Source organism: Citrobacter sp. RHB21-C05, assembly GCF_013889015.1.
Taxonomy (GTDB): Bacteria; Pseudomonadota; Gammaproteobacteria; order Enterobacterales; family Enterobacteriaceae; genus Citrobacter_A; species Citrobacter_A sedlakii.
Map to the genome: position 1 here is coordinate 3787392 of NZ_CP057611.1, position 230686 is coordinate 4018077.

224 protein-coding genes, 3 tRNA genes, 4 pseudogenes and 1 riboswitch (2 of these 232 only partly in view) are annotated in these 230686 nt (G+C 54.2%); of the genes and pseudogenes, 111 read left to right on the top strand and 120 right to left on the bottom strand.

What is annotated here, in order from left to right; translation table 11 throughout:
* The 4 genes from speB to HVX72_RS22330 all read right to left on the bottom strand — a co-directional run.
* On the bottom strand, positions 1–290 hold the beginning of the coding sequence (gene speB / locus HVX72_RS17965) for an agmatinase (protein WP_042290372.1). Its footprint begins 631 nt before the window's first position; the window shows 290 of its 921 coding nt (coding positions 1–290); the start codon lies at positions 288–290; the stop codon falls past the left edge of the window.
* 230 nt (positions 291–520) lie between these two features.
* On the bottom strand, positions 521–2497 hold the full coding sequence (gene speA, locus HVX72_RS17970) for a biosynthetic arginine decarboxylase (RefSeq protein WP_042290374.1): 1977 nt from the start codon (positions 2495–2497) through the stop codon (positions 521–523).
* Between the two features lie 8 nt (positions 2498–2505).
* Complete coding sequence (gene yqgB / locus HVX72_RS17975) at positions 2506–2637, bottom strand: acid stress response protein YqgB (protein WP_181823288.1); 132 nt, start codon at positions 2635–2637, stop codon at positions 2506–2508.
* A 105-nt stretch (positions 2638–2742) separates the two neighbouring features.
* Positions 2743–2877: a hypothetical protein gene (locus HVX72_RS22330; RefSeq protein WP_269468262.1), complete on the bottom strand. Its 135-nt coding sequence runs from the start codon at positions 2875–2877 to the stop codon at positions 2743–2745.
* A 415-nt stretch (positions 2878–3292) separates the two neighbouring features.
* Between HVX72_RS22330 and metK the strand changes: the two genes are divergently transcribed.
* Both metK and galP read left to right on the top strand, forming a co-directional pair.
* Complete coding sequence (metK, locus tag HVX72_RS17990; RefSeq protein ID WP_181822034.1) at positions 3293–4447, top strand: methionine adenosyltransferase; 1155 nt, start codon at positions 3293–3295, stop codon at positions 4445–4447.
* Positions 4448–4841: 394 nt separating this feature from the next.
* Positions 4842–6236, top strand: a complete 1395-nt coding sequence (gene galP, locus HVX72_RS17995; RefSeq protein WP_042290379.1) for a galactose/proton symporter — start codon at positions 4842–4844, stop codon at positions 6234–6236.
* Positions 6237–6286: 50 nt separating this feature from the next.
* On the opposite strand, the gene hiuH is transcribed toward galP, so the two are convergent.
* The gene (gene hiuH / locus HVX72_RS18000) at positions 6287–6697 is read right to left on the bottom strand and encodes a hydroxyisourate hydrolase (protein ID WP_060570790.1); all 411 of its coding nucleotides are present in this window, start codon (positions 6695–6697) and stop codon (positions 6287–6289) included.
* A 134-nt stretch (positions 6698–6831) separates the two neighbouring features.
* On the opposite strand from hiuH, the gene hprR reads away from it, so the two are divergent.
* The 8 genes from hprR (at position 6832) to ruvX (ending at position 13126) form a co-directional block, all read left to right on the top strand.
* On the top strand, positions 6832–7512 hold the full coding sequence (gene hprR, locus HVX72_RS18005) for a response regulator transcription factor HprR (protein WP_042290384.1): 681 nt from the start codon (positions 6832–6834) through the stop codon (positions 7510–7512).
* On the top strand, positions 7502–8857 hold the full coding sequence (locus tag HVX72_RS18010; protein WP_181822035.1) for a heavy metal sensor histidine kinase: 1356 nt from the start codon (positions 7502–7504) through the stop codon (positions 8855–8857). Before hprR ends, HVX72_RS18010 begins: the two co-directional genes overlap by 11 nt.
* Before the next feature lie 51 nt (positions 8858–8908).
* A complete protein-coding gene (locus HVX72_RS18015) occupies positions 8909–9409 on the top strand; it encodes a SprT family zinc-dependent metalloprotease (RefSeq protein WP_181822036.1) in 501 nt (166 codons plus the stop codon).
* Between the two features lie 91 nt (positions 9410–9500).
* Positions 9501–10208, top strand: a complete 708-nt coding sequence (endA, locus tag HVX72_RS18020) for a deoxyribonuclease I (protein WP_181822037.1) — start codon at positions 9501–9503, stop codon at positions 10206–10208.
* Between the two features lie 71 nt (positions 10209–10279).
* Positions 10280–11011, top strand: coding sequence for a 16S rRNA (uracil(1498)-N(3))-methyltransferase (gene rsmE, locus HVX72_RS18025; RefSeq protein WP_181822038.1), 732 nt, complete (start codon positions 10280–10282; stop codon positions 11009–11011).
* A 12-nt stretch (positions 11012–11023) separates the two neighbouring features.
* The gene (gene gshB / locus HVX72_RS18030; protein WP_181822039.1) at positions 11024–11971 is read left to right on the top strand and encodes a glutathione synthase; all 948 of its coding nucleotides are present in this window, start codon (positions 11024–11026) and stop codon (positions 11969–11971) included.
* A gap of 175 nt (positions 11972–12146) precedes the next feature.
* Entirely contained in the window at positions 12147–12710 is a 564-nt protein-coding gene (locus tag HVX72_RS18035; protein WP_042290400.1) for a YqgE/AlgH family protein, read from the top strand.
* Positions 12710–13126: a Holliday junction resolvase RuvX gene (ruvX, locus tag HVX72_RS18040; RefSeq protein WP_042290401.1), complete on the top strand. Its 417-nt coding sequence runs from the start codon at positions 12710–12712 to the stop codon at positions 13124–13126. Before HVX72_RS18035 ends, ruvX begins: the two co-directional genes overlap by 1 nt.
* A gap of 33 nt (positions 13127–13159) precedes the next feature.
* On the opposite strand, the gene HVX72_RS18045 is transcribed toward ruvX, so the two are convergent.
* Positions 13160–14140 (bottom strand): type IV pilus twitching motility protein PilT, encoded by a 981-nt coding sequence (locus HVX72_RS18045; RefSeq protein ID WP_181822040.1) that lies wholly within the window; start codon positions 14138–14140, stop codon positions 13160–13162.
* Between the two features lie 17 nt (positions 14141–14157).
* On the opposite strand from HVX72_RS18045, the gene HVX72_RS18050 reads away from it, so the two are divergent.
* From HVX72_RS18050 to HVX72_RS18085, 8 genes are all read left to right on the top strand, one after another.
* Positions 14158–14862: a YggS family pyridoxal phosphate-dependent enzyme gene (locus tag HVX72_RS18050; protein ID WP_060570948.1), complete on the top strand. Its 705-nt coding sequence runs from the start codon at positions 14158–14160 to the stop codon at positions 14860–14862.
* A gap of 18 nt (positions 14863–14880) precedes the next feature.
* Positions 14881–15447 (top strand): YggT family protein, encoded by a 567-nt coding sequence (locus HVX72_RS18055; protein ID WP_181822041.1) that lies wholly within the window; start codon positions 14881–14883, stop codon positions 15445–15447.
* Entirely contained in the window at positions 15444–15734 is a 291-nt protein-coding gene (gene yggU, locus HVX72_RS18060) for a DUF167 family protein YggU (protein ID WP_042290406.1), read from the top strand. The genes HVX72_RS18055 and yggU overlap by 4 nt, the downstream gene beginning before the upstream one ends.
* Positions 15735–15741: 7 nt before the next feature.
* Complete coding sequence (locus tag HVX72_RS18065) at positions 15742–16335, top strand: XTP/dITP diphosphatase (RefSeq protein ID WP_181822042.1); 594 nt, start codon at positions 15742–15744, stop codon at positions 16333–16335.
* Positions 16328–17464, top strand: a complete 1137-nt coding sequence (gene hemW, locus HVX72_RS18070) for a radical SAM family heme chaperone HemW (protein ID WP_181822043.1) — start codon at positions 16328–16330, stop codon at positions 17462–17464. Before HVX72_RS18065 ends, hemW begins: the two co-directional genes overlap by 8 nt.
* A 306-nt stretch (positions 17465–17770) precedes the next feature.
* Positions 17771–18757: a TRAP transporter substrate-binding protein gene (locus HVX72_RS18075; RefSeq protein WP_181822044.1), complete on the top strand. Its 987-nt coding sequence runs from the start codon at positions 17771–17773 to the stop codon at positions 18755–18757.
* 47 nt (positions 18758–18804) lie between these two features.
* Entirely contained in the window at positions 18805–19308 is a 504-nt protein-coding gene (locus HVX72_RS18080) for a TRAP transporter small permease (RefSeq protein ID WP_181823289.1), read from the top strand.
* Positions 19308–20609 carry a TRAP transporter large permease subunit gene (locus HVX72_RS18085; RefSeq protein ID WP_181822045.1) on the top strand — a complete coding sequence of 434 codons (1302 nt, stop codon included), beginning with the start codon at positions 19308–19310 and terminating at the stop codon, positions 20607–20609. The genes HVX72_RS18080 and HVX72_RS18085 overlap by 1 nt, the downstream gene beginning before the upstream one ends.
* A 96-nt stretch (positions 20610–20705) precedes the next feature.
* On the opposite strand, the gene ansB is transcribed toward HVX72_RS18085, so the two are convergent.
* The 4 genes from ansB to trmB all read right to left on the bottom strand — a co-directional run bounded on the left by ansB (position 20706) and on the right by trmB (position 23757).
* Positions 20706–21752, bottom strand: a complete 1047-nt coding sequence (ansB, locus tag HVX72_RS18090; RefSeq protein ID WP_042290419.1) for an L-asparaginase 2 — start codon at positions 21750–21752, stop codon at positions 20706–20708.
* Between the two features lie 189 nt (positions 21753–21941).
* Positions 21942–22661: a DUF2884 domain-containing protein gene (locus HVX72_RS18095; protein ID WP_042290421.1), complete on the bottom strand. Its 720-nt coding sequence runs from the start codon at positions 22659–22661 to the stop codon at positions 21942–21944.
* 50 nt (positions 22662–22711) lie between these two features.
* Complete coding sequence (locus HVX72_RS18100; protein WP_042290424.1) at positions 22712–23038, bottom strand: YggL family protein; 327 nt, start codon at positions 23036–23038, stop codon at positions 22712–22714.
* On the bottom strand, positions 23038–23757 hold the full coding sequence (trmB, locus tag HVX72_RS18105) for a tRNA (guanosine(46)-N7)-methyltransferase TrmB (RefSeq protein WP_181822046.1): 720 nt from the start codon (positions 23755–23757) through the stop codon (positions 23038–23040). Before trmB ends, HVX72_RS18100 begins: the two co-directional genes overlap by 1 nt.
* A gap of 162 nt (positions 23758–23919) precedes the next feature.
* On the opposite strand from trmB, the gene mutY reads away from it, so the two are divergent.
* From mutY to HVX72_RS18125, 4 genes are all read left to right on the top strand, one after another.
* Positions 23920–24972: an A/G-specific adenine glycosylase gene (mutY, locus tag HVX72_RS18110; RefSeq protein ID WP_060570950.1), complete on the top strand. Its 1053-nt coding sequence runs from the start codon at positions 23920–23922 to the stop codon at positions 24970–24972.
* Positions 24973–24999: 27 nt separating this feature from the next.
* A complete protein-coding gene (locus HVX72_RS18115) occupies positions 25000–25275 on the top strand; it encodes an oxidative damage protection protein (RefSeq protein WP_060570797.1) in 276 nt (91 codons plus the stop codon).
* A gap of 109 nt (positions 25276–25384) precedes the next feature.
* Positions 25385–26470, top strand: a complete 1086-nt coding sequence (gene mltC, locus HVX72_RS18120; protein ID WP_181822047.1) for a membrane-bound lytic murein transglycosylase MltC — start codon at positions 25385–25387, stop codon at positions 26468–26470.
* Between the two features lie 209 nt (positions 26471–26679).
* A complete protein-coding gene (locus HVX72_RS18125) occupies positions 26680–27936 on the top strand; it encodes a nucleoside permease (RefSeq protein ID WP_042290435.1) in 1257 nt (418 codons plus the stop codon).
* A gap of 43 nt (positions 27937–27979) precedes the next feature.
* On the opposite strand, the gene HVX72_RS18130 is transcribed toward HVX72_RS18125, so the two are convergent.
* Positions 27980–30115 carry an ornithine decarboxylase gene (locus HVX72_RS18130; RefSeq protein ID WP_181822048.1) on the bottom strand — a complete coding sequence of 712 codons (2136 nt, stop codon included), beginning with the start codon at positions 30113–30115 and terminating at the stop codon, positions 27980–27982.
* A 427-nt stretch (positions 30116–30542) separates the two neighbouring features.
* Between HVX72_RS18130 and HVX72_RS18135 the strand changes: the two genes are divergently transcribed.
* From HVX72_RS18135 to HVX72_RS18145, 3 genes and pseudogenes are all read left to right on the top strand, one after another.
* A complete protein-coding gene (locus HVX72_RS18135; RefSeq protein ID WP_042290438.1) occupies positions 30543–31250 on the top strand; it encodes a DUF554 domain-containing protein in 708 nt (235 codons plus the stop codon).
* 105 nt (positions 31251–31355) lie between these two features.
* Positions 31356–31431, top strand: a tRNA-Phe gene (locus HVX72_RS18140).
* A 149-nt stretch (positions 31432–31580) separates the two neighbouring features.
* Positions 31581–31757: pseudogene (locus tag HVX72_RS18145) on the top strand (GNAT family N-acetyltransferase); the annotation flags it as partial.
* A gap of 90 nt (positions 31758–31847) precedes the next feature.
* On the opposite strand, the gene HVX72_RS18150 reads toward HVX72_RS18145, so the two are convergent.
* From HVX72_RS18150 to HVX72_RS18210, 13 genes are all read right to left on the bottom strand, one after another.
* Positions 31848–32489 carry a hypothetical protein gene (locus tag HVX72_RS18150; protein WP_181822049.1) on the bottom strand — a complete coding sequence of 214 codons (642 nt, stop codon included), beginning with the start codon at positions 32487–32489 and terminating at the stop codon, positions 31848–31850.
* On the bottom strand, positions 32482–33531 hold the full coding sequence (gene parM, locus HVX72_RS18155) for a plasmid segregation protein ParM domain-containing protein (RefSeq protein WP_181822050.1): 1050 nt from the start codon (positions 33529–33531) through the stop codon (positions 32482–32484). The genes HVX72_RS18150 and parM overlap by 8 nt, the downstream gene beginning before the upstream one ends.
* A gap of 29 nt (positions 33532–33560) precedes the next feature.
* Entirely contained in the window at positions 33561–34331 is a 771-nt protein-coding gene (locus HVX72_RS22335) for a C40 family peptidase (RefSeq protein ID WP_275943314.1), read from the bottom strand.
* 14 nt (positions 34332–34345) lie between these two features.
* Positions 34346–35263: a putative lateral flagellar export/assembly protein LafU gene (gene lafU, locus HVX72_RS18165; RefSeq protein WP_181822051.1), complete on the bottom strand. Its 918-nt coding sequence runs from the start codon at positions 35261–35263 to the stop codon at positions 34346–34348.
* A complete protein-coding gene (gene motA / locus HVX72_RS18170; RefSeq protein WP_181822052.1) occupies positions 35256–36125 on the bottom strand; it encodes a flagellar motor stator protein MotA in 870 nt (289 codons plus the stop codon). The genes lafU and motA overlap by 8 nt, the downstream gene beginning before the upstream one ends.
* 13 nt (positions 36126–36138) lie before the next feature.
* A complete protein-coding gene (locus HVX72_RS18175; RefSeq protein ID WP_042290448.1) occupies positions 36139–36840 on the bottom strand; it encodes a FliA/WhiG family RNA polymerase sigma factor in 702 nt (233 codons plus the stop codon).
* Positions 36841–36853: 13 nt separating this feature from the next.
* The gene (locus HVX72_RS18180) at positions 36854–37318 is read right to left on the bottom strand and encodes a flagellar basal body-associated FliL family protein (RefSeq protein WP_042290450.1); all 465 of its coding nucleotides are present in this window, start codon (positions 37316–37318) and stop codon (positions 36854–36856) included.
* A 13-nt stretch (positions 37319–37331) separates the two neighbouring features.
* Positions 37332–38396, bottom strand: a complete 1065-nt coding sequence (locus tag HVX72_RS18185; protein WP_181822053.1) for a flagellar hook-length control protein FliK — start codon at positions 38394–38396, stop codon at positions 37332–37334.
* Positions 38393–38698 (bottom strand): hypothetical protein, encoded by a 306-nt coding sequence (locus tag HVX72_RS18190; protein ID WP_042290454.1) that lies wholly within the window; start codon positions 38696–38698, stop codon positions 38393–38395. Before HVX72_RS18190 ends, HVX72_RS18185 begins: the two co-directional genes overlap by 4 nt.
* A complete protein-coding gene (gene fliS / locus HVX72_RS18195) occupies positions 38695–39087 on the bottom strand; it encodes a flagellar export chaperone FliS (protein ID WP_042290456.1) in 393 nt (130 codons plus the stop codon). Before fliS ends, HVX72_RS18190 begins: the two co-directional genes overlap by 4 nt.
* Before the next feature lie 21 nt (positions 39088–39108).
* Entirely contained in the window at positions 39109–40434 is a 1326-nt protein-coding gene (gene fliD, locus HVX72_RS18200; RefSeq protein WP_181822054.1) for a flagellar filament capping protein FliD, read from the bottom strand.
* A gap of 206 nt (positions 40435–40640) precedes the next feature.
* Positions 40641–41516: a flagellin gene (locus tag HVX72_RS18205; protein WP_181822055.1), complete on the bottom strand. Its 876-nt coding sequence runs from the start codon at positions 41514–41516 to the stop codon at positions 40641–40643.
* Between the two features lie 170 nt (positions 41517–41686).
* Positions 41687–42562: a flagellin gene (locus HVX72_RS18210; protein ID WP_060570805.1), complete on the bottom strand. Its 876-nt coding sequence runs from the start codon at positions 42560–42562 to the stop codon at positions 41687–41689.
* Positions 42563–43260: 698 nt separating this feature from the next.
* Between HVX72_RS18210 and HVX72_RS18215 the strand changes: the two genes are divergently transcribed.
* Both HVX72_RS18215 and HVX72_RS18220 read left to right on the top strand, forming a co-directional pair.
* Positions 43261–44211, top strand: coding sequence for a transcriptional regulator (locus HVX72_RS18215; protein ID WP_042289089.1), 951 nt, complete (start codon positions 43261–43263; stop codon positions 44209–44211).
* Positions 44183–44656 (top strand): hypothetical protein, encoded by a 474-nt coding sequence (locus HVX72_RS18220; protein ID WP_042289092.1) that lies wholly within the window; start codon positions 44183–44185, stop codon positions 44654–44656. The genes HVX72_RS18215 and HVX72_RS18220 overlap by 29 nt, the downstream gene beginning before the upstream one ends.
* 53 nt (positions 44657–44709) lie before the next feature.
* Here HVX72_RS18220 and HVX72_RS18225 read toward each other — a convergent pair whose 3' ends face one another.
* The 12 genes from HVX72_RS18225 to flgB are packed head-to-tail and all read right to left on the bottom strand — an operon-like array spanning position 44710 to position 54458.
* Positions 44710–45717, bottom strand: a complete 1008-nt coding sequence (locus HVX72_RS18225; protein ID WP_181822056.1) for a hypothetical protein — start codon at positions 45715–45717, stop codon at positions 44710–44712.
* Positions 45718–45722: 5 nt separating this feature from the next.
* Positions 45723–46637, bottom strand: coding sequence for a flagellar hook-associated protein FlgL (gene flgL, locus HVX72_RS18230; RefSeq protein ID WP_042289093.1), 915 nt, complete (start codon positions 46635–46637; stop codon positions 45723–45725).
* A 21-nt stretch (positions 46638–46658) separates the two neighbouring features.
* Positions 46659–48029 (bottom strand): flagellar hook-associated protein FlgK, encoded by a 1371-nt coding sequence (gene flgK, locus HVX72_RS18235; protein WP_042289096.1) that lies wholly within the window; start codon positions 48027–48029, stop codon positions 46659–46661.
* Positions 48030–48032: 3 nt separating this feature from the next.
* On the bottom strand, positions 48033–48422 hold the full coding sequence (locus HVX72_RS18240; protein ID WP_042289098.1) for a rod-binding protein: 390 nt from the start codon (positions 48420–48422) through the stop codon (positions 48033–48035).
* The gene (locus HVX72_RS18245) at positions 48422–49513 is read right to left on the bottom strand and encodes a flagellar basal body P-ring protein FlgI (RefSeq protein ID WP_167333861.1); all 1092 of its coding nucleotides are present in this window, start codon (positions 49511–49513) and stop codon (positions 48422–48424) included. Before HVX72_RS18245 ends, HVX72_RS18240 begins: the two co-directional genes overlap by 1 nt.
* An 11-nt stretch (positions 49514–49524) precedes the next feature.
* Positions 49525–50190, bottom strand: a complete 666-nt coding sequence (gene flgH / locus HVX72_RS18250) for a flagellar basal body L-ring protein FlgH (RefSeq protein WP_042289104.1) — start codon at positions 50188–50190, stop codon at positions 49525–49527.
* 26 nt (positions 50191–50216) lie between these two features.
* Positions 50217–51002 (bottom strand): flagellar basal-body rod protein FlgG, encoded by a 786-nt coding sequence (gene flgG / locus HVX72_RS18255; RefSeq protein WP_042289108.1) that lies wholly within the window; start codon positions 51000–51002, stop codon positions 50217–50219.
* Between the two features lie 20 nt (positions 51003–51022).
* Positions 51023–51754, bottom strand: coding sequence for a flagellar basal body rod protein FlgF (locus HVX72_RS18260; protein ID WP_042289109.1), 732 nt, complete (start codon positions 51752–51754; stop codon positions 51023–51025).
* The gene (flgE, locus tag HVX72_RS18265) at positions 51754–52944 is read right to left on the bottom strand and encodes a flagellar hook protein FlgE (RefSeq protein WP_042289111.1); all 1191 of its coding nucleotides are present in this window, start codon (positions 52942–52944) and stop codon (positions 51754–51756) included. Before flgE ends, HVX72_RS18260 begins: the two co-directional genes overlap by 1 nt.
* 34 nt (positions 52945–52978) lie before the next feature.
* Entirely contained in the window at positions 52979–53656 is a 678-nt protein-coding gene (gene flgD, locus HVX72_RS18270; protein ID WP_181822057.1) for a flagellar hook assembly protein FlgD, read from the bottom strand.
* A gap of 2 nt (positions 53657–53658) precedes the next feature.
* Positions 53659–54084 carry a flagellar basal body rod protein FlgC gene (flgC, locus tag HVX72_RS18275; RefSeq protein WP_042289114.1) on the bottom strand — a complete coding sequence of 142 codons (426 nt, stop codon included), beginning with the start codon at positions 54082–54084 and terminating at the stop codon, positions 53659–53661.
* A 23-nt stretch (positions 54085–54107) separates the two neighbouring features.
* A complete protein-coding gene (flgB, locus tag HVX72_RS18280) occupies positions 54108–54458 on the bottom strand; it encodes a flagellar basal body rod protein FlgB (protein WP_042289116.1) in 351 nt (116 codons plus the stop codon).
* Positions 54459–54536: 78 nt separating this feature from the next.
* Here flgB and flgA point away from each other — a divergent pair, with 78 nt between their 5' ends.
* The 5 genes from flgA to HVX72_RS18305 all read left to right on the top strand — a co-directional run bounded on the left by flgA (position 54537) and on the right by HVX72_RS18305 (position 58060).
* On the top strand, positions 54537–55325 hold the full coding sequence (gene flgA / locus HVX72_RS18285; RefSeq protein ID WP_181822058.1) for a flagellar basal body P-ring formation chaperone FlgA: 789 nt from the start codon (positions 54537–54539) through the stop codon (positions 55323–55325).
* 131 nt (positions 55326–55456) lie between these two features.
* On the top strand, positions 55457–55729 hold the full coding sequence (gene flgM, locus HVX72_RS18290) for a flagellar biosynthesis anti-sigma factor FlgM (RefSeq protein ID WP_042289118.1): 273 nt from the start codon (positions 55457–55459) through the stop codon (positions 55727–55729).
* A 2-nt stretch (positions 55730–55731) separates the two neighbouring features.
* Positions 55732–56169 (top strand): flagellar protein FlgN, encoded by a 438-nt coding sequence (locus HVX72_RS18295; protein WP_042289119.1) that lies wholly within the window; start codon positions 55732–55734, stop codon positions 56167–56169.
* 33 nt (positions 56170–56202) lie between these two features.
* The gene (locus HVX72_RS18300; protein WP_042289121.1) at positions 56203–56964 is read left to right on the top strand and encodes a hypothetical protein; all 762 of its coding nucleotides are present in this window, start codon (positions 56203–56205) and stop codon (positions 56962–56964) included.
* Positions 56965–57007: 43 nt separating this feature from the next.
* Positions 57008–58060, top strand: a complete 1053-nt coding sequence (locus tag HVX72_RS18305; protein WP_233459141.1) for a CDP-glycerol glycerophosphotransferase family protein — start codon at positions 57008–57010, stop codon at positions 58058–58060.
* Between the two features lie 39 nt (positions 58061–58099).
* Here the strand turns inward: HVX72_RS18305 and HVX72_RS18310 are convergent, their stop codons facing one another.
* Genes HVX72_RS18310 through HVX72_RS18355 form a run of 10 tightly spaced genes read right to left on the bottom strand, consistent with a single transcriptional unit; the run spans position 58100 to position 67560 of the window.
* Positions 58100–58522 (bottom strand): adenylyltransferase/cytidyltransferase family protein, encoded by a 423-nt coding sequence (locus tag HVX72_RS18310; protein ID WP_042289123.1) that lies wholly within the window; start codon positions 58520–58522, stop codon positions 58100–58102.
* Between the two features lie 3 nt (positions 58523–58525).
* Positions 58526–59473, bottom strand: a complete 948-nt coding sequence (locus HVX72_RS18315; RefSeq protein ID WP_042289125.1) for a hypothetical protein — start codon at positions 59471–59473, stop codon at positions 58526–58528.
* A gap of 26 nt (positions 59474–59499) precedes the next feature.
* The gene (locus tag HVX72_RS18320) at positions 59500–60903 is read right to left on the bottom strand and encodes a glycosyltransferase family 2 protein (protein WP_181822059.1); all 1404 of its coding nucleotides are present in this window, start codon (positions 60901–60903) and stop codon (positions 59500–59502) included.
* Positions 60904–60908: 5 nt separating this feature from the next.
* Positions 60909–61352 carry a flagellar export protein FliJ gene (fliJ, locus tag HVX72_RS18325; RefSeq protein ID WP_042289127.1) on the bottom strand — a complete coding sequence of 148 codons (444 nt, stop codon included), beginning with the start codon at positions 61350–61352 and terminating at the stop codon, positions 60909–60911.
* A gap of 9 nt (positions 61353–61361) precedes the next feature.
* Positions 61362–62681, bottom strand: a complete 1320-nt coding sequence (fliI, locus tag HVX72_RS18330) for a flagellar protein export ATPase FliI (RefSeq protein WP_181822060.1) — start codon at positions 62679–62681, stop codon at positions 61362–61364.
* Positions 62668–63426 (bottom strand): flagellar assembly protein FliH, encoded by a 759-nt coding sequence (fliH, locus tag HVX72_RS18335; protein WP_042289133.1) that lies wholly within the window; start codon positions 63424–63426, stop codon positions 62668–62670. The genes fliI and fliH overlap by 14 nt, the downstream gene beginning before the upstream one ends.
* A 3-nt stretch (positions 63427–63429) precedes the next feature.
* Positions 63430–64467: a flagellar motor switch protein FliG gene (locus HVX72_RS18340; RefSeq protein WP_042289135.1), complete on the bottom strand. Its 1038-nt coding sequence runs from the start codon at positions 64465–64467 to the stop codon at positions 63430–63432.
* Entirely contained in the window at positions 64439–66124 is a 1686-nt protein-coding gene (gene fliF, locus HVX72_RS18345) for a flagellar basal-body MS-ring/collar protein FliF (RefSeq protein ID WP_042289137.1), read from the bottom strand. Before fliF ends, HVX72_RS18340 begins: the two co-directional genes overlap by 29 nt.
* A 10-nt stretch (positions 66125–66134) precedes the next feature.
* The gene (gene fliE, locus HVX72_RS18350) at positions 66135–66503 is read right to left on the bottom strand and encodes a flagellar hook-basal body complex protein FliE (RefSeq protein WP_060570817.1); all 369 of its coding nucleotides are present in this window, start codon (positions 66501–66503) and stop codon (positions 66135–66137) included.
* Positions 66504–66522: 19 nt separating this feature from the next.
* Positions 66523–67560, bottom strand: coding sequence for a sigma-54 dependent transcriptional regulator (locus HVX72_RS18355; protein WP_181823292.1), 1038 nt, complete (start codon positions 67558–67560; stop codon positions 66523–66525).
* A gap of 510 nt (positions 67561–68070) precedes the next feature.
* Between HVX72_RS18355 and HVX72_RS18360 the strand changes: the two genes are divergently transcribed.
* Genes HVX72_RS18360 through HVX72_RS18390 form a run of 7 tightly spaced genes read left to right on the top strand, consistent with a single transcriptional unit; the run spans position 68071 to position 74369 of the window.
* Entirely contained in the window at positions 68071–68952 is an 882-nt protein-coding gene (locus HVX72_RS18360; RefSeq protein WP_181822061.1) for a flagellar motor switch protein FliM, read from the top strand.
* Positions 68945–69343 carry a flagellar motor switch protein FliN gene (gene fliN, locus HVX72_RS18365; protein WP_042289145.1) on the top strand — a complete coding sequence of 133 codons (399 nt, stop codon included), beginning with the start codon at positions 68945–68947 and terminating at the stop codon, positions 69341–69343. The genes HVX72_RS18360 and fliN overlap by 8 nt, the downstream gene beginning before the upstream one ends.
* Entirely contained in the window at positions 69340–70095 is a 756-nt protein-coding gene (fliP, locus tag HVX72_RS18370) for a flagellar type III secretion system pore protein FliP (RefSeq protein WP_181822062.1), read from the top strand. Before fliN ends, fliP begins: the two co-directional genes overlap by 4 nt.
* 2 nt (positions 70096–70097) lie before the next feature.
* Positions 70098–70370: a flagellar biosynthesis protein FliQ gene (gene fliQ / locus HVX72_RS18375; RefSeq protein WP_042289150.1), complete on the top strand. Its 273-nt coding sequence runs from the start codon at positions 70098–70100 to the stop codon at positions 70368–70370.
* 6 nt (positions 70371–70376) lie between these two features.
* Entirely contained in the window at positions 70377–71150 is a 774-nt protein-coding gene (fliR, locus tag HVX72_RS18380; protein WP_042289153.1) for a flagellar biosynthetic protein FliR, read from the top strand.
* Positions 71150–72286, top strand: a complete 1137-nt coding sequence (gene flhB, locus HVX72_RS18385) for a flagellar biosynthesis protein FlhB (protein ID WP_060570819.1) — start codon at positions 71150–71152, stop codon at positions 72284–72286. The genes fliR and flhB overlap by 1 nt, the downstream gene beginning before the upstream one ends.
* On the top strand, positions 72273–74369 hold the full coding sequence (locus HVX72_RS18390) for a flagellar biosynthesis protein FlhA (protein WP_042289157.1): 2097 nt from the start codon (positions 72273–72275) through the stop codon (positions 74367–74369). Before flhB ends, HVX72_RS18390 begins: the two co-directional genes overlap by 14 nt.
* Before the next feature lie 100 nt (positions 74370–74469).
* On the opposite strand, the gene HVX72_RS18395 is transcribed toward HVX72_RS18390, so the two are convergent.
* Positions 74470–75459: a hypothetical protein gene (locus HVX72_RS18395; RefSeq protein WP_042289159.1), complete on the bottom strand. Its 990-nt coding sequence runs from the start codon at positions 75457–75459 to the stop codon at positions 74470–74472.
* Positions 75460–75627: 168 nt separating this feature from the next.
* Here HVX72_RS18395 and HVX72_RS18400 point away from each other — a divergent pair, with 168 nt between their 5' ends.
* Entirely contained in the window at positions 75628–75885 is a 258-nt protein-coding gene (locus HVX72_RS18400; RefSeq protein WP_131729050.1) for a hypothetical protein, read from the top strand.
* Positions 75886–76203: 318 nt separating this feature from the next.
* Positions 76204–76362 (top strand): annotated as a pseudogene (hemP, locus tag HVX72_RS18405) (hemin uptake protein HemP).
* Positions 76363–76635: 273 nt separating this feature from the next.
* Here hemP and HVX72_RS18410 read toward each other — a convergent pair.
* The gene (locus HVX72_RS18410) at positions 76636–79224 is read right to left on the bottom strand and encodes an autotransporter outer membrane beta-barrel domain-containing protein (RefSeq protein ID WP_181822063.1); all 2589 of its coding nucleotides are present in this window, start codon (positions 79222–79224) and stop codon (positions 76636–76638) included.
* Between the two features lie 399 nt (positions 79225–79623).
* Here HVX72_RS18410 and HVX72_RS18415 point away from each other — a divergent pair.
* A pseudogene (locus tag HVX72_RS18415) lies at positions 79624–79925 on the top strand (SymE family type I addiction module toxin).
* Positions 79926–80309: 384 nt separating this feature from the next.
* Here HVX72_RS18415 and HVX72_RS18420 read toward each other — a convergent pair.
* Both HVX72_RS18420 and gss read right to left on the bottom strand, forming a co-directional pair.
* Positions 80310–81074 carry a hypothetical protein gene (locus HVX72_RS18420; protein WP_181822064.1) on the bottom strand — a complete coding sequence of 255 codons (765 nt, stop codon included), beginning with the start codon at positions 81072–81074 and terminating at the stop codon, positions 80310–80312.
* A gap of 416 nt (positions 81075–81490) precedes the next feature.
* Positions 81491–83350, bottom strand: coding sequence for a bifunctional glutathionylspermidine amidase/synthase (gene gss / locus HVX72_RS18425; RefSeq protein WP_042289165.1), 1860 nt, complete (start codon positions 83348–83350; stop codon positions 81491–81493).
* A gap of 195 nt (positions 83351–83545) precedes the next feature.
* Here gss and yghU point away from each other — a divergent pair, with 195 nt between their 5' ends.
* Positions 83546–84412 (top strand): glutathione-dependent disulfide-bond oxidoreductase, encoded by an 867-nt coding sequence (gene yghU / locus HVX72_RS18430; protein WP_042289168.1) that lies wholly within the window; start codon positions 83546–83548, stop codon positions 84410–84412.
* Positions 84413–84480: 68 nt separating this feature from the next.
* On the opposite strand, the gene hybG is transcribed toward yghU, so the two are convergent.
* The 9 genes from hybG to HVX72_RS18475 form a co-directional block, all read right to left on the bottom strand.
* Entirely contained in the window at positions 84481–84729 is a 249-nt protein-coding gene (gene hybG, locus HVX72_RS18435; RefSeq protein WP_042289171.1) for a hydrogenase maturation factor HybG, read from the bottom strand.
* 18 nt (positions 84730–84747) lie between these two features.
* The gene (hypA, locus tag HVX72_RS18440; RefSeq protein ID WP_042289173.1) at positions 84748–85089 is read right to left on the bottom strand and encodes a hydrogenase maturation nickel metallochaperone HypA; all 342 of its coding nucleotides are present in this window, start codon (positions 85087–85089) and stop codon (positions 84748–84750) included.
* Positions 85082–85570, bottom strand: coding sequence for a hydrogenase-2 assembly chaperone (gene hybE, locus HVX72_RS18445; protein ID WP_181822065.1), 489 nt, complete (start codon positions 85568–85570; stop codon positions 85082–85084). Before hybE ends, hypA begins: the two co-directional genes overlap by 8 nt.
* Positions 85563–86057, bottom strand: coding sequence for a HyaD/HybD family hydrogenase maturation endopeptidase (locus tag HVX72_RS18450; protein WP_181822066.1), 495 nt, complete (start codon positions 86055–86057; stop codon positions 85563–85565). Before HVX72_RS18450 ends, hybE begins: the two co-directional genes overlap by 8 nt.
* A complete protein-coding gene (gene hybC, locus HVX72_RS18455; protein WP_060570825.1) occupies positions 86057–87760 on the bottom strand; it encodes a hydrogenase 2 large subunit in 1704 nt (567 codons plus the stop codon). Before hybC ends, HVX72_RS18450 begins: the two co-directional genes overlap by 1 nt.
* A complete protein-coding gene (hybB, locus tag HVX72_RS18460) occupies positions 87757–88935 on the bottom strand; it encodes a Ni/Fe-hydrogenase cytochrome b subunit (protein ID WP_042289182.1) in 1179 nt (392 codons plus the stop codon). Before hybB ends, hybC begins: the two co-directional genes overlap by 4 nt.
* Positions 88925–89911 (bottom strand): hydrogenase 2 operon protein HybA, encoded by a 987-nt coding sequence (gene hybA, locus HVX72_RS18465; RefSeq protein WP_042289184.1) that lies wholly within the window; start codon positions 89909–89911, stop codon positions 88925–88927. The genes hybB and hybA overlap by 11 nt, the downstream gene beginning before the upstream one ends.
* A 2-nt stretch (positions 89912–89913) precedes the next feature.
* Complete coding sequence (gene hybO, locus HVX72_RS18470; protein ID WP_042289187.1) at positions 89914–91032, bottom strand: hydrogenase 2 small subunit; 1119 nt, start codon at positions 91030–91032, stop codon at positions 89914–89916.
* A 189-nt stretch (positions 91033–91221) separates the two neighbouring features.
* Positions 91222–92805 (bottom strand): methyl-accepting chemotaxis protein, encoded by a 1584-nt coding sequence (locus tag HVX72_RS18475; RefSeq protein WP_181822067.1) that lies wholly within the window; start codon positions 92803–92805, stop codon positions 91222–91224.
* Between the two features lie 503 nt (positions 92806–93308).
* On the opposite strand from HVX72_RS18475, the gene HVX72_RS18480 reads away from it, so the two are divergent.
* Entirely contained in the window at positions 93309–95909 is a 2601-nt protein-coding gene (locus HVX72_RS18480; protein ID WP_181822068.1) for an autotransporter outer membrane beta-barrel domain-containing protein, read from the top strand.
* Between the two features lie 79 nt (positions 95910–95988).
* Here the strand turns inward: HVX72_RS18480 and yghX are convergent, their stop codons facing one another.
* Positions 95989–96876 carry a YghX family hydrolase gene (yghX, locus tag HVX72_RS18485; protein ID WP_042289192.1) on the bottom strand — a complete coding sequence of 296 codons (888 nt, stop codon included), beginning with the start codon at positions 96874–96876 and terminating at the stop codon, positions 95989–95991.
* An 81-nt stretch (positions 96877–96957) separates the two neighbouring features.
* Here yghX and HVX72_RS18490 point away from each other — a divergent pair, with 81 nt between their 5' ends.
* A complete protein-coding gene (locus tag HVX72_RS18490) occupies positions 96958–97998 on the top strand; it encodes an aldo/keto reductase (protein WP_181822069.1) in 1041 nt (346 codons plus the stop codon).
* Between the two features lie 73 nt (positions 97999–98071).
* Here the strand turns inward: HVX72_RS18490 and HVX72_RS18495 are convergent, their stop codons facing one another.
* Positions 98072–98569, bottom strand: coding sequence for a TIGR00645 family protein (locus HVX72_RS18495; RefSeq protein WP_042289198.1), 498 nt, complete (start codon positions 98567–98569; stop codon positions 98072–98074).
* A gap of 68 nt (positions 98570–98637) precedes the next feature.
* Positions 98638–99141: a hypothetical protein gene (locus tag HVX72_RS18500; RefSeq protein ID WP_042289202.1), complete on the bottom strand. Its 504-nt coding sequence runs from the start codon at positions 99139–99141 to the stop codon at positions 98638–98640.
* A gap of 103 nt (positions 99142–99244) precedes the next feature.
* On the opposite strand from HVX72_RS18500, the gene HVX72_RS18505 reads away from it, so the two are divergent.
* The 3 genes from HVX72_RS18505 (at position 99245) to HVX72_RS18515 (ending at position 101051) form a co-directional block, all read left to right on the top strand.
* Complete coding sequence (locus HVX72_RS18505; protein WP_181822070.1) at positions 99245–99652, top strand: hypothetical protein; 408 nt, start codon at positions 99245–99247, stop codon at positions 99650–99652.
* Entirely contained in the window at positions 99652–100074 is a 423-nt protein-coding gene (locus tag HVX72_RS18510; RefSeq protein WP_042289740.1) for a hypothetical protein, read from the top strand. The genes HVX72_RS18505 and HVX72_RS18510 overlap by 1 nt, the downstream gene beginning before the upstream one ends.
* A 92-nt stretch (positions 100075–100166) precedes the next feature.
* Entirely contained in the window at positions 100167–101051 is an 885-nt protein-coding gene (locus HVX72_RS18515) for an SDR family oxidoreductase (protein WP_181822071.1), read from the top strand.
* Between the two features lie 62 nt (positions 101052–101113).
* Here the strand turns inward: HVX72_RS18515 and exbD are convergent, their stop codons facing one another.
* Both exbD and exbB read right to left on the bottom strand, forming a co-directional pair.
* Positions 101114–101539: a TonB system transport protein ExbD gene (exbD, locus tag HVX72_RS18520; protein WP_042289208.1), complete on the bottom strand. Its 426-nt coding sequence runs from the start codon at positions 101537–101539 to the stop codon at positions 101114–101116.
* 6 nt (positions 101540–101545) lie between these two features.
* Complete coding sequence (gene exbB, locus HVX72_RS18525) at positions 101546–102280, bottom strand: tol-pal system-associated acyl-CoA thioesterase (protein ID WP_042289210.1); 735 nt, start codon at positions 102278–102280, stop codon at positions 101546–101548.
* A gap of 250 nt (positions 102281–102530) precedes the next feature.
* Between exbB and metC the strand changes: the two genes are divergently transcribed.
* Positions 102531–103718: a cystathionine beta-lyase gene (gene metC / locus HVX72_RS18530; RefSeq protein WP_042289214.1), complete on the top strand. Its 1188-nt coding sequence runs from the start codon at positions 102531–102533 to the stop codon at positions 103716–103718.
* Between the two features lie 162 nt (positions 103719–103880).
* Positions 103881–104540, top strand: a complete 660-nt coding sequence (yghB, locus tag HVX72_RS18535) for a DedA family general envelope maintenance protein YghB (protein WP_060570833.1) — start codon at positions 103881–103883, stop codon at positions 104538–104540.
* 49 nt (positions 104541–104589) lie between these two features.
* Here yghB and HVX72_RS18540 read toward each other — a convergent pair whose 3' ends face one another.
* Positions 104590–105489, bottom strand: a complete 900-nt coding sequence (locus tag HVX72_RS18540) for an AraC family transcriptional regulator (protein ID WP_181822072.1) — start codon at positions 105487–105489, stop codon at positions 104590–104592.
* A gap of 191 nt (positions 105490–105680) precedes the next feature.
* Between HVX72_RS18540 and yqhD the strand changes: the two genes are divergently transcribed.
* Together yqhD and dkgA are read left to right on the top strand one after the other, a co-directional pair.
* Positions 105681–106844: an alcohol dehydrogenase gene (gene yqhD, locus HVX72_RS18545; RefSeq protein WP_060570835.1), complete on the top strand. Its 1164-nt coding sequence runs from the start codon at positions 105681–105683 to the stop codon at positions 106842–106844.
* Between the two features lie 104 nt (positions 106845–106948).
* Positions 106949–107776, top strand: coding sequence for a 2,5-didehydrogluconate reductase DkgA (dkgA, locus tag HVX72_RS18550; RefSeq protein WP_060570836.1), 828 nt, complete (start codon positions 106949–106951; stop codon positions 107774–107776).
* Between the two features lie 42 nt (positions 107777–107818).
* On the opposite strand, the gene HVX72_RS18555 is transcribed toward dkgA, so the two are convergent.
* The 6 genes from HVX72_RS18555 to HVX72_RS18580 form a co-directional block, all read right to left on the bottom strand.
* Entirely contained in the window at positions 107819–108178 is a 360-nt protein-coding gene (locus HVX72_RS18555; RefSeq protein ID WP_233459139.1) for a carboxypeptidase-like regulatory domain-containing protein, read from the bottom strand.
* A 125-nt stretch (positions 108179–108303) separates the two neighbouring features.
* Positions 108304–110475 (bottom strand): YgiQ family radical SAM protein, encoded by a 2172-nt coding sequence (locus HVX72_RS18560; protein WP_042289236.1) that lies wholly within the window; start codon positions 110473–110475, stop codon positions 108304–108306.
* A gap of 110 nt (positions 110476–110585) precedes the next feature.
* The gene (gene ftsP / locus HVX72_RS18565) at positions 110586–111998 is read right to left on the bottom strand and encodes a cell division protein FtsP (protein WP_181822073.1); all 1413 of its coding nucleotides are present in this window, start codon (positions 111996–111998) and stop codon (positions 110586–110588) included.
* 76 nt (positions 111999–112074) lie between these two features.
* Positions 112075–112812: a 1-acylglycerol-3-phosphate O-acyltransferase gene (gene plsC / locus HVX72_RS18570; protein ID WP_042289239.1), complete on the bottom strand. Its 738-nt coding sequence runs from the start codon at positions 112810–112812 to the stop codon at positions 112075–112077.
* Positions 112813–113089: 277 nt separating this feature from the next.
* Positions 113090–115348 (bottom strand): DNA topoisomerase IV subunit A, encoded by a 2259-nt coding sequence (gene parC, locus HVX72_RS18575; RefSeq protein WP_042289242.1) that lies wholly within the window; start codon positions 115346–115348, stop codon positions 113090–113092.
* Positions 115349–115478: 130 nt separating this feature from the next.
* Positions 115479–115877 (bottom strand): YgiW/YdeI family stress tolerance OB fold protein, encoded by a 399-nt coding sequence (locus HVX72_RS18580; RefSeq protein WP_042289243.1) that lies wholly within the window; start codon positions 115875–115877, stop codon positions 115479–115481.
* Between the two features lie 152 nt (positions 115878–116029).
* On the opposite strand from HVX72_RS18580, the gene qseB reads away from it, so the two are divergent.
* From qseB to HVX72_RS18600, 4 genes are all read left to right on the top strand, one after another.
* A complete protein-coding gene (gene qseB / locus HVX72_RS18585) occupies positions 116030–116689 on the top strand; it encodes a quorum sensing response regulator transcription factor QseB (RefSeq protein ID WP_042289246.1) in 660 nt (219 codons plus the stop codon).
* Positions 116686–118038 (top strand): quorum sensing histidine kinase QseC, encoded by a 1353-nt coding sequence (gene qseC / locus HVX72_RS18590; RefSeq protein ID WP_181823293.1) that lies wholly within the window; start codon positions 116686–116688, stop codon positions 118036–118038. Before qseB ends, qseC begins: the two co-directional genes overlap by 4 nt.
* A gap of 105 nt (positions 118039–118143) precedes the next feature.
* Complete coding sequence (locus tag HVX72_RS18595) at positions 118144–118725, top strand: NAD(P)H-dependent oxidoreductase (protein WP_042289251.1); 582 nt, start codon at positions 118144–118146, stop codon at positions 118723–118725.
* A gap of 30 nt (positions 118726–118755) precedes the next feature.
* A complete protein-coding gene (locus HVX72_RS18600; RefSeq protein WP_042289259.1) occupies positions 118756–119070 on the top strand; it encodes a putative quinol monooxygenase in 315 nt (104 codons plus the stop codon).
* Positions 119071–119122: 52 nt separating this feature from the next.
* On the opposite strand, the gene HVX72_RS18605 is transcribed toward HVX72_RS18600, so the two are convergent.
* From HVX72_RS18605 to HVX72_RS18620, 4 genes are all read right to left on the bottom strand, one after another.
* Complete coding sequence (locus tag HVX72_RS18605) at positions 119123–120307, bottom strand: PLP-dependent aminotransferase family protein (protein ID WP_042289264.1); 1185 nt, start codon at positions 120305–120307, stop codon at positions 119123–119125.
* A gap of 179 nt (positions 120308–120486) precedes the next feature.
* Positions 120487–121677 carry a glycoside hydrolase family 88 protein gene (locus tag HVX72_RS18610; protein WP_181822074.1) on the bottom strand — a complete coding sequence of 397 codons (1191 nt, stop codon included), beginning with the start codon at positions 121675–121677 and terminating at the stop codon, positions 120487–120489.
* A gap of 23 nt (positions 121678–121700) precedes the next feature.
* Positions 121701–122969 (bottom strand): oligosaccharide MFS transporter, encoded by a 1269-nt coding sequence (locus HVX72_RS18615; RefSeq protein WP_060570843.1) that lies wholly within the window; start codon positions 122967–122969, stop codon positions 121701–121703.
* Between the two features lie 32 nt (positions 122970–123001).
* Positions 123002–124816: a DUF2264 domain-containing protein gene (locus HVX72_RS18620; protein WP_181822075.1), complete on the bottom strand. Its 1815-nt coding sequence runs from the start codon at positions 124814–124816 to the stop codon at positions 123002–123004.
* Positions 124817–124980: 164 nt separating this feature from the next.
* Between HVX72_RS18620 and HVX72_RS18625 the strand changes: the two genes are divergently transcribed.
* On the top strand, positions 124981–125832 hold the full coding sequence (locus HVX72_RS18625; protein ID WP_181822076.1) for an AraC family transcriptional regulator: 852 nt from the start codon (positions 124981–124983) through the stop codon (positions 125830–125832).
* A 76-nt stretch (positions 125833–125908) separates the two neighbouring features.
* Here HVX72_RS18625 and parE read toward each other — a convergent pair whose 3' ends face one another.
* The 5 genes from parE to nudF are packed head-to-tail and all read right to left on the bottom strand — an operon-like array spanning position 125909 to position 130313.
* Positions 125909–127801 carry a DNA topoisomerase IV subunit B gene (parE, locus tag HVX72_RS18630; protein WP_181822077.1) on the bottom strand — a complete coding sequence of 631 codons (1893 nt, stop codon included), beginning with the start codon at positions 127799–127801 and terminating at the stop codon, positions 125909–125911.
* Positions 127802–127828: 27 nt separating this feature from the next.
* A complete protein-coding gene (gene yqiA, locus HVX72_RS18635) occupies positions 127829–128410 on the bottom strand; it encodes an esterase YqiA (protein WP_042289277.1) in 582 nt (193 codons plus the stop codon).
* Positions 128410–129237 carry a 3',5'-cyclic-AMP phosphodiesterase gene (cpdA, locus tag HVX72_RS18640; protein ID WP_042289280.1) on the bottom strand — a complete coding sequence of 276 codons (828 nt, stop codon included), beginning with the start codon at positions 129235–129237 and terminating at the stop codon, positions 128410–128412. The genes yqiA and cpdA overlap by 1 nt, the downstream gene beginning before the upstream one ends.
* 24 nt (positions 129238–129261) lie before the next feature.
* Positions 129262–129684, bottom strand: coding sequence for a DUF1249 family protein (locus HVX72_RS18645; protein ID WP_012907621.1), 423 nt, complete (start codon positions 129682–129684; stop codon positions 129262–129264).
* The gene (nudF, locus tag HVX72_RS18650) at positions 129681–130313 is read right to left on the bottom strand and encodes an ADP-ribose diphosphatase (RefSeq protein WP_042289285.1); all 633 of its coding nucleotides are present in this window, start codon (positions 130311–130313) and stop codon (positions 129681–129683) included. The genes HVX72_RS18645 and nudF overlap by 4 nt, the downstream gene beginning before the upstream one ends.
* A 200-nt stretch (positions 130314–130513) precedes the next feature.
* On the opposite strand from nudF, the gene tolC reads away from it, so the two are divergent.
* From tolC to HVX72_RS18665, 3 genes are all read left to right on the top strand, one after another.
* Entirely contained in the window at positions 130514–131989 is a 1476-nt protein-coding gene (tolC, locus tag HVX72_RS18655) for an outer membrane channel protein TolC (RefSeq protein WP_275943315.1), read from the top strand.
* A gap of 198 nt (positions 131990–132187) precedes the next feature.
* Entirely contained in the window at positions 132188–132859 is a 672-nt protein-coding gene (locus tag HVX72_RS18660) for a DUF1190 family protein (RefSeq protein WP_042289288.1), read from the top strand.
* Between the two features lie 5 nt (positions 132860–132864).
* Positions 132865–134025 carry a glutathionylspermidine synthase family protein gene (locus HVX72_RS18665; RefSeq protein ID WP_042289291.1) on the top strand — a complete coding sequence of 387 codons (1161 nt, stop codon included), beginning with the start codon at positions 132865–132867 and terminating at the stop codon, positions 134023–134025.
* Between the two features lie 31 nt (positions 134026–134056).
* Here the strand turns inward: HVX72_RS18665 and ygiD are convergent, their stop codons facing one another.
* Positions 134057–134854: a 4,5-DOPA dioxygenase extradiol gene (gene ygiD / locus HVX72_RS18670; RefSeq protein WP_060570847.1), complete on the bottom strand. Its 798-nt coding sequence runs from the start codon at positions 134852–134854 to the stop codon at positions 134057–134059.
* Between the two features lie 132 nt (positions 134855–134986).
* Between ygiD and zupT the strand changes: the two genes are divergently transcribed.
* Entirely contained in the window at positions 134987–135760 is a 774-nt protein-coding gene (gene zupT / locus HVX72_RS18675) for a zinc transporter ZupT (protein WP_060570848.1), read from the top strand.
* 21 nt (positions 135761–135781) lie between these two features.
* Here the strand turns inward: zupT and HVX72_RS18680 are convergent, their stop codons facing one another.
* Complete coding sequence (locus HVX72_RS18680) at positions 135782–135958, bottom strand: hypothetical protein (protein WP_042289298.1); 177 nt, start codon at positions 135956–135958, stop codon at positions 135782–135784.
* Between the two features lie 210 nt (positions 135959–136168).
* Positions 136169–136822, bottom strand: coding sequence for a 3,4-dihydroxy-2-butanone-4-phosphate synthase (gene ribB / locus HVX72_RS18685; protein WP_060570850.1), 654 nt, complete (start codon positions 136820–136822; stop codon positions 136169–136171).
* A 106-nt stretch (positions 136823–136928) separates the two neighbouring features.
* A riboswitch (FMN riboswitch) is annotated at positions 136929–137134 on the bottom strand.
* Between the two features lie 132 nt (positions 137135–137266).
* Between ribB and ubiK the strand changes: the two genes are divergently transcribed.
* Positions 137267–137569 (top strand): ubiquinone biosynthesis accessory factor UbiK, encoded by a 303-nt coding sequence (gene ubiK / locus HVX72_RS18690; RefSeq protein WP_042289303.1) that lies wholly within the window; start codon positions 137267–137269, stop codon positions 137567–137569.
* A gap of 34 nt (positions 137570–137603) precedes the next feature.
* On the opposite strand, the gene glgS is transcribed toward ubiK, so the two are convergent.
* The 4 genes from glgS to HVX72_RS18710 all read right to left on the bottom strand — a co-directional run bounded on the left by glgS (position 137604) and on the right by HVX72_RS18710 (position 143694).
* The gene (gene glgS, locus HVX72_RS18695; RefSeq protein ID WP_082636864.1) at positions 137604–137810 is read right to left on the bottom strand and encodes a cell surface composition regulator GlgS; all 207 of its coding nucleotides are present in this window, start codon (positions 137808–137810) and stop codon (positions 137604–137606) included.
* A 167-nt stretch (positions 137811–137977) separates the two neighbouring features.
* Positions 137978–139411, bottom strand: coding sequence for a bifunctional D-glycero-beta-D-manno-heptose-7-phosphate kinase/D-glycero-beta-D-manno-heptose 1-phosphate adenylyltransferase HldE (hldE, locus tag HVX72_RS18700; RefSeq protein ID WP_042289305.1), 1434 nt, complete (start codon positions 139409–139411; stop codon positions 137978–137980).
* A gap of 47 nt (positions 139412–139458) precedes the next feature.
* Positions 139459–142287, bottom strand: coding sequence for a bifunctional [glutamate--ammonia ligase]-adenylyl-L-tyrosine phosphorylase/[glutamate--ammonia-ligase] adenylyltransferase (gene glnE / locus HVX72_RS18705; protein WP_181822079.1), 2829 nt, complete (start codon positions 142285–142287; stop codon positions 139459–139461).
* 105 nt (positions 142288–142392) lie between these two features.
* Positions 142393–143694 (bottom strand): inorganic triphosphatase, encoded by a 1302-nt coding sequence (locus tag HVX72_RS18710; protein WP_181822080.1) that lies wholly within the window; start codon positions 143692–143694, stop codon positions 142393–142395.
* Between the two features lie 240 nt (positions 143695–143934).
* Between HVX72_RS18710 and HVX72_RS18715 the strand changes: the two genes are divergently transcribed.
* Together HVX72_RS18715 and HVX72_RS18720 are read left to right on the top strand one after the other, a co-directional pair.
* Positions 143935–144549, top strand: coding sequence for a TIGR04211 family SH3 domain-containing protein (locus HVX72_RS18715; protein WP_042289312.1), 615 nt, complete (start codon positions 143935–143937; stop codon positions 144547–144549).
* 65 nt (positions 144550–144614) lie between these two features.
* A complete protein-coding gene (locus HVX72_RS18720) occupies positions 144615–145856 on the top strand; it encodes a multifunctional CCA addition/repair protein (protein WP_181822081.1) in 1242 nt (413 codons plus the stop codon).
* A 96-nt stretch (positions 145857–145952) separates the two neighbouring features.
* Here HVX72_RS18720 and bacA read toward each other — a convergent pair whose 3' ends face one another.
* Both bacA and folB read right to left on the bottom strand, forming a co-directional pair.
* Entirely contained in the window at positions 145953–146774 is an 822-nt protein-coding gene (bacA, locus tag HVX72_RS18725) for an undecaprenyl-diphosphate phosphatase (protein ID WP_042289318.1), read from the bottom strand.
* A gap of 92 nt (positions 146775–146866) precedes the next feature.
* Positions 146867–147232, bottom strand: a complete 366-nt coding sequence (gene folB / locus HVX72_RS18730; RefSeq protein WP_042289321.1) for a bifunctional dihydroneopterin aldolase/7,8-dihydroneopterin epimerase — start codon at positions 147230–147232, stop codon at positions 146867–146869.
* A gap of 106 nt (positions 147233–147338) precedes the next feature.
* On the opposite strand from folB, the gene plsY reads away from it, so the two are divergent.
* A complete protein-coding gene (gene plsY, locus HVX72_RS18735) occupies positions 147339–147956 on the top strand; it encodes a glycerol-3-phosphate 1-O-acyltransferase PlsY (protein ID WP_042289743.1) in 618 nt (205 codons plus the stop codon).
* 30 nt (positions 147957–147986) lie between these two features.
* Here plsY and HVX72_RS18740 read toward each other — a convergent pair whose 3' ends face one another.
* Entirely contained in the window at positions 147987–148922 is a 936-nt protein-coding gene (locus HVX72_RS18740; protein ID WP_181822082.1) for a LysR family transcriptional regulator, read from the bottom strand.
* A 209-nt stretch (positions 148923–149131) separates the two neighbouring features.
* Between HVX72_RS18740 and ttdA the strand changes: the two genes are divergently transcribed.
* From ttdA to ureG, 10 genes are all read left to right on the top strand, one after another.
* Positions 149132–150043, top strand: coding sequence for a L(+)-tartrate dehydratase subunit alpha (gene ttdA, locus HVX72_RS18745; protein ID WP_120714909.1), 912 nt, complete (start codon positions 149132–149134; stop codon positions 150041–150043).
* Positions 150040–150645, top strand: coding sequence for a L(+)-tartrate dehydratase subunit beta (gene ttdB, locus HVX72_RS18750; RefSeq protein ID WP_000722944.1), 606 nt, complete (start codon positions 150040–150042; stop codon positions 150643–150645). Before ttdA ends, ttdB begins: the two co-directional genes overlap by 4 nt.
* A 48-nt stretch (positions 150646–150693) precedes the next feature.
* Complete coding sequence (locus tag HVX72_RS18755) at positions 150694–152157, top strand: anion permease (protein WP_181822083.1); 1464 nt, start codon at positions 150694–150696, stop codon at positions 152155–152157.
* A 141-nt stretch (positions 152158–152298) separates the two neighbouring features.
* Positions 152299–153123 (top strand): urease accessory protein UreD, encoded by an 825-nt coding sequence (locus HVX72_RS18760; RefSeq protein ID WP_206255414.1) that lies wholly within the window; start codon positions 152299–152301, stop codon positions 153121–153123.
* Between the two features lie 9 nt (positions 153124–153132).
* Positions 153133–153435 (top strand): urease subunit gamma, encoded by a 303-nt coding sequence (locus HVX72_RS18765; RefSeq protein WP_042289336.1) that lies wholly within the window; start codon positions 153133–153135, stop codon positions 153433–153435.
* Between the two features lie 9 nt (positions 153436–153444).
* Positions 153445–153765: an urease subunit beta gene (locus HVX72_RS18770; protein WP_042289337.1), complete on the top strand. Its 321-nt coding sequence runs from the start codon at positions 153445–153447 to the stop codon at positions 153763–153765.
* The gene (gene ureC / locus HVX72_RS18775; protein WP_060570857.1) at positions 153758–155461 is read left to right on the top strand and encodes an urease subunit alpha; all 1704 of its coding nucleotides are present in this window, start codon (positions 153758–153760) and stop codon (positions 155459–155461) included. Before HVX72_RS18770 ends, ureC begins: the two co-directional genes overlap by 8 nt.
* Before the next feature lie 9 nt (positions 155462–155470).
* Positions 155471–155935 carry an urease accessory protein UreE gene (ureE, locus tag HVX72_RS18780; RefSeq protein WP_060570858.1) on the top strand — a complete coding sequence of 155 codons (465 nt, stop codon included), beginning with the start codon at positions 155471–155473 and terminating at the stop codon, positions 155933–155935.
* Positions 155935–156609: an urease accessory protein UreF gene (locus HVX72_RS18785; protein WP_181822085.1), complete on the top strand. Its 675-nt coding sequence runs from the start codon at positions 155935–155937 to the stop codon at positions 156607–156609. Before ureE ends, HVX72_RS18785 begins: the two co-directional genes overlap by 1 nt.
* A 9-nt stretch (positions 156610–156618) precedes the next feature.
* The gene (gene ureG / locus HVX72_RS18790; protein WP_181822086.1) at positions 156619–157236 is read left to right on the top strand and encodes an urease accessory protein UreG; all 618 of its coding nucleotides are present in this window, start codon (positions 156619–156621) and stop codon (positions 157234–157236) included.
* Between the two features lie 35 nt (positions 157237–157271).
* Here ureG and HVX72_RS18795 read toward each other — a convergent pair whose 3' ends face one another.
* On the bottom strand, positions 157272–159323 hold the full coding sequence (locus HVX72_RS18795; RefSeq protein ID WP_181822087.1) for a S8 family serine peptidase: 2052 nt from the start codon (positions 159321–159323) through the stop codon (positions 157272–157274).
* A 303-nt stretch (positions 159324–159626) separates the two neighbouring features.
* On the opposite strand from HVX72_RS18795, the gene HVX72_RS18800 reads away from it, so the two are divergent.
* Complete coding sequence (locus HVX72_RS18800; RefSeq protein ID WP_042289351.1) at positions 159627–160295, top strand: response regulator transcription factor; 669 nt, start codon at positions 159627–159629, stop codon at positions 160293–160295.
* Positions 160296–160316: 21 nt separating this feature from the next.
* On the opposite strand, the gene tsaD is transcribed toward HVX72_RS18800, so the two are convergent.
* The gene (tsaD, locus tag HVX72_RS18805) at positions 160317–161330 is read right to left on the bottom strand and encodes a tRNA (adenosine(37)-N6)-threonylcarbamoyltransferase complex transferase subunit TsaD (protein ID WP_042289353.1); all 1014 of its coding nucleotides are present in this window, start codon (positions 161328–161330) and stop codon (positions 160317–160319) included.
* A gap of 227 nt (positions 161331–161557) precedes the next feature.
* Between tsaD and rpsU the strand changes: the two genes are divergently transcribed.
* From rpsU to rpoD, 3 genes are all read left to right on the top strand, one after another.
* Complete coding sequence (gene rpsU / locus HVX72_RS18810; protein WP_001144069.1) at positions 161558–161773, top strand: 30S ribosomal protein S21; 216 nt, start codon at positions 161558–161560, stop codon at positions 161771–161773.
* A 235-nt stretch (positions 161774–162008) separates the two neighbouring features.
* Positions 162009–163754, top strand: coding sequence for a DNA primase (gene dnaG, locus HVX72_RS18815; protein WP_181822088.1), 1746 nt, complete (start codon positions 162009–162011; stop codon positions 163752–163754).
* Between the two features lie 258 nt (positions 163755–164012).
* Complete coding sequence (gene rpoD, locus HVX72_RS18820; protein WP_042289358.1) at positions 164013–165860, top strand: RNA polymerase sigma factor RpoD; 1848 nt, start codon at positions 164013–164015, stop codon at positions 165858–165860.
* Positions 165861–165949: 89 nt separating this feature from the next.
* Here rpoD and mug read toward each other — a convergent pair whose 3' ends face one another.
* On the bottom strand, positions 165950–166456 hold the full coding sequence (gene mug, locus HVX72_RS18825) for a G/U mismatch-specific DNA glycosylase (protein ID WP_060570862.1): 507 nt from the start codon (positions 166454–166456) through the stop codon (positions 165950–165952).
* A 125-nt stretch (positions 166457–166581) separates the two neighbouring features.
* Here mug and HVX72_RS18830 point away from each other — a divergent pair.
* Both HVX72_RS18830 and HVX72_RS18835 read left to right on the top strand, forming a co-directional pair.
* Positions 166582–166657: transfer RNA gene (locus HVX72_RS18830), tRNA-Ile, on the top strand.
* Between the two features lie 205 nt (positions 166658–166862).
* Positions 166863–167489 (top strand): serine acetyltransferase, encoded by a 627-nt coding sequence (locus tag HVX72_RS18835; RefSeq protein WP_181822089.1) that lies wholly within the window; start codon positions 166863–166865, stop codon positions 167487–167489.
* A gap of 401 nt (positions 167490–167890) precedes the next feature.
* On the opposite strand, the gene HVX72_RS18840 is transcribed toward HVX72_RS18835, so the two are convergent.
* From HVX72_RS18840 to HVX72_RS18895, 12 genes are all read right to left on the bottom strand, one after another.
* The gene (locus tag HVX72_RS18840; RefSeq protein WP_053266278.1) at positions 167891–168211 is read right to left on the bottom strand and encodes a TA system toxin CbtA family protein; all 321 of its coding nucleotides are present in this window, start codon (positions 168209–168211) and stop codon (positions 167891–167893) included.
* A 67-nt stretch (positions 168212–168278) separates the two neighbouring features.
* Entirely contained in the window at positions 168279–168614 is a 336-nt protein-coding gene (locus HVX72_RS18845; RefSeq protein ID WP_105607669.1) for a type IV toxin-antitoxin system YeeU family antitoxin, read from the bottom strand.
* Between the two features lie 13 nt (positions 168615–168627).
* A complete protein-coding gene (gene radC / locus HVX72_RS18850) occupies positions 168628–169107 on the bottom strand; it encodes a DNA repair protein RadC (RefSeq protein WP_053266275.1) in 480 nt (159 codons plus the stop codon).
* A gap of 11 nt (positions 169108–169118) precedes the next feature.
* A complete protein-coding gene (locus HVX72_RS18855; protein ID WP_181822090.1) occupies positions 169119–169568 on the bottom strand; it encodes an antirestriction protein in 450 nt (149 codons plus the stop codon).
* Positions 169569–169667: 99 nt separating this feature from the next.
* On the bottom strand, positions 169668–169907 hold the full coding sequence (locus HVX72_RS18860) for a DUF905 domain-containing protein (protein ID WP_053266273.1): 240 nt from the start codon (positions 169905–169907) through the stop codon (positions 169668–169670).
* Positions 169908–169983: 76 nt separating this feature from the next.
* Complete coding sequence (gene ykfB, locus HVX72_RS18865) at positions 169984–170451, bottom strand: protein YkfB (RefSeq protein WP_053266281.1); 468 nt, start codon at positions 170449–170451, stop codon at positions 169984–169986.
* A gap of 23 nt (positions 170452–170474) precedes the next feature.
* A complete protein-coding gene (locus tag HVX72_RS18870) occupies positions 170475–170918 on the bottom strand; it encodes a YfjS/YafY family lipoprotein (RefSeq protein WP_047620715.1) in 444 nt (147 codons plus the stop codon).
* On the bottom strand, positions 170918–171154 hold the full coding sequence (ypjK, locus tag HVX72_RS18875) for a protein YpjK (RefSeq protein WP_001144031.1): 237 nt from the start codon (positions 171152–171154) through the stop codon (positions 170918–170920). Before ypjK ends, HVX72_RS18870 begins: the two co-directional genes overlap by 1 nt.
* 40 nt (positions 171155–171194) lie before the next feature.
* Entirely contained in the window at positions 171195–171896 is a 702-nt protein-coding gene (locus HVX72_RS18880) for a WYL domain-containing protein (RefSeq protein ID WP_047620708.1), read from the bottom strand.
* Between the two features lie 216 nt (positions 171897–172112).
* A complete protein-coding gene (locus tag HVX72_RS18885) occupies positions 172113–172934 on the bottom strand; it encodes a DUF932 domain-containing protein (protein WP_181822091.1) in 822 nt (273 codons plus the stop codon).
* Between the two features lie 90 nt (positions 172935–173024).
* Positions 173025–173888: a GTPase family protein gene (locus HVX72_RS18890; RefSeq protein WP_053266272.1), complete on the bottom strand. Its 864-nt coding sequence runs from the start codon at positions 173886–173888 to the stop codon at positions 173025–173027.
* A gap of 120 nt (positions 173889–174008) precedes the next feature.
* A complete protein-coding gene (locus HVX72_RS18895; RefSeq protein WP_047620703.1) occupies positions 174009–174581 on the bottom strand; it encodes a hypothetical protein in 573 nt (190 codons plus the stop codon).
* A gap of 476 nt (positions 174582–175057) precedes the next feature.
* On the opposite strand from HVX72_RS18895, the gene HVX72_RS18900 reads away from it, so the two are divergent.
* Positions 175058–175636, top strand: a complete 579-nt coding sequence (locus tag HVX72_RS18900) for an inovirus-type Gp2 protein (RefSeq protein ID WP_052318339.1) — start codon at positions 175058–175060, stop codon at positions 175634–175636.
* A 121-nt stretch (positions 175637–175757) separates the two neighbouring features.
* Positions 175758–175964 carry an AlpA family transcriptional regulator gene (locus tag HVX72_RS18905; RefSeq protein ID WP_053266270.1) on the top strand — a complete coding sequence of 69 codons (207 nt, stop codon included), beginning with the start codon at positions 175758–175760 and terminating at the stop codon, positions 175962–175964.
* Positions 175965–176153: 189 nt separating this feature from the next.
* Here HVX72_RS18905 and HVX72_RS18910 read toward each other — a convergent pair.
* Positions 176154–177301 (bottom strand): IS3 family transposase gene (locus HVX72_RS18910; RefSeq protein ID WP_096755719.1). Its coding sequence is split into 2 segments (ribosomal slippage): positions 176154–177064 and positions 177064–177301, totalling 1149 coding nucleotides; the frame shifts between segments, so codons are not numbered across the junction.
* A 37-nt stretch (positions 177302–177338) separates the two neighbouring features.
* Between HVX72_RS18910 and HVX72_RS22305 the strand changes: the two genes are divergently transcribed.
* From HVX72_RS22305 to dpdD, 10 genes are all read left to right on the top strand, one after another.
* The gene (locus HVX72_RS22305; protein WP_256436153.1) at positions 177339–177464 is read left to right on the top strand and encodes a hypothetical protein; all 126 of its coding nucleotides are present in this window, start codon (positions 177339–177341) and stop codon (positions 177462–177464) included.
* 322 nt (positions 177465–177786) lie between these two features.
* Complete coding sequence (queD, locus tag HVX72_RS18920) at positions 177787–178149, top strand: 6-carboxytetrahydropterin synthase QueD (RefSeq protein WP_047053975.1); 363 nt, start codon at positions 177787–177789, stop codon at positions 178147–178149.
* A 384-nt stretch (positions 178150–178533) separates the two neighbouring features.
* Positions 178534–181641 (top strand): protein DpdE, encoded by a 3108-nt coding sequence (dpdE, locus tag HVX72_RS18925; protein ID WP_047063876.1) that lies wholly within the window; start codon positions 178534–178536, stop codon positions 181639–181641.
* Positions 181641–184121, top strand: coding sequence for a protein DpdF (gene dpdF / locus HVX72_RS18930; protein ID WP_049128078.1), 2481 nt, complete (start codon positions 181641–181643; stop codon positions 184119–184121). The genes dpdE and dpdF overlap by 1 nt, the downstream gene beginning before the upstream one ends.
* Positions 184108–184983, top strand: a complete 876-nt coding sequence (gene dpdG, locus HVX72_RS18935; protein ID WP_047053969.1) for a protein DpdG — start codon at positions 184108–184110, stop codon at positions 184981–184983. Before dpdF ends, dpdG begins: the two co-directional genes overlap by 14 nt.
* Positions 184980–188186: a protein DpdH gene (dpdH, locus tag HVX72_RS18940; RefSeq protein WP_181822092.1), complete on the top strand. Its 3207-nt coding sequence runs from the start codon at positions 184980–184982 to the stop codon at positions 188184–188186. Before dpdG ends, dpdH begins: the two co-directional genes overlap by 4 nt.
* Entirely contained in the window at positions 188183–189031 is an 849-nt protein-coding gene (locus HVX72_RS18945; RefSeq protein WP_047053965.1) for a hypothetical protein, read from the top strand. Before dpdH ends, HVX72_RS18945 begins: the two co-directional genes overlap by 4 nt.
* 3 nt (positions 189032–189034) lie before the next feature.
* Positions 189035–193471 (top strand): protein DpdJ, encoded by a 4437-nt coding sequence (dpdJ, locus tag HVX72_RS18950; protein ID WP_181822093.1) that lies wholly within the window; start codon positions 189035–189037, stop codon positions 193469–193471.
* 11 nt (positions 193472–193482) lie between these two features.
* Positions 193483–194013: a phospholipase D-like domain-containing protein DpdK gene (gene dpdK / locus HVX72_RS18955; RefSeq protein WP_047053963.1), complete on the top strand. Its 531-nt coding sequence runs from the start codon at positions 193483–193485 to the stop codon at positions 194011–194013.
* Positions 194006–196189: a protein DpdD gene (gene dpdD / locus HVX72_RS18960; protein WP_181822094.1), complete on the top strand. Its 2184-nt coding sequence runs from the start codon at positions 194006–194008 to the stop codon at positions 196187–196189. The genes dpdK and dpdD overlap by 8 nt, the downstream gene beginning before the upstream one ends.
* A 23-nt stretch (positions 196190–196212) precedes the next feature.
* Here dpdD and dbpB read toward each other — a convergent pair whose 3' ends face one another.
* The 5 genes from dbpB to HVX72_RS18985 form a co-directional block, all read right to left on the bottom strand.
* Positions 196213–197340 (bottom strand): DGQHR domain-containing protein DpdB, encoded by a 1128-nt coding sequence (gene dbpB / locus HVX72_RS18965; RefSeq protein ID WP_047063873.1) that lies wholly within the window; start codon positions 197338–197340, stop codon positions 196213–196215.
* Positions 197337–198587 carry a tRNA-guanine transglycosylase DpdA gene (gene dpdA, locus HVX72_RS18970; protein WP_047650378.1) on the bottom strand — a complete coding sequence of 417 codons (1251 nt, stop codon included), beginning with the start codon at positions 198585–198587 and terminating at the stop codon, positions 197337–197339. Before dpdA ends, dbpB begins: the two co-directional genes overlap by 4 nt.
* Before the next feature lie 73 nt (positions 198588–198660).
* Positions 198661–199512 carry a hypothetical protein gene (locus HVX72_RS18975; protein WP_176555971.1) on the bottom strand — a complete coding sequence of 284 codons (852 nt, stop codon included), beginning with the start codon at positions 199510–199512 and terminating at the stop codon, positions 198661–198663.
* A 539-nt stretch (positions 199513–200051) separates the two neighbouring features.
* Entirely contained in the window at positions 200052–201296 is a 1245-nt protein-coding gene (locus tag HVX72_RS18980) for an integrase arm-type DNA-binding domain-containing protein (protein WP_181822095.1), read from the bottom strand.
* 186 nt (positions 201297–201482) lie between these two features.
* A tRNA-Leu gene (locus tag HVX72_RS18985) sits at positions 201483–201567 on the bottom strand.
* A gap of 198 nt (positions 201568–201765) precedes the next feature.
* Here HVX72_RS18985 and HVX72_RS18990 point away from each other — a divergent pair.
* Complete coding sequence (locus HVX72_RS18990; RefSeq protein ID WP_181822096.1) at positions 201766–202785, top strand: NAD(P)-dependent alcohol dehydrogenase; 1020 nt, start codon at positions 201766–201768, stop codon at positions 202783–202785.
* Positions 202786–202920: 135 nt separating this feature from the next.
* A complete protein-coding gene (locus HVX72_RS18995) occupies positions 202921–204423 on the top strand; it encodes a helicase HerA-like C-terminal domain-containing protein (RefSeq protein WP_181822097.1) in 1503 nt (500 codons plus the stop codon).
* Positions 204424–204502: 79 nt separating this feature from the next.
* Here HVX72_RS18995 and lptG read toward each other — a convergent pair whose 3' ends face one another.
* The 3 genes from lptG to ytgA all read right to left on the bottom strand — a co-directional run bounded on the left by lptG (position 204503) and on the right by ytgA (position 206798).
* Positions 204503–205585, bottom strand: coding sequence for an LPS export ABC transporter permease LptG (gene lptG, locus HVX72_RS19000; RefSeq protein WP_181822098.1), 1083 nt, complete (start codon positions 205583–205585; stop codon positions 204503–204505).
* Entirely contained in the window at positions 205585–206685 is a 1101-nt protein-coding gene (lptF, locus tag HVX72_RS19005; RefSeq protein ID WP_060570895.1) for an LPS export ABC transporter permease LptF, read from the bottom strand. Before lptF ends, lptG begins: the two co-directional genes overlap by 1 nt.
* A 62-nt stretch (positions 206686–206747) precedes the next feature.
* Complete coding sequence (gene ytgA / locus HVX72_RS22115; RefSeq protein ID WP_211180521.1) at positions 206748–206798, bottom strand: protein YtgA; 51 nt, start codon at positions 206796–206798, stop codon at positions 206748–206750.
* Positions 206799–206951: 153 nt separating this feature from the next.
* Here ytgA and pepA point away from each other — a divergent pair, with 153 nt between their 5' ends.
* From pepA to HVX72_RS19020, 3 genes are all read left to right on the top strand, one after another.
* On the top strand, positions 206952–208463 hold the full coding sequence (gene pepA, locus HVX72_RS19010; protein WP_060570896.1) for a leucyl aminopeptidase: 1512 nt from the start codon (positions 206952–206954) through the stop codon (positions 208461–208463).
* A gap of 120 nt (positions 208464–208583) precedes the next feature.
* The gene (gene holC, locus HVX72_RS19015) at positions 208584–209027 is read left to right on the top strand and encodes a DNA polymerase III subunit chi (protein WP_042289386.1); all 444 of its coding nucleotides are present in this window, start codon (positions 208584–208586) and stop codon (positions 209025–209027) included.
* Positions 209027–211882: a valine--tRNA ligase gene (locus HVX72_RS19020; protein WP_181822099.1), complete on the top strand. Its 2856-nt coding sequence runs from the start codon at positions 209027–209029 to the stop codon at positions 211880–211882. Before holC ends, HVX72_RS19020 begins: the two co-directional genes overlap by 1 nt.
* Positions 211883–211969: 87 nt before the next feature.
* On the opposite strand, the gene HVX72_RS19025 is transcribed toward HVX72_RS19020, so the two are convergent.
* The gene (locus HVX72_RS19025) at positions 211970–213169 is read right to left on the bottom strand and encodes a DUF898 family protein (RefSeq protein ID WP_181822100.1); all 1200 of its coding nucleotides are present in this window, start codon (positions 213167–213169) and stop codon (positions 211970–211972) included.
* Between the two features lie 186 nt (positions 213170–213355).
* On the opposite strand from HVX72_RS19025, the gene HVX72_RS19030 reads away from it, so the two are divergent.
* Entirely contained in the window at positions 213356–213856 is a 501-nt protein-coding gene (locus HVX72_RS19030) for a GNAT family N-acetyltransferase (RefSeq protein ID WP_042289390.1), read from the top strand.
* A 6-nt stretch (positions 213857–213862) separates the two neighbouring features.
* Here HVX72_RS19030 and HVX72_RS19035 read toward each other — a convergent pair whose 3' ends face one another.
* The 3 genes from HVX72_RS19035 to rraB form a co-directional block, all read right to left on the bottom strand.
* Complete coding sequence (locus HVX72_RS19035) at positions 213863–214693, bottom strand: topoisomerase II (protein WP_042289393.1); 831 nt, start codon at positions 214691–214693, stop codon at positions 213863–213865.
* A 101-nt stretch (positions 214694–214794) separates the two neighbouring features.
* The gene (miaE, locus tag HVX72_RS19040) at positions 214795–215607 is read right to left on the bottom strand and encodes a tRNA isopentenyl-2-thiomethyl-A-37 hydroxylase MiaE (RefSeq protein WP_181823294.1); all 813 of its coding nucleotides are present in this window, start codon (positions 215605–215607) and stop codon (positions 214795–214797) included.
* A 12-nt stretch (positions 215608–215619) separates the two neighbouring features.
* On the bottom strand, positions 215620–216039 hold the full coding sequence (gene rraB / locus HVX72_RS19045) for a ribonuclease E inhibitor RraB (RefSeq protein WP_060570901.1): 420 nt from the start codon (positions 216037–216039) through the stop codon (positions 215620–215622).
* 163 nt (positions 216040–216202) lie between these two features.
* Between rraB and argF (HVX72_RS19050) the strand changes: the two genes are divergently transcribed.
* The gene (gene argF, locus HVX72_RS19050) at positions 216203–217207 is read left to right on the top strand and encodes an ornithine carbamoyltransferase (protein WP_042289398.1); all 1005 of its coding nucleotides are present in this window, start codon (positions 216203–216205) and stop codon (positions 217205–217207) included.
* A gap of 47 nt (positions 217208–217254) precedes the next feature.
* On the opposite strand, the gene HVX72_RS19055 is transcribed toward argF (HVX72_RS19050), so the two are convergent.
* The gene (locus HVX72_RS19055; RefSeq protein WP_042289403.1) at positions 217255–217707 is read right to left on the bottom strand and encodes a YhcH/YjgK/YiaL family protein; all 453 of its coding nucleotides are present in this window, start codon (positions 217705–217707) and stop codon (positions 217255–217257) included.
* A gap of 677 nt (positions 217708–218384) precedes the next feature.
* On the opposite strand from HVX72_RS19055, the gene arcA reads away from it, so the two are divergent.
* From arcA to gbpA, 10 genes and pseudogenes are all read left to right on the top strand, one after another.
* Entirely contained in the window at positions 218385–219605 is a 1221-nt protein-coding gene (arcA, locus tag HVX72_RS19060; protein WP_181822101.1) for an arginine deiminase, read from the top strand.
* Positions 219606–219615: 10 nt separating this feature from the next.
* Positions 219616–220542, top strand: coding sequence for a carbamate kinase (arcC, locus tag HVX72_RS19065; RefSeq protein WP_042289408.1), 927 nt, complete (start codon positions 219616–219618; stop codon positions 220540–220542).
* A 123-nt stretch (positions 220543–220665) separates the two neighbouring features.
* Positions 220666–221670, top strand: coding sequence for an ornithine carbamoyltransferase (gene argF, locus HVX72_RS19070; protein WP_181822102.1), 1005 nt, complete (start codon positions 220666–220668; stop codon positions 221668–221670).
* A 58-nt stretch (positions 221671–221728) separates the two neighbouring features.
* Positions 221729–223132 carry a YfcC family protein gene (locus HVX72_RS19075; RefSeq protein ID WP_181822103.1) on the top strand — a complete coding sequence of 468 codons (1404 nt, stop codon included), beginning with the start codon at positions 221729–221731 and terminating at the stop codon, positions 223130–223132.
* A gap of 29 nt (positions 223133–223161) precedes the next feature.
* A complete protein-coding gene (locus HVX72_RS19080) occupies positions 223162–223641 on the top strand; it encodes an arginine repressor (protein WP_042289416.1) in 480 nt (159 codons plus the stop codon).
* A gap of 99 nt (positions 223642–223740) precedes the next feature.
* Entirely contained in the window at positions 223741–223842 is a 102-nt protein-coding gene (gene pyrL / locus HVX72_RS19085; protein WP_042289418.1) for a pyr operon leader peptide, read from the top strand.
* A 35-nt stretch (positions 223843–223877) separates the two neighbouring features.
* Complete coding sequence (gene pyrB / locus HVX72_RS19090) at positions 223878–224813, top strand: aspartate carbamoyltransferase (RefSeq protein ID WP_042289420.1); 936 nt, start codon at positions 223878–223880, stop codon at positions 224811–224813.
* Between the two features lie 13 nt (positions 224814–224826).
* Positions 224827–225288, top strand: a complete 462-nt coding sequence (gene pyrI / locus HVX72_RS19095; RefSeq protein WP_012907399.1) for an aspartate carbamoyltransferase regulatory subunit — start codon at positions 224827–224829, stop codon at positions 225286–225288.
* A 75-nt stretch (positions 225289–225363) separates the two neighbouring features.
* Positions 225364–225750 carry a 2-iminobutanoate/2-iminopropanoate deaminase gene (ridA, locus tag HVX72_RS19100; protein ID WP_000047541.1) on the top strand — a complete coding sequence of 129 codons (387 nt, stop codon included), beginning with the start codon at positions 225364–225366 and terminating at the stop codon, positions 225748–225750.
* 168 nt (positions 225751–225918) lie between these two features.
* A pseudogene (gbpA, locus tag HVX72_RS19105) lies at positions 225919–227367 on the top strand (N-acetylglucosamine-binding protein GbpA); the annotation flags it as partial.
* Between the two features lie 103 nt (positions 227368–227470).
* Here the strand turns inward: gbpA and mgtA are convergent.
* Positions 227471–230179 (bottom strand): magnesium-translocating P-type ATPase, encoded by a 2709-nt coding sequence (mgtA, locus tag HVX72_RS19110; RefSeq protein WP_181822104.1) that lies wholly within the window; start codon positions 230177–230179, stop codon positions 227471–227473.
* A 389-nt stretch (positions 230180–230568) separates the two neighbouring features.
* Between mgtA and treR the strand changes: the two genes are divergently transcribed.
* A protein-coding gene (gene treR, locus HVX72_RS19120; protein WP_042289426.1) for a trehalose operon repressor TreR crosses the window boundary here: on the top strand, positions 230569–230686 show its start. 830 nt of this gene lie beyond the right edge of the window; 118 of the gene's 948 nt are visible here — the first part of the coding sequence; its start codon is at positions 230569–230571; its stop codon lies beyond the right edge, outside the window.

The window sequence follows — 230686 nt, forward strand, 5'->3', positions numbered from 1 at the left end:
TCGCCGAACGCATACACCAGATCGCCGCAGTCAACAACGTTCAGGCGCTCGCGCATATCGAAGTTCCACGGGAAGCGGTTGTGCTCCCAGGCGAGGTTAGTCGAAACCTGACGGATCGCCGCCGGGCCATGACGCCCGCCTGCGCGCCCCGACGTCGCCATATCAAACGGAACGCCGGTGATCACCCAATCAGCGTCGCTGTCGTACGGCTGGAAGTTCATTGGAAGGCGTAAAAAACCAAACGCGTTAGATACCAGAGAGTTATCGTACTGATGACCTAAAGTGCTCATGACCAGACCTCTTTTAAAGTCGATACATTAAAAACAGATGAAAAAAAATCCCTTCCGCGTCGTTAAACCCGACGAGGAAGGGATTGATTCGTAAATCGCTTATTGGGACGAATTATCGCCGTTAATTCATACGGGTTCAAGTGAGTATAGCATCCTGCCGGTTGACGGATTCACCCTATCCGGCGCGGAATTGTCGGCCCGGACAGCGCAGCGCCGCCGGGCATCAACCGCTACTCGTCTTCCAGATACGTGTACCCGTAAAGACCGGCTTCAAACTCTTCAAGGAACTGCTGCTGTAGCGCATCGTCCAGTCCGGTCTGTTTCACCTGATCGCGGAAGTGGGTCAGCAGCGTTTTCGGATCTAATTGCACATATTGCAACATGTCCGCCACGGTATCCCCTTCGTCTGACAGCTCAACCTCGACGCTGCCGTCAGGGAAGACAAACACGTCAACCGCTTCGGTGTCGCCAAACAGGTTATGCATGTTGCCAAGGATCTCCTGATACGCGCCGACCATAAAGAAACCAAGCATTGGCGGGTTATCCGGATCGTATTCCGGCATCGGCATCGTGGTAGCGATACCGTCACCGTCGATATAGTGATCGATAGCGCCGTCAGAATCGCAGGTGATGTCCAGCAGTACCGCGCGGCGCTCCGGCACCTGATCCAGTCCTTCCAGCGGCAATACCGGGAACAACTGATCGATCCCCCACGCATCCGGCATCGACTGGAACAGGGAAAAGTTGACGTACATTTTGTCCGCCATCCGCTCCTGCAGTTCGTCGATGATCGGGCGATGCGCGCGGTTGCTCGGGTCGAGCTGTTTCTGCACTTCATGACACATGTTCAGATACAGCTGCTCGGCCCAGGCGCGTTCCTGAAGGCTAAAGGTTCCGGACGAATAACCCACATGAATATCGTGCAGGTCCATCTGGCTATCATGCAGCCATTCACGCAGCGAACGGCGGGTGCCTGGTTCATGCATTTCCTGCCAGGTTTCCCACATGCTTTGCAGCGCGCGCGGCGCGTCGTCCGCAGGCGGCGTTGCTTCCGTGTATTCGTTACGCTCTACGCCGATGATATTGGAAACCAGCACCGTATGGTGCGCGGTAACGGCGCGACCTGACTCGGTGATCACCGTCGGGTGCGGCAGGCCGTGCTCGTCGCAGGCATCGCCAATCGCCCAAATAATATTGTTAGCGTATTCATTAAGGCCGTAGTTTACCGAGCAGTCAGACTGCGAACGGGTGCCTTCATAGTCCACACCAAGACCGCCACCAACGTCGAAACACTGGATGTTCACGCCCAGTTTGTGCAGCTCTACGTAGAAACGCGCCGACTCACGCACACCAGTGGCGATATCGCGAATGTTGGCCATTTGCGAACCGAGATGGAAGTGCAGCAGTTGAATACTGTCGAGACGCCCGCGTTCGCGCAGAATCTCCACCAGTTGCAGCACCTGCGCCGCCGCCAGGCCGAATTTCGACTTTTCGCCGCCGGAAGACTGCCATTTACCCGAGCCTTGCGAGGCCAGACGGGCGCGCACGCCGAGGCGCGGCACGACGTTCAGACGCTCGGCCTCTTCCAGCACGATAGCGATTTCCGTCATCTTCTCGATAACCAGATAGACCTTATGGCCCATCTTTTCGCCAATCAGCGCCAGACGGATGTATTCACGGTCTTTATAACCGTTACACACGATCACGCTACGGGTCATGCCCGCGTGCGCCAGTACCGCCATCAGCTCAGCTTTTGACCCCGCCTCCAGCCCCAGCGGTTCGCCAGAGTGGATCAAGGATTCAATGACGCGACGGTGCTGGTTTACTTTGATCGGGTAAACGAGGAAATAGTCGCCGTTATAGCCATACGATTCCCGCGCGCGTTTAAACGCGGCGTTAATGGAACGCAGACGGTGTTGCAGGATCTGCGGAAAGCAGAAGAGTGCAGGCAGACGCTGCCCCTGCGCTTCGCGAGCCTTCACCAGTTTGGCAAGGTCGACGCGCGCTTGCGGAACGTCAGGATCCGGGCACACGCTGATGTGGCCCAGCTCGTTGACGTCATAGTAATTATTGCCCCACCAGGCAATATTGTAAGTACGCAGCATCTTGCTGGCTTCCTGGGAGCTCATTGCAACCTCCTGCATGGAGCGTAGTACACCCTGTTCGCCCGCTGACGAAGGCGAACCCATAGACATATCGTCAGACATAGCGAACCTCAACTCTTTGTATTAAGTGTAAAACAGTTGACTACTATCGCAGCGTAACACTGCGATAACAACCCATAAACGGCGCTAAGTTTCAGCACATTGTGCTGAAAGCGAGGCCGTGCGACCGGTTTCTTATTCATATCATTGTAAAACACGTAACCGAACTTAAGTATGACAAGGTTCGGCGAAACCACGAGAAACCTCCTGAGATTCAGGAGTGCCCTTGTTCAGAAATCACAAAGCGATCAACCGGCCCTGGAGTCCTGAGAAGCGCCGAGATGGGTATAACATCGGCAGGTATGCAAAACAGAGATGCAGAATGCGGGGGACATGCGCACACCAGAACGGTGCGTCAGATTCAGCAGTAAACAACGGTTCATTATTTCGTATCACCTCCACGGCCGCCCCGCAGGACAAGCCAAAAGCCAAAGCATTCGTTTTAACCCGGCTGGAAGTGGCGACACGATGAATCCATCGAGCGCTTTTTTGTGTGAGCCGCGCGCCGCGATTTATACCGATAAGCGATTTAAAAAGCAAAACATAAATGCGCAGATTGCCATCAGTGTTTGTAAAAATTTCCACACACGTTTACAACGCAGTGAGAGATGATTCAAAAAAAACTGGAAATCGGGTGAAGAAGTAACCTAAAATAGCCGTCCAGATGTTAATCCATCCATACTGATTAACACTCAGACTGCCAGTGTCACTAACCTGCAAGCCCTGGTGGAATCTTCTACCCTGGCTTTTCCGCACAGCAGTTTGAGCTAACCAAATTCTCCTTAGGTGAAACAAAAAATGGCTAAACACCTTTTTACGTCCGAGTCCGTATCAGAAGGGCATCCTGACAAAATCGCTGACCAAATCTCTGATGCCGTGCTGGATGCGATCCTGGAACAGGATCCGAAAGCGCGCGTCGCCTGTGAAACCTACGTCAAAACCGGTATGGTTTTAGTGGGTGGTGAAATCACCACCAGCGCATGGGTCGATATCGAAGAGATCACCCGTAACACCGTGCGCGAAATTGGCTATGTGCATTCCGACATGGGCTTTGACGCCAACTCTTGTGCGGTTCTGAGCGCCATTGGCAAACAGTCGCCAGACATCAACCAGGGTGTAGACCGTGCCGATCCGCTGGAGCAAGGCGCGGGCGACCAGGGTCTGATGTTCGGCTATGCCACCAACGAAACCGACGTGCTGATGCCTGCGCCGGTCACCTACGCGCACCGTCTGGTACAACGTCAGGCTGAAGTCCGTAAAAACGGCACCCTGCCGTGGCTGCGTCCGGATGCGAAAAGCCAGGTTACCTTCCAGTACGATGACGGTAAAATTGTCGGCATCGACGCGGTCGTGCTGTCCACACAGCATGCTGAAGATATCGAGCAGAAAACGCTGCAGGAAGCGGTGATGGAAGAGATCATCAAGCCGATTCTGCCAACCGAATGGCTGTCTTCTGACACCAAATTCTTCATCAACCCGACCGGTCGTTTCGTTATCGGCGGCCCGATGGGCGACTGTGGTCTGACTGGCCGTAAAATCATCGTCGATACTTACGGCGGTATGGCGCGTCACGGCGGCGGCGCATTCTCCGGTAAAGATCCATCAAAAGTTGACCGTTCCGCAGCCTACGCGGCGCGTTACGTGGCGAAAAACATCGTTGCAGCGGGTCTGGCTGACCGTTGTGAAATCCAGGTGTCTTATGCCATCGGGGTGGCTGAACCGACTTCCATCATGGTGGAAACCTTCGGTACGGAAAAAGTGCCGACTGAACAGTTAACCCTGCTGGTGCGTGAATTCTTTGATCTTCGCCCTTACGGCCTGATTCAGATGCTGGATCTGCTGCACCCGATCTACAAAGAAACCGCTGCGTATGGTCACTTTGGCCGCGAGCATTTCCCGTGGGAAAAAACCGACAAAGCGCAGGTACTGCGCGACGCTGCTGGTCTGAAATAATCCCTTCTCTGCGTATCCGGCCCGCATCCTACAACGCAGGCCGGATACGCGTTGCCCTTCCGGCAAAACCTCCCTGCGTCATCTACACTTTACACGACCTCATAACGTATTCATGAAAGCGATTACATTCGCTTTTCTCCCCCTCTGACCGCCATTTCCCTTCGCCATGATCCCGATCGCAGAGTTGTTACATTGTTTTTCAGCTTTGTCTTAAATTCAGACAAACGCTCCCGTACTAAGGTTAGCAAAAGGTTTTAATTTCAGAAAGTTAAAACATTAATGGGATAAATGATAGTGTAACCGATTACACCAACGTGATAACAATCACATATTTTTACGGTGCACTGACCTACCCTTACCATCATCAAAACTGATAACCCAATCGGAGGGCATAATGCCTGACAATAAAAAACAGGGGCGTTCAAATAAGGCGATGACATTTTTTGTCTGCTTCCTTGCAGCCCTGGCAGGATTACTTTTTGGCCTGGATATCGGCGTTATTGCCGGCGCGTTACCGTTTATTACTGACGAGTTCCAGATTTCCGCCCACACCCAGGAGTGGGTTGTCAGCTCCATGATGTTCGGTGCGGCAGTGGGCGCCGTCGGCAGCGGCTGGCTCTCCTTCAAGCTCGGGCGTAAGAAAAGCCTGATGATTGGCGCGATCCTGTTTGTTGCTGGTTCGCTGTTTTCCGCCGCTGCGCCTAACGTCGAGGTGCTGATTCTTTCCCGCGTGCTGCTGGGCCTGGCCGTCGGCGTCGCCTCTTACACCGCCCCGCTGTATCTGTCTGAGATTGCGCCGGAGAAAATTCGCGGCAGTATGATTTCCATGTATCAGTTGATGATCACCATTGGTATTCTCGGCGCCTATCTTTCAGATACCGCCTTTAGCTACAGCGGCGCATGGCGCTGGATGCTGGGCATTATCATCATTCCGGCTATCCTGCTGCTGATCGGCGTTTTCTTCCTCCCCGACAGCCCGCGCTGGTTTGCCGCGAAACGCCGATTCCACGACGCGGAACGGGTGCTGCTGCGCCTGCGTGACACCAGCGCTGAAGCGAAGCGCGAGCTGGACGAAATCCGTGAAAGTTTGCAGGTAAAACAAAGCGGTTGGGCGCTGTTTAAAGAGAACAGCAACTTCCGCCGCGCGGTATTCCTCGGCGTGCTGTTACAGGTGATGCAGCAGTTCACCGGGATGAACGTCATCATGTATTACGCGCCGAAAATCTTCGAACTGGCGGGTTACACGAACACCACCGAACAGATGTGGGGTACCGTTATTGTCGGTCTGACTAACGTACTGGCCACCTTTATCGCTATCGGCCTGGTTGACCGCTGGGGCCGTAAGCCGACGTTGACGCTGGGCTTCCTGGTCATGGCGGCAGGGATGGGAATTATGGGGACGATGATGCACGTTGGCATCCACTCTCCGGCAGCCCAGTACTTCGCCATCGCCATGCTGTTGATGTTTATCATCGGGTTTGCCATGAGCGCCGGTCCGCTGATCTGGGTCCTGTGTTCTGAAATTCAGCCGCTGAAAGGTCGCGATTTCGGTATCACCTGCTCTACCGCCACCAACTGGATCGCCAACATGATCGTCGGGGCAACATTCCTGACTATGCTCAACAACCTGGGCAGCGCTAACACCTTCTGGGTGTACGCCGCGCTGAACGTGCTGTTCATTCTGCTCACGCTGTGGCTGGTGCCGGAAACCAAACATGTGTCGCTGGAACACATCGAGCGTAACCTGATGAAAGGCCGCAAGCTGCGCGAAATTGGCGCGCACGACTAATCTTCCCTGCGCGTCCTCTCGTCTGAGAGGACGCCCGTTTCTCTTAACCCTTAGCTTCCCCGATAGGTTGAGTAACCGTATTGGCTCAGCAGTAAGGGAACGTGGTAGTGTTCGCTGGTATTGCTGATATGAAATTCAACGGGAACTTCAGGGAAAAAACTCGCCTGCTGTTTGCTGTCGAAGTACGGTTTGGTTTTAAACGTTACGCGATAATCCCCTGGTTTTGCCGCCTGTTCAGGCCATAGCGCCTTAATTCTGCCGTCCCGATCGGTGCGGCCGCTGTTTAACTGCTGCCAGCCGTCCTGACGTTTTTGCTCAAGGATAACCTCAACATTCGCCGCAGGCTTGCCGGTTTGCTGATCGAGAATATGTACGCTCAGCAGGTTAGTGGCTGCCGCCATCGCCATGGCGGGTACAGCCATTGCGCTGAGTAACGCTACGGTCAAAATAGTTTTTTTCATGTGTCGCTCCGTATGGGGTGAGTGAGACAAATGTAGATGAACCGCCCGCTGCTAACCTGACATTCGCATTACATTTTCGTCATCTTTGGTGTTATTTTTAGCCGTGACCCGCCGCGTGTGACATAGTGAATTCCATGAAGATTTTGCTGATTGAAGATAACCAGAAAACCCGCGACTGGGTAAGCCAGGGGCTGACGGAAGCAGGCTATGTCGTCGACCAGGCCAGCGATGGCAAAATGGGACTCCGTCTCGCGCTGCATGAACCTTATAGCCTGATCGTTCTGGATATCATGCTGCCAGAACTGGACGGCTGGCAGGTGTTGAAAGCGATCAGAACCGCACAGCAAACGCCGGTCATTTGTCTTACCGCTCGCGACGCCATTGAGGACCGGGTAAAAGGGCTGGAGTCCGGCGCCAATGATTATCTGGTGAAGCCTTTTTCTTTCGCCGAACTGCTGGCGCGGGTGCGCGCGCTGTTGAGAAATCACAGTCGCGGCCAGACCCGAATAAAAATCAGCGGGCTGGAAATGGACTCCGTCAGGCAAAGCGTTTCCCGCGAAGGAAAGGCCATTGTCTTAACCCGGAAAGAATTTCTGCTGCTCTGGCTGCTGGCGTCCAGAGCCGGAGAAATCATCCCCAGAGCGGTCATCGCCAGCGAGGTATGGGGAATCAATTTCGACAGTGAGACCAACACGGTAGACGTCGCCATCCGCCGCCTGCGGGCAAAAATCGACGATCCGTTTGAGGTGAAGCTGATCGGCACTGTCAGAGGGATGGGTTACCGCCTGTGCGCCGGAGAAAACAATGAAGCGTGAACTCTCCATGACGTTGCGCCTGACGTTGTTATTTGTGCTGGTGCTGACTCTCGCCTGCGCAGGCGTCAGCTGGACACTGTATCGCGCGCTGAGTAAAGAGCTGACCTGGCGTGATGACATCACTCTGATTAACCGCGCGGAGCAAATCCGACAACTGCTTGTTGACGGCGCGAAAGCGGAAAATCTTCCCCTTTATTTCAACCGGATGATGGACACCCGCCAGGATATTCTGCTTATCCACTCCCCCACGTCGGAAAATATTGCCGTTAATCATACCGGGGTCAATCCAGCGGTTCTGGATGCCCTTCCGGCGCAGCAAAAACCGACGCTGGCGTCCCTCGCCAAAAGGGATATTGCCGGTACGCAACTTTCAGCGGTGCGCATCATCGCGAGTAGCAACGCCCGCCCTGTCACCATTACCGTCGCCAGACTGGCATCGGAACGCCAGGACATGCTTGAGCAGTACCGGAATAACAGCCTGGCGATCGGCATTCTCGCCATCCTGGTGTGCTCAGCGCTCACCCCCTTTCTGGTCAGGCGAGGACTAAAAGCGATAACATCACTCAGTCAGCAGACGGCTAATATCGACAGTCGCGGGCTGAGCCAGCCGCTGGACGAAAATGCGCTCCCCGTCGAGTTGAAGCCGTTGGGCAGCGCGCTGAACGTAATGCGCCAGAAGCTCTCTGATGACTTTACGCGCCTGAATCAGTTTGCTGACGATCTGGCGCACGAGCTGCGTACCCCGGTCAATATTCTGTTGGGCCATAACCAGGTGGCGTTAAGCAAAGCGCGCACGGCAGAACAATATCAACACACGCTGGCGAGCAATATTGAGGAGCTTGAGGGACTGTCGCGTCTAACGGAAAACATCCTTTTCCTCGCCAGGGCGGAGCATCATACTATTTTGCTCGCCAAAGAAGCGGTGGCTTACTCCGCGATCATCAACAACCTTGTCGAGTTTCTTGAGTACGAAGCCGAAGAAAAGAACATCCGCTTTTTCGTATCAGGCGATGCAACGATTCAGGCGGACCGGACGTTGCTGCAAAGGGTATTAATGAACCTGCTCAGTAATGCGATCCGCTATTCGCCAGCGCAGGCGACCGTGGAGATTGAGGCCAGTGGCAACCCTGACCAAACGGTTATCGAGATCCGTAATCCAGGCACCGTCGCCCTGAACGCCGATAAGCTGTTTCATCGCTTCTGGCGAGGAGATAATGCCCGTCAGTCTGCGGGTTATGGGCTGGGATTATCGCTGGTTAAAGCCATTATGACTCTGCATTCCGCCACAGTGAGCTACCACTTTCGCGACGGAAAGCATATTTTCGCCCTGCACTTTCCTGCCTGACAGGTAAGCGCTGGTTGCAGTCGCCTTTTTTAGCCATTATTCTCTGCCGTTATGAAAACAGCCCGTCTCCCCATCGCCGTCCAGCAGGCCGTTATGCGCAGCCTGCGGGAAAATCTCGCCAGGGCAAACCTGAAACTGGCGCGCAGTTATCCTGAACCTAAGCTGGTTTATCAGCAGCGTGGCACCTCCGCCGGCACCGCCTGGCTGGAAAGCTACGAAATTCGCCTGAACCCGGTCTTGCTGATGGAGAACACTGACGCATTTATCAGCGAGGTGGTTCCCCACGAGCTGGCGCATTTGCTGGTCTGGAAGCACTTTGGCCGCGTGGCGCCGCACGGTAAAGAGTGGCAATGGATGATGGAAAGCGTACTTGGCGTGCCTGCACGGCGCACCCATGAGTTTGCGCTCCAGTCAGTGCGCCGCAATACCTATCCTTATCGCTGTCAGTGTCAGGAACATCAATTGACCGTCCGCCGCCATAATCGCGTGGTACGCGGTGAGGCAACCTACCGCTGCGTTCACTGCGGCGAACCTTTAATGCCACTGAAATAATCAGAACTATCAGGAACTTTCCTGATCTGACTGATTGCATCCCAAATCATCTTTCGCTACGTTGCGGGCTCGTTTTGACACGGAGTGTGTGATGTACCGTCATTTGAGTGTTACCGCTGCGCTGCTGGCAACGGTATTTTCAGGCCCGGCCCTTGCTGCCGGAATCAACAGCTTTTCACAAGCCAAAGCCGCTGGCGTCAAGATCTACGCCGACGTACCTGGCGACTTCTACTGCGGATGTAAAATCAACTGGCTGGGGAAAAAAGGGGTCGTTGATCTCGCATCCTGCGGCTATAAAGTGCGTAAAAATGAAAACCGCGCCAGCCGAATTGAATGGGAACACGTGGTTCCTGCATGGCAGTTTGGCCACCAGCGTCAGTGCTGGCAGGACGGTGGGCGTAAAAACTGCGCCAAAGACCCGGTCTATCGCAAAATGGAAAGCGACATGCATAACCTGCAGCCCGCCGTTGGCGAGGTTAACGGCGATCGCGGCAACTTTATGTACAGCCAATGGAACGGCGGCGACGGTCAATACGGGCAGTGTGCAATGAAGGTCGACTTTAAAGCGAAGGCCGCCGAGCCGCCCGCCCGCGCTCGCGGCGCCATCGCCCGGACGTACTTTTACATGCGCGACCAGTACGATCTGACCCTTTCCCGCCAGCAAACCCAACTTTTCAACGCGTGGAATAAGATGTACCCGGTCAGCGACTGGGAGTGCGAACGCGACGAACGTATCGCGAAGGTGCAAGGCAACCACAACCCGTATGTGCAACGCGCTTGCCAGGCGCAAAAGAGCTAACCTACACTAGCGGGATTCATATTAAACCTCCCCGCGCCAACGGGCGTGGGGCAAGACGCGGACTGTTAACCATGCGTATTCCCCGCATTTATCACCCTGAACCCATTATCGCTAACACGCAATTTTCATTGTGCGAAGATGCCGCGAATCATATCGGGCGCGTTCTGCGGATGGGGCCGGGTCAGGCGCTGCAGCTGTTTGACGGCAGCAATCAGGTTTTTGACGCCGAAATTACCCATGCCAGTAAAAAGAGCGTGGAGGTAAAGGTTCTGCGCGGTGAAACAGACGATCGCGAATCGCCGTTACATATTCACCTTGGACAGGTGATGTCGCGCGGTGAAAAAATGGAATTCACCATCCAGAAATCGATCGAGCTTGGTGTAAGCCTCATTACGCCACTTTTTTCTGAGCGCTGCGGCGTTAAACTGGATAATGAACGTCTGAACAAGAAGCTGCAGCAGTGGCAGAAAATCGCCATCGCCGCCTGCGAACAGTGTGGCCGCAACCGGGTGCCGGAAATCCGCCCGGCGATGGACCTGGAAGCCTGGTGCGCGGAACAGGAAGAAGGGTTAAAACTGAACCTTCATCCCCGCGCCAGCAACAGTATTAATACGCTGCCGCTGCCGGTTGAACGCGTTCGTCTGCTGATTGGCCCGGAAGGCGGGCTGTCGGCAGATGAAATCGCCATGACCGCACGCTACCAGTTTACTGATATTCTGTTAGGACCTCGCGTTCTGCGTACTGAGACAACTGCGCTCACCGCCATCACCGCGCTGCAGGTGCGTTTTGGCGATCTGGGCTAACGGAGAAGAATAATGATCAAGCTCGGCATCGTGATGGACCCCATCGCAAGCATCAACATCAAGAAAGACTCCAGCTTCGCTATGCTGCTGGAAGCGCAACGTCGTGGTTACGAACTTCATTATATGGAGATGGCCGATCTTTATTTGATCAATGGTGAAGCCCGCGCACATACGCACACGCTGAGCGTCGAGCAGAACTACGACAAATGGTATGACTTTACCGGCGAGCAGGATCTGGCGCTGGCGGATCTCGACGTGATTCTGATGCGTAAAGATCCGCCGTTTGATACCGAATTTATTTACGCCACCTACATTCTGGAGCGCGCCGAAGAGAAAGGTACGCTGATCGTGAACAAACCGCAGAGTCTGCGCGACTGTAATGAAAAACTGTTCACCGCCTGGTTCTCTGACCTGACGCCGGAAACGCTGGTCACTCGCAACAAAGCACAGTTGAAAGCCTTCTGGCAAAAACACAGCGACATTATTCTTAAGCCGCTGGACGGCATGGGCGGCGCGTCCATTTTCCGGGTGAAAGAGGGAGATCCGAACCTCGGAGTGATTGCCGAGACCCTGACCGAGCATGGCACCCGTTACTGCATGGCGCAGAACTATCTGCCGGCGATTGTCGATGGCGATAAGCGCGTGCTGGTGGTGGATGGCGAGCCGGTGCCGTACTGCCTGGCGCGTATCCCGCAGGGCGGCGAAACCCGTGGCAACCTCGCCGCGGGCGGCCGTGGCGAACCGCGTCCATTAACCGACAGCGACTGGGAAATCGCGCGCCGCATTGGGCCAACGCTGAAAGCTAAAGGGCTGATTTTTGTCGGTCTGGACATCATTGGCGATCGCCTGACCGAGATTAACGTCACCAGCCCGACCTGTATTCGCGAGATTGAAGCGGAGTTCCCCGTCTCCATTACCGGCATGCTGATGGACGCCATCGAAGCGCGCCTTGCCAGGTAAAATCTGTCGCCGGACGCGACGCCTGGGCGTCGTGTCCGGCTGACATTTTGCGTCCCTGTTCGCCAGATAAAGCGAAGCCCCATCCGGCAACGCGTTTCTAAGAGTGACAATTTAACGCTTTCCACACATACTGACCCCTGTTGATTTTTTAAACCAGGACACAGAACCTCTGACAATGAATTTACAGCATCACTTTCTTATTGCCATGCCTGCTCTCCAGGATCCGATTTTCCGCCGCTCTGTGGTCTATATTTGCGAACATAATGAAGATGGCGCAATGGGGATTATTGTTAACAAACCGCTGGAAAACTTGCAGATTGAAGGAATTCTGGAAAAGCTGAAAATCACCCCGGAACCGCGCGATCCGGCTATTCGCCTGGATAAAGCGGTGATGCTCGGCGGCCCGCTGGCGGAAGATCGCGGGTTTATCCTGCACACCCCTCCGTCGCGTTTTTCATCAAGCATTCGCATTTCCGATAACACGGTCATTACCACCTCCCGCGACGTACTGGAAACCTTAGGCACCCGCGAACAACCCTCTGAAGTGCTGGTCGCGCTGGGCTACGCGTCGTGGGATAAAGGCCAACTGGAGCAAGAGTTGCTGGATAACGCCTGGCTGACCGCACCCGCCGATCTCAATATTCTGTTCAAAACGCCGATAGCCGACCGCTGGCGCGACGCTGCCAGACTGATTGGCATCGACATTCAGACCATGCCCGGCGTGGCGGGGCATGCCTGATGAGCGGAACGTTACTGGCCTTTGATTTTGGCACCAAAAGTATCGGCGTGGCGATTGGTCAACGCGTCACCGGCACCGCCCGCCCGCTTCCGGCGATTAAAGCGCAGGACGGCACACCGGACTGGCTACTCGTCGAACGCCTGCTCAAAGAGTGGCAGCCGGATGAAATCATCGTTGGCTTGCCGCTAAACATGGACGGCACCGAGCAACCGCTCACTGCCCGCGCGCGCAAATTTGCTAACCGCATCCATGGTCGATTTGGCGTGACGGTAACGCTGCATGACGAACGCCTGAGCACCGTTGAAGCACGGTCTGGCCTGTTTGAGCAAGGCGGCTATCGCGCGCTCAACAAAGGTAAGATTGACTCCGCTTCTGCAGTCATCATTCTCGAAAGCTATTTCGAGCAGGGTTATTGAGGCGCCCTCCGCGTTGACACGCCGCTTAGCTGGCTACACTCGCCCCTGCGCCTGACGCTGCTGCCAACTCTGGGCAAAAGTCATCATTCCTGCCTGCTGTCCGGTCTGAATGACATGGGGTAGTTGGTGCGTTTTGCCCTCACGAATTAAATTTCCCGTCGCTGGGGTGTTGATCAGCAGTTCAAACAGCGCAACGCGCCCTTCCTGCTTGTCGGGCTCCAGCTTTTGCGACAGAACGGCGCGCAGACTGCCCGCCAGTTGGCTGCGCACCGGCTCTTTTTCCTGCGCCGGAAAGGTATCCACCAGCCGCTCGACGGCCTGCGCCGCGCCGCGGGTATGTAGCGTCGCCAATACCAGATGCCCGGTTTCCGCCGCCGTCAGCGCCAGGCGGATGGTCTCGCTGTCCCGCAGTTCCCCGAGCAGAATAACGTCTGGATCTTCCCGCAGCGCCGCGCGTAATCCCGCGGCAAACGATGAGCAATGCATACCGATCTCACGCTGTTGAATCAGGCAGCGTTGGCTGGCGTAAATGTACTCAATGGGATCTTCCAGCGTCAGAATATGTCCGTCGGTATGGCGGTTGAGCCAGTCCACCATTGCCGCCAAGGTGGTGGATTTACCGCTGCCCGTCGCTCCGGTCACCAGTATCAGTCCGTTCTCGCTGGCAAGCAGTTCAGGCAGTGCCGCAGGCGTCGTCAGCGCTTCCAGGGTGGCGCAACGGGAGGGCAACAAGCGCAGCGCCAGCGATATCCCCCGCTGTTGACGAAAGGCGCTGGCCCGCAAGCGTTGGTTACCCGTAAGCGTGACGGCGAAATCAAGCTGCCCTTCCTGCTGAAACACCGCCAGCTGTCGCGCATCAAGCCATTGCGCCAACAGGCTGTCCATATCCGGTATAGGGAATGGCGCCGCCTCAAGCCGTCCTCGCTTGCGCCATCGTGCCGGCCACGCATTGCTTAGGTGTAGATCCGAGACATTATGCTTTACACTAAGGGCCACAATTTCTTCCATATTCATAGATGCATCCTCGGAAAATGAACGATATCGCGCATAACCTGGCACAGGTCCGGGACAAAATCTCAGCCGCCGCATCGCGTTGCGGTCGCGCTTCAGAAGAAGTTACGTTGCTTGCAGTCAGTAAAACCAAACCTGCGAGCGCCATCGAAGAAGCCATCGCTGCCGGACAGCGTGCATTTGGCGAAAATTACGTACAGGAAGGGGTGGAGAAAATCCGCCATTTTCAGGCGCAAGGCGTTGAAGGCCTGCAATGGCACTTTATCGGCCCGCTACAGTCCAATAAAAGCCGTCTGGTGGCAGAGCATTTTGACTGGTGCCATACCATTGACCGTCTGCGCATCGCCGCGCGTCTGAGCGAGCAACGTCCGGCTGAACTTCCTCCACTTAACGTGCTGATTCAAATCAATATTAGTGATGAGAACAGCAAGTCCGGGATTTCACTGGAGGCCCTGGATGCGCTTGCTGCGGAGGTCGCTGAATTACCCCATCTTCGCCTGCGTGGTCTGATGGCGATTCCGGCGCCAGAGTCAGATTATGTAAGGCAGTTTGAAGTCGCACGCCAAATGGCTGTAGCATTTGCCGGGCTGCAAGCGCGCTATCCTGACGTCGACACGCTGTCACTGGGCATGTCGGACGATATGGATGCCGCTATCGCCGCCGGTAGTACGATGGTCCGTATCGGCACCGCCATCTTTGGCGCCCGGGATTACACAAAAAATTAAGGAAAACTGAGGAACGCGATGAATACGTTGACCTTCCTGCTCTCAACGGTAATTGAGCTGTACACCATGGTGCTGTTGTTGCGCGTGTGGATGCAGTGGTCTCGCTGCGATTTTTACAACCCTTTCTCCCAGTTCGTGGTGAAAGTCACGCAGCCGATTATTGGCCCCTTGCGCCGCATCATTCCGCCGATGGGCCCTATCGACAGCGCCTCTTTGCTGGTGGCGTTTATCCTCAGCTTTATCAAAGCGATCGTGCTGTTTAAGGTGGTGACCTTCCTGCCGATTATCTGGATTGCCGCGCTGCTGATCGTGCTGAAGACTATCGGTCTGCTGATTTTCTGGGTGTTGCTGGTGATGGCGATTATGAGTTGGGTCAGCCAGGGCCGCAGCCCGATCGAATTCGTGCTGATGCAGTTGGCCGACCCGCTGCTGCGCCCGATACGCCGCATTTTGCCCGGTATGGGCGGTATTGATTTCTCCCCGATGATCCTTGTTCTGCTGCTGTATGTGATCAACATGGGGATTGGCGAGCTGTTACAGGCCACCGGAAACATGCTGCTGCCGGGGCTGTGGATGGCGCTATGAGTGCCGTAACGCGCTGCGAAGACGGTCTGGTTTTACGGTTGTATATTCAGCCGAAAGCCAGCCGTGACAGCATTGTCGGTTTACACGGCGACGAACTGAAAGTCGCCATTACCGCTCCGCCGGTAGACGGCCAGGCGAACAGCCATCTGGTGAAGTTTCTCGGCAAACAGTTCCGCGTGGCGAAAAGCCAGGTCATTATTGAAAAGGGCGAACTTGGCCGCCATAAACAGGTTAAAATTCTTCATCCGCAACAGATCCCGCCCGAAGTCTCGGCGTTAACAGATTAGGTATCCTATGCAAAAAGTTGTCCTCGCTACCGGCAATGCCGGTAAAGTGCGTGAGCTTGCATCGCTGCTGAGCGATTTCGGGCTTGAAGTCGTGGCGCAAACGGCACTCGGCGTCGATTCCGCCGAAGAGACCGGCCTGACTTTCATTGAAAATGCGATCCTGAAAGCGCGCCATGCGGCTCAGGTTACCGGTTTACCGGCGATTGCCGACGACTCCGGTCTGGCGGTTGACGCGCTGGGCGGCGCGCCGGGGATCTACTCCGCGCGCTACGCCGGTGAGGACGCCACTGACCAGCAGAATCTGGAAAAGCTGTTGCACACCATGCAGGACATTCCGGACGATAAACGCCAGGCGCGTTTCCACTGTGTGCTGGTTTATCTGCGCCACGCGGACGATCCGACCCCACTGGTCTGCCACGGCAGTTGGCCGGGCGTTATCACACGCGAAGCGGCAGGCAACGGCGGTTTTGGCTACGACCCCATCTTCTTTGTCCCTTCGGAAGGCAAAACCGCGGCTGAACTGACCCGCGAAGAAAAAATCGCGATTTCCCACCGTGGACAGGCGTTGAAGCTGTTACTGGAAGCCTTGCGTAATGGTTAAGCTACCGCCGCTGAGTCTTTATATTCACATTCCGTGGTGCGTGCAGAAATGCCCGTACTGCGACTTTAATTCGCATGCGTTAAAGGGCGAAGTGCCGCACGACGATTACGTTCAGCACCTGCTGAGCGATCTGGATGCGGACGTCGCATACGCACAGGGGCGTGAAGTAAAGACCCTTTTCATTGGCGGCGGTACGCCGAGTTTGCTTTCCGGCCCGGCGATGCAAACGCTGCTCGATGGCGTGCGAGCGCGCCTGAATCTGGCCGCCGATGTGGAAATCACCATGGAAGCGAACCCCGGAACGGTAGAGGCCGATCGCTTCGTCGACTATCAACGCGCTGGCGTTAACCGTATCTCCATCGGCGTACAGAGCTTTAGTGAGCCGAAGCTGAAACGGCTTGGGCGTATTCACGGCCCGGAAGAAGCGCTACGTGCGGCGAATCTGGCCTGCGGGCTGGGTCTGCGCAGTTTTAACCTTGATCTGATGCACGGCCTGCCGGACCAGACGCTGGAAGAGGCGCTTGGCGATCTGAAACAGGCGATTGCGCTTAATCCACCGCATCTTTCCTGGTATCAGCTGACCATTGAACCGAACACGCTGTTTGGCTCACGCCCACCGGTACTGCCGGATGACGATGCGCTGTGGGATATTTTCGAACAAGGACACCAGTTGCTGACCGCCGCCGGTTATCAGCAATATGAAACCTCTGCCTATGCCAGACCGGGCTATCAGTGCCAGCACAACCTGAACTACTGGCGCTTTGGCGATTATCTGGGGATTGGCTGCGGCGCACACGGCAAAGTCACCTTCCCGGACGGCAGGATCTTGCGCACCACGAAAACCCGTCATCCGCGCGGCTATATGCAAGGACGGTATCTGGAAAGCCAGCGTGATGTGGCGCAAGCGGACAAACCGTTCGAATTCTTTATGAACCGCTTCCGTTTGCTGGAAGCCGCGCCCCGTCGCGAATTCAGCGAATACACCGGCCTGAGCGAAACGACGATTCGCCGGCAAATCGACGACGCGAAAGCGCAGGGTTATCTGACCGAAAGCGAAGAATACTGGCAGATCACCCAGCACGGTAAACTGTTTCTCAACTCTCTCCTCGAACTATTTCTTGCTGAATAAATAGCGCGCGCCTTTTTAAAGGCGCCCATTCCCCCGACCAATAAATTCGATAAAACCGAACGGTAAGCGCGGTATTTCCACATAATATTCTTCTTCATTATTTTTATTGAAATAAAAAAACCCTGCACTGCGAAAAATATATCCAACATGGCGCACAAAACAGATACAAACTCCTTTCGGCTGACGCATTAGTGATTAAGATGGCGCACAGATGTACGACAACTATGTCAATCTATCATACAGAAATTAAATTACTGACAGCAGATATAAACCACTATCTTCCCTCTGGAGCATGGAGCCTACCTTATGAAGATCAGATCGTTTTCTCGTTCATTATTATGCGCTTCCCTTCTTGCACTATTGAGCGCCGGCGCCAGCGCGGCGGAAAAAGTGACGCTAAAACTGGCGCACAATCTCGAGCGTAGCCATGTCGTCCATCAGGCGTTTGAAGAGCTGGCAAAAGAGGTGAAACAACTTTCTGACGGTAAAATGACGGTGCGTATTTACCCCAGCAGCCAAATGGGCAATGCCCGCGAAACAATGGAACTGCTACAAAATGGCGCGCTGGATATGACAAAAGGTTCCGCCAGCGATCTGGAATCTTTTGATAACGTCTACGCAATTTATAATTTGCCTTTCTTATTTAAAGATCAGAATCATTTCAATAAAGTGGTATTTGGCGAAGTCGGTAAAGAAATTATGGATTCCACTAAAGACAAAGGATTCTTTGCCCTTTCCGCCTATGTTGCCGGTACGCGTAGCTTTTACGCCAAAAAACCCATTACCCGGCCTGAAGACCTGAAAGGTTTAAAAATCCGCGTTCAGGCCAGCCCGACGACCATTAAAATGATCGAGCTGATGGGCGGTTCGCCCACGCCCATCTCCTTTGGGGAAGTTTATACCGCCATGCAACAAGGGGTGATAGATGGCGCGGAGAACAACGTGCCTTCCTGGGTACAGACGCGTCACATTGAAATCGCCAAAGTGTTTTCTGAGGACGAGCATGCCTCTATTCCTGATTTTCTGGTGATCTCAACGAAAACCTGGGAAAAGCTCACGCCTGAACAGCAGCAGATCCTGAGTACCGCAGCGAAAAACTCTGAAGTTCACCAGCAAAAACTGTGGGACAAGATCGACGCCGATACCCGCGCGCAAGCGAAAGCCATGGGCGGCGAAATCATAAAAGTCGAGAAAGCCCCGTTCCGTGCAGCGGTACAGCCCCTGTTTGATGACTTCAAGAAAGATTCCAGGCAAGCCGCGCTGCTGGAAAAATTTGAAAACGCCGCGCAATAACCACTCTTCCGGGCCAGCCGCTGGCCCGGCACACCGGGATTTTAATGATGATATTTAACCGCCTAAAACTTGCGGTAGACCGCGTCATTGCCGCATTTTCCGTCATCGTCATGATTGCGCTGGTGATCTGCGTGGTCTGGCAGGTTTTTAGCCGCTATGTGCTCAACCAGCCCAGCACGTTAACCGATGAACTGGCGCGCTTTTTAATGATTTGGGTTGGCCTGTTGGGCGCGGCCTATACGGTCGGCGCACAGCGCCACCTGTCAATTGACCTGCTGGCGATGTCGCTCGACAAACGCAAGCAGGCCCTGCTTAGCCTGCTGATCAACGTGATGATTTTCGGCTTCGCCGGATCCGTCATCGTTACCGGTGGCCTGAAGCTGATCGAGAAAACGCTGGCGACAGCGCAGGTGTCTGCGGCGATGCAGATCCCGATGGGCTACGTGTACTTTATCCTGCCGCTGTGCGGCGTGGTGATGATGTTCTATGCCCTGTGCTTTATTTATCAAAGCTTTCAACAACTGAAAAACGGTACGCAGGGAGTCGTCTGATGGACAGTTATATCGCTCTCACCCTCTTTGGCTGCTTCTTTATTCTGGTCTTTATTGGCGTTCCGATTTCCTTTTCCATCGGCATTGCCACCGTCGCCTCGATGCTGTTGATGTTCCCGTGGGATATCGCCGTTATCACTGTTTCACAGCGACTGGCAAACGGCCTGGATAACTTTGCGCTGCTGGCCATTCCCTTCTTTATTTTCGCCGGTACGCTGATGAACAGCGGTGGCATCGCCATCCGCCTGATTAATCTGGCGCAGGTGATGGTGGGCCGGGTACCGGGATCGCTTGGCCATGTCAACGTACTGGCCAACATGATGTTTGGCTCCATTTCGGGTTCGGCGGTAGCCGCTGCCGCCGCAGTGGGCGGTACGCTTAACCCGATCCAGACAAAACAAGGTTACGATCCCACGTTTTCCACCGCGGTGAACGTCTCCTCCTGTATCACCGGACTGTTGCTCCCTCCTTCCAATGTGCTGATCGTCTTTTCACTTACCGCAGGCGGCGTTTCGGTGGCCTCGCTGTTTATGGCGGGTTATTTGCCGGGCATTCTGATGGGACTGGCGATCATGGTGGTCTGCGCGATCATCGCCAAACGCCGCCATTATCCGCTTTCAGAACGCCCAACCTGCGCTCAGGCCTTCAGGGCATTGATTGACGCTCTGCCCAGCCTGCTGCTGGTGATTATCGTTATGGGCGGCATTCTCGGCGGGATTTTTACCGCGACGGAAGCCTCTGCCATTGCGGTGGTGTATACCTTTATCCTGTCGGTGCTGATTTATCGTGAAGTGAAATGGCGTGACCTGCCGAAGCTGATTCTGGAGTCAGTGGTGACGACCTCGATCGTCCTGCTCCTGATTGGCTTCTCGGTCGGGATGTCATGGGCGATGACCAACGCGGACATTCCGTACATGATCAGCGACACGCTGATGGGCATTTCGGACAATCCGATCATCATTCTGCTGTTAATCAATATCGTGTTGCTGATCGTCGGTATCTTTATGGATATGACGCCCGCCGTACTGATCTTCACGCCCATCTTCCTGCCTATCGCGCAGGAGCTGGGAATGGATCCGGTTCATTTCGGTATTATGATGGTTTCCAACCTCTGTATCGGGTTGCTTACGCCACCGGTGGGAAGCGCGCTGTTTGTCGGCTGTTCCATTTCCGGCGTGAAGATTCAGCAGCTGATTCGGCCACTGCTGCCGTTTTACGCCGCGCTGCTGATCGCGCTGATGATGATCGTCTACATCCCGCAAATTTCGCTGTTCGTGCCGCAACTGCTGGGTTTAATGTAAACACGAAAAGCCGGGTGAGGCAGGACCTTCACCCGGCAAGCGCCTGATGGCGCTACGCTTCTCTGGGCTACAACGACACGTAGCCGCCCTGCGCTATTAGTACTGATTAAACATCGTCTGGATTTGCTTCGGATCTTTAGTCTGGGTTAACGCCAGTTGCAGCAGCACGCGCGCTTTCTGCGGGTTCAGCGTACCGGAAGCCACAAAACCGTACTTCGCGTCGTCGATTTCTGCATCCTGAGTGGTAGAACCGGTCGGAACGCGAGAAGAACGCACCACTACCGTACCTTTATGCGCCGCCGTCGCCAGGGTATCGAAAACCGTTTTATACAGGTTGCCGTTACCCACGCCTGCGCTCACAATCCCTTCATAACCGGCATCCACCAGCGCTTTAGCCGGCAGATCAGAAGCGTTGGCGTAGTTATACACAATGCCTACTTTCGGCAGTTCGCTCAGCTTAGAGACGTCGAATGGGGTAGATGTCGTGTGCTTACGCGCCGGGGTGCGCTGATAGTCAATTTTACCGTTGTGAATGTAGCCCAGCGGCCCGTAGTTAACGGACTTAAAGGTGGCGACATCGGTGGTGTTAGTCTTGGTCACGTCACGCCCGTCAAGCACAGTATCGTTCATCACCACCAGCACGCCGCGGTTAGCGGAGGCTTTGTCTGCCGCCGTTACGACCGCATTATAAAGGTTGAACGGACCGTCGGCGCTCATCGACGTGGATGGACGCATCGCCCCCACCAGCACCACCGGCTTGTTGCATTTCACGGTAAGATCGAGGAAATAGGCCGTTTCTTCCATGGTGTCGGTACCGTGGGTGATCACGAAACCATCGGTGCTGTCGCATTCGTTATTGATTTTCTTCGCCAGGGTTAACCAGACCTCGTCGTTCATATCCTGCGAGCCGATATTCACCACCTGTTCGCCTTTGACGTTCGCGATCTCCTTCAACTGAGGTACCGCGTTCACCAGGTTTTCCACACCGACTTTGCCCGCTGTGTAGTTAGATTTGGTGGCGGAATCACCGCCGCCAGCAATGGTGCCACCGGTCGCTAAAATAGTGACGTTCGGTAAGGCCAGCGCCGCGCCGCTAAAGCCCATCACCAGTGCGGCAAGTGCCGTTTTCCTGAAAAACTCCATGTTATTTCTCCAGTTACGTGAATTTGCCGCATTATCCCAATGCCACAGATGAATAATGTGATTTCATCCAATTAACCAGATAAATATATTTTTCAGATTGTTAAATTTAGAGGTGGCTATCAAAACGAAGCGGAAAGGGAAGATAAAACGGCACAGAGACGATCTGTGCCATTGTTTTTTAAGAAAGAATTATTTCAGGCTGCTGACCAGCGCCTTGCGGTTGTCTTCCAGGGTGACCACACGGCTACAAACATCTTTGCCGAACTGCTGGAAGTCTTTTTCCTGATTCTTCCATTCATTTTGGATGGCGGTTTGCAAACCACCGAGGCTGCCGAGTACGCCCTGGAGCGGATTACCGCCGCCTTTGAGCACGGCTTTCGCCCCCATCTCGTTAATGCTGTCCTGCAAAATGCCGCCCATCGCCTGGTTCACCAGTTGCTGACCGTCGGCGCGCACTTGATCGATCGCTTTATAGTGGAACGTCAGACCGTCGGTACGGTGCTCAATGATCCGGTTCATTTGCTCTTTAAGCTGAGCATCAAGTTTGGTCAGGCGACCGCGCATGTTGCTGCTCTCGCCGACTTCTTTAGCGATAATGTTGTCCAGTGCGACGCGGCCTTTTTCCACGCGTGAGCGGGCGCCTTCATCAATCCACGGCAGGGTGCTGCGCAGCGCCGCCTGATAATCTTTCGCCTGTTCGCGTTGCGCCGCGCTCAGGGAGTATTGCTTGCCGTTGTACATCACATTGCCGTCCGGCGTGATGACCAGATTGCCGTTTTCGCCCTTCACTTGCACAGTTTGCGGGCTAAGAATCACATCGTCACGCGGCGTGACGCTGCACTGGTAATCTGCATGGGCGGACATCGCAGTAACAGAAAGCGCTGCCGCCAGCAGCATTTTGCGCATCATAACTTTCCCTCAAGACAAATCGGGCCGGCATTTGCCGACCCTTTGCTTTATTAGTCCCACCAAACGTCAAAAAGTTCGCTGGTGCGCACTTCTTCAAGTTTGTGATCTTCTAACCATTTACGCACGATGGTCTGGTGCTCTTCCGTGCATTTGCCGATTTCCTGCATGCAGATCAGACCTTCCCAGGCCAGATAACCGCTGCCGTCAAAGGCCAGTTTGTTCGGTTCGATCACGTCGTTGATAAAGTCATCAACGGTTTTATCAATCTGATCTTCAGAAGTGCCTTCCGGGAAACGCCATGCAACCGAAAACCCTAATTCCTGGAATTCGTCGATGTGCATTTTTTTACGCAGACGACGGCTACGGTTCTTTGCCATTATTTCACCCTCTCGAACATTAAGTCCCATACGCCGTGACCAAGACGATGGCCACGTTGTTCAAATTTGGTTACCGGGCGCGAGGCCGGGCGCGGTACGTAATCGTGACTCTCCGACAGGTTTTTATAGCCGTCAATTGAAGACATCACTTCCAGCATATGTTCCGCATAGGCTTCCCAGTCGGTCGCCATGTGGAACACGCCGCCCAGCTTCAGCTTGCTTTTCACCAGTTCAGCAAACGGCACCTGAACGATACGGCGTTTATTATGACGTGCTTTATGCCACGGGTCAGGGAAAAAGAGTTGAACCATCGATAAAGAATTGTCAGGAATCATTTTGTGCAGTACTTCAACGGCGTCGTGACACATCACGCGCAGGTTTTCGACGCCTTCTTCATGGGCGGAAGCCAGACACGCCCCCACGCCCGGCGAATGCACTTCAATACCGAGGAAGTTTTGCTCCGGGCGCGCTTTCGCCATCGCCACCAGCGAAGCCCCCATGCCGAAACCAATCTCAAGCGTCACCGGCGCTTCGCGGCCAAACAGCGTCGCGAATTCCACGGGAGCTTCGCTAAACTCAACGCCCATCACCGGCCAGTAGTTTTCCAGCGCGTGTTCCTGCCCTTTGGTCAGTCGCCCCTGGCGACGCACAAAACTGCGAATCCGGCGCAGCGGGCGGCCGTTTTCATCAAATTCCGGTGAAATGACGTCGTTTTTCATAAAAGTTAAGTCTGCTTGTGATTGAGTTCTGAAAACGGGCATTATCCAAAGTTAGTTGCCGGATGCAAGTAAAGGAAGATGACACGCTGCGGAAAGTTCCGGTTTACACCCTGTTGCCGCTGTGCTGCAATCTGGCCCCCGACAATAATGATTTTGGTGACCATGCAAGCGTCTCAATTTTCAGCCCAGGTTCTGGACTGGTACGACAAATACGGGCGAAAAACCCTGCCCTGGCAAATTGACAAGACGCCTTACAAAGTATGGCTCTCGGAAGTGATGTTGCAACAGACGCAGGTTGCGACGGTTATTCCCTATTTTGAACGGTTTATGCGTCATTTCCCGACGGTGACCGATCTCGCTAACGCGCCGCTGGACGAAGTGTTGCATCTGTGGACCGGACTGGGCTACTACGCCCGCGCGCGCAACCTGCACAAAGCCGCTCAGCAGGTCGCCACGCTGCACCACGGCGTCTTTCCGGAAACGTTTGATGAGGTTGCGGCGCTGCCCGGCGTTGGCCGTTCCACCGCCGGAGCGGTACTTTCTCTGTCACTGGATAAACCTTTTCCGATTCTCGACGGCAACGTCAAACGCGTGCTGGCACGCTGCTATGCTGTTAGCGGCTGGCCGGGGAAAAAAGAGGTCGAGAAAAAACTGTGGGATCTGAGCGAAGACGTGACGCCGGTCAACGGCGTGGCCCGTTTTAACCAGGCGATGATGGATTTAGGCGCGATGGTCTGCACACGCTCAAAACCGAAATGTATGATTTGTCCGCTACAGCACGGTTGCGTGGCGGCGGCCACCGACAGTTGGTCACGTTATCCCGGGAAAAAACCGAAACAAACGCTGCCCGAGCGTACCGGCTATTTTTTACTGATGCAGCATCAAGATGAAGTCTTACTCACCCAGCGTCCACCCAGCGGACTGTGGGGTGGGCTGTACTGCTTCCCGCAGTTTGCCAACGAAACAGAATTACGCGAGTGGCTGGCGCAACGGCAGGTTAACGCGGATACTTTGACCCAGCTTAACGCGTTTCGCCATACCTTCAGCCATTTCCACTTAGATATTGTGCCTATGTGGCTGAGCGTGTCCTCAACGGGTTCCTGCATGGATGAAGGCAGCGCGCTCTGGTATAACTTAGCGCAACCGCCGTCCGTTGGTCTGGCGGCTCCCGTGGAGCGTTTATTACAGCAGTTACGCACCGGCGCGCCGGTTTGACGCATCGGTCGATAAAGAGGATTTGTTATGAGCAGAACGATTTTTTGCACTTTCCTGCAGCGTGAAGCAGAAGGCCAGGACTTCCAGCTGTACCCGGGCGAACTGGGAAAACGCATTTATAACGAGATTTCAAAAGAGGCATGGGCGCAGTGGCAACACAAGCAGACCATGCTGATCAACGAAAAGAAACTCAACATGATGAACGTCGAGCACCGCAAACTGCTGGAGCAGGAAATGGTCAACTTCCTGTTTGAAGGCAAAGACGTGCATATCGAAGGGTATACGCCGGAAGACGGTAAATAATGCGTTGCCGGATAGCGCCGCGCTTATCCGGCCCGGACATCATGCCGTCTCCAGGACGAGAATCCTGCGGCGAAATGGCATAACGACAAACACAACACGCACTCCCGGAATGATGAAAAAATTACTCGCGCTTGCCGTTATTGCGCCGTTGCTCATCTCCTGTTCCAGCTCGACCAAAAAAGGCGATTCTTATAACGAAGCCTGGGTCAAGGATACCAACGGTTTTGACATTTTGATGGGGCAGTTTGCCCATAACATTGAAAACTTGTGGGGCTATCAGGAAGTGCTGATTGCCGGTCCGAAGGACTATGTAAAGTATACCGATCAGTATCAGACCCGCAGCCATATTAACTTCGACGCCGGTACGATTACCGTTGAAACCATTGCCGGAACAGATCCCGCCGCGCATTTGCGTCGCGCAATCATAAAAACGCTGCTGATGGGCGACGATCCGAGTTCGGTCGACCTGTACTCGGATGTGGATGACATCCAGATCTCCCGTGAGCCGTTCCTGTATGGCCAGGTACTGGATAACACGGGTCAACCGATCCGCTGGGAAGGCCGCGCCACCCAATTCGCCGATTACCTGTTACAAACGCGCCTGCAAAGCCGCAGCAATGGGATCCGCAAAATCTTCAGCGTAACGATCAATCTGGTGCCGAATCACCTGGATAAACGTGCGCACAAATACCTCGGTATGGTGCGCAAAGCGTCGCACAAATATGGCGTTGACGAGTCGCTGATTCTGGCGATTATGCAGACTGAGTCGTCATTTAACCCTTATGCAGTGAGCCGCTCCGACGCCCTGGGCCTGATGCAGGTTGTGCAGCACACCGCAGGCAAAGATGTCTTCCGCTCCCAGGGGCGTTCCGGAACGCCAAGCCGCAGCTATCTGTTTGATCCGGCAAGTAACATTGATACCGGGACGGCCTATCTGGCAATGCTCAGCAATGTTTACCTGAGCGGCATCGACAACCCGACTTCCCGACGCTATGCGGTGATCACCGCCTATAACGGCGGCGCGGGTAGCGTCCTGCGCGTCTTCTCAAACGATAAAGTTCAGGCGGCGAATATTATTAACAGTATGACGCCAGGAGATGTCTACCAGACCCTGACCACCCGCCACCCGTCGTCGGAATCGCGTCGCTACCTTTATAAAGTGAACTCCGCGCAGAAATCCTACCGTCGTCAGTAATCCCCTCTGCCCGCCCGGCAAATTTGCCGGGTGGGCAGCTTCAGAATGTTAACTTCGTCACTCTTTTGCATTGCAAAAAGATATTGTTTGCAATTATTTGTCACAGGTAACAAAAAACCAGCCGTAGTCGTTGATAGAATTACATCATATTGAAACGGCAAATGTGCCAATTGGAACATTCAATCGCCTTTTGGTGTGAGGAAATTAACATGAATCTTAAGCTGCAGCTGAAAATACTCTCGTTTCTGCAGTTCTGCCTGTGGGGTAGCTGGCTGACGACGCTCGGTTCCTATATGTTTGTCACCCTCAAATTTGACGGTGCTTCCATTGGCGCGGTGTATAGCTCGCTGGGGATCGCGGCAGTCTTTATGCCGACGCTACTGGGGATCGTTGCCGACAAATGGTTGAGCGCGAAATGGGTTTACGCCCTCTGTCATATCGTCGGGGCGGCAACGCTATTTATGGCCGCGGAAGTTACCACGCCGGGCGCGATGTTCTTTGTGATCCTGCTGAACTCGCTGGCCTACATGCCGACGCTCGGTCTAATCAACACCATTTCCTATTATCGTCTCCAGTCTGCGGGGATGGACATCGTCACCGACTTCCCGCCAATCCGCATCTGGGGCACCATCGGGTTTATCATGGCGATGTGGGGCGTGAGCTTCTCCGGCTTTGAACTGAGCCATATGCAGCTGTACATTGGCGCAGCGCTGTCGGTACTGCTGGTGCTGTTCACCCTGACGCTGCCGCATATTCCGGTTGCAAATCAGCAGAAGAACCAGAGCTGGTCCTCCATGCTGGGTCTGGACGCGTTTGCGCTGTTCAAAAACAAGCGTATGGCGATCTTCTTTATCTTCTCCATGATGCTGGGCGCGGAGCTGCAAATTACCAATATGTTCGGGAATACCTTCCTGCACAGCTTCGATAACAACCCGCTGTTCTCCGGAAGCTTTATCGTGGAACACGCGTCGGTGATGATGTCGATTTCGCAGATCTCCGAAACGCTGTTCATCCTGACCATTCCGTTCTTCCTCAGCCGCTACGGCATCAAAAACGTTATGCTGATCAGTATTGTAGCGTGGATGCTGCGCTTCGGTCTGTTCGCCTACGGTGACCCGACGCCGTTCGGTACCGTGCTGCTGGTTCTGTCGATGATTGTGTACGGCTGCGCCTTCGACTTTTTCAACATCTCCGGTTCGGTGTTTGTGGAAAAAGAGGTTCGCCCGGAAATCCGCGCCAGCGCGCAGGGCATGTTCCTGATGATGACCAACGGCTTCGGTTGTATTCTCGGCGGCGTGGTAAGCGGAAAAGTGGTGGAGCATTACACCCTGAACGGCATTACCGACTGGCAAACCGTGTGGCTGATCTTCGCGGGCTACTCGCTGGTGCTGGCCTTCGCCTTCGTGGCGCTGTTTAAGTACAAGCACGTTCGCGTACCGACGGGTACGCAGTCTGTGGCGCATTAATCCGATTGCCGGATGGCGTTCGCCATCCGGCCTGGACGCGGCGTTACTTCAACACGTAGCCATACAGCCGCTTAATGCCATCGGCGTCTTTTTCACTGTAAACTCCCTGTAATTCCGGCGAGAAGCCCGGCAGAATATTCACCCCTTCTTCCAGCGCCAGGAAATAGCGCTGTACCGCGCCGCCCCATACTTCACCGGGCACCACGCACAGCACGCCCGGTGGATACGGCAGTGCGCCTTCTGCGGCAATACGCCCTTCGGCATCGCTAATGCGTACCAACTCAACGTCGCCGCGAATAAAGGCGCTGTTGGCATCCTGTGGGTTCATTGCCACTTTCGGCAGGCTTTCCTGACGGAACATTGCCTTTTGCAACTCTTTGACGTTAAAGCTGACATACACATCGTGCATTTCCTGACACAGCTCGCGCAGCGTGTAATCGCGGTAGCGCACGGGATATTTGTTGAAGATGGTCGGCAGTACGTCCGCAAGCGGCGTGTCGTCTTCGATATGCTGTTCAAACTGGGCCAGCATCGCCACCAGGTGGGCCATTTTCTCTGCGCTTTCGGCAGGCGTCAGCAGAAACAGGATGGAGTTGAGATCGCATTTTTCCGGCACAATGCCGTTTTCCCGCAGGTAGTGGGCGAGTATCGTCGCCGGAATGCCAAAGTCGGTATAGCGTCCGGTTTCGGCATCAATGCCCGGCGTTGTGAGCAGCAGCTTACACGGATCGACAAAATACTGGTCATCGGCATAGCCTGCAAATCCGTGCCATTTGGCGCCCGGCTCAAAGCTGAAGAAACGTCGCTCGCGGGCAATCCGTTCCGTCGGATAATCCTGCCAGGCTTTGCCGTCCACCACGGGCGGGATAAACGGCTGGAGCAGTTTACAGCTGGCGAGGATGGCTTTACGCGCTTCAATTCCCAGTTCTACGCACTCCGCCCACAGTCGTCGGCCGCTCTCCCCTTCATGGATTTTGGCGTTCACATCCAGGGCGGCAAACAGTGGATAAAACGGGCTGGTGGACGCATGCAGCATAAACGCGTTGTTCAGTCGCTTATGTGGACAAAAACGCGCCTGACCACGAAGGTGGTTATCTTTTTTATGGATTTGTGAAGTCTGCGAGAACCCGGCCTGCTGCTTGTGTACCGACTGGGTGACGAAAATACCCGGATCGTTTTCATTCAGTTCCAGCAGCAGCGGTGAACCGTCCGCCATCATCGGGATAAACTGCTCGTAGCCCACCCAGGCGGAATCAAACAAAATGTAGTCGCACAGATGGCCGATGTTGTCGATCACCTGTCGGGCGTTATAGATGGTGCCGTCATAGGTGCCAAGCTGGATGATCGCAAGGCGAAACGGACGCGGCGCCCCGGCTTTGTGCGGCGCTACGCGACGAATCTGCGCACGCAGGTAGTCTTCATTAAAACAGTGATTATCGATCCCGCCGATAAAACCAAACGGATTACGCGCCGCTTCCAGATACACCGGCGTCGCCCCGGCCTGGATCAGCGCCCCATGATGGTTTGACTTGTGGTTATTACGGTCGAACAGCACCAGATCGCCACGGGTCAACAGCGCATTCGTTACCACTTTATTGGCCGCCGACGTGCCGTTCAGCACAAAGTAGGTTTTATCGGCGTGAAACACTTTTGCCGCAAACTTTTGCGCATGTTTTGCCGATCCTTCGTGGATCAGCAGATCGCCGAGCTTAACGTCGGCGTTACACATGTCCGCGCGGAAAACGTTCTCGCCAAAGAAGTCATAAAAATGCCGCCCGGCCGGATGCTTTTTAAAAAACGCGCCATGCTGATGACCCGGACAGGCAAAGGTGCTGTTGCCCATTTCCACATACTGCGTCAGGGTGTCGTAAAAGGGCGGCAGGAGATTTTCTTCATACTGGCAGGCAGCGGCTTCCAGCTCAAGCCACTCCTGCGCATTGCCGCTGATGATTGCCTGCACGCCTGCTGGCGTATCGGTTTTCTCATCACTCAGGATAAATACCGGCAGATAGAATCCCGTACGCTTAAGCAGCGCCAGAATGCCGCTACGGCTGTCGGCGACGGTCAGCACGACGGCGGCCACATCGGTAAAGTCGGTGCTGTCCAGCGCGACTACGCCACGGTGAGTAGATAAACGCGAAACCAGTTCACTACTGGCGGCAATGTTCATAGATTTCATAAGCGCAAAAGCCCGTTTCGGGAGAAAAAAGTCCCGGACAAGGCGTATCGCCCTGTCCCACGAGATGTTGGGTCAAACTGGTCACCAGCTCCGACCGCCAGACATCAGTAAAAGCAGACCGTTTCTGATCTTACTGTTGTCCCGCGTGAGCATGCGCTACCCTCACCGCATGGTGAGTAAAGGAAGGGGAGTAACGAGAAGGGGCACGCATCGCACCAGACGGCGATGATGATAAAGGCGATGTGAAGACGCGACATTCATCCCATGCGGCCCCAACAGACTGGAGAAAATTCGCGCAATGATGGCACCTTTACCCGGCAGGCGCAAGATCAAATCTCTATGCACACAGGCCACGGATAAACAAGCATTAAAGGTGAGAACCAGGTCATAATAATGCACTCTGACAAAATATTTAGCAGGAGCTAACGTGGTAATCGGACCTTTCATTAACGCCAGCGCAGTGTTGCTCGGCGGCGTTATCGGTGCCCTTCTCAGCCAACGTTTACCGGAACGGATTCGTGTCTCAATGACGTCGATTTTCGGCCTGGCGTCGCTTGGCATTGGTATTTTACTGGTGGTCAAATGCGCCAATCTGCCGGTCATGGTTCTGGCAACGCTGATCGGCGCACTGATAGGCGAGTTTTGCTATCTGGAAAAAGGCATCAACAATGCGGTGGCGAAAGCGCAGGCGCTCTTTTCAAGGCCGGGGAAAAAACAACCACATGAGTCGTTTATTCAGAACTTTGTCGCCATTATCGTTCTGTTTTGCGCCAGCGGCACCGGCATTTTCGGTGCGATGCGCGAAGGGATGACTGGCGATCCCAGTATCCTGATTGCCAAATCTTTTCTCGATTTTTTTACGGCGATGATTTTCGCCTGCTCGCTCGGTATTGCCGTGTCGGCCATTTCGGCGCCAATGCTGTTAATCCAGCTGTCGCTGGCAGCCTGCGCGGCGCTGATCCTGCCGCTCACCACGCCAGCGATGATGGCAGACTTCAGTGCCGTTGGCGGATTACTGCTGGTCGCCACCGGTTTGCGCATTTGCGGTATCAAGATGTTCGCAGTGGTCAATATGCTCCCTGCCCTACTGCTGGCAATGCCTCTTTCCGCCGCCTGGACGGCATTTTTCGCCTGAGAATGCGTGCAATAACAGCAAAGTGGTGATAGATTGTGCAGTCTGCGTTGATTTGAAGAAATTTCGTTGACGAAACGAGGCGGATCGGTTTTAATGCGCCCCGTTGCCCGGATAGCTCAGTCGGTAGAGCAGGGGATTGAAAATCCCCGTGTCCTTGGTTCGATTCCGAGTCCGGGCACCAAATTCATATCAACGGACCTCCATGGAGGTCCGTTTTTGCATTTTAGCTGGCCTCAGCCGACAAAACTTATCGGTATCCGGTTGTTTTCCAAATATAATCGCCTGTCAGATTGATTTACGCCCTGCCTAACGGCGAAAAATATGACGTCTGGAGCAGACCTTCTTCAGGATGCCGTTCTTCGATGTTATAGAGTGGCTGAAAATAGTGGTGTTCGCGCGATCATGGCTCACTCTCTGTCTGAAGAAGCCAAATACTTTTATATTCACCAAGGCTTTAAGGTATCGCAAACCCAGGCGCTAACGTTGATTCTCAAACTGCCACTATAGCCTTAAGATGGAAAGGGTACAGAGCTTACCATTCAACCCATTGAAATATATTGGCAATTAGTGACCCCTCTCCTCACGGAGAGGAGCACCTCAAAAAATCCCTTTTTGTTTAATCTGTTTCATCTTCTGCGTCTGGGCCTCAAGCGTGCTTAAATCTATCTCTTCCGCCCCGGACGTTTTTGCGCTTTCCGCCGCAGGCGTCGTCCGGGCGATCATCTTCAGTTGTTGCAACAATACATGTTGCTTTTCCAGCAGCGCTTTCAGCTGTGCGATTTCATCGTGCATCGCCGCCAGTTCACCCTCATCTTTCTCTTTCACAACTGGCTGCCGTTGCATCGCGTCGGACATCAGCGCACGCAGCTGGCGCAGCTGCTGCTTACTGAACTCCAGGCAGTTTTGCGGGGCGGAAGCGGGCTCCGCCGCGGCGACCGGCAGCAGTTGTCCTTCACTCAGTTCGGCACAAAGCGCCTCCAGCGTCAGCGTTTCACGACCAATCGATTCGGCGATATGGCTGCAAAGCTGCGGATTCAGCATCTGCAGCTGTAGCCCAGCCAGATAGACGTTACGGTGAAAACGACGCACCTCCATACTGGCGTCACTCGCATTTCCGCCCGCCTGGTTGATGTCATCGTGCCATTTTTTCAGATGCAGCATCGCGCGCAGATCCGCACGCGAATGCTCCGGCGACAAATGCAGGGAGAGATTAACCCGGCGAATTTGCCTGTTATTCATCGTCGCCGACCTCGACCATCTGCGGCGCAGCCACCTGCTCAACGCCGTTTTCCGCATGGTACAGGCAGATTTCGCGCGACAGCGCGCTTTGCGGATTGTCGATGGTCACCACGCGATCGCCCAGGGTCGCGTAAGTCTGACGTACAGCGGATTCAATCAGATGCGCCCCGCCGCCGACCAGATAAACGCGGTTCGGGTTTTTGGCGAATTTTTTCGCTTCATACGCCACCTGGTCGCCCAGCTCCTGAATTTTAATCGCCACGCGCTCAAGAATGTCGTCGATGCGCGACTCATCGTTAATCACGCTTTTCACAAACGCCATATCGTGGCGGCGTTTGATCAGTTCATTCGCCACCAGATAGCTGGAGTCGCTGTCTGCAGCGGCCAGCAGCTTGCGGGTGGCGTCAGTCACCATCGCCACACCAATCTCATTGTTACCGTAAATCGCGGAGACATCGTCAAATTCGCCGACGATCACTCCCATATCCAGCGTGGTGCCGCCGCAGTCAATCACCAGCGACTTCGTAAACTCGTTGACGTTCGAATTCAATAGATGCGACAGCGCCGCCGGCAGACTCTCCGGCATCACCTGCACATCGACGATACGGAACAGTTCGCCCTTATTGAGGGAAATGTCGCGCGTCAGATTGCGGCGCTTCGCTTCGATGCGGCTTTCGTTACGCTGGCAATCGTCCGGGTTGTAGAACTGGGTAATCGGCAGCGTGACCACGATATCCACGTCGCACGGCGTCATGCCAGTTTGCAGCAGCGCGTGGTGTACCGCCAGCAGATTCAGATCGTCATACTGGTAGTCGATGTGCGTAGTCGACAGCGCCTTATCGGAGGTGGCGTCGTAGGTGTATTTCGTGGTGCCGATGGTGTAGTTGTAAACCGACTGTCCGCGCAGCAGCGCGGCGCTTTTCCAGTCTTTGCGAAAAGAGTTCGGCGACACAACGGTTTTCAGTGTGCCGTTTTCAATCCAGCTGATTTTGACGTTGGTAGAGCCATCATCAATGGCGAATTTCATACGGGTTGCGGTCATGGGTGGTATCTCAATCTAAAGGGTATTTTTCAAAACGCGGCGTCTTCACTCAGAATGCGGCGCGCGCCAAGATAATGTGATTGCCAGAAATTGTCTGAAAGCTGGCTAATGCGGATTTTCAGCCCGGTACGTGGCGCTTCAATAAACTTATCGTCGCCCAGATAGACGCCAACGTGATCGGCGCCGGGGCGCTGGTTGATGTTGAAGAACACCAGATCGCCGTTGCGCAGTTTGTCTCTGCGCACCGGCTTCAGATGATTCGCCTGATACATTTCATTCGCCGTGCGCGGCAGCTTGCGCTCCAGCACCGCATTGTAGGCGTAGAAGACCAGTCCGCTGCAATCAAAGCCCTCGGTGGGGGTTTTACCGCCCCAGACGTAAGGTTTGCCGAGCTGCCCTTCCAGGCGGCGGATCACCGTGCGCAGTTTGGCCGCGCGCTGAAGCGCCTCCCGGGTCACGGGCGCCTTTTCATCCAGCGAGCGCGTCCAGAGCGCATCGACGGTGCCGGGTCGCCAGCGGGAATGCATCGCCAGCATTTCGCGATTTTTCAGCCGCGTCGCGCGTTTTTGCTCGATGTCCCGGCGCTTCTGCTCCGGCGTTAAGGGTACGGTCACCGTCCGCTTTTTGACCTTAGCCATCAGCCGCAGACGGTTCTGTTGCCTCGCCAGTTCCGCGCTTTCCGGCGACGGCTGAGACCGGGCGGTGCTATATCCGGAGTTTGCCAACAGCACCAGCGCCAGCAGAAAAAGAGGTGCCCGAAGAACGGGCAAGCCAGAAGTAAAAGAGAGAAAACGTTTCACGCGACAACTATTTATTATGGATTTTTCGAGATTTTCTCGACCAGCGGCTTGATGATTTTCTCACCATGCTGGCCAAAAAACTGATACAGTGACTCACTGGCAGAGTGCGTTAACACCATGATTTCAATACGGCGATTCGCAGAACTCAGCGGCTGGTTCGGGTCGAGGAGCATCTGATCAGCCATGCCGCTGACCTGCAACACTTTGTTTGGGTCGAGCCCGCCTTTCGTCAGCACTGCACGCGCCTGCATGGCGCGCTCGCCGGAGAGATTCCAGTTGTTATACAGCACCTGATCGCGAAAACGCGTGGCGTCCGTATGGCCGGTAATAATGATCTTGTTATCTATCTTATTCAGTTCCGGCGCAAAGCGGGTCAGCAGCCGGTTAAAGAACGGCGTCAGAACGGCGCTGCTGCGCTGGAACATCTCCCGTTTCCTATCGTCAGAAACCAGGATGCGTAACCCCTGCGGCACAATCTCCATTTTAAGGTTGGACTGCGCGTCATACGCGGAGGTGATCTGCATAATGATGCGCGCCAGCTCCTCAATCTCGGCGTTCGAACGGGTGTTAACGTCTTTGAGATTTTCCGACTGCTTAACCTGCTGCGCCAGCTGTTTTTTCTGTTCTGCCGTGTTTTTCTGCGGATCGCGTTTGCCGACGATGGTCAGATCGCCGCCCACATCTTTCTGGGTGATCGGCGAAATCGCATGGCCTTCAAATATCGTCTCGCCGCCGTTGAGCAGAGAGACAATCTCTTTACGCTCCTCTTCGGTGACCGCGCCCATGATCCACAGCACCATAAACAGCGCCATCATCGCCAGCGTAAAATCGGCGAAAGCCACTTTCCACGCGCCGCCATGGATCTCCTCATGCCCTTTACGCGACGAGCGCTTGATGATTGTGGTGTGGTGATCTTTACCGCGATTACGCATCGGCCATACCCGTCATCTGGTTCACCCAGCCATCGAGAGTGGCAAAGGTTGGTTTAGAATCCATCGGCAACATTTTGCGTCCGGCGTCGACCGCCAGCAGGGTCGGTTTGCCTGCGACATGATTGACCAGCACAGTACGCACGCACTCCAGCACCGCAATCTGCTTTTTGGTGCGCTGCTCCATGGCGTTCGCGACAGGGTCCATCAGACAGTAACAGAAGAAAACGCCGAGGAAGGTGCCCACCAGCGCTGCCGCGACCTTCACGCCGATCACGGCAATCGAGCCATCAATGGACTGCATGGTGATAATTATCCCGAGCACCGCGGCGCAGATCCCGAAGCCCGGCATCGCTTCAGCGGTACGCTGCAGCGAGCGCGACGGCTGGAGCAGGTTCTCTTCCATCGCGCCGAGTTCCTGCTCCAGAATCCCCTCCAGCTCATGTTCGTTGATCTTGCCCATCGCCATCAGGCGGAAGTTATCGGAGATAAACATGATCAGCGCTTTATCACGCAGCATTTGCGGATATTTCTGGAACAACGGGCTATTGGCCGGCGATTCGATGTGCTCGTCCAGCACCTTCAGGCCGCCGTCCTGCACCAGCTCCAGTAGTTCATACAGCAGCATCAGCAGCTCGCGCTGGTATTCGCTGGTGTACTCGTTTTTGCGCATAATGCCGCGGAACTGGCGATACATCTCGCCCAAAACGGCTTTCGGGTTCGCCAGAACCATTGCGCCCATGCCCGCACCGAGGATGATGATGATTTCACCCGGCTGCCAGAATGATGCTAAATGCCCGCCAGACATAATAAAACCGCCGACAACACACCCCATGATGATGAGAATACCTAAGAATTTCTGCATAAACCTTTCACTTTCACTTCTGGAAAAAAGACTGAATTTTTTGCGCGATTTTTTTATTGAGCTGACAGACTCTCGCCTCGGTGAGATCAAGCACCAGGGCAATCTCTTTCAGGCTCATTTCCTGCTGGTAATAGAGCGTGAGGATCAACTGTTCACGTTCATCGAGGCTTGCCAGCGCGTTGCGCAGCGTGCGGCTGACAATCATCTCCTCTTCAAGGGGGCGGCTATCCAGCGCCCCGGCATGCACATCATTGCTCAGGAGATCGTCAAGGCTCTCCAGCGCTTTGGCGCAATCCAGCAGCAGATACTCCTGATACTCATCAGCCGTAATGGAAAGATGGCGGCTAAGATCATCAAACGTCGGCGGGCGGCCCAACAGCCGCGCCACTTCGCGAATGGCATCGTTGATCTTGTGCGTTTTCTGTCGCAGTCGACGCGGCCGCCAGTCAAGCTGACGCAGTTCGTCCAGCACCGCGCCGCGAATACGCGGCGCAGCATAGGCGGCAAACTGCTCGTCAGGATGACCATAGCGACGCAGCGAGCTTAACAGCCCCATCAGCGCGCTCTGCTCCATATCTTCGCGGTCAAGCACGCTGCTGGCCTGGTATGCCAGCTGTTTTACAATTTTGTTAACCAACGGCAGATACTGGCTGAGGTAGCGCGCTTCGTCTGCGGGCGTCAGCGTTTCGCTGGCAATAAAATCCATCATGTCCATTACGGCTTATTAATCACTGGAAAACCATTTTGCTGATGATCACGTCATCAAATGGTACATTCATGTTCAGGCTGCTGAAGCGCGCCTCGTATGCCGTCTTCAGTTTGTTATGCAGCTCACCCACGCTTAAGGCGCGCACCGCACTGTATTCCATATCGGAAAGCAGGCTGACGGTCGCCCCGCGAATTGCCGGGATCATCTCTTCCGATTTACGGGTGTTATCCGGGCCGTTGGTCGCCAGGTTAAGTTCCAGCAGCAGGTAACGCTCCGTACGGCCGCTCCCTTTCAGGGTGATCACCAGATTTTTGATCTCCACAAACTCCACCGAATGCGACCCGGAAGAGGAAAAGAGTTTATCGATCGCCGTCGCGCTCTCATCGGAACGCAGCAGGTGGGTGCCGACCACGGTTAAACCGGCCGCCATCACGGCGGTCACAAGGGCGATAATCACCCCAAATAAAAGTGTTTTTGTATTCATAGTGTTCTTTCTGTTAAACGGTCAGTAATACCGAGTCATCTTTACGGCGTGTTTCATCCGCCACCGTGGCGCCTGTGGCGATCTCCGGCGCGGACTGAATCGCCGCCTGCTGTTCGGCAAAAGGCGAACCCTTCTCCTGCTGCTGTCCACCGGACTGCGATGAGACCTGCACGTTGACCTGCACGAAATTTTGTTCCGTCAGGCTCTGACGCAAATCGTTGCTGGTCTGCTGTAACGCACGGTATACCTCGGCGTGGCTGGCGTTGATTTGTACTTGCATCCGACCGTTATCGATCTGCAACGAGATGTCTATTTTGCCCATCTCCGGCGGGTCAAGACGGATGGTGGCGTGCTGGATCTGATTCTTCACCTGCACCTGCAGACGTTCGCCCAGTACTCGCTGGAGCTGCTGCGTCCAGCGGGAATCTTCCGTATCCAACTTCAATGGCGCGCCCTGCGAGGTGCGGGCGTCGTTACTCACCGTGACGACACTGCTGCTCTGTGTGCCAGCAGGCTGCCCAGCAAGCTCAGGCGTTACCGCGGTCATCGCCGTCATCAGCTGCGGCGCGACCTGAAGCTGCCTCCCCGTTGCGGGCGTGACCGGCAGCGCCGTTTCCGCCCCCGATACCGCTTGCGGCAGTCCTGTCGCCCCGTTCAGCGCAGGCGCGTATCCACTGAGCGCGTCGGGTGTTTGCTGAAGCAGGGAATGCGTCGTCGCCGCCTCGCCGGTACGCATGTTTTCGACGTTAACCGGCTGCGGGCGCGGCATCAGCAACGCATCCAGCAGTTGTTGTTGCGCATCGACTCTCAGCAGGGAGGAATCCTCCACCGTCGCGTCCTTCGCCTCTTCGCTCGCTTTCTGTCGAATCCCCTCGGCGCTGACGCTGACGGCGGGCGCGTTTTCCCCCTGCCCGGCCATCAGCGTATTCACCACATTCAGCAGCGCGTCGCTAAAGGCCACTGGCGTCTGGGCGCTGGCGGCTGTCACCGCCGGGCTGCTTCCGGTAATCGGCTCCGCCTGCACCGGCGATCCCGAGGCATTACCCGCGCCAGCCGCGAGCGTGAGAAGATCCATCATCGTAAATCCTCCGCATCCATAAAGGCTGCGTAGGCCGTTGCGCCTTCGCGATTACGCACGGAGAGCGCCATTTTGGCTTCCACAATCTCAAGCTGCCCCATGCAGTATTCGCGCGCCTGGCGGTGAATATTCGCCAGGGTTTTCAGCGCCTGCTGCTCGGCGCCGTTCAGGGTTTTTCCCTGAATGTCCGCCAGCAGCGCGGCGATTTCACCATCGGCGCGCTGTACCGCCGGCCAGTTATGATCGGCGGTCACCTGGCGCAGCGTGGCCGCCAGGGTTTGCAGAGAGGAGAGATAACTCATGCAGCCTGACCCATTTTTTCCCAGCCGTCCTGGATGTTGCCGAGAATGTTTTCCACTTCTTCGATCTGTTCAACAGAGAGCTTATGGCTGGCGTCATAGAGTCGGTAGACGCAGTAGTCGTAGAGATTCGCCAGGCTCAGGGCCAGTTCGCCGCCCTTTTCGAAGTCGAGCGCGCTGGTCAGCGCGTTGAGAATATCGATGCATTTATTGATGCTCTGCGCCTTGCGCTCAAAGCGACGCGCGGCAATATGACTTTTCGCGCGAATTAATTCATCCATTAGCCCGTTAAACAGCATCAGCACCAACTGGTGCGGATTCGCCGCCGCCGACTGAATCGCGAGATCTTCCTGGTGGTAAAGGCCGTAGCCTTCCCGATCGTTACCGTACATTACGCTCAGATTCCCTTAGAATTAGCTAAACATGCTCATGGTGTTATTCATCTGCGTCATGATGCTCTGCAACTGCGTGAACTGCTTGAGGTAGCGGTTATAGGAGCTTTCATAACGGGTATTCATTTTTTCTGTTTTCGTGTCGATATCGCGCTGCTGGCGGTCGAGCGTGTCCTGGCGGCCTTTCAGCAAACCGGTGCTGGTATTGAGGTATTTATCCAGCGATTTATCCATCGCCTTGATCATGCCGTCGTTGCCGTTAAAGAAGTTATTTACCGACTGTGGATCGGCTTTCAACTGCTCTTCCAGCGTGTCGGCGTCCAACGAGAGCTTGCCGTCTTTATCGGAGGTGATGCCAAATTTGGTCATGTTTTCATCACCGAAGGTCTGGCGCAGAATGTTACTTAGCTCATTAGAGAGCGAAGAGATGCTCGCATCACCGGCGAACGCACCGCGTTCGTCCGTATTACTTCCGGAAGAGGTCAGCCCGGAGATCGTATCTTTCAGCGTGTTGTAGGCGTCGATAAAGGCCTGAATCTGCTCTTGCGTCCCGGTGGGATCGGTATCCACGGAAATCACCAGTGGTTTGCCAACTTCCGTCGTGCCCGTCAGTTTGATCGACACGCCGTCCACCAGGTTGTCCAGGTTGTTGGAGCTGCTGCTGTACTCCTGGGGCGAATCGCCGAGCGTAAATTTCGCATCTTTCCCGCTGGTGATGATGGTCGCATTGTCGAAAATAGTCTGATCGCCGGTCATCGCGCTGGTATCGAGTTGAATATCGTACTGTTCCCCACTCTGGTCGCTGCTCAGCATCAGTTGCACTTTGCCGTCAACGCGCATCAGCGAGGCGGTGACGCCGTTCTGCTCTGTGGCAGAGGTATTGCTGCTGGCGCTCGGAAAATCCGCCTTGTTCACCGCACCGGCGAAATCGGACAGACTGTTCAGATTGTCCATCTCAATATCAATGCTTTCACCGTTCAGGTTGATGGTCAGCGTGCCGGTGGCGTTTTTAATATCCTCATCCGTCAGGTCGCTAAACCCTTTTTGCTGGGCGGAAGCCAACTGCGTCACATTCAGGCTGTAGGTCCCTTTACGGGCCGAGGCGCTGGCGGAGATAGTGGCGATCCCCTCCTGATTCATGGTGACGCTGTTCTTCAGCACGTTGCTGGAACTGGAGTTCAGCCCTTTGATCGCCGTACGAAAATCCGTGAGCGCGGTACGTAACGAGGTTAGCGCTTTTTTCTGCGCGGCCAGCGTGGAGGTCTGCGTCTGGATAGAGTTCTGCAGCGCCAGAATGTCATAGCTTGCCAACTGTGTAGCCAGTGTTGTGGGGTCAAAATCAGACATAAAAGGTTTCTCCAGGCACGCTCGTCGCGTTCGACATGACGTCATTCAAGCAACTATCGTGCCAACTTTTTAATTAAACATTTTCAGTAGGTTACAAAACGGGAGGAATCTCCCTTTCCGCTATTTCCGGCAGAGGAAACGACGTCGCCGGATACAAAAACACCGCTATGCAGCGGTGTTTTTTATTGATGCGGCGCCGGGAGGAATTAGCCCAGCAGGGACATCACCATGCTGGACATACTGTTGGACTGCTTCAGCATGGACATGCTGGTCTGCGCCAGCATCTGGTTACGCGTCATGGAGGAGGCCTCGCTGGCGAAATCTGCGTCCTGAATATTGCTCAGCGCCAGTTCGGTGTTGTCTTTCATGTTCGCCAGGTTAGAGGCGGTGTGGCCCAGACGGTTGATGCTGGCGCCCATTTTGGAGCGTACGGAACCGACATCATTCAGCTTAGATTCCAGATCGGACATCAGTGCTTTTGCCGTATCTGCATCGCTGATGTTGATGCCATCGGCCTTTTCCCAGTCACCAAAGCCGAAGCCGGAAGAGGTAAACAGCGCGCCGCTCCCTGTTCCGTTCAGTTCGCCAGAAAGATCAATCTTCATCGCTTCACCGGAAGAGGAACCAATCTGGAAGTTCAGCGCTTTCGCGAATTTGCCGCTGTCACCGAACAGCTTCTCACCCGCATAAGAGGTATTGTCCATGATGTTCTTCAGCTCGGCGTTCAGATCGTTCAGTTCCGCATTGATCGCATTGCGATCTTTTTCTGTGTTGGTGTCGTTCGCCGCCTGGGTTGCGAGGTCTTTCATGCGGTACATGATATTGCTGACTTCATCAAACGCGCCTTCCGCCGTCTGCATCAGCGCAGTCGCATCGGAGATATTACGCTGGGCAACCGCCATACCGTTGGTCTGGCCCTGAAGACGGCTGGCGATCTGCAGACCTGCCGCGTCATCCGCCGCTGAGTTAATACGTTTGCCGGTGCCCAGGCGCTCCATCGCGGTGGACAGCATGCTGTTGGATTTATTTAACGCGTTGGTGGATGCCATGGAAGATGCGCTGGTGAAAATTGACAGTGACATTGTGTATTCCTTTTTAAAATCGGTTTTCAGTGGCTCTGGTAAATAAGAACGGCACGCCGGTTTAGAAAATTAAATCGCCGGTGTGCTGAATGGCGATTTTTTATCCTGACAGGCATTCCCCCATAAAAAAGCCGCCCCTATGGAGCGGCCTGTGAGGCATCTGCGAGCGATTAGCCCAGCAGGGACATCACCATGCTGGACATGCTGTTGGACTGCTTCAGCATGGACATGCTGGTCTGCGCCAGCATCTGGTTACGCGTCATGGAGGAGGCCTCGCTGGCGAAGTCAGCGTCCTGAATATTGCTCAGCGCCAGTTCGGTGTTGTCTTTCATGTTCGCCAGGTTAGAGGCGGTGTGGCCCAGACGGTTGATGCTGGCGCCCATTTTGGAACGTACGGAACCAACATCATTCAACGCGGTTTCCAGTTTATCCATCATCGCTTTTGCCGTATCTGCATCGCTGATGTTGATGCCATCGGCCTGTTCCCAGTCCCCAAAGCCGAAGCCGGAAGAGGTAAACAGCGCGCCACTGCCTGTCCCGTTCAGCTCGCCAGAGAGATCAACTACCATCGTTTCACCAGAAGAGGAACCAATCTGGAAGTTCAGCGCTTTCGCGAATTTGCCGCTGTCACCGAACAGCTTCTCACCCGCATAAGAGGTATTGTCCATGATGTTCTTCAGCTCGGCGTTCAGATCGTTCAGTTCCGCATTGATCGCATTGCGATCTTTTTCTGTGTTGGTGTCGTTCGCCGCCTGGGTTGCGAGGTCTTTCATGCGGTACATGATATTGCTGACTTCATCAAACGCGCCTTCCGCCGTCTGCATCAGCGCAGTCGCATCGGAGATATTACGCTGGGCAACCGCCATACCGTTGGTCTGGCCCTGAAGACGGCTGGCGATCTGCAGACCTGCCGCGTCATCCGCCGCTGAGTTAATACGTTTGCCGGTGCCCAGGCGCTCCATCGCGGTGGACAGCATGCTGTTGGATTTATTTAACGCGTTGGTAGACGCCATAGATGAAGCACTGGTGAAAATAGAAAGGGACATTGTTTTCTCCTTGGGTGACCTGTCCGTCAGGCACTTTCATTGTTACTGGAAGAGTAAAACGGCCTTTTGACGGAAAAATTAAATTTTATTTTTAACCCACCTTTACATCCCGCAAGAAAAATATTTCGCCTATCTGATAAGCCTCGCTAATAATAGTAAGGGAGTTCTTCATCATTTTTCTAAGACGACTAAAAAGCGCAGAATCAAAATATAAGGCGACACAAAAAACAGCAAACTTAACCACTATTTTCGATAACCGTTACCACCCCTATAAAACCCTTTTATTCCGTAAGGTATAGATTTATTCCATGAACATAGGATTCACATAAACACGACCTTTTTTAACATCAAGATCTTTTAACTATTGGAGTTAACTTTTGTCTAATTTTCTTAATCAGCGGCAAGATTTTTTACTACCAGAGGTGTTGCGCATCACACTTTTATCGCGTAAAAAGAGGCCATGGAAAAGATTATTCCTAGAGCTGACGACACGGGGAAAGGGGTAATCTTCCGCTTTTGTTCAAAGTTTATGCGTAACTTTTCGCAAAGAATAACTTATTCCTTTCTTGCTTTTTTGCATAAGCGGCAATTCATTATAACCCCCGGCTTGCCATAACAATTAAATAACACAGCATTGAACTTAAATTATGACAATACAAACTGACTGAACGGGAATGGTCACTACCATCAACTAATCGATGAATAAACGCTACTGCTCTGTAAATAACTGGCTGATTGATATTCCTTCAGGATCGATCCTCCATTTAACAACCGGAGAAAAGAAGCGCCTTGGTGAATATCAGCTCAAGCTGCTGGATATTCTGATGCAGGATGCAGGGAAAATCTTCACACGTGAAGAATTGACTAACCTGGTTTGGGAACGGCGTGTTATCGGTAATAACAGTCTTCCCAATGCTATCCATGCATTACGTACCGCGCTGGAGGATGACGGCAAACAGCAAAAAATTATCAAAACGATACCCAAAAAAGGGTATTTGCTGGAGCCGGAATATTGCCGCGTAATCGAGAAGGAAGAGAGTGAAGTTAATGAATCTACGCAAGATCCAGCTGAGCGAGAGACGGAAGAGGAAAACAAACCGGCGGTACCTGAAGACAGGGTGAATGAATCCGCCGCTATGCCGCCAGCGCCAGAAACACCGGCTCAGGAAGCCACCGTTCCTGTCGCTGCGGCGGCGCTGCCGCGCGCAAACCGGACAACCTTTGTACTGTTCGTGGTGCTGGTCATCGTCTGTACCACGTTGCTGACATGGTGGGTGGTGAAGCGTCAGGAGAGCGGAAACCTGACGGCGAAAGAGGTACAGCCTAACGTTTACAGCAATATTCATATTTACGCGATTGAACCGTCCGGCGATCTCTCCTACGGCGCGGAGAACCTGTACAGCAAACTGAAAGCCTCGCTCTATACCCTGAACCAGCAGATTAAAACGCAGTCTGTGACGATGACCGTCTATTTCAGCACCCGAAATTTCATGCTGAATTATACATTTGCGCTGAGCAGCCCCTGCGATAAGCAACAGTTGGTGATGGCGGTTTATCAATGGCGGCTCGATGCAAACCAACTCAACAATCTGATCCTGCGCGAAACCCGGAGAAAGCTGAATGAAATGGCTATTTGTACAGAGAATTAATCTGCTGCTGAGCATCGCCATTCTCATCGTGGCGGTCTCGCCTTTTGTCTGGAACGCGCTAACATCACCAAGAATGATGCGCGGCGCCAACGTTGAAGGCACGTTTCAGATGGGATTTTATGATTTGAAATCGCAGAGTAAAGAGACTTACGACGCGCACCTGAAAACAACGCGGGGCACGATTCTGATCACGCTCATCAGCCCGAACGATAACCAGTTTGTGCTGAAAGGCACCTTTACCCCGACGCAAAGGCGAAACAACAGGCTCTATTTTTATCTGACGCCGATTTACTACAGCAAGGCGCAGAACCTGCTGATGGTCGACAACCTGGTGGATCAACTGATGCACACCATCTTCTGGATGGAGCCGCTTTCGCTGGGCGATCAGCCGCTGGTGGTCGGGGAAAGCGGGTCAATCTTTCTTTATCCACTGAGACGCTCATAAAGAAAGGTTTTTTTCCCCTGAACGACGCCTCCCCCGACCCGGAGAGGCGAGTTTTAGCCCAGCAAATTCTTCACCGTCGCCAGACGCACATTCGCCTGCGCGCCCAGTGCCTGTGAAAGCACGCTAAAGTTTTTCGTACCGCCGGCCAGCGCATCCCCCAGCCCACGCGCCGTCTCCAGCGCCTGCTGCGGCGTGAAAACCGCCGCCATATCGTTGATACGCGACGCCACATGATCCTGCTGCTGGCGCAGTCGGCTGCGCTGGCTGGTGATGTGCTCCAGAGTATTTTGCAGCTTTGCCGGCCCTTCCCGCTCGCGGCCTGCGGTCAACGCCAGCACCTCATCGCTGCTGGCGGCTTCCGCCTGCGGCGACAGCAAGGTAAAAGCATCGGCCGGATAGCGCCCCCCTTCACCGCGTACTGTAAGCTGCTGGCTGACGCGCGCCCAGCGGCTTTCATCCACGCTAAACAGCAATTGCCCGCTCCCGCTCTGCCGGGCGTGAATACCCAGCCGTCCCAGGCCAATATTCAGCTTCGTCAGGATCTGGCGCGGCGATGCTTCTGCGGGCAGCGACACGGCGCTCATTTCACGCTGGCGGCCGCCAAGACAGAACACCAGCGTCTCACCTTCGGGGTTACTGAGGAGTTTCTCACTGCCTGGCAGCGTAAAATTCACGCTGCTTTTATGTTCCAGCGAAGGCATGAGATGGCGATCGACCGTCCCCCCGGAAAGCTGCGTACGGCGGGTTAAGTGCTTTTGCAGCGCCGCCGCCTGGGCGGAAGCATCGCCGCGCAGGGAGGATTGGCGCAGCTGAAGCAGTTGTGTTTCCGTTTGCGCCAGATAACTGTCCGCCTGCTGTACCGCCGTCAGTTGCTGGTTAAGCTGCACGTTATAGCGCATCGGGCGACGGGAAAGCAGCGCCGACTCCGGGAACGCGCTGCGCGAAGAGACCGCTTCCGGCATGCGAACACGGGTAACGGTCTGTGGGGCATCAATAGTGCCGCGTCCGGCAGTGGTGGACGCGGGGGTCGTCAGCGACGAAGTTTTTAAACCAACCTGCATCGTGATTACATCATACTGAACAGATTAAGCTGACTGACCATGCTGTACGTCTTGTAGCTTATCTGCATCGATTGCGCGTAGAGCTGAAGATTGGTCGTCGCCGTCACTTCATCCGTATCGCCTAATTCACTGGCCAACTGGCGGTTCGCCACACTGACGTCCGTATGCGCGTCGCCGAGCAGCGTCAGACGGTTCTGGCGTCCGCCGAGGTCGGTGAAAATACTGGAGACGCGATCGCGCGCGCCCTGCACTGAGCCGAGCATGGCGTCTATCTCATCTTTATAGTCCGCGTAGCTGGCGTCCGGGTCCTGCATTTTTGCGCTAAGGGCTTTCAGATCGTTCAGCACCTTCAGATCGTTACCTGAGCCGGAAAACGCCTGCGCGACGTTGGTATTTTCGGTGATGCTCACGCCGTTGGCGACCTGCGTTTCACGCGTGCCGTCGTTGCCGCCGTAAACGTATTGTCCATTCTCGTCCAGAGTGACGGTTTTGCTGTCGGTTTTGGTGCCGGAAAAGAGATAGCTGCCATTTTCATTTTTGGCATTCATTGATGCCACCAGCGAGTCGATCATCGAGTCGATTTCCGCGCCGTAGCCCGCCATATCTTTCTGGCTGTGAGTGCTGTTGTTGGCCGACAGCAGCTTATCGTTAAGCGACAGAAGCTGATTATTGAGCGCGTTGACGTTCGACTCCTGAATCGCCAGCGCGCCGCTCAGGCGTTTGATATTGCTCTGGTACTGGGTGATCGCTGATTCTTCGCGGTTGAGCTGCACCAGACGGCTGGCGGCCACCGGGTCGTCGGAAGGCACGTTAATGCGCTTCAGCGTGGAGACCTGCTCCAGAAGTTTGCTCAGGCGCGTGCCGTTAGTGCCCATCTGTGTCAGCATGGCGTTGGAGTTATAGAGGCTGCTAATACGCATTGTTAATCATTCCTGTCGCGCTTAAAACATGCTCATCAGATCGGAAAAGATCTGATTACCGGTAGAGATAACCTTCATATTCGCCTGGTAAGCCTGCATGTAGATCTGAAGATTAATCGCTTCTTCATCCTGGTTTACCGCGCTGAGGTTATCGCGCTGATTCTGCGCCTGCTCGCGCACGGCGGCGGCGGCATCCATCTCGGTGGTGCTCTGGCGGCTGGCGATACCGATGGTGGAGATAATCGCCGCGGCCCCTTCGCTCAGGCTCATGTTGCCCATACCCGGAATAGTGGTTTTTTTGTTTTTCAGCTCAATCAGCTCGGCCAGATTGTCGCTGTTGCCGGGCTCATCTTTCGCGCCGGAGAGCGCCAGCTCTTCCGGGTTTAAGTCATTGACCTGCAACATTCCCGCCGGGTTAGACGGGTCAAAAGTGAAGAGCGCTTTCCCTGGATTGCCGTTCAGATCAAACCCCTTTTGCAGTTGATCGTTAAACAGGTCCGCCACCGTTTCCGCCATGCCCTGCACCGAGTCTTTCATCTGCTGCAGCGTGCCAGTTTCATAGTCGTGCAGCGCGCCGAGCTGGCCGCCAACGGCAGGGTCGAGCGAAAATTCGCTGGTGGAGAACTTCAGCGCCAGCGTCGAATTACCGTTCGCATCCTGACCGACGCGCAGTTGGCCGGCAGTTTTGCCGCTAACCAGCGGCTGGCCGCTGGCGAGCGAAACGGTATAGCTGCCGGATTTATCCTCCGTCACCTTCACGTCCGCCAGCGTACTGAGGGTTTTCACCAGCTCATCGCGCTGATCGCGCAGCACGCTGCTGTTACCGCCGGTCGAATCCATATCGGCGATCTTTTTGTTGTAGTCGGCGATGCTGCCGCTGATGGTGTTGATCTGATCGACCATCGCGCCGCGCTGGGTGGTAATCGACTCTTTCTGGCTGGTGATAAAGTTATTCACGCTGTTAAAGCGTGTGGCGAGGGCCCCCGCCTGATTGAGCAGTTGCTGGCGCAGTGCCGGAGATTCCGGCGTCTGGGTCAGTTCGCTCAGGGCATTGATAAACTCATCGAGCCCGTTACCGAGGCTGGTGGTGTCGGAACCCACCACTTTTTCCAGCGATGTGATGTACTGATTTCCCGTCTCGTAATAGCTGGCCTTGTTACCGGTCTGCCACACCTGATTCACCAGATACTGGCTGGAGATACGCCGAATGCTGTCCACCTGGACGCCATTCCCCGCACTCATTCCCGCCTCACCCATCGGTCCGATAGCGCTTTGCACCGCTCCCTGGCGGCTGTAACCGCTCACCATCCAGTTGGCTACGTTCATCGAGGTTACGTTCATGCCGATCTGCGCGGCCTGAATGCCGCTGAAGGCAATATTAATCATACTCATGGGTTACTCCTGTTCACGCATGACCGGGACAACGGGCGTGCTGAGTTCTTTTGGCTGTCCTTTTAAAGCGACCAGACTTCCCGCATCCTTAAGCGGCGCTGTCGTTTGCGGTGAAAGTTGGCTGATAATCATCTGTGCGATGCCGGTGCTGCGCTGCGACGCGAGCTCAGAGGCGAGCTTATCGTCATAAAAATCACGCATCATGCGCTGCTGTTTGCTGTTGAATGGATTATCTTCCCCCAGCACATCGGCGGCTTTACGCATCTGCGACAGCATAGAGCGCAGCATCAGCGCTTCGAACTGCTCCGCCGCCTGCTCCAGGTTTTGCGGTTTCACCTGCCCGGTGATGTCGCCGGGCAGAATGGCACTTTGACGGGTAATAGCATTCAGCATCAGATGACCACCAGTTCAGCGTCCAGCGCGCCTGCTTCGTGCAGCGCCTGCAAAATCGCCATCGTGTCATCCGGCGCGGCGCCAAGGCTATTGATGGTGTTGACAATACTGCGCAGGCTAGTGCCCGCAGGGATCATCACCATCTGGCCGCTACCGCGGTTGACGTTCACATCGCTCTGCGGCGTCACCGCCGTTTGCCCCTGGCTGAACGCGCCCGGCTGACTCACGTTTGACGACTCACGAATGGTAACCGTCAGGTTGCCGTGGGAGACGGCGGCGGCACGCACCACTACGCCATCGCCGATCACCACCGTGCCGGTACGGGCGTTAAACACCACGCGCGGCGGCTGCTTCCCGGCGTTGATCTGCACATCTTCCAGCGTTGACATAAACGCCACGCGATCGCCTGCGCCCAGCGGCGCGCGAACGGCGACGTTGGTGGCGCTCTGGGCGGTCGCGGTGCCGGAGCCAAAAGCGCTGTTCAGCGCGACGGCAACGCTGTTGGCCGTTTTAAAGCTCGGGCGCTTGAGGTTCAGCATCACCACCGGCTCCTGCTGGAAATCGGTCATCACTTCACGCTCGACGGAGCCGCCATTCGGCACGCGTCCCACGGTCGGTGTATTGATGGTCACACTGGAGCCGCTATTGCCTTCGGCTTTCACCCCGCCGACCACCACATTGCCCTGCGCCAGCGCATAGACTTCACCGTCCGCGCCGCGCAGTTGGGTCAGCAGCAGCGTACCGCCGCGAAGGCTTTTCGCATCGCCAATCGAGGAGACGGTGACGTCAATGCTCTGCCCACGCGCATAGCCCGGCGGCAGCGTCGCGCTGATGGCGACGGCCGCGACGTTTTTCACTTTCGGGTCGATTTTCGCCGGTAGCTGAACGCCAAACTGTCGCAGCATGTTGGTCACCGACTGGCTGGTGAATTTGACCTGGTTTTTATCCCCGGTGCCGTCGAGCCCCACCACCAGGCTGTAGCCCACCAGCTGATTGCCGCGCACGCCCTGAATATCGACCACGTCGCCCAGGCGCTGGGCCATCGCCCCCATGCTCCAGATGAGCAGGCAAAAAAGTGCCACTTTACGCATTACGGACTCCATTAGATCGGAAACAGCGGGTGGTTGAAGACGCGCGTCAGCCAACCAGCGGAATTGGCGTCGCTCAGCGCGCCGCGTCCGGAATAGGAGATGCGGGCATTGGCGATGCGCTGTGAGGAAACGGAGTTGTCACGCTCGACGTCATCCGCCCGCACCAGCCCGGTCACGCGCATGTATTCATCACCCTGATTGAGTGTCAGCCACTTCTCGCCGCGGATCGCCAGCACACCGTTCGGCAGCACTTTGTAGACGGCCACGGTGATCGCCCCGCGCAGGCTGTTTTGCTGCTGCGAGGCGGCGTTGCCGTTAAAGTTACGGTTGCCGTCTATGGAGGCGGAGAGATTATCCACCGAGTGGCCGAACGCGTCCGGGATCCCCAGGGAAACATCGTTCTTTTTGCCGAAATTGGTGCGCGCCTGCTTGCTGGCTTGGGTGGACTCATCCAGTTTGACGGTCAGGATATCGCCCACGCGATAAGCGCGGCGGTCCTGTATCAGCGACCAGTTATAGCCGCTGTTGTACAACCCGCCACCGCGCACCTGCGTATCCGGCATCACGATATCTTCCGGCGGCGCGAAGGCCGCATCATCTTTTTGCACCAGCAACGCCGGGCTTTCACAGCCCGACAAAAACAGTGCCAGCAAAACCATTACTACCTGCTTTTTCATTACACTTTCACTTTACTGCCCGGTCATTACATCGACTGGGTGACAAACTTCAGCATGTCGTCGGCGGCGGAGACCATTTTGGCGTTCATTTCATATGCCCGCTGCACGGTGATCATATCGACCATCTCCTCGACGACCTGCACGTTAGAGCCTTCCAGCGACCCCTGCTCCAGTTGGCCAAACGCCTCTTCGCCCGGAACGCCTTCTACCGCTTCGCCGCTGGCGGCAGTTTCGCGATAAAGGTTACCGCCCACCGCTTCCAGCCCGGCCGGATTGACGAAGTTCACCAGCGTTAGCTGGCCGAGCTCAACCGGATCCGTTTCGCCTGCGACGGTCGCGGTGATGGTACCGTCTTTACCGATCTGCAGGTCCTTCACGTTTTCCGGCAGTTCAATTTGCGGCACCAGCGGTAAGCCCTGAGCGTTGGTCAGCAGGCCGTCCGGCGTTTTCTGAAAGTTACCGGCGCGGGTATAACCGATATCGCCGTTGGGCATTTCCACCTGGAAAAAACCCTGCCCGGTGATCGCCACATCCAACGCCTGCTCGGTGTTCTGAATGCTGCCAACGGTGAACTCTTTCTGCGTACCAACAATTTTCACGCCGGTGCCGTACTGGATACCGGTCGGCGCGACGTTGTTTTGATCCAGTTGGCCCCCCGGCGTACGCTGATTCTGATAGAACAGATCGGCGAACATGGCGCGATCGCGCTTAAACCCGGTGGTGTTGACGTTCGCCAGGTTGTTAGAAATGGCAGTCATTTTGGCGTCCTGCGCCGCCAGACCGGTTTTACTAATCCACAATGCGGGATTCATCTCTCATCCTTCTTTTAATATCAGGAGCCGCGAATCAGGCGGTTGCCCGCCGTCGCGAGATCTTCTGCGGCTTTCATCATTTTGATCTGCGCTTCAAACTGGCGGTTTAGCGCAATGCTGGAGACCATCTCGTCGATCGCCGACACGTTGGCGCTCTCCAGATGCCCGGAAGCCACCATCACCTCTTCATCGCGCGGGTTAACGGCCGCATTGCTCACCAGAAAGCCATCAGCATTTTTGCTCAGCTCACTGGCCGGCACGTTAACCAGCTTGACGCGATCGATATCCACCGGCGCGGCGATGTCACCGTCGTCGGGCACGATGGTTATCACCCCGTCCTCGCCGATGCTGACGGAGGAGAACGGCGGCAGAACAATCGGGCCGTTGTCACCTTCCACCGGCAGCCCGTTGATAGACAGCTCGCCATCGGCGTTGACGTCAATCTGGCCGTTGCGGGTGTAGACCTCACGATTGCCGCTGCTCAGGGCGATTAGCCCCTCGCCCTTAATCGCCAGATCCAGGCTGCGCCCGGTTTCACGGACCGCGCCGGGGGTCATGTCCACGCCACCCTGAGTGGGCAGGGTCATATAGCGGGAGGCGTAACCCTCGCCGCTCACCTGCTGCGTGATCGCGCGATCGAGATCGCCGCGAAAGCCCTGGGTGTTGACGTTCGCCAGGTTATTCGCGTGGATCTCCTGCTGCGACAGTGTGCGTGATGCGCCGCTTACGGCGGTAAAAATCAATCGATCCATTACACCGCCTGGAAGAGCGCATTCATCATGTTGTCGTTAGTGCTGATCACCTTGGTGTTGGCCTGGTAGTTACGCTGCGCGGTCATCAGCCCGACCAGCTCAGAGGTCAGGTCGACGTTGGACTGCTCCAGCGCCCCGGCGGTAATCGAGCCCAGCAAGCCTGTACCTGGCGCGCCTGTCAGCGGTGCGCCCGAGCTGGCGGTTTGCGTCCAGGTGGTGCCGTCCTGCGACTGAAGGCCGTTGGCGTTGGCAAAGTTAGCCAGCACCAGTTGCCCTTGCAGCATACGTTCGCCATTGGAGAAGGTGGCGTAAACGCTGCCATCGGCATCAATCGCCTGGCCGGTACGCTCGCCGGAGGCATAGCCGCTACCCTGGTTTTTGCTCACCGAGAAATCAGAACCGTACTGCGTAGTGCCGTTGTAGCTCAGGTCGATGGAGAGCCCGGCCGCGCCCGGAATATCAACATTCAGGCTGGTCAGGTCGGTCGGTGTGGTCAGTATGCCCTGGTCGGAGAACGTCATTTCCTGGGCACTGTTTGGGATCTCGGTGTCGTCCATGTAGTAGTGGACTTCCCAGGTGTTATCGTCTTTCTTCACGAAATACTGGTTCAGGGTGTGCTCACGACCCAGAGAATCGTAGACCTGCGTAGTATAGGTATTGTTGTACGAGGTATTGTCCTTCGGGTCGAAGTTGCCGTTTGTCGGCACATCTGCGTTGGCGTCGAGGTTGGCGGTGAAGTCGAGGCTGTCGGTGGCCTTCGCCGGGATCGAGCCGCTGCTGATGGTCAGATTGCCGACGGTGCCGACCTGAAGCTGGCCGTTCGCATCCACCGGGTAACCCTGCAGGTACATGCCCAGGTTATTGATCAGGTTACCGCTGCTGTCGGTGCCGAAGTAGCCCGCGCGACTGTATGCCGTGGTGCCCGCGCTGTCGCGCACGACAAAGAAACCGTTGCCGTTGATCGCCAGATCGAGGGCGTTGCCGGTGGAAGAGATACTTCCGCCTTTGGTGATGCTTTGAGTGACACCGGAAACGCCGACGCCCAGTGGCTGGCTTTCAGCGTAAAGCGCGGAAAACTCGGCGCGGCCCGATTTAAAGCCTACGGTGCCGGAGTTGGCGATATTGTTAGAGATCGCGTTCAGCTGTTCGGTGACCGCGTTCAGGCCGGTGGTGGCAATGTTAAAGCTCATAAAAGTTCCTGTTTCATCATCTCGTGAAATCGCCTCAGACGGCGTTTTTCGAGGTTGTTCCAAATTGCGTAATGTTGTTGTAAGCGATGTCGCCAATACCGTTGATATTCAGGACGGTGGCGCTTCCGTCGAGCGGAATGCGCACGTTGGTGACCGTTCCGCCCACTTCAATCGGCACCGTCTCTTCGCCGGTATCCGTGACCACGCTCAGAGTGTATTTCCCTTCGCTGAGCCCCATCTCCGCCGGGTCGATACTGAAATCCACCTGACCCGCGTCCTGTTTGCCCAGTTCGATTTTGTGCTCGACGCCCGCAGAATCTTTGACGATCACCGTCACTACGCCCGCGGCGTGCTGCAGCGTCAGACGCCCGTCCACAACCGTTTCGCCGTCGCTGTTGATGCTGTCGCTCTGCACCATCACGTGCTGGCCGACCAGATTGCCGGTGGTGAGGGTTTGCAGGTTGTCCATCAACACGGAACTGTTCGCCATCAGTTGGGACATGGTTTCCATCGACTGCACCTGAGTAAGCTGTGCCAGCTGGCTGACGTACTCGGTGCCATCCGTCGGGTTTAGCGGGTCCTGGTTCTGGATCTGTGCCACCAGCAGTTGCATAAACAGCGTGTTCATGCCAGCCGCGGTGTTGCCATTGCCGGAGACGCTGCCGTCGAGGGAAGTCGCCTGGGCGTTGCGGGATGCGTTATTTACGTTCATGCTTAGGCTTCTCCAAGTCGCAGCAGGCTTTGCTGCATACTTTTCACACTGTTAAGCACTTCAACGTTGGTTTCGAAGCTTCGGGAGGCCGACATCATGTCCGCCATTTCTTCCACCACGTTGACGCCCGGGTAATAGACGTAGCCGTCGCCGTTCGCCAGCGGGTTATGAGGCTCGTAGCGTTCAACGGCTTCGCCGCTCTCCACAACGTCCATCACCTGAACCCGCGCGCCGGTCAGCGCCCGGCTGTGCATCAGTTCGTCGTTTTTGTAAATCGCGGCAAACACCGGACGGCGGGCTTTATAAACCCCCTCTTCGCTGGTTGCCGCTGTTTCTGCGTTGGCGAGGTTACTGGCGATGGTATTCAGACGAACGGTTTGCGCCGTCATCGCCGACCCCGAAACGCGATAAATATCGGTAAAAGCCATATTCCGTGATTACCTGCGTAGGATTACTTACCTTCAATGGCCTGCTTCAGGCCCGTAAATTTCATGTTTAAAAACGCCAGGCTCATCTGGTAATCCTGCGCGTTTTTGGCAAACTCAGCCTGCTCCACGTTCAACGATACGGTGTTGCCGTCCGAAGAGGGCTGATAAGGAACGCGATACATCTCCTGCGGCAGTGCGGTCTGCGAAAAACTCCGCGATGAACGTTGCATCTCTGCGGCAAAATCAATATCTTTAGCCTGAAAGTTGGGGGTATCGACATTGGCCAGATTGGCTGAAAGCAACTCTGCTCGGGAAAGTCGAAGTGCTACAGCCTGTGGATGAACGCCCAATGCTTTGTCAAAAGTAATACTCACAATTCACACCCTCGTGATGCTAAACCTGCGATGATTTGCTTACCCTATTAGCAAAATTCGTGCCAAGGTTTTAATATCATGATTTATAACCGTTTTAGTCATTTCCAGTCGCCAGAGGTGAAGCGTTGCTTCCGCTATGGCGTCTTCTCTTTCCTCCTGGCTTTCGCCGTCACCGCCAGTGCGGCAACGCCCGAAAAAAAAACCAACGCGCGTAAGCAGATCTACGTCGCGACGCAGCTCCACGCAGCCAAAATGATTTATCATGAAGCCAAACGCCGACAGTGGCCGGACTACCAGGCGGAGATGAATTTGTTTATCCCCTCCGAGGCATCGCACCTGGTAGTCTGCGCACAGGAACCGACCGTCACCCTGCCGGAGGGTGAACGTATCGATCTCAACCGCCTGCGTGTGGATGTACGCTGCGACGCGCCGCAGCGCTGGGACGTGGCGGTAACGGTAAAACCGGATATCTATCTTCCGGTGGTGGTCGCGCAAAACACGTTGGATCGCGGCCATCTGCTCTCCCCGGACGACATCACCATTAAGAAACTCAATATCAGCGGCCTGCGCGGCAACTACCTGACCAACCCGGACGAGGTGATGGGGCTGACGGTGAAGCGCCGCATCCGCGATCGTCAGGCGATTGCCCTGACGCAGTTGGAAGCGCCGGTGCTGGTTGAACGCGGCCAGCGCGTGGTGATGATCGCCGAACAGGGCGGTGTGGAAGCCCGCACCGTGGGCGAGGCGATGAAAAAGGGACGTAAAGGCGAAATTATCAAGGTGAAAAATGAGAGCAGCGAACACGTGGTGAGCGCCATCGTCGCCGACAGCGGGGTGGTGAAAATGGTCTACGCGGGCGGACGCTAAAAAAGTGCGAAATCGGTTTAAGTTTGCCCGACGACTGGCCGCTCTTACACAGTGAGGGCATCGGAAGCCCCTCTTCCGCCAGGCAGGATTCGTCAGCAACCCAAACAAAATTCGAAAAAGAGAGCGTAGCGATGAAAGTAGCAGCAACTCAGTACAACCTGGCAGGCGCCATCAATAATGCCAGCACAGCCGGGCAGACCCAGACCGTCGCGCAGAAAGGCAACAAAATTGAGCGTAGCGCCGCCGTTGACCCAATGCTGGGCGATGCACAATCTCAACTGGCCACGCTGCCGGAAGTGGATATGGCGCGCGTCGCCGAGATGAAAGAAGCCATTAGCAGCGGCAAAATCGCCATTAATCTCGATTCCCTGACCGAATCGATGCAAAAATATTTCCAGAGGTAATTATGACTAACGCTGTCCAGAGCGTTAAGACCCTGATTCAGGGCATGGCCGCCGATCGCCAGCACTACCATGCCCTGCTGCGCCTGCTTGAAACGCAGCGCGAGCACATTGTCGCCCGCCGTGCCGCTGAGCTTGACGCGCTCAACGCGCAGGTAATGGAACAGTATCAACATCTGTCCATCAACAGCCAGCAGCGCTACCGCTTGCTGAAGTCACTGGGCATCCCTGCCAGCGCCGAGGGAATGCAGTCATTGATCGCCCGCCTTCCGCCCGCCAACCGCACGCCCGTCGCCGCACTCTGGCAGGACCTGCAGCAGCAGGCCACTCGCTGTTTTTCAGCCAATGAATACAATGGCTCACTGATGAGTATGCAGCAGGAGATCCTGTTGAACGTCTTAAACGTGAATGAGCCGGAGAACTGGTTATATCAGCAGGGGTAACGCTTCCCTATTTTTCTTAAAGGCTAAACAACAGTGGATGAGAAAACGTTTAAATTCCGCCCCGATATTAATATTCATTATCGAATAAAAAAATCCAAGTATGATTGTCAGCATTTATTAATCGTGATGTCAGGGTTTAACTTACCGGACCCAACCATCTACGATTTTGACATTCTGTCACACTGCCGCTCGACTGTATTATGGATCAAAGATGATTTCAAAGGGTTGCCCGCTTATTACCTGTGCAACGACATGAAATTTGATATAGAAAACGGTGTCAGTCTGCTTATTGACGCGGTCATTGACAATGTGAAGCCGGTTAATGTTTCTATACTGGGGGCCTCTAAAGGGGGCAGTGCGGCCCTGTATTATGGTATAAAACATAAAATTAAAAATATTATCACCTGCGTACCTCAATTTAGCATTGGTCGTTATGTTGCAGAAGGCCACTGGGAAGCCGTTGGCGCCGCCATGATGGGTGAAATAAGCCCTCAAAAAGTATTTGCTCTTGACCGTTATATTCCAGGCATCATCAGGCATGATAATGAGACTCAGCGAAACATCTACCTTTTCACGTCAAAACAAGACGTACAGTATGTTACCGAGATAGAACCCAACCTTTCTCTATTTGATAAATACCCTTTATTCAATCTCATCGAAACCTGTTCACCGCAGGTGACAAAACATACAGAAGTCACTCCCTATAACCTGCCGCTCATTCTGTCATTAATTTATCAATTTGAATCGGGTATTTTCCCTCAGTGGGGGCATATCTATAACGGCCATCACGCCTAATCATTATTACCCGACAATCCTGTTTATATAAAAAGGAAAACAGATGCAACAGCAATCTGGCTGCGTAGCTTTTTACATGGAGACTTCTTTTCATTATGAAGTTTATCGCAATATCATATCTGTATTGCTGAGCAAAAATGTCAAGTGCGAGTTGCTCATAAATGACTTAATCGAAAAAAACTTCGTCGCTGAGATGATTTCCGGTTTGAATAATATCAAAATGCCGGGACTCACCTGCACCACACTCTCATATATTTTACAGACAGAGAAAAAATATCACTGTCTGATCACACCTTATTACATTCGGCATCTGAAAAATTCAGCGCATATTCATATTCGTGCGCTATATGGTCTGGCAAAAAATCAATGGAATCATGCACACTGGAACTCAGATTACCACTATATTCTTTGTTACAGCGACTATACCCAAACATCATTGAACGTGGGTGATAAAGCCATTGTTGTCGGCAACCCACGCTTTGATGACTGGCATAATAATACCTGGTCCAGGACGCTACCGGATGGCATAAAGATTGATCCGGCGAAACCCACACTTCTTTATGCGCCAACCTACGGCGATCTCAGTTCAATTCCTCACTGGGCCGAAAGGCTGGGTCGAATGAACAAAGAATATAATATTATTGCTAAACTGCATCACCGAACGCTTTATAAAGAGAGCGAACGAAACATGCTCAAACTGGTCCGCCGTTTTATTAAGAACATTGTCAGCGATAGCGCCACGACTTTTGCCCTGCTGGATTGTGCCGACTATGTCATTACTGATAATAGCGGTTTTATTTTTGATGCGATTAATGCCGATAAAAAAGTCATTCTTTTAAACTGGCCAGGAATGGAAAAACTGCTAATCAATCAGGCATCCTATAGTTCTGTAGACAGCCCGGAACAAAAAGTTCGCGAATTTATGCCCGTTGCCACAGATATGCAAGATATCAGGCGATATTTGTCTACTGACTATCCCTGGGAGAATCTCAATACTTCACTGCAACAGATTAAAACGCATTATTGTGACGCGTTTAATGATGGCATGGCTGGCCTGCGGGCAGCGCTGGTGATCGTTGAGGCGTTACACGAATAGTGTTAAGAATAATCTGGCCCGACGCACGCCGGGCCAAACTCAAAAATTTTTAATCACATCGATGATCGAGGTCGTTGAAATGACGGGCGTCCGGGGTAAATAGATCACCTCAACGAGAGACGCGAGTTCATCAAATTTTCCCTGCCAGTCATTACCCATGACGAGCGTATCCGCCGCGTGTTGCTGAATATACCGGGATTTTAATTCCAGAGAGTCTTCAATAAAGACGTCATCGACATATTTTATCCCGGCCACGATAGCAAGTCGATCCTGCTCGTTATAGATAGGGTATCGCCCTTTTTTTCTGTAATTAAGCGCATCCGATGACACGCCAACCACCAGCCGTCCTCCCAGCGATTTTGCCCGGCGCAAAATATTCAGGTGGCCGACATGAAAAACATCGAACGTCCCAAAGGTAATAATTTTTTTACTGTGTTCAGGCTGGCGTACATCTGTGTTCATACGTTATCTCAACAGCGATAATCCATGGAGCAACCGATAATCTGCTGTATATTGCGCCGGCGACGGGGAAGGATTTTTGCTCTGCCACGCCTCCAGCGCGCTGGCCAGCATCGCCACATCTTCCGGGGACAACTCCTGACGTTCGTCGCAACGAATGCTGCAGATCGCTTTTAAGCGGAAAAACGTCCGCGCCAGATTCAGAAAGGCTTCGCCATAGTTATCACAATGGAGACCGGGGAAAATGCGGCTGTAGAGCGCATAGAGTAAAATGTTATTGAGAAGCCAGGGCTGTTCGTTAAACAGCGGTATGGTCTGCCAGTGCGATTTGAGCGCGTCAAGCCGCTCCGCCAGCCGCGACGGCGACATAATCCCCAGCTCGCTCAGCTTCAGCGATATCACCATTTTTTCCGCCATCGGTAAATTCAGCGTCAGGCGAATCGCTCCCATCTCTTTTAACACTGCGCACGGGTTTTCCGGGATTTCCGGCAGCATCGTAAACTGCTGAGAGAGAATGCCCTGATCCGCCAGACTGGCAAGCTGATCACCCATCGACGCCAATAACGCCGGGTCATGCTCGCCGTTATCCCGGTACTGCTGCGCTTTACTCAGCAATATGCCAATCGCGTAGAGACGCTCGTCATGTGACAGCGCCGGATGAATTGCCAGGTTGATGCACTGCTGATTCAGGACTTCGCTCCAGCCAGAAAGAACTTCTTCTCCCTGTGCCGGTGCCTGTGACGTATGCAGCACAAATGCTTCCGGGTTGAGTACAATTTCACGCGCTGCCGTTTCACACGCCATATCCAGGCTTTCACGCTGCTGGTTTTTCATTTTTATACTGATGTACGGCCAGCCCTGCGGCGCGTTGCGGCAGGCCTGGCATTCACAGACGCTGTCCCGCGCCATAAACCGTCTTACAAATTCAGGTTGGTAATGTTCAGTCAGTTCCATAGTGCTCTCTCAGGGGGATAATCGGTTTAGCGGTGTTTGCGGAAAAACCAGTGGGTACAGTCGATGACCTCACCGCTTTTCGGGTCCGGATGGTGTTGTAAAAAGGCGAAACCGGGACTAAAACCGAGCCATACGTCGCCACGCCCCATCACCCCGGCCCAGCAGCGGTCAAGGTTGACGTCCTGCGCCATCCCCTGGCGATAGGCGCTTAATAGTTCGCCATAATAGGGCGCGTTGATCGCGTAGGCGCAGCCACACCCGGCGTTGAAGATACGCGCGACGCCCGGCATCGATTGCATCGGCGTGAAGTTTTCATAACGCGCTCCCAACGTCAGCCCGTGCCAGGCGACCTGCTCCAGCCCGTTCAGCAGTTTGTTGACGTAGAGGATCGTGTTCTCTTTTTTGACAAACTGAATATCGGCGTCGAGCAACAGCACATTGCGCCAGCCCTGCTGCTGCGCCTCCTCCAGTACCTGACAGTGGGTTTCGAGCTCAAGCGTCTGCTTCTCCACTGGCCAAATTTGACTGGCGCGAACGCCAAACGCCATCAGCGCTTCGCAGTGCGCCTGGAGCGCAGACGCCTGACCGCCATCAAACAGTACCGCGATTTTTTCAAAGATCGCCCAGTTCACTTGCGTATTTACCGGGGCATGGCTCAGGCGGCGATAGTGCGCCAGCAGGTTCGAGTCGCTGACAAAATCCTCAATCGTGAGATCCACCGGTGTGGAAGTGCTCATTACAAAGTCTTTGTCGTAGGTATTGTGGCTATGCGAAATGCACAGAATGGACTGCTTCGGGTCGATCTGCAGCACCGGCGTAGTAAACCCGTTCAGAAACGATGTCTCCTCGGCACGGGTCGCGGTATCGTCATAACGATGCTTTTTCAGGAAGTTGCGATGAAACCCAAAAGTACCGTTCAGCGCATGCCTGGGGCCAAAAGCATGGGTAAGATAAATTTTATTCAGATGGCTGTACCAGATATAGAGACGATCGGTGCCGGAGAAAAGCGCGTTGTTCTCCTGCATTTGCGCCACCTGATGAGAAATTTTATTCGGCGGGTAGTAGTCATCATCATCAAAGCAGAGGATGTATTCGCCTTTCGCCAGCTCGTTGAGCATATTGCGTTTTTGCCCAAGCACCAGTCGCTCTTCGCTGTGAATATAGCGCACGTTCGGGCACGCCGGGTCGACCATCATTGCAATGAGGTCAGCATTGCTCTGCGCAGAGTCATCAAGAATCACCAGCTCACGCTTCTCCGCCGGGTAGTCCTGGTACTGCCAGATATAAAGCAGATAGGGCAGAAATTCGCGACGGTTATAGGTAGGGCAGACCACGCTGATAAACGGCGTGTGCCGGGGAGAGACCGTCTTCTGACGTTTCATCAACGTGTCCATCAGCGAGGCGGACTCGGTTTTTTTTACGTTTGCCATCGTTCTTATCGTTGTCGTTGGAGGATCTGCTGGCGCATCCAGCACTGCGCGGAAATAGCGTCTGTGGTTTTCTGTTCGCGGCGCGTATGTTCAGCCTGCTTGTCAGCGCGTTTCGCATCCAGCACCAGCTCCAGGCTCTTCTCACGCCGCGACGCCGTCAGCAGCCTGCCCTGGATTTGCTGCGCTTCCAGGCGGGCCAGCGCCTGCTCCTGTTTCTGCCAGTCAATGACCCGCTGAATGTTGTGCTTATATTTTGACTGGTTAAACATCATTGCCGCGTTGCCGCCCTGAGCGGCTGACATCCCGGTGGCCAGCGAGGTCAGACCGGCGATATTCTTCTCAAAGCGCTGGCAGAGCTGGTTCTGTGAAGCCAGTTTGCCGGCTAAGTCATTCACCGCGCGATGTCGCAGCAGATGGAGTTGTTCCAGAGTTGATATCAGTTTGCTCATCGTTCAGCCTTATCCCGCTTGCGCCAGCGCGCACAAATCATTGACGACCGCGGCGATTGGCGCGGCATCCTGCACTTCCTGCTGTAAAAACTGGGTGATGGCGGGAGACAGGCGCACAGATCTGTCGGCCAACGCATCGGCACCCGCTACGTACCCCCCCAGCGGGATCAGCGGTTTAATATTTTGATATTCCGCGTAAAGCTGCTTGAGGGTACGGGCGGCGAGCTGATGCTCCCGCGTGGTTATCTGGCTCATACAGCGGCTGATGGACTGGCCGATATCGATAGCCGGATAGTGTCCGGCTTCAGCCAGATGGCGAGACAGAACGATATGCCCGTCGAGTACTGCACGGGCGCAGTCGACGATCGGGTCCTGCTGATCGTCCCCTTCCGCCAGTACGGTATAGATCGCGGTCATCGAACCCGCGCCTTCACTGTTACCGGCGCTTTCCACCAGACGAGGGATCATGCCGAACGCCGAGGGCGGATACCCTTTCGTGGCAGGCGGTTCACCCAGCGACAGAGCGATTTCACGCTGCGCCATAGCGTAGCGCGTCAAAGAATCGACCAGCAGCAGCACGTCTTTACCTTTGTCACGATAGTAGCTGGCGATGGTGTGGCACAGTTCGGTGGCTTTCATACGCATCAGCGGCGACTCATCGGCCGGTGCCGCGACAATCACCGATTTCGCCAGCCCTTCGACCTTCAGCGAATTTTCAATAAACTCTCTCACCTCGCGGCCGCGTTCGCCAATCAGGCCAACCACCACCACTTCCGCCTGGGTATAGCGGGTGATCATGCCGAGCAGTACGCTCTTGCCGACGCCGCTGCCCGCCATCAGCCCCACGCGCTGACCCTTGCCGATGGTCAACAGGCCGTTAATGGCGCGCACGCCCACGTCCAGCGGCGATTCAACCGGCTGGCGTTTCAGGGGGTGGATCTGCGGCAGTTGCTGCGCCAGCAGCGTATCGCCGCCCAGCTTGCCCTTATCATCAATCGGCTCGCCCAGGCCATTTACCACGCGGCCCAGCCACTGATCGCCAATCATCGCTCCTTCGCTTTTTCCGGCCGGAAAGACGCGCGCCCCGGCAATCAGGCCGGACGGCTGTTTGAAGGGCATCAGGTAGGTCACTTCGCGGTCAAAACCAACCACCTGCGCATCCAGGGTTTCACCATCCATGCTTTCCACGCGGCAGATCTGGCCTACGGCCAGGCGGCAGCCGACGCACTCCAGCAAAATGCCGTTCACGCGCACCAGACGCCCGGCGACGCGCGCCAGATCTATCTGTTCGATCGATTTCAGCGCCTGTTCGAAATCAAGGCTGCTCATGGGTCACATCCGACAGCAGGTTTTCTTTCAGCACATCGACACACTGATCCAGACGATGCTGACAGCCGACGTCTATTTCAGTGGTGTCGGTCACCACGCGGCATTCGCCCGGCTCCAGGGTGGCATCGGCTGCCAGCCCCCATTCGCGAGTTTTCTCCGGCTCCGCTTCGCTGATGCGCTGAAACTCTTGCGCATTCAGCAATACGCGTACCTGTTCCGGCGGCTGCGGCAGGCTGGTTAACGCCTCTTCCACCAGCGCCAGCAGTTGCGTGGGTTGCAGCGCCAGTTCGCAGCGGATCACCTGACGGGTCACTTTTTCCACCAGTTGCAGCAGCTCTTCGCGGCGGCGCTGCTCATAACGTTCAAGATAATGCTGTACTTCCGTGGCGATGCGCTCAAACGGTGCGGCGGCCTCCATAAACTGCTGGCGTGCCTGCTGTTTGCCTTCCGCCAGCCCTTTGCGCATCCCCTCGTCGAATCCGAGACGCACTCCCTCCTGGTAGCCTTCTTCTTTCCCTTCGGCCATCCCCAGAGCAAACCCCTGGTTCATGCCGTCCTGAAAACCCTCTTTTTTCTGCTGCTGGTATTCTGCGGGATCGAGCGCGCGCGTCCCCTCCTCTTCGCGCGGCGGACCGTTCTGCACCCAGCGTTTACGCAGCGGAGGGAATTTGTGCAGGCGCGGCTTCACCACCGCCTGGCGGCGAGGAGTCAGGGCATCAAGCGGCAGATTGCGACGTTTAAACATGCCTTACTCCACCGTCTGCTCGGCAAACAGCTGCACCTGGATTTCGCCCTCTTCGGCGAGCTGACGCACCACCTGCATGATCTCTTTGCGCACCTGCTCAATGCGACTGACCGGCACCGGCCCGAGACGCGAAGTGGTATTTTGCAGCAGCGTCACCTGACGCTTAGGCATAACGTTGAAAATCGCCTGGCGCAGAACCGGCTCGGTGCCTTTCAGCGCCACAGCCCAGTCCTCCAGCGGGATTTCATCCAGCAAATACTGCAAGGTCACCTGCGTCTGGCGACTGAGGATATAGAACTCATACATCTCATCTTTCAGATCGTCGACCACCTTCTCGTCGCGCTCGCGCAGCTGATCCAACAGGATCTGCTGGTTGCTCGGAATACGGTTGACAATGTTGGCGGCGTGCTTAATGCCGATCACTTTTGAGCCATGTTCAGAGAGCACCGCCACGCCGCGATCGATTAAGCGGTCGAGTTCGTCGATCACATCGCGGTTAATATCATCGAGGCGTGCGATGCGGTAGATAATCTCATCCTGGCGTTCGCGCGGCAGAACATTCAGCACGCTGGCAGCAATATCCGGCGGCAGGAAGGCGAGGAAAACTGCCTGCAACTGCAGGTGCTCCTGCTCAATCAGCGCCGCCAGCTGCGGAATATCCACCCACTGCAGGCGCGCCATGCGGTAGCGGATCTCATCGCCATAGATGCCGTTAATCACGCTGCGGGCAATTTCGCCACCCAGCGCTTTTTCCAGAATGCTGCGCAGATAGGTGCGCGACGCACCGTTGATCCCGCTCTGCTCGCGGTAATCCGAGAAGAAGTTGTTCATCGCCTGGCGCGCCTGGTTTACCTTTACATCATGTAAACGCGCCATGGTTTCGCTGAGCAGCACCACCTCTTCACGATCCATTTTTCTCATCACCTGAGCGGCGGCCTCTTCACCCACGCTCAACAGGAGGATTGCCGCCTGCTCCAGGCGGCTGCGCCCGGCTGCCCCGTCGCTGCTATGATTATTCCGGTTTACTGTTGCTTCGCTCATTGCTGTTGATCCATTGTTTCAGTACGTCCGCTACACGCTCGGTTTCACTCTGCGCCAGCACCTGGAGATATTCGACTTTCGCTTCCAGACCGGAGCTCTGCGGCGGCAGATGATCGTCATTATGGAAGCCCACTTTCGGCAGGCCATTCGACAGGCCGTCTTCCGCCATCACTCCCTCATGGCTCAGCAGAATGTTCTCAGGTTCTGCTTCTTTCTCGATGGCGACCCGTTCACGGCGGCCAAAGCGCTGCGCCAGCGGACGCACGCCAAACAGCAGGGTTAACAGCGCCAGCAGGCCAATGCCGCCATTCTGCCCCCAGTACTGCATGGACGGGTCCTGCCACCACTTCAGCTCCGGCATGACATTTCCTTCCGGCGCGGTAAAGGCCAGCACGTCCATCGTCAGGACATCGCCGCGCGATTTTTCGATACCGGCGGCGCTCTCCACCAGACGCGTCATAGAGGCCAGCTGTTCCGGAGTCATTTTCGCCAGCGCCGGTGCCGACTTGTTCAGCGCCACGGCGACGCTCATTTTTTCCAGCTTGTAGCCAGGGTGGCGGATATGGCGAATATCGCGGTCAAAGGCGTATTTACGCTGCTGCTGGCTGCGGCTGGAGAGCGAACGCGGGTCGGCGCTGTCGCCGTTCGCCGCGTTCGCGTCAGGCTGTACGCCCGCCGCCTGATTTGCCGCAGCCTGCGGCGCCTGGTTCACCGGGCGATTGCTCAGGGAGCCCGGAATGCCGAACGCCATTTCGTTGGTGGTGTTTTCCTGTGTGACCTGCTCATCGCTGACGAGCGGCTCTTTCCCAAGGCGCTCCTGCGTCTCTTCCACGCGGCTCAGGTTGACGTCCGGCGCAACGCTGATGCGAAAGTTGCCCGCGCCGACCAGAGAGGTCAGCAGGCTGGCGATGTTCTGGCTGGTATCGGCGCGGATACGCTGCACCACATCGCTGCCCGGCCCCTTACCCGCCAGCGCGCCATCCGGCCCGTCGATTCCGGCCGAGAGCAGATTCCCCGCCTGGTCTACCACGCGGACATTCGTTGGCAACATGCCGGGCACGCTGCCGGAAACCAGTTGAACGATAGAAGCAACCTGCGCATCATCCAGCTTTTTGCCGTAGCGTAGCTGCACCATCACCGAGGCGCTGCTGCCCGGTTTGTTCGCCAGCACGAATGAGCTCGCTTCGCTGATCCCAAGATGCACGCGGGCATTTTCCACCGCTTCCAGCGCCATAATGCTTTTCGCCAGCTCACCCTCCATGCTACGCTTGTAGCGCACGTTCTGAATAAACTGGCTGCTGCCCAGCATCTCTTCTTTGTCCATCAGCTCATAGCCCTCCGGCGTGAGCGCACTGATGCCCTTCGCCGCCAACGCCATACGCGCCTGAGAGAGTTTGCTTTCGCTGACCAGGATCTGGCCGTTGTCCGGGTTAATACGGTAAGGAATGGTTTCCGCCCCCAACACCTCCACCACCTGAGAGACCGGGAGATGCTCTTGCGAACCATAAAGCGCCACATAGCCCTGATTGCGGTTCCACAGGGAAAGCACGATGCCGAGCGTCAGTACCACGCCACCGACGATAGCCAGCAGTTGCGTTTTATTCAGGCCGGAAGGCAGTGAAACGGCGGGAAGACGAGATTTGATCTTGTTTAACACGATTAAAACCTTAGAGCGGAGTATTCATCACTTCGTCCAGCGCGCTGGTGAGCTTATTGCGCACCTGCATCATGGCCGAGAAAGCCACACTGGCCTTTTGACTTTCGATCATTGCACCGGCTAAATCATCGCTCTGACCCATATCAATCGCTTTCTGTTTTGCGCCCGCGCTGTGCTGAATGGCATCAACATTATCGATAGCGTTATTAAGAACCTGACCAAAAGAAAGCGGTTCGCTGGCCGCGAACGCGCTGCTGGCGGGCTGTACCGACGTGTGCGCATCCAGTCCGCTGGCAGAGGCCAGCGCGGCGGTGTGCTGCATCCGGCTCAGTATCTCTGTCTGCGTCGGGTTCATGCCTGTTGCTCGTATTTCATCCATTACTCAATCCTTCCTGGCCTCAGGAGTCACATTCAAGGTCGATGCCTTCATCACGCATCGAAGCGAGGCGATAACGCAGGGCGCGGGGGGTGATGCCTAAAAATTCGGCGGTCTTTGATTTATTGCCTTTATGGCGCTTCAGCAAGTCGATGATGTACTGGTATTCCGCCAGACGGCCATGCAGCTTGACGTCACGGATCGCCGATGCGCCCGCACTCTCCTGCTCGCGGTAGGCGGGCATCATGTCGATGGCCGGGGTTTCCGGCAGCATCACCCGCGCAACCAGACCGAAATCAGCGGCGCTGACCTCTTCGCCATTGCATAAAATCATGCCGCGCTGAATCACGTTTTCCAGCTCTCGCACATTGCCCGGCCAGTCGTAGCCCAGCAACGCCTTACGCGCATCATCGCCAAGGCGTAAGCTCCCTTTGTGAAAAGCGCGGTATTTGGCGATAAAGCGCTGCGCCAGCGGCAGAATGTCCTGCTTACGTTCACGCAGCGGCGTAATATGAATCGGCACCACCGAAATACGGTAAAAGAGATCCTGGCGGAAACGGCCTTCCGCAATTTCCTGCTGCAAATCTTTATTTGTGGAAGCAATTAAACGAATATCCAGCGGAATGCGTTTATGGCTGCCAAGACGTTCGACTTCCTGCTCCTGTAATACGCGCAGTAATTTCGCCTGCAGCGCCAGCGGCATGTCGCCAATTTCATCCAGCAGCAGCGTGCCGCCGTTGGCCTGTTCAAATTTACCCGCCACGCTGGCTACCGCGCCGGTAAATGCGCCTTTTTCATAACCGAATAAAATGGCTTCCAACATACTTTCCGGAATCGCCGCACAGTTAACCCCTACATAAGGAGCCTCGCTGCCACAGGCGTGTTCATGAATGTATTTCGCAACACACTCTTTACCTGTTCCCGTTTCGCCAGTAATGAGAACTGAAACATTATAGTTTGCAACACGGCGGGCTAACGACATTACGTTAACGCTGGCAGGGGAAACAGCAATTAAGCCGTTTTCATTGCGCTCTTCACGGTCAATGATAATGCTCATCAGGAGTACCAACAGAAAGAACAAATAAAAGATACCCCACTCTACTTTTATTAAACACATCGCCACGTAATATTATCCGTAGCACGCACAACAAGGCGAAAAACGAAATGTTAATAAAAATAAGTAGGATGTTAACCTTTCATAAAAGGGCATGATTTATGAAAGTGAGTGCAGTATACCCACGGACTCAGAATTGTCTTTTTTTTAATGGGTATTAAAATATTAATCATTTAAAAACAATAAGTTATAAAAGTTATTAATCAATATGATCGCAGATAAATAATGGATTAATAACCCATTACCTATTGCAAATAAAAGCCTGTAATTGTCTAATCCTCTTCCTGATGAATGGAGTGTAAGTCTGCACCTCGCGAAGTTTCCCCGATGTTGTAGTAGAGCGACACGAGATTGTAAAAACTCAAATGCTTCCACGATTTTTTTGTAGATAGCGCCATTCAGATTAATAACGAGCGTTATTACTCGATTGACCATTACTATTAACCCGGAATAATCATGTACCCTGTCTCACAGCGAATCAGAATCCATAAGCACGATGATTTGCCCGATCTCATCAAACCAGAGATCAGCAAGCTCGGTCGCCCATGGCATAAACTGCCAAAGCTGATGAATGACTGCTTTGACATCCTTGACGCCAGACTGAGCATCTATTTTCTGAAGAAGCTCCGCGTCAATGCGGCGTTAAAGACCATGACGTTTGCGATAGATCAAAACTATAAAAACGCGCAAATATTCTCAACACCCTACGGTAATATTGCGTTTGTCATTGACCGTATTTTACTGCTGAATATTCTTCATGATTATTATGGGTTGAGCAAAGACAGTAATCATGTCGAGCCCGACGACACATTGCCGGTGACCAAAACCGAAGAACGCCTGAAAAGTAAACTGGGCCAGGAATTAACGTCATTAATTATCAGCAAAGAAACCTTCGGGGAAAATCTCGATATTAAAATCGATTATTCCACGGTCATTAGCCAATGGTCATGGTGTATTACCTTTACGCTCGAAGGGTATGACCACGGCAGCTTTACCGTGCTCCTCGACCATCATCATGTCGATCAGATGCTGGCGTCGCTGCGTACACCCGAAGCCAGCCAAAGCAGCGTGCAAAGCGCACCGCTGAGCCCGGCACAAATCGAGCGTCTTTTCGATACGCTGCCGTTGAAGCTGAATGGCCGTCTGGCCAGCCTTAACCTGACGGTCGCGCAGATCGCCGATATCAAACCTGGCGACATCATCCCTATCGCCGTCAATGAACCGTTACCGGTTTTTATCGGTAAAGAACAAATTTTTGAAGCCGCAATTGCAGAAGATCGCAGCAAGTTGTTCCTGTGCGATATCTATGACAAAACAACCGAGAAACACTATGAGTGATTTGCAACACGAACTGAGTCAGTCTCTCGATCTTGACGATCTGAACCTCAGCGATATGCCGCAGGAAGCCACCGTCGAAGGCAATATCCGTCTTGATTTGCAGTCGGAAACGCGCAGCGCGCCGATGACCGACATGCGTAAAATGGCCCTGTTCCGCCGTATTCCGGTCACACTGACGCTGGAAGTCGCCTCCGTCGATATTTCGCTGGCAGAGCTGATGACGGTCAACAGCGATTCCGTCATCGAACTGGACAAAATGGCAGGCGAGCCGCTGGATATCAAGGTTAACGGCATTCTGTTCGGCAAAGCAGAAGTGGTGGTGCTGAACGATAAATATGGGCTGCGCATTATCGAGTTTAACGCCAAAGAGCTTGGTGAGTTGACGCGATGAATCAGTCGTTTTACCGCAGCGGCATCGCCCTGTTGCTGCTCCTGGGTTTGCTGTTTGCCCGGCCCGTACTGGCGGCAAATGGTGATGTCACCCTCTTTAGCACCGCAACGACGCAGACAGGCCAGGATTACAACGTCAAAATTGAGATCCTGATCCTGATGACCCTGCTCGGCCTGCTGCCGATCATGGTGCTGATGATGACCTGTTTCACCCGCTTTATTATCGTCCTGGCGATTTTGCGCCAGGCGCTGGGGCTACAGCAGAGCCCACCCAATAAAATCCTGACCGGTATCGCACTGGCACTGACGCTGCTGGTGATGCGCCCGGTATGGACGACCATCTATACGGACGCCATCACCCCGTTCCAGAACGATGAAATCACGCTGAAGCAGGCGCTGGCAAAGGCGGAAGCCCCGCTGAAAAAATATATGCTGGCGCAAACCAACAATAAGGCGATGGCGCAGATGATGAGCATCGCGGGTATCGAAGGTGATGCCCGCGAACAGGATTTAACGGTGGTAACGCCCGCGTACCTGCTGAGCGAACTGAAAACCGCTTTCCAGATAGGTTTCATGATCTACATCCCCTTCCTGGTTATCGACCTGATCGTCGCCAGTATTCTCATGGCGATGGGGATGATGATGCTGTCGCCGCTGATCGTTTCGCTGCCCTTTAAGCTGATGCTGTTCGTGCTTTGCGACGGCTGGACGCTGATTGTCGGCACGCTGACCTCCAGTGTGCAGGGGTTATAACGATGATGAATATGGATACCGCCGGAGACATCATGGCCTCCGGCATTCATCTGGTGCTGTTGATCTCCGCCGTCGCGATTGTACCCAGCCTGATTGTCGGGCTGTGCGTCAGTATTTTTCAGGCCACCACGCAGATTAACGAACAGACGCTGAGCTTTCTGCCGCGCCTGGTGGTGACGCTGGGGGTGCTGATTTTTGCCGGAAAGTGGATGCTGACGCAGTTGGTGGACTTTACCACGCAGATCTTTCACCAGGCGGCGGGGCTGGTAGGCTAAACCGCAATGGGAATCGATATTCAGGCGCTGCTTACGCCATTAATGGCGCTGGTGCTGCCCTTCATCCGTATTCTGGCGTTTCTGCAGTTCGCCCCCGTGCTGGATAACAAAGCGTTTTCCCGCCGGATTAAAATCGCCACTGCGCTGGCGCTGTCCGTCATTATCACCCCTATGCTGCCAAACAATGTACTGTTGAGCGAACTGCTGTCGATACGCACCATTTTGCTGATTAGCGAGCAGTTACTGTGGGGCATCCTTTTCGCCAGCGCCCTCCAGCTGGTGTTTGTCGCCCTGCAAACCGCCGGACATATTCTGTCTATGAATATGGGGCTCGGGATGGCGATGATGAACGACCCGATCAACGGCAACTCCACCACCGTGATTTCACAAATTATCTACGTGTTCTGCGGCCTGCTTTTTTTCGTTATGGATGGCCATCTGCTGATGGTGACGATTTTGTATAAGGGCTTCAGCTACTGGCCCATCGGCCAGGCTATCAACAACCCTACACTGACCCTGATCGCCCAGGGCCTCGGCTGGATCATGGCCTCCGCCACGCTTATCGCTCTACCGACCACTTTTGTGATGCTGATAGTTCAGGGCGGTTTTGGACTGCTGAACCGCGTGTCGCCTACGCTGAACCTGTTTTCGCTCGGCTTCCCGATCAGCATGCTGTTCGGGTTGCTTTGCATTTCAATGCTGGTCACGAATATTCCTGACCACTATCTCAACCTGACCACTGAAATTCTGGCGAAACTCGACGCCATAAGGGTGCACTAATGGCCTCTTCCGGTGGCGATAAAAGCGAAAAACCCACCCTCGGGAAGCTGCGCAAAGCGCGCGAAAAGGGCGATATCCCGCGCTCGAAAGACCTGACGATGGCCGTCGGTCTGGTGGCATCATTTTTCACCCTCGCGGCGTTCCTGCCCTACTACCGCCAGTTGGTCGGGGAGTCGTTTATCGCCGTCGGCCAGATGGGTTCGAAAATCGACGATCCGGGAGCGCTTAATCAGTTTCTGCTGCTGAACGTCTGGATACTGCTGCGTTTTATCGCCACCCTGATCCCGATTCCGCTGGCGTGCATGGTCGCCAGCCTGATCCCTGGCGGCTGGATTTTTACGCCGATAAAGCTGAAACCCGACATCAAAAAACTGTCGCCCATCAGCGGCGTAAAGCGGCTTTTTTCCGCCAGCCACTATCTGGATGTCGGCAAGATGCTGCTCAAATGCGGCATTATTCTCAGCGTTCTCTACATGATGGTGCACGACTCCATGGACGGGCTGCTGCATCTTCAGCGCCTTTATTTACGCCAGGCGATCATGCAGGGTTTCGATATTTTCCATCACGTTGTCAGCTATTTTGTCGCGGTTATTGTCATCTTTGCTTTGCTTGACGTTCCCCTGAGTAAGTTCATGTTCACCAAAAAGATGCGCATGACCAAACAGGAAGTGAAAGAGGAGCATAAAAACAACGACGGTAACCCGCAGATCAAAGGCCGTATTCGCCAGTTGCAGCGCCAGATGGCGATGGGGCAGATCAGCCGAACCGTCCCGACGGCGGATGTGATTATCACCAACCCGACCCACTACGCGGTGGCGCTGAAATACGATCCGCAAAAGGCGGAAGCGCCTTACATCGTCGCCAAAGGCATCGACGACGTGGCGTTGTGGATCCGTGAAGTCGCCGCCAGCCACGACATTGAAGTGGTGGAGTTTCCTCCGCTGGCGCGCGCGGTTTACTACACCACGCGCGTTAACCAGCAAATACCGGCGCAGCTTTTCCGCGCTATCGCCCACGTTCTGACCTATGTGATGCAGCTGAAATCGTGGCGCGCAGGCAACGTTGAGCAAAAACCCCGTCTGAACAGGCAGATAAACATTCCTCAGGAGGTCTTAAAAGCCAATGGCGAACAGTAAATTGCGCAACGCGCTCAGCGTGCTCCGTCAGTGGCACGTTGGCGTGCCTATCTTGCTTCTCTGCGTGCTGGCAATGGTTATTCTGCCGCTGTCGCCGCTGATGCTGGATATCTTCTTCACCTTCAACATCGTACTGGCGGTGATTGTGCTACTCGTGTCGGTCAATATGCAGCGTCCGCTGGACTTTGCCATTTTCCCGACTCTGTTGCTTATCACCACCCTGATGCGCCTCACCCTCAACGTGGCATCAACGCGCGTGGTGTTACTGCACGGTCATGAAGGGGAAGGCGCGGCCGGTAAGGTGATTGAAGCCTTCGGCCAGGTGGTGATCGGCGGCGATTTCGTGGTCGGCTTCGTGGTATTTATCATCCTGATGATCATCAACTTTGTGGTCGTCACTAAGGGTGCGGAACGTATTTCTGAAGTCTCCGCGCGCTTCACCCTCGATGCCCTGCCGGGTAAACAAATGGCGATCGACGCCGATCTCAACGCCGGGTTAATCAATCAGCAGCAGGCACGCACCCGCCGCCAGGAAGTGGCGAAAGAGGCCGATTTCTACGGCTCGATGGACGGGGCCTCGAAGTTTGTACGCGGCGACGCCATCGCCGGGATCATGGTACTGATCATCAACGTGATCGGCGGGATCTGCATCGGTATCTTTAAATACGATCTCGACGCCACCCACGCGTTCCGTCAGTACGTTCTGCTGACTATCGGTGACGGCCTGGTGGCGCAGATCCCGTCGCTGCTGCTGGCAACCGCCGCGGCGATTATCGTGACCCGCGTCAGCGAAGGCAACGACGTCAGCGACGAGATTAAAGCCCAGTTGCTCTCGAAGCCGAAAGTACTCTACACCGCCGCGTTCGTGATGTTTATTCTTGCCATCGTGCCGGGCATGCCCCACATCGCCTTCCTGAGCTTCACGGCGCTGCTGTTATTCGCCGCCTGGCGACAGAGCAAAGTGGTGCAGCCCGCACAGCCAGAAAGCGATATGGACGCCATTTCAGAGGCGCTCACGCCGGATGAAACGCCATCGATCACCTGGGAGAATATTCCGTTGGTGGAACCGATTGGCCTCAATCTCGGCTATAAGCTGGTAATGATGGTGGATGAGTCTAAAGGCAGCCCGCTTACCCAGCGTATTCGCGGCGTGCGGCAGGTCATTTCCGAACACTGCGGCGTGCTGCTGCCGGAAATTCGCGTGCGGGAAAACTTCCGCCTTAAGCCCGCGCAATACGCCATTCATATCAACGGGATCCGCACCTCACTGGGCGAAGTCCACGCGGATAAGCTGATGGCGATCCCCGGCGCGGAGCTGTATGGCGAGATAGACGGTGTGCTGGATACCGACCCGGCTTACGGCATGGCGATCGTCTGGATCGACCCGGAGCAAAAATCCAAAGCGCTGAATCTGGGCTATCAGGTGGTGGACTGCGCCAGCGTGGTGGCGACCCACGTTAATAAGGTCGCCCGCGAGCATCTGCCGGAGCTGTTTAACTATGATGATATTACGCATCTTCACGCCCGTTTGGCCCAGCAGGCGCCTAAGCTGGCGGAAGATCTCAACGCGGCGCTGAACTACAGCCAACTGCTGCGGATCTACCGCCAACTTCTGCTGGAGCAGGTGTCGCTGAAGGATATTGTGACGATCGCTTCCACGCTGCTGGAAAGTTCAGCCGTGACCAAAGATCCGGTTCTGCTCACCGCCGACGTGCGCTTTGCCCTGCGCCGCGCGATTGTGCACAGCATTAACGCGGACCGGCCCCAACTGGTGGCCTATACCATCGATAATGAACTGGAGAATATGCTGCTTGGCGCGCTCACCCAGGCGCAGCAGGCGGGAAAAGTGGCGCTGGACAGCTTCCCGGTCGACCCGAATATTCTGACGCAGCTACAAAACACCATGCCGATGGTCTACGAGCAGATGAAAGCGAAAAGCCTGCCGCCGCTGCTGCTGGTGACGCCGCAACTGCGACCGGTGATCGCCCGTTATGGACGCCTCTTCGCCAATGGGCTACATGTGCTTTCTTATAATGAAGTGCCGGATGACACTGATTTGAACGTGGTGGGTACGCTGGGGTAAAGGGCATTTGTGCGTATCGTTTCCCCTCCCTCCTGACCCGCTCTTAAAGAGAGAGTCATCCGTAGGTAATAAAGCCTGATGGCGTTTCGCTTATCCGGCTTTATTTATCCAGAAAACGCAGCTTCCACTCGGCGATAGTCCGGGTCATGGTGCGCGGATCGTTCCCTTTCGTGCTGAAATATTGCAGCTGTAGCTTACCTTTCTCATTCGGATAAACTCTCGCCGCCCAGATGTCGCTTTTCGTGTACATGATGATCGCCGTCTGGTTATTGGCGGCGCCCCGCACCCACATAGAGACCACCGTCGCGCCGATATTGTCGGTATCTTCCTGATACATATAAACATTGGCCGTGTCGACAAACTTTTGGTAGTCGCTTCCTACCAGCGTGCGAAAACGTTCATCCATCTTCGGATCAGAGAAAATCGCCAGCGACAGCAGCGTCGCTTTTGGCCGCGGATCGCTGTCGGCACGCTCATAGCGCCCGTCAATAAACGCACCGCTCGGCATTGAGAGCCCACAGCTCCAGTCCGCATTGCTGAAGACCTGAATCGCGCCGCTCTTGCGCGGAATAAACAGTAACCGGCAGTTATTGGTATCCGCGATACGCTCCACCAGCGCCATACCGTAAAGTTTGCGGGCCTCCGCCGCAAATTCATCCTTGTTCCGTCCTGACCAGACGCGAATGTCCGTTGTGACCGACCACTCCGCGCTGCGGCTAAACTGAATGGTGCCGCCGCTCATATTGGAGACGCTGACGTTCCACCAGCGCCCTTCCCAGTCAAAATCGGGCGCTACGTCCGAAATGGTGCTGATCCCTTCGTAATAAGCGCGTTCAATGCAGGTATCCGTCGTGCAGTTTTTCAGCGATGACTCCCACTCCGCATAACGCTGCTGCACGTCATGGTTACCGCTTTTTACCAGCATTGTACGGTAAATCACGCTCATCGTGCTGTCCAGCCAGTGCAAATTATCGTTGCCGCAAATGGTGTTTTCCAGCGGCGTCGAGGCGCGCAAACAGTTCACCGCAAACGCGCTGCTGGTGAAAAGCGAAAGGGTCAGGAGCAAACAATTAATCAGGCGGCAGGTCATTTTGCGTATTCTTTAACCAAAAAGGTCGCCCATTTTGGCGAAAACAGCGTTTATTTGCAATAAGTCGCATAAGTTAATTCCAGCGATAAATAATAATGCCATCAGCTTAAGCAATCGCCCCCGACGGTCGCTTATACGTCATATGTATTCTTTGTTGGAAGTTATGTTATGAAAATTGATAGCAGTAATTACACTCTTTCGGTGCTCTCTTCTTCACTTCAACAAGACGATTCCCGCCGCAAGCCGCTTGGCATCATTCGCAACAGCGGTCAGCTCAGCCCACAAAGTGGCTACTGGCAGCTCTCCAGCACCGTCGTTTCGGCCGTGGTAAATTTAAAAAAGGGAGAAATGCTGCCCTATTATCAGGGTTCTCCTGTTAAATGGACGTTAATAGAATACGATCTCGGTAAAGAGATAGAGATTTAAATTGCTCTGTTTTTATCTGACATATAGATAACACGTTTTCGTCTCCGCCAATAATCTCCCTGATAAGATGAATCAGTATTAAAACAACACGGTGTTGATACGCATGAAAGAAAACGGACGTAAAGAAGAATGATTACCTGACCAGCCCCTTCCCGGACAAACCGTGGCGCCACGGAATATAAAAAATTGATCCAGCCGCCTTTTTTCTAAACAAAATCGCTTGGTGCATTCTCGCTTATCTTGATAATGCTTCTCGCTACCAAGTTGATTATCAGTTCCATAATAAATGTGCCAGGACTGAGCAACACATCAGCCGCTCTGACAACACATCGCGTTTCGTCGCGTCCTTCCCCCGTGAAACATCTGATCAACAGCAAAACGTTATCCGGCGACGAGGGCCCGGTATGAATTGCGTACAATAGCGAACACTATCAACTACGCCAGACGCATTCCGGCAAATTGATACTGACGAAATAAATCATCCCACTTCGCCAGCCACCCAGGTGACGCCCATCCAGCACTATTTCATTTTCCTCAGGGAGAATTATTATGCTACGCCTGCAAACTTTCAGACTGAACTCCGGAGTGAAGGTATGCCGGGTTTTCTTGTCCATTAAGTCACCCGTTTTGTGTTGAGACGAGAATATCACCTTTAAACGGGTGGCCAAATTTACTGTGCCACTCCACAACACAGTACCGCATCGAGATACAGCGCCAGGCACTATGCCTGGCGCTGTTTTTCAGGTAGGTTTAGAAATTGACTTTAAGTCCCAGCATGGCGCTGGTATCACTGTAGCCCTTGTCGCCAATCTGTTGTGCAACATTCCCCCACAGATTTACATTGCGGTTGATCTGGCTTTCTACACCGGTTTTCAGCTCAGCAATGTTACGCGCTCCTGCCTGTTTGACATCCACTCCACCCATTGATACGCCAAAATCGCGTGTGTTGTGGATCCAGTTGGCTTCGATGAACGGTTCGAAAATTCGCTGTTTACCCTCATCAAGCTGACTATGACCTTTGATAAACAAACGGGTCCCCAGTCGGGTCTGGATATTTCCATCACCTTCACTTTCAACGCGCGTTCCGTTTTTCTCCGTGAAAGAGTCAGCTTTAACGCCCATCCATGTCAGTTGTGCAACAGACTGAACAAAATAGCTTTCCCGATGATTTTTCTCGCCAAGTTTCCATGTGTAACCAGACTCAACCGATGCAGTGAAGCCCTTCGATTTATAGTCTTCGGAAGCCAGGGAATTGCCGCTTACGGTATTGTCAAACCAGTTATACAGAAGCCAGGTATCAACATACCCCCCCGTCTTCTCGGCGTTATTTTCCAGCCATGTTCCGTAAATACCTGCGCTGTAGCCGTTTACACTCCCTTCGCTGTAGTAATGGCTGAATTTATTATGGGAGTTACTTTTCTGGTTGGCGTATCCGCCCATAATACCGAGGTGATATCTGTCTTTACCGTCACTGCTCCATTGCACAATATCCCCACCTAACTGGAGAACATAACGGTTCGCCTGGGTGTTGATTTGCCCACTGCTGTCTTTGAAACGAGTATGTCCTCCGACGTTTCGTATCCACATACCCGTAACTTTTTCTCTGTTATCTGAAACGGCTCCGACATAATGTGGCTCACCTACGCGATCGTGCAGTCTATGCAGGAATAAGGTATTAGACCCCATAATGTTAGCCACATATTCTCCTCCTTCCGGACGAACTATCGGGGAAGGATTCGGTGTTGGCTTCGGAGTCGGGATTGGCTCCGGCGTTGGTTCCGGCGTCGGCTCTGGTGTTGGTTCAGGTGTTGGTTCCGGCAGGCCACTCACCAGATACCAGTTCTCGCCTTTACGGACAACATCATAATCATAAGCGCCGGCAACGATACGACCATATTTTGTGAAGGTGCCGATTGACTGGCCCCCCACATTGACTATTTCAATGCCCTGATTCGTCAGGTCACCCTGGCCGCCAATATTATTTATACTGACCTGAGTGTTACCAGCTTCTACATCGCCATGAACATACAGTTTATCAGTCGGAGAGTCATCACCGCCAAGAACGGTATTAAGCGTCAGAATGCCATTATTTCCGGAATAATCCTCGATCACGTGCAGGAGTTTAGGTGTAAATGATGAATGCTGGGTGGGGGCAGCATAGGTTAAATTCGCATCATTCAAATCCAGACGGGTAACCACCGAGTCCCCGGTCATATTCCAGATACTGCTGGTTCTGGACATATCCAGATAAATATAGCCATTATCCACGGTATTCAGGGAATTATCAGTATTCAGCTGTTTAGAATCGGCGGTGCCGGTAAATACTGAACCATGGGTCATCCGTAAATCAATCACCCCTAATGTTTCAGCCAACAGGTTACCATTGACGATATAGGTCCCTCTGGACTGCTGCCCGCCAAGCCAGGAAGAACCGATGTAAGATCCAAACCCGGTCGAATGCATGGCGTAACTTCCGGCGCCTTCCACATCGATATTAACGTTACGTGTCAGGAATATTTTTCCACCTTCATAACTTTCAGTTCGGGCTCTGAGTAAACGTTGTCCTGGTGGTGCATATTTGTTGCCATCCTCCGCTTTCAGGCCCGCCGCCTGCTCACCCCGGGTAAGAACGGAGATGTCACCAACCTGTATCATCCCTGTTTTGTTCGCATACACCCCATGGGCTTCATCGCCGCTGGTTTGTACAGATACATTGTTACCCAGCATGATACGGGCCGTATGGTGATCGGGAATAAATCCCAAACTGTTTAAATAGTATGCAGAGCCGGCATAGATTCCATATCCGGCACCCCGTCTTAAGTTATTTCCTGCGCCTTCTGTGACAACGGAAATATTATCTCCGGCGGTTAATAGATTGTTTTTATTATTGCCCAGAGTAAGTTCAGCGGCGATCCCCATGCCATGGCGTGTATAAATGTCCATGTCGCCAGCGATGGTTACATTGGCGTATTCAAACTCCTGCAATAATATACCGGAGGAATATTCACCATACGTTTTAATATTCAGGTTGCCATCAATTGTCGTCGTGGCTATCCGCCCTATAATACCGTCAGAGTATTTTCCAGTAGTGGTAATGTTTATGTTATCTGGCGTTAAATGATGGACAGTTTGACGGAAGTCTAATCCATAGCCTCTGTCATTTGTTGTAGTATCAATAGTAACGCTTTGATATGAGTTAAGGGTGTTGTCAATATCGGTAAAAAGTCCTTGCTCGCCGCTACAGGTTAGTTGTTTCCCGTCGGTGGAGCTACATACAGCTTCAGCTGCGAGCGCATTCCCTGAAGATAGCAGGACGATAAAAGAGAGTTTTCTAAGCATGATGCTCTGTTCCGTTTTAAGTTTATGCCTTAATGTCCCTTTGACTTATTGATAAATAAAATTAATGCAATTCAGATAATTACCACTAATAACCTTAACAATAAGACGCCTATTTATATCAGAAATATCTTACATGGACAAATTATGTGCCTATGAGAAATTACGTTTTTAATCCGTGCTTATAGTGGACTCTGTAAGAGGTTTGCAAAGTTCATAAGGGCCCACTGGACTGACCCCACCCGGTAGACGATCCTGCCTCTGGTGTCGAGCACGGCCGCACCGTCTGGCCCCGAACGCCCCGTTCCAGGTGCTCGCGGATGACCTGCCGCTACCAGCTTCCCGGTTTCAGTCGTCGTTGCTCTGGTTAAACGGTTTCTGCATACCGGTTACTCATAGCGCATTTACTCCCACATCGGGGGTGAGTATCGCCGTCTTAAAGTCGGTTATGTCGGTATTTCCCGCACCAACCGTAAAATCAAAGTCCCCACCGGATATTCGCGCAGCCCCAGCGTGCACCTTAGTGGCGACGGGTTGGCAGAGGCGGGATTTGAGACCGGACGCGGACTGACGGTGAGGATTATGGACGGGTGTATTGTGTTGATGGCGGACGTAACGAGGTGCAGGAACGGCATGATGAACTTTATCAGGTTAAACAGTTAGTTAAAGGGATCAAAGACGGGATGTTTAGTTTAGTGTACTGAACGGAGATTTTTATTTATTCCTCTACAAAACCACGAATATTTTATTTTTATGAAATGCGTAAGTAACTCTTTCTCTTATTATCTTTTGTTCATTAAAATCACCAAATACTGATAAAACAACAACATTGTCAGTGATCGAAGCTTCAAAAAGTGGAGGTTCTTTTTCGTTATTACACTCGTCAATAACCAATGTAATATTAATAATAATATTATCACTTACCGAGAGTCGCCAAATAATCATATTGCATCTTGTTTTTCTAAAAATATATACTTATTCGACATTTTTCCCTCGTGGCTATGGATTCGATTCAGTACGAGAATACCCCGTCCTACTAATAATTTTTCTGATCGTCGCCATAATTCAACGTCTGATGTAGAGTTGATTTACTGATACCGACTCACCAAATCTTTAACCGCTGTTGCATAGGTTTTTTGTTTAAGCTGAGTAATTTGTTGCTCCGTGGTAGCTGTGCCGCTTTTACTCGTCAGCAAGGGAAGAACAGCCTCTTCATAGTTGACTGGCGTCCAGGTGGACCAGCCTCCTGTCGCCACATCCACGAGCGTAAAACGCACCAGGAAACGCAGCGAAGCCGCATCCGTCAGCTTCTCATTTTTATAGTCCGACCACGTCGTCGTTTTGGTTGTGGGATCGTATTTACCGGACTGCAATACATCCTGATAAACAACGATCGCTTTCTGATGCCCCTTCGCGCCGACGTAACGCAGTGCCTGCATCCAGTTCATATTCTCACTGGCAACCACATCGCCGTTCTCATTTTTATTGCAGGAAATCACTTTTTGCCTGTCCGGAATCCCGGAAAAGGTCGCGACAGTATAATATTTCCGCATTTCTTGCTGCATCGCCGTTTCCGGCGCGCGGCTACCGGACTGTACAAGAATAACAGGGGAATTCAGCGGTACACGAAACTCATCCTCTTCCAGCGCCGCCTGGATATCCTCTTCGGACACCGCCAATGTGGTTTCGTTACCAAAAATATCCTTGTCCGACAGCAGCTGTGCTGAAGCATTTTTATTGACGCCGCTCTCCGCCCGCAGCCCCGTTTTCTTCGCATCGATGGAGGAGCGTGGCGCACAACCCGCCAGCAGGAATGCGACCACACATAAAAATATTGCTGACCGGGTATTCATAGTGCATGCTCCCTCATCTGGATCTGAATTCGTGTATTATTTCCCTGAAAAATCCCAATAATTATATACCTACAAAAGAAGCTGGCAAAAGAGAATTATTTCCGTAGATGAAACATTTATTGCATAAATAATAAATCAAAATTTAAAACGATGATGAATATACCAGCAAGACACGATCAAGAACTATTCCCCCCATATACGTTTAAAAACTTGCTGAAGAAGTCTCTTTTTAAAAATAGTCTTAACGCTCTCTGATATTCCTGCCTCTGGGGAACGTCTCTTTATCCTGGCTGTTGCGGAATAACGCCGCGCCGGCGGCGGCATCACGATGTAAAAAGCCCGCCCGAAGGCGGGTTTAGGTTTATGTAGCGCTTACCGTATTGAGGCCTGCCGTCACGTCGCAGGTCTGTAAGCGTCTATTCTTTCACGACAATCAGCGGTTCGATATCGCTCTCTTTTTTAATGACCAACGACTCGTCGCCGCGCAGGCAGGTGCCGCCGTAGTTGCCGCCAACAGTAAACGTGCAGACCTGAATGTACTTCCCGGCGACGTTTGGCAGACACCACAGTTGCTGATAAATGTTCTTCTGCTCGGCGAATTTCCCGCTGGTTTTATCCAGCAGTTCTTCCTGATGACTGACCAGATCGATATTGCTGCCGCAGCGTCCGGCAATCGGTTTCACCGCATAACCGGTTTGCGCCAGTTCGTCGTTCACTGTGAAATCGGTGTCCAGCAGATAACGATGATGCGGGAACAGTTGCCACAGAATCGGCAGGATCGCTTTGTTTCCGGGGATCACTGTCCACAGTGGTTCAAACACCAGCACCTCCGGGCGCAGCAGGACGTCTATCAGGCGGACGTCCTGATTGGTATGCCCGGTGCGGATCGGCACAGCGGCGTATTCGGTTTCACTGACTTCGCGAATCTGCTCAATCGCTGTTTCCCAGGCCCACGTTTTCCAGACGCAGTTCACCAGGCGATCGTCACCGTCAATCAGTTGCCCCGCGTCGTCCCAGCGCAACTCATCCAGCCCGCGCAGGATTTTGCTTTCAAACCCGGCCTGGCGCAGCGCCTGCTGCATAAACTGGGCGTGGTAATTTTCCTCAATGTCTTTATCCTGCATGATATGCACGAAAGGCCGCGCATGGCTGTGTTTCCACGCCCCGGCCAGTTCATTGATCAGCCCTTCGGCGGGATTATGGCCCTGTCCCGTATAGCCCTGTTCAGCCCAACGTTCAAGAATCAGCCCCGCCTCGGTATGACAGGAGGCGGAATCCGCGTTGTACTCGTAAACCTTCAGCCCGCGTTCATCCATACAAAAATCCATACGACCGGTGATCATATGATGACGGCGACGCTGCCAGGACAAACGTAAACGCGGCCAGAGAATTTTGGGGATATCGAACAGCGCCAGCAGATTGTCATCTTTCAGCACCTTGTCGGTGGCATGAAGATACATCAGATGCAGTTCGTTGGTCGCTTTAATCAGCTCCTGCTCGGCGCTCTCGGTGATGGTGAAATACTGGTACGGATCCTGATTTATCACGTGTCCGTTAGCGGCCACATACGCCTTTTGCAGCGGATCGCGTTCATCCAGCCATTTGCCGTCGAACTGGCCTTTCTCCGCCAGACGCGCGCCGCGGATCTTCAGTGAGTCATTGGCATTCCCCGGCTGCGGCAGGCTGTGCTGCGTGTCGTCAGTCTGGATCATCCACCCCAGAATCGTGGTATCGTCGAAGGTATCTTTCAGCGTGTAATGACCCTTTTCTACCACCATCTCCAGCTCGCGCGTCCACTGCTGGCCGGGAGGGAGCGGCGTGTGGATGACGTTCTGCTCGGCGATACGGATCTTATCCTCCAGCAACTGGGTGATAATCGCCACATGACCGGTCTCGTTAAATTCACCGCCCTTTTGCCAGATTAACAGCGCCCCGGCGACCGGCGCGCGAGGCGAACCGTTAGGAAAGGCCTGCAGCGGCAGGATATTGTCGTTTACCACTTCGCGCAGGAAACGCAGTGAGAAGATCTCCCACGCCATACCGACATCGGTAAACACAACACCATAGTTAAGAAACAAAAAACGGCGGGCGAACTCTACGCACTGCCATTTATGCCCCATATACTCGTTGTCGATGTAGCTGCGAAACGCGGCGTCGTCGGCATAGTCCCGTGGGTCAAGGGAGCTGTAATCTGAAGAATAGATGGCTACACCACCGGGGGCATAGCCCAATAATGTCCCAAAGGGGGCATCCTGACTGCTCGTTCCTGTGCTCATCCAACTTACCTCAATCTGTACAGCCTGAGCGGCATCTGCTTGCCTGCCCAACAACATTCATCATCATACACCTCCGCGCAGCGGCCAGACGCCCGAAGGCAAAAAATAGCAGGGCGTAAATGTGCCAATCTGTTAAATGCCTCAATGGCGACCTGCTACACTGCTTCAACACAACCCATCAGAAGGCAGGTCAACATGTCAGATAACACTTATCAGCCCGCAAACGTCTGGACGTGGGATAAATCCGGCGGCGGCGCATTCGCCAACATCAACCGTCCGATCTCCGGCCCAACCCATGACAAGACGTTGCCCGTCGGTAAACACCCGTTGCAGCTCTACTCGCTGGGCACGCCGAACGGTCAGAAAGTGACGATCATGCTGGAAGAACTGCTCGCACTGGGCGTCACCGGCGCAGAGTATGACGCCTGGTTGATCCGCATCGGCGAAGGCGATCAGTTCTCCAGCGGCTTTGTTGAGGTCAACCCTAACTCGAAGATCCCGGCCCTGCGCGATCATTCGCAAAATCCGCCGGTGCGCGTGTTTGAATCGGGATCGATCCTGCTGTATCTGGCGGAAAAATTTGGCTATTTCCTGCCGCAGGATCTGGCAAAACGCACGGAAACCCTGAACTGGCTGTTCTGGCTACAGGGCGCAGCACCGTTTCTTGGCGGCGGCTTCGGCCATTTTTATCACTATGCGCCGGTGAAGATCGAATACGCCATTAACCGTTTCACCATGGAAGCGAAACGTCTGCTGGACGTGCTGGATAAACAGTTAGCGAATCACCCCTATGTCGCGGGCGACGACTATACGATTGCCGATATGGCAATCTGGCCATGGTTCGGCAATGTGGTGCTCGGCAACGTGTACGACGCAGCGGAATTTCTCGACGCAGGCAGCTACAAGAACGTGCAGCGCTGGGCGAAAGAGATTGCCGCACGTCCGGCGGTGAAACGGGGAAGAATAGTGAATAAGACCAACGGTCCGCTGAACGAACAGCTGCATGAGCGGCACGACGCCAGCGACGTTGAAAACAAGACGGAAGATAAGCGACAGGGATAAGTTCCTGGCCGGATGACGGCGCGCAGTGCGCCTTATCCGGCCAGGAAGGTCGCGAAATGAGAGCGGTATTACGCGCTGGTCACGTCGTAATCCATACGGCGCAGCGCATCTAATGTAGCGTTGGCCTCATGCTCATCAATTATGCTCATCGCAAAGCCAACGTGAACCAGCACCCACTGCCCAACCAGTTCCGCAGGGTTGCCTTCGCAGATCAGGGCGATATTGACATCGCGCTTGATACCACACACTTCCACCTGCGCCAGTTGATGAATATCTTCACCCACCGCCAGAACCTGACCCGGAACGCCAATACACATAATTAACCACCCAGAGGTTTATTCAACTTCAATACTCTTCACTTTTAGCGAATCGCCGGTATCCACGCGCAGACGATCGCCATGGCAGCGCGGACATTGCGCATCGTGCCGGGCGATCTCAACCACCTGACTGCAATCCCAACACCATGCCTGCGCTGGCGTGTAGTCGATGTGCAGCACGCAGCCCTGCGCCACTGTCCCCTGGCAGACAATGTCAAAGCTAAAACGGACGGCGCTCTCCTCGACGCAGGAAAGCGCGCCAATCTCCAGCCACACGCCAGTGACTCGCTTAACGCCGTGCTGTTCTGCCTGCTGTTGAATGATCTCAACCGCGCTCTGGCAAAGAGACAGCTCATGCATTTTCACTACTCCGGCGGCCAAACAGCAATGCACGGCGGCTGGTTTGCGGCGCATCAGGATTACTGACCGGCAGCGACAGCAGCATCCGCGCGCAGTCGTCTGCCAGACGGACGCCCTCTTCCGCCGACATCGCATGATTCAGCGGCGACATCAACGAGCAGGAGAGATATTGCGATACGCCGTCAAGCTCGCCAACGGTAAACGTCATATCGCCATACGGCAGACGCAGCCCGAGTTTTTCGCTCACCTTGCGTACCGGCCAGAGTTGATCCGGCCCGGGGAAAATCAGCGCGCTCAGCATCCACGGCGTGATAACACATCCCGTCCACTGTCCTTCATACAGCGTAAAGTCAGAGACATACACCGGCATATCAGGATGCAAAAAAGAGAGATCGTGCATTGAACGCTGCGCGATGGCGTCAAATGCGGCCTGAACCTGCGCCTTCGGGGCGGTCTGGAACCCTGAAATCTCCTCAGGCATGCGCAACCTCCCGTGGGACGGCATCCACACCAGACTCGCGCAGCGCGGCAAGAACCTGCGCAAGCGCAGGTTCAATCATCGCTTCCACCGTCGGCGTTAAGCCAATGTGCGGCTCCAGCGACTCAGGAATGACGCCCACCAGGGTCAGCTTCTTCGGGAACTCGCCGGTAAAACGCAGGGCCGACAGAACGTCGGCCAGGCCAAGCTGGTGCGGGGAAATTTTATTGGTAAACAGCGCAGGCACTTCATCGTCCCGCAGGACCATGATCGTACCCGGCGTGTTTTTTCTGGACACAATGGCGTCCGCGATGATCAGATGATCGCGGTTCGCCATGTCACCCAGCAATTCCATTCCCGCCGTGCCGCCATCGAGGACCTCTACGAAATCCGGCAGTACGTATCGCTGCGCTAACGCTTCAACGATCCGCACTCCGATGGCTTCATCGGTCAGCAAAATATTGCCGACCCCTAAGACTAAAATCCGCATTACAGAACCTTCACAGAGACCACTTCGTTCCCGTCAGCGTCGACAACATGCACCGCGCACGCCATACAGGGGTCGAAAGAGTGAATAGTACGTACCACTTCCAGCGGTTTTTCCGGATCGGCAATCGGCGTACCCACCAGCGACTGTTCATACGGGCCGACATCGTCGTTAAAGTTACGCGGGCCTGAGTTCCACGTTGACGGTACAACCGCCTGGTAGTTGCTGATAATGCCGTCTTTGATCACCATCCAGTGAGAAAGCATCCCGCGCGGCGCTTCAAGGAAGCCGACGCCTTTGAACTCGCCAGTGGACGGAATATCCGGCTTCACAAACGTAGTGTGATCGCCTTTACCAATGTTGGCGATCAGCGCGCTGTACTGGTTCTGCAAAATACCCTGCAGTTCGCAGCAGTGAACGGTACGGCCAATAATGCGCCCCAGCGTGGAGTGCAGTTGCGCCACTTCCAGCGTTTTACCGGTCAGCTTCTGGTAGATAGCGACAATTTCATTCAGCTTCGCCTGCGTGGACTCGCGTCCCGCCGCCAGTTTAACCAGCATATTCGCCAGCGGTCCCACTTCGACGGTTTTGCCGTAGAAGGTCGGCGATTTCACCCACGAATATTTACCGTCATCCGCCCAGCCGTTGTATTCCGGGATGGTGGTGCCTTCCCACGGCGCCTGCGGCGCTTCGTCTTTATACCAGGCGTGCTTCGCGCTCTCCTGGATACCCTTGATCAGGTATTCATCGGAGTGAGAGCTGATTGGACGGTAGGTCGACAGATCGGCGTTTTCAATGTAGCCGCCAGGGAACAGGAAGCTGCCGTTTTTGCCGTCGGTCGGGAATTCCGGCGCGCTCAGGTAGTTCACCGCGCCTTTACCCCGTTCCAGCCATTCCGGATAAAACGCGGCGATCACCGCAGTATCGACCTTATAAACTTGTTCAACGAAGTCGCTCAGCTTGTCGATGAATGACTTAATGTACATCAGGCGTTCAAGGTTCAGCACGCCCAGACCGTCGAGGTTGATCGGGTTGGCTACCCCGCCCACCGCCAGGTTCTGAATGTGCGGCGTTTTACCGCCCAACAGCGCCACCACACGGTTGGCGTCACGCTGGCATTCCAGCGCCTGCAGATAGTGCGCAACCGCGATCAGGTTCACTTCCGGCGGCAGTTTCATCGCCGGATGTCCCCAGTAGCCGTTAGCGAAAATGCCCAACTGACCGCTGGCAACCAGATCTTTGATCTTGTTCTGCACTTTCGTGAACTCTTCCGCGCTGTTCAGGTGCCAGCTGGAAACGCCTTTCAGCAGCGCTTCGGCTTTTGCCGGGTCGGCATTCAGCGCGGAGGTGATGTCCACCCAGTCCAGCGCGGACAGCTGGTAAAAGTGAACGATGTGGTCATGCGTGGTATGCGCCGCCAGAATAATGTTGCGGATATACTGCGCGTTCACCGGCACGTCGATGTTCAGCGCGCTTTCCGCCGCACGCACCGAAGAGATGGCATGTGTGGTCGTACAGACGCCGCAAATGCGCTGCACAATCATCCACGCGTCGCGCGGATCGCGGTTCTTCACGATCTCTTCCATGCCGCGCCACATGGTGCCGGACGCCCATGCTTTCGATACAACGCCATTTTCGATTTCGCAATCGATGCGTAAATGCCCCTCGATACGGGTTACCGGATCAATAGTAATTCTCTGGCTCATGCTTTGCTCGCCTCATGACGATTATGATCGTTTTGTTTTAAAGGAGGAAGTATCGGCAGTAGACGAATGAGAACGATGTAAGCGCAAATCTCAATAGCCACAAAACCAATAGAAATCAACAGTTCTTCCCAGGTTGGGAAGTAGTGGTAGCCGCCGCCTGGATTGAAGGCCACCAGCGAATAGGAGAGTCGCCAGGTCGCGCAGCCCAGCAGCGCGCTCAGCGCAGACAGGTACAACATCCGCGAATCGTTGCGCAGTTTCGCCACGCGCAGCACCACCAGCGGGAAGACCATCAGCACGACTTCAATCCAGAACATCAGGGAATAGAGGTCGCCTGCGAACGCGTACGATAACTTGTCGCGATAGATCAGCTCGCCAAAGCGCAGCACGACGAATATCGCCAGCAGTACGCTGATGGTGTTCGTCAGTTTGATAAACAAGCTCTTTTCATCCGGGCCGTTGCCTTTCAGACCCGCCTGAACCAGCGAACCTTCAAAGATAACGATTGAGAAGCCCATGATAAAGGCGGTTAGCACCGAAAACAGCGGCAGCATTTCGTAGCTTTGCCACAACGGATGCACCTTGTAGCCGGCCGAAATCATCAGCGATCCCATTGAGGACTGGTGCATGGTCGGCAGCAGCGCGCCGAGGGCGATGATAAAGAACATCACCTTGTTCAGACGCTTCAGCGACACTTTCCAGCCCAGGCGTTCGAACACCGCCGGGGCAAACTCCAGCGCCATCACGCCGATATAGATGGTCATACAGACCGCCGTCTCAAACAGCACCGAGTTCACATTGAAGTGACCCGGAATGTAGAAGTACGGCAGGTTCCAGTAACGCCCCACGTCAATCGTGATAGACAGACCGCCCAGCGAATATCCAAACAGACTGGCCAGCAGCGCCGGACGCACCAGCGGGTGGTATTGTCCCCGGTTGAAAACATACACCGCCCATGCCAGCGCCCAGCCGCCACAGGCAAAGCCAGTGCCGATCAGCAGGTCGAAGGCGATCCAGACGCCCCATGGGAAGCCGCCGTTCAGATCGGAGACGGACCCCAATCCAAACACCAGACGCTTCACGATAAGAAGCATACAAAGGATGATTAGCGGCCCGAAAATAATGACCGGTTTACTGATAATTTTGCCGCCCAGCGGTTTAGGATCATGACTCATGATCGTCTCCTCCGTCGTGATGGTCGTTTTTAGTGTTACGACGAACCAGCACGGATAAGCCCGCCAGCGCAGCCAGGGGTAATATCATGCCTTTATACAGCGTGTGTTGAACGTGTTCGGATCGCGCGCCGGTAGAGAGGTCGTCCAGCTTCGGTAGATCCAGATTTTCGTAAGGTACCCCGGTCAGCACCAGCACCTGCGTACCGCCGCCCTCTTTTTCGCCATACAGATGCGGGTAATACTTCGGCACGGTATGCACGTAGGTGTCGCCGGTTTTCAGGGTCTGACGCGGATAGTGATACTGACTGCCCGGTTCAAGCGAAAGACGCTTTTTCGCCTCGGCCATCAGCTCTTCGCGAGTGCCGAAGATCACCGCGCCCGCCGGACACACTTCCACACAGCCTGGAAGACCGCCCTTATCGAGTCGCTCAACACCTTTCTGGTTACACAGTTCACACTTGTGTAGCGCGCCAAACGGGTTGTTGTAGTCGTACTTCGGCACGTTGTACGGACACGCGACCATGCAATAGCGGCAACCGGTACAGACGTCTTTGTTGTAATGGACGATGCCGGTTTTCGGATCTTTTTTCAGCGCGGAAACCGGGCAGACAGAGACGCAGTTAGGGTCGACGCAGTGCATACACTGTTTCTTAATGTACGCATAGCCGTTATCGACCTGGTCTTTGTTCACGCCGTCGCCGCTACGCCACACCTGAATAATGTTATTGGTGTAGGGCGACAGTTTGTCGTTGTTTGACCAGGTCTGTTCCCCTTCGGGGTTGCGCGCCGGAAAGTTGATGTCCTGACATTTGGTCACGCAGGCCTGACAGCCGACGCACAGCGTCGAGTCATACAACATACCGAGTGAACCGGGTATCGGCGGGCGGTTTTGCGCAGCCGCATGGCTGACAGACGGCGCGGCGCCTAACAGCAATGCCCCGCTGGAGGCTGCTTTAATAAAGTTACGTCTGTTCACGGTTATTCTCCCCGTGAGTCAGCGTTATCTTTCTTTTGCTGACGACCCAGTTCACGCACCGCCATCACGCTGACGCCTGCCACAAGTCCGACGACGCCGCCGAGTAAGCCAATGGCGCCGGCAGAGACGTTGCCGCCTTCTTTCATATTTACGTCAGGTTTTTCAGAACGCGGTGTCTGGTTTTCCACGTGAGCAAGCTGGTGAATGCCCTTATGGAATCCCACGCCCTCTTCGTTACAGCCGTAGCAAGGATGCCCGATCGCCACCGGCCACACGCCGCCCACGTCGCAGAACTGCAGCGTGGAGCAGTTGCCCCAGGTTTCCGGTCCTTTACAGCCAAGATGGTAGAGGCACCATCCTTCACGGTGACCTTCATCGCCGAACTCTTTGGCAAAGCGACCGGCGTCGAAGTGCGGACGGCGCTCACAGTGCTCGTGGATCAGGCGGCCATAGGCGAAGGTGGGACGATTTTTCGCATCCAGCTTCGGCGGCTTACCGTAAGTGATGATGTGCGCGACCGTCGCCAGGAAGTTATGCGGGTTCGGCGGACAGCCTGGAATGTTGATCACGGTTTTGCCTGGCAGTACTTCCTGCAGACCCACCGCGCCGGTTGGGTTCACGCCCGCAGCGGCGACGCCGCCCCAGGCGGAACAGGAGCCGATAGCGATAATCGCCGCCGCGCCTTCCGCCGCTTTGCGGATATGGTCCACAATCGGCTCACCGGCAACCATGCAGTAAATACCGTTATCTTTTAAGGGAATGGAACCATCGACGACCAACACATACTGCCCTTTATACTTCTCAAGCGCGTTGTGTTTATTCTCTTCAACCTGATGGCCGAACGCGGCGGAAAGCACCTCGTGATACTCCAGAGAGATGGTCTCCAGAACAAGGTTTTCTACCGTGGGGTGGGTCGCACGAAGGAGGGATTCGGTACACCCCGTACACTCCTGAGCGCCAATCCAGATAACTGGCGGGCGCTGCGGACGGGATACCGATTCGGCCATTTCTGCGGCGGCTTTGCTGCTGAGCCCCATGGTGGCGGCGAGTGCTGCACAAAGCTTCATGAAATCACGACGGTTAACGCCGTGAGAATTAATGAGAGTATTATCTCCAGTCATTTTATAGTTATTCCGTTGCGAAGACCTGGCTTTTATTTTGCATCAATCGCGCAAACGTTATTGCGATCGGTGCGCCATTTACCACATTTTTATTATGGTTATGTAGTCTATGATACTGCGCAGGAATACTAAAACGAAGGGAGTAGCCGGTAGTGTAATTAATAAAACCGGCCCAATACCCCTTTCGGATCAATGTTCGGTTCGAAAGTCAGCGTTATCGCTTTGCGAAAGACGGAATTTTTGCACCGAACGCTGCAGTTCTTCGGTTTGACGCTCCAGCGCGGCGGCGGCGGCGGCGGCAGAAACCTGTTCCACCAACGCGGCATTTTGCTGCGTGACGCCATCCATCTGCGTAATGGCGACGCCAACCTGCGAAATGCCTTTACTCTGCTCTTCTGAAGCCGAAGCGATTTGCTTCATTATGGCCTCCACTTCTGACACCCCGCGCAGAATCGCCTCCATGGTCGAACCGGTGTCTTTCACCAGTTGCGCCCCTTGATCGACACGGCGAACGGATTCGGCGATCAGCGTTTCGATCTCTTTCGCGGCATTCGCGCTGCGACTTGCCAGGTTACGCACTTCACCGGCAACCACCGCGAATCCACGCCCCTGTTCACCGGCACGCGCGGCTTCGACCGCCGCATTGAGGGCGAGAATATTGGTCTGAAAGGCAATGCTGTTAATCACGGTGGTAATTTCGGCAATCTGCTTCGAGCTGGCGGAAATGCCGTTCATGGTGTCCACCACGTCTGACACCAGCGCCCCCCCCTGGCTGGCGGTACGGGAGGCCGAGTCCGCAAGCTGGCTGGCCTGACGCGCGTTATCCGCGTTCAGTTTTACCGTCGCGGTTAGCTGTTCCATACTGGCGGCGGTCTCTTCCAGCGCGGCGGCCTGCTCCTCGGTACGCGATGAGAGATCGTTGTTGCCGCTGGAAATTTCGGTCGCTCCCCGCCAGATATTATCGCTGCCTGCGCGAATCGCGCTGACCGCCTCGCGTAAACTGTCCTGCATCGCTCGCAGTAGGGGCACCAACTGGCCCACACAGTTACGCCCGATATCGTCAATCGGCTGGCTGAGATCGCCCTGGGCTATCTGGCGAAACTGCTGACGGATCCGCCCCAACGGTTTCACCAGCATCGCCACAAGATAGCGGTCGGTAAAAAACAGGATCGCAATTCCCAGGATTACCGCGCTGACGATCAGCGTGCGGATCACCGCCGTTTTGCCATCGACCATAACCCGGGTTTGATCGAGCATGACCGCAGCGGCGGTATTGAACCGCTCTGCGCTTGCGCCGAAGGCGCGGCTCAATGCTGGCGTCACGTTATTCGCCTGCGCACTCCACGCGGTCAGCGTGCCCTGCTGCGCAAGTTGCATTTGCGGCGTGACGCCTTTATCGAGCAGATTCTGCCATTTAGCCAGCACATCGGCGGCAACCTGGGGATCCATCGGGCCTGGAGAAAGGGTTTTCATCTCCTGTAACTTTTTACTCATGTTATCCAGCGCCTGTTGTACGGGCGCAAAATCGGGCGTCCCTCCGCCGATTTTAACGTCCATGGCGCGGCTGAGACGGGTCACGAAGCGAAAATACTGATCGTTGCCCTGGCTGAGCACCGTCATCTGGCGAACAAGATGGCGATCCACCTCGTTGCCCTCCGCGACGCGAGAAAGAGACCAGGTGCTGTAAAGCCCCACACCGACCCACATTAAACAGAAAATGCCGAGGATCGTCAGCATGACAACCCGGATAGTGAAATTACGAAGCATGTACATATGTTTTCCTTGCCATGAGGGAGAAGTCGCCCAGAGGCGCGTCTAACCTCGTTATCGGCAGGAAGCGGCGAAGGTATAATTTTTCGCGCGTAATTTTATAAAAATTTTTACTCCACAAGAAAGTTAATGAAAACGATAATCGCCGGGCGAGAAATCCACATTGCGTTAACGTGTTTTTATCTTTCAATAGTTGTAAAAATGTAAAACAGCCGCGCAGTAAATTACCGAAATACCCCTAAAGAATTATTGGGTTTGAGGCGTTCTTTTGAATTATATCGATGTCGCTGGATAAAATTGGCATAAACAGCTTATTATTTAAGCTTAAACATTCACGAGAAAAATGTATTCATAATGATTAATTTATCAGACCGTGATTAAAACATTATTTTTTCTTAAGACCATTTTAAGATTTTATTACATCACTCTCCTTTCAGAAGATTCTTAATTGAACGTATTTCCATTAAAAAGAAAGCGGATTCATCTTGATATTAATGGAATAAAAAATGCGCAAATTAATGAACCGCACGTTGCTCTCGCAATGTGTATTAGTGGCTTTAGCTTCCTTCAGTTCCTGTGTTTCTGCTGCCTCCAGCACGCCGTGCGTTGGTGACGATACGTCGCAAACCTGCGGTCTACGGGCTGCGGAGTCCGTGGGCGATATTAGCGTTTACCAACAAGATAACGGTGTCGCTAACGCCGTAATGGCGGACCCAACCTCCGGGTCGATCTTCATGAACGGGCATTTCAACACCGGAGAAACCCAATCATTAACTGTCAACGGCACCGATATGACCGGCAGCTATATTCAAGGAAGCAATGGCGGGACGGCAAATATCACCGTCACCAACGGCGCGAAAGTGGATATGATTGAAGTCGGCAATATTAAAGAGACCACGAACACTACCGTCACCGTTGATCATTCAACCCTGAATGGCGAAAACGACGATGTGCTTTATCCGAATAAAAAAGACTACATGATGGGTGCGTCTATCTATCTCGATCCGCAGGATAATGGCTATCATACCGCCAATATTATTAACGGCAGCGATCTGCACGGCAGTATTATCAGCGGCGGTAATGGGGTTCAGACAATATCCATGAGCGACAGTTCATTGGATAAAGGCGGTATTTATGCCGGTAGCGAAAAATCGGATACGACACTCTCGCTCACCAATGCCTCCGTCGACGGTACCGACAGTGAAGTGGCGCAGGATATTGAAAAAGCGTCACAATTTTTGAGTAAGACAATCTTTAAAGATCTCAACCTTGACGCGTTTGGCGACGTTACCGTCGCCATGCTGGGCACTACCCACACCAGCCTGACGATGAATAACAGCACCGTGACCGGCGATATTGGCGTCGTGAATGAAAAAGGGTACGCCAGCCTTTCACTCACCAATCAAAGCGTGATTAACGGGAACGTCACTCTGGCCGGTGATTCCACCAATTCCCTTCTGCTGGACAACAGCACCATCAACGGTGACGTCAACACCAGCGCCAATAAAGGCAATACCACCATCACGCTGCAAAACAACGCCAACGTCAACGGCGATGTTACCACCGGTAAAGGCGACGACACGCTGGTGCTGACCAATCAGTCTCACGTTAACGGCAACGTGGACGGCGGCGACGGCAGCGATACGCTGTCCATGGACGCGGGCAGTTCGATCACCGGTCAGATAAGCCAGTTCGAAACGGTAAACACCACCAGCGATAACAGCATCAGCATCGACAAAATCAACGACGCGACCACCTGGGATCTGCAAAACGGATCAAGCCTGATCGCCAGCACCACCGGGAGCAATGCTTCGGTCAGCATGAGCACCGACAGTTTCGTTAACTTCGGCACGATCACCGGCAGTAATAACGCCGTGGTGGTCAACAGCATCACGCCGTCTGCGATCAATCGTTCCGGCGTTCTTCTTGGGACTTTTACGACCACCGGCACTGCTGCGCCGCAGGACTATGCGGGTGCCACGTTCACTAACGGCCAGCAGACAGTGGAAAATCGCAGCGGCGCGTACAACTACGACAACAGTCTGGACATTGTCGCCGCCGACAGCGCGCCACAGGCCATGCTGAAAGCCAGTGACAGCCAGAGCTGGAATATTCTGTTTAACAGCGCGCAAGGTTCGCTGGCCAGCGACGTGCAGGGGTTAATTGCCGGTCTGGATGCGGCTGAACAGGCGGGTCATCAGGTCGCTGACGACATCAGCAATCACATGAACCAGGTACATCTGGCCAGCCTGTTGGGCGAACAACAGGAGGGAGCGCAGGTATGGGGCGATTTCCTGTACCAGAACGGTAATTTCAGCAACGATGTCGACTACAAGAGCGTTACCCAGGGCGCGCAGGGTGGTGTGGACTGGACGGCGCATTTAACTAACGGCGACAGCGTCACTGGCGGTATCGCCCTGGCCTGGACCCGCAGCCGCGTGCAGGACACCAGCGACAGCGTCGACAGCTTCAAGGACAGCGTGTACGGGAATTACTACAGCCTGTACGGCGGATGGCAGCAGGCGCTGAATGGCGATACCTGGGGACTGTTCGCGGACGGTAGCTTCAGCTATGGCGATATGCGTTACTCGCTGTCTGCCAACAACGTCACCGGCAATACCAGCGGGATGGCAGAAGCGCTGAACGGCTCGACCGACGGAAGCCTGTATATGGCGCAAGCGCGTACCGGCGTAAACGTCCTGCTGCCGGGCGAAACCCTGCTGCAGCCGTATGCCACTCTGGGCTGGGATCAGACCAAAGCCGACGGCTTCTCCGATCAGGAGATCACCTTCTCTGACAGTCAGGTATCTTCCTGGAACGGCGGCGCTGGCGTCCGTCTGACCACCACGCTTCGCGATCTGAACAAAGGCGTGCAGCTGATGCCGTGGATTGACGCGCGCTTCCAGAAAGAGTTCAGCGACGATACCGACATCAAGGCGGCGGACTATCACAACACCACAGGCCACAACAACACGATGGGCATTTTTGGCGCAGGCATCAACGCCACCATCGCCCACAACTTCACGTTAAATACCGGCGTGTATGTGGGAACCGGTGATGTGGATAACGACGCCAGCGTCCAGGCAGGGATGAGCTATAGCTTCTGATGCCTGAATTGCCGGGTGGCGGCTTCGCCTTACCCGGCTAACCCTACCAAAAGCCCGGCAGGCGTCGCGTCACCGGGCTTTAGCGCAAATACGTCTCAAACCACGCCAGCGTGCGCTTCCAGGCCAGTTCGGCCGCGGGTTCGTCATAGCGTGGGGTTGAGTCGTTATGAAATCCGTGATTTACGCCGGGATAAATCCAGGCTTGATAAACCTTATTATTCGCTTTCAGTGCGGCCTCATAGGCGGGCCAGCCTTCATTAATATTTTTATCCCGCTCGGCATAATGTAACAAAATCGGCGCGTTGATCTTCGGCACGTCCGCCGCTGCGACCTGGCGACCATAAAACGGCACCGCGCACGCCAGCTCCGGATACGCCACAGCGGCGGCATTTGATACCCCGCCGCCATAGCAAAAACCGGTGATCCCGACCTTGCCCGTAGCGTCAGGGTGTTTCTGCATAAACTCAATGGCGGCAAAAAAGTCGTTCATCAGCTTTGTCGGATCGACCTTTTGCTGTAAGGCTTTTCCTTCTTCATCGTTTCCGGGATACCCCCCAACCGAGCTTAAACCATCCGGAGCCAGCGCTATATAGCCCGCCTTCGCCACCCGCCGCGCCACATCTTCAATATAAGGATTCAGCCCGCGGTTTTCATGTACGACCACCACAGCCGGAACCTTACCCGTCGTTTTTGCCGGTTTTACCAGATAGCCGCGCACATCGCCGTGCCCGTTTGGCGACGGGTAATGGATGTACTCCGGCAGGATAGCGGGATCGGTGAATTTCACCTGCTCAGCCAGCGCGTAATTGGGCCTGAGCATGTTGAACAGCGCCAGCGCCGTCACCCCGCCGGCGGCATATTTTGCCGCGAGGTTGAGAAACTCTCGTTTTGAGATTTTCCCGTGCGCGTAATAGTCGTAGTAGTCGAGCAGTTCTTGCGGAAAATCTTTCGCGGTCAGACGGGCCATCGCATATCTCCAGGATTTGTGATTTGATAAGCATAGAATGAAAACGCTGTTTCGAAAATTCATCACAAGAAAGGAGACATCATGTCCTGGAACGCCTCCCCTGACCGCTACGACACTATGCTTTACCGCTACTGTGGTAAAAGCGGACTCCGGCTGCCCGCCCTGTCGCTCGGCCTGTGGCACAGTTTCGGCCACGCGCAGGCGCTGGATTCTCAGCGCGCACTGCTGCGTAAAGCTTTCGATCTGGGTATTACCCACTTCGACTTAGCCAATAACTATGGTCCGCCGCCGGGCAGTGCGGAAGAAAATTTCGGTCGCCTGCTGCGCACCGATTTCGCCCCTTTTCGTGACGAACTGATCATTTCCACCAAAGCCGGTTACGACATGTGGCCTGGTCCCTATGGCTCCGGCGGCTCACGTAAGTACCTGCTCGCCAGCCTCGATCAAAGCCTGAAGCGCATGGGGCTGGATTACGTTGATATCTTTTACTCGCATCGCGTGGATGAAAACACGCCCATGGAAGAAACCGCCTCAGCGCTCGCCCACGCCGTACAAAGCGGTAAAGCGCTGTATGTGGGTATCTCTTCTTACTCACCGGAACGCACGCAGAAAATGGCGGCGCTACTTCGCGAGTGGAAGATCCCGCTGTTGATTCATCAGCCTTCCTATAACCTTCTGAATCGCTGGGTGGATAAAAGCGGTCTGCTGGATACGCTGGCGGAAAATGGCGTTGGCTGTATCGCGTTTACTCCGCTGGCGCAGGGACTGTTAACCGGTAAATATTTAAACGGGATCCCGGAAGGTTCACGGATGCAGCGCGAAGGGAAAAAAGTGCGCGGCCTGACGGAAAACATGCTGACGGAAGCGAATCTCAGCAGCCTGCGCCTGCTCAACGCCATGGCGCAACAGCGCGGTCAGTCGATGGCGCAAATGGCGTTAAGCTGGCTGCTGAAAGATGAGCGCGTCACTTCGGTACTCATTGGCGCGAGCCGCCCTGAACAGCTTGAAGAAAACGTACAGGCGCTGAAGAATCTGGCGTTTACCGCCGAGGAACTGGCGCAGATTGATAAGCATGTCGCGGACGGCCAACTGAACCTGTGGCAGGCGTCCTCCGACAAATAAACCGTCATCGCCGTCGGGCGAGACACCCTGCCGGATGGCGCTACCGCCATCCGGCGCGAGGAGTGAAGATCGCTTACTCGTGTTTATGCCGGGTGAGTCTGTCGAGATAACCCATTACAAACGCCGACAGCACAAAGGTGAGGTGGATAATCACATACCACATCAGCTTATTGTCCGGCACGTTTTTCGCGTCCATAAACACGCGCAGAAGATGGATAGAAGAGATCGCCACAATCGACGCGGCCACTTTGTTTTTCAGCGAGGTCGCATCCATTTTCCCCAGCCAGTTGAGCTTTTCCCGACCTTCTGAGATATCCAGCTGTGAGACGAAATTTTCGTAACCGGAAAACATCACCATCACCAGCAACCCGCCGACGAGGGTCATATCCACCAGCGACAGCAGCACCAGAATCAGATCCGCTTCCGCCATCGAAAAGACGTTAGGCAGGACGTGAAAGATCTCCTGAAAGAACTTCAGCGCCAGCGCCACCAGCGCAAGCGACAGACCGAAGTAGACGGGGGCGAGCAACCAGCGAGACGCGTACATTACGTTTTCGAGAAAGCGTTCCATATATTCCTGTCATGTAGCAAAACCGGGGAACAGTATATCTCAACAGGGCAACATCAGATCAACATCCCTTAAACTTCCCCGGGGGTGATCCACGGGCGCTGATACTCGGGCCACACCAGCGCCACCAGCGACGGATAGGCTTCAAGGCTAAATTCCCGGAAGCACTGTCGCAGATTGAGGACATCCAGATCGGAATGCGGCACTTTTTCACCATTCAGGCAGCGTTTTTTTATCGTGTCGTAGTATTTATACACGGCGGAATTGAGATCGCTACAGCGACGCTGGGCATCAAATAGCCCGGGGGTTTCATTCAATTGCGCCATTGTCATTCGCTTTACCGTGGCGTGCAGGAAATCAATATATTCATGATTAACCCGCCAGTACCATACCGGCGTAATGGCATTCATCAGCGTGGAAAAATGATCTTCCCCCTCGTCTTTGGTTAACGGCGGGAGTGGAACGTCGGGAGAATGTTCTTCGGCACCGCGCGGCTTATTAAACTCGCGTATTAAAAAAAGTATGACTCCGGTGAGCAATAGCAGAGTAATAACAGAATAAAAAATACTGTTCATAAAATGGCTCCATTTTTTTTGATTTTAAAATTACCCCATGTTATTGTCAACGCGACCTGTCAATAAGAATAATTATACACCTGATAATAAAGGATAATGTGACATGCTTCCCGAGCATCTTGTCCCGCCGCGTTTTCATCTGTCTGCGTCAGGCCAGACGGAAGGATCCGCAGAAAACGCTAATAATTTCACTCAGGGAAAGAAAAACCTTCGCGATTACGAAGCCGATATTTTAATTAGCGCGGCATCTACCGGGCAATCTAAAAATATGCTGCTCGAAGAACACGATCGCCATTTTAAAGAACGCCTGTGTCGGGTGGCGAAAATTGAAACCTTTGCCCGTGTGATTAATACCTTACAGGCGGAAGGTGACATGGATGCCCAGACCTTAAGTAAAATATTGGCTGACACCACCAACCATATTAATGAAAATGGCAACGAAATTTGGCTTAATTTAATTACGCGAGAAAAATCTTCCCCGATTTTTTATTCTCTGGATGATGAACAATGATCAAAGATGTTGAAGATAACAATGTCTATCTGGCTTTGGACGATAATAAAAGCGATCAATTTGCCTTAAAGCAGAATCTTGCGGCGCTGGTCGCGCATAAGAATGCGCTGCTGGAAAACGTGGCGCAGGAAGCGACGTCCATTCCTGCGGCGCTGGTTCGGTTGAAGTGGCAGAACCGTCGGGAAATGTACGCGCTGCAAATTAAGGAAGAAATTTACGGCGCGGTGATAAATGCCCTTATTCGGCAACGCCCTGAATTACATGACAAAATCATGAGGCGTCTGGAAAGCCACTGGCAACAACTGCTGGATCGCGAAACGGCGACGCTGCGCCTGACGCGTAAGCTTGCCGAAGGTCGCTACCGCACGCTGAACATCACCAGCGTCGCGCTGGATGAACAACTCGTCGTAAAGAAAACGTAGCCTGTCCGGGCGATCAGGATCGTCCTGGTTCCCCCCGCTTTCCCGCACAGCGTCTACCCTTAAGGTATGTTTAACCTGAAGGGAGAAATGGCATGTCGACTCTACAAGACCCCACCACACAGTACTACACCGGTGAATATTCCCAACAGAAACAGCCCGCGCCAGGCGTACAGGCGAAAATGTCCCCAGTGCCTGACTGTGGCGAAAAAAGCTACGTGGGCAGCGGTCGCCTTAAAGATCGCAAGGCACTGGTGACAGGGGGCGACTCCGGCATAGGACGGGCTGCCGCCATTGCTTACGCGCGTGAAGGCGCAGACGTGGCGATAAACTATCTGCCAGCGGAAGAAGAAGACGCGCAACAGGTTAAAGCCCTTATTGAAGAGAGCGGGCGCAAAGCGGTGCTTATTCCCGGCGATCTGAGCGATGAGTCCTTTGCCCGCTCGTTGGTACATAAGGCGCGCGAGGCGCTGGGGGGTCTGGATACGCTGGCGCTGGTCGCCGGTAAACAGGTGGCGATTCCTGAAATTAAGGACCTGACAAGTGAACAGTTCCAGAAAACCTTTGCGGTGAACGTGTTTGCGCTGTTCTGGATCACGCAAGAGGCCATCCCGTTGCTGCCGAAAGGCGCCAGCATTATCACCACCTCGTCAATTCAGGCGTATCAGCCAAGCCCGCATCTGCTGGATTATGCGTCGACTAAGGCGGCGATCCTCAACTACAGCCGGGGTCTGGCGAAACAGGTCGCCGGGAAAGGGATCCGGGTAAACGTTGTCGCGCCCGGCCCTATCTGGACCGCACTGCAAATCTCGGGCGGTCAGACGCAGGATAAAATTCCGCAGTTTGGTCAGCAGACGCCCATGAAGCGCGCTGGTCAGCCCGCGGAACTGGCGCCGGTCTATGTCTATCTGGCGAGTCAGGAATCAAGCTATGTGACCGCAGAAGTACACGGCGTGTGCGGCGGTGAGCATTTAGGCTAGTAGAGTACGGTAAACCATTGGCCTGATACGCGACGCGCCATCAGGCCATAAAAAAGCGCCGGTTATTTCGCCTTCGCGACCTCTTCCCCGACCAGGCCAATCTTCAGATACCCCGCCTGATGCAGCGTATCCATGACCTTCATCATGGTTTCGTAGTTCACGGTTTTGTCCGCGCGGAAGAAAATCGTGGTGTCCTTCTTCCCTTCCGTCAGGGCGTTAAGCTCAGCAATCATACTTTCTTCGGTCACCGGATCGTTACCGATAAACATGCTGTTGTCGGCTTTCACTGACAGATACACCGGTTTTTCCGGACGCGGCTGCGGCGTGCTGGAAGATGCGGGCAGATTCACCTTCACATCCACCGTCGCCAGCGGGGCCGCCACCATAAAGATGATCAGCAGCACCAGCATGACGTCGATAAACGGCGTCACGTTGATTTCATGCATTTCACCGTTATCGTCCAGGTTTTCGTTAAGACGCATTGCCATGAAACGTTATCCTACACGTAATTTCTGCGCGGTACGTACCGGATGCGCGGAGGCGCTTGCATCCAGGTCCAGGTCGCGGCTTTGCAGCAGCAACACCTGCGCGGCGATATCGCCGAGCGTTGCTTTCAGACCGCCAATCTGACGGGCGAAAATGTTATAGATGACGACGGCTGGAATCGCAGCAACCAGACCAATCGCGGTCGCCAGCAGCGCTTCAGCGATACCCGGCGCGACCACCGCAAGGTTAGTGGTTTGCGTTTGGGCGATACCGATGAAGCTGTTCATGATACCCCATACGGTACCGAACAAACCGACAAACGGGGAGATCGCCCCGATGGTCGCCAGGTAACCATTTCCGCGTCCCATCTGACGTCCTGCCGCCGCAACGCGACGCTCAAGGCGAAAACCGGTACGCTCTTTGATCCCTTCGTTGTCTTCGCTGCCTTCAGACAGCTCCAGCTCGTTCTGCGCTTCGTTGAGCAACTGGGTACTCAGGCTTTTCGCGCCGAACTTAGCGGCAATATCGCTTGCCTGATCCAGAGAGCGGGCTTCCGCCAGCAGTTGCTGTTCGCGCTTCAGGCGACGCTTCTGGGAGAAGAAATCCACGCTTTTACTGAAGAAGATAGCCCAGGTGACCACTGACGCCAGAATCAGACCAATCATCACGCACTTCACTACGATATCGGCGTGCTGATACATACCCCAGACGGAGAGATCCGTCTGCATCAAATTATTACCCACTCTGTATCTCCAGGACGCAAATCACAAAATCTGAGCATAATAATATCAAAACGACGTCGAATTGATAGTCGTTCTCATTACTATTTACATAGTGCCGCACCTTTGGTTTCTTTTCCTTGCGCTTACGCAGTAAAACATCACGAGCGGAGAATTTGGGAAAATATTGTGCTTTATATAAGAGGACGGGATGCGCATTTTGTCATTCGTGGTAGTTTAGACATCCAGACGTATAAAAACAGGAAAAACCGACATGGCAGATAAGCAACTGGAGACCCGACTGGTCAGCGCGGGACGCCGTAAGAAGTACACTCTCGGCTCCGTCAACAGCGTGATTCAGCGCGCCTCATCGCTGGTCTTCGACACCGTCGAAGCCAAAAAACACGCCACCCGTAACCGCGCAAACGGCGAACTGTTTTACGGACGTCGCGGCACGCTCACACATTTCTCACTCCAGGAAGCGATGTGTGAACTGGAAGGCGGCGCCGGATGCGCGCTGTTTCCCTGCGGCGCTGCGGCGGTCGCCAATACCATTCTGGCGTTTGTGGAACAAGGCGATCATGTGCTGATGACCAACACCGCCTATGAACCGAGTCAGGATTTCTGCCGCAAAATCCTCGGCAAACTTGGCGTGACCACCAGTTGGTTCGATCCTCTCGTCGGCGCGGATATCGCAAAGCATATTCAGCCCAACACCAAAGTGGTGTTTCTGGAGTCGCCCGGCTCCATTACGATGGAAGTGCATGATGTTCCGGCGATCGTCAGCGCGGTAAGACGCGTCGCGCCGGAGGCCATCATTATGATCGATAATACCTGGGCGGCGGGGATCCTGTTCAACGCGCTCGACTTCGGTATCGACATCTCTATACAGGCCGCGACAAAGTATCTGGTTGGTCATTCAGACGCGATGATCGGCACGGCGGTCGCTAATGCCCGCTGCTGGGATCAACTGCGTGAAAACGCCTATCTGATGGGACAAATGGTCGACGCCGACACCGCTTATATCACCAGTCGCGGACTGCGCACGCTCGGCGTGCGTCTGCGTCAGCACCATGAAAGTAGCCTCAGGGTTGCCGAGTGGCTGGCCGCGCATCCTCAGGTGGCGCGAGTGAATCACCCGGCCCTGCCCGGTAGCAAAGGTCATGAATACTGGAAACGAGACTTTACGGGCAGCAGCGGGCTGTTCTCGTTTGTGCTGAACAAAAAGCTGACCAACGAAGAACTCTCCGCCTATCTGGATCACTTTAGTCTGTTCAGCATGGCCTACTCGTGGGGCGGCTTTGAGTCGTTGATTCTGGCGAACCAGCCGGAACAGATTGCGGAGATCCGCCCGCAAGGCAACGTCGATTTCGACGGCACGCTCATCCGTTTGCATATTGGTTTAGAGAATGTTGACGATCTGATTGCAGATTTAGCCGCCGGTTTCTCCCGCATCGTATAATATTGACGCCAATGGACATGAATGCAGACACATCGACCGAAATTGTCTGCATTTGTTGCGCCTCGGATCAAGGCATCCGGGCCTGTAAGGGAGTATAATGGGTAAATTAAGCGCCCATTCCGTTCGGCTCAGGGGCGTAAACGCTGTTCCACAGGAAAGTCCATGTCTGTCATTCAAGATATTATCGCTGCGCTCTGGCAACACGATTTTGCGGCGCTGGCGGATCCCCATATTGTTAGCGTCGTCTACTTTGTGATGTTCGCCACGCTGTTTTTAGAAAATGGCCTGTTACCGGCCTCATTCTTGCCTGGCGACAGTTTGCTGCTGCTGGCGGGCGCGCTGGTTGCGCAAGGGGTGATGAGCTTTGTCCCGACGCTGTTCATTCTGACGACCGCCGCCAGCCTGGGCTGTTGGCTGAGCTATATTCAGGGACGCTGGCTGGGCAATACCAAAACGGTAAAAGGCTGGCTGGCGCAGTTGCCGGTGAAATATCACCAGCGCGCGACCTGCATGTTCGACCGCCACGGCCTGCTGGCGCTGCTGGCTGGCCGTTTTCTGGCCTTCGTGCGTACCCTGCTGCCAACCATGGCGGGCATTTCCGGGCTTTCCAACCGCCGCTTCCAGTTCTTTAACTGGCTGAGCGGGCTGCTGTGGGTCGGCGTGGTCACCAGCTTTGGCTACGCGCTGAGCATGATCCCGTTTGTGAAGCGTCACGAAGACCAGGTGATGACTTTTTTAATGATCCTGCCGATCGTCCTGTTAGCAGCGGGTTTACTGGGCACGCTGGTCGTGGTGATCAAAAAGAAATACTGCAACGCCTGAATGCTGAATGCCGGATAGCGCTTCGCTTATCCGGCGTGGAACAGGCAGGTTAACTTCCTTGTAAAGTGCGGATCCGCGCCGCATCTTCTCCCGGCGTGACGCCGAAGTAGCGCTTAAACTCGCGGCTGAACTGCGACGCGCTTTCATAACCCACCCGCATCGCCGCCGCGCTGGCCTTCATACCGTCGTGAAGAATCATCATCCGGGCCTTATGCAGCCGATACGTTTTCAGGTACTGCAACGGTGATGTGCTGGTCACCGACTTAAAGTTATGGTGAAACGCCGACACGCTCATATTGGCTTCCGCCGCCAGTTGCTCGACGTTCAGGCTCTCGGTGTATTTGTTCTCAATGCGCTTTATCACCCGGCTGATCAGGCTGAAATGGGTTTGTCGGCTCACCAGCGCCAACAGCGCGCCGCCACGTGGTCCGGTCAGCACGTGATACAGGATCTCACGGATAATCTGTTTCCCTAAAATACGCGCGTCGAGCGGTCGCTCCATCACGTCCAGCAGGCGTTCCGCCGCGCACAGGATCTCATCAGACAGCGTTGCAGAGTTAATCCCGCTTGCCGCCATCGACGGCTGAAAACGTTCATCCTCGCCGATGTCCATCAGCAGTTCCTGTAGCTGCAGCATGTCGACGTTAATGCGAATGCCAGCCAGCGGCACCTCCGGCGTCGCATAGGTTTCACATTCAAACGGCAACGGCACCGTCAGCAGCAGATATTCATTAGCGTCATAACGGAAAACGCGCTCGTTGATATAACCAATTTTATAGCCCGAAAAGAGAAATATGATGCCGGGATCGTACATCACCGGCGTGCGCGGCCCCGGCTCAGTGCCGTACAGCAGGCGGATGTCCGGCAACCGCTCCCCCTGGTTTTTTTCACTATCTTTCAGATGCTTAATTTTATCTGTCAGCAACAGACAAATCTCTTCACGGTTCATGACGGCTTATTTTCGCAACGAGTATCGATGAATTGATTGTGCGCAAATTTAGTGTTTTTCTCCAGCGCTCTGGAGGAATAGGCAAAACATTGGCAGAAATGAGCATTGAGAGGCAGCGTGGGGACGCCCACAATGTTTCCATCAGGCAGACCGACGCCTGCCCTCTTTTTACCCACATAAGGGAACGAGCAATGAATAACTTTAATCTGCATACCCCAACCCGCATTCTGTTTGGTAAAGGCGCGATTGCCGACCTGCGCGATCAAATCCCACAGGACGCACGTGTCATGATCACCTATGGCGGCGGCAGCGTGAAAAAGACTGGCGTGCTGGCTCAGGTTCAGGATGCGCTGAAAGGCATGGACGTGCGTGAGTTTGGCGGCATTGAGCCAAACCCGTCTTACGAAACCCTGATGAACGCGGTGAAAATCGCCCGCGAAGACAAGGTCACCTTCCTGCTGGCGGTGGGCGGCGGTTCGGTGCTTGACGGCACCAAATTTATCGCCGCGGCGGCACACTATCCGACAGACATTGACCCGTGGCGCATTCTGCAAACCAGCGGCAGCGAGATTAAAAGCGCCATCCCGATGGGCTCCGTGCTGACGCTACCCGCCACCGGTTCTGAATCCAACAAAGGCGCGGTGATTTCGCGCAAAACTACCGGTGACAAACAGGCGTTTCATTCCGAACATGTGCAGCCAGTCTTCGCCGTACTGGATCCGGTATACACCTACACCCTGCCGCCGCGCCAGGTGGCGAACGGCGTAGTTGATGCCTTTGTCCATACCGTTGAGCAATACGTGACTTATCCGGTTGACGCCAAAATTCAGGATCGCTTTGCGGAAGGCATCCTGCTGACGCTGATCGAAGACGGTCCGAAAGCGCTGAAAGAGCCGGAAAACTACGATGTGCGCGCCAACGTGATGTGGGCGGCGACGCAGGCGCTGAATGGTTTGATTGGCGCAGGCGTACCGCAGGACTGGGCCACCCATATGCTCGGTCACGAACTGACGGCGATGCACGGTCTCGATCACGCCCAGACGCTGGCGGTGGTGCTGCCCGCGCTGTGGAATGAAAAACGCGACACCAAACGCGCCAAACTGCTGCAGTACGCTGAACGCGTGTGGAACATCCGCGAAGGGTCTGACGCTGAACGTATTGATGCCGCTATTGCGGCGACGCGCAACTTCTTCGAGCAGCTTGGCGTACCGACACGCCTTTCCGGCTACGGTCTGGATGGCAGTTCTATCCCGGCGCTGCTGGCGAAGTTAGAAGAGCACGGTATGACGCAACTCGGTGAAAATAAAGACATTACACTTGACGTCAGCCGCCGTATTTACGAAGCCGCGCGCTAAGCTTTTTTCGCCTCTGCCTTTCGTTTTTGGACATTTCGTCCAGACTTAAGTCACACCGCATCACCGGAGGCTTCCTCCGGTGATGAGCACATGAAGGAGGAAAAATGGCAAACCAAACCGTAATTAAGCTTCAGGATGGCAATGTAATGCCCCAGTTGGGGTTAGGCGTATGGAAAGCCGGTAACGACGAGGTCGTCTCCGCCATTCATAAAGCACTGGACGTCGGCTACCGCTCAATAGACACCGCCGCCGCATACAAAAATGAAGACGGCGTGGGCAAAGCATTAGCCAGCGCTGGCGTTCCTCGCGATGAACTGTTCATCACCACCAAGCTGTGGAATGACGATCAAAAACGTCCGCGTGAAGCCCTGCAGGAGAGTCTGGAAAAACTTCAGCTCGACTACCTTGATCTGTATCTGATGCACTGGCCGGTTCCGGCAATCGATCATTACGTTGACGCCTGGCAGGGTATGATCGAGCTGCAAAAAGAGGGGTTAATCAAGAGCATCGGCGTCTGCAACTTCCAGGTCAATCATCTGCAACGACTGATCGATGAAACGGGCGTCACGCCGGTGATCAACCAGATCGAGCTGCACCCGCTGATGCAACAGCGCCAGCTTCACGCCTGGAATGCGACGCATAAAATCCAGACGGAATCCTGGAGTCCGCTGGCGCAGGGCGGCGAAGGCGTTTTCGATCAGAAAATCATTCGCGATCTCGCGGACAAGTACGGTAAAACCCCGGCGCAGATCGTTATCCGCTGGCATCTGGATAACGGCCTGGTGGTGATCCCGAAATCGGTCACCCCGTCGCGTATTGCCGAAAACTTTGACGTCTGGGATTTCCGCCTTGATAAAGACGAACTGGGCGAAATTGCCAAACTGGAGCAAGGCAAGCGGCTCGGTCCCGACCCGGATCAGTTCGGCGGCTAATCTTCCTTCCCAGCCCGGTGTTCTGCCGGGCTTTTTCTGCGCCTATGACCCGAACGAGCAGGCCATCTCACCGGGTGTGGCCGGGACTCTGCAAACAACCTTGAACACGTCGCCTTCAAGCTCGAACGGCCCACCGACGCCCCCGCCGGTCTCCGCTTCGTATGCCTTACCGTTAGCATTCACCTGCAGCGAGGTAGCGTAAAACCAGTCCATTGGACCTATCGGCAGAAAAAAGGCCCATTCGTGTTGGGGCGGAAAGGCAAAACGCCCCTCTTTATCTGATAAGGTCGTCACCGGCTTCTCAGCATGGCTCGCCAGTACGACTGTTGCGCCGCTAACTGGCTTGCCGGCGCTGTCGATCAGCCGTCCTTCCACTTCCGGCTGCGTCTGGCGATGTATCATGCAACCAGATTGCAGCAAGGCGATCGCAATTATCCCTGCCAGCATCCCTGCTTTCATCTCTGCGTCTCCGCCCTATGGGCCACGGTTTTCCTGGCCCGACAAACGCGCGTCATCGGGCATTCAGATTAACGCCCCGCGACCTTGCCGCGTTTTTTGTTCGCCGCCGGGGTCTGACGCTGATGCGACACTGGCGTATGCTTGGTCAACGCCGGACGAGTATGCCGGTTCTGACGACGCGCCTCGCGCATCTCTTCGATCGTTGGCGCCGGAACCAGACATTCGCGACGCCCGCCGATCAGATGCTTTTTGCCCATCTCTTCCAGCGCCTGACGGATTAGCGGCCAGTTAGCCGGATCGTGATAGCGCAGCAGCGCTTTATGCAGACGGCGCTGCTTATCCCCCTTCGGCACCACCACATCTTCACTCTTATAGCCAATTTTACCCAGCGGGTTTTTGCCGGTGTAATACATGGTCGTCGAGTTAGCGAGCGGCGACGGATAGAAGTTCTGCACCTGATCGAGACGGAAGCGATGTTTCTTCAGCCACAGCGCCAGATTCACCATATCTTCATCGCGCGTACCGGGGTGTGCGGAAATAAAGTACGGGATCAGATACTGTTCTTTGCCCGCCTGTTTCGAATAGAGATCGAACAGCTCTTTGAAGCGGTCATAGCTGCCCATGCCCGGCTTCATCATCTTCGACAACGGTCCTTCTTCGGTATGCTCCGGCGCAATCTTCAGATAGCCGCCAACGTGATGGGTCGCCAGCTCCTTGATATAGCGCGGATCTTCCACCGCAATGTCATAACGCACGCCGGAGGCAATAAGGATCTTCTTGATGCCTTTCAGATCGCGGGCGCGGCGATACAGATTGATTGTCGGCTCGTGATTGGTGTCCATATGCGGACAAATATCCGGATAAACGCACGACAGACGGCGGCAGGTCTGCTCCGCGCGCGGCGACTTACAGCGCAGCATGTACATGTTGGCCGTCGGCCCGCCGAGATCGGAGATCACGCCGGTAAATCCCGGCACGGTGTCGCGGATCGCTTCAATCTCATTGATGATTGAATCTTCAGAGCGGCTCTGAATGATGCGCCCTTCGTGTTCTGTAATTGAACAGAAAGAACAGCCGCCGAAGCAGCCGCGCATGATGTTGATGGAAAAGCGGATCATCTCATAGGCCGGAATGCGGCTGTTGCCGTAGGCCGGATGCGGCACACGTTTGTACGGCAGCGCAAATACGCTGTCCATCTCTTCGGTCGAGAGGGGAATAGCCGGCGGGTTGATCCAGATATAACGATCGCCATGCTTTTGCATCAGCGCGCGCGCGCAACCCGGGTTGGTTTCATGGTGCAGAATGCGCGAGGCGTGAGCATAGAGGACTTTGTCACCCTTCACTTTTTCAAAGGAGGGCAGCAGCACGTAGGTTTTTTCCCACGGCTTCGGGCGCGGCGGCTGCACGGTGACGGCTTTCGCCTCCTGCTTTTTCGGCGCGACCGGCTTATTGTCCGCACACGGCAGGTCTTCTCCGTACGGATGCGGAATTGGGTCGATTTTTCCCGGCGTGTCGAGACGGGTCGAGTCGACACCGCTCCAGCCCGGCAGCGCTTCTTTTACCATAATCGCGGTATTACGCACATCGCGGATCTGGTCGATGGTTTCGCCCATTGCCAGACGATGCGCCACTTCCACCAGCGGACGCTCGCCGTTGCCAAACATCAGCATGTCGGCTTTGGCGTCCACCAGCACCGAACGGCGCACGGTATCAGACCAGTAGTCATAATGGGCGGTACGGCGCAGGCTGGCCTCGATGCCGCCGAGGATCACTGGCACCTCTTTCCACGCCTCTTTACAGCGCTGGGTGTAGACCAGCGTGGCCCGGTCCGGACGCTTGCCCGCCACATTATCTGGCGTATAGGCGTCGTCATGGCGCAGACGGCGATCGGCGGTGTAGCGGTTGATCATCGAGTCCATGTTGCCCGCGGTCACGCCGAAGAACAGATTCGGTTTGCCCAGACGCATAAAGTCGTCTTTGCTGTTCCAGTCCGGTTGGGCGATGATGCCCACGCGGAAGCCCTGCGCTTCCAGCATACGGCCACAAATCGCCATGCCGAAGCTCGGGTGGTCGACATACGCGTCGCCCGTCACCAAAATAATGTCGCAGCTATCCCAGCCAAGTTGATCCATTTCGTCGCGAGACATCGGCAAAAAAGGGGCTGGACCAAAGCAGGCCGCCCAGTACTGAGGCCAGGAGAAGAGATCTCTGTCTGGCTGGATCAGGGATATTGCGCTCATATTGCTTCCAAAAAATGGTAAAAAAATAATCAAAGGCCGGGGATTATAAGCCGGAACGAAAGAGAAATCGAAAGGTATTCACTCGCCCTTCCGGGCGAGTGGGTGACGCGTCACGGCGCCGGGTTGACCAGAATCTGGCCGATAGAGCCGCGATCGGCCATCTCCAGGGTCTGGCTGTTAAAGTAGAACGGGAAATGCGCCCAGGACGGCTGGCCGTAGTACACCAGCAGCTCAACCTGACCGTCTACCCAGACGGTGTCTTTCCAGCCGCGATCTTCCGGGAACGGCATCGCGCCGTTAACGTTACGCACCAGGAAAGAGACGCCTTCAATGTGGAACGACTGCGGCATGTCGGCGCGCACCGTCCAACGCTCCCAGGTGCCCTGCTGCGCGGTAATATCAATGCGGTTTACATCCCACAGTTGACCGTTAATCCCCGGATCGTCCCCCAGGCTGATATCGCGGCTGCGAATCGGCGCGCCGCCCAGGATTTCCGTCGGCAGCAGGCGCATCGGCAGGCTGTCGGTGACCAGCGGCAGCAGCCCGGTCGGACGCAGCGTTAACACCAGCGTGGACACCAGAATACTGGACGGCTCGAAGAAACCGCGGATCCGGTCGACGATGCTTGCCGCTTCGCCGCAGGTGATCGACACTTCATCACCGTTGGTCATGTCGACCAGAATCTCACGGCGCTCGCCCGGCGCCAGCGATAGCTGTTTCACCGACACCGGCGCGGGCAAAAATCCCTGATCGCCAGAGATAACGTGCAGCGCGCGCCCGTCGCTCATTTGCAGCTGATAGCGGCGCGCGTTGGAGGCGTTTAGCAAGCGCAAACGTACCCAACCGCGAGAAACTTCTACGTATGGGCTTTGCGCGCCATTCACCAGCAGCGTATCGCCGATGAAACCGCCGCTTCCCGGTTCACTGTATTCCGGCGTACCGAAGTTATCCAGCCGCTTATCCTGAATGATGATCGGAAAATCATCCACCCCGTAATGATTGGGGATAGGCAGCGTTTTACTGACCTCATCTTCCACCAGCCACATACCGGCCAGGCCGTTGTAGACCTGCGAAGCGGTACGGTTTGGCGTATTGGCGTGATACCACAGCGTGGCGGCGTTCTGACGAACAGGCAACACGGGCGCCCAGTCGGCATTCGGCGACATCATCCGCGCCGGCCCTCCCATCAACGGTCCTGGCACCTGTAATCCGGCGATGGTCATAGAGACGTTTTCGGTGAGACGGTTACTGTAGATAAGCTTAACGTCATCGCCTTTCCAGACGCGGATCGTCGGGCCAAGATAGCGTCCGTTAATACCCCATACCGGCGCGCGCGTCCCCTGGGTAAAAGACCAGTGGGTCCGCTGTAAGGTCATAAATAACGGCTGACCGCGGCGGGACTCCAGCAGCGGCGGAACGGGCAGCGGCTGTTGCTGACCGGCAGCATTTGCCCTCAGCGGAACTGCACCTGCGCACAGTGCGATCCCCGATGCCTGAATGAACTGACGCCGACTGAGTGACATATAAGCTCCCTGTAAAACTGGCTAAACGACGGGCAGAAAAAGGAGGCCTGTTCTCTGCAAAATAACGCGTTCTTAATTAAACTTTTCCGGCAGCTTCCCGCCCGGCGACTTCTTTATCGAGTTCTGCAATCTTTTGTTCCATCAGCGAACGGCAATGGGCGGCCAGCTCGCGAACCTGGTCTTTACCGTACTGGCTCACATCCACCGGCGGCAGCATCTCGACAATCACCAGACCATTCTTCAGACGGTTGAGGTTAATCTTATTTGAGGTATTCGAAACGCACACCGGAATAATCGGTACGCCTGCGGCAATGGCGGCGTGAAACGCGCCCGTTTTAAACGGCAGCAGCCCACGACCGCGGCTACGGGTCCCTTCCGGGAACATCCAGATAGAAATACGGCGCTTTTTGAAATGGTTCACCACTTCGGCAATCGTGCCGTGGGCTTTCGCACGGTTGTTACGGTCAATCAACAGGTTACCCGTCAGCCAGTAAAGCTGGCCGAAAAACGGGATCCACAGCAGGCTCTTTTTTCCCACCGTAACGGTTGGCGGCTGCACAATATTCGCTGCGGTCACCATATCGTAATTATTCTGGTGATTCGCAATATAGATGGCGTTGCCGTAGCTTTCGGCATCGGCAGGTTTGCGGCATTCGACTTTCAGGCCAAACACCGGCGCCAGGCGACCAAACATATGCCCGAACGTCGCGACGTGTTTTGGATTACGCGGGCTGAAAAGGCAGTAAATCGATCCAAAAACACAAACCAGAATGGAGTAAATAACGGTAATAATAAATCGAAAAATAAATAGCATAACAACCTCTGAAGGCCTAAGAGCCCGGGATTCTACGTCACCTGCTATCAGGTTAGGGTATTGTTGATGTGGCTCTCTGGAAAACTGTATTGTTAATCGCTATTCACGAATAAACAACGGTTTTACGGGAAATTTTAATGTACATCCGGCCCAGCGGCAGGGTTAAAACCGCAGGCCGAAAAAGTATTAATAACGCCATCCGCTACGACGGACGGGCCTGACGGCGACGCACTGCGTCTTTTCAGGCCCGACCGCGTTTCAGGCGTTAAAAAACCTCTTACTCTTCGCTGTCGCCCTGGCTTGCGCGACGCGGCGAATCAATCTCAACGTGATCGATACGCTGGAGACCGCGCATCAGCGTACCGCGACGACCGCGCTCGCCGGTCACCTTCTGCAACTCTTCCGGACGCAGCTTGATTTTGCGCTTCCCGACATGAATGGTCAGGGTGCTTTGCGGCGGTAGTACGTAGAGGTGCGCAAGGCCGTCGTCCCCTTTCGCCGCTTCCGCCGACGGGATATTGATGATCTTATTGCCTTTACCTTTGGACAACTGCGGCAGATCGCTCACCGGGAACATCAGCATCCGTCCGGCCTGGGTGATCGCCAACAGCATATCGCTTTCGTCGCTGATCACCACTGGCGGCATAACGTGAGCGTTTTCCGGCAGCGTAATCAACGCTTTACCGGCACGGTTGCGCGCCACCAGATCGTTAAAGGTGCAGACAAAACCATAGCCCGCGTTCGATGCCATTAGCAGCTTCTGATCGTCGCCTTCCATCAGCATGTGCTCTACGGTCGCGCCCGGCGGCAGCGTCAGCTTACCGGTCAACGGCTCGCCCTGGCCGCGCGCCGACGGCAGCGTAATCGGGTCAATGGCGTAGCTTCGCCCGGTTGTGTCGATAAACACCACCGGCTGGTTGCTCTTGCCCTTCACGTCCGATTTGTAGCTGTCGCCCGCTTTATAGTTCAATCCCTGGGCGTCGATGTCATGACCTTTGGCGCTACGCACCCAGCCCATCTGCGACAGTACGATGGTTACCGGCTCGGACGGCAGCATATCGTGCTCGCTCATCGCCTTCGCTTCTTCGCGCTCGTGCAGCGGCGAACGACGATCGTCGCCGTAAGCGTCTGAATCCGCCTGCAGCTCTTTTTTCAGCAGCGTATTCATCTTCCGCTCAGAAGCGAGGATCCCTTGTAACTGATCGCGCTCTTTCTCCAGTTCGTCCTGCTCGCCGCGGATCTTCATCTCTTCCAGTTTGGCGAGATGACGCAGTTTCAGCTCAAGGATCGCTTCGGCCTGGGTTTCGCTGATGCCAAAGCGCGACATCAGCGCTGGCTTCGGCTCATCTTCCGTACGGATGATCTCGATCACTTCGTCGATGTTGAGAAACGCCACCAGCAAACCTTCGAGGATATGCAGGCGCTTCAGGACTTTCTCCAGACGATAGTTCAGGCGGCGACGCACGGTATCACGGCGGAACGCCAGCCACTCGGTAAGGATCTCCAGCAGGTTTTTCACCGCCGGGCGACCGTCCAGACCGATCATGTTCAGGTTAATGCGGTAGCTTTTTTCCAGATCGGTGGTGGCGAACAGGTGGTTCATCACCTGCTCCATATCCACGCGATTAGAGCGCGGCACGACCACCAGTCGGGTTGGGTTTTCGTGATCCGACTCGTCGCGCAGGTCGTCGACCATCGGCAGCTTTTTATTGCGCATCTGGGCGGCGATTTGCTCCAGCACCTTGGCGCCGGAAACCTGATGCGGCAGCGCGGTAATCACCACCGCGCCGTCTTCTTTGGTCCACACCGCGCGCATACGTACCGAACCGCGGCCATTTTCGTAAATTTTACGAATTTCAGCCCGGGATGTGATGATTTCCGCTTCGGTCGGGAAGTCCGGCCCCTGAACGATATCCAGCAGTTGATCCAGCGTGGTCTTTGGCTGCTCGATCAGGGTAATCGCCGCTTTCGCTACTTCGCGCAGGTTGTGCGGCGGGATATCCGTCGCCATGCCGACGGCGATGCCGGTGGTGCCGTTCAGCAGGATGTTCGGCAGACGCGCAGGCAGCATTTTGGGCTCCTGCATCGTGCCGTCAAAGTTTGGCACCCAGTCGGCGGTCCCCTGTCCCAGTTCGCTCAGTAAGACTTCGGCATACTTCGACAGACGCGATTCGGTATAACGCATCGCCGCAAAGGATTTCGGATCGTCCGGCGCGCCCCAGTTCCCCTGACCGTCAACCAGCGGATAACGGTAAGAAAACGGCTGCGCCATTAGCACCATGGCTTCATAACAGGCGCTGTCGCCATGCGGATGGTATTTACCCAGCACGTCGCCGACGGTACGGGCGGATTTTTTAAATTTGGCGCTGGCATTCAGCCCCAGCTCGGACATCGCGTACACGATGCGACGCTGTACGGGTTTCAGACCATCACCAATAAACGGCAACGCACGGTCCATGATGACGTACATGGAGTAATTCAGATAAGCGTTTTCCGTAAATTCATGCAGCGCAAGGCGCTCTGCCATATCGCTCATTAATCGTGATTCCTCAACTGTAAGCCCGCCAGATACCCGGTATCTTTTCAGGCAATATTGCCGCAGATACTACCTTATCTGGCGCGTTGAGTCACAAAGAAAAGGGCCGCGAAAGCGGCCCTGATGGGGATTATTTGCTGACTTTCCTGATTTGCTTCACGTCAATTTCAACGGAATTCCAGTCTTTATCCACTTCGCCCTGAATTTCAACGGTATCCTGCGGGGTGACGGTCAGGCCGTTCCAGCGTTTATCGTCAATATCAACGTTGATGGTGCCGGTAGCGTCCTTGAACAGATACAGGTCATCGGAAACACGCTCAACGATGTTCCCGCGCAGGGTAACCCAGGTATCGTCACGCAGCGATTTTGCGCTTTCTACGGTTGCGCTACTGCCGTTCGGTCCGACGAAACCACCGCCCTGCGTCTGCGTTTGTGTGGCCGAGGGACCGGAAAAACCGCCCTGCTGAGCTGCCAGAACCGGTGCGGAGCTGAGTGCCAGAACGGCAAAGATAGCTGCTAATTTTTTCACGATCGTTTCTCCCTTTCATGTCATTTCATGTCCATTACATAAGTTAATCCTTAACAAGTTCTTAAGCCAAAAAAAAGACATTTTTTTACTGTACATCGCGGGCGACCTCGGGGTTTACTTGCCGTGATGAAGGCGGATCCAGGGAAGAAAAGATGCGGATTTTACTGGTTGAAGACGACGCGCTGATTGGCGACGGCATCAAAGCGGGGTTGAGTAAAATGGGGTTTAGCGTCGACTGGTTTACCGAAGGGCGCCAGGGAAAAGAGGCGCTTTACAGCGCGCCTTACGACGCGGTCATCCTCGACCTGTCGCTGCCAGGCATGGACGGGCGCGATATTCTGCGCGACTGGCGCGAACAGGGTAAACGCGAACCGGTACTGATTCTGACCGCGCGCGATGCGCTGGCGGAGCGGGTTGAAGGTTTACGCCTCGGCGCGGACGATTATCTCTGCAAGCCCTTTGCGCTGATTGAGGTCGCCGCCAGGCTGGAAGCGCTTATGCGCCGCGCCAGCGGGCAGGCCAGCAGCGAACTCCACCACGGTCAGGTGACGCTGGATCCCGGCGGTCTGACCGCCACGCTGGCGGGTGAAAACTTAGCGCTCAAGCCAAAAGAGTTCGCGCTGCTGGAATTGCTGATGCGCAATAAAGGCCGGGTGCTGCCGCGAAAACGTATCGAAGAAAAACTGTATAACTGGGACGAAGAGGTCACCAGCAACGCCGTTGAGGTTCACGTTCATCATCTGCGCCGTAAGTTGGGTAGCGATTTCATTCGCACCGTGCACGGCATCGGTTACACGCTCGGTGAGGCATAACGGTGACAAAACGGCTCAGCCTGCGGGTCAGGCTCACACTCATCTTTTTGATACTGGCGGCGGTGACCTGGGGAGCATCGAGTTTCGTCGCCTGGAAACAGACCACCGACAATGTGGACGAGCTGTTTGACACGCAGTTGATGCTGTTCGCCAAACGGCTGATTACGCTGGACATTGATGAACTTAAAGCCTCCGAGCGAATGGCCCATACGCCAAAGACGTTTAAACACGGGCATATCGACGATGACGTTCTGGTGTTCGCCGTTTACACCCTCGACGGCAAAATGATGCTGCACGATGGCGACAACGGCCAGTACATTCCCTACAGCTACCGCCGGGAAGGGTTTGACAATGGACGATTGATCGGCGACGACGATCTCTGGCGTTTTGTCTGGCTGACGTCCGCCGACGGTAATTACCGCATTGTGGTGGGTCAGGAATGGGAATACCGCGAAGACATGGCGCTGGCGATCGTCAGCGCGCAGCTCATCCCCTGGCTTATCGCCCTGCCGCTGATGCTCCTGCTGTTGATTATGCTACTGCATCGCGAACTGAAACCGCTGAAAAAGATGGCCCGGACGTTAGGTTTACGCGACCCGGAATCCAACGAGCCGCTCAGTTCACAGGGCGTACCAAGCGAAGTGCGTCCGCTGATCGACTCGCTGAACCAGCTTTTTACCCGCACGCACGACATGATGATGCGCGAGCGGCGCTTCACCTCGGACGCGGCCCATGAGCTGCGCAGTCCGCTGGCGGCGTTGCAGGTGCAAACCGAAGTGGCGCAACTGTCTGACGATGACCCGCAGGCGCGGAAAAAGGCGCTACTCCAGTTGCATACTGGCATCGACCGCGCAACCCGCCTGGTCGATCAGCTCCTGACGCTTTCCCGGCTCGACTCGCTGGATAATCTGCAGGACGTCACCACGCTTGCGCTTGATGACGTTCTGCAGTCTGCGGTGATGGACATTTACCATCCGGCGCAACAGGCGAATATCGATGTGCGCCTGCACCTCGTCGCGCACGATGTAAAGCGCACAGGTCAGCCGCTGCTGCTCAGCCTGCTGGTGCGCAATCTGCTGGATAACGCCATTCGCTACAGTCCGCAGGGCAGTATTGTCCAGGTCACGCTGCGGCATAATGGTTTTTCCGTCAAAGACAACGGCCCTGGCGTTACGCCAGAGGCGCTGGACCACATTGGCAAGCGCTTTTACCGCCCACCGGGGCAGCGCGTTACCGGCAGCGGCCTGGGCTTATCGATTGTCCGCCGCATCGCCACGCTGCACGGCATGACGGTGGCGTTTGGCAATGCGCCCGACGGTGGATTCGAAGCCACGGTGAACTGGCGATAGCGGATTGTTGCGTCAGAAGCAAAAGACTTTGCACATTTTGCTCATTTCACCGCGCCGTTTTGCGGCGTAAAATGGCCCTCAAACGCATTTTCCAGAGGGTAAAAAATGAGCAACATTCTGATCGTCAACGGCGCGAAAAAATTCGCCCACTCTAATGGTCAACTTAACGACACCCTGACCGAAGTCGCGGACGGCACGCTGCGCGACCTCGGGCATGATGTTCGCATCGTTCGCGCTGACGGCGAGTACGATGTAAAAGAAGAAGTGCAGAACTTCGTCTGGGCTGACGTGGTGATCTGGCAGATGCCGGGCTGGTGGATGGGCGCGCCGTGGACGGTAAAAAAATATATCGATGATGTGTTCACCGAAGGCCACGGTACGCTGTACGCCAGCGATGGGCGTACCCGCTCCGACGCATCGAAGAAATACGGTTCCGGCGGTCTGATTCAGGGCACCAAATACATGCTCTCTCTGACCTGGAACGCCCCGATGGAAGCCTTTACCGAGAAAGATCAGTTCTTCCACGGCGTGGGCGTTGACGGCGTGTATCTGCCGTTCCACAAAGCGAATCAGTTCCTGGGCATGACGCCGCTGCCGACCTATATCGCTAATGACGTCATTAAAATGCCGGACGTTCCGCGTCACATTGCAGAATATCGCGAGCATCTGAACGCAATTTTTGGTTAACTAGTCGTCTGGAATTAGAAGGAGTTAACCATGCTTACAGTTATTGCTGAAATTCGCACCCGTCCGGGTCAACATCACCGCCAGGCAGTACTGGATCAGTTTGCGAAAATCGTTCCTACCGTCCTGAAGGAAGAAGGCTGCCACGGCTATGCGCCGATGGTGGATCACGCCGCAGGCGTGAGTTTTCAGACCACTGCGCCTGACTCAATCGTGATGATTGAGCAGTGGGAAAGCATCGCGCATCTTGAAGCGCACCTGCAAACCCCGCATATGAAAGCCTATAGCGAAGCGGTAAAAGGCGACGTGCTGGAGATGAATATCCGTATTCTCGAATCCGGCATTTAAGCGTATCCTGCGTCACGCCGGGTCGACACACCATCGCGACCCGGCGATTTTTTTACGGCAGCGCCCTTTTCAGTCTGCGCACCGCTTCTTCCAGTTCATTCTTCGTTGGCGTGGCAAAAGAGAGTCGCAGCGTGCGCTTGTCCGGGTTATCGCTATAGAAAAACTCCCCCGGAACATACACGACCTTTTCCTCCAGCGTACGGGAAAGCCAGGCCGTGGTGTCGACGTCGTAACGGAAGGTCCCCCACAGGAACATCCCCCCCTGCGGCATATGGAAAGTAATATGCTCGCCCAGTTCACTGCGCATCATATCGGCGAGGAAATAGCACTTCTCACGATAAGCCTGACGGATCACCGTAATCTGCTCTGCTAAGCGTCCCAGCGACAGATAGCTGGCCGCCAACGCCTGTGAGTGCGCGCTGGTATGCAGATCGGTCGCCTGCTTCACGATAGTCGCCTTCTGCCCCATCCATTCCGGCAACACCACCCAGCCCACGCGCAGCCCCGGCGCCAGAATTTTGGAGAAGGTCGACGTATAAATGACCTGCTCCGGGCAACCGGCTTGCGCCGCATGCTGGAAGAGGGTTGTGTAGGACTGGCCGGTAAAGTTGATTTCACCGTAAGGATCGTCTTCGATAATCACAAAGTTGTGCTGTTTCGCCAGTTGCACCAGCTTCTGGCGACGGTCATCGCTCAGCACCACTCCGCCCGGATTGCCAAAGGTAGGAACGACATACAGGGCTTTGATGGTATGGCGCTGCAACAACTGCTCCAGCTCGTCAACGATCATGCCGTCTTTGTCTGTACCGACAGAGAGGATATTCGCCTGCGACAGCTGCAATACCTGTAGAGCGGCAAGGTAGGTCGGGCGCTCAACCACCACTTTATCGCCCGGATTAATCAACGTTCTGACCAGAATATCCAGCGACTGTTGAGACCCGTTGGTGATCAGAATTCGCTCCGGCGCGGCATGAATCCCGCGCCCCAGGCAAAGCTGGCTGATGGCCTCACGCAGCGGAGGATATCCCTCGCTCAGACCGTACTGAAACGCGTCCAGAAACTGCGTCGCCATCATTTTTTGGGTGGCGAGTTCAAGACCGGTTTTGTCGAACAGTTCAGGACTGGGAATTCCGCCGCCGAGGGAAATGACGCCGGGCATTTTGCTATGTTTTAATAATTCGCGGATCGCCGACGGTTTTAACGCGTCGACGTTTCGGGCGAGATGTGTGTTGTTCATTCTGTTTCCTTATCACGTAGTTCGGCGTCCATCCCCGGTATCAGCTATCCACCTGTCGATACCCGCCAGATTACGTTCCTGCACACCCGCGTTCTCGCCTTCGTTTGAGCGTAATAGACCTCTCTGTCTGGATCAATAAGATATTCTCCGCGTCAGGGATTGCCTGACGCGGAAAGGGCTTACCAGTACAGCTTCCAGCACTGGGTGAAACGCATCAGCGCTTCCACATAGAAATAATCCCCCCAGCTCGCGCATTCATCGACGCCCTTATGACTGGAGAGATGATATACCGAATGCTTCAGCAGGCCGTTGCCCTTCTCGTCCTTCGCCATCACATAATGCGCCGTCAGCGAGGACATGATACCCATCGCCCACTGCTGATAGCGTTCACGATCCGGATCGGTAACCGGCAGATGCTTGATCAGCTCCAGCAGGCCGCAAACCGCAATGGCCGCCGACGAGGCGTCGCGCAGCGCGTCGGTTCCCACCAGCGCCAGATCCCAGTGGCAAACGGCATCTTCCGGCAGACGGTTGAGGAAATAGTTCGCCAGCTTTTTCGACAGCGAGACCATCTCTTTATCGCCGGTGTAGATGTAGCTCAACAAGAAGCCGTAAATGCCCCATGCCTGCCCGCGCGACCAGCATGAATCGTCGGCGTAGCCCTGCTGTGTGTTGCCATAGCGCGGCGCGCCGGTTTTGACATCCATGTAGTAGGTGTGAAACGTCGAGGCATCTTCACGAATCAGATATTTCGCCGCCTGCGCCACGTGCGCTTTTGCCGCCTCGGCAAAACGCATGTCGCCCGTCTGCTCGCTCGCCCAGTAGAGCAACGGCAGATTCATGTTGCAGTCAATGATCATGCGTCCGGCCTGCTCCGGATCGTTAAGATCGCCCCATGCCTGGATGATCCGCGCCTTTTCGTGGAAGCGCTCAAGGAGCGCCTCTGCCGCCATCAGTGAAAAGCCGCGGGCGTCGCGGTTGCCCGTCAGTCGCCAGGCCGCCACGCAGGACAACGTATACAGAAAGCCGAGGTCATGGGTGTTGGTGTCATGACGTCCGGCAATCCGCAAACCGAATGAGCGCACGTGCTTTTCCGCCATCTCGCGGAACTTCGCGTCGCCGCTCATCTCCCAGGCCAGCCAGAGTTGCCCGGTCCAGAAACTGGTGGTCCACTCAACGTTGTCCGTTAACGGGTAAAAACCTTTGACGCAGGTCTCGGCGGGGAATTTATCACCGAATTCCGTTAAATGACGGCTAATCAGCTCAAGGACATGCTGCCGCGCACTGCTCATTTGATCCTGAAATGCCCCCACATTGACCGGGCAGCCAGGAAATTCGCGCAACGTTTCCTCAACGATATGATTTAACATTTTTCGGTTCCTTTTGACGTAATTTATCTTGAAGCGTTATTTTCAGCGATATCCAGCGCGGCAGTATTCCGGCGCTTACTTTGACATGCCGATAAGGTAAAGGCGGAAATCAACGTAAAGGTCAGAGCAATAACGCCCATAATGATATAGGTTTTCTCAAAACCAATACGGTCATACATTAATCCAGCGGGCGAGGAGACGACCACGTTGCCGACGTACAGCATCGCCTGATAGCCCAACAAATACATGGTCGCATTAACGCGTTTATCAAAATGTTCCGCGATATATTTAAATACCGATACCAGCAGCAAACAAATTTCCAGACCGTACAGCGGCTTAAGAATGGAAATAAGCAGATGGGAATCGCAGATTCCGGAAATAACCAGTCGCGCCCCGACCACTACCCCGACAATCAATAACCCGCGTTTCGCGCCAATGGCATTCACGAACAGAGGAATGACCATATACATCACAAATTCCATGCCCGACTGTACGGTGCCGAGATAGCCAAACACGGCATTTCCTTCATTAACATCCGAGAAGAAGGTGACGAAATAGCGTGAAAACTGCTGTTCGGCGATAAACATCATCCACGCCACGCCCGCGACATACAGGCAGAAAGCCCAGAATTTACGGTTACGCAACAGCGCGTAAACGTCCGCCGGAACGATCTTATCTTTCGTCAGGACGTCCGCCGCGTTAGCCGCGTTGACGTTGACCTTCAGGCTCAACAGGACGATCAGCATCACCACCGACGCCACGCTGCCAAGAATAAAGTTATAAGCCGGCGAGAGGTTAAACAGCAGACCGGAAAACGAGGACGCGACAGCCCAGCCGAGGGAGCCCCACATACGGATCTGACCGAACTCCATTCCGTTAAGACGGCTGTAGCGATCCGAATAGGATTCGCAGGCCGCCACGCCAGCGTACCAGGCAAAGCTCAGGTAGATTGCGCCGATAATAATCCCCAGCATCGTATTGGACATCAACAGCGGCTGGTAGACGTAAATAAAGAACGGCGCCATTAACGCAGACATGATCACCACAAAATAGAGCAGATATTTGCTCATGCCGATCTTATCAAGAATATAGCCGTAAATGGGTTTAAGAATGACTGAAAATATGCCATTCACGGCAAACACGGTGCCAATTACCGTTCCACTGAGCTGTGCTTTTTGTCCTAACCAAATAGCCAAAAGACCAATACTGGCTGACCAGGTAAAGAAGTAGAGGAATATAAAGCTACTGATTTTGTAATATTCCACTCTGTTATTAAGTGAGAGTTTATTCATATCATCCTCGCCGACGCACTGGGCGCCAGTTTTTATAAAATGAACGACAGTTGACGTGAGCTTCCAGGTTCGCGAATAACGACCTGGTCTGTGTTTATTTCCAGTTGCGGAACAGCCGCATCGCTTTTCTGCTGAGCCGACACTGCGCAGCACAGCCAGGTTTCGCCCGGGGTAATTGTTGTTAACAGCAGGGGGATGGACGCGCACTCTGCGAACATAATGCTGCTGTTCGGCGGCGTGACGACGCTGTCCGGTTGACGACGGATCGCTGGCGACAGATCGACAATCGCGCTGCTGCCGTTGCTGGCGTTGATTTCGCAGCCGCGTTCGCTTACCCGATGATCCGCTTTCATCACCGCAAATCCGCCTTCCGCCGTCTGTAAGGTACGGGCGCTGTGGATACGGTGCAGGCGAATATGCCATTCACCAAACGGCGCCAGCCAGGTGTCGATAATGACGTCATGCCACGGCGACCAGCGCGAAAAGATGACGTTTTCACGTACGCTGACCGCGTCGCAACCCCGTCGACCGCGATAATAGTTGTCGCCGTCCGCCAGCAGCAGCATGGAGTCGCACGCCGCGTGTTTCAGGCCATAGCGTCCGCGTTCGACGGTGAAACCAAAGCGGCTGGAGTAAGCAAATTTGGTGTATTTGGCTTCGGTGTTGACGTAGTTGTTCAACTCAAGTTGGCCGGAGGTCAACAGGGTGACATGTTGCGAACGCTCGCTGTGCTGCAAAATTTGCCCGGCGTGCGGGACGGTCCGCGTTTCGCTAAGCGCAGGAAGCGGCAGTTCCTCCGCTTGCCAGAAAGGATGCGTTGACGGCAGGGCGAGGATTAAAAATATCTTCAGCGCCCAGTAAGGGGAACCGGGCGAGTTGTAGTCCTCGCACATGACCAGATTCGGGTAGGCAAAACCCAGCGTCAGGATACCCTCACGATCGAAAATCGACTGCTGTTGCCACCAGCGCAGATGGCGCAGAATGATCCCTTTCACCACCCCCGGAGAGAACACGTCGAGCCCGGAAAACGCCACTGCGCTCCAGAACGCCACCATTGCAAAGCGGTAGGTCAGGCTGCGCCCGAACGGCACCGACGCGCCGTCCGCCGCTGACATGTAGATAAAATCCTGCGCAAACAGCCGCGACCGTTCGCGCAGCGTCGCGGCACGTTCAACGTCATCCGGACTGAGGGTGGCGTACAGCAGGCCGTAAAAATGGAAGGCCATTGAGATGTAATAATCTTTCGGCCGCCCGGGACCGTCGGAATACCAGCCGTCGCCGAGGTAATAGGCTTCCATCATGGCAAAACGGCGATCAATCGCAGCCTGATCGAACGGTAAACCGGCGCGCTTGAACCCGAGCTGCACGATGATGGCAAAGTAGTTCCAGTTACTGTCGGGCATTTGCGCGTCAGTGATTTGATTCAGCCAGCGATGAAGATTTTCCCGTTCGTCAACGCTGAACGCATCAGTCAACCGCGTCTGCAATAGCGCAAGACCCAAACCGTAAGCGGCCATTTCAACCAGGCGCTGATCGTAAGGGCCGGTATCGCCCCAGTACTGAGAGCTATGCGGATCGGTGCCCAGCTTAATCGCCTGAATATACTTCTCTGCGAACGGCACTTCCGCGCCGCCCGCCAGCAACGGAAACAGCCCCCACAGCGCGCGGGAAAGCCCCTCCATGCAAGCGATATCCACGCTGTAATGCGCGCAGGTATTGCCCAGCGAAAACTGCGCCTTCCCCGCCGGAAACTGCTTGTCCAGCGCACGTAAGATGTCATTAACGGCGCGCGTTACGTCTTCGCGTGATGACAAAGGATTTGATGTTTCTTCAGCAGCCGTCCACATAGCCTGTCCTCCAGATTAAGTGGACAAATCATAGTGAATCGCTGATAAGCGGAAATGTTATCTCAGTCACACCGTTATCACCGAAGTAAAACAGTGATTGAGAAAATTTAAAAATAGGGTTTATAAACAAATCTAGGACGATCAAAATTTAAATCTGTTGCACTATGAACGCACCGCTTAATGAAGAACGCCTGGAGTTGATCACCCTGAACGATGCCATTGCCTCGTTCAGCCGCCTGTTTGCCAATACAGTGCGGTATCACCACTGGCATCAGTGTCTTGAGGTGTTGTACGTAGAGGAAGGATTTGGCGTGGTGATTGTCGATCACAAGCAATACACCATGCGTCCGGGGAGGGTGTTCTTTTTCCCGCCCTTTACGCTGCATAAAATTATGGTCGATGAACGGGCCCAGGATGGCTACCGGCGCACCATTATCCATCTCGATCACCATGCGGTGCTGAAGGCGTTACGCGACTTTCCGCATAACCATCAGCGTCTGCAAAACCTGAGTCTGCGCGGCGGCGAAGCCTGGGTGACCGACGCGGCGGATATTCATCCGCACGTCGATTTTCTTTTCAGTCGCTACGAAAAAATGGCCGCCCGCAAGCCGCTCAATACGGAACAGGTCTCTTGCCTGTTGCTCAGTTTATTAAGCCTGTTACCCGAGGATAACGTCAATTTGACAGCGACAGACAGCGGAATCGCCAGCCAGGTGATGTTTTGGCTTGATGAAAATTACCGGCACAAATTCCGGCTCGATGCGCTGGCGGCAGAGGTGGGGAAATCGAAAAGCTACGTCTCGCGCCGCTTTCATTATGAGACGGGCGAAAGCATTCTCGACTATCTCAATACATTACGGTTACGAAAAGCGTGCGAGGCGCTGCTACACAGCAACGCCAGCGTGCGCGATATCGCCCGACAGGTGGGCTTTTCGGACGTGACCTACTTCATCAGCGCGTTTGGCAAGGGAATTGGCGAGACGCCGTTGCAGTACCGGAAAAAACACGCCACCTGATGTTACCGCCGTCATCCGGTACTCTTAGCTTTACCGGATGGCGGCGGCGTAACGGGCTTTGCGCAAAAGCGAACAACTATGCCTCAATATCCGCGAGATCGCCCTTTTCCTGCAACCAGTTGCGACGGTCTTCAGAACGTTTCTTCGCCAGCAGCATATCCATCACCGCGTTGGTACGCTGGTCATCTTCATCGCTGATGGTGAGCTGCACCAGACGGCGGGTGTTCGGGTCCAGCGTTGTCTCACGCAACTGCATCGGGTTCATTTCACCCAGACCTTTAAAGCGCTGAACGTTTGGCTTGCCTTTCTTACGCTTGAGCTGTTCCAGCACGCCCGCTTTTTCTTCTTCCGTTAAGGCGTAATAGACCTCTTTGCCGAGATCGATACGGTATAACGGCGGCAGCGCAACGTAGACGTGACCCTGCTTCACCAGCGTCCGGAAGTGCTTCACAAACAGCGCGCAGAGCAACGTGGCAATGTGCAGACCGTCGGAGTCGGCGTCCGCAAGGATGCAGATCTTGCCGTAGCGCAACTGGCTGAGATCGTCACTGTCCGGATCGATGCCGATCGCCACCGAAATGTCGTGGACTTCCTGAGAGGCCAGCACCTCATCCGAGGAGACTTCCCAGGTGTTGAGGATCTTACCTTTAAGCGGCATGATCGCCTGATATTCACGATCGCGCGCCTGCTTGGCCGAACCGCCCGCTGAGTCCCCTTCGACGAGGAACAGCTCGGTACGATTCAGATCCTGAGCGGTACAGTCCGCCAGTTTCCCCGGCAGCGCCGGACCGCTGGTCAGCTTTTTACGCACCACTTTTTTCGCCGCGCGTAGACGACGCTGAGCGCTGGAGATCGCCATTTCCGCCAGCAGTTCCGCGGCCTGGACGTTCTGGTTCAGCCACAGGGTAAACGCATCTTTCACCACGCCGGAAACGAACGCCGCGCACTGACGGGACGACAGGCGCTCTTTGGTTTGACCGGCAAACTGCGGATCCTGCATCTTCACGGAAAGCACGTAGGCGCAGCGATCCCAGATGTCTTCTGCCGACAGCTTCACGCCGCGCGGCAGAATATTGCGGTATTCGCAGAATTCGCGCATCGCGTCGAGCAGCCCCTGACGCAGACCGTTAACGTGCGTCCCGCCCTGCAGGGTCGGGATCAGGTTGACGTAGCTTTCGGTCAGCAGTTCGCCGCCTTCCGGTAGCCAGAGCAGCGCCCAGTCGACCGCTTCCGTATCGCCTTCGAAATTACCGATAAACGGTTTTTCCGGTAGCGTCGGCAAGCCGTTAACCGCCTCGCCGAGATAGTCGTTCAGACCATCCTGATAGCACCAGCGTTGCTCGCTGTTGTTGACCTCGTCCTTAAAGGTGATTTCCACGCCGGGGCACAACACCGCTTTCGCCTTCAGCACATGCGTTAAGCGCGAAACGGAGAAACGTGGGCTATCAAAAAAGGTTTCGTCCGGCCAGAAGTGAACGCTGGTGCCGGTGTTGCGTTTACCGCACGTCCCGACAACCTGCAAATCCTGCACTTTCTCACCGTTTTCAAACGCAATGTTATACACCTGACCATCGCGGCGCACGTTCACTTCCACGCGCTTCGACAGGGCGTTCACCACCGAGATCCCTACTCCGTGCAGCCCCCCGGAGAACTGATAGTTCTTGTTGGAGAACTTACCGCCCGCATGCAGTCGGCAAAGGATCAGTTCAACCGCCGGGACGCCTTCCTCAGGATGAATGTCGACGGGCATGCCGCGCCCGTCATCAATGACTTCCAGCGATTGATCGGCATGTAAAATGACGTCCACGCGTTTCGCGTGTCCTGCCAGTGCTTCATCCACACTGTTATCAATCACTTCCTGCCCAAGATGGTTGGGACGGGTGGTATCAGTGTACATCCCCGGGCGGCGGCGCACCGGCTCAAGCCCAGTGAGTACCTCAATGGCATCAGCGTTATAAGTTTGCGTCATGGTTTTAATAGCAGTTCGAAATGATTGTCAGCAACTGTGCAGTCCAAGGAAATCGACAATCTGGTTGAAATAATCTTCGAAGCCCGTGAATGCGTGGTTTCCACCTTCGATTACAGTCTGGCGGCAGGACGCGTAGTACGCCACTGCCTGGCGGTAATCCAGCACTTCATCCCCCGTCTGTTGCAGCAGCCAGATAAGGTCTGGCGCTTCCAGCGGGTCAATCTGCATGACTTTAAGATCGTAAATATGACGAGACTCTAGCACATATTGCTGCCCCGTGTAGGGGTTCTCGTTCTGGCCGAGGTAGTCGGTCAGCAGTTCGAAAGGCCGCACCGCCGGGTTGACCACGACAGCGGGCAGCATAAAGCATTGCGACAGCCAGGTCGCGTAGTAGCCGCCCAAAGAAGACCCGACGACACCCAGCGGTTCCCCACCGTGCTCCAGCACGATCGACTCCAGCATTTCTGCGGCATCGGCCGGGTATGGCGGCAGTTGCGGCACAATCATCTCAATGTCAGGATGCTGTGCGCACAGCCAGTCTTTGAGCAGACAGGCTTTCGCCGAGCGAGGCGAACTGTTGAAGCCGTGAAGATAAAGAAGCGTAGACATCAGTAGCCTTCTGACGCGGTGTCGGGGCGAAACTCAGTCCCCTCTAAACGACAGACGTCCGTATGTAGCGAACCGTCAGCAAACAGCTCCAGTGTACGCCAGCCAGGACCAATCGTGTCGAGGGTAAAGTTAGCGCAGTGCGGTTTGAACTGGACGCAGGTTGATGGCGTCGCCAGCAGACGGCGGCCATTCCAGTCGAGATCCAGCTCCTGATGAATGTGTCCGCAAAGCAGATATTTCACGCGCGGGAAGTTCACCAGCACGCTGTCCAGCTCCGCAGCGTTGCGCAGACTGTGCTGATCCAGCCAGCTGCAGCCCGCAGGCAGCGGATGATGGTGCAGAAGCAGCAACGTATGACGTTCCGGCGCTTCCGCCAGCTTTTGCTCAAGCCACTCCAGTTGGAATTCGCTCAGTTCGCCGTGGGGTACGCCAAACACCTGGCTGTCGAGCAGCAGGATCTGCCAGTGCTCGCCAATCATCACGCGCTTGGCTGGCGAGATCCCCGCCTCCTGCAACGCGCTGTACATGGCTGGCTGAAAGTCATGGTTGCCTGGCAACCAGACGCAAGGCGCGCGAAAGCTGGCTATGCCTTCAGCAAAATGCTGATAGGCCGCCGCGCTTTGATCCTGCGCTAAATCCCCTGTCGCCACGATCAGATCGTATTCCTGCCCCTCGGCATGAATCGCTTTCAGCACGGCCTGGTAACTTTCCCAGGTGTTCACGCCTAACAGCGTTTCGTGCTTTTCGGCAAACAGGTGAGTATCGGTAATTTGTAAGATCCTGACCCTGGCCTCACCAGCCAGAGGAAGGTTTAACAGGCTTTCCAAATGGTGTCCTTAGGTTTCACGACGCTAGTAAACCGGAATCGCCATCGCTCCATGTGCTAAACAGTATCGCAGCCAGTCGGCTAAAAACTGATTAATTTGATGCTTTTCGTCGCGTTGGTGCAACTTTTTATTGGGATAATCATACCGCGCTTTGAAGCGAAAGATCTGCTGACTTGAACACACTTCAGCCACCATCGCGTCATGATAGAGGCGGACCGTCAGCGACGGCAGGCTCCAGTAGGTGATTGCCGGCGCCGTCTGCTCGATCGTAACAAGCGTAGTGTATCGGGTCGATTCAACAACCGTTAGCCGATATTGTGCGTTGCCCACCTGATAGCTTACTGTTTCGCCAGGCGCGTCATTGCGCGGCAGCAGGCGGCGTAGCTGTGAGAAATTGGTTTCGCACAGACGCATCATTTCAGGAAAGTCAGGTGTATAGCGCTTCATTTTTTCCACTCGTGTATTAACTCTTTATAGTGCAACTGCAACCATTGCAGGGCAATGACGGAAGCCGCGTTATCAATTTTCCCCTCTTCAACCCATTGATAAGCCTGTTCCCGGCTTACCACATGAACCCGAATATCTTCGTTTTCATCAGCCAGACCGTGAATCCCGTTCGCGGTCGTGGCGTCCACTTCACCCACCATAATTGACGAGCGCTCGCTGGTGCCCCCCGGACTTGCCAGATAACTGAGCACCGGTTTCGTCCGTTTCACCACGATGCCGGCTTCTTCCATCGCCTCACGGCGCGCGACGTCGTCGACGGTCTCGCCGTCTTCAATCATGCCGGCCACCAGTTCCAGTAACCACGGCGTGTCGCTGGTGTCATAGGCCGCAATTCGGACCTGCTCGACAAGCACCACTTCGTCCCGCTCAGGGTCAAAGGGTAGCAAGACTGCGGCGTGACCGCGCTCAAAAATTTCGCGCCGCACCTCCTGGCTCATTTCACCGTTGAACAAGCGGTGGCGGAAGCGGTAAAGATCCATCGAAAAAAAACCGCGATATAGCGTTTCTCGTGCAATAATTTCTACATCGTTTTTGGTGAAAGTTACGGGCGAGTTGCCTGATTTACGCATTGTGCCGTCCTGTACCAATAGTGATTTAAATGTGAATTTCAAGGGCGTTTGACTGCTGTTTTAGCGACCTTGTGGTAAATTGGTGCAAATTAACGCCTGATGGCACATAACGCCAACTTTTTGCAGTGGCGGATTCTGCTAGAATCGGCAATTATTTTTCTAAAATTTGATCAGCGCTAAATACTGCTTCACAACAAGGAATGCAAATGAAGAAATTGCTCCCCATCCTTATCGGCCTGAGCCTGTCGGGGTTCAGCACACTGAGCCAGGCAGAGAACCTGATGCAAGTTTATCAGCAAGCACGCCTGAGCAACCCGGAACTGCGTAAATCCGCCGCCGATCGCGATGCTGCATTCGAAAAAATCAACGAAGCACGTAGTCCTTTACTGCCTCAACTGGGTCTGGGTGCCGATTACACCTACAGCAACGGCTACCGTGACGCGAACGGCGTGAACTCTAACGCCACCAGCGCTTCTCTGCAATTAACGCAGACCCTTTTCGATATGTCGAAATGGCGCGCGCTGACCCTGCAGGAAAAATCAGCGGGCATTCAGGACGTCACCTTTCAGACGGACCAGCAAACGCTGATCCTGAACACCGCCAGTGCCTACTTTAAAGTGTTGAACGCCATTGACGTTCTCTCTTACACCCAGGCGCAGAAACAGGCGATTTATCGTCAGTTGGATCAAACCACTCAACGTTTCAACGTGGGTCTGGTGGCCATTACCGACGTGCAGAACGCCCGTTCACAGTACGATACCGTACTGGCGAACGAAGTGACCGCGCGTAACGATCTCGACAATGCTGTCGAAGAACTGCGTCAGGTTACCGGCAACTACTACCCGGAGCTGGCGTCGCTGAACGTCGACAGCTTTAAAACCGACAAGCCGCAGCCGGTAAACGCCCTGCTGAAAGAAGCGGAAAACCGTAACCTGACGCTGTTGCAGGCGCGTCTGAGCCAGGATCTGGCGCGCGAGCAAATTCGCCAGGCGCAGGACGGCCATCTGCCGACACTGGATTTAACCGCCTCGACCGGCGTTTCCGACACCTCATACAGCGGTTCCAAAACCCGTGGCGCTGCCGGTTCGCAATATGACGACAGTGAGATGGGCCAAAACAAAGTGGGCCTGAGCTTCTCTCTGCCGATCTACCAGGGCGGTATGGTGAACTCGCAGGTGAAACAGGCGCAGTACAACTTTGTCGGCGCGAGCGAACAGCTGGAAAGCGCGCACCGCAGCGTGGTACAGACCGTACGTTCGTCTTTCAATAACATTAATGCTTCCATCAGCAGTATTAACGCCTACAAACAGGCGGTTGTTACTGCGCAAAGCTCATTAGACGCGATGGAAGCAGGTTACTCTGTGGGTACACGTACGATTGTTGACGTGCTGGATGCGACCACCACGCTGTATAACGCCAAGCAGCAATTGGCGAATGCGCGTTATAACTACCTGATCAACCAGCTCAATATCAAATCCGCACTGGGTACGCTGAACGAGCAGGATCTGGTGGCGCTGAACAACACGTTGGGCAAACCGATTCCGACCAGCCCGGACAGCGTAGCGCCGGAAACTCCGCAGCAGGACGCCGCCGTGGATAACTTTAACGGAAACGCCACTGCCGTACAGCCGGCGTCAGCCCGGACGACCTCCGGCAGTAACCCGTTCCGCAATTAAGAGGGCCTTTCGCTTATCGGGCCTACCGCTACGTAGGCCCGATAAGGCGCAACCGCCGATCGGCACAAAATCGCTGCTGAACGTAAGACAACGTAAAGATCCCACGATTCAGCCGCATTCCTGCCCCTTCTCGCTTCATTTTCAACCACTCATCCTCTATCCTGAGCAGTAATTACCACTGGGTCCTGGAAGACGACAATGAAACGGACAAAATCCATCAAACACGCTGCGTTCCGCAAAAGCTGGAGCGCGCGTCACCTGACGCCTGTGGCGTTAGCCGTTACCGCTGTGTTTATGCTGGCGGGATGTGAAAAGAGCGACGAAACCGTATCGCTGTATCAGAATGCGGATGACTGCTCGGCAGCCAATCCGGGTAAAAGCGCGGAGTGTACTGCAACCTACAACAACGCGCTGAAAGAAGCCGAACGTACCGCGCCGAAATACGCGTCCCGCGAAGACTGCGTGGCCGAATTTGGCGAAGGCCAGTGCCAGCAGGCGCCAGCCCAGGCCGGTATGGCCCCTGAAGGACAGGCGCAAGCGCAGCAGTCCAGCGGCAGCTTCTGGATGCCGTTAATGGCGGGTTACATGATGGGTCGGATGATGGGCGGCGGCGCAGGTTTCGCGCAACAGCCGCTGTTCAGCTCGAAAAACCCGGCCAGCCCGGCATACGGTAAATATACCGACGCAAGCGGCAAAAACTATGGCGCCGCCACGCCAGGTCGCAGCATGACGGTGCCGAAAACCGCCATGGCGCCGAAGCCTGCCACCACTTCGACCGTCACGCGCGGCGGCTTTGGTGAATCTGTCGCCAAACAGAACACCATGCAGCGTAGCGCCAGCGGCACCTCCACGCGTTCAATGGGTGGCTGATCCGCATGGAAAGAGTCAGTATCACTGAGCGCCCGGACTGGCGCGATAAAGCCAACGAATATGGGTTCAATTTTCACACCATGTACGGTGAACCGTACTGGTGTGAAGAGGCATACTACAAGCTGACGCTGGCGCAGGTTGAAAAGCTGGAAGAGGTGACTGCCGAACTGCACCAGATGTGCCTGAAGGTGGTCGAAAAAGTGATCGCCAGCGACGCGCTGATGACCAAATTCCGCATTCCCAAGCATACCTGGGGCTTCGTTCGTCAGTCCTGGCAAACGAGCCAGCCCTCGCTCTATTCACGTCTCGATCTGGCGTGGGACGGCACCGGCGAACCTAAGCTGCTGGAAAACAACGCCGATACGCCGACTTCGCTGTATGAAGCCGCATTTTTCCAGTGGATCTGGCTTGAAGATCAGCTCAACGCGGGTAACCTGCCGCAAGGTAGCGACCAGTTTAACAGCCTCCAGGAAAAACTTATCGCGCGTTTCGCCGAGCTGCGCGAGCAGTACGGTTTTCAGCTTCTGCATCTCACCTGTTGCCGGGACACCGTTGAGGATCGCGGAACCATTCAGTATCTGCAGGACTGCGCCGCAGAAGCGGAAATCGCCACCGAATTCCTCTACATCGAAGATATCGGGCTGGGCGAGAAAGGCCAGTTTACGGACCTGCAGGATCAGGTGATCGCCAACCTGTTCAAGCTGTATCCGTGGGAATTTATGCTGCGTGAGATGTTCTCTACCAAGCTGGAAGATGCAGGCGTTCGCTGGCTGGAACCGGCCTGGAAGAGCATTATTTCCAACAAGGCGCTGCTGCCGCTGCTGTGGGAAATGTTTCCTGACCATCCGAATCTGCTGCCTGCGTACTTCGCAGAGGACGATCATCCGCAAATGGAAAAATTTGTCGTGAAGCCGATCTTCTCGCGTGAAGGCGCTAACGTCTCCATCATAGAGAACGGTAAAACGATCGAAGCGGTGGAAGGCCCTTACGGCGAAGAAGGCATGATCGTGCAGCAGTTCCATCCGCTGCCGAAGTTTGGCGACAGCTATATGCTGATCGGTAGTTGGTTGATCAACGATCAGCCTGCCGGGATCGGCATACGTGAAGACCGCGCGCTGATCACTCAGGATCTGTCCCGCTTCTACCCGCATATCTTTGTTGAATGATTAAGGGTGCCGGATGAGTGCGCAAAGCGCCTTATCCGGCCTGACCCACCTGTACCGACAGCATACTCAGACTGCCCATTTCGATCCCCTCTACGGGTAGGGTCACTGGCTCTTTACCATCCCATGCGCCCAATACATACAGTAACGGCAGGAAGTGATCCGGGGTTGGATTCGACAGCGGACCGCCTTCGTGGTCGAGATAGTTGACCAGCGGATGCCGTTCTGTCGGTCCCTGCCAGGTCAGATTCGCTTTAACAAAATCATTGAACGAGGTCGCCCACGGATAAGGCGCGTCGTCACCGTGCCAGCGGACAGTGCGCAAGTTATGCACCACATTACCGCTGGCTAGCAGCATAATTCCTTCGTCACGCAGCGCCGCCAGCTTACGTCCAATCTCAAAATGCCAGGCCGCCGGTTTGGTGCTGTCGACGCTCAACTGCACCATGGGAATATCGGCATTCGGATACATTTTGATCAACACGCCCCACGAACCATGGTCAAAACCCCAGGCCTCTTTATCGAGCGTAACCGGCACCGGCGCCAGAAGCTCCACCAGCCGCTGTGCCAGTTCCGGCGAACCGGGAGCCGGATAATGCGTGTCGTACAGCGCCTGCGGAAAACCGCCAAAATCATGAATCGTCTTTGGCGCGTCCATTGCGGTCACGCCAGTACCGCGCGTGTACCAGTGAGCGGACACCACCACAATCGCTTTCGGACGCGGCAGACGCTCCCCCAGTTGCTGCCAGGCGCGGGTATACAGATTATCTTCCAGCACGTTCATGGGGCTGCCGTGCCCCAAAAACAAAGCTGGCATACGAATTGAAGACATGATGATATCCTTACTCAGGGAGTCATTTTATGAGTCTTACCATACGCTCTTTCGATATATGAAGAACTCAGATAACCATGATGATGATCATCAGTTATTTTGAAGGTCAGGTGAATTTTTAAGGAGTTATTGATGTCAGTACCTTTACTTCTGACCTTACTGGCGGGCGCCGCCACGTTTATCGGCGCGTTTTTAGGCGTCCTGGGCCAGAAACCCTCGAACCGTCTGCTGGCGTTTTCACTCGGATTTGCCGCCGGGATCATGCTGCTCATCTCTTTAATGGAGATGCTGCCTGCGGCACTGGCCGCGGAAGGCATGTCGCCGCTTCTCGGCTACGGAATGTTTATTATCGGCCTGCTGGGCTATTTTGGCCTCGACCGTCTGCTACCACACGCTCATCCCCAGGATCTGGTACAAAAAACAACGCAGCCGCTTCCAGGTTCGATTAAGCGCACCGCTCTCCTGCTGACGCTCGGTATCAGTTTGCACAACTTTCCGGAGGGCATCGCCACTTACGTTACCGCCAGCAGTAACCTCGAACTTGGATTTGGCGTGGCGCTGGCCGTTGCCTTGCACAACATTCCTGAAGGGCTGGCGGTAGCCGGTCCGGTATACGCCGCGACAGGCTCGAAGCGAACGGCCGTCTTCTGGGCAGGCATTTCCGGCATGGCCGAAATTCTGGGCGGCGTCCTGGCATGGCTGATTCTCGGCAGCCTGGTTTCGCCTGTGGTCATGGCCGCCATTATGGCTGCGGTGGCGGGCATTATGGTGGCGCTGTCGGTCGATGAGCTGATGCCGCTGGCAAAAGAGATCGATCCAAATAACAACCCCAGTTACGGCGTTCTTTGCGGCATGTCAGTGATGGGGCTAAGCCTCGTCGTCCTTCAGACGATGGGGCTGGGATAACGAAGAAAGAGCAGGAAGCGACTATTCCTGCTCTTTAGTCAGAACACGCGTTTGTTCGTCCCGACGCAGCAATGTATTACGAATTTCCAGCAGCGCATCTCTGTCCTGGCGAAACGCTTTGCAGTAACGCTTCATATGGCAGAAATAGCCCACCACGACCAGTACAATTAGCACAATCCAATACCAGGCAATAAACATCCTTTTCCCTTTAAATTTAACATTAACAGATATTTAGCGTTAAAATTAACATACCTATTTTTAGGTATATTTATATACTGGCACAGTATGAAATCGAAATGATGATTTCGATCATAGAGAAAAAGGTTGGGTGTTTATTAACCTATAAGAAGGGCAAATAAGGGAAATTTGCCGGATAAGGTGCTTTAACCACTATCCGGCAAGGAGGTATTAGCTGGCTTTACGTTCGTGGGCCTGACGGTATGCCACCAGGTCTTCGATCGTCACTACCGCCATATTGTGTTTAGTGGCAAAGTCGATGCACTCCGGCGCGCGCGCCATGCTGCCATCATCATTGGTCAGTTCACACAGCACGCCCGCAGGTTTGAAACCAGCCAGCGTCACCAAATCGATGGTCGCTTCAGTGTGGCCGCCACGGGTCAACACGCCGCCAGGCTGAGCACGCAGCGGGAAGACGTGTCCCGGACGATTCAGATCGGAAGGCTTCGCGCCATCGGCAATCGCCGCGCGCACGGTGGTGACGCGGTCAGCGGCGGAAACGCCGGTGGTCACGCCTTCAGCGGCTTCAATGGTCACGGTAAAACCGGTGCCGTAAGCGCTGGTGTTATTTTCCACCATCATCGGCAGATCGAGCTGCTTGCGGCGATCTTCGGTGATGCACAGGCAAACAATACCGCTGCCGTGACGAATGGTCAGCGCCATTTGTTCAACGGTCATGGTTTCTGCCGGGAAAATCATATCGCCTTCGTTTTCGCGATCTTCATCGTCAAGCACCATCACACCGCGGCCTTCGCGCAGCGCAGTCAGCGCATGTTCAACACGTTCGAAAGGCGTACCAAAAGAGGAAAGTAGCGTCTGATTCATGGTAAAAAAAACCTCACTAAAATTATGGTTACCAGAATCAGGGCAGTCTTAGGAGTACCGACAAGCGGCAAAAAAATAACGTGAGCGGGTCCGTGCCCGACTGGATCGTTACTCTCTCCCATCCGGACTTTAACCGTCGGCCCCGGAATTACACCGGATCTGCTGACCTTCAGATTCACATCTGAAGCGCTCGCGGGCTTTCAGCCGGTCCTTCAACTTTCACGCCGCTGCAGGATGAACTGCAACACGAAAAGTGATGAACATCGCTGATTTACCGCCGGTGGGGAATTTCGCCCCGCCCTGAGAATAAGCGGAATAACTATAACGCTATTGATTACCTTCATCAACGCCTTTACCCGCATAAGCTTCACACAATTCTGGTTTATGCCTTGCGCATATCGCACTACAATGTGCTTTAACACTTACCAGTTCAGGGAAACCACTATGATTGACCCGAAAAAAATTGAGCAGATCGCTCGCCAGGTTCACGAGTCGATGCCGAAAGGGATCCGGGAGTTCGGGGAAGATGTCGAGAAAAAGATCCGTCAGACGCTGCAGTCTCAGTTGACGCGTCTCGATCTGGTGAGCCGCGAAGAGTTTGACGTGCAGACGCAGGTGCTGTTGCGTACCCGTGAAAAGCTGGCGCTGCTGGAACAGCGGTTGAGCGAGCTGGAAGCGCGTCAGAGCGGTATCAGCGACGAAGTCAAACCCGCGCCTGCCATCCCGCCGGTAGAACCGCAGGAGTAAAAACAGCAACGGGCCGCAAGGCCCGTTGAGTCGTTTAGTGTTCCACTTCTAATTTTCTCGCTTGCATCGCCTGCTGACAGTAGTGTGCATAGCGTTTGCAAAACCAACTGCGGTGCTCCTCATCCATATTGCCTGTCACGGCCTGGATATCCACCGGGCGACCTTCAGCCTGCATTCTGGCAAAACTGCGCGCCAGGAAATCAAAATTGTTCAACGAATAAACCGTGTTGTTCATCAGCATACCCTCCAGTTTGTGAAACTCTGCTAAGGCCATATGCTTTTTCTGATTTCAGTATTTACCCGTCCCGGTGACGGGTTTGTACATAATGTGCGCAATTAAGATGCCGGATATCACACTTTGGCAAGTTACCCGCCAGCGTGGCGTTTATCCGGCGCAGGGCAGCGCTTTTAGTTATCGCTCTCTTTCTGGATTTTTTTAATGATATTGGTGGTTGAGCAACCGTCTTCGAAGTTCAGTACCAACACTTCGCCGCCGTTGGCCCACACTTCTTCGCTGCCTGCGATCTCTTCTGGCTTATAGTCGCCGCCCTTCACCAGCAGATCCGGCAAGATCCCCGCAATCAGGCGCTGCGGCGTGTCTTCTTCAAACGACACCACCCAGTCCACCGCTTCCAGCGCGCCGAGTACGATCATGCGCTGCTCAAGCGGGTTCACCGGCCGCGTTTCGCCTTTCAGGCGTTTGGTTGACGCATCGCTGTTCACCGCGACAATCAGGCGATCGCCCAGTTTGCGCGCATTCGCGAGATACGACACATGCCCTGCGTGCAGAATATCGAACACGCCATTGGTCATCACCACTTTTTCACCACGTTTACGCGCGGCGGCGACGGCGACCTTCAGTTCGTCTTCGGTCATCACGCCAAAGCCCGTTTCCGCACGGCCACGCACCGCGTTTTCCAGTTCGATCGGCGAAACGGTAGACGTCCCCAGCTTACCGACCACGACGCCTGCCGCCGCGTTGGCAAAGAAACAGGCTTCTTCCAGACTGTTGCCTGCGGCAAGCGTAGCAGCCAGTACGCCAATCACGGTGTCGCCAGCGCCGGTCACGTCATACACTTCCTGCGCCTGGGTCGGCATATGCAGCGGCGCTTTGCCTGGCTGCAGCAGCGTCATCCCCTGCTCGGAGCGGGTCACCAGCAGCGCGGACAGTTCAAAATCGGCGATCAGCTTCATGCCGCGCTCAACAATGTCTTCTTCGCTTTTACATTTCCCGGCCACCGCTTCGAACTCAGAGAGGTTCGGCGTCAGCAGGGTCGCGCCGCGGTAGCGCTCAAAATCGGTGCCTTTCGGGTCGATCAGTACCGGAACGCCCGCTTTACGCGCCAGCGCAATCATCTGCTGAACGCTGGCCAGCGCGCCTTTGGCGTAGTCGGAGAGCACCAACGCGCCAATGGAACTCAGCGCCTGGTTAATACGCTCGTGAAGCGGTTGCGGATCGACGCCCTCGAAGCCTTCTTCAAAATCCAGCCGAATCAGCTGCTGGTTACGCGAAAGCACGCGCAGTTTGGTGATAGTCGGATGGGTCGGTACAGAAACAAAGTCGCATTTCACATTCACATCGGCCAGCGTTTTGCTCAGCGCACGCGCCGCATCGTCTATACCGGTTAACCCGACCAGACGGGAGTTTGCCCCCAGAGAGGCAATATTCATCGCCACGTTCGCCGCACCGCCCGGACGCTCTTCGATGGTATCCACTTTGACCACAGGCACCGGCGCTTCCGGCGAAATACGGCTGGTTGGCCCATACCAGTAGCGATCCAGCATGACATCGCCAACAACCAAAACTCCTGCACGTTCAAACTCTGGCAGCGTTACTTTCATTCCTGTCTCCTGAGAGATTCAAAATTTGCGCGCGATAATAGCACACTTCAAACGGCGACCAGCCACTTCCGCCAGCTTGCCCGCACCAGCGCGCGTTCGGCTTCAAAGCAGGTTTGCGCCACATGGCCCGGCAGTTCCTGTAAGGCCAGGTGATGCAGCTCATCGCGCAGCGTGGTATAGGCGCGGGTCAGCGCCATCGCCTCCTGCTCATCCATAATGTCGTTCTGCGCTAGCAGCTCCAGTATCCGCACGTTATCCGACCAGCGCGTCAGCTTCGGTTTGTCGTGTGCATAGCGCAGCACCAGATACTGCGTAATAAATTCGATGTCGGTGATCCCGCCTTCATCTGCTTTGATGTCAAAACGATCGCGATGTTTATTGCCCAGATGAGCACGCATTTTTTCGCGCATTTCGCGCACTTCGGTTTGCAACGTGGCGCCGTCGCGCGGCAGGGTCACGATCTCGCGGCGTACCGCGTCAAACTGTGCGGTGAGCTGCGGGTCGCCGTAGACCACGCGGGCGCGGACCAGCGCCTGATGTTCCCAGGTCCAGGCCTCGTTTTTCTGGTAATCCGCGAAAGCCTCGGCGGAGGTCACCAGCATCCCCGCCGCGCCGGACGGGCGCAAACGCGCGTCCACTTCATACAAAATGCCGGAAGACGTCCGCGTGCTGAACAGGTGCATAATGCGCTGCGCCAGGCGCAGATAAAACTGTCGTCCGTCGATTTCGCGATCGCCGTCGGTCATTACGTCAACCGGACAGTCGTGCAGGAAGATGAGATCGAGATCGGAACTGTAGCCCAGTTCCCAGCCGCCCAGTTTACCGTAGCCTACCACCGCGAAACCGCGCCCTTCACGATCCGCCAGATGTCCCGGCTGTCCGTAGCGCGCCACCATCTGTAGCCACGCCTGCTGCACCACGGCGTCTATCATCGCTTCCGCAAGCCAGGTCAGGTGATCGCTGACCTTCATCACCGGCAGTGTTCCGGCGATATCCGCGGCGGCAATACGCAGCAGCTGCGTCTGCTTAAACTGGCGCAGCGCCTCCAGTTGCTGTTCTTCGTCATCTTCCGGCACGCGCAGCAGATACTGCCGCAGTTCATCACGGTAGGCGTCGGTCGCGGTGGGCTGATAGAGCGTGTTCGGGTCAAGCAATTCGTCGAGCAACAGCGGGTAACGGGCAAGCTGGCTGGCGACCATCGGCGAGGCGGCGCATAGCGAAATGAGATGCTTCAGCGCGCCGGGGAATTCGCTCAGCAGCTCGAGATAAGTCGTGCGCGTGACGATCCCCACCAGCAGCGGCGTGATGCGTGACAGCGGGACGGAGGCATCCTGACGGACGCAGACATCGCTCAGCAGATGCGGCATCAGATGATCAAGCACCTGTCGCCCACGCGGCCCAATGGTGCGTTTATCAAGCTCTTTACGGAAGTCGGTAATCAGTGCCAGTACCCGGGTCCGGTCTTCGTCGGTCAGGTGAGCCAGGACCGGCGGCGTGTCGTCTTCCTGTAGCGCGTCCTGCCAGAGCTCGCGCCATTGCTCCGAAAGCGTATCTTCCTGCGTTTCGCTTTCATCATCGCCAATCAGTTCATTAAAGACGCGACGGACATTGGCCATATGCGTGTCCAGGATGTCGGTCAGTTGCTGCCAGTCATCCGCATTCATCCCCCACGCCAGACGCGCGCGGTTCAGTTCATCGCCCGGTAACGTTTGGGTCTGTTCGTCGTTAATGCTTTGCAGCAGGTTTTCCAGACGGCGGAGGAACAGATAAGCCGAGCGCAACTGGCTCGCATCGTTATCCGGCAACAAATGCAGCGCGGCGATGGCCTGTAAAGTGGGAAGCAAAGCGCGGGACTGCAACGACGGTTCGCGCCCGCCGCGAATAAGCTGGAAAACCTGAACGATAAATTCAATTTCACGAATACCGCCCGCGCCGAGTTTGATGTTGTCTTTCAGCCCGCGACGACGCACTTCCCGGGCAATCATGCCTTTCATGTTGCGCAGTGACTGAATCACGCTGAAATCAATGTAGCGACGGAACACGAACGGACGCAACATGGCGCGCAGTTCGTCAACGTAGCGGCCCTCTGTCTCGCCCATGATACGCGCCTTCACCATCGCGTAGCGTTCCCAGTCACGCCCCTGCTCCTGATAATAATCCTCCAGCGCGACAAAGCTCAGTACCAGCGGACCGCTGTCGCCAAACGGTCGCAGGCGCATATCCACCCGATAAACGAAGCCGTCCTGCGTGGGCTGATCGAGCACTTTGATCAGCCGCTGGCCCATGCGGGTGAAGAACTGCGCGTTATCCAGCTCGCGACGCCCACCCCGGGTGGCGCCGTGTTCCGGCCAGGCGAAAATGAGATCGATATCCGAGGAAAAATTCAGCTCGCCGCCGCCCAGTTTGCCCATGCCTAAGATCAGCAGCGGCTGTGGGATGCCCTCCGGGTTACACGGCGTCCCCCACTCACGGCAGCAGGCGTCATACAGCCAGTCGCGCGCGCTGACAATCAACGTCTCCGCCAGCTGGCTGAGCTGCTGTAAAACCGCAGTATCTTCAATCAGCGAGAGCGCCTGGGCCCAGGCTATCCGCACCATAATACGACGACGAAACAGGCGCAGCTCCCGCATTAGCGCCGCTTCGTCATTCACCTCAGCCAGCGCCGTGTGTAGCCATTCGCCGTAGCGCTGCCATTCGTCCGCCTGCGGCGGCGCATTTTCCAGCCCGCTCAGCCAGTGGGGATGGGCAATAACGCTGTCCCGCACAAAGTCGCTGAATGTGAGCACTGACTTCGCTTGTACGCTAAGCGTAGCGTCAGGCAATTGTTCAGCAACGGTTTGCCAGTACTGCTGTAACGGTGAAGAAAGCGGCTTCATGAAAGAGTTCCTTGTAACGTTGCCGGATGGCGGCGTTCGCCAGAGCCGGCCTACAACGACGCAGCGCCAACAGGCATTCACTTCTGCGTTCGGGAATGACGCGGTTTACCGTTTTCCGCTGTGCAACCAGAACGGCGCCTGGTTTATCGCTTCATTGCGGAAATGTTCAATTTCAATACGCTGTCGGGTGGCGATGGCGTGATGCAGCCCCTGCCAGTTTTCCAGCCACGCCTGCGCCACTACAGCATCGTAATACCCGGCCAGCAGTAGCACAGTATCGATATCACGACGTAAGCGCGGCAGTTGATCCTGATACTGGTCGCCTAACGGCTGAGCAAACACGCTTTTCAGTTCAGCGGCGGTACGTGAAAGATGGATATCCGCGAAACGCTTAAAGGAATCGGCCATTTTGGCCTGTGCTTTAGCATCCAGAAACGGCTGCCAGGCTTTGGTGACCAGCCACTCCGTCAGCGCCAGTTTTGCCATTGCGGTTTGCGGGGTATACACCGCCGTCACGGCAGAGACCGCCGAGGCCAGGGTAGCCTCAGACTGGGTTAACAAATCTCGTAAGTGAGTGCTCGCTTTACGCGGAACGATACCACCGAACAGGGTAAGCGTATGGCGCACCAGCCCCATCGCCGCAGACACCTCCGCTTTCGCCGACTCCACGCCGCGCAGCCACAGTTCCTCGTGGTACTGCCACTGCGCTAAGGCCAGCTCCATCGCCGCTTCCAGCCCCTGCTCAACGCTGGCTTTTGCGGGCAAGGTCAGTACTGTGGTCGGTTTGATCTCGCGCCGGGCGTTTCCCTGGGCCAGGTGATAACCTCGCGCCGCCTTACTCAGGCTGCCCTGACGCAGTCCCGCCTGGCTCACCAGTTGATTAGCCAGCTTCAGCACCGCCCGGGTGTCGCCGCTCAGCAGTTCAAGCTCCAGCTCGCAAAGAGGTTCGGTAAATTCGCCGGCCTTAACCTCTCCGAGATCGAGCGCAATTTCAATCTGGCTGCCGTCAATTTCCAGCAGCCATTTCTCGCGATCAAAATCGGTACTGAACAATGGCTGCACGCGGGAAGCGAGATCGGCAGGCAGCTCGCCGTTCGGCCACACTGTCTGCGGAAGTTGCGCTAAATCGAGCGTAGGTTCGCTAAGCGGAATATTATATTCCGGACGCTGATGCAAACCGCCGACCACCCGCCCGGCGATTTTCAGGGTCATTTCATAGCGGCCATTCTCGCCGCGAATGCGTAACCCCATATCGTGGCTGCGTAGCCAGTTATCCGCCGTCTCGTAGTAAATGTTCAGCAGCTTGCTGGGCGCGTGATGTTCGCCGCCAAGCGTATTCAGATGGTCGCGCAGTGCGTCAACCGCATCGTGATTAACGATAAATTTTAATTCGATTTCCTGAGCCATGGCCTTGTACTTAGGGTTATGTCACAGTTGAAGGGATCGACTGCGAACTTCGTGCGTTACTGAGTGTCAGTAGATAGTATTTTGCGCCAAATTGCCATGCAACGAGCAATTTGACGGGCGTAAAAGTTTGACGTAGTGGCGAAGCTGACACAGATGATTCCGATTGATGTCGAATGCTTTGCGTAGAGACACTGATCCCACTACTATCGTTCCACTTTCTATGACAATAACGACAGCCTGATGCCAAAATTACGCCTGATTGGACTAACTTTACTTGCACTTAGCGCCACTGCCGTCTCCCACGCAGAAGAAACGCGCTATGTCTCTGATGAACTAAGCACCTGGGTCCGCAGCGGTCCGGGAGATAACTATCGCCTCGTCGGCACCATGAACGCCGGCGAACAGGTCACCTTGTTACAGACCGACAATAATTACGGCCAGGTCAAAGACAGCACCGGTCGCACTGCCTGGATCCCGCTGAAAGAGCTGAACACCTCGCCCAGCCTGCGCACCCGCGTACCGGATCTGGAAAATCAGGTCAAAACCCTGACCGATAAGCTGACCAACATTGACACCACCTGGAATCAGCGGACAGCCGACATGCAGCAAAAGGTCGCGCAGAGCGACAGCGTGATCAACGGCCTGAAAGAAGAAAACCAGAAGCTGAAAAACGAGCTGATTGTGGCGCAGAAGAAGGTCAGCGCCGCAAATCTGCAGCTTGATGACAAGCAGCGTACCATCATCATGCAATGGTTTATGTATGGCGGCGGCGTGCTCGGTCTCGGCCTGCTGCTCGGTCTGGTGCTGCCGCATATGATCCCAAGCCGCAAACGCAAAGACCGCTGGATGAACTAAATCGCCTTCTCCGCCACACTGTCATATCATTAAGAAAGTGTATTTCTCAGGAGAGGTGGTGTGGCGTGAAGATTTATCTGGTCGGTGGTGCGGTTAGGGATACGTTGTTAGGGCTACCGGTCAAAGATAAAGATTGGGTGGTGGTAGGCGCCACACCACAGCAAATGCTCGACGCGGGCTACCAGCAGGTAGGCCGCGATTTTCCTGTTTTTCTCCATCCTCAAACACACGAAGAGTACGCCCTTGCGCGCACCGAACGTAAATCCGGTTCCGGTTATACCGGATTCACCTGCTACGCGGCGCCGGACGTCACGCTGGAAGATGACTTACAGCGCCGCGACCTGACCATTAACGCCCTGGCGCAGGATGATGACGGCGCTATCGTCGATCCGTATCACGGACGCGCCGATCTGAAAAACCGCCTGTTGCGCCACGTCTCGCCGGCTTTCAGTGAAGATCCGCTCCGCGTCCTTCGCGTGGCGCGCTTTGCCGCCCGCTATGCGCATCTCAGCTTTCGCATTGCCGACGAAACCATGGCGCTAATGCGCGACATGACCCACGCCGGAGAGCTGGAGCACCTGACGCCTGAGCGCGTGTGGAAAGAGACCGAAAACGCGTTAACCACCCGTAACCCGCAGGTCTATTTTCAGGTCCTGCGCGACTGTGGCGCGCTGCGCGTGCTGTTCCCGGAGGTGGATGCGCTGTTTGGCGTTCCCGCGCCAGCGAAATGGCATCCGGAAATCGATACCGGCGTTCACACGCTCATGACGCTGTCGATGGCGGCGATGCTCAGCCCGGAGGTGGATATCCGTTTCGCCACCCTGTGCCATGACCTGGGAAAAGGGTTGACTCCGCCAGCGCTTTGGCCGCGTCATCACGGTCATGGTCCGGCGGGCGTAAAGCTGGTGGCGCAGTTGTGTCAGCGTCTGCGGGTACCGAACGAAATCCGCGATCTGGCAAAGCTGGTGGCGGAGTTTCACGATCTCATTCATACCTTTCCGATACTGCAGCCTAAGACCATTGTAAAGCTGTTCGACGCGATCGACGCCTGGCGTAAACCGCAGCGCGTGGAGCAGATAGCCCTCACCAGCGAGGCTGACGTACGCGGGCGTACTGGCTTTGAAGCGGCGGATTATCCGCAGGGTCGTCTGCTGCGCGAAGCATGGCAGGTGGCGCAGTCGGTACCGACAAAAGAGGTTGTGGAGGCCGGATTTAAAGGCGCAGAGATCCGCGAAGAGTTGACGAAGCGGCGAATTGCGGCGGTCGCCAGTTGGAAAGAGACGCGCTGCCCGAAACCCGCCAGCTAAACGGCCCGTACCGGCAGCGCTACCGCTGACCGGCCTGTGGACAGACGTGCGTGGTTGGCCGGATAAGGCATAGCCGCCATCCGGCACGGTGAATAATCAGAAGAACACCACGTAAACCGCGGCTGCAACGATAAAGCGATAAATCGCAAACGGAATGAACGAGATTCGTTTGATCAGTTGCAGGAAGGTTTTAATGGCGATCAGCGCAACCACAAACGCCGTCACGAAACCGACGGCAAACATCGGAATATCGGCGGCGGTCAGGAACGACCAGCTTTTGTAGAGGTCCAGCACCGTTGCGCCCATCATCATCGGCACCGCCAGCAGGAACGAGAACTCCGACGCCGCATAACGGCTCACGCCCATCAGCATCCCGCCGGAAATGGTCGCGCCGGAACGGGAAAAGCCCGGCCACAGCGCCAGACACTGGAAGCAGCCAATCATAAACGCCTGTCGGTAAGTCATATCGTCCAGCCCCGGCGCGCGCGGTTCTTTCGGCTTCAGGCATTCGGCGGCAATCAACAGTAAACCGCCCACCACCAGCGCATACATCACGTTAATGGGGTTAAACAGTGATTTTATCGTATCGTGAAACACCAACCCGAGCACCACGGCGGGGATCATCCCAAGCAGAATGTGAATGAGCGTTAACCGCCCTTTACTTTCCCCTTCGCGCTGCAATGGTCGGCCAAAATGAATCCCGATCAGGCCGAACAACCGCCGCCAGAACATCACGACCACCGCCAGAATCGACCCAAGCTGGATCACCACTTCAAAGGTCTTTGCCGTATCACCCTCAAACCCCAGCAGATGGCCAACGATAATCATATGGCCCGTACTGGAAACCGGCAAAAACTCCGTCAATCCTTCGACCACACCCAAAATTGCCGCTATCAGCAGCGAGTGCATATCGCTCATCAATAAACCCCTAAATAGAAAAACTACCGCAAAAAAAAGTTCCCGCTGTAAGACTCTTTTATATCCGTTTGGTTTAACAATGATGAAGTTAATTATTTTCCTTTCAGATTATGGCTACGCTCGACAATCACGCCCACGTTCGCCGCGCGCGCGACCGCGCCGGGCTTACTGAGCTTGATTCGCACCCACGGTGAATGGAAGCGTCCCAGCAGGAGATCCGCGACCTCTTCCGCGACGCGTTCCACCAGCGCAAAGCGCCTGCCTTCAACGTGCGCGATCACGGTTTCGGCGATATCCGCATAGCTCAGACAGTCGGCGACATCGTCGCTTTTTGCCGCTTTCCGGTTATCCCACGCCATTTCGATATCGAACACCAGCTTTTGCTCGATGGTCTGTTCCCAGTCGTAAACACCAATGGTGGTGATTACCGAAAGTTGCTCTATAAATACAATATCCATCACGACCTGCCCGCTTTTTGGCTAACCCGGATACCACTTCCGGCGAAATATGCGTATTATCCACAGAAGTAGCGTTTTACACGACATTTTCAAAACGGAACAGCTTATGAGTGCAATCGCGCCTGGAATGATCCTCATCGCGTACCTCTGCGGCTCCATTTCCAGTGCCATTCTGGTCTGCCGCATTGCTGGCTTGCCCGACCCGCGTAGCAGCGGATCCGGCAATCCTGGCGCGACCAATGTGTTACGAATCGGTGGCAAGGGAGCAGCCGCAGCGGTGCTGATTTTCGACGTCCTGAAAGGGATGTTGCCCGTCTGGGGCGCATACGCGTTGGGCGTAACCCCCTTCTGGCTGGGCCTGATCGCCATTGCCGCCTGTCTGGGCCATATCTGGCCGGTCTTCTTTGGGTTTAAAGGCGGGAAAGGCGTGGCGACGGCATTCGGCGCTATTGCCCCTATCGGCTGGGATTTAACCGGCGTGATGGCGGGCACCTGGTTGCTCACGGTGCTGCTGAGCGGTTATTCGTCGCTGGGCGCCATCGTCAGCGCGCTGATCGCGCCGTTCTACGTCTGGTGGTTTAAACCTCAGTTCACCTTCCCGGTTTCGATGCTGTCGTGCCTGATCCTGCTGCGCCATCACGACAACATTCAGCGACTGTGGCGTCGTCAGGAGACAAAGATCTGGACGAAGCTGAAGAAAAAACGCGAAAAAGATCCGCAATAGCGTTTTCACCTCGCCGGAAGGCTATCGGGTTCACCACGTCACCCGATAACCTTCATCCGGCCTGCCCAACCGCTGCTGACACCACGCCGCCAGAAACTCCACGCAGACCCGAAGCTTCACGCTGCGATATAGCGGCTCCTGATACACCGCCCAGATATTGGCGCTCTGCGCATAGTCCGGCAGCACCCGCACCAGTTTGCCGCTCGCCAGAAACGGCTGCACGTCCCACTCGGATCGCAGCATGATCCCCTTGCCCTCCAGCGCCCATTGCAGCACAATTTCCCCGCTGTTCGACGAGAGATGCCCGCTCACCTTGACCGATTTTTTCTCCTCGCCGTTTCCCAGCTCCCATATTCCGTGCGTCATATCGCGCTCTTTCGTGATCAGGCAATCGTGACGGCTTAATTCCTGGAGAGTTGTCGGTTCTGAATGTTTTTCGAGATAAGACGGCGCGGCGCACAATATTCTTTTATTCTTTGTTAACAAGTGCGCAATATAATAGTCTGGAATCACATCGTTAATACGAATATCGAGATCGATATTATCCTGCACCAAATCAATTTGCCGATCGAACAGTTCAAAATGCACCTGTAACTCAGGGTAATTGCGCATCAGCTCGGTAATAGCTGGGGCAATATGGCTACGCCCGAAACCAAAGCTACAGCCGATACGAATCATGCCTTCCGGACGAGTTTTAATTTGCGTCACCTCATCCACCAGAAGCTGATAGCGGGTCAACACCTCCAGCGCATGTTCATAACATTTTTGCCCACTCTCGGTCAGCGCCACGCCGCGTGCCGAACGGTTCAGCAGCGTGGCGGCGAGAGTGGATTCCAGGATCTGCACCCGCTTGGTCACAAACGCCGGGGTTTGTCCGAGCGCCGCCGCCGCCGCGCTGAAGCTTCCCGTATGAACAATTTCAACCAGCACCTGCAGATCTTTCGCTAAAGGGTATGTGTTCAGCATATTCGGGCACCCATGAAGATAATACCGGCAGTGTAATTCCCTTACTGCCGCTATTCCCTGCCCTTGCTCAATTTTCGCTGATTTTTCACATCATGATTCACGAACTGTTAATTACATATACACAGTGGCAAAAAATATAAAACCCTATTTTTAGTGGTAGTTTGTTTCCCAGAATGTCTTTCCAGACAAATAAAAGCACTGGAGTTGTCATGATGAGCAATGAAAATAAACAAAAAGCGATAAATACGCTGACGGAAATTGTCGCCGGGTTTACGGCAATGATTTCCACCCGGATGCCCGACGACGTCGTGGATAAATTAAAACAGCTGCGCGATGCTGAAACCTCGTCGATGGGAAAAATCATCTATCACACGATGTTCGACAACATGCAGAAAGCGATCGACTTGAACCGTCCGGCCTGTCAGGACACCGGCGAGATCATGTTCTTCGTCAAGGTCGGCTCCCGCTTCCCGCTACTGGGCGAACTGCAGGCCATTCTGAAGCAGGCCGTGGAAGACGCGACCGTGAAAGCCCCACTTCGTCATAACGCGGTAGAAATTTTTGACGAAGTCAACACCGGCAAAAACACCGGCAGCGGCGTGCCGTGGGTGACATGGGACATTATCCCCGACGGCGACGACGCCGAAATAGAAGTCTATATGGCAGGCGGCGGCTGTACCCTGCCGGGGCGCTCAAAAGTGTTGATGCCGTCCGAAGGCTACGAAGGCGTTGTTAAGTTCGTGTTTGAAAATATCTCCACGCTGGCGGTAAACGCCTGTCCGCCGGTGCTGGTGGGCGTGGGGATCGCCACTTCCGTAGAAACCGCCGCGGTATTGTCGCGCAAAGCGATTCTGCGCCCCATCGGCACCCGCCATCCAAATCCCAAAGCGGCTGAACTGGAACTGCGTCTGGAAGAAGGATTGAACCGTCTGGGGATCGGCCCGCAGGGGTTAACGGGCAACAGCTCCGTCATGGGCGTACACATTGAATCCGCCGCGCGTCACCCCTCGACTATCGGGGTGGCCGTCTCCACCGGCTGCTGGGCGCACCGTCGCGGTACGCTGCTGGTGCATGCCGATCTCTCCTTCGAAAACCTGTCTCATACCCGGAGCGCGCTATGAAAAAGATCCTGACGACCCCGATCAAGGCCGAAGACCTGGAGGATATCCGCGTTGGTGACGTGATCTATCTGACCGGCACGCTGGTCACCTGCCGCGACGTCTGCCATCGCCGCCTGATCGAACTCAAGCGCCCGATCCCTTACGACCTGAACGGTAAAGCCATTTTCCACGCCGGGCCGATCGTGCGCAAAAACGGTGAAAAATGGGAGATGGTTTCCGTCGGCCCGACCACCAGCATGCGTATGGAGGCGTTTGAAAAAGAGTTCATCGAGCAGACCGGCGTCAAACTGGTGGTTGGCAAAGGCGGCATGGGGCCATTGACCGAAGAAGGCTGCCAGAAATTCAAGGCGCTGCACGTGATTTTCCCCGCAGGCTGCGCGGTGCTGGCAGCCACGCAGGTGGAAGAGATAGAGGAAGTCCACTGGACGGAACTCGGCATGCCGGAATCCCTGTGGGTGTGTCGGGTGAAGGAGTTCGGTCCGCTGATCGTCTCTATCGACACCCACGGCAATAACCTGATCGCCGAGAACAAAAAGCAGTTCGCCGAGCGTCGTGGTCCGATCGTCGACGAAATTTGCGAGCACGTTCACTACATCAAATAACCCTTCCGGAGAGGCGCCCCGCCTCTCCCTCTTCGCAGGGATACGACAATGGCACCTTTAGCTGGTTGGTGGCGATACCTGGCTCCGCTGGTGGTCATCGCCATTATTGCTGTTTTGCCCGTCCCCACCGGTCTTGAGAACCACACGTGGCTCTATTTTGCGGTCTTTACCGGCGTCATTGTGGGACTGATTCTGGAACCTGTTCCCGGCGCGGTGGTGGCGATGATCGGCATTTCGACGATCGCCGTCCTCTCGCCGTGGTTGCTGTTCAGCCCCGAACAGCTGGCGCAGGACGGGTTTAAATTCACCGCCAAAGCGCTATCGTGGGCGGTGTCTGGTTTTTCTAATTCAGTTATCTGGCTGATCTTTGCCGCTTTTATGTTCGGTACGGGCTATGAAAAAACCGGGCTGGGGCGACGCATCGCGCTATGGCTGGTGAAAAAGATGGGGCACCGCACGCTGTTTCTCGGCTACGCGGTCATGCTCTCTGAGCTGATCCTCGCGCCTGTTACGCCCTCAAACTCCGCGCGCGGCGCCGGGATTATCTACCCGATAATCCGTAATCTGCCGCCGCTGTATCATTCGCAGCCGAATGACGCCAGTTCGCGCTCTATTGGTTCCTACATCATGTGGATGGGGATCACCGCCGACTGCGTCACCAGCGCCATTTTCCTCACCGCGATGGCGCCAAACCTGCTGCTGATTGGCCTGATGAAGGGCGCGGCGCACACGGCGCTAAGCTGGGGCGACTGGTTCTTAGGGATGCTGCCGCTGAGTATTTTGCTGGTTCTGCTGGTCCCGTGGCTTGCTTATGTGCTGTACCCGCCGGTGCTTAAGTCCGGCGATCAGGTGCCGCGCTGGGCAGAAGCGGAGCTGAAGGCGATGGGCCCGCTAAGCACGCGTGAGAAAAAGATGTTAGTGCTGATGGTCGGCGCGCTGGTGCTGTGGATTTTCGGCGGTGACTACATTGACGCGGCGATGGTTGGCTACAGCGTGGTGGCGTTAATGCTGGTGCTGCGCATTATCTGCTGGGATGACATCGTCAGTAATAAAGCCGCATGGAACGTCTTTTTCTGGCTCGCGTCACTGATTACTCTTGCGACCGGGCTGAACAATACCGGTTTTATCACTTGGTTTGGCAACCTGCTGGCAGGCAGCCTGAGCGGTTATTCCCCGACAATGGTGATGGTCGCGCTGATCGTGGTGTTTTATCTGCTGCGTTATTTCTTCGCCAGCGCCACGGCGTACACCTCCGCACTGGCGCCAATGATGATCGCCGCCGCGCTGGCGATGCCGGACATTCCGCTCCCCGTATTTTGCCTGATGGTCGGCGCGGCGATTGGTCTGGGTAGCATTCTTACCCCGTATGCTACCGGCCCCAGCCCCATCTACTACGGTAGCGGTTATTTGCCGACGGCTGACTACTGGCGGCTAGGGGCGATTTTTGGCCTGATCTTCATGCTGCTACTGATCGTCACCGGTTTGCTCTGGATGCCTCTCGTTTTGCTTTAACCCCCGTTGGGGCGGCCGGGCTGCCGCCCCTTTTTTCTGATTCCCCCTCCTTTCCCATAAGCGTCTCATATGACCGCTTTGCCGCCGTGCTGAGGCATACTTTTTGCCATGCACCTATCTTTAAACTGACAGGGGAACGCTCTGGACACGGTTGCGCACGAGACACTCATTCGGGGCTGGCAGGCCGAACTGGACCTGCGGTTTACCCGTGCCGCGCACAAAACGGTGCTCACCTCAGCGCGTCACGTTGGTCCGTTAGCCGTTCAACGACCGTTTTACCCGGAAGATGATGTTTGTCATCTTTATTTGCTTCACCCGCCTGGCGGTATTGTCGGCGGCGATGAACTGCACATTTCCGTCACCCTTGACGCCCACAGCCACGCGTTAATCACCCAGCCCGGCGCGGGAAAGTTTTACCGCAGCGCAGGGCAACTGGCGCAACTGCGTCAGGATTTCGCCCTTGCGCCGCACGCCACGCTGGAATGGCTGCCGCAGGATACGATCCTGTTTCCCGGCGCTCGCGCCAGCCTACGCACCGTGTTCCATCTGACAACCGAAAGCCAACTGCTCGGCTGGGATCTGCTCTGCCTGGGTCGCCCGGTAATGCAGGAAACGTTCAGCCACGGCACGCTGGTCAACCGGCTGGAAATCTGGCGCGACGGCATACCGCTGCTTATCGAAGGCCTGAAAATTCGCGGGGGCGATCTTTCCGCCGTCGCGAACCAGCCGTGGTGCGGCACGCTGTTTTGCTATCCGGGGACAGAGGCGATGCTGGACGGAGCCCGTGAACGGCTTATGCCGCTTGGCGAATACGCAGGCGCGACGCTCGTTGACTCGCTGCTCACTGTACGCTTTCTGGCGGCAGACAACCTGCTTATCCAACGCGCGATGCGCGATATCTGGCGCTTTTTACGTCCGCTGTTAACTCACAAACAACCGCATCTGCCGCGTATCTGGCAGACCTAAGAGACACCGATGGAACTGACTCCCAGAGAAAAAGACAAGCTGTTGCTCTTTACCGCCGCGCTGGTGGCAGAACGCCGTCTGGCGCGCGGCCTGAAGCTGAATTATCCGGAATCGGTAGCGCTGATCAGCGCCTTCATTATGGAAGGCGCACGCGACGGCAAAAGCGTGGCCTCGCTGATGGAAGACGGCCGCCATGTGCTCACCCGCGATCAGGTGATGGAGGGGGTACCGGAGATGATCCCGGACATCCAGGTAGAAGCAACGTTTCCGGACGGATCCAAGCTGGTGACCGTCCACAATCCGATCGTGTAAGGAGAGGTTATGATTCCAGGCGAATACCGGATCGCGGCAGGAAATATTGCGCTCAATCACCAGCGCGAGACCTGCACTCTCGTGGTGGAAAACCACGGCGATCGCCCCGTTCAGGTTGGATCGCATTACCACTTTTTCGAAGCTAACCCCGCCCTGCGCTTCCCGCGCGAGGCGGCGCGCGGATACCGCCTGAATATCCCCGCCGGCACCGCGGTGCGCTTTGAACCGGGGCAAAAGCGAGAAGTCGAGCTGGTGCGCGTGGCAGGCGCGCAGCGTATTTTTGGCTTTCGCGGCGAGGTCATGGGCGCGCTGGAGGTCAACAATGGCTGAGATCTCCCGGCAAGCGTATGCCGATATGTTTGGCCCCACCACCGGCGATAAAGTGCGTCTGGCGGACACAGATTTGTGGATCGAAGTGGAAAACGATCTCACCACCTATGGCGAAGAGGTGAAATTCGGCGGCGGTAAAGTGATCCGCGACGGTATGGGTCAGGGACAGATGCGCGCCGACGCCTGCGTGGATCTGGTGATCACCAACGCGCTGATCGTCGACCACTGGGGGATCGTTAAAGCGGATATCGGCATCAAAGACGGCAGGATCTTCGCCGTCGGCAAAGCCGGTAATCCGGACATTCAGCCTGACGTGACGATCCCGATCGGCGTCGGGACGGAGGCGATCGCCGGAGAAGGTAAGATCGTCACCGCTGGCGGCGTCGATACCCATATTCACTGGATCTGTCCGCAGCAGGCGCAGGAGGCGCTGGTTTCCGGCGTGACGACGATGATCGGCGGCGGCACCGGACCGGCGGCGGGCACCAACGCCACCACCTGTACGCCCGGCCCCTGGAACATCGCCCGGATGTTGCAGGCCGCGGATACCCTGCCGGTCAATATCGGTCTGCTCGGCAAGGGAAATGGCTCCAATCCGGATACGCTGCGCGAGCAGGTGACCGCCGGGGCGATCGGCCTGAAAATTCATGAAGACTGGGGGGCGACGCCTGCGGCTATCGACTGCGCGCTGACCGTCGCCGACGAAATGGATATTCAGGTGGCGCTGCACAGCGACACCCTGAACGAGTCCGGCTTTGTCGAAGACACGCTGGCGGCTATTGGCGATCGCACGATCCATACGTTTCACACCGAAGGCGCGGGCGGCGGCCATGCGCCGGATATCATCACCGCCTGCGCGCACGCCAATATTCTGCCGTCATCAACCAACCCAACGCTGCCTTACACCGTGAATACTATCGATGAGCATCTCGACATGCTGATGGTGTGCCACCATCTCGACCCCGATATCGCCGAAGACGTGGCGTTTGCCGAGTCACGCATTCGGCGCGAAACCATCGCCGCCGAGGACGTGCTGCATGACATTGGCGCGTTTTCGCTGACCTCGTCGGATTCCCAGGCGATGGGCCGCGTCGGCGAAGTGATTCTGCGCACCTGGCAGGTAGCGCACCGGATGAAAGTACAGCGCGGCGCGCTGGCGGAAGAGCGCGGCGATAACGACAACCAGCGGGTGAAACGCTACATCGCCAAGTACACCATTAACCCGGCGCTGACTCACGGTATCGCCCATGAGGTCGGCTCCATTGAGGCCGGAAAACTGGCGGATCTGGCGCTGTGGTCGCCGGCGTTTTTCGGTGTCAAACCCGCCGCCATTATCAAGGGTGGAATGATCGCCTGCGCGCCGATGGGCGATATCAACGCCTCGATCCCCACGCCGCAGCCGGTGCACTACCGGATGATGTTCGGCGCATTAGGCGCTGCGCGTCATCACACCCGGTTAACCTTTTTATCCCAGGCCGCCCACGACAGCGGCGTCGCTCAGCAGTTGAATTTACACAGCGCCACCGCGGTGGTGAAAGGCTGCCGGACGGTGAAAAAAGCCGACATGATCCACAACAGCCTGCAACCCGATATCACCGTCGACGCCCAGACCTACGAGGTGCGCATTGACGGCGAACGCATTACCAGCGAGCCGGCAGACGTGCTGCCGATGGCGCAACGTTACTTTTTATTTTAAGGAGCCGACATGCTGCTATTAACGCAACGGGTTGAGACGACAGCGCAAGCCACCGCCACCCTGACGCTGCCGATTGATATCCGCGTAAAAAGCCGGGCCAAAGTGCGACTGAACGACGGGCGCGAGGCGGGATTGATGCTGCCGCGCGGCCTGCTGTTGCGCGGCGGCGACCGCCTGCGTAGCGAAGACGGGACGGAAGTGGTGGAGATCATCGCCGCCCATGAAGCGGTTTCGGTGGTGCGCTGCGCCAACCCGTTTCTGCTCGCCAAAGCGTGCTATCACCTCGGCAATCGCCACGTACCGCTGCAAATTTTGCCGGATGAACTGCGCTATCATCACGATCATGTGCTGGACGCCATGCTGCGCCAGTTCGATCTTGACGTGACCTTTGCGCATTTACCGTTTGAGCCGGAAGCGGGCGCTTACGCCAGCGAGTCCCACGGGCATAACCATCATCACGGTCATGCGCACTGATGCGTGACGCCCGCCAGCAGTTGCGCCTGCTACAGCTCGCCAGCAGCAGCCTGCCGGTGGGATCGTTTACCTGGTCTCAGGGGCTGGAGTGGGCGGTGGAGAGCGGTTGGGTCAACAGCGTCGATGCCTTCGCCCGCTGGCAGCGACAGCAAATGGAGCACAATTTTTTCACCGTCGACCTGCCGTTGTTCGCCCGGCTTTATCGCGCCTGCGAGCAGGACGATATCACCGCCGCGCGCCGCTGGACGACGTACCTGCTGGCCTGTCGGGAAACCCGCGAACTGCGCGAAGAAGAGCGCAGCAGAGGCGCGGCGTTTACGCGGCTGGTGGTGGACTGGGTGCCGGAAAGCCCGCCCGCGTGGCGCGCGCTGTTCGCTGACAGCCAGCTCTGCGGAATGGCCTGGCTTGGCGTACAGTGGCGGCTGCCGCTCGCCGATCTGGCCTTAACGCTGGGCTACAGCTGGATCGAAAGCGCCGTAATGGCGGGCGTTAAGCTGGTGCCCTTCGGCCAGCAGGCGGCGCAGCGGCTGATGATAACCCTCAGCGAACATTACGCACAGGGTATAACGCAGGCGTTGAGCTGTCCGGATGAACACCTCGGCTCTGCTACGCCGCTGGCGGCTATCGCCTCCGCCCGTCACGAAACCCAATACTGTCGATTATTCCGCTCCTGAGGAGAGACAATGAGTGAGCACAAACATCCCCTGCGCGTCGGCGTGGGCGGCCCGGTAGGATCGGGCAAAACCGCCCTGCTGGAAGCGTTATGCAAAGCCATGCGCGACACCTGGCAACTGGCGGTGGTCACGAACGACATTTACACCAAAGAGGATCAGCGCATCCTGACAGAAGCGGGCGCGCTTGAGCCGGAACGCATCGTCGGCGTCGAAACCGGCGGCTGTCCACACACCGCCATCCGTGAAGACGCCTCAATGAATCTGGCGGCAGTGGATGCATTAAGCGCGAAATTCGGTAATCTGGATCTGATCTTCGTTGAAAGCGGCGGTGACAACCTGAGCGCCACGTTCAGTCCGGAGCTGGCGGATCTGACGATCTACGTGATCGACGTAGCTGAAGGAGAGAAGATCCCACGCAAAGGCGGCCCGGGGATCACTAAATCTGACTTTCTGGTGATCAACAAAACCGATCTGGCCCCTTACGTCGGGGCGTCGCTGGAGGTGATGGCGCGCGACACTAACCGCATGCGCGGCGCGCGTCCGTGGACCTTTACTAACCTGAAGACGGGCGACGGTCTGGAGACGATTATTGCGTTTCTGAAAGAGAAAGGGATGCTGCGAATCTGACTAAAAGGGCCTGGCGATAAGCCAGGCCTTCATGGTTATTTGCAGCTGTTATTGGATGTGCCCTGTTCACGCCATGCGCCCCACTGGCCGCCCGTTCCCGGTGTTTCCTGTCCCGGGTTGACATACCACTGGTTGAACCAAATTTTACCGTTGTAAGATACTTTGGTGCATTTGGTCGGATAGGCTATTTTGCCGTTATAGGCTGGCGCCGTATTGGTCGCCGGCACGTCATCATTTGCCGGCGCGTCGTCCTTCGCCGGCGTATCGTCTTTTGTCGGCGTGTCTTCCTTCGCTGGCGTCGCAGGTTTACTTACCATGATGGTCATGCTGTCCTGCGCGGTACGGCCATCCGCCCCTGTTGTTGTCAGCGTAAAGGTAGCCTGCCCTTCCGTATTGGCAGGAATCACCGCATAGGCATGAGCATTGTCGATGCTGTTCACCTGCACGCCGTTCAGTTTTTCCTCCAGGAAGAAGGTGCCAACACCTTTTGTCACGCTCCAGTTATACGATGTCGCGTTCAGGCTCTTGCTGCCGTCCAGAGGATAGGTGCTTACGCCAGTGGTTGGGGAAACCATAGTGTAGTCTGCTCCTGCGGCGGCGGTAGGAGCAGGAATAGCAGGAATATCGCTGCCATTCTTCAACGCCAGGATCCGGGCGACAGCACGCGCCATATCGGGTTGCGTGCCGACCTTCGCCGAGTCGCCATTCGCAATTGGCGTGCCAGTCTCAGCCAGGATTTGACGCATCTGGCGCGGTGTAACGGTGATCCCGTTCGCTTTGGCAATACCTGACAGGCTGGCCACCACGCCTGCCACAATAGGCGTTGCTGAAGACGTCCCGCCAAAACTTCCGGTATAATTTGCATTGGTTCTGTTATAGAGATTGCCATAGCCCGTCGTTGTGACATCACTACAGCCTCTTGATGAACTGGTGACACGCGACCCATAGGTGCTAAAGTTCGCTTTTTTACCGTCTTTTGAACAGAATGCCCCGGCGATAATCGCGCCTGAATCACGCACTTGCGTATCCCAACGACCATTAAAGGCGGGAGAGTCCAGATTAATATTGCCATTCCCTGCGGAAGTAATCACAAACACGCCTTTATCCGTGAGCGCCTTGATGACGTTGAAATAACTGTCCAGATATTCAATGGGAATATAACAGGCTGATTTACAGGTCCCGGTAATTTCTCCGCCATACGTCTGCATATTTAACGAGACAACATCACCCGCTTTTAATAACGGAATAACATTAAAGAGATTCGACGCAGGCCAGGCCGCATAGCCCACTTTGCTTTTATAACTTAGACCACGAACACCAGAACCAATATCGCGCGCAGCTAAAATACCAACAGAAGCCGTATTATGTTCCCGCTCATTGCAGGTATCTTTATTTGGTCCCTGAACGAATGAAGCAGGTGGTAAATTCACATGATTTTCATTCCAGCCGCAGTTCTCAGAAGAAACAATAGTGATATCCTCACCCTCGTTCCCTATATACTGATTAACGCTGTCGCGGTTCACCCCGCCAATATAATAACCAGAACGCTTGTCATCCGGGGCTTTTAAATAATCCTGCTGCTGTCGATAATCGGGCACAGACACGGCCGACAGGCCGCTGTTCACTGTCGATTTTAATAGGGTTGAAGACTGACCCGCTTCTTGCTTTTCTGCCTGAAAACCTACGGGCATAGCTTCAGGATAAACAGTCTCAACATCCTGATTTTGTTGAATAGTGTTGATCACATGTTCGATATAATTTCGATCTTGCTTTTTATTTTCTGGCAGCTCAATACGCAGATAACGATCGAATCCATACCGTGCGTTTAGCTCCGCAATTTCAGCTGCGCGTTCGCGGCTCAGGTTGTCCGCGTGGTACATGCGGGTGGCGACGAGTGCGGGATCGTCAAGTTTTAACGGGGAGGTTTGAGATTTACCCGGTTTTAGCTTAACGACAATAGCGTCATACGAAACGCCTTCCTGAACCTCTTGCGCCTGATGTACGTGCTGTAAGGCGGTGCCGGTTTGAGCGTAAGCCGCACAGGTTACTGCTGCGCAAATTAACATTGATAAAATGCTTTTTTTCATGTTAGCCGATATTCCTTTATGACATGATCTGTGTTGTTCCTTTTTTCAGCCTAAAATAGTCATTACCCAACGGCCAAGTAGAGCTTTCTTTTAAATAATAAGAAAATTCTTTTTCTTTCGCGCCGAGCTAAAAAGCAGAGGCGTTACACAAGTCAACTCATAAAAAAGATAAAAACGGTCAAAATAAAAAAATCGTATATCGACATTAATGCAAGCACATTTTTATATGAAAGTGTTCTTTTAATTTTACTCACCAACGTATGGTGCTTATAAAATATTCGCCTTCTTATGCTGGAGAACGTGATGTCAGTAAAAATAGCGATTGCCGATGAGCACCCCCTGATCCGCCGGGGTATACGTGCAATGATTGAAGGGTTAGACAGATCCTGCGCGAGCTCTGGTTCCCATTTCTCGCTGCTGGAAGACGTCGGGTCGACCTCTTCCTTGCTTACGTTGCTGGCAGGAGAAACTCCCGACATCCTGCTGTTGGGATATATGCTTAACACCGCACAACACCTTCATCCGCACTGTGATTTGGACGGACTGGCGCTGATTAAAAAATTGCACCAGAAATACCCTGCGTTAAAAGTGGTGCTGATAGCCCCGTTTAAAAGCCCGCAGCTTATCCGGCTGACGCTTGAAGCCGGGGCAAAAGCCTATGTCAGTCACGCCCTCAGTGAGACAGTCCTGCGCGATACGCTTAATTGCGTCATAAAAGATGAGGTCTACATCGAACCGTCGCTAATGAAAGGCTTCCTTCAAAGCGAGGAGTCGCTCTCCGCCAGAGAAATAGACGTGTTGCGTTTTCTGTGCAAAGGGGGAAATCTGACGGATGTCTCTCGTCAGATGCACCTGAGTATTAAAACCGTAAGCGCGCATAAAATACGGGCAATGGAGAAATTGCGGGTGAAAAATGACAGTCAGCTCTATTGCCTGCTGGCCAGATCCCGGATATTAGATATTATGACCTGACATCCGGGATGACACGCCGCCTCAGGCGGCAGGCAACTCCGCCAGCGGCCAGCGCGGACGCACGCTGACGCCCAGGTCGGCCAGCGCGCCCGCTTTAAAACGCACCATACCGGCATAGGCGATCATCGCGCCATTGTCAGTGCAAAATTCCGGGCGGGCGTAAAAGACTTCGCCACGGCGTTTTTGCATCATCTCTGCCAGCTTCGCGCGCAGGGTACGGTTAGCGCTGACGCCCCCCGCCATCACCAGACGTTTGAAACCGGTTTGATCCAGCGCGCGTTTGCATTTGATCATCAGCGTATCGACGACCGCGTCTTCAAATGCGCGGGCGATATCGGCGCGGGTCTGATCGTCGTCGCCATTGCTGCGAATGGTGTTAGCAGCAAAGGTTTTCAGGCCGGAAAAGCTGAAGTCCAGCCCTGGGCGATCGGTCATCGGGCGTGGGAAGACAAAACGCCCGGCGGTACCCTGTGCGGCCATTTTCGACAGCATCGGACCACCAGGATAGTCCAGCCCCAGCAGCTTCGCGGTTTTATCAAACGCTTCGCCAGCGGCATCGTCAATCGACTCGCCCAGCAGGGTATACTGACCGACGCCGGTCACGCTGATAAGCTGCGTATGGCCGCCGGAAACCAGCAGCGCCACAAACGGAAATTCTGGCGGGTTATCTTCCAGCATTGGCGCCAGCAGATGCCCTTCCATATGGTGTACAGGAATGGCCGGCACGTTCCAGGCGAATGCCAACGAACGTCCAACCGTTGCGCCCACCAGCAGCGCGCCAACCAGACCCGGACCGGCGGTATACGCCACCGCGTCAATCTCTTTGGCGTTCAATCCGGCTTCTTTCAGCGCCGCCTGGATCAACGGTACCGTTTTGCGGACGTGATCGCGTGAAGCCAGCTCAGGCACCACGCCGCCGTAGTCAGCGTGTAATTTCACCTGACTATACAATTGGTTGGCTAACAGACCTTTTTCGTCGTCGTAAATGGCGATGCCGGTTTCATCGCAGGATGTTTCAATTCCCAGTACACGCATGACTTGTTTTACCTCACTCTGATACCGCGCAGTTTAGGTCGAATGCGGGTCGATGTATACCCTGCGACCTGACTTCGTGTATACTCTGGCCCCTTACAAAAGTCCCTTTCAAAAAAGGCCGCGGTGCTTTACAAAGCAGCAGCAATTGCAGTAAAATTCCGCACCATTTTGAAATAAGCTGGCGTTGATGCCAGCGGCAAACCGATTTAATCAAAGGTGAGAGGCACATGCCGGTAATTAAAGTACGTGAAAACGAGCCGTTCGACGTAGCTCTGCGTCGCTTCAAGCGTTCCTGCGAAAAAGCAGGTGTTCTGGCGGAAGTTCGTCGTCGTGAGTTCTATGAAAAACCGACGACCGAACGTAAGCGCGCTAAAGCTTCTGCAGTGAAACGTCACGCGAAGAAACTGGCTCGCGAAAACGCACGCCGTACTCGTCTGTACTAATCTGTTGAGGGCCAGGGCTCTCAATTCAGACAGAGTTGTAGTTGTAAGGCCGTGCTTCCGAAAGGAATGCGCGGCTTGTTTTCGTTTATGAATCAGCAATTACACAACATCATTCACCCTGTATCAAAGCGGCAAGTGAGTGAATCCCCGGAGCTTAGAGAAGTCAGTAACTGGGGGTGAACGAGCGCAGCCAACGCAGAGACAGTTTGAAGGATGAAGTTTACTAACAGGGCTTATGGCTGGACGAATCCCACGCGTATTTATTAATGACCTGCTGGCGCGCACCGACATCGTCGATCTGATCGACGGGCGGGTGAAGCTCAAAAAGCAGGGCAAGAATTATCATGCGTGCTGTCCGTTCCATAACGAAAAAACCCCCTCTTTCACCGTAAACGGTGAAAAACAGTTTTATCACTGCTTTGGATGCGGCGCGCACGGCAACGCGATCGATTTCCTGATGAACTACGACAAGCTCGAGTTCGTGGAAACCGTCGAAGAGCTGGCGGCAATGCACAATCTTGAGGTTCCATTTGAAGCAGGCACTGGCCCCAGTCAGATAGAGCGCCATCAACGGCAAAGCCTTTATCAATTGATGGACGGTCTGAACACGTTTTATCAGCAATCTCTGATGCAACCCGCCGCTACCCCTGCGCGCCAGTATCTGGAAAAGCGAGGACTCAGTAGCGAAGTGATCGCGCGTTTTGCTATTGGTTTTGCGCCCCCCGGCTGGGACAACGTCCTGAAACGGTTTGGCGGCAATAGCGAAAATCGCCAGTCACTGGTCGACGCGGGCATGTTGGTCACCAACGATCAGGGACGCAGCTATGACCGCTTCCGCGAACGGGTGATGTTCCCCATACGCGACAAGCGTGGCCGGGTGATTGGCTTTGGTGGTCGGGTGCTGGGCGATGCCCTGCCGAAGTACCTCAACTCCCCGGAAACCGATATTTTTCATAAAGGCCGTCAGCTGTATGGTCTGTATGAAGCGCAGCAGGATAACGCCGATCCACAGCGACTGCTGGTTGTGGAAGGTTATATGGATGTGGTGGCGCTGGCGCAATACGGCATTAACTACGCCGTGGCGTCGTTGGGCACCTCGACCACCGCCGATCACATTCAGCTCCTGTTTCGCGCGACCAACACGGTGATTTGCTGTTATGACGGCGACCGGGCAGGACGAGACGCCGCCTGGCGCGCGCTGGAAACCGCGCTGCCGTATATGACCGATGGTCGTCAGCTACGCTTTATGTTCCTGCCTGACGGCGAAGACCCGGATACGCTGGTGCGTAAAGAGGGTAAAGAAGCGTTTGAAACCCGGATGGAGCAGGCGTTACCGCTCTCCGCGTTTTTGTTTAACAGCCTGCTGCCGCAGGTCGATTTGAGCACTCCGGACGGACGCGCGCAGCTCAGTACGCTGGCATTACCGTTAATCACTCAGGTGCCGGGCGAAACGCTGCGCATTTACCTGCGCCAGGAGTTGGGCAACAAGCTGGGCATCCTTGACGACAGCCAGCTTGAACGATTAATGCCAAAATTGTCTGAAAATGGCCCTTCCCGGCCCGCTCCACAGCTAAAACGCACGACCATGCGTATACTGATAGGACTGCTGGTGCAAAACCCGGAACTGGCGCCACTGGTCCCACCGTTGAACGGTCTGGATCATAATAAGCTGCCCGGACTTGGCTTATTTGCAGAACTGGTCAACACTTGTTTGTCCCAGCCAGGTCTGACCACCGGGCAACTTTTAGAACACTATCGTGGCACAAATGATGCGGCCACCCTTGAAAAACTGTCGATGTGGGACGATATAGCAGATAAGGACATTGCTGAAAAAACCTTCACCGACTCACTCAACCATATGTTTGATTCGATGCTTGAGCTGCGCCAGGAAGAGTTGATTGCTCGTGAGCGCACACATGGTTTAAGCAGCGAAGAACGCCGGGAGCTCTGGACTCTGAACCAGGAGCTGGCGAAGAGATAACTGAAAGACAACATCATTCGCGTTGTATCAAGGGCAGCATGAAATGCATCCCGGGAGTGTAAAGCTCGGGAACTCAGCGCCCCCAGGGACAACGTAAATGAGGAAGTATTTAACGGCTTAAGTGCCGAATAGCGATCGGGGAGACCCCGACAGCCGCACTGAGAGGCAGCGGCAAAAAAACAAATACGCCCTCGCTTTAAATGTTGGCGGCAACGCTGGCTGACACCAATCAAACGAATTAAGTGTGGATACCGTCTTATGGAGCAAAACCCGCAGTCACAGCTGAAGCTTCTTGTTACCCGTGGTAAGGAGCAAGGCTATCTGACCTATGCCGAGGTCAATGACCATCTGCCGGAAGATATCGTCGATTCAGATCAGATCGAAGATATCATCCAAATGATCAACGACATGGGTATTCAGGTGATGGAAGAAGCACCGGATGCCGATGATCTGCTGCTTGCTGAAAACACGACCAGTACCGATGAAGACGCAGAAGAAGCGGCTGCGCAGGTTCTCTCCAGCGTAGAGTCGGAAATCGGTCGCACCACCGATCCGGTGCGCATGTACATGCGCGAAATGGGCACCGTTGAACTGTTGACCCGCGAAGGCGAAATCGACATCGCAAAACGCATTGAAGACGGGATCAACCAGGTTCAGTGTTCGGTTGCGGAATACCCGGAAGCCATTACCTATCTTCTGGAACAATACGATCGCGTTGAAGCAGAAGAAGCGCGTCTGTCCGATCTGATCACCGGTTTCGTTGATCCAAACGCGGAAGAAGATCTGGCGCCTACCGCCACCCACGTCGGCTCAGAATTGTCTCAGGAAGACATGGACGACGATGAGGATGAAGATGAGGAAGACGGCGACGACGACAGCGCGGATGACGACAACAGCATCGACCCGGAACTGGCGCGCGAGAAATTCGCTGAACTGCGTACGCAGTATGAAGTGACGCGTGACACCATCAAAGCGAAAGGCCGTAGTCATGCGGATGCGCAGACCGAGATCCTCAAGCTTTCTGAAGTGTTCAAGCAGTTCCGTCTGGTACCGAAGCAGTTCGACTACCTCGTGAACAGCATGCGCGTGATGATGGACCGTGTGCGTACTCAGGAACGCCTGATCATGAAGCTCTGCGTTGAGCAGTGTAAAATGCCGAAGAAGAACTTCATCACCCTGTTCACCGGCAACGAGACCAGCGAAACCTGGTTCAACGCGGCTATCGCGATGAACAAACCGTGGTCTGAAAAGCTGCACGACGTGGCCGATGACGTTCACCGCGGCCTGCAAAAACTGCAGCAGATTGAAGAAGAGACCGGCCTGACCATCGAGCAGGTGAAAGACATCAACCGTCGTATGTCCATCGGCGAAGCAAAAGCCCGCCGTGCGAAGAAAGAGATGGTTGAAGCGAACTTACGTCTGGTTATCTCTATCGCCAAGAAATACACCAACCGTGGCCTGCAGTTCCTGGATCTGATTCAGGAAGGCAACATCGGTCTGATGAAAGCGGTAGACAAGTTTGAATACCGTCGTGGTTACAAGTTCTCCACCTATGCGACCTGGTGGATCCGTCAGGCGATCACCCGCTCTATCGCAGACCAGGCGCGCACCATCCGTATCCCGGTGCATATGATTGAGACCATCAACAAGCTCAACCGTATCTCCCGCCAGATGCTGCAAGAGATGGGGCGTGAACCGACGCCGGAAGAACTGGCCGAACGTATGCTGATGCCGGAAGACAAGATCCGTAAAGTGCTGAAGATCGCCAAAGAGCCGATCTCCATGGAAACCCCGATCGGTGACGATGAAGATTCGCATCTGGGTGATTTCATCGAGGATACCACCCTCGAGCTGCCGCTGGACTCTGCCACTACCGAGAGCCTGCGTGCTGCCACGCACGACGTTCTGGCTGGCCTGACCGCCCGTGAAGCCAAAGTGCTGCGTATGCGTTTCGGTATCGACATGAATACCGACCACACGCTGGAAGAAGTGGGTAAACAGTTTGACGTTACCCGCGAACGTATCCGTCAGATCGAAGCGAAGGCGCTGCGTAAACTACGCCACCCGAGCCGCTCTGAAGTGTTGCGTAGCTTCCTCGACGATTAATTTCGTCGACTGTATAACTGACGCCACCTTCGGGTGGCGTTTTTTTTTACTGCTCGGTAGATCCTGCATCGGGGCAATACTATCCCGCGCTACAATCCGCGGGTGATCAGCGCCTCGTCCAGCTCCCTGAATGCCTCGACCAGTTTATCCAGCGTAATGCGGCTCAGCCCGCTGGTATTGGGTAACACCCACACCTCGGTGGCGCCAATGGTGATGTCCTGTTTTCCCCATTGGACGCCCCGCTGGCTGAATCCCTGTTCAAACGCCTGCTTACCTAAAATGGCCAGCGCCTGCGGCTGATAATCTTCGATCTTCGCGATCAGATTACGCCCACCGTCATGCAGTTCTTTGCGCGTCACTTCATTCGCCTGAACCGTAGGCCTGTCGACCAGTTTAGTGACGCCGCAGCGAAAGTCTAACAGCCGTTCAGCCTCTTCCGGCTTAAGCTGGCGGTCGGTAAATCCGGCCTGATGAATCACTTTCCAGAAACGATTTGCCGGATGCGCAAACGGAAACCCCGTTCCCGCCGACGAAAGCCCGGGATTGATGCCACAGAACACCACCCGCAGCCCCGGGGCCAAAATATCCTTAACCATATTTTCTCCAGAACAATACAACACGAGAAAAGTATAACGGATTGAAAATACGTTGTTTAATAAAACAGCACCTGTGCGGTTATGGCTGGATTGCAGGAGGGAGTTACTTTATAATTCACCGCCACGGCCCCTTAGCTCAGTGGTTAGAGCAGGCGACTCATAATCGCTTGGTCGCTGGTTCAAGTCCAGCAGGGGCCACCAAATTTTAGTTTTAGAATCATATAATTAAGCCACATCATGCGACGTGGCTTTTTTTGTCTGTATCGGTCAGCGTCCCCTTTTCGTCCCCATGCTCATCTGTCTCTCAGTGATTAGCCCTTCACCGGACCATGGCGATTGAACGCTTTGCGCTTTTTTTACATACTGCTTCAATCTCGTTTGCCAATATTTTAGTCAGGATGACAATATGACGTCGTACAATGAACTGAAAGAATGTATCCGCCTTGAAGTCATTGGCCATGACAAATCCTTTTCATGGCGTAAAGCGTTACTTCGTACCCGACGCAATCAGAAGAAGCACTTCCTGTTCTGGTGGCGTATCGCTTCATGGCTCTATGGCCAGAATAGTAAGTTCAAAAAACGCATTGCCCGCAGAATTGAAAACCGCCTCAAGTACCAACATAGCGTTGATATTTCACTGTCCTGCAAAATCGGCAAGGGTTTAAACATTGCTCATCTGAACGGTATTGTCATTACTGACAACTGTGTGATTGGTGATTTCGCCGACCTGAAGCAAGGCATCACCATAGGGTTACGTACCGAGAGCGCCGACGCGATGATAGTCATTGGCGATCATGTTGATATTGGCTGTAACTCGTCCATTCTGGGCGGCAAAGTTACGATCGGAAACAATGTCACCATTGGTGCGCATTCTCTGGTGCTTCAGAACATCCCCAGCGACACCGTTTATAAAAACACGATCACGCCGGTGTATACGTCCAAACTACCGCAGACGGAATACGTGGAAAAGCAGCCTTTTGTCACTGGCAATGCGACAAAAGAAGCGTCCCGTTCCGCAGAAGCAGTGCTGTGATTTCGAAGTACGAATTTCAGTTCTCCGCAAAGCAGCCAGTGCGAAGGCCGGACTCGCACACAATGATTAATCCTTTGATTTAAAAGCAATAAAAAATAACATCTGGATAATGTACCAACATCGATACCAACACATTAAATCATTGATTTTGGGACTCGAATCGGGGCAAAACCAAGGAGTTGATCCAACCAGATTCTAACATGATGACAGCATCCCCGATTAATGCTTCTCCAAAATATCATTCATCCGTTCGTTGAATTCGCTTAATACCTCGGGTTCTGTTTGCATCGTCAATTATCCATAAAAGCAAACACGCCTGCCGTAAGTGGCAGGCGTGTTATGCGATGAATAAGAAGAGTAGAAAGCGCGTAGGTAAAAATCAGGAATGAAACTCGCAGAATTTACTTATTCATCAGCCCGGTAGCTCTTCTGGCTCTGAGAATATCTGTAGCGGTTACAAATGGTGTCTGCTCCTGCCACGTAAACCCCTTGCGATCAGTGCGTACCAGTTCATAACGTTCCACCAGGAAATTCACCGCATCAGCAAGCGTGATACCCGCCTCGATATGTTCCTTGATGGCCGCATCATCATGGAATGGTGTGTCGTTGAGCGTCAGGCCGTAATGGTGCTCCAGCAGATACGTTAACAATTGCTGCCAGACCTGCACGGGCGACAGGCGTGACGAAACCGGCATCGTGGCCGGTACAGTTGAGATTTGCATATGTTGAGTCTCTTAAATAAAGGAACGGAAGATTTGAAGGCTTACAAAGCTGAGATGCTGCTGAAGATCAGTCTTTAACCTGATTTGAGGGATAAATTGCCATATACACGTGCCCATGACTGCCCAGCGTATCTGCTTCACAAGTCAACCCGTTACGGTACAGTGTGACACAGTGCGCGTACCGGGGATTCAGCTCGCAGGAGAGCAGCATCAGCTCCAGATATGCGACAAAATGCGGGAAGGCTTCATTCAGTTGTAAGGTCTGCACCTCACTGAATGAGCCGGTGAATCCTGCCCGGTTAGCCAGAAAATGCAGGCGATGACCTTCCTGCACCAGTCGGGCTCCGAAACACGGAGTGATATCTCGTCTAAGCCCCCAGGTTGGTGTAGCGTCTTTATACATAATTTTATTCCTGTTAAAGAAGACCATGTTCGGCGAATGAGAATATTTGCCTGCCGCCGACTATCAGGTGGTCGGGGACCCGGATCTCCACCAGCATCAACGCCTGTACCAGCCGTTGGGTGATGGCTTTGTCTGCCTGGCTCGGAGCAACCTCTCCTGAGGGGTGGTTATGGGCAAATATCACTGCTGCAGCGTTAAAGTACAGGGCGCGTTTCACCACCTCGCGGGGATGAACTTCAGTGTGGCTGAGGGTGCCGGTAAAAAGCGTTTCGTGGGCAAGCAACTGGTTCTGGTTATTGAGGTACAGCACGATAAATTCTTCGCGCTCAAGGGTTCCCATCTTCAGCCTGAGCCAGTCGCGAGCAGCCTGCGTGGAAGTAAACGCCACACCGGGTTCGCGCAGGTGCTGGTCAAGCAGACTCAGGGCTCGTTTGATGGTGCGCAGTGAGGTCAATGGCAACTCCGGTGTAAAGAGAGTCAGTTGTTTGTCCATGACAAAACCCCTTAATCAATGATGGCAAGAATGGCATGGGATTCAGGGTGCTGCAGAGCGTAATCCCGCAGTCGGTAATAGTGTTCAGTCATGGCATCGCATTCGGTGCGACAGGCGTGATGGCTGTATTCAATCAGGCAGACTGCGATACCTGCGGCTTCCACGCTCATTTGCGCACCATTGCCGTTCATGCCGTTGAACAGATGCCATTTATCGTCAACGTCAGCATCAGGGGCCATAAACGCGCCGCCATTGCTGAGCGTGTAAAAGGACCAGATACCACCGCTGCACTCATCACAGAAGCGGTCCATCCAGGCGAAAATACGTGGTTCCAGCGTTATCCACTGCGCAATAGAACCAAAGTGTTGTGGCCAGAAGCCGATACGTTGTTCATCGGGTACAGCTGTAGCGGTGATAATCAACTGTGGCTCGTTAGCCAGGATGAGGGTGTGTTGTGTCATGGTGTTCTCCGGGAATAAAATCGCCAGCAACTCAGGCTGGCGTGATGGGGAATAAATGATGTGGTGTGAAGCGTGATGCCGCGTTAAGTACGCGTTCAATTAGAGTGCTGAGGGCTGCTTTATAATGCTGTACTGCCGGATATAAAGGTTAAGCCCAGCTCCGCCGTCAGGTTCAAAGTTCCATGCCCGCCAGACCATCAGGCCTTCGGGGTCACGAACCACTAGTCGGAAGTGACTACCCTGGTCGTCTTCAATGGTGATATTGCGATACGTTACCATGACAACTTCCGCTTGTATCCGGGTGAACGGTCCCGGTGGCAGCAACACTGATGGGGACATTTGCAGGCTCCTGATAAAGGAAAACCCCGGCAGCCTGGTGGCTGTCGGGGTTAGTTTGCGGGGGAAGATGCGGCTGTCAGTCGTTACTGCAGTCTCCGGGAATGGGTAGAACTTTCTCTGCGTTCTTCAGGTCCACAGTGAAAGTCCCCGCTTTACGGTCATTGACGTAAACGTCAAACTGCCCGGTCTTACGGATATCCATGATGAAGTCAAACCAGGCGTTATCGCCGTTACGCCATCCAAGTGTTGAGGGAACGGCATATTGCTTATGGTCCATCACCACGGTGATGTCAGTATTGTCATCATGTGAGCTGACCGTTTTGTCCCCAGCAAGGGTAAGAAAGACTGAATGCTGATAGAAACCATTCTGGTCCGGGTTTCCTGTGCAGTTGATGGTAAAGGTCTGCCCGTTAGCATCCGTGACGCTGTATTCCGTATTGCCCTGACCGTAACCCTGCTGCCAGAGCCCCGGGATCGCAGAGGCATTAAAGCTGGCGAGCAGTACACCCGCCAGCATAAATCGGCTTAGTGAACGTATTGTCATTTCTCTCTCCTTTATCATTGTTTTTATTCCTGATTGTCAGGGTTCGAGGGTATCAGCAGTCGACCCATCAGTTTGCCGTCATGGGCGTACTCAAAGTATCTTTCTTTGGTATACGGGTCCGTAACCTCGTGGTATTCCAGTTTGATATTGTCGGCAATACAAAGCGCATTCATCAGCGGCTGGACGGTTTTTTCCTGCATATCCACGAGGTAGTAGTAACTACCGCCCTCGCAGCCATCGGGCGACTCACGGGTACGTAAGACCTGCAGGGTGAGACCTGATGAAAAGCCAACCTGTGACCATTCTTCGCTGACATCATCCTGCCGACTGACCACATCGCTGAAGCGCGGAGGCGTGAGGTCCTTAAATTTACTGATAGCTTTCAGGTCATCACTCCTGTCATCGCAGGCGCTCAGAAACAGAGTGGTGGCAACCATCGCCATCAGAGGTAGTGTTTTACATTTCATTATTTTTTCCCTGAAATCAGACGTACCACTTTGGCAAATACATAAATGCCGACGAAAATACCCACCGGCACGCCGACGAACGGTGTCAGCGCGACACTGGCAGCACCGGCTGCGCCACCTCCCGTCAGCAGTGCGGCAACAGTGGCAAGGGTCAGGGCCGCGAGACTGTCGGACACCCCGGTTTTATTCAGAATGATGACGATGACAACAATGGCGATAATGGCAATAACGGGCATAGGGCTCCTCCCTGTTGCCGGGTTGATAACAACGCTTGCGCTATTCTGGTGAGCTGTCGGCCGGAACAAACGTAAGCAGTGACTGCTGGATAAAGCGAAAATGGGGTAAGGACTGAATAAAGCCCGGGTCTTCAACAAGACGACACAGACTGTCGTTACGCCGGAAAGTCTCCTGCAGGGGCTGAACCAGATGGATTTCATCCAAGGAGAATACGGCGATATGTCCGTCGTGCTCTGCCACCAGATACCAGGCCTGCTGGTGGATGAGTAACCGACAGGGAGCCAGCCGCTCACAGCGCTGCTCCTCGGCAATCAGCGTTACCCGCCTGCGCCCGGTAATGGCCTGAATTAGTCGCCAGAAAGACAATGCGCCTGTTGGCGAAGGAACAGGACTGGCGGGTGCTATAACGCAGGGAGACTCATCGCACATCAGCAGTGCGTTCACCAGGCGGCGGTCAAAGCCAGGAAAAAGACCGGCCATCCCGCTGCGATGGGCAAAGATAAGCACGTCGGGCACCATCTGCGTCTCACTGCCCGCTGTGCGTAAGCGGCAATATCCGGACTGATACTCCAGGTCCAGATACATCAGCCGCTCACGAAAATCACGCCGCAGCGTGCGCACCGACACACCAAACTCAGCGGCCAGCTTACGCACACTCAGCGTTTCCCCCGCCACCAGACGGCTGATTATCAGTGACAGTCTGACAGCCAGCCGGTCATGGCGGCGTTCTGCCTGTGTCATGAGACGTTCTCCGTGGAAGTTAACTGACTGAAAATGATGTGATTACTTTAAATAAGGGGGCGGACAGGGTATGGACATCACAGAAACTATTTTTTATTTCTGCAAAAGCCAGATGTAGCGGGGGTTACAAGCCATCCCCCGGTGAGTGAGGACCACCAGCACGTTGCAATGCGGACAGGTGGTGTCCGATATTAACAACGTGGCAACATGAAACGCTTATTGCAGCTGCGTGAGCATCGCTTCCGCCATCACCCATAGTGCCCGGTTAAGTTTCACGTCCCCGTCAATACCACGAACGGCACGGGTATGTGACCGTCCTCCTTTGGCGTTACGCCCACTGAGACCGCCCTTAATCAGGTTCTCCTGAATACGCTGGTAGGTGGTCCACAGGTCATTGCTCTCATCCTGCCAGCGACGTGGGGACAGTATCTGCGATTCAGTCACCGGCTGGTGGTCTTCACCGAACCGGTACGTGAGTGCAGCTTTTGCCAGTGCCTGCTGCGCCGGTGATGGCAACAGCAACGACTGCATGGCATCCCGTTTCTCCTCCACCCGGTCAAAAATCCCCAGTACCTCATACGCCCCTTCTATTACCTGACTTACCACGTCCCCCTTGTGCGGCACCCGCACCTCCCCAAACGACTCACCGCAGACAAGACCGTTTTGGCACACAGCCCTGAACAGGCCAGGCAACATCTGGTAAGAGCTGGTGCCATCATGGGAGTTAAGCAGAATGATTTCCGGGACCTGTTTACCGGTGATCTGTCCCTCCCGGCGCAGACGCAACATGTGCTTTGTGTGCTCACGACGCGCCGGGTCACGCACACGGGTTTGACAGGCAAAGAACGGCTGGAAGCCTTCCCGCTGCAGGCTGTCGAGCAGGGAGATGGTGGGTATGTATGTGTAGCGTTCACTACGGGACTCGTGTTTGTCCTGGCTGAATACGCTGGGCACCACGCGAAACAGCTCCTCACGGGTTAACGGACGGTCACGACGGATAAGATTTGCGGCGCTAAAGCGCGAAGCCAGACGGGTCATAAGCAGACTCCTCATAACGGGAAAACAAATAAAGAAATCCCCGTCGCATCGGCGACAGGGATAGGGAAATAACAGGGATGGGTTAAATACTCAGAAGAAGAAATCCCAGACGGCGCGGGCCACTGACACCACGGTGGTGCGCATGGCCTGAATGACGGCCCGCACTGGGGCGGGTATCAGGGGAAAGGCACTGATGCTATCGAGTACAGCACCGACGGTTTCACCAAAATCGCTACGAGCCTGCTCCCGGACTACCGTCGTGCGAAAGGAAGACTGTAGTTGCGACACCACCGGGCTGGTAGCTTCGCGTGGCAGACACTTAATCATCCGCTCGGCCATCACCCGCAGTCCCCACTGCAGTCGGACAGACACCGCACATACTGGATGCACAGGCTGGAACAGCTCATGCAGCAGAAAGATTTTGCGGCTGATATTCTGCTTCTGCGCCGTAGACAATGGTCCCCCACCGCTGGTGGGTTCGGCCTTGTCCGACTGGCTGATAACAAACAGCACTTTATGCCGGTATACCTCACCAATCACCTGATGATAAAAGTGTTCATCCACTGCCAGCGCCCGGTCATCGGCCTTAATCAGCCACAGCACCAGGTCGAGGCGAGAAAGCTGTTCTCGGTACAGCGCAGCATACTCGGTATCGCGAACGCCACTTTCGCCCACACCGGGTAAATCCACGACGGTCATATAGCGCTCGCCAACCTGCAGGCGAAATCGCAAAGGTTCACGGGTGCAGGCAGCCACATCGCTGACCGGTGATATATCTCCAGCAAACAGGGCATTGCACAGACTACTCTTCCCCACCCCGGTTTTACCCATAATGCCGATCACTGGCTCGTAGCGGGTTAACTGATTTATCTGCTGCAATATACGCTCAGACACCCATTGCGGTAGGCCGGAAAGAGTATGGTTTAGTGACTTTAAACCTCGTGGGTTATTCATGATTACTCCTGCAATAAATAAAACTAAAACGGCAGAACCGTGAAGTCCTGCCGTTATGCTGGTATATTCATGAAAATGATATATATCTGAATATGTTTTGAATGATGATTTTCTATTGAATCATCCTAAATACTTCCAGTACTCGTAAGGAAGGTTAATGGTGGTTTTAGGAGGATATAGTTGATTAGGCAACGCTTTATCGATGTGCAAAGCTGCAACAAAAACAACCCCATCCCGAAAGGCCGCAACAGGAACCCATGAAAGATACGCTGTATGCAGATACTTCTTATTTCTCTGCATGTATTCATTAATTCCAATATTGCAAAAATCAATAGCGCGAACGTAGCAGATTGATTGGATATCAAACAAATACTTGTCAACAATGAAGAATGGAATTGTTATCTGGATTAAATCGAACTCAAACTTTTCAACAGGATGCTTTTTTATACATAAGTAAACATATTTAGATATACCATCATCTTCTGGCATATGAACTTCAATATTTTCTTCTATCTTTGCCTTAAATTCTTTTTTGTAAGAATCCCATTCATCAAACATTGGAAGAGAAAAGGACATTATTGGTTCAGATCGAATACGAAAAACAAGTTTCTCAGACAGCAGATGAAGATACTTCAGCGTGGAATCATCTTTATGCTGCTGCGTTTCGAAGTGACGAACCTCATGATAAAACATGCTAAAAAGCCTGCTTTCAACCTCCTGAGTAATTCTATTTTGATATGTCACAAAATCAAGAATAGGTGCAGTAGATCGTAATAACTCACATATTACTTTCGAACGTGACGTGCCATTGGATTCGGCATACCTGTCGATTGAGTTAATCGTTAAATTATCATCGGTATTAAATGTTATTCTCTTTATCATAATTGTTATGCATTTTGTTGATTATGCATAACAACATATCACAGGGGCCAGTAAAGCGCCAGATCGCACTGCAATACATCAGATTTCACGCACACATTTCTTCCTATGTAAGGCCACCATGCGAACCTGCGATAGAATCCTTGAAACCATCTGTTCTTACTGAATTAAGGTTAATTAGTATTATCACCCGGAGTTAACCATCCCCCTCCTGTAATCAATGCTCATCCCTGTATAAAAAATACATCACACATCTATCTATTGAACCCCATTTAGTTTGAGGATAGATAATGAAAGAACCCTACAATGCCAACCCTAATTACCCTATGCATTGTTTTCTTCTCGAAGATATAAACCACCACCTGGATGAAATGTTTGAGCGTTATTCACGCTTACTGGCTTTTCGTATGGATTTTGGCTGGAAACAAGGAAGTGAACGCTCGCAGCGTAATCTCATGGATGAGATTGAGGGCGAGATACAGCATCTGATGGATATAGTATTTGGCCGAAAGATGGTTATTGGGTACTACTGGGTAATTGAATACAGACAACGTAAGGGGTTGCATGTGCATGCCATGTTTTATCTTGATGGGCAGAAGCATCGGAAATTTTATCCGACCTCGCGTGCGATAGGGGAAGAATGGCGCAGATTGACTGACGATGAAGGTCTCTTTCATCTGTGTTCCAAGAAAAAGCATTTCGTTGCGAGTTCCGGAACGATAGTGGATCACCGCAATAGGCAAGCAGTAGATGAACTACGTTACGTAATCAGTTACTTAGCCAAATCTGAGCAGAAGTCACGAGGGGTTATTGCAGGCATGAATGCTATACCACCACGAAGCCGTAGAGGCAGGCCCAGGAAGGAGTAGCGACTGGTAAACATTGAGCCGAAGTTTTTTTACAACAGAAGCCATTGATGTGGGGGAGCTGACGGTAATGATTGGTTTACTAACAGCTCCGGTTATTCATCCTTAACCGGAACACATCAACATGTATACAAAACCTGCACTACTTGAAGATCAATTCATTGATATGAAATTCATTACCCAGCTTACTGGCCTGAGCGATAAATGGTTCTATAAGCTGATACAGGATGGGGCATTCCCTAAACCAATTAAGCTGGGCAGAGCTTCCCGGTGGTTAAAGAGCGACTTGGAAGAATGGTTATATTACCGTATTTACGAATCCAGAAATTAATCTGTTCTTATTCCAGCCTGCTTTAAAATCGCAATATTAAATGTCAACGCATCAGGTGCCGGCCCTTCAGAGACGGGTTACGCCTGTCTGCAGGAGTCTGATTATGTCTCCCAAATCCTTTATCGCTCTCGATGGCAATGGTCATCTGATCGGTGCCAAAATGGTGCAGACTGAATCGCCACGGATAATCTAGACACTTCCGAGCCGTTGATAATACTGGTTTTCATATTCTGTCGGTGACATCTGTTCGCTAGAACCATGCCGACGCTTACTGTTATAAAACATTTCGATGTAATCAAAAATATCGCTGCGGGCTTCTTCCCGCGTTCCGTAGATTTTTTTCTTTATCCGTTCACGTTTCAACAACTGGAAAAAGCTTTCTGCAACCGCATTATCATGGCAGTTACCGCGACGGCTCATGCTGCCCTCCAGGCCGTGTGATTTCAGGAACGACTGCCACTCATGGCTTGTGTACTGACTGCCCTGATCCGAATGAACCAGCACCTGTTTTTGGGGATTACGCCGCCATACAGCCATCAGCAGTGCGTTCAGGACAATGTCCTTTGTCATCCGGGATTGTATGGACCAGCCGATAATTTTGCGTGAGAACAGATCAACAACCACGGCAAGATACAGCCAGCCTTCGTGGGTCCTGATGTAGGTTATGTCCGTTACCCAACTCTCATCCGGAGCATCCGGATTGAACTGTCGCTGGAGCCTGTTGGGCGACACGATACTGGCCTCGCCTTTACGTGCCCGCGGGCTCCGGTATCCGACCTGAGCCTTTATCCCGACACGTTTCATCAGTCGCCAGACTCTGTTCACTCCGCACTGTTGCCCGCTGTCCCGCAGATCCAAATGGATTTTGCGATAACCATAGACGCATCCCGATTCCAGCCAGAACTGTTTAATCTGCCCTGTCAGCCTCAGGTCTGCCTGATGGCGTTGTGAATGCGGCTGCTGAAGCCAGGCGTAAAAACCACTGGGATGAACATCCAGCACCCGACAGAGCAGGCGAACAGGCCAGCAACAGGTGTTGTCACGGATAAAGGCGTACCTCAGTCGGACAGCTTTGCGAAGTACGCCGCGGCTTTTTTTAATATGTCCCGTTCGTCGGTAACCCGCTTCAGCTCTTTCTGGAGACGGCGGATCTCGGCCTGAGCATCTGACTCTTCTTTATTAGTGGAAGAATCTGGACCGTACTTCTTTATCCAGGCGTAAAGGCTGTGGGTGGTGATATCGAGACGTGTTGCAACGCTGGCAACAGAATAACCGCGATCAACAACCTGTTTGACTGCTTCAATTTTAAACTCTTCGGGATAACGCTTACCGCTCATGGGCACCTCTCTTTAAGCCATCTTAAATGACTCTGAGGTGTCTGTTAAACCCGTGGCGATTCAGACAACCCACTACGACCGCTATACCTGCCATCTCTACAACAGCGCATTGCAATACCATCCTGAATACGACACTGAATGTCCATGGTTTGGACATACCTAACTGTAGCTTACAAGCAACAGTCCTATGTGAGGCTCGACGCCTGCGCCGTTTCCTCACCAATGCCACTCCCGAGGTCAGTAAAGTCGACTGGCACTGTACACAATGTGCCACTGACTACTTGTGAATGTTATTGCCTAGCATGCTGAACCGGAGACTTAAATCAGCCAACAGGAGGAGTATCATGGGGCCAATGCCAAAAACAACCTGATTTGGATACGACCGAAATAATTTTGCCTATCCAATAGAGTGTTAATAGCTAACTCAGAAAAGCTAGGAAATCGTGCTTCTTATTGTTACTGTATAACAAAAAAATGAGGTCACCATGAAAACTACGCTATACAAAGATTTCACCTTTGAAGCCGCACATCGACTGCCCAACGTGCCTGATGGCCATAAGTGCGGACGCTTACACGGACACTCTTTTGTGGTTCGCCTTGAAATCACAGGCGAAGTAGATAATCACACCGGGTGGATTATCGATTTCGCCGAACTGAAAGCAATTTTTAAACCCACGCTAGATAAGTTGGACCACTATTATCTCAACGACATCTCCGGCTTAGAAAACCCAACCAGTGAAGTACTAGCAGAATGGATTTGGAATCAGGTTAAGCCACAACTGCCTATCCTTAGCGCAGTGGTAGTGAAAGAAACTTGTACAGCTGGTTGTATTTATCGCGGCGAATAAGCACACGTTTAGATGGCTGGTTGCAACTCCGCCAGCCCTGCTATCTCGTATTGATGTATAAAAGCTGAAAATGAAAAAAGTTTAATCTTTAACAAAATCAACAATATATTCACACCAACTTTGGTAGTTGAAAATACGAATTTAATCCCCCCTGAAGATCCATAATCATTTGACTCACATACATTTTTCACTTGAATGTGGTGCTATCTCATTTTTACCTTTTTTCACTTGAGTATGAATTTTATCTTAGTATCCTATTCATATTCATGTATTTATAGCAACCGCACATAACATCATTCAGATTTGGGTGAATTTCAACCAAAAAAAAATAACATACTGTTTTTTCTAGATAAAGAATGCAATCTTCTATTAAGGACTAAGAGGATGAACATACTACCAATCGGGTCACTGGTGGTCTCTGAGCATTTTGAGGGTACTGGCAAAATCGTCAGCGTCAATATCGATTCAAATTTCGCAACAGTTGCTTTTTTTGAGTCTCCTGCGCAACCTTATGCACGTCAAATTGAAGTAAACCGGGATAAATTATCACTAACAATACCGCCCGAAGAGGCTGTAATTTATTGCCTTGAACCTCAAAGTCAGCGCTGGGCACGCGCACGCTTTGGAGGATCTAGACCTAATGGTGATTTCCTGGTCATTTTTCGTGAAGAAGAATATGCAACGCTCCCGATTGATAAAATCTTTGTTCTCAACAAAGCCTATGATACTCCAGTAAACCCTGCTGACTTTCTTGCCTTACAAGCAAATGACGCGCCGTTTTTTTTTCCTCTTCGACAGTCCTTTATTGAAACCTACATCCAGCAACGCGCTGCATGCCGCGCGATGGCGTCCATTTCCAGTAGTGCCGTTGAACTCGAACCCCACCAATTGGCTGTGGTACGCCGTGTGCTTCAGGATAAAAACCCCAAGTATATTCTGGCCGATGAGGTTGGTCTGGGGAAAACCATCGAAGCCGGAATGGTCGTCCGTGAACACGCGTTAGAAGCAACTGGCCACGTCAGCATGCTTATTGCGGTTCCGGCACCGCTCGTTAACCAGTGGCGGGAAGAACTGGGTGAACGCTTTCAACTGAAACAACTTATTATTGATGCCTCTACGGCCCTAGCAGGTTTGCGACAAAATGAGGTCACAGAAGGCATCGTGATTTGCACCCATTGCGATGCCTGTACCCTGATTGAACGGGGATTCACCCCTTCACTTATCGCGGTCGATGAGGTCCACCAGATTGCCTCCTGGCCGTGGTCAGGAGATAAAGATGAACGTTATGACTTCAACCTGATCGCTAAGGGTTGCCGGAAAGCCCACTACGTTCTGTTACTCACGGGGACCCCTCTGCATGGGCATGAAAGGAACTTCTTGTCGATGCTGCACTGTATTAATCCCGAAGCCTACCAAGTGGATGAGACCCATCTGCAAGACTTTACCGAACTGGTCAAAAATCGTGAAAACCTCGGCGGGATCTTCTCAGGGTTAGTACCTTCCGTCTCAAACGTCAGCTTACGCCGTAATCTGGAAACACTGCAGCAGCAGTTCCCAGAAGATACTGTTCTGATGACACTCTGCCAGCAACTCATCCCGCTTATTGGGACGTTCTCCCCCAATACCCAGGAGCGTGAAGAAAGGATCCGGGATATTCGTCGGCACCTAGGGGAAAACTATCGCATTCATCATCGACTGTTGCGTAACCGCCGTCAGGTTTCACTCAGCTTCGATGAAACGAAAAACCTCAACCTAAACCTTCTGTTTCCAGGGCTAAATGGAGCAGCGGAGTGCCGCTGGTATTGCGATGGGTTAGCGTTAGACGAACTGATTGATGAGTATCGTTCATTATCTTTACTACCGCAGAATACGCAGTGGGCAATGAGTGAAGACACGTACCTCTTCTGGATTGACGATCTCCTATCCAGCCCACTCTGTGTCATGCAACGCGCTAAAGTACATTTGGGTGAAGCGGAACGCACTCAGGAAGAACGAGATCTGTTAGAACACATTGTTTCAACTGCAAAAAATGAACTTCAGGCCATTGATAACAAGCTTGCCATCACCCTGAATGAGTGGCTGCAAAAGAATTCAACAGGAAAAGCCATCGTCTTTTGCGATCGTCCGGATCTTGCCCAGCACTTGGCAATAAAGCTCGAACTGCTGCTGGAGTACCCCCTGGAGCGCTATCAGCCGGATCAACCCCTGATGTACCTGAAACCCGGCAGCCCCATTCGGATCCTGATCTGCGATAAAAGCGGCGAAGATGGTCTGAATCTCCATGGGGGTCTGCGACTGGCCGTTCACTACGGTTTACCGCGCTCTTGTAGCCGTATTGAACAGCGCCTTGGTCGTCTGAACAGGTACAGTGCAAACCTGAAAGGCGTAAAACCCGTCCAGAGTCTGATCCTGAAAAATCACGCCGACCGCGGATTACGCAACGTGTGGGCCAGTATTCTGAAAGACAGCATTGGCGTATTTAATAACACCATCGCCAGCCTCCAGTTCGTCCTCGACGATTATCTGGAAAATGCGTGGCAAAATGTCTACCAAGAAGGTCCGGTGGCCCTTGAACGTATTGCCAGCGAATTCCCTGGCGAACAGGGCATTCTGGCCAACGAAACGCATAAAATTAACATGCAGGAAAAGCTGCTGGCGATGGATGACGAGATTGCAGAGGCGGCGATTTTTGCGCAACAGATAAGCGCTGACGATCATCTTGCAGTAGCGCAGTGTAATGCGCTGACAAGTTGGATCACGCGTGCACTGCGTTTTCGCGCCACCGGCACCGCAGAAAAAGGTATCAAGTTTCAGTTCGAACTCTCTGACCGCAGCACAGGGACGCTGGTCGATTTTAAAACCTTTCTCACCACCTGCATGCTCAGCTTCGATAAAGAAGGGGGTAACCCACCGTCAACGCATCTGATGAGCGCTGAACGCATTCCGGCGATCGACGGAACAACCGTTTATCCGCTGCGTTATGGGCAGCCATTTGTCGATACGATCTGGCAACTGTTAAACCAAGATGCCCGGGGCAGTTCCATGGCGGTACTGCGGGTGCTCCCAAAGCCATTGAATGAGCCCAATTACTTCTTCCAGTCTACCTGGCTTGTCACCCATCGCCAGACGCAGGACACCTACGCCCAACGCCGTATCGCAGACGAGTTGTACCCGCCGCGTATTGTGCAACACTGGCTGTCCTCTAAGGGTACACCGGTGACGAATCCGCAGTTGCTGGAACTGCTCAATAGCGAGTACGCCAAACATGAAACATCGCAGAAATTCTATGCAGATATGAATCTGCGCCCTAATCTCTGGCAAGAAATTGAAGAGCTTGTCTCACCGGACACCTGGAAAGAGATGGTGGAACGAGTCTATGCCAGTGACCGGGAACAACAACAGGCAACCTTCGGCGAACAAGCCAGACTCCAGTTAATGGCCGTCAAAGCCGTGGTGGTGTGCAGCAGAAATCTACTGGAGGAAATCGTCTGATGGAAGAGGAATGGTCACGCCTGCAGCAGGCGCTAACCACCTGTTTTAGTCAAGGGGTCACCTTTAAGGACGGTATCGAAAATCAGTTTCTGAACAGACTGATTCAGATCATCACCGATGCCTCGGCAGGTCATGGTGACATTTTTGCCGGCTACGCCGATGCGTTACGTGCCGCTCACGCAAGTGGTATTAGCGCGCCGTGGCTACCCCTGCCGCCGGAACTGACCGACGCTCCGGCGCCTGAGTGGGGCATGACAAAGTCGCCTGCCGCGCAACAAATTCAACTGGCTGAAGAGGCGGACCTGGCGCTGACCAGAGCCACCTATCAGCGTAAGATCCGCAGGAACTTGCTGCGCCCCGAGACCGATCCGGCACTGAAGCGCCTGTTACCCGAGGAGCCCTGGCTGACTCACTATCAGGGATTCGGTCAACAGGCCGCCATCCGGACGCTGCTAACGTCTGATAATAACTGTACATTGCTGGTGAATCTGCCCACCAGTTGCGGTAAAAGTCTGCTCACCCAACTCCAGGCGCTCAGCGCACCGACAAACACCCTCACGCTGGTGATCGTCCCCACCGTCGCCCTCGCAATTGAGCAGGCTGACGACATGCAAAAACTGCTTCGCGGCACCGACCAAGATCATGGTGGAAGTTATGCTTGGATCGGAGGACAAGATCAGCCCTCGCGTCAGGCAATTAAGGAAAGAATCAAAGCGGGGACACAGCGTGTGCTCTTCTGTTCCCCGGAATCCGTTCGCTCTTCTTTGGTTCCGGTGCTGTTTGAGCTTTCCAGACTGAATATGATTGGCGCGATCGTCATCGACGAAGCGCATTTGATCGATCAATGGGGCGCAGAGTTCCGCCCTGACTTTCAGCTGATTGCCCCTATGATTCGCTCACTGAAAGCCCTAGGAAAATGCCGTTTTCGTACGCTGCTGCTTTCGGCGACTTACAGCAAAAGCACCCGGGACATTCTGGTCGAGCAGTTCCATGATGAAAACAGCGAACTGATTGAAGTGTCAGCTAATTTCCTACGCCCGGAGCCGGAATATTTTGTGCATCATGAGGCAAATGAAAACGCGCATCGTCAGCGGGTCGAACAGCTTCTGATGACCTTACCCCGCCCGCTGATTTTGTATTGCACTACCCGCACAGATGCGGAAATGTGGTCTGCCCGTCTGAACGAACTGGGCTACTGGCGAACCGGCATGTTCCACGGTCAAATTGACACAAACAATCGCAAGAAATTGATTTCAAAATGGAAAAATGACCAGCTCGATATCATGGTCGCTACCTCTGCCTTTGGGGTAGGGATGAATAAAAAGGAAATCCGCAGCATCATTCATGCTGCCATTCCGGAAAATATCGACCGCTATTACCAGGACTGCGGGCGTGCTGGGCGTGACGGCAGATCCTGCCAGGTGCATCTGGTATGGCATAAGGCGCAAATGAAAACGGCAAAATCGCTGGCCGTTGAGACGCTGATTGGCGTAGAAAAAGGTTTTGCCCGCTGGAAAGCAATGTTTGACGATCGTAAGAAAAGCCCGATCGCTGACTACATGATTTCACTGAACACCAAGCCCGTTCATATTGATCACCAAGGCGATAAAAACGAAGCCTGGAACCGTCGGACATTGCTGTTAATGCAAAGAGCCGGACTCATCAAACTGGTCTTTGCTGATCCGAAAATTCCTGACGACCTGCGAGATAATCTGGATGACAACAACACGCAACTGATTGAATGGTTCGAAAGCTACTATAACCACGTTCATATCCGTCACTGTGACGATGCGCATTATTCAGAAGCGCACTGGAACACCCATGTGGAGAAGATCCGCCAGTCCGAGTTGAATAACCGCCGGGCAGCCTTTACGGTAATGGAAATGTGGTTGGAGGATCCTGGCAAACCACTGTGTAAAATTCTGCAGAAATTCTATGAATATCAGAGCCATCCTCCCGAGTTAACCTGTGGAGGTTGTCCGGGATGTCGTCAGAAAGGGAAAGGAGCGTTTTCGCCCACCGTGGGCACAGATGTACAAATTTTACGCTCCGAGCCGAAGAAAAAAGCACTCTTCGTAGGTGCGGAAAAGAAAGTTTATTACAACGAAAATATGAAGTTACATTCGTTGTTGATGGAACTTCGTGTGACGTTGCGGTCGCTGATCACCTCTGGCGAATACGTGTTTATTCGTGCAGACAGGCCAGTGTTCCTGCAACTAGAGAACAACCTGGATTCGCTTTCGCATTTCTGGAGCGCACAGAAAATGACAGCACCTGCATCGGATGGACCAGAGATCGTGATCATCCCTAACACGGCCAATGCGTTCCCAGACCTACCCATGACGCGCTTTGAGCGAATTATTATTGCACCTGAGCATCTCGCCGATCCTCAGTTCCCACATCGAACATGGTGTGCAAGCGCCGCTAATGCGCTGTCGCTGGACACTTTTATCAGGCAACTACAACATGTCAATAATTAACAACGCAAACCCAGGAAGCGGCCTGATACTGCTTCCTTTGATTGAACGCGTTCTGCAAAGCGCACAGGAACCGTTGTCTCAGGACACGCTGCTCGCCCGCTATCGTCCTGATAACCTGCCCACTAACGATAACGCATGGGGAAAATTAAAAGAGAACCTGAGCTTCTGGTGCAATCTGGGACTCTGGCCGATGCTCGACGGAAAGATGTTACCGCTTGAAGCAGGTGTGCGTCCGTTGGCGCATCGGTTGCTTGCCTGTACGATTGATGCTTGTCGTGAAAACGGCGTTGCCAGTGGGAATGAATGCGAACCGCTGTGGCGGGTACTGAGTTGCCTGTTGAGCCTTCAGCAACACTCGCTCGGGGGCCTGGAACCTCTCTCCCCTACGATCATCACCAACAAAGTGCATAAATGGTTACCCGGCGAAACCATCAATACCAACACCGAAAAACTAGTGAGAGAATTTGGTCGTTTTCTCGGTTTTCTCGAGTTAATGCCGGACGGAAATTATGTCACCGACCCTACCCGGGCCATTCAATATTTTCTGCCGGAGATCTTTGACGATACGCGTACCCTTCCCGCCAAAATCTTTATGGCAAACATGGCGGAGGTCATGCCAATGATGGACGGGGGCCAGTTCAGAAACTCCGTTCATGACGTGATGCAGCAGGAAAAAGACTGGGTCGCGCCGGAAGGTGACAATATCTGCACCAGCACATCCGTTGCGCTGCAACGACTTGAAATCAGTAAGCGCATTATCCTCGCCATCGGCAGTGATGATAAAGACGCCTTATCACTCCACTTACCTGGCGGTAAAATTCGCCGGGTTAGCCAAATCACGCTAAGGGAGGATGCAGAATGAGCATGATGGAGTACTGGCCATCCAGGAAAAATATCGTCCAATGCATTCGCAATGAAGCAGAAGAATTAGAGGATCATGTGCTTCTGGCCGTGCATGAACCGATGCTACTGACCCGACGCGACGTCAATGAAAATCATAAAATATTACGTGACGAAGACCTGTTCCAGCAGTTACTTCATACGGAGCGCGCCATCCCACTGATTGGCCGCTCGGGGATGGGGAAATCACATCTGGTGCGCTGGTTAGACTGCCGGTTCAACATGTACCTGGCGGAAAACGACCAGAGCGAGCAATGGGAAATTGTCCGGATACCCAAAAACTCCAGTCTACGACAGGTGCTTTTACGCATCCTGAAAAACTTGACGGGGGAATTTTTCGACAACGCACGCATGCGCGTTAATGAAGTAACAGAACAGTATCCGGCGAAAGATCTGGCAGATCTACTGTTGACCATGATGGCCCATCAGTTGCAGGACATGCAAAAAGCGGTCATGGAAGAAGGTCAAACGCTGCTGGCACAAGGTAAAGACATTCCAGCAGACCGACTCGCCTATATGGAAGCCATCATTGAAGAGGTGGAAAACGGTATCTGTGATCTGATCACCGACCCCAACTTCAAACAGAATCTTCTGAAGCCGGGCCACTGTATTTTCAAACTTGCCAGTCGGATGAGTAGTGGTCTGGAAGAAGGAGAAGAAGATCATGATAAATATGAACTTCTTCCGGAAGATCTCTATTTTGTCTTTGAGCCTGACGATCTGTCCGCGCGTGCACGCCGCTATCTTAACCATTCTCAACTGCATGAGTCAGACCAAGTGGAGGCGCGTACCCGTGCAGCGCGCGTGCTCAATGAAGCCATGCATACCTCGCTGAAATCACTCTTCAAGCGCCTGTTCACCTTCAATGGAGGATCTTTTCAGGAGCTTTTTCAGGAAATCCGCAAGGAGTTTCTGCGACTTAATCGCCGTCTGGTGATTCTGGTAGAAGATATGGCGGCGATCTCCGCCATTGAAGATGTCCTGATCGACAGCCTGATCGAAGAAGCGGCACCTGGCGGCGTGCAAATTCTCTGCCCTGTCCACTCAGTGATTGCAGTCACCGACAATTATCCCGGCTATAAACGCCGCCAGGAAACGTTAATCACGCGTGCTGGCTACGAGTGGGTCATCGAGAACGTCGATAAAGACAATAACGAAGATCGTATTGTCTCGCTCTGTGGTCGCTATCTGAACGCCGCACGCTTTGGATCAGAGGAGTTAAAAAACAGTCCTGAGCAAGGTAAGCCCCAGTGGCCACCTGTCTGGCACAGTGATGAGATCCCCAATGCACTAGAAGATTTTGGTTATTCTGCCAATAAGAAATTCCCGCTCTTCCCGTATAACCGCAATGCCATTTTGGCATTGGCGGATAAGCATTGCCGCGACAGCAGCGGCGAGTTGATTTTTAACCCGCGTACAATCATTAACCGCATCCTGTTAGATATTCTGCGCGATTGCAGAATAGAAGCGGAAAAAACACAGTTCCCGCCAGCAAATTTCGCTGGAATTCATGCCGTTCCCGAGATCGAAGACAAGATTTCACAGATAGTTGTCAACCGGGTTGGCAGTTCGGTGACGCTTGCCGCCATCTGGGGATATGGCATTGATTCATTTGATGAACTACGCGAAAAACTGCCGGGCAGCGTTGCGAGTGCCTTTGGCCTCGATGAACTAGCAGCGCAACTGAATGGCAAAGGTCCCACCATGGAGTCGGCGGAACCAGCAACAAAGAACGCACACGAAACGGCGGGCAAAACAGGCAGTACGCCGGCGGGTAAAAAGATTGACAATCCGGAATTCAAACCGAAAGAAGAGGCAAAATACACTGCCAAATCCGAACTACCCTTTATCAGGGCGGTCCGTGCATGGGTGAATGACAATGTCATTCTGCCGCAGGATGTTGCCCGTGATTTGCGTGCGGCACTGAACGCCTGTTATGAAATTCATGCACAGCCAGAGTTGTTCGGTATGTCTTCTCGGCCACCGCTGAAAGAAGGTCGTTTTACGTTGATTTCACTGCCAAAAGCGGCGTCTGACCCCTCAAGCATTATTACGAACTTTTACTCTGAGCAGGACCTGATCGATCCTTCCCGACGGGTAGATGTGTATAACGCTGCGGTAGCCCTGTTACGTATCCAGTATTACGCCGGTTTAAAGCAAGGCTTTAATTATCCAGAGGCGCAGGAAGACTACACTCGCTATCAAAACTTCATCCAGTGGTGGGTGCCGCAGGCTACGGAAAGCGCCATTAATCACTTCCGGGCGCGTAACTTACAGGATGCGCTTAAAAAGCATCTGCAAAAAGCTCTGCTGCTTGGCCTGGTGACGGGTAAAGAAGAACCGGCGGAGATCGTCAATACCCTATGCCTCACCCAGAAAGGTGTCGGGAGAACCGAAGGGAAAAGTACCGGTCGAACGCTGACGACCTCTCCTTCCGAGATCTGTTTCAGAGGGATTGAGGCGACCCTGCATCCGCACGCCAGCGCCAGAGTCGCCGAAGCCAGGGCGCAGGCGCTCGTAGGATGGGATGATGCCAGAAAAGCGTGGCTTGAACAGGTTGCCATCACTGAGCAAGGCTCAGGCTTGGGCAGCAGTCGTGCGCTGGATGCCGATGTAATATATTCCGCGCTGAAAACAGTGTTAAAACAGCCGCTTGGTGCGGAAATTGAACGTGCGGCGCTCTCCGTCAAACAGGAACTTGCCAGCACGCTAAAAAATGTTCATCTCTTTGCCAACATTAAAGATAGCGACGATTTCCTCAGCCAACTGAACGACTGGCAGACGTTTATTGAGACTGTGCGGACCGAGCACTATCCCACAGGCAGCGCTCAGTACAAACCATCTTCGTGGCTGCTGGGTGAAATTGAAGCCCTCAGAACCGACGCCGAGGAGAGTCTGGCGACTTTAATTGCGTTACTTTCCATTGAAAAACAGAAAGATAGTGCGAAATTGTGGCTGGAGATCTGTCGACTTGACGGTGACTACGTTTCAAGAATCAGCAGCGTACTTGCGCAATGGCAACTGGTACAACCCAAGATCGCGTTCACACTCCAGCAGATGAACGCCAAAGGGGATATCCAGCAACTGACTCTTGCTCTGAATAAAGTGAATGACCGTCTGAAAACACTTGTGAGCGATATCATCGCCTCTGGAGCCGATCAATGACCACCTTGCGCCAACAACTGGCTGAAATGCAAAAAGAACTCGATCTTAGCGTTCAGGCTGGTAAGGCCTCACAAATCATCGATAAATGTAATCTGGTGTGCAGCAAAACTAACACCATTGCCGATAAGTTTGCATTGCTTAAACAGCAATATCCAGCCCAGCAACAACTCCCGCGGGGCATTGCGGTTACCTGGAATGACGAGCAGCGTAGCGAACTGATCGCTGCCGCGAACAGCGTTAAAAGTCTCAAGTTACAGTGGGGACGCTGGCTGAAAAACCAGTCGGTAAACAATCCCGGCGAGGAAGAAAACCTTGTAGATCAGGAAGAGTCGCCACAGAACTCTCTAGATGAGACGCTGGCCGCTTCAGAGGAACCTACCGCTTACGACATCATCCAGAATGATTCCTTGACCCATTGCGTCAGCCAACTCGGCACCCTACACAAGGACCTGAGCAAAGAACTAAAAGATGCCTGGGATGCATGGTTGGAAGAGTTACATCAGCAGGTTCATGTCGATGACAAGACACTGAATTTCCAAAAAAATGCGAACAAATTTGACGATATCGCCTCCGACTATGAGCGTCGACGTCAGGATTTCGAAAACTTAACGCAGTGCCAACCAGTTAGCGGTGAAAAGATTCACCAAATCAAAGCGCTCGCCGAAAAACTGTATTCCCTGCGCGGCATGATGAAAACAGACTGGCCTGACGTGGTGCAAGCATTTTTCAATAGCATTAATGGCCCGCAGAGTCTCCGCCCGACGTTAAGTGCCCTGACGCCCGAGGTGCTTGAGTGGTTAAGGGATGAAGAGATGCTGGATGAGTTCGTGATCACAAGGAAATAGTTTATGTCTACGGCTGATTTGTCCCACTTGCACCAGGCGCTGGACCTGCTCGAAGAGCGGGAAGCGGAACTGCTGGTCTGGGGGGATACGAATGGCGCATTTACCCATGCCGATATCATCTCACTCTTTACCCGGCACCTGCCCTACGAAGATGCAGAGTCGTTACTGGCAGAACTGCAGAATGCTGCCATGCTCTTCAGCGTCCCGACCAGCAAAGGGGGGACGCGCTACCGCACGCGTATGGCGGAATCGGTCTACCTGTTCCGCCACCAGCGTCAATGGTTCCGCGATCAACCGCTTCAGCGAGCCCGGACGCTTGTCGCCGACTACCGTTTCGTCCGTCGCCCGCGCAACTATCCGAAGCGGGAACTTCCGGCGCAAACGGTGCTGAGCAAATGGGTCGACGTCCCGTGGATGAACGAGATTAAACGCAAGGCGCTTTCCCGACTGATCGGCGACTTTTCCATTGCCGGCTTTCAGGAACGCTCAACCGAACGTATTTTGCGCGCCTGGCACTTTCATAGTCATCATGCTCACGCGAAAGAAGCCACCGGGACCATTGTCTGTGCCGGTACGGGGAGTGGTAAAACGCTGGCGTTCTATCTCCCGGCACTCACCTCGCTCCTCAATGATATTCAGCGCGACAACGCACAGCGGGTCAGGACGCTGGCACTGTATCCGCGTAAAGAACTGCTTAAAGATCAGTTCATGGAAACCTGGGGCAAATGTCGTGAACTCGACAGTCAGGCCCTAGCACTGGCAGGACGCAAGATCCGTATTGGTTCTTTTTTCGGTGACACCCCGTTCAACCATCAATACGCAACGAAAGATAAAGACAAGGATATGCCCTTTGATTTACTCCGTTGCACCACGCCGAAATGTCCGGGGCAAATGCACTGGAAAGCAGAAGATATCAAAGCGAAAAGAGAGATTCTTCGTTGTAGCCACTGCGATCACAGCGTAGACAGTGACGAAGTGATCCTAACCCGCGTCTCGCTGATGAAAAACCCGCCTGACATCCTGTTTACTACCACCGAAATGCTCAATCAGCACCTCGGGAATAACCAAACGAATCACCTATTTGGCGTTGGCATCGGCGTAACACCGCCGCCGGTAGTCCTGCTGGATGAAGTACACACCTATGTGGGGAATACCGGTGCGCAGACAGCCTATCTGCTGCGACGCTGGATGCAACTTGCACGCAGTCGCCCCCATTTTGTCGGGCTGTCGGCAACGCTAAGTGACGCCGAACGTTTCTTCGCCGATCTGGTAGGCGCGCATAAAAAACATGTGGCTCTTATCGAACCGAAGCTCCACGAAATGGAAGATGAAGGGGCTGAATATCTGCTGGCATTACGCGGTGATCCGGTCTCGCAAACCGCCCTGCTGTCTACTACTATCCAGACCAGCATGCTCGCCCGGCGTATTCTGGATACGAAAAGGAAAAAATCACGCGGGACATGGGGGCAAAAAACCTTCGTCTTCACCGACGATCTGGATATCAATAACCGACTTTATCATCAACTGTGTGACGCCGAAGGCTGGCGGTCACGTGGTCAAAACTTATACGTTGCGAAACCGCCGCTGGCCGCTCAGCGTCTGGAAACACCGCAAAACAGCCATACGCTGACTCTGGCAGGACAGAACTGGCGTATCGCGCAGGATATTGGTCACCCACTTGACGAAAATGACCGGGCCATCGTTGCCCGAACGTCCAGTCAGGACGTCGGGGTCGATCCTAGAGCGGAAGTGGTAATTGCAACCGCGTCGCTGGAGGTGGGCTTTAACGACCCCTCAGTTGGCATGGTTATTCAGCATAAAGCGCCACGTAACGTTGCCTCCTATTTGCAGCGTAAAGGGCGTGCCGGTCGTTCAAGAACTATGCGTCCGTGGATGGTCGCAGTCCTGTCCGAATTTGGCCGCGACCGCGTCGTTTATCAACGCTATGAAGAGCTCATTAATCCAGAGATAAAAGGACAGTCGTTGCCGATGGGCAACATTCATATCCAGAAAATGCAGGCGGCAATGGCGACACTTGACTGGCTGAGCATGAAGATCCCCGGAAGTAATATCTGGTCATTGCTGAATAAACCGCAGACAAAGCGAGAGTCTCTTGACCATCTTGATCGTATGTTCCACCTGATTACCGCCGTGATCGAACAACATGCGTGGCAGCAGGAGTTGGAAAAGTATCTGTTCTACGCGCTGCGCATCACTGACGAGCAACTTCAGCGTGTACTGTGGTCGCCGCCCCGTTCGATCATGATGGAGTTGCTGCCGACATTAAAACGACAACTCACCACCCAATGGTCGCGGATGGGCCAACCGGAGGCAGACCGTTCGACGGGACGTTCCCCGCTGCCGGCCTTTATTCCTTCAGCGCTATTCAGTGAACTCAATCTGCCGGAACTGGAGATCCATCTCGAGCGGAAGTTCAAGAAACGTGAACATTTGCCCTTTATTCAGGGTCTGAAAGAGTTTGCGCCGGGGCGCATTTCCAAGCGCTATGCCGTTTACTCCGACAATGAAGCAGACTGGCTTATCCCGAACAACTTTGTTCCGGCGATGAATTGCGTTTCGGATGTTGATTTTGAAATTGAGCAGGCTTTCGGCGATACCTGGCAGCCCGAGTGTATCATTGAGTATGAAGGTCAGCCCCCTATTAGGGTCATTCGCCCGATGCAGGTGCTTACGCGCGCGCTGCGATTCGAGCAAAATCTCACCGAGAAAAGCAACTCGCAACTGTACTGGCATACCCGGTTTAACCCAGACGATCAGGCCGATCCGCTCCCCATTCCTGCCGGCCCGTGGACGGACACCCTCCGCTCCATTACGTTCTTTACCCACCAGAACATGACACCTCTCGACGTCACGCGTTACGCCACCCACGCAACAGCCTCATTACGCAATAAAACCAAGCAACAGGCGCATGTGAACTTCAGGTGGGTCGACAATGGCGAGCCTGTCGGGGTTGGCGTGCGGCAGTGGGTGGATGGCGCCCGGCTCAGATTTACGCTGCCGCCCACTCTGCTGCAACGCCTCCGGCATGACCCGGCCATTCAGCGCGCACTGCGAACGCTCTATTTCCAGCATCGGATCAAACATGAACCACGCTTCGAATATGACACGTTCACCGCTGACTGGATCTACGAGTGCTACCTAGCGGCGGTTACGCGGGAATTGGCCACACAGTCGTCTCTGGCAGACTCTATCGCGGAATTAAAAACCCCGGACGGCCGACGTCGACTGACTGATATCGCGGACACACTCTTCCAGGCAGAGAATATCTTTGAAAATAGCGAGGATGGTGAAGACGACGCCGAAAGCCAGGAACTGCAGCAACATTTGCGCAACCTGTTTAAAGAGACCGACATTCTGGAAATGGTGGACAGGCACAGCGCGATCCTGACTCAGGATCTCAGTGATGATGTCGATTTTCAGGACTGGCTACAGCATCTGCTGACAACGACCCTTGCCGGAGCGGTCAAACAAACCAGCCACCTGTTGCTGCCGGATGTCGATGAACGCGGTCTGGTGGTGGATACCGAACTCAACGACGAAGTACTGGACATCTGGCTGACCGAATCAGAACCCGGCGGCTGTGGCATCATTACCCGTCTGGAAGACGTTTTTCATCAGGATCCGGTCTCCGTACTGAATCTGTTTATGCGTAGTTTTGCCGCCAGCGATTACGAGCAGATCGACTACGACCTGTTCGAAATGCTTTCGCGGCTCCCCTCTTCCAGCGAGCTCCAGGAGGCCTTAAATGCGATACGTAAGGCCAGCAGCCATCCGCAGCGCCGTGAGGCTAACGCCCACCTCAGAGCGCTGTTGAAGGCGCAGGGATTTGCACTCAGTCACAGTTTTATGTCGGTGCTGCACACACGGGTACTACGTCCGGGCAGCCAGGCATCACATGATGCGCAGATGCTTGCATATCTCAACGCATGGCGGGAACTGGAAGACAAAGCCGGATACGAAATCGCTCTGAATATTTTTGCCCATACCCAAGCGACGCAAGAACTGCCTGACGCCAGTGTGATTAAAGTTTTTGAGCGCTTTTGCAAAATTCAGGGAATGCTCTGGCAGCGCGGCAATGCCATCCGTCAGTCGGTTCTCAGCTATTACAATCCGTTTAAGTCCGGTAACAACCTGACTGAACGACTGCTGCTAAGCTCACTGTTTCAACAGACGGCGTGCAGCATCAGCATCAGCGAGAACGACTGGTTAGCGCAGTTACATCACGCCATTACCCAACACGGCTTTGCAGAACTGCATATCCCGCGCGAGGCCCGCCATCGTATTGTGGAAGTGATCTCTCTGGTGCAGGTGACCCCGATTGAGTACTTTGGTTTGCATCTTTATCCCCGCGAATCCGCCGTGGATTATCAGGATGGCAATCTAGTGTTACGTATTGAACTGGCCGAAGCGCTGCTGTAAGGAACGCAGAAATGGAAGAACAACGACAAATTTTCCTACATGGCCCACTGGGCCAGCGACATTTGCGAGAAATTCTAAGCGCGCAGTTTAGTGGCTTGATCCTCTACCCAGAACCGATCTGGCTGATCTCACCGTGGATGAGCGACTTTGACGTGATTGATAACCGGGGCGGTCAGTGGAGTTTTCTTGATCCTTCATGGGGGGCCCGGATGGTCAGCTTCCAGGAATTGCTCGCCACCGCCGTCAACAATGGCTGTCCGCTACGCATCGTGACACGTGAAGACACGCGCAGCGTGGTCTTTATCGAGCGACTGTTGACGCGCTTATCGCCCGATCACGACATGCAATACCTATATCACGAGAACCTGCACGCCAAGGGGTTGCTGACCAAACATTTCTTTCTGAAAGGATCCATGAATTACACCTGGAGCGGCGCAAACCTGAACGATGAGCATCTGCTGTTTTCAACTAATAATACGGTGATTTCAGATGCGTTGATTGAATTTAGCGGCCAGTACACCTTTGGAGACACCCATGACTGATACTCCTCAATGGGTGCGTGACTTCTTTGGCAACGGAAATTTACTGAAGCTGGACAGGTTGCTAGAAAACGTTGAAAACGCCTACCCTGCGGACTTAAAAACCGTCTTACTGCCGCTCTACGAGAGCGCGACTGACGCTCAGTGGCCGATCATTCTGCCCTGGTGCGATGCTCATCGCTGGGTATTTTTTGCCGCGGCAGAAACGGATCGCACCACGCTGGAGCTCAGCAATGTGTTGAATGCCAGGCTGGGGTCTGCCGATGTTATTGCCGATAGAAGGGTGACTTTCGTCCCCGCGCAGGGAGCGACATCGCTGTCTGAAACGGCTCTGCTGACGCACTGTCCGGCCGGATTTATCCGGATCGAATTACTGCCCACAAAGCAGAAAGATAAACCAGCAAAAGAGCGGGTCTTCGCCGCGCTCAAAGACGTTATCGCCCTGTTTCGTGATAGGCCATCAATCGTACGCACGGTCAAACGTCCCTTTGGGCGGATCTTGAGTGATTTCATTCTGGCGAATAGCCAAAAAGACGAAGCCACAAGCGACGCTTTACTACAGGAACTGAAGAACAACGGCGCGCTTTCGCGACGCAACCTTATGCTGCTTGAACTCCAGCAGGCGGGTAAGTTAGAGAAGTGGGACACGCTGCTGAATCACGATTCGCTTGCTGATTTGGTTCGGGGACGCATTCCCACAACTCTGATGCGGATGCTGCTGAAAGCATACCAGCAGCGCTTTTTTACACCCGACATCCACGGGTATCCGCAGGCCTCCCCGGCGGATCTTCGCCCGCAATGTCTGGCGCTACACCCTCTGTTTACGCAGATGCCTTTTTTATCCCAGGATGAGGCTGACTTTGCGGCGTGGAAAACCTGGGCCACCGGCGTGATGCTTATTGGCGAAGTCGACCTGCTCAACGCGTTACCAGAACGCCTAAAAACCGACTGGTTGAGTGGATTGCACACCTGGGCCAGTCGGCCGTTCTACGTTGTGAGTCCGTCAGCAGCGACAGCGACGGCGTCGCTCCCGGATACGCTGCAACAGCTTGCCGCATATCTGCAAACCTCCCTGACCGCAACGCAAGAGGAGATTACCGGCTACGCACAAACGCTCCACACGCTTGATCAGCAGTTGATAGAGCAGGCGATGGCGGTACCACTGCTGAAAACACTCATCGAGGAGATCCGCCATCTGACCAATCCGCAAATCGTGGGCTGGGATATCTGTTTCTCCCGACTATGTCAGTCAGAAGTCGACAGCAACAGCCTGGTGCAACTGGTCGCGCTGGAAAGTGAAAACTGGCCCGCCGACTCGTTCCATGAAGCGACGATGCTCCAGTTACTATCAAGTCAGGTTCCACCAGACGCGTTCCCGATCCTGCGTAACGTGATGCCTGCCTTTATTGAATGGCTTGAACGTCATCAGTTCAGTCTGAGTAGTACGACGTGGCTAAAGTGGCTGGATGTTCTTGCGATGGAACAAAGCGTCAGTCAGGCGGATATCAAGCTGGCCACAATGGTGACGGACCGCTTCCTACAAGGCTCTGTTAGCCAGGAAGCGTATCAACAGTCCGGTGCCATGCTGGAACTGATCGTCGAACGCGCCAGTTCATTCCGCAACCTGCCAGCGCTGGGCGAGTTGATCGAACTCTTCCTTGATGCTCCGGTGCAGGATCGGGCGACGCTCACCTCGCTGTGGCTCAGCGTTCAGTCTTTTGTGAGCGGAATATGGGCGCGATTAGATCCGACTACTCGTACAGTGATGCGCAACTTGGCGACTGACGTGCTAGGGGAAGGTGCAGAGCGCGTATTTCCGGTTGAGCAGGATAGCTGTACGGCAGATGCAGAAGATGAATTGCCGGACTTATCCGGAGCCAGAGTGGCGATTTATAGCCTGACAGAAGGCGCGGTAAGACGCGCGAAACGGATGCTGGAAACGCTGTTCCCCGGGATCAGAGTGGAGATCAGCCATGCGCACACTGCAACCGACAAGTTGATTAATCAAGCAAAACAGGCTGATTACTTCATCTTTTCTGCAGGCAGCGCCACTCATCAGGCCTTTTACGCGGTCTCAGCACAGCGCAGAGATTTAATCTACCCTACAGGTAAAGGTGCCGGGTCAATGCTGAACGCGTTTATTGCGCACGTTCAGCAGGTCTCTGCAGTAGTGGCATAAAAAAAGGGGCAAATGCCCCTTTTTTATATATTGGCGTTCGCTGCTTTGATATAACTTGTGACCAGATAATCCGTCACTAATGAGATATCTTTCGACAGGTTCTGCAGTTCATTCCATTTACGGACGATAGGCTGACCATCAATATCCGTACCGAAGTTCCACGCGCCACTACTCCATGCACAAAGCGACTTGATGCGATTTAACTCTTCGACAAAACGAGTATAGGAAGGGATCTCAGTCCAGCCAGGTTCACCTTTATAGTCCTGATGCACCTGATCAATTTCATCCATCAGGCTACCCAGTGCAAGAATACCGACGCCGTGTAATAGACGGGAATAGCGCGGCTTTTTGTCCCAGTCATCGGTAAACACGGTTTCCACCGCCGACCAGAAGTTATTCAGCAGTTTCACCATCTTCCCTTCATCCCCCAACCCTGTCGCAGGGTCACGGAAGCGATACAATGCTCCCTCACGAAGACTAGCATCGATCATTTTGATCATCGAGTTGTCAGCAATAACCCCATCAGGATTGGTTGCCGTTTTGATGCGCCCCGCAAGTGGACCTTCCCCGAAGTTCAGTCGTTGAGTCAGCAGCGAAGGAAACTTACGCATTTGCAGATCGGATGGCAAACGACCGTGGGTATGCGGTGCCAGTTCGTATAACAACGTTTTGGGCAGCGGTTTTGTGGAGTTAACCAGCATAAACTGCTCGCGTTGTTCTTCTGCATCATTAGCGATAAATGCAGAGACCGGCATCATAAACGAGTCGATTTCCGCATCCCGCAAAGCAGCAGTACGTTGTTGACCATCCACAATAAACCCTGGCTTCTCAAAATCCTTATCTTCGGAGAAAGGTATCACCAGATGCCCCATGTCGCCATTATCTGTAAGCGGTTCAAAACGCACACGCTTATCAAAAGCGATAATCACCGGGTTTGGTATCATCGGGTTTTTACTCTCAATATAGCGCTGAATTTCGCGAATATGGTTACGTACTTCTGGACGCTGATAACCAACCAAATTCTCTTCACCGCGACGAATTCGCGAAATCGCTGCAATTTTGCTGATCTGTTTACCTTCTATCGCAAGGCTATAGAGTTGCCTCTCCTCACCCTGTCGGATTCGCAGGGCGGGAACACGATATTCACTCATGACAGTTCCTCTGAGCGTAATGACAATGTGTGCTGTAAACGGTTGTACAACACCTGAATATTATGGAAACCGCGGCGACGGTTACGTTCTGCTCCGCGGAAAATGATGACGTTGATACCGATGGCCTGGCAAATATTGCACTGGCATTGTTTCCAAGGACGTTCTCCCAGCGTACGCTCATAATCCGCACGGATTTTATCGGCCTCTTTTTCACCCGAATGGAGGCGTTCATATGCCAGGACTGCATCAAGAGTTTTCTCAAGGGACAAAGCCCCTTTATCATATTCAAACAGGGCAGTCATGGCATCCTTTTCCAGATGTCGTGCAATATCCTGATCAATCACGCCAGATTTTATTTTGCGACTCAAGCTTGGATTCGCATCAAACTGAGGGACACGCACAGCGGTATAGGCCGGGCCATCAGGCGTATGATAGTTGTTTTTCCGATCTTTGAAGGCTTGCTGCAGCGGTGTTGTTGAGTCAATACTGGTCACACCAAACTTGATAAAGTCGGCGAAACTCTCTGGACGGGCAATGCCAAGCAAGTGAACACGTGTATCACTTTTCAGCAGCGGTTTAATCTCTTCGAGAGTCTCAAGGATCTGCGCCGTTTTCAACGGCACCATCCCCCCCATGGTGATATTTCTGTATCCCATGGCCAGCAGGGCCTCTACAGACTGACGATAGGAAGTTTTGCTCCATCCATGTGCAACGCCAAAGGGAGTAAAACAGGACTTTTGAGACTTGTTTAAAAACTCTTGAGCCAAGGTCAGAGTGATATCTTGGCGTCGGCGACATTCAGCCAATACTTCGCCACTGAATACTTCACCTGGCTTCTCATAGCCAAAGACAATGTGATCGAGAGAAACGCCATGGTTAAAGCGGGAAGTTTCGTAGAACTCAATCACCTCTTCCACACGGTATGGGGGGACGTCCTGGTTAACATAGGTGAAGGCTCCGCAATCACCCATGGTTTCCATATTTTCCGGAAGACGGAAAAAGTGCTTCATTCCATTACGGAAATAACGCAAACGCTGGGCACGGGTATATTTGCTCTCACCGCCACCAAGACCATCTACTACAGCTTTAGAAACCAGCATACCATCATAAGGATGAGGAAAAACCTCATGCGGATAATGATCGTCACGTTGACGCACGCGATGTTCGTTACGCGTTTCGCGGAAGAAGTCAAAACTGGGATCGATAAAATCCTGACTATCAGGGAAAAAATACTTTAGCTTCGACAACTTACTCTCCTGTGACGCCACTGCTAAGCCTCAAAAAACGGGGGATTCTACCATGAAACCCAGGCAAGTAGCATTAAGGTTTAGCCTCTCTAAGGGCCTTAAACTCAGCCCGAAAACGTTTTTCCTCAAATGAATTTCCCGAGTCACGAAATTCACGCAACGCATGTGTTGCACTGATACCAGGATTTTGTTCCATAAGCTTTAAAATGAATGACTTAACTTCCTCCGGGCTACGACGAATTCCTTTTTTCACTTCACGCTCAGGTAACTCCTTGAGTTCTTCTATTAACTTTTGAGATAGCTCATTTAAATCATTGAGTTGTTTTGACGTAAATTCGTTCACAATGTATTTTGCCACACTGATATTAAGCATAAGCATATTGCATCTCAACCACTGAGCTATATTTTGGTTGGTTTTGAAAAGGTATGCATTCAGCCTACTATTGATTTTTTTGGAAGTTATAATAAGCAGTTGTTTTTTTGCATCAACCAAATATTCAAGACCATTAATGATATCCAGTTCAATTGCATTAATATAATCTGGGGAACCACAGATTATATAATATTCTTTTTTTCTTTTTTTCATTAACTCTACAATAGATGTAGGATGCTTAGATTTAAAAATAGATCTATTGGTTATTTCTTTCCACCATGTTCTATGAAAACTTTTTCCTGCATATTCTTGAGAATACAATGGTATTGATTCGTCATATCCAACAGCAAAGGTCGCTTTATAAGGTACAACATTGTCTTTGTAGTGAAGGAGGCCTAAGCCAGCAGAAAGAACCCATAAATCAATAGGATAATCATCTAAGATGGCTTTAGCTGTCGCCCAATGCCCACCTTTATAAAGATCCTTTGCACATACAGTTGCAGAGGTAGAAATAGCTTCATTCAGAGCATTGCACCAAGAATTCACGAGCACATTTGAAGGTGTTCGGCCTGATGAAAATTGACTCAGACTCAATATATCCCTACTACCGTAGTGTTTGCCGTTTGTACATGTTGTTATTAAGTTAATGTTGCTCACAATCGCCCCCCAGAATCGTGTTACACAAGCTACAGGAGAAAAAAGGGGATGACAAGAACGGAGTTATCAGTCCCTGAAAAAATTTTCAGGGACTGATGTTAGTGAGGAATATACTCGAAATACTCATCTTGAGAATGAGAACATTTTTGGCATCGCCTCAGAATGCCTTTTTCCTCAAGAGAGAGACAAAAATTTCGACATGACTCAAGAAGAATGTCGGGGCTTTCATTTTTATTCTTAGAAATCAAAGCTCTAGCTAGAGTGTCGTAACTAAAACCTCCCGTTGAGTGCGATACAATACTCATCGCAAGTTGAGTATCGAAAGTTTTCATAGTGCACCTCTGAATCGCCAGAACAATACAGTTATAAAAAAGTATGGGTTATAGTTCAAGCTGGCTTTTCAAATTCACGCATAGCAAGCGTCAGGAATTAGATTATTTACCAAAGTCATAAGGACTAACTTCCTTTTCCCGATTCGCATCCAAAAAATCAGCCCACCACTGCAGCATCAGTCTGCGCTCATCCAGATGCTCGGCCTTATGAATATAAGCCGCACGTACAGAGTTACGCTCCATATGGCTCATCTGCCGTTCAACCGCATCCCTCGACCACAATCCCGATTCTATCAATGAACTACAGGCCATTGTTCTGAAACCATGTCCACAAACCTCTACCTTCGTGTCATAACCCATAACGCGCAGCGCCTTGTTCACCGTGTTCTCACTCATCGGTTTACGATGGTCGTGATCGCCAATGAAAACAAAATCGCGCTCGCCACTAAGTTTGTGTACCTGTTTAAGGATTGCTAACGCCTGACGAGATAACGGCACCAAATGAGGCGTACGCATTTTTGAACCACGCTGGGAGTGCTTCACCCCTTCAATAGCTTCTCGCTCTGCTGGGATCGTCCACATCGATGTTTCAAAATCGATCTCAGACCAACGAGCAAAACGCAGTTCACTTGAACGAATAAATACAAGGAGGGTTAGCTCAACGGCAAGGCGGGTCAAAGGTCTACCCGTATAGCTGTCAATGCGCTGAAGCAGTTCGGGGGTACGTTTCAACTCCAATGCAGGTCTATGCTGCCTGTTACTTGAAGCAACAGCACCAACCATTTCCTGTGCGGGATTGTAATCAAGTAAACCACTCTGAACGGCATATCTCATAATTGCAGTAGTGCGCTGCTGTAGACGGGATGCCACCTCAAGTCGCCCCGACAACTCTACCGCTTTGATTGGGACTAGCAGGTCTCTAGTTTTAAGATCAGCAATATTTCGCTTACCTATGGCAGGGAAGAGATTATCCTCCAGACTTTTCAGTACTCGTCGGCTATGTTCTTCCGACCACTTTTTATTTGTGGCATGCCACTCAATAGCAAGTTGTTCGAAAGTACGTGCTTCTTCCTGCTCAACCTTATCATTTTTCTTTTTATCTCCCGGATCGATGCTGTTTGCCAAAAGCTTACGAGCCTCATCACGACGAGCCCTTGCATCAGCGAGTGACACAGCAGGATAAACACCCAGAGCCAGCATCTTTTGCTTTCCGCCAAATCGGTATTGCAAACGCCAGTATTTAGAACCATTGGGATGGACGAGAAGATGCATACCGTTGCCATCAGTCAGCTTATATTGCTTATCCGTTGGCTTGGCTGTTCTGACTTTGATATCTGTTAGAGCCATGCTTATCCCCTCCCTGTTGGTACAAGCATTATCGAACCGGAAATACCATCATCTGTACCAACATCTGTTGGTAGATGTACGTTGAAGTAAGTTGACCTTGAGAGAGTTAATATAGCGGGAATAATGGGTAAATACTGGATTTCAGGCACAAAAAAAGACGTCCGTTGACGTCTATTGATGTTCCGATGGTGCCGAAGGCCGGACTCGAACCGGCACGTATTTCTACGGTTGATTTTGAATCAACTGCGTCTACCGATTTCGCCACTTCGGCACTGAAGAGGTATGCGGAAAACGTTGTGGATTATACCTGTCGCTCGCAACCATGCAAGCAGTAGCATCCGCCTTGTTCACTAAGTGTTGAAAAAATCAGCACACCTTCCCCATCTGACGCCATTATCCCCCCTTCTGCGAAGCATCGCGGTTTTCCATGCTCTACACTTCCAGTTCAACACCACACGAGGGAAACACGATGTCGATGATAAAAAGCTATGCCGCGAAAGAAGCGGGCAGCGAACTCGAACTCTTTGAATATGATGCGGGTGAACTCAAGGCAGAAGATGTCGAGGTAAAGGTGGACTACTGCGGTATCTGCCATTCCGATTTGTCGATGATCGATAACGAGTGGGGTATGTCGAGCTACCCGCTGGTGGCGGGACATGAGGTGATTGGTCGCGTGGCGGCCCTCGGCAGCGCGGCGCAGGATAAAGGGCTGAAGGTCGGTCAGCGCGTTGGCATTGGCTGGACAGCGCGCAGCTGCGGGCATTGCGACGCCTGTATCAGCGGTAACCAGGTCAATTGTCTGGAAGGCGCCGTCCCTACCATTTTGAATCGCGGCGGCTTTGCCGAGAAAATTCGCGCAGACTGGCAATGGGTGATTCCGCTGCCGGACAGCATTGATATTGAATCCGCAGGCCCATTGCTGTGCGGCGGCATCACGGTATTTAAACCGCTGCTGATGCACCACATTACTGCCACCAGCCGTGTTGGGGTAATCGGTATTGGCGGGCTCGGGCATATCGCCATCAAGCTCCTGCATGCGATGGGTTGCGAAGTGACCGCGTTTAGCTCCAATCCGGCGAAAAAGCAGGAAGTATTGGCAATGGGTGCCGATATCGTGGTGAACAGCCGCGATCCCGAAGCGCTGAAAGCACTGGCTGGACAGTTCGATCTGATCATCAACACCGTCAACGTCGATCTCGACTGGCAACCGTATTTTGAAGCGCTAGCCCACGGCGGCAACTTCCACACCGTCGGTGCGGTGCTGAAGCCGCTGCCTGTCCCGGCGTTTACCCTGATTGCTGGCGATCGCAGCATCTCCGGCTCGGCAACAGGTACGCCTTTTGAACTGCGTAAGCTAATGAAGTTCGCCGGTCGCAGCAAGGTTGCGCCTACCACCGAACTGTTCCCCATGTCGCAAATCAACGAGGCTATCCAGCACGTTCGTGAAGGCAAAGCCCGTTATCGCGTGGTGCTTAAAGCCGACTTTTAATCGCTTCTACCGGGCGGCATTCGCTGCCCGGTCCTCTCCTCCTCTTTGGAATCCTCCTCGCAATCTGTTGAATAAAGCGGTGAAGAGTGCCGCACGGTTGCCTATACTCGACGCAGGATAAACGGAGGAAATCTCATGAGCGCACCCTTGTTAATTGCCCGCACGCCGGACACCGAACTGTTTTTACTGCCTGGTATGGCGAACAGTCACGGCCTGATTACCGGGGCGACAGGGACAGGGAAAACCGTCACGCTGCAAAAGCTCGCCGAGTCGCTATCCGGCATCGGCGTACCGGTATTTATGGCGGATGTTAAAGGCGATCTCACCGGGGTGGCTCAGGAAGGACAAGCCTCCGAGAAGTTGCTTGCCAGGCTGCAAAACATCGGCGTCAGCGACTGGCAGCCGCATAATAACCCGGTGGTGCTGTGGGATATCTTTGGCGAGAAGGGACATCCGGTACGCGCCACGATCTCGGACCTCGGACCGCTCCTACTGGCGCGCCTGCTGAATCTCAATGAGGTGCAGTCCGGCGTGCTGAACATCATCTTCCGCATTGCCGACGATCAGGGATTTTTACTGCTCGATTTTAAAGACCTGCGGGCGATTACCCAGTATATCGGCGATAACGCGAAATCCTTCCAGAATCAGTATGGCAATATCAGCAGCGCTTCCATCGGCGCGATCCAGCGCGGCCTGTTGACTTTAGAACAACAGGGGGCGAACCATTTCTTCGGCGAGCCGATGCTCGACATCAAAGACTGGATGCGCACCGATGCCAGCGGTAAAGGGATCATCAATATCCTTAGCGCCGAAAAACTCTACCAGATGCCGAAACTCTATGCCGCCAGCCTGCTGTGGATGCTCTCTGAGTTTTACGAGCAACTGCCGGAGGCGGGCGATCTGGAAAAACCGAAGCTGGTGTTCTTTTTCGACGAAGCGCATTTGCTGTTCAACGATGCGCCAGAGGTGCTGCTGGATAAAATCGAACAGGTGATCCGCCTCATCCGTTCGAAGGGCGTTGGCGTCTGGTTCGTCTCACAGAATCCCGCTGATATCCCGGATAACGTGCTCGGTCAACTGGGCAATCGTGTCCAGCACGCCCTGCGGGCCTTTACGCCGAAAGATCAAAAAGCGGTGAAAACCGCCGCGCAAACCATGCGCGCCAATCCAGCGTTCGACACGGAAAAAGCCATTCAGGAACTGGGCACCGGCGAAGCGCTGATCTCCTTCCTGGATGCCAAAGGTAGTCCATCGGTGGTGGAGCGGGCAATGGTGATTGCCCCCTGCTCGCGTATGGGGCCAGTCACTGACGACGAGCGCAACGGGTTGATAAACCACTCTTCACTCTATGGAAAATATGAAGAAGAACGGGATCGCGAGTCGGCGTTTGAGTTGCTGCAAAAGGGTGTTCAGGCCGCGACTGAAGAGCAAAACGCGCCTGCAGCGAAAGGCAAAGAGGTAGCGGTTGACGATGGTATCCTGGGCGGGTTGAAGGATATTTTGTTTGGCAGCACCGGTCCGCGCGGCGGCAAGCGCGACGGCGTGGTACAAAGCGTAGCGAAAAGCGCAGCGCGACAGGTTACCAATCAGATCATTCGCGGGATGCTGGGAAGCCTGTTGGGCGGCAGAAAGCGTTAGCCTGACGGACACTGAACGCTGCACCCATTGTGCCCGGCAAGCGTAGCGCCACCGGGCAATCACAAGGATAAAACTGCGGTTACGACTTGCGCATCATCAGCCACAGGCTTATCAAGAAGAACGAAGCGCTCGGCAACAGCGCGCCGACAACCGGCGGTATACCGTAAACCAGCGTCAACGGGCCGAAGATTTGGTCCAGTACATAAAAGACGAAACCAAAGCTGATGCCGGTGACCACACGCACGCCCATCGGTACGCTACGCAGTGGACCGAAGATAAACGACAGGGCCATCAGCATCATTACCGCCACGGACAACGGCTGGAAGATTTTGCTCCACATATTGAGCTGGTAGCGTCCGGCGTCCTGGCCGCTCGACTTCAGATACTTCACGTAGTTGTGCAGGCCGCTAATGGAAAGCGCATCCGGGTCCAGCGCCACCACGCCCAGTTTGTCCGGCGTGAGGTTGGTTTTCCATATACCGCTCACCGTCTGAGTGCCAGTAATCTGTTTAGGATCCTGCAGGTTCGACTCGTCCACCTGCGACAGACGCCAGACCTTCTCGTCCGGGTCGAACGTCGCGGAGGCCGCGTAGCGAACAGACTGCAAACGGCGCTGATCGTTAAAGGCGTAAATACTGATGCCGCCTAACTCTTCTTCACCTTTTACCCGTTCGATATAAACAAAACTGTTGCCGTCTTTCGCCCATAACCCCTGCTGGGTGGAAAGCAGCGAACCGCCGTACATCGCCTGCGCACGGTAATTACGCGCCATCTGTTCACCCTGCGGCGCGACCCATTCGCCGATAGCCATGGTCAGCAGCACCAGCGGAATCGCGGTTTTCATGACGGAAAGCGCGACCTGCATCCGGGTGAAGCCGGAGGCCTGCATCACCACCAGTTCGCTGCGCTGGGCCAGCATGCCGAGGCCCAGCAGCGCGCCAAGCAACGCGGCCATCGGGAAGAAGATCTGGACATCTTTCGGCACACTGAGCAAGGTATACATCCCGGCGCCCAGCGCATCGTAGTTCCCCTGCCCGGCCTTTTTCAGCTGGTCGACGAACTTGATGATGCCAGAGAGCGACGCCAGCATGAACAGCGTCATCATGATGGTGGTAAAAATGGTTTTACCGATATAGCGGTCAAGGACACCAAATGGCTGCATCACACCGCTCCTTTACGTGAAAAACGGGCGCGCAGTCGGCGCACCGGCACGGTATCCCACAGGTTCAGGCCAATGGCTAACGCCAGATACAACAGGTTGACCAACCACATCCAGATAGCCGGATCCAGCTTGCCTTTACCGCCGTTGGATTTCAGCGAGGTCTGGATCAGGAAGAACATCAGGTACAACAACATCGCCGGTAACATCGAGAGCACACGTCCCTGGCGCGGGTTTACCACGCTCAGCGGCACAACCATCAACGCCATCATAAATACTGTGAATACTAATGTGATACGCCAGTGCAGCTCGGCACGGGCGCGATCGGTGTCGGTCGTCCACAGCGTGCGCATGTCCATCTGGTCGGTATCGTTCGGATCCAGCGCAACCGCCTGATGACCGATAATCGCCCGATAATCCTGGAAGTCAGTAATCCGGAAATCGCGCAATAGTGCGGTGCCTTCGAAGCGGGTGCCTTTATTCAGCGTGACCACCTGGGAGCCGTCGCGCAGTTGGGTCAAGTGTCCGGAATCTGCCACGACCACGGATGGACGCGCGTTGCCTTTCGGGCGAATTTGCGCCAGGAAGACATCCTTAAAGTCGCTGCCGTCTACGCTTTCGATAAACAGCACCGAGCTGCCGTTGGTCGCCTGCTGGAATTGTCCCTGCGCCAGCGCGGCCATACCCGGGTTGGCTTTGGCTTCCGCCAGCACTTCGTCCTGATGTTTTGACGACCACGGTCCCGCCCACATGACGTTGACCGCGGCGATGATCCCGGTGAACAGCGCCAGTATCATGGCGGCTTTGACCAGCACCGCCTTGCTCAGACCACAGGCGTGCATGACCGTAATTTCGCTTTCGGTATAGAGTTTGCCCAGCGTCATCAAAAGCCCGAGGAACAGGCTGAGGGGAAGGATGAGCTGCGCCATTTCAGGTACGCCAAGCCCCAGAAGCGAGAGCACCAGATTTGCCGGAATGTCACCGTCAACCGCCGCGCCGAGGATCCTCACCAGCTTCTGACAGAAAAAGATCAGAAGCAGGATAAAGAGAATCGCCAGTTGGCTCTTGAGCGTCTCCCGCACCAGATATCTTATGATTATCACTTTAAATACGCCCGTAAAAACTCGTCTTTTGCAGGAATTTAGCTTGTTTCATGGCTTATCCGTCATTTATTCTCTTGAGTCGTCGAAATCGTCGCTAAAATTATTATACTCAGCGGATTCGCCGCTCAGAACGCGTTCTGACGTGCCAATGCCGTAATAACGTTAAGATTAACACGAAGTCACCGCAACAGCGGACATGAGTTACGAAAGCTTGCAATTCTAACCGCAGGTGCCGCCGTTGTCTTTAAGATTCAGGAGCGTAGTGCATGGAGTTTAGTGTAAAAAGCGGTAGCCCGGAGAAACAGCGGAGTGCCTGCATCGTCGTGGGCGTCTTTGAACCACGCCGCCTTTCTCCGATTGCAGAACAGCTCGATAAAATCAGCGACGGGTACATCAGTGCCCTGCTGCGCCGTGGCGAACTGGAAGGAAAACCGGGGCAGACGTTGTTACTGCACCATGTTCCAAACGTTCTGTCCGAGCGTATCCTCCTCATCGGTTGTGGCAAAGAGCGCGAGCTGGATGAACGTCAGTATAAGCAGGTTATTCAGAAAACGATAAATACCCTGAATGATACCGGCTCAATGGAAGCCGTCTGCTTCCTGACAGAACTGCACGTCAAAGGCCGCAACAATTACTGGAAAGTGCGTCAGGCGGTGGAAACCGCGAAAGAGACCCTTTACAGCTTCGATCAACTGAAGACCACCAAAAGCGAGCCGCGTCGCCCGTTACGTAAAATGGTCTTTAACGTCCCGACCCGCCGTGAACTGACCAGCGGCGAGCGCGCCATTCAACACGGTCTGGCAATCGCCGCCGGGATCAAAGCGGCGAAAGACCTCGGCAATATGCCGCCAAATATCTGTAACGCCGCCTACCTGGCGTCACAAGCGCGCCAGTTGGCTGACAGTTACAGCAAAAACGTTGTAACCCGTGTCATTGGCGAACAGCAGATGCGCGAACTGGGGATGTGCGCCTATCTCGCGGTCGGACACGGCTCCCAGAACGAATCGCTGATGTCGGTCATTGAATACAAAGGCAGTCCGGACGAAGACGCGCGCCCGATTGTGCTGGTCGGGAAAGGCTTGACCTTTGACTCTGGCGGTATCTCCATCAAACCAGCCGAAGGCATGGATGAGATGAAGTACGACATGTGCGGCGCAGCGGCAGTTTACGGCGTAATGCGTATGGTCGCTGAACTGCAACTGCCGATTAACGTCATTGGCGTGCTGGCGGGATGTGAAAACATGCCGGGCGGTCGCGCCTATCGTCCGGGCGACGTGCTGACCACCATGTCCGGTCAGACCGTCGAAGTGCTGAACACCGACGCCGAAGGCCGTCTGGTGCTCTGTGACGTGTTAACCTACGTTGAGCGTTTTGAGCCGGAAGCGGTGATTGACGTCGCGACCCTGACCGGCGCCTGCGTGATTGCGCTGGGCCACCACATCACCGGACTGATGTCGAACCATAATCCGCTGGCGCACGAGCTTATCGGCGCGTCCGAGCAAGCGGGCGATCGCGCATGGCGTCTGCCGCTGGGTGACGAGTTCCAGGAGCAACTGGAGTCTAACTTTGCCGATATGGCGAACATTGGCGGACGTCCGGGTGGGGCGATTACCGCGGGCTGCTTCCTGTCGCGCTTTACCCGTAAGTACAACTGGGCGCACCTGGATATCGCCGGTACGGCCTGGCGCTCCGGAAAAGCAAAAGGCGCAACAGGTCGTCCGGTAGCACTGCTGTCGCAGTTCCTGCTGAACCGTGCGGGTTTTAACGGCGACGAGTAATTGTCGTCTGTTGCCCGGTGGCGCTATGCTACCGGGGCGACGTAAAAATGCTGATTGCAGGCCGGATAAGCATCGCGCCATCCGGCTTTGCATATAAATCCACAACAAGAAGCCCCCAATATGAGAAACGCAACGTTCTACCTTCTCGACAACGACAACACCGTGGACGGCCTCAGCGCCGTCGAACAGTTGGTGTGTGACATTGCCGCAGAACGTTGGCGCAGCGGCAAGCGCGTACTGATCGCCTGCGAAAACGAAAAGCAGGCGCTGCGTCTGGATGAAGCGCTATGGGCAAGACCTGCGGAAAGCTTTGTTCCGCACAATCTGGCCGGGGAAGGCCCGCGCGGTGGCGCGCCGGTCGAAATCGCCTGGCCGGAAAAGCGCAACAGCAGCCCACGCGATCTGCTCATCAGCCTGCGCGTCGGCTTTGCAGATTTTGCCACCGCTTTCACAGAAGTGATAGACTTCGTTCCTCACGAAGATTCTCTGAAACAATCCGCACGCGAGCGCTACAAAGCCTACCGCGTGGCGGGTTTTAACCTGAATACGGCAACCTGGAAATAATGGAAAAGACATACAACCCGCAAGATATCGAACAGCCGCTTTACGAGCACTGGGAAAAGCAGGGCTATTTCAAACCCAATGGCGATGAAAGCCAGGAGAGTTTCTGCATCATGATCCCGCCGCCGAACGTCACCGGCAGTTTGCATATGGGTCATGCTTTCCAGCAAACCATCATGGACACCATGATTCGCTACCAGCGTATGCAGGGCAAAAACACCTTGTGGCAGGTCGGCACCGACCACGCCGGTATCGCAACCCAGATGGTGGTTGAGCGTAAAATTGCCGCAGAAGAAGGGAAAACCCGTCACGACTACGGCCGTGACGCCTTCATTGATAAAATCTGGCAGTGGAAGGCGGAATCCGGCGGCACGATCACTCGCCAGATGCGCCGTCTCGGCAACTCCGTAGACTGGGAGCGCGAGCGCTTCACCATGGACGAAGGTCTTTCCAATGCCGTGAAAGAAGTGTTCGTCCGTCTGTACAAAGAAGACCTGATCTACCGCGGCAAACGTCTGGTGAACTGGGACCCGAAGCTGCGCACCGCGATCTCTGACCTCGAAGTGGAAAACCGCGAGTCGAAAGGCTCCATGTGGCATATCCGCTATCCGCTGGCCGACGGCGCCAAAACCGCCGACGGTAAAGATTATCTGGTGGTCGCAACCACCCGTCCGGAAACGCTGTTGGGCGATACCGGCGTGGCCGTGAACCCGGAAGATCCGCGTTATAAGGATCTGATTGGCAAGTTCGTGGTGCTGCCGCTGGTGAACCGCCGTATTCCTATTGTCGGCGACGAACACGCCGACATGGAAAAAGGCACCGGCTGCGTGAAGATCACCCCGGCGCACGACTTTAACGACTACGAAGTGGGCCGTCGTCACGCTCTGCCGATGATCAACATTCTGACTTTCGACGGTGACATCCGCGAAAGCGCGGAAGTGTACGACACCAAAGGCAACGAGTCTGACGTTTACTCAAGCGATATCCCGGCTGAGTTCCAGAAGCTGGAACGCTTCGCCGCACGTAAAGCGGTGGTTGCCGCTGTAGACGCGCTGGGCCTGCTGGAAGAAATTAAACCGCACGATCTTACCGTGCCGTACGGCGATCGCGGCGGCGTGGTTATCGAACCGATGCTGACCGACCAGTGGTACGTCCGCGCCGACGTGCTGGCCAAACCGGCGGTAGAAGCGGTTGAAAACGGCGATATTCAGTTTGTGCCGAAGCAGTATGAAAACATGTACTTCTCCTGGATGCGCGATATTCAGGACTGGTGTATTTCCCGCCAGCTGTGGTGGGGTCACCGCATCCCGGCGTGGTACGACAACGAAGGCAACGTTTATGTCGGCCGCAGCGAAGACGACGTGCGTCAGGAAAATAACCTGTCCGCCGACGTTGCGCTGCGTCAGGACGACGACGTGCTGGATACCTGGTTCTCTTCCGCGCTGTGGACCTTCTCCACCCTCGGTTGGCCGGAAAACACCGACGCGCTGCGTCAGTTCCACCCAACCAGCGTAATGGTGTCCGGCTTCGACATCATCTTCTTCTGGATCGCCCGCATGATCATGATGACCATGCACTTCATCAAAGATGAAAACGGTAAACCGCAGGTTCCGTTCCATACCGTCTACATGACCGGTCTGATCCGTGACGATGAAGGCCAGAAGATGTCCAAGTCCAAGGGTAACGTGATTGACCCACTGGATATGGTGGACGGCATCTCCCTGCCGGAACTGCTGGAGAAACGTACCGGCAATATGATGCAGCCGCAGCTGGCAGAGAAGATCGCCAAACGCACCGAGAAGCAGTTCCCGGACGGCATTGAACCGCACGGCACCGACGCCCTGCGCTTCACCCTGGCGGCGCTGGCGTCAACCGGTCGCGACATCAATTGGGATATGAAGCGTCTGGAAGGCTACCGTAACTTCTGTAACAAGCTGTGGAACGCCAGCCGTTTTGTCCTGATGAATACCGAAGATCAGGACTGCGGTTTCAACGGCGGTGAAATGACGCTGTCGCTGGCAGACCGTTGGATCCTCGCGGAATTCAACCGGACCGTAAAAGCGTACCGTGAAGCGCTGGACAGCTTCCGCTTCGACATTGCCGCAGGCATTCTGTATGAATTCACCTGGAACCAGTTCTGTGACTGGTATCTTGAGCTGACCAAGCCGGTAATGAACGGCGGTACAGAAGCAGAACTGCGCGGCACCCGCCATACGCTGGTGACCGTACTGGAAGGTCTGCTGCGCCTGGCGCATCCGATCATTCCGTTCATCACGGAAACCATCTGGCAGCGCGTGAAGGTGATTTGCGGCATTAACGCAGACACTATCATGCTCCAGCCGTTCCCGGCTTATGACGCCTCTCAGGTTGACGAAGCGGCGCTGGCGGATACCGAATGGCTGAAGCAGGCGATCGTGGCTGTACGTAATATTCGCGCGGAAATGAACATCGCGCCGGGCAAACCGCTGGCGCTGCTGCTGCGCGGTTGTAGCGAAGATGCCGTTCGTCGCGTGAACGACAACCGTAGCTTCCTGCAAACGCTGGCGCGTCTGGAAAGCATCACCGTACTGCCTGTGGATGATAAAGGTCCGGTTTCCGTAACCAAGATTATCGACGGCGCCGAGCTACTGATCCCAATGGCGGGCCTGATCGACAAAGAGGCAGAACTGGCGCGTCTGGCGAAGGAAGTGGCGAAGGTGGAAGCCGAAATTGGCCGTATTGAAGGCAAACTGGCCAACGAAGGCTTTGTGGCGCGCGCACCGGAAGCGGTGATCGCCAAAGAGCGTGAGAAGCTGGAAGGCTACGCCGAAGCGAAAGCCAAGCTGATTGAGCAGCAGGCGGTGATTGCCGCACTGTAAGCAGACAGCCGGACAACGAGGCAGAATGTCTTGTCCGGCTCACAAGATTAAAGCCGGAGAAGCGGTCACGCCATCCGGCTTTTTTTTTTACATAAAATAGAGTGTCGGCATCACGCCGCGGGACAGGCGCGACACCAGGCCGTTATCTAGCCGCTCATCGCTGTCGGTCAGCGCCAGCGTATCCAGATCGCCCACCACGCAGGTGTTCTCCGCCAGCCATTTAATCACCCACACGCGCAGCAGCGGATAGGCCAGCCCGCCGGTAATCCCTGAAATCAGATACAGACCGCCCAACCGGTACACCATCCCATGCCAGCTCAGCGTAGAGCGAAAACGGATATGTCCGTCGGCAAGTTGCAGGTTATTGAGGAAATGGTTACGAAACGCGACGATGAGATAGCTGGTCGATACCGCAAAGCCCAGATAATAAATAATCTGCATCATCATAATCTGTCGTTGGTATTCGATAAGAATTAGCGTCTCTATCTCGTCTTCCGACATCCCCGTCACGTCCAGTTCTGCGGCGGATTTGATCAACGCAACGGCCATAAAACCGATCACCGTGAGAAACGGAATTAACGCCGCCATTGCCAGAATCGCCGACTTAATGCAGTGCCGGAGGTTAACCTGTACCGAAAAACGGTGGATGCCAAAACTGCCTCCCTCACCCACCATTGTCATCAGGCGACTGTAGAGAAAGCCGCTGATCGTGCCCATTCCCGCCAGCGATATCAGACCCAGCGCAATCGCCGAAAAAATAATTTCGCCCAAACTTTCGCGCGGGCAAACCCGGTACAGGCAATAAACCACCACGACCAGTGCCAATATCAACAATACCGGCAGAAACAGCAGATTCCACATCGCCTTCACAGAAGAAAATCGAAAGCCAAAGCGAATGCCGTTCAGCGAGGTCATAATCGCCTGACATTGCAGATTTTTCATCATCAGTATGGGAAGCGATAAGATCAGCAGCGCCAGAATCATCGCGCCAACCGCAACGTACTCCATGCTAATAAATCCGACGCCTGCGATATATATCACCACCAACATCAGCCAGCTCAGGAATATATCGCCACCTTTCATGTTCCAGCTAAAAGGTTGGCCGTTTAGCGTCATGTTGGCATAAATATAGCGGCGGCATTTCATTAGCGCCCATGGCAAATAAATACCCAGCGTAATTAAAACCAGTAATGAATTGACAAGACAAATAAGAAAATAGCTACCGCCATCGCCGCGAAAATGAAAACGATGAGACGGAGGCTCACTCTTTATAAGATTTTCCTGCATATTAGATCCCTGAAAAATTGTTCCTTAAAAATGCACATAATTAGCAGGCAATAGTTTGCCTGTAAAAGAATAATACCTTATTCATGTTTTGATTTACATAATTCCTCCGCGCGATAAGGCGCTTGCATCACTTAGCGGAGGGTGCTATTAGTGCGGATTATTTGCGTAATTTATCCGGATTGTACAATGAATGCTGTCGACTCTTCCCCCACCTTACGTCGCCTGACGGCTAACGATAATCAGGCGATTGCCGCCGTTATCCGCCAGGTTTCCGCCGAATATGGCCTTACTGCTGACAAAGGCTACACCGTTGCCGATCCGAATCTGGATGCGTTATATCAGCTGTATTGCCAGCCGGGTCACGCCTACTGGGTGGTGGAGTGTCAGGGTGAAGTGGTGGGCGGCGGCGGGATTGCGCCGTTGACCTGTAGCGAACCGGACATTTGCGAGCTGCAAAAAATGTACTTTCTGCCGACCATTCGAGGGAAGGGGCTCGCTAAGAAACTGGCGCTGATGGCGCTGGACCACGCCCGTGAGCAGGGATTCAAACGCTGTTATCTCGAGACCACGGCTTTTCTGCGCGAAGCCATCGGCCTGTACGAACATTTAGGGTTTGAGCATATCAGCGAGCCGCTGGGCTGTACCGGGCACGTCGACTGCGAAGTGCGAATGCTCAAACCCCTGTAAGCGCCGCTACTGCATTTCAGGAGATACCGAAAGTCGAATGACGCCAGCGGCGTTGGCTGCTGGCAACGCCAGAACTTCCGTCCACATGTCCTGCACCAGATTGCAGGCAATTTTCTCTTTGCCTATCCCTTTCTGCGGTTCCGCCATAATTTGCAAATCATCGCCATAGCGTTGCGCCAGCGTCGGCACCACGTTGCGCAGGTCCTGCAACGCCTGTTGCTTTTCGGCATCCGTCACCGTGTGTTTATTCGGCCCATAGGCTGCGCGCATCATCGCCACGTCACTGTCCATCCGGCGTTTGATGATCTCGGGTGAGATCATCCGCATCGGATTAATGCCGCCCTTCACCGCCGGAAAGAGGAAACGAAAACACGCGTCATCCCCCTTTTTCTGCACAGCGGCAATCTGCTCCAGATTGATTTTCATGTAGTTAATGACATTATCATCCGGCGCGTTTTGCAGGCGCGCCATCTGGATCTGCAATATCTGCGGTTGCACAGTATCAATTAATTGCTGCTCAGATTTTCCTTCTTTACGCATCTGAACAGCCTGATCGCGGATACGATTCCAGAGTTCAGGCTCCTGCTCTTTCAAAACCTGCATGGTCGGCAGCGTGGTCATCGCCTCATTAAACTGCTGTTCTTCGCTCTGCCCCGTCGCCGCTTTTTCGCGTGGGATCAGATAGTGAACGTCAAATAAATTCCACGCCACGATCGCCACAATAAAAATTACCGCGCCGGAGACTTTCCCGACCCAACCCTTTTTACGAAACAGGCCAATGACGATAGCGAGAATCGCGCCAACGTAGCCTGCGAGTATGACATGTGTCCAGTTCATCGGTATTCCTTGCCTGCGCGTGAGGGATCCGCGCGTAAAAGAGAGCCATTTTTCACGTCTTTCGTTGTGATGTCACCTTACGCCAGACAGAACTACCGAAATTAAGAGGCGAGGGGAATACCGCTATGGAAGCGAAACACGCTGTCCGGCGAAGCGATCAACGCCGCTTCCACTTCTCCGAAATAGCGCACGCGGGGCGAAATGTCCTCTTGTGACACCTGTTGCGCCAGCGCCAGATAGTCCTGATAGTGCCGCGCTTCGGAACGCAAAAGCGAAAGATAGAACGTCTGCAGAGCGTCGTCCAGGTACGGAGCCAGCGCAGCGAAACGTTCGCAGGAGCGTGCCTCAATATAAGCGCCGCAAATGAGCTTATCAATAAGCGTAAGCGGTTCATGCGTGCGCACTTCTTTCAGCATCCCTTTGGCGTAACGGCTGGCGGTGATTTTCACATAGGGAATATTGCGCGCCTGCATCGCTTCCCGCACCTGCCAGAAATGATGCAGCTCTTCTTTTATCAGCAGTACCATGCTGTCGATCAACCGCTGTCCCCACGGATCGTCGGTTTTCGGCATCACGCTTTTACCAATGTGTTTATTCAGCGCGACGAAATCCGGTTCCGGCCCGTCGCGGAAGGCAAACGCTTCATAAGGCTGAAGCCAGGCGAGCAGCGCTTGCGCCCCCTGTTTATCCGCGACGTACTTACGCACCAGCAGCATCGCCGTTTGCGCTGCTTTCAGCTCGCAGAGCAGATGGTCGGTCAGTAACAGAGGAAGATGTTGCGGGAGGCGCGCCTGGTCAATCCACGCCTGAGGCGTTGGGCAGTGCAGGAAGCGCAGAATCGGAGCGAGTATTTGCGGGTAATCCATGTGTAACCTGTCAAAACAGTGCGGCAACCAGCGTTGCCGCACGTTCAGCGCATTGTGCGATTAGTGACGCACGCCGTCGTCATCTTCATCGACGAAATCGTCGTCGCCTTCACCTTCTTCGCCGTTCGGATCTTCAAAGTAGGTGCCCCAGCCGTCGTATTCAACATCATATTTTTCCGCCAGGGTCATCAGTTGTTCAACCTGCGCATCAATCAGTTCGGCATTCAGCGCGCATTCGCTGAGGATATCGCAGCAGATCACCGTGTCGCCTTCTTCTACTTCCAGTTCTTCCGGCTCAGTCACTTCATAACCGAGTTTAAACGCTTCTACCGCCGCTTTTTCCAGGGTTTCGAAGTCGTCTGCGGAAAGGTGATGCTCGATGGTGTACAGCGCGTCCGGGTCGCTGCCATCTTCCAGTAATTCTTCAATAATCAGGCGCGTCTCTTCACGCTGTTCTTCCAGTAGTTCCGGGTTTGCCATAGCTCGTTCCTCATAATGTCCTGCCGATACTCTTATTGTCACACACCGCCGTCATTGCCTCCACCTTTCCAGGAAAGATTTGTTAAACGGGGTTGCAATTGCATAATCATCCATATAAATTGAATTTTAATTCAATAAGTGGCTTATGCCTCAGGAGGGATCTATGTCAGGTTTTTATCAGAAGCATTTTTTGAAGTTACTCGATTTTACCTCTGCTGAACTTACCGCGCTGCTGCAACTCGCAGCCTCCCTGAAAGCTGCCAGGAAAAACGGCACAGAAGAACAGAAACTGACGGGCAAAAATATCGCGCTCATCTTCGAAAAAGACTCGACCCGTACGCGATGCTCTTTCGAAGTTGCCGCATATGACCAGGGCGCGCGCGTGACCTATCTCGGCCCCAGCGGCAGTCAAATTGGCCACAAAGAGTCGATGAAAGACACCGCCCGCGTGCTCGGGCGAATGTATGACGGCATTCAGTACCGCGGCTACGGCCAGGAACTGGTCGAAACGCTGGCGGCCTACGCTGGCGTTCCGGTGTGGAATGGCCTGACTGATGAATTTCACCCGACCCAATTGCTGGCTGACCTGCTGACCATGCAGGAGCATCTGCCGGGCAAAGCGTTTAACGAAATGACGCTGGCGTATGCGGGCGATGCGCGCAACAACATGGGCAACTCGATGCTTGAAGCCGCCGCCTTAACCGGGCTGGATCTGCGTCTGGTCGCGCCTGAGTCCTGCTGGCCGGAGGCTGCGCTGGTGGCAGAATGCCAGGCGATGGCGAAGAAAAACGGCGGGAATATCACTCTTACCGCAGACGTTGCCGCAGGCGTCAAAGGCGCGGACTTTATCTATACCGACGTCTGGGTATCGATGGGCGAACCAAAAGAAAAGTGGGCAGAGCGTATCTCGCTGTTGCGCGGCTATCAGGTCAACAGCCAGATGATGGCGCTTACGGGCAATCCGCAGGTGAAGTTTCTGCACTGCCTGCCCGCGTTCCACGACGACCAGACCACGCTGGGCAAGAAAATGGCCGCAGAGTACGGGCTGCATGGCGGCATGGAAGTGACCGACGAGGTGTTTGAGTCTCCGGCCAGCATTGTGTTCGATCAGGCCGAAAACCGGATGCACACCATCAAAGCGGTAATGGTCGCGACGTTATCGCAATAATCCGTTGCCGGAGGCCGGACGTGCAATCGCCGCCCGGCCCTGGCGTATTACGCTACCAGCAACTTAACCACCGCTTTACGCACCTGCGCCGGTGCGCCGACGGCGCACAGCGGCTTGTGGACTTCTCCCGGATAAAAGACGACAAAGTCGCCTTCATTGAGGATCACTGTTTTTTCCTGCTCACCTTCCGGTAAGAAGGCGATATCTTTTTCCGCCAGCCAGTCCGTTTCCGGCGTTCCGGCTGGCAACGTGCTGAAGGTCATCCCTTCCTGCCCTTTTAAAACGATCTGGATATCCAGATAGCGCGCATGATACTCCGCCCGACGCTTTTCAAACGGCTCGGTCATGTCTTCCGAAATCAAGTAAAACAGTCGGTTACCGTCAATATCGTGCTTACCCTTTTCTGTTGTTTCAGAGACATGGGCTTTTATGTGCTCAATGGCTTCGCGCAACTCCTGAGGAAGCCAGGATTGCAGATGGTGAATATTGCCGACGATCATCTCATACCTCACAATTAAAACAGCGTTTCATTTTAAATTGTTATACGAGAATTTTTAGCGGAGCACCACCCCCGTCTGACGAAGTTTTGCGTCAGCGCATGTTTATCGGCGGACTTGTTGATGGACTGTTAACAGCTAATTGTAATTTATGCGCTTTTTCTGCATAACTGGTAAACCAGCGTTTCCTTAACGCTGCCTAACCTGCTGTTATTAAATTCTTTACAGGAAAAATCAGCAGCCGATCACACTTCATTTTCCCTGCATTAACGAGCAACATTCTCATAATTATCGCATGATTTAATTTTGGTCCTAAATAATATAATTAGCATTACGCATACTTATGCAGTAAATTGTTAGCAACCCTTACAAATCAATCGGTTAGCGGAGATAATTTATATATCGCCCCCAACAAATAATTAACACTGCCGCATAAGCCGCCGCATAATTGCGTAGTAATTCATTTTAGATCTTATTATTTTTGTTATTTCTCAGACCCCCGTCATATATTAATTAAGAAAATACACATATCCCACCTGATGTGAATCCCATCACACAATCCCTCTGAAATTAATTTAATGATGCTTTACGAAAATTATCTGCACTGTCCTGACTGCGAATAACCTAATTATTTGCAGCCACCACCTTTTTATTCCTGAAACAGAGTGGAAGGTATCGTAATGGAAAAACATTATGTCGGTTCTGAAATCGGTCAACTGCGCAGCGTAATGCTGCATCGCCCAAATCTCAGCCTGAAACGCCTCACGCCATCTAACTGTCAGGCGCTGTTATTTGATGACGTGCTGTCGGTTGAACGTGCGGGTGAGGAGCATGACATTTTTGCCAACACCCTGCGTCAACAGGGCATCGAAGTGCTGTTACTGACTGATTTATTAACACAAACCCTGGATATCGCTGACGCCAGGCGCTGGCTACTGGAGACGCAAATTTCCGATTACCGACTCGGCCCAACCTTTGCCGCCGACATTCGCGCGTGGCTGGCGGATATGCCGCACCGGGAACTGGCGCGGCATTTAAGCGGCGGACTCACGTACGGTGAAATTCCGGCATCCATTAAAAATATCGTGGTGGATACTCACGATATTAATGACTTTATTATGAAGCCATTACCTAACCACTTATTTACTCGCGACACTTCATGCTGGATATATAACGGCGTTTCGATTAATCCGATGGCGAAACCCGCCCGTCAGCGTGAAACCAATAATTTGCGTGCGATATATCGCTGGCACCCACAATTTGCCGACGGCGAATTTATTAAATATTTCGGCGACGAAAACATTAATTACGACCACGCGACGCTTGAAGGCGGAGATGTACTGGTGATTGGACGCGGCGCGGTATTAATCGGCATGTCCGAACGCACTACGCCGCAGGGCATTGAATTTCTGGCTCAGGCGCTGTTTACCCATCGTCAGGCCGAACGGGTGATTGCCGTTGAGCTGCCCAAACACCGCTCCTGTATGCATCTCGACACGGTGATGACCCATATCGATATCGACACGTTTTCCGTGTACCCGGAAGTGGTGCGTCAGGACGTCAAGTGCTGGACCCTGACCCCGGACGGGCGCGGCGAGCTGAAGCGTACCGAGGAGCGCACGCTGGTAAACGCCATTGAAAAAGCGCTCGGCATCGATCAGGTCCGCTTAATCACCACCGGCGGCGACGCTTTTGAGGCCGAGCGCGAACAGTGGAACGACGCCAATAACGTCCTCACCCTGCGCCCCGGCGTTGTGGTGGGCTACGAGCGCAATATCTGGACCAACGAGAAATACGACAAAGCGGGGATCACCGTACTGCCTATCCCCGGCGACGAACTGGGACGCGGGCGCGGCGGCGCACGCTGCATGAGCTGCCCACTGGAACGCGACGGCATTTAAGGAATCGACCATGACACAGAAACCGACTCTGGTTGTCGCGCTGGGCGGCAACGCGCTGCTTAAGCGCGGCGAACCGCTGGAAGCGGATATTCAGCGCAAAAACATCGAACTGGCGGCCAGCACCATCGCGCAGCTCACCCGGCAGTGGCGGGTGGTGCTGGTGCATGGCAACGGCCCGCAGGTTGGTCTGCTGGCGTTACAGAACAGCGCCTATGACCGCGTTACCCCCTATCCTCTCGACATCCTCGGCGCCGAAAGCCAGGGGATGATCGGCTACATGCTGCAACAGGCGCTGAAAAATCAGTTACCACAGCGGGAAATCAGCGTCCTGCTGACCCAGGTGGAAGTGGACGAGCACGATCCGGCGTTTCGCAACCCGACTAAATACATCGGCCCGGTGTATGACGCGGCGCAGGCTGATGCGCTGGAGGCGGAAAAAGGCTGGGTATTCAAAGCCGACGGCAACGCGTTCCGCCGCGTGGTGCCTTCACCACAGCCCAGACGCATTGTGGAAAGCGATGCGATTCAGGCGCTGATTGCCCGCGATCATCTGGTGATCTGCAACGGCGGCGGCGGCGTGCCGGTCATTGAAAAAGTGGACGGTTACCACGGCATTGAAGCGGTGATCGACAAAGATCTCTCCGCCGCCCTGCTCGCCAGCCAGATCTGCGCCGACGCGCTGCTGATCCTGACCGACGCCGACGCCGTGTATCTCGACTGGGGTAAACCCACGCAGCGTCCGCTGGCGCAGGTGACTCCGGAATTGCTTAGCGAGATGCAGTTTGACGCGGGGTCGATGGGGCCGAAAGTCACCGCCTGCGCAGAGTTTGTCAGCCGCTGCCATGGCATTGCCGGGATTGGTTCGCTGACCGATGGCCCGGCGATCCTCGCTGGCGATAAAGGCACGTTAATCCGACGCGAAACTGCCGACGCGTAATCCCTTTTATTTCATTCATCTCTTTGTCGACCGGATAACGCAACGCCGTCATCCGGCAACGAAACGCTGACATCGTCTGAAGGCGCGGCGCTTGTCAGGCCTACACGATTTAAGGACAGATACATGGCTATTTCACTGAAAAAACGTAACTTTCTGAAACTTCTGGACTTTACTCCGGCGGAAATTCAGTCGCTGATCGATCTGGCAATCGAACTGAAAGCGGCCAAAAAAGCCGGGCGTGAGGTGCAAAAACTGAGCGGTAAAAACATCGCGCTGATTTTTGAAAAAACCTCCACCCGCACCCGCTGTGCCTTTGAGGTTGCAGCCTTCGACCAGGGCGCGCAGGTGACCTATCTCGGTCCGAGCGGATCGCAAATTGGTCATAAAGAGTCGATGAAAGACACCGCCCGGGTACTGGGACGGATGTATGACGGCATTGAATATCGCGGCTTCGGTCAGCAAATCGTCGAGGAGTTAGGGCAATACGCCGGTGTACCGGTATGGAACGGCCTGACCGACGAGTTTCATCCCACACAGATCCTCGCGGATCTGATGACCATGCTGGAGCATGCGCCAGGAAAAACGCTGCCGGAACTGCGCTTTGCCTATCTGGGCGATGCGCGCAACAACATGGGCAATTCGCTGATGGTCGGCGCGGCGAAAATGGGTATGGACATCCGGCTGGTGGCGCCGAAATCATTCTGGCCCGACGAGGCGCTGGTCGCCGAATGCCGCGCTATCGCCAGCACCACTGGCGCGCGCATCACCCTGACAGAGGATGTGGAAGCAGGCGTCTATGACGTCGATTTCCTCTATACCGACGTCTGGGTGTCAATGGGCGAACCAAAAGAAGCGTGGGCGGAACGCGTCAGTCTGATGACCCCTTACCAGGTGAATCAGCAGGTGATTAACGCGACCGGCAACCCAAACGTCAAGTTCATGCACTGCCTGCCCGCCTTTCATAACGAGCACACCAAAGTAGGACGCGAAATCGAAGCGGCTTACGGTCTGAAGGGGCTGGAAGTGACCGACGAGGTGTTTGAGTCCGACCACGCCATCGTGTTCGACGAAGCGGAAAACCGCATGCACACCATCAAAGCGGTGATGGTAGCGACCCTCGGCGACTAACCCTTGCGGGCAGCGGTCGCTACGACGGCGGCTGCCCGTGATATCCGGAGAGAAAATCATGGGTAAATTCAAATTTCCCACCGCGTACACCATCCTGTTTATTCTTATCGCGCTGGTCGCCGTCATGACCTGGATTGTCCCGGCGGGCAAATACCAGATGGCGATGAACGCCACGCTTGGCAAAGAGGTTCCGGTGGCGGGAACCTATGCTCCCACCGAGGCGCATCCGCAGGGCATTACCGCTGTGCTGCTGGCGCCCATTGACGGTTTATACAATCACGAAACCTACACCGCAGGCGCAATTGACGTGGCGCTGTTTGTTCTGATCATCGGCGGCTTCCTCGGCGTGGTGAACAAAACCGGCGCTATCGACGCGGGCATTGAGCGGGTGACGGTCAGACTTAACGGCAAAGAGGAATGGATGATCCCCATCCTGATGGCGCTGTTTGCCGCGGGAGGCACGATTTACGGGATGGCGGAAGAGTCGCTCCCTTTCTACACGCTGCTGGTACCGGTGATGATGGCGGCGCGTTTTGATCCGCTGGTTGCCGCCGCCACCGTGTTGCTCGGCGCAGGCATCGGCACGTTGGGCTCGACCATTAACCCGTTCGCCACGGTCATTGCCGCCAACGCCGCCGGGATCCCGTTCACCCAGGGAATGCTGCTGCGCGTCATTCTGCTGCTCGTCGGCTATCTCATCTGCGTGGTCTGGGTTATGCGTTACGCGCGTAAGGTACGCAGCAATCCTGAACTGTCGATCGTGGCGGATAAAATGGCGGAAAACCGCGCCCACTTCCTCGGCAACCGTTCCGATACCCTGCTGGCCTTCACCACCACCCGCAAATGGATTCTGCTGATCTTCGCCGCCTCTTTCGCCATTATGATCTACGGCGTGGCGGTGCGCGGCTGGTGGATGGCCGAAATCTCTGGCGTCTTTCTGGCGGCGGCGATCGTGGTGGGCGTAATCGCCCGCATGGGAGAAGAAGCGTTTACCAGCACCTTTATCGACGGCGCGCGCGATCTGCTCGGCGTGGCGTTGATTATCGGCATCGCGCGCGGCATTGTGGTCGTCATGGATAACGGCATGATTACTCATACCATTTTGCACAGCGCCGAGAATCTGGTCTCCGGTCTATCCACCACGATTTTCATCAACGTCACCTACTGGCTGGAAGTTCTGCTCTCCTTCCTGGTCCCTTCATCATCCGGACTGGCGGTACTGACGATGCCGATCATGGCTCCGCTGGCCGATTTTGCCCATGTGCAGCGGGATCTGGTTGTTACGGCGTACCAGTCGGCGTCGGGGATCGTCAACCTGATCACCCCGACCTCGGCAGTGGTGATGGGCGGCCTGGCGATCGCCCGCGTTCCCTACGTGCGGTATCTGAAATGGGTTGCGCCGCTGTTGCTGATCCTGACAGTGCTCAACATGGCCGTACTGAGCGTGGGCGCCATGCTGTAGCGTTCGAATAATAAAGATAAGGTGCATTTATGAAGGATTACGATGATTACTCCGCCAAAGAGCAGCAGCAACTGGCGGTCTGTCAGCGCCTGATTACCGAAAAAAGTTACCTGTCGCAGGAGGAGATACGCCGCGACCTGCAGGACCACGGGTTTGAAAGCATCAGTCAGTCGACGGTGTCGCGCCTGCTGAAAATGCTTGGCGTCATAAAAATACGAAATACAAAGGGTCAAAAAATTTATTCCGTGAATCCGCAACTGCGCCCTGCGCCGGATGCCGCCCGTTCGATTGCTGAAATGGTGGTCAGCGTGGAGCACAACAGCGAATTTATCCTTATCCATACCGTTGCCGGATATGGCCGCGCGGTCGCCAGAATCCTCGATTACCACGCCCTGCCGGAGATCCTCGGGGTTATCGCTGGCAGCAGTATTGTCTGGGTGGCCCCCCGGGTCGTGCAGCGCACCGGCCTTGTCCACAAGCAGATTAATTACTTACTAAAAATGAATTAGTATTCATTAAAACCGTTTGCTTTGAATAAAATGAGCATTTTTTTGCTTGATCCGTAAACGGAGCCGAGTATAATCGCGGACAATTTGCCGGGAGGAAGCATGGTTCAGTGTGTACGACATTCTGTCTTACCGCGTCTGAAAACAGACGCTGGCCTGCCGTTTTTCTTTCCGTTGCTCACCTATTCACAGCCCCTCAATTGAGGGGCTTTTTTTTGCCCAGGCGTCAGGAGATAAACATGGCTAATCCGCTGTATCAAAAACACATCATTTCCATAAACGACCTCAGCCGCGATGACCTCAATCTGGTGCTGGCGACGGCAGCAAAATTAAAAGCGAATCCACAGCCGGAGCTGCTAAAGCATAAGGTCATCGCCAGCTGTTTCTTCGAGGCTTCCACGCGTACCCGCCTGTCGTTTGAAACGTCGATGCACCGCCTGGGCGCAAGTGTGGTGGGCTTTTCCGACAGCGCGAACACGTCGCTGGGTAAAAAAGGCGAGACGCTGGCAGACACCATTTCGGTAATCAGCACCTATGTGGACGCTATCGTGATGCGCCATCCGCAGGAAGGCGCCGCGCGTCTGGCGACCGAGTTTTCCGGCCAGGTGCCGGTACTGAACGCTGGCGACGGTTCAAACCAACATCCGACCCAAACGCTGCTGGATCTGTTTACCATCCAGGAAACCCAGGGTCGTCTGGATAACCTACACGTCGCGATGGTCGGCGACCTGAAATATGGCCGTACCGTCCACTCGCTGACCCAGGCGCTGGCGAAGTTCGACGGCAACCGTTTCTACTTTATCGCCCCGGACGCGCTGGCGATGCCGCAGTACATTCTCGATATGCTCGACGAAAAGGGTATCGCCTGGAGCCTGCACGCCTCGATTGAGGAAGTCATGGCGGAGGTGGACATTCTGTACATGACCCGCGTACAGAAAGAGCGTCTCGACCCGTCGGAATACGCCAACGTAAAAGCGCAGTTTGTTCTGCGCGCCAGCGATCTGGCGGGCGCGCGTGAAAACATGAAGGTGCTGCATCCGCTGCCGCGCATTGATGAAATCGCCACCGACGTCGATAAAACCCCGCATGCCTGGTACTTCCAGCAGGCGGGTAACGGTATTTTTGCCCGCCAGGCGTTACTGGCATTGGTTCTGACCCGCGATCTGGCACTGTAAGGGAGAATAAACGATGACACACGACAATAAATTACAGGTTGAAGCGATCAAATGCGGCACCGTGATCGATCATATTCCCGCCCAGGTAGGCTTTAAGCTGCTGACCCTGTTCAAGCTGACCGAAACCGACCAGCGCATCACCATCGGCCTCAACCTCCCTTCCGGCGAAATGGGCCGCAAAGATCTGATCAAAATTGAGAACACCTTCCTGACCGCTGAGCAGGTTAACCAGCTGTCACTGTATGCGCCGCAGGCCACCGTGAACCGGATCGACAATTACGAGGTAGTAGGAAAATCGCGTCCAAGCCTGCCGGATCGCATTGAAAGCGTTCTGGTTTGCCCGAACAGCAACTGCATCAGCCATGCGGAGCCGGTTTCCTCCAGCTTTGCAGTGAAAAAGCGCGCGGATGACATTGCGCTCAAATGCAAATACTGCGAAAAAGAGTTTTCTCATTATGTGGTGCTGGCCAACTAATTGGGGTTGGTTATAAATTCCCGGCTCCTTATAATTGTTGGGAACTTTCTTTTACCGCTGTATTCAGGAGAAATCATGAGCAAAACTATCGCGACGGAAAATGCACCTGCGGCTATCGGTCCTTATGTTCAGGGCGTAGATCTGGGCAGCATGATCATCACTTCCGGTCAGATCCCGGTTGATCCAAAAACCGGCAGCGTACCGGAAGACGTGTCCGCTCAGGCGCGTCAGTCGCTGGAAAACGTTAAAGCCATCGTCGAAGCGGCTGGCCTGAAAGTGGGCGATATCGTGAAAACCACCGTGTTTGTCAAAGATCTGAACGACTTCGCGACCGTGAACGCCACCTACGAAGCGTTCTTCACCGAGCACAACGCCACCTTCCCGGCGCGCTCCTGCGTGGAAGTGGCGCGTCTGCCGAAAGACGTAAAAATCGAAATCGAAGCGATTGCCGTTCGTCGCTAACTATTCCGGTTATCTCTTTTTAAGGCAGCACACGCTGCCTTATGTTTTTAAAAATAAAATAGGTTTTTATTTTGACCTTTTTTATCCTCGCTATTTCATGACATCACCGTCGGTCCATTAATATACTTCCTGCCGCACTCGTTGTTTTAATACACTAATGGACTAATAATGAAACTTTCCAAAATCGCGCTGGCGGTAGCAACATTGACCGTTGCTTCTTCAGCGTTAGCACACGGTTATATTGAATCCCCTGCCAGCCGCGCATATATGTGCAAGCTGGGGCAAAACGTCGATTGTGGTTCCGTTCAATACGAACCGCAGAGCGTAGAAAAAACCTCCGGCTTCCCGACTGGCGTGATGCCGCCAGACGGACAGCTCGCCAGCGCCGGTATTTCTCAGTATTCTCAACTGGATCGCCAGAGCCTGAACGCCTGGACCAAAAGCCCAATGACAGCAGGTCCACACCAGTTTGTATGGCACCATACTGCGCCGCATAAAACCACGAACTGGCGTTATTACATCACCAAACAAAACTGGGATCCAAATAAGCCGCTGACCCGCGATCAATTTGATTTAACGCCGTTCTGTACCATTAATGGAAATGGCCAGGCGCCGGCGGTCACGCAGTCAATGAACTGTAATGTTCCTGAACGTACCGGTTATCAGGTTATTTACGGCGTGTGGGAAATTGCAGATACGACAAATAGCTTCTATCAGGCCATTGACGTGGATTTCGGTAACAGCGGCAACGTGACTCCGGATGAAACCCCGGGCGTGGTTTCCGAATGGAGCAAAACCCTCAGTGGGCAGATTGCCGGTAATAACCTGAACGCAGGCGATAAAGTCATTGCCCGCTTCTTTGACGCCAATGGTGAAGTAACCTCAATGCGCACTGAAATGACCATTGCCTCCGCTGCTCAGGGCGATGCGAACCAGTGGGCCTTCGATATGGCGCAATTGATCAACAGCACCCACAGCGATGTGCGCGTAGGCGTGAAAGACGAAGGGGGTGAGATCGGCCCGGTACATGGCGCGAATAGCGTGTTCGTAAGAGAAGGCAGCGCGCTGCAGTCTGTCGCCATCTCTTATGAAGAGCAAAAAGCGCAAGTGAACGAAACCATCGCCGTTACCGATCTGCAGTACAGCAAGATTGCGCACGGCAATGCCACCGTGACTTTCCACGTGAATACGCACGGCGATGTGAATTTTGAAGCCCACGTGATGAATCATCACGGCGCGGAAAAAGGCTATCTGAAGCAGGACATGAACAACGCCAACCAGGACGTCACCATGACCCTGACTGACGTGACTGCTGGTCACCATATGCTGAAATACTATGCGACCAACAAAGACGGCACGCTGTTTGCTCAGGACGTGTTGAACCTGATGCTGGAAAGCGACGCGGCGACCGACAACGCCGGTCACCACGACTTTACCTTCCCGGACAGTATCGCGTCTTACAAAGCCGGTACCGTGGTGCTGCAACCGAAAGACGGTAAGACCTACGAATGTAAGCCTTTCCCGTACAGCGGCTACTGCGTCCAGTACGCTCCAGGCGCTAACCAGTTTGAGCCAGGCGTTGGCGCACACTGGAAAGAAGCGTGGGTGCTGAAGCACAAAGCCGACTGCCGGACGGGGTCATGCTCGTCCTGCTTTTTACCGCAGACACCGGAGGGCGGTTTCGCTTTGCCCGACCGGCTCATAAGCGACCCACCGCGCATTACTGCCAACCGTAGCGGCGACTATAGAAGCCTTTCACCAACTGCGTTAACGTCATATAGCCTACCAGAATACCGACCAGCCACGGGAAGTAGCTCAGCGGCAGCGCCTGCAATTGCAGATACCCGGCCAGCGGCGAGAACGGCAGCGCAATGCCCACCATCATCACCACCAGCGTCATCAACAGCAGCGGCCACGCGGCGCGACTCTGAATGAACGGCACGCGGCGGGTACGAATCATATGCACAATCAGCGTTTGCGACAGTAGCCCCACTACAAACCAGCCGGACTGGAACAAGGTTTGCGCCTCCGGCACGTTCGCGTGGAAGACCCACCACATCACGCAGAACGTGATAATGTCGAAGATCGAGCTAATCGGACCAAAGAAGATCATAAAACGCCCCAGATCTGTCGGATTCCAGCGCTGCGGCTTCTGGATCTGCTCATCGTCCACGTTATCAAACGGGATCGCCACCTGCGATACATCGTACAGCAGATTCTGAATCAGCAAGTGCAGCGGCAGCATGGGCAGGAACGGTAAGAAGGCGCTCGCCACCAGCACGCTGAAGACGTTACCGAAGTTGGAGCTGGCGGTCATCTTAATGTACTTCAGCATATTCGAGAAAGTGCGACGACCTTCGATCACCCCTTCTTCCAGCACCATCAGGCTCTTTTCCAGCAGGATAATGTCGGCGGCTTCCCGGGCAATGTCCACGGCGCCATCGACGGAAATACCGATATCCGCCGCACGCAACGCCGGAGCGTCATTAATACCGTCGCCCATAAAGCCCACGACATGCCCTTCGCGCTTAAGCAGTGTGACAATGCGTTCTTTATGCATCGGCGTCAGACGGGCAAACAGCGTGGTACGCTGCGCCAGCGTCGCCAGCTCGTCGTCGCTCAGGCTTTCGATATCGCTGCCAACAACCACTTCACCCGCGTCCAGTCCGACGTCATGGCACACTTTTGCCGCGACCAACTCGCTGTCGCCGGTCAGAATTTTCACCGTGATACCGCTGGCCTTCAGCGCCTTTAACGCAGGCGCCGTCGTCTCTTTCGGCGGATCGAGGAAGGCGATGTACCCTTCAAGGATCAGATCGGATTCGTCGATACGCTGGTAGTCGCCTTCTCGCGCAGGCAGATAGCGGGTAGCCACCGCCACCACGCGCAGCCCCTGACGATTCAGGGTATCGGTGACGCGCTTCACGCGGCGCAGCATGTTGTCATCCAGCGGCACGATTTCTCCGTTATGACGCACATGCGTGCTGACGTTGAGAATTTCCTGCAGCGCGCCTTTGCACACCAGCTGATGCACCTCCGCATGTTCAGCGACCACCACCGACATGCGGCGACGTTCGAAATCAAACGGGATCTCATCAATTTTCTGCCAGCGGGTCGCAAGTTCGCGCGCGGAAGCTTCATCCACGCCCTCCAGCACGGCGGTATCAAGCAGATTTTTCAACCCCGTCTGATAATGGCTGTTCAGCCATGCCGCGTGCAGAACGCGATCGCTGGGTTTGCCGGAAATGTCAGTGTGGTTTTCCAGAACAATTTTGTCCTGGGTCAGCGTACCGGTTTTGTCGGTGCAAAGAATATCCATCGCGCCAAAGTTCTGAATGGCGTCGAGATGCTTCACAATCACCTTTTGCTTCGACAGTTTCACCGCGCCGCGCGCCAGTGTGGAAGTGACGATCATCGGCAGCATTTCCGGCGTCAGTCCGACGGCCACCGAGAGCGCGAACAGCGCCGCTTCCCACCAGTCGCCTTTGGTATAGCCGTTGATCACCAGCACGATGGGCGCCATCACCAGCATAAAGCGAATCAACAACATACTGACGCGGCTGATGCCTTTCTGAAAGGCGTTCTGTTCGCTTTCCTGTTCGCTGACGCGGCCTGCCAGTTGCCCAAACCAGGTGTTGGCTCCCGTGGCAATCACAAGGGCCTGCGCCGTACCGCTCACGACGTTGGTCCCCATAAAGCACAGGGTATCGCACTCAAGCGGGTTGTTATGCGCCGGCTCGCGGGTGTTAGCCACTTTTTCCACCGGCAGCGACTCGCCGGTTAACGACGCCTGGGCGACAAACAGATCGCGCGCCTGAAGCACCCGCAGATCAGCCGGGATCATGTCTCCCGCCGCCAGTTTTACGATATCGCCAGGCACCAGTTGATCAATAGGGACGTCGATCCAGCCGTTCTCGCCTTTTTCATTGATCACCCGTAACACCGTCGCGGTATTGCTGACCATCGCTTTTAGCGCATCCGCCGCTTTGGTCGAGCGTGCTTCCTGAACGAAATTCAGCAGCGTGGAGATCGCCACCATCAGCGCGATCACTCCCGCCGCAAACAGATCCTCCGTGGCGTAAGAGATGGCCCCCAGAATGGTTAACAGAATATTAAACGGATTGCGGTAGCAGACCCACAGATGTACCCACCACGGCGATGGCTGCTGGGCGGGTAACTGGTTGTCGCCGTGCTTTTCACGCGCCGCATCCACTTCCATCGGCGTCAACCCTTCCGGGTGGGCGCCGAAAGTTTTCCACAACGTCGCGTCATCCATGACGGCCACTTTCAGGCAGTGTTCGCTGAGTGATGACGGGATCGGCGTACTGGCAAGCGTCTGCGCGTTCGGTAACGGATCGCGATGCACCAGGCGATCGGGCAAATGGCGGCTGAGCCGGGCAAAAAGCTGGCGAGTGATATTTTTAAACATAGGCAGTCCCTCCGCGCCAAAAACAGAAAGGCGCAGAAAAAGCGTTCAGGCGTGGCAAAGCCTTACCTGACAGGCAATTTATTTTCTTAACAGGGACGTTAACGCGTCACTGTCTTACGTCGCCGGTAAGACAGCGAAAGGCAGGCTTACCGGAAAAAAGTGTTTCTCCATCGCGGGAGAGGGGTGGGATCGGGATCCATAAAGCCTCCGGTAAGTGAATAATTTAAGACGCAGATTATAAGCCGCAGATCATACTCTTTGTGGCTATTATGGCGATATAATAACACCCTGTGATTAAACCAATGATAAACCAGACTTTGCTCATTGCGGTTCAAATGCGTAAAGTTATCCTCTTTACCTCTTCTTGATGCCTGCTATGGGAAAACGGGATGCAAAATCGGCTGACTATCAAAGACATCGCCCGTCTGAGCGGCGTGGGAAAATCCACGGTTTCGCGCGTACTCAATAACGAAAGCGGCGTGAGCGAGCGCACCCGCGAACGCGTGG

Bases quoted from the DNA above. Each gene is read 5' to 3' on its own strand.
- speA (WP_042290374.1), bottom strand. From the start codon at position 2,497: ATGTCTGACGATATGTCTATGGGTTCGCCTTCGTCAGCGGGCGAACAG.
- yqgB (WP_181823288.1), bottom strand. From the start codon at position 2,637: ATGAATAAGAAACCGGTCGCACGGCCTCGCTTTCAGCACAATGTGCTG.
- HVX72_RS22330 (WP_269468262.1), bottom strand. From the start codon at position 2,877: ATGAACCGTTGTTTACTGCTGAATCTGACGCACCGTTCTGGTGTGCGC.
- metK (WP_181822034.1), top strand. From the start codon at position 3,293: ATGGCTAAACACCTTTTTACGTCCGAGTCCGTATCAGAAGGGCATCCT.
- galP (WP_042290379.1), top strand. From the start codon at position 4,842: ATGCCTGACAATAAAAAACAGGGGCGTTCAAATAAGGCGATGACATTT.
- hiuH (WP_060570790.1), bottom strand. From the start codon at position 6,697: ATGAAAAAAACTATTTTGACCGTAGCGTTACTCAGCGCAATGGCTGTA.
- hprR (WP_042290384.1), top strand. From the start codon at position 6,832: ATGAAGATTTTGCTGATTGAAGATAACCAGAAAACCCGCGACTGGGTA.
- HVX72_RS18010 (WP_181822035.1), top strand. From the start codon at position 7,502: ATGAAGCGTGAACTCTCCATGACGTTGCGCCTGACGTTGTTATTTGTG.
- HVX72_RS18015 (WP_181822036.1), top strand. From the start codon at position 8,909: ATGAAAACAGCCCGTCTCCCCATCGCCGTCCAGCAGGCCGTTATGCGC.
- endA (WP_181822037.1), top strand. From the start codon at position 9,501: ATGTACCGTCATTTGAGTGTTACCGCTGCGCTGCTGGCAACGGTATTT.
- rsmE (WP_181822038.1), top strand. From the start codon at position 10,280: ATGCGTATTCCCCGCATTTATCACCCTGAACCCATTATCGCTAACACG.
- gshB (WP_181822039.1), top strand. From the start codon at position 11,024: ATGATCAAGCTCGGCATCGTGATGGACCCCATCGCAAGCATCAACATC.
- HVX72_RS18035 (WP_042290400.1), top strand. From the start codon at position 12,147: ATGAATTTACAGCATCACTTTCTTATTGCCATGCCTGCTCTCCAGGAT.
- ruvX (WP_042290401.1), top strand. From the start codon at position 12,710: ATGAGCGGAACGTTACTGGCCTTTGATTTTGGCACCAAAAGTATCGGC.
- HVX72_RS18045 (WP_181822040.1), bottom strand. From the start codon at position 14,140: ATGAATATGGAAGAAATTGTGGCCCTTAGTGTAAAGCATAATGTCTCG.
- HVX72_RS18050 (WP_060570948.1), top strand. From the start codon at position 14,158: ATGAACGATATCGCGCATAACCTGGCACAGGTCCGGGACAAAATCTCA.
- HVX72_RS18055 (WP_181822041.1), top strand. From the start codon at position 14,881: ATGAATACGTTGACCTTCCTGCTCTCAACGGTAATTGAGCTGTACACC.
- yggU (WP_042290406.1), top strand. From the start codon at position 15,444: ATGAGTGCCGTAACGCGCTGCGAAGACGGTCTGGTTTTACGGTTGTAT.
- HVX72_RS18065 (WP_181822042.1), top strand. From the start codon at position 15,742: ATGCAAAAAGTTGTCCTCGCTACCGGCAATGCCGGTAAAGTGCGTGAG.
- hemW (WP_181822043.1), top strand. From the start codon at position 16,328: ATGGTTAAGCTACCGCCGCTGAGTCTTTATATTCACATTCCGTGGTGC.
- HVX72_RS18075 (WP_181822044.1), top strand. From the start codon at position 17,771: ATGAAGATCAGATCGTTTTCTCGTTCATTATTATGCGCTTCCCTTCTT.
- HVX72_RS18080 (WP_181823289.1), top strand. From the start codon at position 18,805: ATGATATTTAACCGCCTAAAACTTGCGGTAGACCGCGTCATTGCCGCA.
- HVX72_RS18085 (WP_181822045.1), top strand. From the start codon at position 19,308: ATGGACAGTTATATCGCTCTCACCCTCTTTGGCTGCTTCTTTATTCTG.
- ansB (WP_042290419.1), bottom strand. From the start codon at position 21,752: ATGGAGTTTTTCAGGAAAACGGCACTTGCCGCACTGGTGATGGGCTTT.
- HVX72_RS18095 (WP_042290421.1), bottom strand. From the start codon at position 22,661: ATGATGCGCAAAATGCTGCTGGCGGCAGCGCTTTCTGTTACTGCGATG.
- HVX72_RS18100 (WP_042290424.1), bottom strand. From the start codon at position 23,038: ATGGCAAAGAACCGTAGCCGTCGTCTGCGTAAAAAAATGCACATCGAC.
- trmB (WP_181822046.1), bottom strand. From the start codon at position 23,757: ATGAAAAACGACGTCATTTCACCGGAATTTGATGAAAACGGCCGCCCG.
- mutY (WP_060570950.1), top strand. From the start codon at position 23,920: ATGCAAGCGTCTCAATTTTCAGCCCAGGTTCTGGACTGGTACGACAAA.
- HVX72_RS18115 (WP_060570797.1), top strand. From the start codon at position 25,000: ATGAGCAGAACGATTTTTTGCACTTTCCTGCAGCGTGAAGCAGAAGGC.
- mltC (WP_181822047.1), top strand. From the start codon at position 25,385: ATGATGAAAAAATTACTCGCGCTTGCCGTTATTGCGCCGTTGCTCATC.
- HVX72_RS18125 (WP_042290435.1), top strand. From the start codon at position 26,680: ATGAATCTTAAGCTGCAGCTGAAAATACTCTCGTTTCTGCAGTTCTGC.
- HVX72_RS18130 (WP_181822048.1), bottom strand. From the start codon at position 30,115: ATGAAATCTATGAACATTGCCGCCAGTAGTGAACTGGTTTCGCGTTTA.
- HVX72_RS18150 (WP_181822049.1), bottom strand. From the start codon at position 32,489: ATGAATAACAGGCAAATTCGCCGGGTTAATCTCTCCCTGCATTTGTCG.
- parM (WP_181822050.1), bottom strand. From the start codon at position 33,531: ATGACCGCAACCCGTATGAAATTCGCCATTGATGATGGCTCTACCAAC.
- lafU (WP_181822051.1), bottom strand. From the start codon at position 35,263: ATGCGTAATCGCGGTAAAGATCACCACACCACAATCATCAAGCGCTCG.
- motA (WP_181822052.1), bottom strand. From the start codon at position 36,125: ATGCAGAAATTCTTAGGTATTCTCATCATCATGGGGTGTGTTGTCGGC.
- HVX72_RS18175 (WP_042290448.1), bottom strand. From the start codon at position 36,840: ATGGACATGATGGATTTTATTGCCAGCGAAACGCTGACGCCCGCAGAC.
- HVX72_RS18180 (WP_042290450.1), bottom strand. From the start codon at position 37,318: ATGAATACAAAAACACTTTTATTTGGGGTGATTATCGCCCTTGTGACC.
- HVX72_RS18185 (WP_181822053.1), bottom strand. From the start codon at position 38,396: ATGATGGATCTTCTCACGCTCGCGGCTGGCGCGGGTAATGCCTCGGGA.
- HVX72_RS18190 (WP_042290454.1), bottom strand. From the start codon at position 38,698: ATGAGTTATCTCTCCTCTCTGCAAACCCTGGCGGCCACGCTGCGCCAG.
- fliS (WP_042290456.1), bottom strand. From the start codon at position 39,087: ATGTACGGTAACGATCGGGAAGGCTACGGCCTTTACCACCAGGAAGAT.
- fliD (WP_181822054.1), bottom strand. From the start codon at position 40,434: ATGTCTGATTTTGACCCCACAACACTGGCTACACAGTTGGCAAGCTAT.
- HVX72_RS18205 (WP_181822055.1), bottom strand. From the start codon at position 41,516: ATGTCACTGTCAATTTTCACCAGCGCATCTTCCATGGCATCCACCAAC.
- HVX72_RS18210 (WP_060570805.1), bottom strand. From the start codon at position 42,562: ATGTCCCTTTCTATTTTCACCAGTGCTTCATCTATGGCGTCTACCAAC.
- HVX72_RS18215 (WP_042289089.1), top strand. From the start codon at position 43,261: ATGAATAAACGCTACTGCTCTGTAAATAACTGGCTGATTGATATTCCT.
- HVX72_RS18220 (WP_042289092.1), top strand. From the start codon at position 44,183: ATGAAATGGCTATTTGTACAGAGAATTAATCTGCTGCTGAGCATCGCC.
- HVX72_RS18225 (WP_181822056.1), bottom strand. From the start codon at position 45,717: ATGCAGGTTGGTTTAAAAACTTCGTCGCTGACGACCCCCGCGTCCACC.
- flgL (WP_042289093.1), bottom strand. From the start codon at position 46,637: ATGCGTATTAGCAGCCTCTATAACTCCAACGCCATGCTGACACAGATG.
- flgK (WP_042289096.1), bottom strand. From the start codon at position 48,029: ATGAGTATGATTAATATTGCCTTCAGCGGCATTCAGGCCGCGCAGATC.
- HVX72_RS18240 (WP_042289098.1), bottom strand. From the start codon at position 48,422: ATGCTGAATGCTATTACCCGTCAAAGTGCCATTCTGCCCGGCGACATC.
- HVX72_RS18245 (WP_167333861.1), bottom strand. From the start codon at position 49,513: ATGCGTAAAGTGGCACTTTTTTGCCTGCTCATCTGGAGCATGGGGGCG.
- flgH (WP_042289104.1), bottom strand. From the start codon at position 50,190: ATGAAAAAGCAGGTAGTAATGGTTTTGCTGGCACTGTTTTTGTCGGGC.
- flgG (WP_042289108.1), bottom strand. From the start codon at position 51,002: ATGAATCCCGCATTGTGGATTAGTAAAACCGGTCTGGCGGCGCAGGAC.
- HVX72_RS18260 (WP_042289109.1), bottom strand. From the start codon at position 51,754: ATGGATCGATTGATTTTTACCGCCGTAAGCGGCGCATCACGCACACTG.
- flgE (WP_042289111.1), bottom strand. From the start codon at position 52,944: ATGAGCTTTAACATTGCCACCACCGGCCTGAACGCGGTCACCGAACAG.
- flgD (WP_181822057.1), bottom strand. From the start codon at position 53,656: ATGAACGTAAATAACGCATCCCGCAACGCCCAGGCGACTTCCCTCGAC.
- flgC (WP_042289114.1), bottom strand. From the start codon at position 54,084: ATGGCTTTTACCGATATTTATCGCGTTTCGGGGTCGGCGATGACGGCG.
- flgA (WP_181822058.1), top strand. From the start codon at position 54,537: ATGATTTATAACCGTTTTAGTCATTTCCAGTCGCCAGAGGTGAAGCGT.
- flgM (WP_042289118.1), top strand. From the start codon at position 55,457: ATGAAAGTAGCAGCAACTCAGTACAACCTGGCAGGCGCCATCAATAAT.
- HVX72_RS18295 (WP_042289119.1), top strand. From the start codon at position 55,732: ATGACTAACGCTGTCCAGAGCGTTAAGACCCTGATTCAGGGCATGGCC.
- HVX72_RS18305 (WP_233459141.1), top strand. From the start codon at position 57,008: ATGCAACAGCAATCTGGCTGCGTAGCTTTTTACATGGAGACTTCTTTT.
- HVX72_RS18310 (WP_042289123.1), bottom strand. From the start codon at position 58,522: ATGAACACAGATGTACGCCAGCCTGAACACAGTAAAAAAATTATTACC.
- HVX72_RS18315 (WP_042289125.1), bottom strand. From the start codon at position 59,473: ATGGAACTGACTGAACATTACCAACCTGAATTTGTAAGACGGTTTATG.
- HVX72_RS18320 (WP_181822059.1), bottom strand. From the start codon at position 60,903: ATGGCAAACGTAAAAAAAACCGAGTCCGCCTCGCTGATGGACACGTTG.
- fliJ (WP_042289127.1), bottom strand. From the start codon at position 61,352: ATGAGCAAACTGATATCAACTCTGGAACAACTCCATCTGCTGCGACAT.
- fliI (WP_181822060.1), bottom strand. From the start codon at position 62,681: ATGAGCAGCCTTGATTTCGAACAGGCGCTGAAATCGATCGAACAGATA.
- fliH (WP_042289133.1), bottom strand. From the start codon at position 63,426: ATGTTTAAACGTCGCAATCTGCCGCTTGATGCCCTGACTCCTCGCCGC.
- HVX72_RS18340 (WP_042289135.1), bottom strand. From the start codon at position 64,467: ATGAGCGAAGCAACAGTAAACCGGAATAATCATAGCAGCGACGGGGCA.
- fliE (WP_060570817.1), bottom strand. From the start codon at position 66,503: ATGGATGAAATACGAGCAACAGGCATGAACCCGACGCAGACAGAGATA.
- HVX72_RS18360 (WP_181822061.1), top strand. From the start codon at position 68,071: ATGTACCCTGTCTCACAGCGAATCAGAATCCATAAGCACGATGATTTG.
- fliN (WP_042289145.1), top strand. From the start codon at position 68,945: ATGAGTGATTTGCAACACGAACTGAGTCAGTCTCTCGATCTTGACGAT.
- fliP (WP_181822062.1), top strand. From the start codon at position 69,340: ATGAATCAGTCGTTTTACCGCAGCGGCATCGCCCTGTTGCTGCTCCTG.
- fliQ (WP_042289150.1), top strand. From the start codon at position 70,098: ATGATGAATATGGATACCGCCGGAGACATCATGGCCTCCGGCATTCAT.
- fliR (WP_042289153.1), top strand. From the start codon at position 70,377: ATGGGAATCGATATTCAGGCGCTGCTTACGCCATTAATGGCGCTGGTG.
- flhB (WP_060570819.1), top strand. From the start codon at position 71,150: ATGGCCTCTTCCGGTGGCGATAAAAGCGAAAAACCCACCCTCGGGAAG.
- HVX72_RS18390 (WP_042289157.1), top strand. From the start codon at position 72,273: ATGGCGAACAGTAAATTGCGCAACGCGCTCAGCGTGCTCCGTCAGTGG.
- HVX72_RS18395 (WP_042289159.1), bottom strand. From the start codon at position 75,459: ATGACCTGCCGCCTGATTAATTGTTTGCTCCTGACCCTTTCGCTTTTC.
- HVX72_RS18400 (WP_131729050.1), top strand. From the start codon at position 75,628: ATGAAAATTGATAGCAGTAATTACACTCTTTCGGTGCTCTCTTCTTCA.
- HVX72_RS18410 (WP_181822063.1), bottom strand. From the start codon at position 79,224: ATGCTTAGAAAACTCTCTTTTATCGTCCTGCTATCTTCAGGGAATGCG.
- HVX72_RS18420 (WP_181822064.1), bottom strand. From the start codon at position 81,074: ATGAATACCCGGTCAGCAATATTTTTATGTGTGGTCGCATTCCTGCTG.
- gss (WP_042289165.1), bottom strand. From the start codon at position 83,350: ATGAGCACAGGAACGAGCAGTCAGGATGCCCCCTTTGGGACATTATTG.
- yghU (WP_042289168.1), top strand. From the start codon at position 83,546: ATGTCAGATAACACTTATCAGCCCGCAAACGTCTGGACGTGGGATAAA.
- hybG (WP_042289171.1), bottom strand. From the start codon at position 84,729: ATGTGTATTGGCGTTCCGGGTCAGGTTCTGGCGGTGGGTGAAGATATT.
- hypA (WP_042289173.1), bottom strand. From the start codon at position 85,089: ATGCATGAGCTGTCTCTTTGCCAGAGCGCGGTTGAGATCATTCAACAG.
- hybE (WP_181822065.1), bottom strand. From the start codon at position 85,570: ATGCCTGAGGAGATTTCAGGGTTCCAGACCGCCCCGAAGGCGCAGGTT.
- HVX72_RS18450 (WP_181822066.1), bottom strand. From the start codon at position 86,057: ATGCGGATTTTAGTCTTAGGGGTCGGCAATATTTTGCTGACCGATGAA.
- hybC (WP_060570825.1), bottom strand. From the start codon at position 87,760: ATGAGCCAGAGAATTACTATTGATCCGGTAACCCGTATCGAGGGGCAT.
- hybB (WP_042289182.1), bottom strand. From the start codon at position 88,935: ATGAGTCATGATCCTAAACCGCTGGGCGGCAAAATTATCAGTAAACCG.
- hybO (WP_042289187.1), bottom strand. From the start codon at position 91,032: ATGACTGGAGATAATACTCTCATTAATTCTCACGGCGTTAACCGTCGT.
- HVX72_RS18475 (WP_181822067.1), bottom strand. From the start codon at position 92,805: ATGTACATGCTTCGTAATTTCACTATCCGGGTTGTCATGCTGACGATC.
- HVX72_RS18480 (WP_181822068.1), top strand. From the start codon at position 93,309: ATGCGCAAATTAATGAACCGCACGTTGCTCTCGCAATGTGTATTAGTG.
- yghX (WP_042289192.1), bottom strand. From the start codon at position 96,876: ATGGCCCGTCTGACCGCGAAAGATTTTCCGCAAGAACTGCTCGACTAC.
- HVX72_RS18490 (WP_181822069.1), top strand. From the start codon at position 96,958: ATGTCCTGGAACGCCTCCCCTGACCGCTACGACACTATGCTTTACCGC.
- HVX72_RS18495 (WP_042289198.1), bottom strand. From the start codon at position 98,569: ATGGAACGCTTTCTCGAAAACGTAATGTACGCGTCTCGCTGGTTGCTC.
- HVX72_RS18500 (WP_042289202.1), bottom strand. From the start codon at position 99,141: ATGAACAGTATTTTTTATTCTGTTATTACTCTGCTATTGCTCACCGGA.
- HVX72_RS18505 (WP_181822070.1), top strand. From the start codon at position 99,245: ATGCTTCCCGAGCATCTTGTCCCGCCGCGTTTTCATCTGTCTGCGTCA.
- HVX72_RS18515 (WP_181822071.1), top strand. From the start codon at position 100,167: ATGTCGACTCTACAAGACCCCACCACACAGTACTACACCGGTGAATAT.
- exbD (WP_042289208.1), bottom strand. From the start codon at position 101,539: ATGGCAATGCGTCTTAACGAAAACCTGGACGATAACGGTGAAATGCAT.
- metC (WP_042289214.1), top strand. From the start codon at position 102,531: ATGGCAGATAAGCAACTGGAGACCCGACTGGTCAGCGCGGGACGCCGT.
- yghB (WP_060570833.1), top strand. From the start codon at position 103,881: ATGTCTGTCATTCAAGATATTATCGCTGCGCTCTGGCAACACGATTTT.
- HVX72_RS18540 (WP_181822072.1), bottom strand. From the start codon at position 105,489: ATGAACCGTGAAGAGATTTGTCTGTTGCTGACAGATAAAATTAAGCAT.
- yqhD (WP_060570835.1), top strand. From the start codon at position 105,681: ATGAATAACTTTAATCTGCATACCCCAACCCGCATTCTGTTTGGTAAA.
- dkgA (WP_060570836.1), top strand. From the start codon at position 106,949: ATGGCAAACCAAACCGTAATTAAGCTTCAGGATGGCAATGTAATGCCC.
- HVX72_RS18555 (WP_233459139.1), bottom strand. From the start codon at position 108,178: ATGATACATCGCCAGACGCAGCCGGAAGTGGAAGGACGGCTGATCGAC.
- HVX72_RS18560 (WP_042289236.1), bottom strand. From the start codon at position 110,475: ATGAGCGCAATATCCCTGATCCAGCCAGACAGAGATCTCTTCTCCTGG.
- ftsP (WP_181822073.1), bottom strand. From the start codon at position 111,998: ATGTCACTCAGTCGGCGTCAGTTCATTCAGGCATCGGGGATCGCACTG.
- plsC (WP_042289239.1), bottom strand. From the start codon at position 112,812: ATGCTATTTATTTTTCGATTTATTATTACCGTTATTTACTCCATTCTG.
- parC (WP_042289242.1), bottom strand. From the start codon at position 115,348: ATGAGCGATATGGCAGAGCGCCTTGCGCTGCATGAATTTACGGAAAAC.
- qseB (WP_042289246.1), top strand. From the start codon at position 116,030: ATGCGGATTTTACTGGTTGAAGACGACGCGCTGATTGGCGACGGCATC.
- HVX72_RS18595 (WP_042289251.1), top strand. From the start codon at position 118,144: ATGAGCAACATTCTGATCGTCAACGGCGCGAAAAAATTCGCCCACTCT.
- HVX72_RS18600 (WP_042289259.1), top strand. From the start codon at position 118,756: ATGCTTACAGTTATTGCTGAAATTCGCACCCGTCCGGGTCAACATCAC.
- HVX72_RS18605 (WP_042289264.1), bottom strand. From the start codon at position 120,307: ATGAACAACACACATCTCGCCCGAAACGTCGACGCGTTAAAACCGTCG.
- HVX72_RS18610 (WP_181822074.1), bottom strand. From the start codon at position 121,677: ATGTTAAATCATATCGTTGAGGAAACGTTGCGCGAATTTCCTGGCTGC.
- HVX72_RS18615 (WP_060570843.1), bottom strand. From the start codon at position 122,969: ATGAATAAACTCTCACTTAATAACAGAGTGGAATATTACAAAATCAGT.
- HVX72_RS18620 (WP_181822075.1), bottom strand. From the start codon at position 124,816: ATGTGGACGGCTGCTGAAGAAACATCAAATCCTTTGTCATCACGCGAA.
- HVX72_RS18625 (WP_181822076.1), top strand. From the start codon at position 124,981: ATGAACGCACCGCTTAATGAAGAACGCCTGGAGTTGATCACCCTGAAC.
- parE (WP_181822077.1), bottom strand. From the start codon at position 127,801: ATGACGCAAACTTATAACGCTGATGCCATTGAGGTACTCACTGGGCTT.
- yqiA (WP_042289277.1), bottom strand. From the start codon at position 128,410: ATGTCTACGCTTCTTTATCTTCACGGCTTCAACAGTTCGCCTCGCTCG.
- HVX72_RS18645 (WP_012907621.1), bottom strand. From the start codon at position 129,684: ATGAAGCGCTATACACCTGACTTTCCTGAAATGATGCGTCTGTGCGAA.
- nudF (WP_042289285.1), bottom strand. From the start codon at position 130,313: ATGCGTAAATCAGGCAACTCGCCCGTAACTTTCACCAAAAACGATGTA.
- tolC (WP_275943315.1), top strand. From the start codon at position 130,514: ATGCAAATGAAGAAATTGCTCCCCATCCTTATCGGCCTGAGCCTGTCG.
- HVX72_RS18660 (WP_042289288.1), top strand. From the start codon at position 132,188: ATGAAACGGACAAAATCCATCAAACACGCTGCGTTCCGCAAAAGCTGG.
- HVX72_RS18665 (WP_042289291.1), top strand. From the start codon at position 132,865: ATGGAAAGAGTCAGTATCACTGAGCGCCCGGACTGGCGCGATAAAGCC.
- ygiD (WP_060570847.1), bottom strand. From the start codon at position 134,854: ATGTCTTCAATTCGTATGCCAGCTTTGTTTTTGGGGCACGGCAGCCCC.
- zupT (WP_060570848.1), top strand. From the start codon at position 134,987: ATGTCAGTACCTTTACTTCTGACCTTACTGGCGGGCGCCGCCACGTTT.
- HVX72_RS18680 (WP_042289298.1), bottom strand. From the start codon at position 135,958: ATGTTTATTGCCTGGTATTGGATTGTGCTAATTGTACTGGTCGTGGTG.
- ribB (WP_060570850.1), bottom strand. From the start codon at position 136,822: ATGAATCAGACGCTACTTTCCTCTTTTGGTACGCCTTTCGAACGTGTT.
- ubiK (WP_042289303.1), top strand. From the start codon at position 137,267: ATGATTGACCCGAAAAAAATTGAGCAGATCGCTCGCCAGGTTCACGAG.
- glgS (WP_082636864.1), bottom strand. From the start codon at position 137,810: ATGCTGATGAACAACACGGTTTATTCGTTGAACAATTTTGATTTCCTG.
- hldE (WP_042289305.1), bottom strand. From the start codon at position 139,411: ATGAAAGTAACGCTGCCAGAGTTTGAACGTGCAGGAGTTTTGGTTGTT.
- glnE (WP_181822079.1), bottom strand. From the start codon at position 142,287: ATGAAGCCGCTTTCTTCACCGTTACAGCAGTACTGGCAAACCGTTGCT.
- HVX72_RS18710 (WP_181822080.1), bottom strand. From the start codon at position 143,694: ATGGCTCAGGAAATCGAATTAAAATTTATCGTTAATCACGATGCGGTT.
- HVX72_RS18715 (WP_042289312.1), top strand. From the start codon at position 143,935: ATGCCAAAATTACGCCTGATTGGACTAACTTTACTTGCACTTAGCGCC.
- bacA (WP_042289318.1), bottom strand. From the start codon at position 146,774: ATGAGCGATATGCACTCGCTGCTGATAGCGGCAATTTTGGGTGTGGTC.
- folB (WP_042289321.1), bottom strand. From the start codon at position 147,232: ATGGATATTGTATTTATAGAGCAACTTTCGGTAATCACCACCATTGGT.
- plsY (WP_042289743.1), top strand. From the start codon at position 147,339: ATGAGTGCAATCGCGCCTGGAATGATCCTCATCGCGTACCTCTGCGGC.
- HVX72_RS18740 (WP_181822082.1), bottom strand. From the start codon at position 148,922: ATGCTGAACACATACCCTTTAGCGAAAGATCTGCAGGTGCTGGTTGAA.
- ttdA (WP_120714909.1), top strand. From the start codon at position 149,132: ATGATGAGCAATGAAAATAAACAAAAAGCGATAAATACGCTGACGGAA.
- ttdB (WP_000722944.1), top strand. From the start codon at position 150,040: ATGAAAAAGATCCTGACGACCCCGATCAAGGCCGAAGACCTGGAGGAT.
- HVX72_RS18755 (WP_181822083.1), top strand. From the start codon at position 150,694: ATGGCACCTTTAGCTGGTTGGTGGCGATACCTGGCTCCGCTGGTGGTC.
- HVX72_RS18765 (WP_042289336.1), top strand. From the start codon at position 153,133: ATGGAACTGACTCCCAGAGAAAAAGACAAGCTGTTGCTCTTTACCGCC.
- HVX72_RS18770 (WP_042289337.1), top strand. From the start codon at position 153,445: ATGATTCCAGGCGAATACCGGATCGCGGCAGGAAATATTGCGCTCAAT.
- ureC (WP_060570857.1), top strand. From the start codon at position 153,758: ATGGCTGAGATCTCCCGGCAAGCGTATGCCGATATGTTTGGCCCCACC.
- ureE (WP_060570858.1), top strand. From the start codon at position 155,471: ATGCTGCTATTAACGCAACGGGTTGAGACGACAGCGCAAGCCACCGCC.
- HVX72_RS18785 (WP_181822085.1), top strand. From the start codon at position 155,935: ATGCGTGACGCCCGCCAGCAGTTGCGCCTGCTACAGCTCGCCAGCAGC.
- ureG (WP_181822086.1), top strand. From the start codon at position 156,619: ATGAGTGAGCACAAACATCCCCTGCGCGTCGGCGTGGGCGGCCCGGTA.
- HVX72_RS18795 (WP_181822087.1), bottom strand. From the start codon at position 159,323: ATGAAAAAAAGCATTTTATCAATGTTAATTTGCGCAGCAGTAACCTGT.
- HVX72_RS18800 (WP_042289351.1), top strand. From the start codon at position 159,627: ATGTCAGTAAAAATAGCGATTGCCGATGAGCACCCCCTGATCCGCCGG.
- tsaD (WP_042289353.1), bottom strand. From the start codon at position 161,330: ATGCGTGTACTGGGAATTGAAACATCCTGCGATGAAACCGGCATCGCC.
- rpsU (WP_001144069.1), top strand. From the start codon at position 161,558: ATGCCGGTAATTAAAGTACGTGAAAACGAGCCGTTCGACGTAGCTCTG.
- dnaG (WP_181822088.1), top strand. From the start codon at position 162,009: ATGGCTGGACGAATCCCACGCGTATTTATTAATGACCTGCTGGCGCGC.
- rpoD (WP_042289358.1), top strand. From the start codon at position 164,013: ATGGAGCAAAACCCGCAGTCACAGCTGAAGCTTCTTGTTACCCGTGGT.
- mug (WP_060570862.1), bottom strand. From the start codon at position 166,456: ATGGTTAAGGATATTTTGGCCCCGGGGCTGCGGGTGGTGTTCTGTGGC.
- HVX72_RS18835 (WP_181822089.1), top strand. From the start codon at position 166,863: ATGACGTCGTACAATGAACTGAAAGAATGTATCCGCCTTGAAGTCATT.
- HVX72_RS18840 (WP_053266278.1), bottom strand. From the start codon at position 168,211: ATGCAAATCTCAACTGTACCGGCCACGATGCCGGTTTCGTCACGCCTG.
- HVX72_RS18845 (WP_105607669.1), bottom strand. From the start codon at position 168,614: ATGTATAAAGACGCTACACCAACCTGGGGGCTTAGACGAGATATCACT.
- radC (WP_053266275.1), bottom strand. From the start codon at position 169,107: ATGGACAAACAACTGACTCTCTTTACACCGGAGTTGCCATTGACCTCA.
- HVX72_RS18855 (WP_181822090.1), bottom strand. From the start codon at position 169,568: ATGACACAACACACCCTCATCCTGGCTAACGAGCCACAGTTGATTATC.
- HVX72_RS18860 (WP_053266273.1), bottom strand. From the start codon at position 169,907: ATGTCCCCATCAGTGTTGCTGCCACCGGGACCGTTCACCCGGATACAA.
- ykfB (WP_053266281.1), bottom strand. From the start codon at position 170,451: ATGACAATACGTTCACTAAGCCGATTTATGCTGGCGGGTGTACTGCTC.
- HVX72_RS18870 (WP_047620715.1), bottom strand. From the start codon at position 170,918: ATGAAATGTAAAACACTACCTCTGATGGCGATGGTTGCCACCACTCTG.
- ypjK (WP_001144031.1), bottom strand. From the start codon at position 171,154: ATGCCCGTTATTGCCATTATCGCCATTGTTGTCATCGTCATCATTCTG.
- HVX72_RS18880 (WP_047620708.1), bottom strand. From the start codon at position 171,896: ATGACACAGGCAGAACGCCGCCATGACCGGCTGGCTGTCAGACTGTCA.
- HVX72_RS18885 (WP_181822091.1), bottom strand. From the start codon at position 172,934: ATGACCCGTCTGGCTTCGCGCTTTAGCGCCGCAAATCTTATCCGTCGT.
- HVX72_RS18890 (WP_053266272.1), bottom strand. From the start codon at position 173,888: ATGAATAACCCACGAGGTTTAAAGTCACTAAACCATACTCTTTCCGGC.
- HVX72_RS18895 (WP_047620703.1), bottom strand. From the start codon at position 174,581: ATGTTTTATCATGAGGTTCGTCACTTCGAAACGCAGCAGCATAAAGAT.
- HVX72_RS18900 (WP_052318339.1), top strand. From the start codon at position 175,058: ATGAAAGAACCCTACAATGCCAACCCTAATTACCCTATGCATTGTTTT.
- HVX72_RS18905 (WP_053266270.1), top strand. From the start codon at position 175,758: ATGTATACAAAACCTGCACTACTTGAAGATCAATTCATTGATATGAAA.
- queD (WP_047053975.1), top strand. From the start codon at position 177,787: ATGAAAACTACGCTATACAAAGATTTCACCTTTGAAGCCGCACATCGA.
- dpdE (WP_047063876.1), top strand. From the start codon at position 178,534: ATGAACATACTACCAATCGGGTCACTGGTGGTCTCTGAGCATTTTGAG.
- dpdF (WP_049128078.1), top strand. From the start codon at position 181,641: ATGGAAGAGGAATGGTCACGCCTGCAGCAGGCGCTAACCACCTGTTTT.
- dpdG (WP_047053969.1), top strand. From the start codon at position 184,108: ATGTCAATAATTAACAACGCAAACCCAGGAAGCGGCCTGATACTGCTT.
- dpdH (WP_181822092.1), top strand. From the start codon at position 184,980: ATGAGCATGATGGAGTACTGGCCATCCAGGAAAAATATCGTCCAATGC.
- HVX72_RS18945 (WP_047053965.1), top strand. From the start codon at position 188,183: ATGACCACCTTGCGCCAACAACTGGCTGAAATGCAAAAAGAACTCGAT.
- dpdJ (WP_181822093.1), top strand. From the start codon at position 189,035: ATGTCTACGGCTGATTTGTCCCACTTGCACCAGGCGCTGGACCTGCTC.
- dpdK (WP_047053963.1), top strand. From the start codon at position 193,483: ATGGAAGAACAACGACAAATTTTCCTACATGGCCCACTGGGCCAGCGA.
- dpdD (WP_181822094.1), top strand. From the start codon at position 194,006: ATGACTGATACTCCTCAATGGGTGCGTGACTTCTTTGGCAACGGAAAT.
- dbpB (WP_047063873.1), bottom strand. From the start codon at position 197,340: ATGAGTGAATATCGTGTTCCCGCCCTGCGAATCCGACAGGGTGAGGAG.
- HVX72_RS18980 (WP_181822095.1), bottom strand. From the start codon at position 201,296: ATGGCTCTAACAGATATCAAAGTCAGAACAGCCAAGCCAACGGATAAG.
- HVX72_RS18990 (WP_181822096.1), top strand. From the start codon at position 201,766: ATGTCGATGATAAAAAGCTATGCCGCGAAAGAAGCGGGCAGCGAACTC.
- HVX72_RS18995 (WP_181822097.1), top strand. From the start codon at position 202,921: ATGAGCGCACCCTTGTTAATTGCCCGCACGCCGGACACCGAACTGTTT.
- lptG (WP_181822098.1), bottom strand. From the start codon at position 205,585: ATGCAGCCATTTGGTGTCCTTGACCGCTATATCGGTAAAACCATTTTT.
- pepA (WP_060570896.1), top strand. From the start codon at position 206,952: ATGGAGTTTAGTGTAAAAAGCGGTAGCCCGGAGAAACAGCGGAGTGCC.
- holC (WP_042289386.1), top strand. From the start codon at position 208,584: ATGAGAAACGCAACGTTCTACCTTCTCGACAACGACAACACCGTGGAC.
- HVX72_RS19020 (WP_181822099.1), top strand. From the start codon at position 209,027: ATGGAAAAGACATACAACCCGCAAGATATCGAACAGCCGCTTTACGAG.
- HVX72_RS19025 (WP_181822100.1), bottom strand. From the start codon at position 213,169: ATGCAGGAAAATCTTATAAAGAGTGAGCCTCCGTCTCATCGTTTTCAT.
- HVX72_RS19030 (WP_042289390.1), top strand. From the start codon at position 213,356: ATGAATGCTGTCGACTCTTCCCCCACCTTACGTCGCCTGACGGCTAAC.
- HVX72_RS19035 (WP_042289393.1), bottom strand. From the start codon at position 214,693: ATGAACTGGACACATGTCATACTCGCAGGCTACGTTGGCGCGATTCTC.
- rraB (WP_060570901.1), bottom strand. From the start codon at position 216,039: ATGGCAAACCCGGAACTACTGGAAGAACAGCGTGAAGAGACGCGCCTG.
- argF (WP_042289398.1), top strand. From the start codon at position 216,203: ATGTCAGGTTTTTATCAGAAGCATTTTTTGAAGTTACTCGATTTTACC.
- HVX72_RS19055 (WP_042289403.1), bottom strand. From the start codon at position 217,707: ATGATCGTCGGCAATATTCACCATCTGCAATCCTGGCTTCCTCAGGAG.
- arcA (WP_181822101.1), top strand. From the start codon at position 218,385: ATGGAAAAACATTATGTCGGTTCTGAAATCGGTCAACTGCGCAGCGTA.
- arcC (WP_042289408.1), top strand. From the start codon at position 219,616: ATGACACAGAAACCGACTCTGGTTGTCGCGCTGGGCGGCAACGCGCTG.
- argF (WP_181822102.1), top strand. From the start codon at position 220,666: ATGGCTATTTCACTGAAAAAACGTAACTTTCTGAAACTTCTGGACTTT.
- HVX72_RS19075 (WP_181822103.1), top strand. From the start codon at position 221,729: ATGGGTAAATTCAAATTTCCCACCGCGTACACCATCCTGTTTATTCTT.
- HVX72_RS19080 (WP_042289416.1), top strand. From the start codon at position 223,162: ATGAAGGATTACGATGATTACTCCGCCAAAGAGCAGCAGCAACTGGCG.
- pyrL (WP_042289418.1), top strand. From the start codon at position 223,741: ATGGTTCAGTGTGTACGACATTCTGTCTTACCGCGTCTGAAAACAGAC.
- pyrB (WP_042289420.1), top strand. From the start codon at position 223,878: ATGGCTAATCCGCTGTATCAAAAACACATCATTTCCATAAACGACCTC.
- pyrI (WP_012907399.1), top strand. From the start codon at position 224,827: ATGACACACGACAATAAATTACAGGTTGAAGCGATCAAATGCGGCACC.
- ridA (WP_000047541.1), top strand. From the start codon at position 225,364: ATGAGCAAAACTATCGCGACGGAAAATGCACCTGCGGCTATCGGTCCT.
- mgtA (WP_181822104.1), bottom strand. From the start codon at position 230,179: ATGTTTAAAAATATCACTCGCCAGCTTTTTGCCCGGCTCAGCCGCCAT.